At 44.0% G+C, this 230686-nt stretch carries 209 protein-coding genes, 4 tRNA genes, 8 pseudogenes and 2 riboswitches (2 of these 223 only partly in view); of the genes and pseudogenes, 72 read left to right on the top strand and 149 right to left on the bottom strand.

Annotated features, from left to right (window positions below; all coding sequences use genetic code 11):
• The 5 genes in view from argH to argC are tightly spaced (at most 24 nt apart) and all read right to left on the bottom strand, a layout consistent with a single transcriptional unit that may run on beyond the window.
• Window positions 1-697, bottom strand: the start of a protein-coding gene (argH, locus tag C2M32_RS01900) for an argininosuccinate lyase (protein WP_105166835.1). Its footprint begins 1169 nt before the window's first position; only the first 697 of its 1866 coding nucleotides appear in the window; it begins with the start codon at window positions 695-697; its stop codon lies off the left edge, out of view.
• Window positions 698-721: 24 nt separating this feature from the next.
• Window positions 722-1927, bottom strand: coding sequence for an argininosuccinate synthase (locus C2M32_RS01895; protein ID WP_105166834.1), 1206 nt, complete (start codon window positions 1925-1927; stop codon window positions 722-724).
• Window positions 1928-1940: 13 nt separating this feature from the next.
• Entirely contained in the window at window positions 1941-2861 is a 921-nt protein-coding gene (locus C2M32_RS01890; protein WP_105166833.1) for an ornithine carbamoyltransferase, read from the bottom strand.
• Window positions 2862-2870: 9 nt separating this feature from the next.
• Window positions 2871-3650 (bottom strand): acetylglutamate kinase, encoded by a 780-nt coding sequence (gene argB / locus C2M32_RS01885; RefSeq protein ID WP_105166832.1) that lies wholly within the window; start codon window positions 3648-3650, stop codon window positions 2871-2873.
• Window positions 3644-4666: an N-acetyl-gamma-glutamyl-phosphate reductase gene (gene argC / locus C2M32_RS01880; RefSeq protein ID WP_105166924.1), complete on the bottom strand. Its 1023-nt coding sequence runs from the start codon at window positions 4664-4666 to the stop codon at window positions 3644-3646. Before argC ends, argB begins: the two co-directional genes overlap by 7 nt.
• 181 nt (window positions 4667-4847) lie before the next feature.
• Here argC and argE point away from each other — a divergent pair, with 181 nt between their 5' ends.
• Window positions 4848-6002: an acetylornithine deacetylase gene (argE, locus tag C2M32_RS01875; RefSeq protein WP_105166831.1), complete on the top strand. Its 1155-nt coding sequence runs from the start codon at window positions 4848-4850 to the stop codon at window positions 6000-6002.
• Window positions 6003-6107: 105 nt separating this feature from the next.
• Here the strand turns inward: argE and C2M32_RS01870 are convergent, their stop codons facing one another.
• On the bottom strand, window positions 6108-8534 hold the full coding sequence (locus C2M32_RS01870) for a zinc-dependent metalloprotease (protein WP_105166830.1): 2427 nt from the start codon (window positions 8532-8534) through the stop codon (window positions 6108-6110).
• A gap of 158 nt (window positions 8535-8692) precedes the next feature.
• Between C2M32_RS01870 and C2M32_RS01865 the strand changes: the two genes are divergently transcribed.
• Window positions 8693-9661, top strand: coding sequence for a class 1 fructose-bisphosphatase (locus C2M32_RS01865; RefSeq protein WP_105166829.1), 969 nt, complete (start codon window positions 8693-8695; stop codon window positions 9659-9661).
• 28 nt (window positions 9662-9689) lie between these two features.
• Here the strand turns inward: C2M32_RS01865 and C2M32_RS01860 are convergent, their stop codons facing one another.
• Window positions 9690-10169 (bottom strand): GNAT family N-acetyltransferase, encoded by a 480-nt coding sequence (locus tag C2M32_RS01860; protein WP_105166828.1) that lies wholly within the window; start codon window positions 10167-10169, stop codon window positions 9690-9692.
• A gap of 16 nt (window positions 10170-10185) precedes the next feature.
• Entirely contained in the window at window positions 10186-10530 is a 345-nt protein-coding gene (locus C2M32_RS01855) for a hypothetical protein (protein WP_105166827.1), read from the bottom strand.
• Between the two features lie 13 nt (window positions 10531-10543).
• On the opposite strand from C2M32_RS01855, the gene C2M32_RS01850 reads away from it, so the two are divergent.
• Window positions 10544-10873, top strand: a complete 330-nt coding sequence (locus C2M32_RS01850) for a DUF5522 domain-containing protein (protein ID WP_105166826.1) — start codon at window positions 10544-10546, stop codon at window positions 10871-10873.
• On the opposite strand, the gene C2M32_RS01845 is transcribed toward C2M32_RS01850, so the two are convergent.
• Window positions 10870-11697, bottom strand: a complete 828-nt coding sequence (locus C2M32_RS01845) for a sulfurtransferase (RefSeq protein ID WP_105166825.1) — start codon at window positions 11695-11697, stop codon at window positions 10870-10872. The two genes, C2M32_RS01850 and C2M32_RS01845, sit on opposite strands and share 4 nt — an antisense overlap.
• 96 nt (window positions 11698-11793) lie before the next feature.
• On the opposite strand from C2M32_RS01845, the gene C2M32_RS01840 reads away from it, so the two are divergent.
• On the top strand, window positions 11794-12813 hold the full coding sequence (locus C2M32_RS01840; protein ID WP_105166824.1) for a glycosyltransferase family 9 protein: 1020 nt from the start codon (window positions 11794-11796) through the stop codon (window positions 12811-12813).
• Here C2M32_RS01840 and C2M32_RS01835 read toward each other — a convergent pair.
• The 5 genes from C2M32_RS01835 to C2M32_RS01815 form a co-directional block, all read right to left on the bottom strand.
• Window positions 12803-13237: a group I truncated hemoglobin gene (locus C2M32_RS01835; protein WP_105166823.1), complete on the bottom strand. Its 435-nt coding sequence runs from the start codon at window positions 13235-13237 to the stop codon at window positions 12803-12805. The genes C2M32_RS01840 and C2M32_RS01835 overlap by 11 nt on opposite strands.
• On the bottom strand, window positions 13238-14059 hold the full coding sequence (locus C2M32_RS01830) for a DUF3034 family protein (protein WP_105166822.1): 822 nt from the start codon (window positions 14057-14059) through the stop codon (window positions 13238-13240). It lies immediately after the preceding gene.
• The gene (locus C2M32_RS01825) at window positions 14046-16361 is read right to left on the bottom strand and encodes a bifunctional diguanylate cyclase/phosphodiesterase (protein ID WP_105166821.1); all 2316 of its coding nucleotides are present in this window, start codon (window positions 16359-16361) and stop codon (window positions 14046-14048) included. The genes C2M32_RS01830 and C2M32_RS01825 overlap by 14 nt, the downstream gene beginning before the upstream one ends.
• Window positions 16351-17004: a methylamine utilization protein gene (locus C2M32_RS01820; RefSeq protein ID WP_234401192.1), complete on the bottom strand. Its 654-nt coding sequence runs from the start codon at window positions 17002-17004 to the stop codon at window positions 16351-16353. The genes C2M32_RS01825 and C2M32_RS01820 overlap by 11 nt, the downstream gene beginning before the upstream one ends.
• Before the next feature lie 139 nt (window positions 17005-17143).
• Entirely contained in the window at window positions 17144-18250 is a 1107-nt protein-coding gene (locus C2M32_RS01815) for a phosphoribosylaminoimidazolesuccinocarboxamide synthase (protein WP_105166820.1), read from the bottom strand.
• Window positions 18251-18449: 199 nt separating this feature from the next.
• On the opposite strand from C2M32_RS01815, the gene C2M32_RS01810 reads away from it, so the two are divergent.
• The 3 genes from C2M32_RS01810 to C2M32_RS01800 are packed head-to-tail and all read left to right on the top strand — an operon-like array spanning window position 18450 to window position 20983.
• Complete coding sequence (locus C2M32_RS01810; protein WP_105166819.1) at window positions 18450-19136, top strand: ABC transporter ATP-binding protein; 687 nt, start codon at window positions 18450-18452, stop codon at window positions 19134-19136.
• Window positions 19133-20491 carry an ABC transporter permease gene (locus tag C2M32_RS01805; RefSeq protein WP_105166818.1) on the top strand — a complete coding sequence of 453 codons (1359 nt, stop codon included), beginning with the start codon at window positions 19133-19135 and terminating at the stop codon, window positions 20489-20491. The genes C2M32_RS01810 and C2M32_RS01805 overlap by 4 nt, the downstream gene beginning before the upstream one ends.
• Before the next feature lie 12 nt (window positions 20492-20503).
• On the top strand, window positions 20504-20983 hold the full coding sequence (locus tag C2M32_RS01800; protein ID WP_105166817.1) for a DUF3299 domain-containing protein: 480 nt from the start codon (window positions 20504-20506) through the stop codon (window positions 20981-20983).
• A gap of 250 nt (window positions 20984-21233) precedes the next feature.
• Here C2M32_RS01800 and C2M32_RS01795 read toward each other — a convergent pair whose 3' ends face one another.
• From C2M32_RS01795 to C2M32_RS01785, 3 genes are all read right to left on the bottom strand, one after another.
• On the bottom strand, window positions 21234-23825 hold the full coding sequence (locus tag C2M32_RS01795; RefSeq protein ID WP_105166816.1) for a M14 family zinc carboxypeptidase: 2592 nt from the start codon (window positions 23823-23825) through the stop codon (window positions 21234-21236).
• A gap of 93 nt (window positions 23826-23918) precedes the next feature.
• Window positions 23919-25298 carry an ATP-grasp domain-containing protein gene (locus C2M32_RS01790; RefSeq protein ID WP_105166815.1) on the bottom strand — a complete coding sequence of 460 codons (1380 nt, stop codon included), beginning with the start codon at window positions 25296-25298 and terminating at the stop codon, window positions 23919-23921.
• 4 nt (window positions 25299-25302) lie between these two features.
• Window positions 25303-26238, bottom strand: a complete 936-nt coding sequence (locus tag C2M32_RS01785; RefSeq protein WP_105166814.1) for an ATP-grasp domain-containing protein — start codon at window positions 26236-26238, stop codon at window positions 25303-25305.
• Window positions 26239-26414: 176 nt separating this feature from the next.
• On the opposite strand from C2M32_RS01785, the gene C2M32_RS01780 reads away from it, so the two are divergent.
• Window positions 26415-27560, top strand: coding sequence for a M20 family metallopeptidase (locus C2M32_RS01780; RefSeq protein ID WP_105166813.1), 1146 nt, complete (start codon window positions 26415-26417; stop codon window positions 27558-27560).
• Window positions 27561-27564: 4 nt separating this feature from the next.
• Here C2M32_RS01780 and mutM read toward each other — a convergent pair whose 3' ends face one another.
• From mutM to C2M32_RS01745, 7 genes and pseudogenes are all read right to left on the bottom strand, one after another.
• Entirely contained in the window at window positions 27565-28374 is an 810-nt protein-coding gene (mutM, locus tag C2M32_RS01775; protein WP_105166812.1) for a bifunctional DNA-formamidopyrimidine glycosylase/DNA-(apurinic or apyrimidinic site) lyase, read from the bottom strand.
• Window positions 28375-28393: 19 nt separating this feature from the next.
• Window positions 28394-28873, bottom strand: a complete 480-nt coding sequence (locus C2M32_RS01770) for a hypothetical protein (protein ID WP_105166811.1) — start codon at window positions 28871-28873, stop codon at window positions 28394-28396.
• 123 nt (window positions 28874-28996) lie between these two features.
• Window positions 28997-30190: pseudogene (locus C2M32_RS01765) on the bottom strand (MFS transporter); the annotation flags it as partial.
• A 53-nt stretch (window positions 30191-30243) separates the two neighbouring features.
• Window positions 30244-30954, bottom strand: a complete 711-nt coding sequence (locus C2M32_RS01760) for an alpha/beta fold hydrolase (protein WP_105166809.1) — start codon at window positions 30952-30954, stop codon at window positions 30244-30246.
• Window positions 30951-31850 carry a PhzF family phenazine biosynthesis protein gene (locus C2M32_RS01755; RefSeq protein ID WP_158678076.1) on the bottom strand — a complete coding sequence of 300 codons (900 nt, stop codon included), beginning with the start codon at window positions 31848-31850 and terminating at the stop codon, window positions 30951-30953. Before C2M32_RS01755 ends, C2M32_RS01760 begins: the two co-directional genes overlap by 4 nt.
• Window positions 31851-31870: 20 nt before the next feature.
• A complete protein-coding gene (locus tag C2M32_RS01750) occupies window positions 31871-32890 on the bottom strand; it encodes an efflux RND transporter periplasmic adaptor subunit (RefSeq protein ID WP_105166807.1) in 1020 nt (339 codons plus the stop codon).
• Window positions 32883-34520 (bottom strand): efflux RND transporter permease subunit, encoded by a 1638-nt coding sequence (locus C2M32_RS01745; RefSeq protein WP_158678075.1) that lies wholly within the window; start codon window positions 34518-34520, stop codon window positions 32883-32885. Before C2M32_RS01745 ends, C2M32_RS01750 begins: the two co-directional genes overlap by 8 nt.
• A 245-nt stretch (window positions 34521-34765) precedes the next feature.
• Here C2M32_RS01745 and C2M32_RS01740 point away from each other — a divergent pair, with 245 nt between their 5' ends.
• The 3 genes from C2M32_RS01740 to C2M32_RS01730 all read left to right on the top strand — a co-directional run bounded on the left by C2M32_RS01740 (window position 34766) and on the right by C2M32_RS01730 (window position 37237).
• Window positions 34766-35686, top strand: coding sequence for a manganese-dependent inorganic pyrophosphatase (locus tag C2M32_RS01740; protein ID WP_105166805.1), 921 nt, complete (start codon window positions 34766-34768; stop codon window positions 35684-35686).
• A gap of 66 nt (window positions 35687-35752) precedes the next feature.
• The gene (locus tag C2M32_RS01735; RefSeq protein WP_105166804.1) at window positions 35753-36472 is read left to right on the top strand and encodes a helix-turn-helix domain-containing protein; all 720 of its coding nucleotides are present in this window, start codon (window positions 35753-35755) and stop codon (window positions 36470-36472) included.
• 66 nt (window positions 36473-36538) lie between these two features.
• Window positions 36539-37237: a transglutaminase-like domain-containing protein gene (locus C2M32_RS01730; RefSeq protein WP_105166803.1), complete on the top strand. Its 699-nt coding sequence runs from the start codon at window positions 36539-36541 to the stop codon at window positions 37235-37237.
• Window positions 37238-37272: 35 nt separating this feature from the next.
• Here the strand turns inward: C2M32_RS01730 and C2M32_RS01725 are convergent, their stop codons facing one another.
• Both C2M32_RS01725 and C2M32_RS01720 read right to left on the bottom strand, forming a co-directional pair.
• The gene (locus tag C2M32_RS01725; RefSeq protein WP_105166802.1) at window positions 37273-38616 is read right to left on the bottom strand and encodes an immunoglobulin-like domain-containing protein; all 1344 of its coding nucleotides are present in this window, start codon (window positions 38614-38616) and stop codon (window positions 37273-37275) included.
• A gap of 498 nt (window positions 38617-39114) precedes the next feature.
• Entirely contained in the window at window positions 39115-40932 is a 1818-nt protein-coding gene (locus tag C2M32_RS01720) for an alpha/beta hydrolase (protein ID WP_105166801.1), read from the bottom strand.
• 125 nt (window positions 40933-41057) lie between these two features.
• Between C2M32_RS01720 and C2M32_RS01715 the strand changes: the two genes are divergently transcribed.
• Window positions 41058-43049, top strand: a complete 1992-nt coding sequence (locus C2M32_RS01715; protein WP_105166800.1) for a winged helix-turn-helix domain-containing protein — start codon at window positions 41058-41060, stop codon at window positions 43047-43049.
• A gap of 104 nt (window positions 43050-43153) precedes the next feature.
• On the opposite strand, the gene rpmG is transcribed toward C2M32_RS01715, so the two are convergent.
• The 3 genes from rpmG to radC all read right to left on the bottom strand — a co-directional run bounded on the left by rpmG (window position 43154) and on the right by radC (window position 44507).
• Complete coding sequence (gene rpmG, locus C2M32_RS01710) at window positions 43154-43309, bottom strand: 50S ribosomal protein L33 (protein WP_005493124.1); 156 nt, start codon at window positions 43307-43309, stop codon at window positions 43154-43156.
• Between the two features lie 12 nt (window positions 43310-43321).
• The gene (gene rpmB, locus C2M32_RS01705; protein WP_058028557.1) at window positions 43322-43558 is read right to left on the bottom strand and encodes a 50S ribosomal protein L28; all 237 of its coding nucleotides are present in this window, start codon (window positions 43556-43558) and stop codon (window positions 43322-43324) included.
• Between the two features lie 274 nt (window positions 43559-43832).
• A complete protein-coding gene (gene radC, locus C2M32_RS01700) occupies window positions 43833-44507 on the bottom strand; it encodes a RadC family protein (RefSeq protein ID WP_105166799.1) in 675 nt (224 codons plus the stop codon).
• 139 nt (window positions 44508-44646) lie between these two features.
• On the opposite strand from radC, the gene coaBC reads away from it, so the two are divergent.
• The 8 genes and pseudogenes from coaBC (at window position 44647) to C2M32_RS01660 (ending at window position 55040) form a co-directional block, all read left to right on the top strand.
• Window positions 44647-45852 (top strand): bifunctional phosphopantothenoylcysteine decarboxylase/phosphopantothenate--cysteine ligase CoaBC, encoded by a 1206-nt coding sequence (gene coaBC / locus C2M32_RS01695; RefSeq protein ID WP_105166798.1) that lies wholly within the window; start codon window positions 44647-44649, stop codon window positions 45850-45852.
• Between the two features lie 120 nt (window positions 45853-45972).
• Window positions 45973-46563 carry a nucleoid occlusion factor SlmA gene (gene slmA / locus C2M32_RS01690; RefSeq protein ID WP_105166797.1) on the top strand — a complete coding sequence of 197 codons (591 nt, stop codon included), beginning with the start codon at window positions 45973-45975 and terminating at the stop codon, window positions 46561-46563.
• A 148-nt stretch (window positions 46564-46711) separates the two neighbouring features.
• Window positions 46712-49486, top strand: a complete 2775-nt coding sequence (locus tag C2M32_RS01685; protein ID WP_105166796.1) for a S9 family peptidase — start codon at window positions 46712-46714, stop codon at window positions 49484-49486.
• 133 nt (window positions 49487-49619) lie between these two features.
• Window positions 49620-50243, top strand: a complete 624-nt coding sequence (gmk, locus tag C2M32_RS01680; protein ID WP_105166795.1) for a guanylate kinase — start codon at window positions 49620-49622, stop codon at window positions 50241-50243.
• Window positions 50244-50334: 91 nt separating this feature from the next.
• Complete coding sequence (rpoZ, locus tag C2M32_RS01675; RefSeq protein WP_070986281.1) at window positions 50335-50610, top strand: DNA-directed RNA polymerase subunit omega; 276 nt, start codon at window positions 50335-50337, stop codon at window positions 50608-50610.
• 155 nt (window positions 50611-50765) lie between these two features.
• Window positions 50766-52867: pseudogene (gene spoT, locus C2M32_RS01670) on the top strand (bifunctional GTP diphosphokinase/guanosine-3',5'-bis pyrophosphate 3'-pyrophosphohydrolase).
• An 8-nt stretch (window positions 52868-52875) separates the two neighbouring features.
• Entirely contained in the window at window positions 52876-53268 is a 393-nt protein-coding gene (locus C2M32_RS01665; protein WP_070991081.1) for a RidA family protein, read from the top strand.
• A gap of 158 nt (window positions 53269-53426) precedes the next feature.
• Window positions 53427-55040, top strand: a complete 1614-nt coding sequence (locus C2M32_RS01660; protein WP_105166794.1) for a DUF342 domain-containing protein — start codon at window positions 53427-53429, stop codon at window positions 55038-55040.
• A gap of 513 nt (window positions 55041-55553) precedes the next feature.
• On the opposite strand, the gene asnA is transcribed toward C2M32_RS01660, so the two are convergent.
• Window positions 55554-56552, bottom strand: a complete 999-nt coding sequence (gene asnA, locus C2M32_RS01655) for an aspartate--ammonia ligase (protein ID WP_105166793.1) — start codon at window positions 56550-56552, stop codon at window positions 55554-55556.
• A 186-nt stretch (window positions 56553-56738) separates the two neighbouring features.
• Between asnA and asnC the strand changes: the two genes are divergently transcribed.
• The 3 genes from asnC to recG are packed head-to-tail and all read left to right on the top strand — an operon-like array spanning window position 56739 to window position 60047.
• Window positions 56739-57197, top strand: a complete 459-nt coding sequence (gene asnC, locus C2M32_RS01650) for a transcriptional regulator AsnC (protein WP_070986287.1) — start codon at window positions 56739-56741, stop codon at window positions 57195-57197.
• Between the two features lie 51 nt (window positions 57198-57248).
• Complete coding sequence (trmH, locus tag C2M32_RS01645; protein ID WP_105166792.1) at window positions 57249-57947, top strand: tRNA (guanosine(18)-2'-O)-methyltransferase TrmH; 699 nt, start codon at window positions 57249-57251, stop codon at window positions 57945-57947.
• Window positions 57948-57959: 12 nt separating this feature from the next.
• Window positions 57960-60047, top strand: coding sequence for an ATP-dependent DNA helicase RecG (recG, locus tag C2M32_RS01640; RefSeq protein ID WP_105166791.1), 2088 nt, complete (start codon window positions 57960-57962; stop codon window positions 60045-60047).
• Window positions 60048-60105: 58 nt separating this feature from the next.
• Here recG and galE read toward each other — a convergent pair whose 3' ends face one another.
• On the bottom strand, window positions 60106-61122 hold the full coding sequence (gene galE / locus C2M32_RS01635; RefSeq protein WP_105166790.1) for a UDP-glucose 4-epimerase GalE: 1017 nt from the start codon (window positions 61120-61122) through the stop codon (window positions 60106-60108).
• 69 nt (window positions 61123-61191) lie between these two features.
• Window positions 61192-62055, bottom strand: a complete 864-nt coding sequence (locus C2M32_RS01630) for a hypothetical protein (protein ID WP_105166789.1) — start codon at window positions 62053-62055, stop codon at window positions 61192-61194.
• 132 nt (window positions 62056-62187) lie between these two features.
• Here C2M32_RS01630 and C2M32_RS01625 point away from each other — a divergent pair, with 132 nt between their 5' ends.
• From C2M32_RS01625 to yjjG, 3 genes are all read left to right on the top strand, one after another.
• The gene (locus tag C2M32_RS01625; protein WP_105166788.1) at window positions 62188-63087 is read left to right on the top strand and encodes a phosphoribulokinase; all 900 of its coding nucleotides are present in this window, start codon (window positions 62188-62190) and stop codon (window positions 63085-63087) included.
• Between the two features lie 66 nt (window positions 63088-63153).
• Window positions 63154-63720, top strand: coding sequence for an inosine/xanthosine triphosphatase (yjjX, locus tag C2M32_RS01620; RefSeq protein ID WP_105166787.1), 567 nt, complete (start codon window positions 63154-63156; stop codon window positions 63718-63720).
• Window positions 63710-64390: a pyrimidine 5'-nucleotidase gene (gene yjjG, locus C2M32_RS01615; RefSeq protein WP_105166786.1), complete on the top strand. Its 681-nt coding sequence runs from the start codon at window positions 63710-63712 to the stop codon at window positions 64388-64390. Before yjjX ends, yjjG begins: the two co-directional genes overlap by 11 nt.
• A gap of 83 nt (window positions 64391-64473) precedes the next feature.
• Here the strand turns inward: yjjG and rlmB are convergent, their stop codons facing one another.
• Together rlmB and rnr are read right to left on the bottom strand one after the other, a co-directional pair.
• Window positions 64474-65214, bottom strand: coding sequence for a 23S rRNA (guanosine(2251)-2'-O)-methyltransferase RlmB (gene rlmB, locus C2M32_RS01610; RefSeq protein WP_105166785.1), 741 nt, complete (start codon window positions 65212-65214; stop codon window positions 64474-64476).
• A gap of 5 nt (window positions 65215-65219) precedes the next feature.
• Entirely contained in the window at window positions 65220-67700 is a 2481-nt protein-coding gene (gene rnr / locus C2M32_RS01605; protein ID WP_105166784.1) for a ribonuclease R, read from the bottom strand.
• A 177-nt stretch (window positions 67701-67877) separates the two neighbouring features.
• Here rnr and C2M32_RS01600 point away from each other — a divergent pair, with 177 nt between their 5' ends.
• From C2M32_RS01600 to C2M32_RS01590, 3 genes are all read left to right on the top strand, one after another.
• On the top strand, window positions 67878-68774 hold the full coding sequence (locus tag C2M32_RS01600; protein WP_105166922.1) for a DMT family transporter: 897 nt from the start codon (window positions 67878-67880) through the stop codon (window positions 68772-68774).
• Window positions 68740-69435: a glycerophosphodiester phosphodiesterase gene (locus tag C2M32_RS01595; RefSeq protein ID WP_105166783.1), complete on the top strand. Its 696-nt coding sequence runs from the start codon at window positions 68740-68742 to the stop codon at window positions 69433-69435. The genes C2M32_RS01600 and C2M32_RS01595 overlap by 35 nt, the downstream gene beginning before the upstream one ends.
• A 108-nt stretch (window positions 69436-69543) precedes the next feature.
• Complete coding sequence (locus C2M32_RS01590) at window positions 69544-70752, top strand: methyl-accepting chemotaxis protein (protein ID WP_105166782.1); 1209 nt, start codon at window positions 69544-69546, stop codon at window positions 70750-70752.
• Between the two features lie 20 nt (window positions 70753-70772).
• Here C2M32_RS01590 and epmA read toward each other — a convergent pair whose 3' ends face one another.
• Window positions 70773-71747 (bottom strand): elongation factor P--(R)-beta-lysine ligase, encoded by a 975-nt coding sequence (gene epmA / locus C2M32_RS01585; RefSeq protein ID WP_105166781.1) that lies wholly within the window; start codon window positions 71745-71747, stop codon window positions 70773-70775.
• An 82-nt stretch (window positions 71748-71829) separates the two neighbouring features.
• A complete protein-coding gene (gene efp / locus C2M32_RS01580) occupies window positions 71830-72396 on the bottom strand; it encodes an elongation factor P (protein WP_070986301.1) in 567 nt (188 codons plus the stop codon).
• Between the two features lie 41 nt (window positions 72397-72437).
• On the opposite strand from efp, the gene epmB reads away from it, so the two are divergent.
• A complete protein-coding gene (gene epmB, locus C2M32_RS01575) occupies window positions 72438-73451 on the top strand; it encodes an EF-P beta-lysylation protein EpmB (RefSeq protein ID WP_105166780.1) in 1014 nt (337 codons plus the stop codon).
• 20 nt (window positions 73452-73471) lie between these two features.
• On the opposite strand, the gene C2M32_RS01570 is transcribed toward epmB, so the two are convergent.
• Entirely contained in the window at window positions 73472-73681 is a 210-nt protein-coding gene (locus C2M32_RS01570; RefSeq protein WP_070986303.1) for a hypothetical protein, read from the bottom strand.
• A gap of 71 nt (window positions 73682-73752) precedes the next feature.
• Here C2M32_RS01570 and C2M32_RS01565 point away from each other — a divergent pair, with 71 nt between their 5' ends.
• On the top strand, window positions 73753-74046 hold the full coding sequence (locus tag C2M32_RS01565) for a prephenate dehydrogenase (protein WP_105166779.1): 294 nt from the start codon (window positions 73753-73755) through the stop codon (window positions 74044-74046).
• 60 nt (window positions 74047-74106) lie between these two features.
• Here the strand turns inward: C2M32_RS01565 and C2M32_RS01560 are convergent, their stop codons facing one another.
• The 18 genes from C2M32_RS01560 to C2M32_RS01470 all read right to left on the bottom strand — a co-directional run bounded on the left by C2M32_RS01560 (window position 74107) and on the right by C2M32_RS01470 (window position 96141).
• Complete coding sequence (locus C2M32_RS01560) at window positions 74107-74595, bottom strand: DUF3016 domain-containing protein (protein WP_105166778.1); 489 nt, start codon at window positions 74593-74595, stop codon at window positions 74107-74109.
• A 188-nt stretch (window positions 74596-74783) separates the two neighbouring features.
• Complete coding sequence (locus C2M32_RS01555) at window positions 74784-77858, bottom strand: efflux RND transporter permease subunit (protein ID WP_105166777.1); 3075 nt, start codon at window positions 77856-77858, stop codon at window positions 74784-74786.
• Window positions 77855-78919, bottom strand: a complete 1065-nt coding sequence (locus C2M32_RS01550; protein WP_105166776.1) for an efflux RND transporter periplasmic adaptor subunit — start codon at window positions 78917-78919, stop codon at window positions 77855-77857. The genes C2M32_RS01555 and C2M32_RS01550 overlap by 4 nt, the downstream gene beginning before the upstream one ends.
• A gap of 185 nt (window positions 78920-79104) precedes the next feature.
• Complete coding sequence (locus C2M32_RS01545; RefSeq protein WP_105166775.1) at window positions 79105-81009, bottom strand: flavin monoamine oxidase family protein; 1905 nt, start codon at window positions 81007-81009, stop codon at window positions 79105-79107.
• 180 nt (window positions 81010-81189) lie between these two features.
• On the bottom strand, window positions 81190-82230 hold the full coding sequence (locus C2M32_RS01540; protein ID WP_199886093.1) for a S66 family peptidase: 1041 nt from the start codon (window positions 82228-82230) through the stop codon (window positions 81190-81192).
• A gap of 35 nt (window positions 82231-82265) precedes the next feature.
• Complete coding sequence (locus C2M32_RS01535; protein ID WP_105166774.1) at window positions 82266-82706, bottom strand: hypothetical protein; 441 nt, start codon at window positions 82704-82706, stop codon at window positions 82266-82268.
• 238 nt (window positions 82707-82944) lie between these two features.
• Entirely contained in the window at window positions 82945-83922 is a 978-nt protein-coding gene (locus C2M32_RS01530; protein WP_158678074.1) for a serine hydrolase domain-containing protein, read from the bottom strand.
• Between the two features lie 192 nt (window positions 83923-84114).
• Window positions 84115-85167 (bottom strand): S41 family peptidase, encoded by a 1053-nt coding sequence (locus tag C2M32_RS01525; protein WP_105166772.1) that lies wholly within the window; start codon window positions 85165-85167, stop codon window positions 84115-84117.
• A gap of 407 nt (window positions 85168-85574) precedes the next feature.
• A complete protein-coding gene (locus C2M32_RS01520; RefSeq protein WP_105166771.1) occupies window positions 85575-88139 on the bottom strand; it encodes a hypothetical protein in 2565 nt (854 codons plus the stop codon).
• Window positions 88140-88153: 14 nt separating this feature from the next.
• Window positions 88154-88657 carry a hypothetical protein gene (locus C2M32_RS01515; RefSeq protein WP_105166770.1) on the bottom strand — a complete coding sequence of 168 codons (504 nt, stop codon included), beginning with the start codon at window positions 88655-88657 and terminating at the stop codon, window positions 88154-88156.
• Between the two features lie 34 nt (window positions 88658-88691).
• On the bottom strand, window positions 88692-89189 hold the full coding sequence (locus C2M32_RS01510) for a hypothetical protein (RefSeq protein WP_158678073.1): 498 nt from the start codon (window positions 89187-89189) through the stop codon (window positions 88692-88694).
• A gap of 29 nt (window positions 89190-89218) precedes the next feature.
• Window positions 89219-89977, bottom strand: coding sequence for a hypothetical protein (locus tag C2M32_RS01505; RefSeq protein ID WP_105166768.1), 759 nt, complete (start codon window positions 89975-89977; stop codon window positions 89219-89221).
• A 95-nt stretch (window positions 89978-90072) separates the two neighbouring features.
• Entirely contained in the window at window positions 90073-90255 is a 183-nt protein-coding gene (locus tag C2M32_RS01500) for a hypothetical protein (protein WP_158678072.1), read from the bottom strand.
• A 196-nt stretch (window positions 90256-90451) separates the two neighbouring features.
• Entirely contained in the window at window positions 90452-90679 is a 228-nt protein-coding gene (locus tag C2M32_RS01495; protein ID WP_105166766.1) for a DUF2188 domain-containing protein, read from the bottom strand.
• 141 nt (window positions 90680-90820) lie between these two features.
• Entirely contained in the window at window positions 90821-92482 is a 1662-nt protein-coding gene (ltrA, locus tag C2M32_RS01490; protein WP_105166765.1) for a group II intron reverse transcriptase/maturase, read from the bottom strand.
• Between the two features lie 1057 nt (window positions 92483-93539).
• Window positions 93540-95186 (bottom strand): chaperonin GroEL, encoded by a 1647-nt coding sequence (gene groL / locus C2M32_RS01480; protein WP_105166763.1) that lies wholly within the window; start codon window positions 95184-95186, stop codon window positions 93540-93542.
• A gap of 51 nt (window positions 95187-95237) precedes the next feature.
• Entirely contained in the window at window positions 95238-95525 is a 288-nt protein-coding gene (locus tag C2M32_RS01475) for a co-chaperone GroES (protein WP_070986334.1), read from the bottom strand.
• Window positions 95526-95640: 115 nt separating this feature from the next.
• Window positions 95641-96141 (bottom strand): FxsA family protein, encoded by a 501-nt coding sequence (locus C2M32_RS01470; RefSeq protein ID WP_105166762.1) that lies wholly within the window; start codon window positions 96139-96141, stop codon window positions 95641-95643.
• Between the two features lie 172 nt (window positions 96142-96313).
• On the opposite strand from C2M32_RS01470, the gene cutA reads away from it, so the two are divergent.
• From cutA to C2M32_RS01430, 8 genes are all read left to right on the top strand, one after another.
• A complete protein-coding gene (cutA, locus tag C2M32_RS01465; RefSeq protein ID WP_105166761.1) occupies window positions 96314-96634 on the top strand; it encodes a divalent-cation tolerance protein CutA in 321 nt (106 codons plus the stop codon).
• The gene (locus tag C2M32_RS01460; protein WP_105166760.1) at window positions 96634-98427 is read left to right on the top strand and encodes a protein-disulfide reductase DsbD; all 1794 of its coding nucleotides are present in this window, start codon (window positions 96634-96636) and stop codon (window positions 98425-98427) included. Before cutA ends, C2M32_RS01460 begins: the two co-directional genes overlap by 1 nt.
• Before the next feature lie 203 nt (window positions 98428-98630).
• A complete protein-coding gene (aroQ, locus tag C2M32_RS01455; RefSeq protein ID WP_105166759.1) occupies window positions 98631-99092 on the top strand; it encodes a type II 3-dehydroquinate dehydratase in 462 nt (153 codons plus the stop codon).
• Between the two features lie 17 nt (window positions 99093-99109).
• Entirely contained in the window at window positions 99110-99568 is a 459-nt protein-coding gene (gene accB / locus C2M32_RS01450; protein WP_105166758.1) for an acetyl-CoA carboxylase biotin carboxyl carrier protein, read from the top strand.
• Window positions 99569-99592: 24 nt separating this feature from the next.
• A complete protein-coding gene (gene accC, locus C2M32_RS01445; RefSeq protein WP_105166757.1) occupies window positions 99593-100933 on the top strand; it encodes an acetyl-CoA carboxylase biotin carboxylase subunit in 1341 nt (446 codons plus the stop codon).
• 214 nt (window positions 100934-101147) lie between these two features.
• Window positions 101148-101224, top strand: a tRNA-Ile gene (locus tag C2M32_RS01440).
• 369 nt (window positions 101225-101593) lie between these two features.
• Window positions 101594-101878 carry a hypothetical protein gene (locus tag C2M32_RS01435; RefSeq protein ID WP_105166756.1) on the top strand — a complete coding sequence of 95 codons (285 nt, stop codon included), beginning with the start codon at window positions 101594-101596 and terminating at the stop codon, window positions 101876-101878.
• A gap of 18 nt (window positions 101879-101896) precedes the next feature.
• The gene (locus tag C2M32_RS01430; RefSeq protein ID WP_105166755.1) at window positions 101897-102262 is read left to right on the top strand and encodes a hypothetical protein; all 366 of its coding nucleotides are present in this window, start codon (window positions 101897-101899) and stop codon (window positions 102260-102262) included.
• A gap of 330 nt (window positions 102263-102592) precedes the next feature.
• Here the strand turns inward: C2M32_RS01430 and C2M32_RS01425 are convergent, their stop codons facing one another.
• Window positions 102593-103654, bottom strand: a complete 1062-nt coding sequence (locus tag C2M32_RS01425; RefSeq protein ID WP_105166754.1) for a DUF6765 family protein — start codon at window positions 103652-103654, stop codon at window positions 102593-102595.
• A 273-nt stretch (window positions 103655-103927) separates the two neighbouring features.
• On the opposite strand from C2M32_RS01425, the gene C2M32_RS01420 reads away from it, so the two are divergent.
• The 3 genes from C2M32_RS01420 to C2M32_RS01410 all read left to right on the top strand — a co-directional run bounded on the left by C2M32_RS01420 (window position 103928) and on the right by C2M32_RS01410 (window position 107470).
• Complete coding sequence (locus C2M32_RS01420) at window positions 103928-106387, top strand: EAL domain-containing protein (protein WP_105166753.1); 2460 nt, start codon at window positions 103928-103930, stop codon at window positions 106385-106387.
• Window positions 106388-106496: 109 nt separating this feature from the next.
• Complete coding sequence (gene zur / locus C2M32_RS01415; RefSeq protein ID WP_105166752.1) at window positions 106497-106931, top strand: zinc uptake transcriptional repressor Zur; 435 nt, start codon at window positions 106497-106499, stop codon at window positions 106929-106931.
• Between the two features lie 71 nt (window positions 106932-107002).
• Window positions 107003-107470: a chemotaxis protein CheX gene (locus C2M32_RS01410; RefSeq protein WP_105166751.1), complete on the top strand. Its 468-nt coding sequence runs from the start codon at window positions 107003-107005 to the stop codon at window positions 107468-107470.
• Between the two features lie 12 nt (window positions 107471-107482).
• On the opposite strand, the gene C2M32_RS01405 is transcribed toward C2M32_RS01410, so the two are convergent.
• The 19 genes and pseudogenes from C2M32_RS01405 to orn all read right to left on the bottom strand — a co-directional run bounded on the left by C2M32_RS01405 (window position 107483) and on the right by orn (window position 119336).
• Window positions 107483-107917, bottom strand: a complete 435-nt coding sequence (locus tag C2M32_RS01405; RefSeq protein ID WP_105166750.1) for a secondary thiamine-phosphate synthase enzyme YjbQ — start codon at window positions 107915-107917, stop codon at window positions 107483-107485.
• A gap of 52 nt (window positions 107918-107969) precedes the next feature.
• Window positions 107970-109061 carry an alanine racemase gene (alr, locus tag C2M32_RS01400; protein ID WP_105166749.1) on the bottom strand — a complete coding sequence of 364 codons (1092 nt, stop codon included), beginning with the start codon at window positions 109059-109061 and terminating at the stop codon, window positions 107970-107972.
• 11 nt (window positions 109062-109072) lie between these two features.
• On the bottom strand, window positions 109073-110452 hold the full coding sequence (gene dnaB / locus C2M32_RS01395) for a replicative DNA helicase (protein ID WP_105166748.1): 1380 nt from the start codon (window positions 110450-110452) through the stop codon (window positions 109073-109075).
• A gap of 126 nt (window positions 110453-110578) precedes the next feature.
• Window positions 110579-111520: a DUF4097 family beta strand repeat-containing protein gene (locus tag C2M32_RS01390; RefSeq protein WP_105166747.1), complete on the bottom strand. Its 942-nt coding sequence runs from the start codon at window positions 111518-111520 to the stop codon at window positions 110579-110581.
• 9 nt (window positions 111521-111529) lie between these two features.
• Window positions 111530-112003, bottom strand: a complete 474-nt coding sequence (locus tag C2M32_RS01385) for a hypothetical protein (RefSeq protein ID WP_105166746.1) — start codon at window positions 112001-112003, stop codon at window positions 111530-111532.
• Window positions 111996-112556: an RNA polymerase sigma factor gene (locus C2M32_RS01380; protein ID WP_105166745.1), complete on the bottom strand. Its 561-nt coding sequence runs from the start codon at window positions 112554-112556 to the stop codon at window positions 111996-111998. Before C2M32_RS01380 ends, C2M32_RS01385 begins: the two co-directional genes overlap by 8 nt.
• A gap of 167 nt (window positions 112557-112723) precedes the next feature.
• The gene (locus tag C2M32_RS01375; RefSeq protein ID WP_158678071.1) at window positions 112724-114454 is read right to left on the bottom strand and encodes a DUF7305 domain-containing protein; all 1731 of its coding nucleotides are present in this window, start codon (window positions 114452-114454) and stop codon (window positions 112724-112726) included.
• Window positions 114455-114508: 54 nt separating this feature from the next.
• Entirely contained in the window at window positions 114509-115045 is a 537-nt protein-coding gene (locus tag C2M32_RS01370) for a PilW family protein (protein ID WP_105166743.1), read from the bottom strand.
• Entirely contained in the window at window positions 115036-115452 is a 417-nt protein-coding gene (locus C2M32_RS01365) for a type IV pilus modification PilV family protein (protein ID WP_105166742.1), read from the bottom strand. Before C2M32_RS01365 ends, C2M32_RS01370 begins: the two co-directional genes overlap by 10 nt.
• Entirely contained in the window at window positions 115443-115904 is a 462-nt protein-coding gene (locus tag C2M32_RS01360; RefSeq protein WP_105166741.1) for a pilus assembly FimT family protein, read from the bottom strand. Before C2M32_RS01360 ends, C2M32_RS01365 begins: the two co-directional genes overlap by 10 nt.
• Complete coding sequence (locus tag C2M32_RS01355) at window positions 115891-116295, bottom strand: type IV pilin protein (RefSeq protein WP_105166740.1); 405 nt, start codon at window positions 116293-116295, stop codon at window positions 115891-115893. The genes C2M32_RS01360 and C2M32_RS01355 overlap by 14 nt, the downstream gene beginning before the upstream one ends.
• Window positions 116296-116641: 346 nt before the next feature.
• Window positions 116642-117093: pseudogene (gene rplI / locus C2M32_RS01350) on the bottom strand (50S ribosomal protein L9).
• Between the two features lie 35 nt (window positions 117094-117128).
• The gene (gene rpsR / locus C2M32_RS01345) at window positions 117129-117356 is read right to left on the bottom strand and encodes a 30S ribosomal protein S18 (protein ID WP_002962753.1); all 228 of its coding nucleotides are present in this window, start codon (window positions 117354-117356) and stop codon (window positions 117129-117131) included.
• An 11-nt stretch (window positions 117357-117367) separates the two neighbouring features.
• Window positions 117368-117694, bottom strand: a complete 327-nt coding sequence (gene priB, locus C2M32_RS01340) for a primosomal replication protein N (RefSeq protein WP_105166739.1) — start codon at window positions 117692-117694, stop codon at window positions 117368-117370.
• A 32-nt stretch (window positions 117695-117726) separates the two neighbouring features.
• Window positions 117727-118068, bottom strand: a complete 342-nt coding sequence (rpsF, locus tag C2M32_RS01335; protein ID WP_070991141.1) for a 30S ribosomal protein S6 — start codon at window positions 118066-118068, stop codon at window positions 117727-117729.
• Between the two features lie 186 nt (window positions 118069-118254).
• Window positions 118255-118330 (bottom strand) — tRNA-Gly (locus tag C2M32_RS01330).
• A 120-nt stretch (window positions 118331-118450) separates the two neighbouring features.
• Window positions 118451-118526: transfer RNA gene (locus C2M32_RS01325), tRNA-Gly, on the bottom strand.
• Window positions 118527-118613: 87 nt separating this feature from the next.
• Window positions 118614-118689, bottom strand: a tRNA-Gly gene (locus C2M32_RS01320).
• A 101-nt stretch (window positions 118690-118790) separates the two neighbouring features.
• Window positions 118791-119336, bottom strand: a complete 546-nt coding sequence (orn, locus tag C2M32_RS01315; RefSeq protein ID WP_070991142.1) for an oligoribonuclease — start codon at window positions 119334-119336, stop codon at window positions 118791-118793.
• A gap of 205 nt (window positions 119337-119541) precedes the next feature.
• Between orn and rsgA the strand changes: the two genes are divergently transcribed.
• Together rsgA and asd are read left to right on the top strand one after the other, a co-directional pair.
• Window positions 119542-120600 carry a small ribosomal subunit biogenesis GTPase RsgA gene (gene rsgA / locus C2M32_RS01310; RefSeq protein WP_105166738.1) on the top strand — a complete coding sequence of 353 codons (1059 nt, stop codon included), beginning with the start codon at window positions 119542-119544 and terminating at the stop codon, window positions 120598-120600.
• A gap of 42 nt (window positions 120601-120642) precedes the next feature.
• Complete coding sequence (asd, locus tag C2M32_RS01305) at window positions 120643-121509, top strand: archaetidylserine decarboxylase (protein WP_105166737.1); 867 nt, start codon at window positions 120643-120645, stop codon at window positions 121507-121509.
• Between the two features lie 49 nt (window positions 121510-121558).
• Here asd and C2M32_RS01300 read toward each other — a convergent pair whose 3' ends face one another.
• The 8 genes from C2M32_RS01300 to C2M32_RS01265 form a co-directional block, all read right to left on the bottom strand.
• Window positions 121559-122314: a HesA/MoeB/ThiF family protein gene (locus tag C2M32_RS01300; protein WP_105166736.1), complete on the bottom strand. Its 756-nt coding sequence runs from the start codon at window positions 122312-122314 to the stop codon at window positions 121559-121561.
• A gap of 3 nt (window positions 122315-122317) precedes the next feature.
• Entirely contained in the window at window positions 122318-123838 is a 1521-nt protein-coding gene (thiE, locus tag C2M32_RS01295) for a thiamine phosphate synthase (RefSeq protein ID WP_105166735.1), read from the bottom strand.
• 20 nt (window positions 123839-123858) lie between these two features.
• Window positions 123859-124650: a thiazole synthase gene (locus tag C2M32_RS01290; protein WP_105166920.1), complete on the bottom strand. Its 792-nt coding sequence runs from the start codon at window positions 124648-124650 to the stop codon at window positions 123859-123861.
• A gap of 3 nt (window positions 124651-124653) precedes the next feature.
• Window positions 124654-124848 (bottom strand): sulfur carrier protein ThiS, encoded by a 195-nt coding sequence (gene thiS, locus C2M32_RS01285; RefSeq protein WP_105166734.1) that lies wholly within the window; start codon window positions 124846-124848, stop codon window positions 124654-124656.
• On the bottom strand, window positions 124845-125870 hold the full coding sequence (locus tag C2M32_RS01280) for an FAD-dependent oxidoreductase (protein WP_105166733.1): 1026 nt from the start codon (window positions 125868-125870) through the stop codon (window positions 124845-124847). The genes thiS and C2M32_RS01280 overlap by 4 nt, the downstream gene beginning before the upstream one ends.
• A gap of 106 nt (window positions 125871-125976) precedes the next feature.
• Window positions 125977-127929 carry a phosphomethylpyrimidine synthase ThiC gene (gene thiC / locus C2M32_RS01275; RefSeq protein WP_105166732.1) on the bottom strand — a complete coding sequence of 651 codons (1953 nt, stop codon included), beginning with the start codon at window positions 127927-127929 and terminating at the stop codon, window positions 125977-125979.
• 124 nt (window positions 127930-128053) lie between these two features.
• Window positions 128054-128153, bottom strand: a riboswitch (TPP riboswitch).
• A 29-nt stretch (window positions 128154-128182) separates the two neighbouring features.
• Window positions 128183-128581, bottom strand: coding sequence for an META domain-containing protein (locus tag C2M32_RS01270; protein WP_105166731.1), 399 nt, complete (start codon window positions 128579-128581; stop codon window positions 128183-128185).
• A 105-nt stretch (window positions 128582-128686) separates the two neighbouring features.
• Window positions 128687-129076, bottom strand: coding sequence for an acyl-CoA thioesterase (locus C2M32_RS01265; RefSeq protein WP_105166730.1), 390 nt, complete (start codon window positions 129074-129076; stop codon window positions 128687-128689).
• Between the two features lie 130 nt (window positions 129077-129206).
• Here C2M32_RS01265 and C2M32_RS01260 point away from each other — a divergent pair, with 130 nt between their 5' ends.
• Window positions 129207-131282 carry a TonB-dependent receptor gene (locus C2M32_RS01260; RefSeq protein ID WP_105166729.1) on the top strand — a complete coding sequence of 692 codons (2076 nt, stop codon included), beginning with the start codon at window positions 129207-129209 and terminating at the stop codon, window positions 131280-131282.
• A gap of 61 nt (window positions 131283-131343) precedes the next feature.
• Here C2M32_RS01260 and speD read toward each other — a convergent pair whose 3' ends face one another.
• The 11 genes from speD to rpe all read right to left on the bottom strand — a co-directional run bounded on the left by speD (window position 131344) and on the right by rpe (window position 141577).
• Window positions 131344-132153 carry an adenosylmethionine decarboxylase gene (gene speD, locus C2M32_RS01255; RefSeq protein WP_070986382.1) on the bottom strand — a complete coding sequence of 270 codons (810 nt, stop codon included), beginning with the start codon at window positions 132151-132153 and terminating at the stop codon, window positions 131344-131346.
• Between the two features lie 85 nt (window positions 132154-132238).
• Window positions 132239-132652, bottom strand: coding sequence for an OsmC family protein (locus C2M32_RS01250; protein ID WP_070991156.1), 414 nt, complete (start codon window positions 132650-132652; stop codon window positions 132239-132241).
• A gap of 81 nt (window positions 132653-132733) precedes the next feature.
• Window positions 132734-133069, bottom strand: coding sequence for a DUF3802 family protein (locus C2M32_RS01245; RefSeq protein ID WP_105166728.1), 336 nt, complete (start codon window positions 133067-133069; stop codon window positions 132734-132736).
• A gap of 181 nt (window positions 133070-133250) precedes the next feature.
• Window positions 133251-134723, bottom strand: a complete 1473-nt coding sequence (gene astD, locus C2M32_RS01240) for a succinylglutamate-semialdehyde dehydrogenase (RefSeq protein ID WP_105166727.1) — start codon at window positions 134721-134723, stop codon at window positions 133251-133253.
• A gap of 16 nt (window positions 134724-134739) precedes the next feature.
• The gene (gene astA / locus C2M32_RS01235) at window positions 134740-135756 is read right to left on the bottom strand and encodes an arginine N-succinyltransferase (protein WP_105166726.1); all 1017 of its coding nucleotides are present in this window, start codon (window positions 135754-135756) and stop codon (window positions 134740-134742) included.
• 72 nt (window positions 135757-135828) lie between these two features.
• Window positions 135829-137040 carry an aspartate aminotransferase family protein gene (locus C2M32_RS01230; RefSeq protein ID WP_105166725.1) on the bottom strand — a complete coding sequence of 404 codons (1212 nt, stop codon included), beginning with the start codon at window positions 137038-137040 and terminating at the stop codon, window positions 135829-135831.
• 308 nt (window positions 137041-137348) lie between these two features.
• The gene (locus C2M32_RS01225) at window positions 137349-138524 is read right to left on the bottom strand and encodes an HDOD domain-containing protein (protein ID WP_105166724.1); all 1176 of its coding nucleotides are present in this window, start codon (window positions 138522-138524) and stop codon (window positions 137349-137351) included.
• A gap of 41 nt (window positions 138525-138565) precedes the next feature.
• Window positions 138566-139147 (bottom strand): anthranilate synthase component II, encoded by a 582-nt coding sequence (locus tag C2M32_RS01220; protein ID WP_105166723.1) that lies wholly within the window; start codon window positions 139145-139147, stop codon window positions 138566-138568.
• A 54-nt stretch (window positions 139148-139201) separates the two neighbouring features.
• Window positions 139202-140206, bottom strand: coding sequence for a tryptophan--tRNA ligase (trpS, locus tag C2M32_RS01215; RefSeq protein WP_105166722.1), 1005 nt, complete (start codon window positions 140204-140206; stop codon window positions 139202-139204).
• Window positions 140207-140227: 21 nt separating this feature from the next.
• On the bottom strand, window positions 140228-140893 hold the full coding sequence (locus C2M32_RS01210; RefSeq protein WP_105166721.1) for an HAD-IA family hydrolase: 666 nt from the start codon (window positions 140891-140893) through the stop codon (window positions 140228-140230).
• Between the two features lie 6 nt (window positions 140894-140899).
• Window positions 140900-141577, bottom strand: coding sequence for a ribulose-phosphate 3-epimerase (rpe, locus tag C2M32_RS01205; protein ID WP_105166720.1), 678 nt, complete (start codon window positions 141575-141577; stop codon window positions 140900-140902).
• A gap of 185 nt (window positions 141578-141762) precedes the next feature.
• Here rpe and C2M32_RS01200 point away from each other — a divergent pair, with 185 nt between their 5' ends.
• Entirely contained in the window at window positions 141763-142053 is a 291-nt protein-coding gene (locus C2M32_RS01200; protein ID WP_105166719.1) for a hypothetical protein, read from the top strand.
• Between the two features lie 5 nt (window positions 142054-142058).
• On the top strand, window positions 142059-142238 hold the full coding sequence (locus C2M32_RS01195; RefSeq protein ID WP_105166718.1) for a DUF2970 domain-containing protein: 180 nt from the start codon (window positions 142059-142061) through the stop codon (window positions 142236-142238).
• Here C2M32_RS01195 and C2M32_RS01190 read toward each other — a convergent pair.
• The 9 genes and pseudogenes from C2M32_RS01190 to C2M32_RS01150 form a co-directional block, all read right to left on the bottom strand.
• The gene (locus C2M32_RS01190; protein WP_105166717.1) at window positions 142235-143074 is read right to left on the bottom strand and encodes a Dam family site-specific DNA-(adenine-N6)-methyltransferase; all 840 of its coding nucleotides are present in this window, start codon (window positions 143072-143074) and stop codon (window positions 142235-142237) included. The two genes, C2M32_RS01195 and C2M32_RS01190, sit on opposite strands and share 4 nt — an antisense overlap.
• A gap of 52 nt (window positions 143075-143126) precedes the next feature.
• Window positions 143127-144572, bottom strand: a complete 1446-nt coding sequence (locus tag C2M32_RS01185) for an AAA family ATPase (protein WP_105166716.1) — start codon at window positions 144570-144572, stop codon at window positions 143127-143129.
• The gene (gene aroB / locus C2M32_RS01180) at window positions 144572-145642 is read right to left on the bottom strand and encodes a 3-dehydroquinate synthase (RefSeq protein WP_105166715.1); all 1071 of its coding nucleotides are present in this window, start codon (window positions 145640-145642) and stop codon (window positions 144572-144574) included. The genes C2M32_RS01185 and aroB overlap by 1 nt, the downstream gene beginning before the upstream one ends.
• Before the next feature lie 24 nt (window positions 145643-145666).
• Window positions 145667-146185, bottom strand: coding sequence for a shikimate kinase AroK (aroK, locus tag C2M32_RS01175; RefSeq protein ID WP_070986397.1), 519 nt, complete (start codon window positions 146183-146185; stop codon window positions 145667-145669).
• A 162-nt stretch (window positions 146186-146347) separates the two neighbouring features.
• The gene (gene pilQ / locus C2M32_RS01170; RefSeq protein WP_105166714.1) at window positions 146348-148381 is read right to left on the bottom strand and encodes a type IV pilus secretin PilQ; all 2034 of its coding nucleotides are present in this window, start codon (window positions 148379-148381) and stop codon (window positions 146348-146350) included.
• Window positions 148382-148400: 19 nt separating this feature from the next.
• On the bottom strand, window positions 148401-148940 hold the full coding sequence (locus C2M32_RS01165) for a pilus assembly protein PilP (RefSeq protein ID WP_105166919.1): 540 nt from the start codon (window positions 148938-148940) through the stop codon (window positions 148401-148403).
• A pseudogene (locus C2M32_RS01160) lies at window positions 148940-149544 on the bottom strand (type 4a pilus biogenesis protein PilO). The gene C2M32_RS01165 and the pseudogene C2M32_RS01160 overlap by 1 nt, the downstream one beginning before the upstream one ends.
• A 23-nt stretch (window positions 149545-149567) precedes the next feature.
• Window positions 149568-150140: a PilN domain-containing protein gene (locus tag C2M32_RS01155; RefSeq protein ID WP_105166713.1), complete on the bottom strand. Its 573-nt coding sequence runs from the start codon at window positions 150138-150140 to the stop codon at window positions 149568-149570.
• Window positions 150128-151207 (bottom strand): pilus assembly protein PilM, encoded by a 1080-nt coding sequence (locus C2M32_RS01150; RefSeq protein WP_105166712.1) that lies wholly within the window; start codon window positions 151205-151207, stop codon window positions 150128-150130. The genes C2M32_RS01155 and C2M32_RS01150 overlap by 13 nt, the downstream gene beginning before the upstream one ends.
• 133 nt (window positions 151208-151340) lie before the next feature.
• Here C2M32_RS01150 and C2M32_RS01145 point away from each other — a divergent pair, with 133 nt between their 5' ends.
• On the top strand, window positions 151341-153785 hold the full coding sequence (locus tag C2M32_RS01145) for a penicillin-binding protein 1A (protein WP_105166711.1): 2445 nt from the start codon (window positions 151341-151343) through the stop codon (window positions 153783-153785).
• Window positions 153786-153836: 51 nt separating this feature from the next.
• On the opposite strand, the gene metL is transcribed toward C2M32_RS01145, so the two are convergent.
• Both metL and metB read right to left on the bottom strand, forming a co-directional pair.
• Window positions 153837-156185, bottom strand: a complete 2349-nt coding sequence (metL, locus tag C2M32_RS01140) for a bifunctional aspartate kinase/homoserine dehydrogenase II (RefSeq protein WP_105166710.1) — start codon at window positions 156183-156185, stop codon at window positions 153837-153839.
• Between the two features lie 4 nt (window positions 156186-156189).
• Window positions 156190-157413, bottom strand: coding sequence for a cystathionine gamma-synthase (metB, locus tag C2M32_RS01135; protein ID WP_105166709.1), 1224 nt, complete (start codon window positions 157411-157413; stop codon window positions 156190-156192).
• 281 nt (window positions 157414-157694) lie between these two features.
• Here metB and metJ point away from each other — a divergent pair, with 281 nt between their 5' ends.
• On the top strand, window positions 157695-158015 hold the full coding sequence (gene metJ / locus C2M32_RS01130) for a met regulon transcriptional regulator MetJ (protein ID WP_105166708.1): 321 nt from the start codon (window positions 157695-157697) through the stop codon (window positions 158013-158015).
• 78 nt (window positions 158016-158093) lie between these two features.
• Here metJ and C2M32_RS01125 read toward each other — a convergent pair whose 3' ends face one another.
• From C2M32_RS01125 to rpsJ, 12 genes are all read right to left on the bottom strand, one after another.
• On the bottom strand, window positions 158094-159047 hold the full coding sequence (locus C2M32_RS01125) for a sulfite exporter TauE/SafE family protein (protein WP_158678070.1): 954 nt from the start codon (window positions 159045-159047) through the stop codon (window positions 158094-158096).
• A gap of 426 nt (window positions 159048-159473) precedes the next feature.
• A complete protein-coding gene (gene rpsQ / locus C2M32_RS01120; RefSeq protein ID WP_070986407.1) occupies window positions 159474-159731 on the bottom strand; it encodes a 30S ribosomal protein S17 in 258 nt (85 codons plus the stop codon).
• Complete coding sequence (gene rpmC, locus C2M32_RS01115) at window positions 159731-159922, bottom strand: 50S ribosomal protein L29 (RefSeq protein ID WP_105166706.1); 192 nt, start codon at window positions 159920-159922, stop codon at window positions 159731-159733. The genes rpsQ and rpmC overlap by 1 nt, the downstream gene beginning before the upstream one ends.
• Complete coding sequence (rplP, locus tag C2M32_RS01110; protein WP_070986409.1) at window positions 159922-160335, bottom strand: 50S ribosomal protein L16; 414 nt, start codon at window positions 160333-160335, stop codon at window positions 159922-159924. Before rplP ends, rpmC begins: the two co-directional genes overlap by 1 nt.
• Before the next feature lie 13 nt (window positions 160336-160348).
• The gene (gene rpsC, locus C2M32_RS01105; RefSeq protein ID WP_070986410.1) at window positions 160349-161050 is read right to left on the bottom strand and encodes a 30S ribosomal protein S3; all 702 of its coding nucleotides are present in this window, start codon (window positions 161048-161050) and stop codon (window positions 160349-160351) included.
• A gap of 12 nt (window positions 161051-161062) precedes the next feature.
• Window positions 161063-161395, bottom strand: a complete 333-nt coding sequence (gene rplV / locus C2M32_RS01100; protein ID WP_058031283.1) for a 50S ribosomal protein L22 — start codon at window positions 161393-161395, stop codon at window positions 161063-161065.
• A gap of 12 nt (window positions 161396-161407) precedes the next feature.
• Window positions 161408-161686 (bottom strand): 30S ribosomal protein S19, encoded by a 279-nt coding sequence (gene rpsS, locus C2M32_RS01095; protein WP_010561269.1) that lies wholly within the window; start codon window positions 161684-161686, stop codon window positions 161408-161410.
• Window positions 161687-161702: 16 nt separating this feature from the next.
• Window positions 161703-162527, bottom strand: coding sequence for a 50S ribosomal protein L2 (rplB, locus tag C2M32_RS01090; RefSeq protein WP_070986411.1), 825 nt, complete (start codon window positions 162525-162527; stop codon window positions 161703-161705).
• A 17-nt stretch (window positions 162528-162544) separates the two neighbouring features.
• Complete coding sequence (gene rplW, locus C2M32_RS01085) at window positions 162545-162847, bottom strand: 50S ribosomal protein L23 (RefSeq protein ID WP_070991183.1); 303 nt, start codon at window positions 162845-162847, stop codon at window positions 162545-162547.
• Window positions 162844-163446 (bottom strand): 50S ribosomal protein L4, encoded by a 603-nt coding sequence (rplD, locus tag C2M32_RS01080; RefSeq protein WP_070986413.1) that lies wholly within the window; start codon window positions 163444-163446, stop codon window positions 162844-162846. Before rplD ends, rplW begins: the two co-directional genes overlap by 4 nt.
• A 17-nt stretch (window positions 163447-163463) precedes the next feature.
• A complete protein-coding gene (gene rplC, locus C2M32_RS01075; protein WP_105166705.1) occupies window positions 163464-164099 on the bottom strand; it encodes a 50S ribosomal protein L3 in 636 nt (211 codons plus the stop codon).
• A gap of 27 nt (window positions 164100-164126) precedes the next feature.
• A complete protein-coding gene (gene rpsJ, locus C2M32_RS01070; RefSeq protein WP_005495349.1) occupies window positions 164127-164438 on the bottom strand; it encodes a 30S ribosomal protein S10 in 312 nt (103 codons plus the stop codon).
• 349 nt (window positions 164439-164787) lie between these two features.
• On the opposite strand from rpsJ, the gene plsB reads away from it, so the two are divergent.
• Window positions 164788-167214 carry a glycerol-3-phosphate 1-O-acyltransferase PlsB gene (gene plsB / locus C2M32_RS01065; protein ID WP_105166704.1) on the top strand — a complete coding sequence of 809 codons (2427 nt, stop codon included), beginning with the start codon at window positions 164788-164790 and terminating at the stop codon, window positions 167212-167214.
• Between the two features lie 41 nt (window positions 167215-167255).
• Here the strand turns inward: plsB and tesB are convergent, their stop codons facing one another.
• Complete coding sequence (tesB, locus tag C2M32_RS01060) at window positions 167256-168116, bottom strand: acyl-CoA thioesterase II (RefSeq protein WP_105166703.1); 861 nt, start codon at window positions 168114-168116, stop codon at window positions 167256-167258.
• Window positions 168117-168261: 145 nt separating this feature from the next.
• Here tesB and C2M32_RS01055 point away from each other — a divergent pair, with 145 nt between their 5' ends.
• Window positions 168262-168711, top strand: coding sequence for an EVE domain-containing protein (locus C2M32_RS01055; protein WP_105166702.1), 450 nt, complete (start codon window positions 168262-168264; stop codon window positions 168709-168711).
• On the opposite strand, the gene C2M32_RS01050 is transcribed toward C2M32_RS01055, so the two are convergent.
• Window positions 168708-168929: a hypothetical protein gene (locus C2M32_RS01050; protein ID WP_105166701.1), complete on the bottom strand. Its 222-nt coding sequence runs from the start codon at window positions 168927-168929 to the stop codon at window positions 168708-168710. The two genes, C2M32_RS01055 and C2M32_RS01050, sit on opposite strands and share 4 nt — an antisense overlap.
• The gene (locus tag C2M32_RS01045) at window positions 168926-169990 is read right to left on the bottom strand and encodes a potassium channel family protein (RefSeq protein ID WP_105166700.1); all 1065 of its coding nucleotides are present in this window, start codon (window positions 169988-169990) and stop codon (window positions 168926-168928) included. The genes C2M32_RS01050 and C2M32_RS01045 overlap by 4 nt, the downstream gene beginning before the upstream one ends.
• A gap of 206 nt (window positions 169991-170196) precedes the next feature.
• Between C2M32_RS01045 and C2M32_RS01040 the strand changes: the two genes are divergently transcribed.
• The 5 genes and pseudogenes from C2M32_RS01040 to C2M32_RS01020 all read left to right on the top strand — a co-directional run bounded on the left by C2M32_RS01040 (window position 170197) and on the right by C2M32_RS01020 (window position 177479).
• The gene (locus tag C2M32_RS01040) at window positions 170197-171144 is read left to right on the top strand and encodes a chemotaxis protein CheV (protein WP_105166699.1); all 948 of its coding nucleotides are present in this window, start codon (window positions 170197-170199) and stop codon (window positions 171142-171144) included.
• Window positions 171145-171293: 149 nt separating this feature from the next.
• Window positions 171294-173459, top strand: a complete 2166-nt coding sequence (gene uvrD, locus C2M32_RS01035) for a DNA helicase II (protein WP_105166698.1) — start codon at window positions 171294-171296, stop codon at window positions 173457-173459.
• Window positions 173437-175080: pseudogene (locus C2M32_RS01030) on the top strand (GNAT family N-acetyltransferase); the annotation flags it as partial. The gene uvrD and the pseudogene C2M32_RS01030, both read left to right, overlap by 23 nt.
• Window positions 175081-175549: 469 nt before the next feature.
• Window positions 175550-176587 carry an ABC transporter substrate-binding protein gene (locus tag C2M32_RS01025; protein WP_234401191.1) on the top strand — a complete coding sequence of 346 codons (1038 nt, stop codon included), beginning with the start codon at window positions 175550-175552 and terminating at the stop codon, window positions 176585-176587.
• A gap of 43 nt (window positions 176588-176630) precedes the next feature.
• A complete protein-coding gene (locus tag C2M32_RS01020; RefSeq protein ID WP_105166695.1) occupies window positions 176631-177479 on the top strand; it encodes a CZB domain-containing protein in 849 nt (282 codons plus the stop codon).
• A 59-nt stretch (window positions 177480-177538) separates the two neighbouring features.
• Here the strand turns inward: C2M32_RS01020 and typA are convergent, their stop codons facing one another.
• The gene (gene typA / locus C2M32_RS01015; protein WP_105166694.1) at window positions 177539-179362 is read right to left on the bottom strand and encodes a translational GTPase TypA; all 1824 of its coding nucleotides are present in this window, start codon (window positions 179360-179362) and stop codon (window positions 177539-177541) included.
• A 542-nt stretch (window positions 179363-179904) separates the two neighbouring features.
• Here typA and glnA point away from each other — a divergent pair.
• The 5 genes and pseudogenes from glnA (at window position 179905) to C2M32_RS00985 (ending at window position 185123) form a co-directional block, all read left to right on the top strand.
• A complete protein-coding gene (gene glnA, locus C2M32_RS01005; protein WP_105166692.1) occupies window positions 179905-181311 on the top strand; it encodes a glutamate--ammonia ligase in 1407 nt (468 codons plus the stop codon).
• A 116-nt stretch (window positions 181312-181427) separates the two neighbouring features.
• Window positions 181428-181937, top strand: a complete 510-nt coding sequence (locus tag C2M32_RS01000) for a DUF4124 domain-containing protein (protein ID WP_234401190.1) — start codon at window positions 181428-181430, stop codon at window positions 181935-181937.
• A 65-nt stretch (window positions 181938-182002) separates the two neighbouring features.
• Window positions 182003-183081 (top strand): annotated as a pseudogene (gene glnL, locus C2M32_RS00995) (nitrogen regulation protein NR(II)).
• The gene (ntrC, locus tag C2M32_RS00990) at window positions 183081-184475 is read left to right on the top strand and encodes a nitrogen regulation protein NR(I) (protein ID WP_105166690.1); all 1395 of its coding nucleotides are present in this window, start codon (window positions 183081-183083) and stop codon (window positions 184473-184475) included. The pseudogene glnL and the gene ntrC overlap by 1 nt, the downstream one beginning before the upstream one ends.
• A 189-nt stretch (window positions 184476-184664) precedes the next feature.
• A complete protein-coding gene (locus tag C2M32_RS00985; RefSeq protein WP_105166689.1) occupies window positions 184665-185123 on the top strand; it encodes a cyclic nucleotide-binding domain-containing protein in 459 nt (152 codons plus the stop codon).
• A gap of 130 nt (window positions 185124-185253) precedes the next feature.
• Here the strand turns inward: C2M32_RS00985 and C2M32_RS00980 are convergent, their stop codons facing one another.
• The 14 genes from C2M32_RS00980 to C2M32_RS00915 all read right to left on the bottom strand — a co-directional run bounded on the left by C2M32_RS00980 (window position 185254) and on the right by C2M32_RS00915 (window position 199342).
• Window positions 185254-186492: a cysteine desulfurase-like protein gene (locus C2M32_RS00980; protein WP_105166688.1), complete on the bottom strand. Its 1239-nt coding sequence runs from the start codon at window positions 186490-186492 to the stop codon at window positions 185254-185256.
• A gap of 9 nt (window positions 186493-186501) precedes the next feature.
• Window positions 186502-187134: a 2OG-Fe dioxygenase family protein gene (locus C2M32_RS00975; protein WP_105166687.1), complete on the bottom strand. Its 633-nt coding sequence runs from the start codon at window positions 187132-187134 to the stop codon at window positions 186502-186504.
• A gap of 219 nt (window positions 187135-187353) precedes the next feature.
• Entirely contained in the window at window positions 187354-189951 is a 2598-nt protein-coding gene (gene acnB / locus C2M32_RS00970) for a bifunctional aconitate hydratase 2/2-methylisocitrate dehydratase (RefSeq protein WP_105166686.1), read from the bottom strand.
• Window positions 189952-190188: 237 nt separating this feature from the next.
• Window positions 190189-190500 carry a hypothetical protein gene (locus C2M32_RS00965; RefSeq protein ID WP_105166685.1) on the bottom strand — a complete coding sequence of 104 codons (312 nt, stop codon included), beginning with the start codon at window positions 190498-190500 and terminating at the stop codon, window positions 190189-190191.
• Window positions 190501-191136, bottom strand: coding sequence for a hypothetical protein (locus C2M32_RS00960; protein ID WP_105166684.1), 636 nt, complete (start codon window positions 191134-191136; stop codon window positions 190501-190503). It abuts the gene before it with no gap.
• Between the two features lie 56 nt (window positions 191137-191192).
• Complete coding sequence (locus C2M32_RS00955; RefSeq protein ID WP_105166683.1) at window positions 191193-191885, bottom strand: PspA/IM30 family protein; 693 nt, start codon at window positions 191883-191885, stop codon at window positions 191193-191195.
• Window positions 191886-191908: 23 nt separating this feature from the next.
• Complete coding sequence (locus C2M32_RS00950) at window positions 191909-192322, bottom strand: DUF2170 family protein (protein WP_105166682.1); 414 nt, start codon at window positions 192320-192322, stop codon at window positions 191909-191911.
• A 77-nt stretch (window positions 192323-192399) separates the two neighbouring features.
• Complete coding sequence (locus C2M32_RS00945; RefSeq protein WP_267894509.1) at window positions 192400-194121, bottom strand: polyamine aminopropyltransferase; 1722 nt, start codon at window positions 194119-194121, stop codon at window positions 192400-192402.
• Window positions 194122-194123: 2 nt separating this feature from the next.
• Entirely contained in the window at window positions 194124-195023 is a 900-nt protein-coding gene (locus C2M32_RS00940) for a DUF350 domain-containing protein (RefSeq protein WP_105166680.1), read from the bottom strand.
• Window positions 195024-195059: 36 nt separating this feature from the next.
• Window positions 195060-195995 carry a hypothetical protein gene (locus C2M32_RS00935; protein WP_105166679.1) on the bottom strand — a complete coding sequence of 312 codons (936 nt, stop codon included), beginning with the start codon at window positions 195993-195995 and terminating at the stop codon, window positions 195060-195062.
• A 293-nt stretch (window positions 195996-196288) separates the two neighbouring features.
• On the bottom strand, window positions 196289-196804 hold the full coding sequence (locus tag C2M32_RS00930; RefSeq protein ID WP_105166678.1) for a DUF2489 domain-containing protein: 516 nt from the start codon (window positions 196802-196804) through the stop codon (window positions 196289-196291).
• Window positions 196804-197388, bottom strand: a complete 585-nt coding sequence (gene yihI / locus C2M32_RS00925; protein WP_105166677.1) for a Der GTPase-activating protein YihI — start codon at window positions 197386-197388, stop codon at window positions 196804-196806. Before yihI ends, C2M32_RS00930 begins: the two co-directional genes overlap by 1 nt.
• Window positions 197385-198062 carry a class I SAM-dependent methyltransferase gene (locus C2M32_RS00920; protein ID WP_105166676.1) on the bottom strand — a complete coding sequence of 226 codons (678 nt, stop codon included), beginning with the start codon at window positions 198060-198062 and terminating at the stop codon, window positions 197385-197387. Before C2M32_RS00920 ends, yihI begins: the two co-directional genes overlap by 4 nt.
• A 647-nt stretch (window positions 198063-198709) precedes the next feature.
• Window positions 198710-199342, bottom strand: coding sequence for a c-type cytochrome (locus C2M32_RS00915; RefSeq protein WP_105166675.1), 633 nt, complete (start codon window positions 199340-199342; stop codon window positions 198710-198712).
• Window positions 199343-199655: 313 nt separating this feature from the next.
• Here C2M32_RS00915 and yihA point away from each other — a divergent pair, with 313 nt between their 5' ends.
• On the top strand, window positions 199656-200309 hold the full coding sequence (gene yihA, locus C2M32_RS00910) for a ribosome biogenesis GTP-binding protein YihA/YsxC (RefSeq protein WP_105166674.1): 654 nt from the start codon (window positions 199656-199658) through the stop codon (window positions 200307-200309).
• A gap of 9 nt (window positions 200310-200318) precedes the next feature.
• On the opposite strand, the gene C2M32_RS00905 is transcribed toward yihA, so the two are convergent.
• The 3 genes from C2M32_RS00905 to polA all read right to left on the bottom strand — a co-directional run bounded on the left by C2M32_RS00905 (window position 200319) and on the right by polA (window position 204549).
• On the bottom strand, window positions 200319-200840 hold the full coding sequence (locus C2M32_RS00905) for a DUF1285 domain-containing protein (protein WP_105166673.1): 522 nt from the start codon (window positions 200838-200840) through the stop codon (window positions 200319-200321).
• On the bottom strand, window positions 200824-201396 hold the full coding sequence (locus tag C2M32_RS00900; protein ID WP_105166672.1) for a YceI family protein: 573 nt from the start codon (window positions 201394-201396) through the stop codon (window positions 200824-200826). Before C2M32_RS00900 ends, C2M32_RS00905 begins: the two co-directional genes overlap by 17 nt.
• 387 nt (window positions 201397-201783) lie before the next feature.
• Window positions 201784-204549 (bottom strand): DNA polymerase I, encoded by a 2766-nt coding sequence (gene polA / locus C2M32_RS00895; RefSeq protein WP_105166671.1) that lies wholly within the window; start codon window positions 204547-204549, stop codon window positions 201784-201786.
• A 430-nt stretch (window positions 204550-204979) separates the two neighbouring features.
• On the opposite strand from polA, the gene elbB reads away from it, so the two are divergent.
• The 3 genes from elbB (at window position 204980) to C2M32_RS00880 (ending at window position 208927) form a co-directional block, all read left to right on the top strand.
• Window positions 204980-205630: an isoprenoid biosynthesis glyoxalase ElbB gene (elbB, locus tag C2M32_RS00890; RefSeq protein ID WP_105166670.1), complete on the top strand. Its 651-nt coding sequence runs from the start codon at window positions 204980-204982 to the stop codon at window positions 205628-205630.
• Between the two features lie 163 nt (window positions 205631-205793).
• Complete coding sequence (locus tag C2M32_RS00885; RefSeq protein ID WP_105166669.1) at window positions 205794-206186, top strand: c-type cytochrome; 393 nt, start codon at window positions 205794-205796, stop codon at window positions 206184-206186.
• 161 nt (window positions 206187-206347) lie between these two features.
• Window positions 206348-208927 carry a bifunctional diguanylate cyclase/phosphodiesterase gene (locus C2M32_RS00880; RefSeq protein ID WP_105166668.1) on the top strand — a complete coding sequence of 860 codons (2580 nt, stop codon included), beginning with the start codon at window positions 206348-206350 and terminating at the stop codon, window positions 208925-208927.
• Here the strand turns inward: C2M32_RS00880 and rep are convergent.
• The gene (rep, locus tag C2M32_RS00875) at window positions 208911-210926 is read right to left on the bottom strand and encodes a DNA helicase Rep (RefSeq protein WP_105166667.1); all 2016 of its coding nucleotides are present in this window, start codon (window positions 210924-210926) and stop codon (window positions 208911-208913) included. The genes C2M32_RS00880 and rep overlap by 17 nt on opposite strands.
• A 122-nt stretch (window positions 210927-211048) precedes the next feature.
• Between rep and ubiK the strand changes: the two genes are divergently transcribed.
• Complete coding sequence (gene ubiK / locus C2M32_RS00870) at window positions 211049-211315, top strand: ubiquinone biosynthesis accessory factor UbiK (RefSeq protein WP_105166666.1); 267 nt, start codon at window positions 211049-211051, stop codon at window positions 211313-211315.
• 4 nt (window positions 211316-211319) lie between these two features.
• On the opposite strand, the gene can is transcribed toward ubiK, so the two are convergent.
• The 8 genes and pseudogenes from can to ilvG form a co-directional block, all read right to left on the bottom strand.
• Complete coding sequence (gene can / locus C2M32_RS00865; RefSeq protein ID WP_105166665.1) at window positions 211320-211973, bottom strand: carbonate dehydratase; 654 nt, start codon at window positions 211971-211973, stop codon at window positions 211320-211322.
• Window positions 211961-213163: a methyltransferase gene (locus tag C2M32_RS00860; protein WP_105166664.1), complete on the bottom strand. Its 1203-nt coding sequence runs from the start codon at window positions 213161-213163 to the stop codon at window positions 211961-211963. Before C2M32_RS00860 ends, can begins: the two co-directional genes overlap by 13 nt.
• Window positions 213164-213196: 33 nt before the next feature.
• On the bottom strand, window positions 213197-214297 hold the full coding sequence (locus tag C2M32_RS00855) for an ABC transporter substrate-binding protein (RefSeq protein ID WP_105166663.1): 1101 nt from the start codon (window positions 214295-214297) through the stop codon (window positions 213197-213199).
• A 64-nt stretch (window positions 214298-214361) separates the two neighbouring features.
• Window positions 214362-215902, bottom strand: a pseudogene (ilvA, locus tag C2M32_RS00850) (threonine ammonia-lyase, biosynthetic).
• 2 nt (window positions 215903-215904) lie between these two features.
• Window positions 215905-217760 (bottom strand): annotated as a pseudogene (gene ilvD / locus C2M32_RS00845) (dihydroxy-acid dehydratase).
• Between the two features lie 96 nt (window positions 217761-217856).
• The gene (locus C2M32_RS00840; RefSeq protein ID WP_105166662.1) at window positions 217857-218780 is read right to left on the bottom strand and encodes a branched-chain amino acid transaminase; all 924 of its coding nucleotides are present in this window, start codon (window positions 218778-218780) and stop codon (window positions 217857-217859) included.
• Window positions 218781-218823: 43 nt separating this feature from the next.
• Window positions 218824-219066, bottom strand: coding sequence for an acetolactate synthase 2 small subunit (ilvM, locus tag C2M32_RS00835; RefSeq protein ID WP_105166661.1), 243 nt, complete (start codon window positions 219064-219066; stop codon window positions 218824-218826).
• Window positions 219066-220712, bottom strand: a complete 1647-nt coding sequence (ilvG, locus tag C2M32_RS00830; protein WP_105166660.1) for an acetolactate synthase 2 catalytic subunit — start codon at window positions 220710-220712, stop codon at window positions 219066-219068. The genes ilvM and ilvG overlap by 1 nt, the downstream gene beginning before the upstream one ends.
• 513 nt (window positions 220713-221225) lie before the next feature.
• Here ilvG and C2M32_RS00825 point away from each other — a divergent pair.
• The gene (locus C2M32_RS00825; protein ID WP_105166659.1) at window positions 221226-222113 is read left to right on the top strand and encodes a TraB/GumN family protein; all 888 of its coding nucleotides are present in this window, start codon (window positions 221226-221228) and stop codon (window positions 222111-222113) included.
• A 10-nt stretch (window positions 222114-222123) separates the two neighbouring features.
• On the opposite strand, the gene C2M32_RS00820 is transcribed toward C2M32_RS00825, so the two are convergent.
• Window positions 222124-223878, bottom strand: a complete 1755-nt coding sequence (locus C2M32_RS00820; RefSeq protein ID WP_105166658.1) for a response regulator — start codon at window positions 223876-223878, stop codon at window positions 222124-222126.
• A gap of 139 nt (window positions 223879-224017) precedes the next feature.
• A riboswitch (Lysine riboswitch) is annotated at window positions 224018-224222 on the top strand.
• Window positions 224223-224334: 112 nt separating this feature from the next.
• Between C2M32_RS00820 and dapA the strand changes: the two genes are divergently transcribed.
• The 5 genes from dapA (at window position 224335) to C2M32_RS00795 (ending at window position 229878) form a co-directional block, all read left to right on the top strand.
• On the top strand, window positions 224335-225219 hold the full coding sequence (gene dapA / locus C2M32_RS00815) for a 4-hydroxy-tetrahydrodipicolinate synthase (protein WP_105166657.1): 885 nt from the start codon (window positions 224335-224337) through the stop codon (window positions 225217-225219).
• Between the two features lie 10 nt (window positions 225220-225229).
• The gene (locus C2M32_RS00810; RefSeq protein WP_105166656.1) at window positions 225230-225970 is read left to right on the top strand and encodes a 2,3,4,5-tetrahydropyridine-2,6-dicarboxylate N-succinyltransferase; all 741 of its coding nucleotides are present in this window, start codon (window positions 225230-225232) and stop codon (window positions 225968-225970) included.
• A complete protein-coding gene (locus tag C2M32_RS00805; RefSeq protein ID WP_105166655.1) occupies window positions 225970-227175 on the top strand; it encodes a PLP-dependent decarboxylase in 1206 nt (401 codons plus the stop codon). Before C2M32_RS00810 ends, C2M32_RS00805 begins: the two co-directional genes overlap by 1 nt.
• Window positions 227176-227183: 8 nt before the next feature.
• Complete coding sequence (locus C2M32_RS00800) at window positions 227184-228299, top strand: succinylglutamate desuccinylase/aspartoacylase family protein (RefSeq protein ID WP_105166654.1); 1116 nt, start codon at window positions 227184-227186, stop codon at window positions 228297-228299.
• A gap of 541 nt (window positions 228300-228840) precedes the next feature.
• Window positions 228841-229878 (top strand): phospholipase A, encoded by a 1038-nt coding sequence (locus C2M32_RS00795; RefSeq protein WP_105166653.1) that lies wholly within the window; start codon window positions 228841-228843, stop codon window positions 229876-229878.
• Between the two features lie 45 nt (window positions 229879-229923).
• Here the strand turns inward: C2M32_RS00795 and C2M32_RS00790 are convergent, their stop codons facing one another.
• A protein-coding gene (locus C2M32_RS00790; protein ID WP_105166652.1) for a malic enzyme-like NAD(P)-binding protein crosses the window boundary here: on the bottom strand, window positions 229924-230686 show its 3' portion. 494 nt of this gene lie beyond the right edge of the window; 763 of the gene's 1257 nt are visible here — the last part of the coding sequence; its start codon lies beyond the right edge, outside the window — the gene reads right to left on this strand; it ends in the stop codon at window positions 229924-229926.

The raw sequence follows: 230686 nt of genomic DNA, 5'->3' as shown, positions 1-230686 counted from the left end.
CTCTGTCCGAAACAGCATCTAAGCTATTACGACTCGCATGGCTAAATCCTAAGTTAGTCGCCAAGGTCTCTCTATCAATCGGATAAGCCGTGCCAGCAAGCGCACCGCTGCCCAAAGGGCATACATTCAATCGAATAAGCGCATCTTGCAGGCGAGATTCATCCCGCTCAAGCATTTCAACGTAAGCCATACACCAATGGCTAAAAAGCACAGGCTGTGCGCGCTGAAGATGGGTATAACCCGGCAAAATAGTGCCAAGTTCACGCTCTGCTAAATTTACAAAAGCCGACTTTAACGAGCCTAAGGCCGCCAGCAACTGCTCCGCACATTGGCGACTCCAGAGCCTAAAATCGGTGGCCACTTGGTCGTTACGACTACGCCCTGTATGGAGCTTTTTAGCTAAGTCACCCACCTGTTCAATAAGCTTTGCTTCAACATACGAATGAATATCCTCATACCCAGCGTTTGCAACGGCTGCTATATCTTGCTGTACGCTTTCTAACAAAGCATTCAACGCTGCGACCAATTCTTGATGTTCTTGCTCACTGAGCACATTCACCTGTTGCAGCGCGCCAGCCCACGCAATGGAGCCGACAATGTCCTGCTCCGCCAATTGATAATCAAAAGGCAAAGAGTCATTAAATTGTTTAAATGCCGCATCCGGACCCGATGAAAAACGCCCGCCCCATAACGCCATAATGTTTCTCCTAACGCTTTAGTATTACGACTTTTTGTTTAACGCTGCTATCCGGCTGGATAACGAGAATAAACGAATAAACCCTTCGGCATGTGATTGATCGTAAACATCATCTTCGCCAAATGTTGCAAAGTCTTCACTGTATAAACTGTTCACTGATTGCTTCTGCACAGCGCTGACCTGCCCCTTGTACAACTTCAACACAACATCTCCGGTAGCGACACCAGAGAGCGCCTCAGCACCCGCTAAAATCGAGTCTTTAAGTGGTGTAAACCAGCGACCGTCATACACTAAGTGTGCAAACTCACTGGCTAAGGTCTCTTTCCATTTACGACTGGCTTTATCTAAAACCAATTCGTCGATTGCTTGTAATGCCGCCATGATCACCGTGCCGCCTGGGGTTTCATAGCAGCCACGAGACTTCATCCCTACTAGACGGTTTTCAACGATATCAACACGACCCACACCATGAGCTGAGGCAATTTGGTTTAGTTGCACTAAACACTGGTAAGGGCTAAAACGTTCACCATTAACAGCCACCACCTGACCCTCTTCAACTCTTACCGATACAAACTCTGGTTTGTCTGGTGCTTGCTCTGGTGACACAGTCCAAGTCCACACTTGTTCACTTGGTTGGTTCCACGGGTTTTCTAGCTCGCCGCCTTCATGAGAAATATGCCATGCGTTGGCGTCACGACTATAAATTTTGGTGGCTGATGCGGAACATGGAATATTGCGCTCAGCTAAATATTCCAACAATGATTCGCGACTAGATAAGTTCCATTCACGCCATGGTGCGACGACTTTAAGGTCCGGTGCCAACGCTGCAAAGCAAGATTCAAAACGAACCTGATCGTTACCTTTGCCCGTACAACCATGAGATAATGCATCGGCACCCACTTTGCGCGCTATTTCAACTTGTGCTTTGGCAATGATAGGACGCGCCATTGATGTGCCTAGCAAGTATGTGCCTTCGTATATCGCACCCGTTTTCAACGTTGGATAAATATAATCGCTAACAAGCTGCTCTTTTAAATCCACGATGTGACATTCTGACGCACCCGAAGCGATGGCTTTCTGTTCAACACCAGCCAGCTCTTCTTCACCTTGACCAACATCGGCTACAAACGCCACCACTTCACAGCCATAGTTTTCTTTTAACCAAGGAACAATCGCCGATGTATCTAAACCACCCGAGTAGGCCAATACAACTTTTTTGATTTCGCTCATTTGCTTTACATCCTTACACGTAATTTGGATTTAATAGTGATACCAGCAAAGCATTCTGGGCATGCATGCGGTTTTGTGCTTGTTGAATTATTTTTGAATTTTCGCCGTCCATCACCTCTGAGGTGATCTCATATTCTCGGTGCGCAGGCTGACAGTGCAACACCGTGCTAGCGCCCGTTTTTTGAACGAGAGCTTGGTTGATTTGATAGGGCAAAAAGGTTTGCTTTACTTGCTCCAGTGAGGTGCTATTCCCCATTGATACCCAAGTATCTGCATACAATGCATTTGCGCCCACCGCAGCTTCAACACGGTCACTAATCAAAACAGATGCCCCATTTGCCGCGGCTATCTGCTCTGCTTGTTTAACTATCTGCGCATCTGGTGAATGTCCTTTTGGACATACCGCCACAAAATCAGTGCCTAATGTCGCCGCGAGCAACATCAAAGAGTGGGTCACATTATTCCCCTCGCCTAGGTAAGCCAGCTTTAACTGGCTCACATCGCCATGTACTTCTTGTAACGTTAAAAAATCCGCCAAAGCCTGACATGGGTGATATAAATCACACAGACTGTTTACGACAGGAATTGACGCATGTTCAGACAAAGTCGTTAAGGTGCTGTGATGGTTTACCCGAGCAACCAACGCATCGGCCCAAGTTGAGATATTCAAAGCAAAGTCTTGTACCGACTCACGACTGCCTATGGCACCATTTTGCTGATCTAAGTAGACCGCATGTCCGCCTAACTTATTGATACCAATATCAAACGACAAACGCGTCCGTAAACTTGGTTTTTCATACAAGGTTACGATTGATAGGCCTGCCAATGCATGGGCGTATTCTTTTGGCTGATTTTTAATATTCTGCGCTAACTTGAGTAGCTTCAAAACCTGTGCTTGATCAAACTCAAGCCCCGTTAAAAAATGTTGTAACATGTTTAAATCCTATGGAGTGATTTTGGTTCCAATGTGCGCACCTGCAACGAGTGCGGCCAAGTTTTCTGGCTTTTGCCAACTTGAGATATACACGCCACGTCGTAAGTGTTGGGCTGCGCGAAGGCTGGTCTTTACTTTGACCTCCATTCCGCCCACTATCACTCCTGTTTCGACTAATTCCTCGATTTGTGATTTACCTAACTGATGAAGCGGTTGCTTATTCGCATCTAACACCGCTTCTACATCCGTCATAAAGATGAGTTCTGCGTTAAGCTGACTGGCAATGGCCGCTGCGGCTTCATCGGCGTTAACATTGTATAATTGCCCATCTTCACCGAGCCCTACAGAACTCACCAACGGGATTCGACCCAACTCCAACAATGTCGCTAAAATGCCCTTGTCATGAGCAATACACTCACCGACTTGGCCCAATGCCCTAAGCTTTTGCTGTGCCATCACACCCGCTTCATATAAACAGCACCCGACCGGTGATAAATTTGCGCTGATGGCATGAGCCATCAACTGTTTATTGGCACACCCAGCAAGTGCACCAACAATGTAAGGCATTTGTTCTTTTGGGCTGATCCGCAGCCCTTGATGCTTTGCCGTTGCAAACCCCGCATCGTTTAACCAACGATCGACCAAAGCGCCGCCACCGTGAACCAGTACAAATTGCTTTGAGGTATCACTGCAGCTGATCTTCGCCAGTTCTGAAAACAATGCATGAGCCGCCCCTTCTGTATCGAGTACTGCGCCACCAATCTTGATCACCCAAGTTTGCATTACCAAGCTCCTTTCAAACCCAGTTCGCTGTTGAGCGCACAGGCTAAGTTCATACATTGCAGCGCTTGACCTGCTGCGCCTTTAAGCAAGTTATCAATCGCAACCACGACAATGAGTTGCTGACCTTGCTGTTGCCAGCCTATGTCCACAAATGGTTGCCCTGCAACGCTCTTAATTGAAGGCAATTGCGCGCCTTTAAGACGGATCAGCGGTTCATCTGCCAGCACTTGATAAGCCTCACTGACCTGTGATGGCGTTACGTCAGGTTTAAGCTCTACATAAATAGTTTCTAAAATGCCCCGAGAGAAATTACCCAAGTGAGGTGTAAACAACACATCATGTCCGAGATACTGACTGATCTCAGGTGTATGACGATGATTAAATAGCCCATAAGGCGCTAAAGACACTTCACAGAAATGTGTATTCAAACTGGCTTTTCGACCTGCGCCCGTCACCCCTGAAACGGCATTAATGATGATTTGTCTGTCTGCCAATAGATTTGCCAGCTTCAATGGCTTTAACGCATTAAGTGCCGCAGTTGGGTAGCACCCAGCAACCGCAACTAATTGTGCGTCACAGATAGCCTGTGCATTCCACTCGGCTAACCCATATTCAGCTTGCTCAAGCCAGTGCGGGTAAGGGTGGCTAAAGCCATAATATCGCTCATAATCAGCGCTACTAGCTAAACGGTAACCACCGGAAAGGTCGAATACTTTCTTGTCCATTGCTAAAAATTTAGGGGCCAGTTCGACACTCACTTGGTGATCCGTGCATAAGCAAACAAAATCCGCCTGCTCAGCGATGTCCGTAAAAGCTTGTTCGGTTAATGGCAGTAAGGGCGTGTCGAGCAAAACTCCATGCTCTGGATACAACTGGCTCAAAGACTTGTTCTTATCCAAGCTTTGCTCTGACACGTAACAACCCGACAGGGAGAAGTTGGGGTGTTTGGCTATAAGACTGGCAAGCTCTGCGCCGCTATATCCACTGGCGCCGACTATCGCTACTTTTTTGTTCACATTCATCATTTTTAATCAAGGTCTCTTATTTGTATTGCGTTTACAGGTCAAAATGAAATTAAATAGTGAATGAGTATCGTCGCATGCCAGCCTCTAAAATATTTATGCTAAAAAAGTGAATTGATATTCATACTAAACACCTTTAAATTGTTATGCAAATACTTTGAATAAATATTTTGGATTTTTTATGGCCACCCCGACTTTTTTAGCTATGTATCAGCAACTCATCGCCAATCCATCCGTCAGTGCATTGGACGAATCCCTTAATATGAGCAATCGCCCAGTGATAGAACTGCTGGCGCAGTGGTGTAAAAGCCTCGGCTTCACAGTAGAGATCACCGAACTGCACAGCGCCCCTGGTAAATTCAACTTGCTCGCCAAGCGTGGCACAGGGGAAGGAGGCCTAATGCTTGCGGGTCATACCGACACCGTGCCATTTGACGATAGCCGCTGGAACTATGACCCATTTCAGTTAAAGCAACATGACAACCGACTCTACGGTTTAGGCTCAATTGATATGAAAGGCTTTTTCGCCTTTGTATTAGATGCCATCAAAACCCTTGATGAACAAGGCGTAAAACAAACAGAACCGCTGTTAATTCTGGCAACCGCCGACGAAGAAACCACGATGGCTGGCGCACAACAAATTGCCAAACACCCTGATTTAAAACCCGCACGCTGTATCATTGGTGAACCTACAGATATGACCCCTGTGTACACGCACAAGGGGCATATGAGCAGCGCGATTCGCATTCTCGGTCGCTCAGGTCATAGCTCCGATCCTGACAGAGGTTTGAATGCAATTGAAATCATGCATATGGTGATTACAAAATTGTTGCAACTAAAAGAACAATTAAAGAATAAATATTCACTATCAGATTTTGCGATCCCTTACCCAACATTGAATCTGGGTCATATCCATGGTGGAGACAACGCCAATCGTATATGCGGCTGTTGTGAATTGCATATTGACCTACGTCCGCTACCAGGGCTGAGTATCAAGGAACTACAGATGTTGCTGCTAGATGCCGTTACGCCTATTAATGCGCAATATCCTAATAGTGTTGAAGTCATTGACCTACATGACCCAATTCCTGCATTCAGTGGTAGCACAGATAGTGCATTGGTTAAGTTGGCAGAACAAGTTGCAAACACCAAAGCTGTGGCTGTGAACTACTGTACCGAGGCGCCATTTATTCAACAACTCGGTTGTGAAACCATCGTAATGGGCCCAGGCAGCATAGAACAAGCGCACCAACCCGATGAATTTCTAGCGATGGAAAAAGTTGCACCGGCGCAACAACAGATCCGCCGTTTGATAAATGAGCTGTGCTTTAGTTAGCACTTCAAGTAAGCTCATATGCTGATGTAAACTTGTGAAAAAACCAGATAGCCCGAAGCCAATAACCAAAAAAAGCTGGCAATCTGCCAGCTTTTTTTATCAAGGTTAAATCGGTGAACCCGGAGGCATCTGCAACGCTTTAAACCCTTCTGGCCATTTGCCGCTTTCTAAAAATACATTAACCTGTCTTGCTAACTCGTGACGATAAGCGGTTTCTTCGCTAACGTTGCTAAACAGCGACTGCTGGTCAAACTGCTTTGCAACACGCATTAGCTGGAATCGCAGCTGTGCTTGTACTTCAGGCTCAACTTTATCGGAACTTGCTAGTTGTGCCATACGCGCTGCCGTCAAATACTGGACACGTTGCGCTAACTTTCGCGCCATGCCGCTGCTGGCACTTGCGTCAAATACCTTACTGTATAAAGCATTCATCACCTGCTCAACACCCAAGTGCTTAACATCCCTTGCTTTATGCTGAGCCAAACGGTTCAATCGTTCAGCGTTAAGCAGCAAGTTTAGACTGTGGTTTGCTGCAACTTCAGGTAACGCCATGGCATCAAGTGTCAGTCCTGTTCTGCCGTACACACTTTCACGCGTTTTGCTCTCGCCGTACGCTTTTGGCGGGATCAGTGCCAAAACACTTTCAGGAATGCGCAACTGCTCAGCGTCGAGGGTTTTCAAAATTGCCTGTAGCGCTTTCTTTTGAATCGCCTTGTCGACTACTTTAGCCCCTTTGACGGCATTGGCAGTGCGAACTTCATAGTCATAATCAACACCGCCAATTAGTTTAACGGCGGATTCTACTTGATAACGGTGGAATAAAAACAAAGGCACCAGTTTTTCTTCCAGTTGAGACAAGGCCACACCAGTTTTTATGTTGTTAATACCAAAGGTATTTAAGGCTTGCTGGCGAACATCTAAAACACGTAATAGTTCTGCCGCTGGATCCGCACCGTTATCCCATAAATGCGCCGTTGGGTGCGCCCCACCCTGAGCTCTTGCATCACTATCCGAAATGAACTCTAAACCCAACTCACGGTTTTGTGCCAAAATATCAGCGAGCCCTTGTGCTTCATCAGTGTTACTGAAATCACTGTAACCATACTTAACAACTTGGGTATCCCATGTGCCCATACCTTTGGCATAGCCCTGTGTAATATCCAGTTTGCCATTCGCATCGAATGACACTAACGGGTGTGGATAATCCATCACCGACGCCCTGTCTTTGATTGACGCAGAAAAGTTATGCGCAATACCTAAAGTATGACCGATTTCGTGCGCACTGAGCTGGCGGATACGATCAAGTGCCATATCATGTAAACGACTCACCACCTCATCACCCGTTACAAATGGCGCTGCCAGCGCCTCTGCGATTAAGATATCTTGACGCACACGCAAAGAGCCTAGCGTCACGTGTCCTTTGATGATCTCGCCAGTACGCGGGTCAATGACCGATGAACCATATGACCAACCGCGAGTTGCACGGTGTACCCACTGGATCACGTTATAGCGTACATCCATCGGATCGGCACTCTCTGGTAGTATTTTGATCTGAAAGGCATTTTTATAACCGGCTGCGGCAAACGCATCGTCCCACCACATGCCTCCGTCTAGCAACGCTGTTTTGACGGGTTCTGGTACGCCCGGATCGAGGTAGTAAATAATTGGTTCAACCGGCTCGCTCAACGCCGCACTGGGGTCTTTTTTAGCCAAGCGATGACGCGGAATGTAGCGCACCAACATAGACTCCCCTAATGGTGCCGAATAGTCTTTATGCTCAATGCTCCAATATCCCGATTGCGGGTGGAATTTACGAGGCTGATAGTTATCATCCGGAAGTTTAATCAACGAGTGATGCTGATGAACTGTGATCGAATATGGGTCTGCCACAGCTTGACGCACATATTCGCCCGGCTTATTACCAGTAAAGGTCAACACGGCTTCCAACTCGGTGTTATCAACAAACGCTTTGCTACGCTCCATAAACACTGCGCTGCGACTGCTATCTAGGTTAAAACTGCCTTGTTCACGCTGTGCTAGCGTGCGGCTCACCGCATGTACGTCTGACAAAAGATAAGGCGTGTAATCAATCAATACACTGTCACTATCTTCGGCAACGACTTTAAAGCCCTGTAAAATACTCGATGCAAAGGCTTCATTGACACTTTGTTGCTCAGCAGGATTTGACGAGCTAGCGCGATAATAACTATTTAGCGCACGTAACATCACTTTGTCACCAAAGCGTTCAAACTGTACCAGATAAGTACCACCAAGCTGTCCTCTATCTAACCCAATATCGTTAGAGCCAACGCCGTAAGGTAAGCTATGCTGTAGAAGAAATGGTTGCTTTAGCTTGTCGACATCCAGATAAATTTTGCCGCTGGAAGTGTCTGCATAAAAGGAATAATATCCCGGAAAACGATTTAACTTGTCAGTAAACTCGTCAATAGACTTAATTGCTGCGACAGCTTGAGTTATCATAGCGCCTAGCAAAGTACAGAATATGACGGATAGCTTGGCTATTTTTCGCATGATCTTACCTTGTTATTAGTGGTTTTAATGGCTGATTCAAACCCAGTATATAAAATTGTATACAAAGTTCAGCTATTTTAAGACGAAATTAATTGCGGCCTGAGCTCTCCTCTCACATTTTATAGACTCAAGCCACAACGTTATCAGGATCAAAAACTATGCGTAGACTCCCTCCAGTGCTTATCGAAGATGGTTGCTCAAGAGAGTTACTTTCTCTTATCCGTACAATTTTAGCGGCCTGTAAAGAGATCTCTTTCCGCGTTGGTCAAGGTGCCCTATCAGGCGTACTCGGCTCAACATTGGATGAAAATATTCAGGGTGAAACTCAGAAAAAGCTCGATGTACTATCCAACCAACTGTTAAAAGATATTCTACTTGAGTCTGGCTACGTGAAAGCCATTGCATCAGAAGAAGAAGACTACACCGTGGCAGGTAATCCAGATGCGGAGTATATCGTCGCTTTTGATCCACTAGATGGTTCATCAAACACAGATATTAACTCACTGGTCGGCACGATTTTCTCTATCATGCGTGCACCAAAAGATTCAGACCCAGCCGATGAGCGTATTTTCATGCAGCCAGGCCATCAGCAAGTAGCCGCAGGCTATGTATTGTATGGACCATGTACCACATTGGCTTTAACCATTGGTAAAGGCACGCGTATCTTCACCCTAGATAAAACCCACGGCAGTTTTATGTTGACTGAAGAATTTGCAAAAATTCCTGAAGATACCAAAGAATTTGCCATCAACGCGTCTAACCAGCGTCACTGGCAACCTGCTATGCAAAATTACGTTAACGACTTATTGGCGGGTGACACAGGCCCGCGTGGTAAAAACTTCAACATGCGCTGGATTGCAGCCATGGTCGGAGACGTGCACCGCGTACTATGCCGTGGTGGTTTATTTACTTACCCAGCTGATACCAAAGATCCAAACAAACCATTCAAGCTACGTTTATTGTACGAAGCCAACCCAATGGCCATGTTGGTAGAACAAGCAGGCGGTATTGCCCATACCGGGCAAGAGCGTATTTTAGAAATAGACCCGCAAGAGATCCACCAGCGTGTCAGCGTGATCTTAGGCTCGAAAAACGAAGTTGAGGCTTGCTTGGGGTATCATAAGTAAGGGAAACCTCAGCGAAAAAAAGCGGGCATTAGCTCGCTTTTTTCATTCTCTGCCACTGTTCAAGTGGAATTTCGCGAGCAACCAAAGCGGGGTTAGTTAAACCCCATTTCTCTTTTAGCCAAACTAGCATACTTTGTTCTAACACAGACTCTAGCTCAATCAAGCTTTCATCTAGCCAGTAGTGTAGCTCGCAGTCGTAGCCATCGACCTCACTGGCATCGATGTACACCGAACCAATACATTCTGTTTCTTCACTATCGAATACGCAAAAGCCATAGGCGATGTTTTCATTAAACTCTCGTAAATGATGTGCCATCGCAGCAATGTTATCCGCCAAAGTCATATCGGGTTTGGGCCAATCGGTTTGCCCTGCAAACAAGGCTCTAAGGCGCTGCTGGTTGCGCATTACCAAATGGTAATCTGGCTCTGAAAATTTAGGATGCATCATAGTTAATGTGAAATGCTCGTCTTGGTAGCTATGATGAATCGCTTTAGCACTCAGCGACATAGGTGTACATCCTTTTTTATTTATATAAGTTAATCAGTTGCGTCACTTTCTCGTGATTCACTGTACCCATTTGTTCGGGATTTGCCAGCGCATACAACAGCCCTTCTACCTGTGAATGATCGATATCGCCGCGCATTTCTAGCAAGTTTGCCCACATTTCCAACTCATCGATATCCACCTCGCCATTTTGCACCTGAGCCAGTGCTAAACACACATCTTCAATGGTGACGTGATACACAACCTGTTGTTGCGGGTAGTGTATCAATCGACCATATGCTTGCTGATAATCCTCAGCCAAACGTGCAATCGTCGCTAAGTCTCGATAGTGAGCTGTGTTATTATCGATGGTGTTATTGTTCATACTGGTATTACGAATGTCTTGTTCAAATTGTGGTAAAGCACTGACATGCAGTGCTGATCAAAGTTGTTGGTGTCTAGCTTTGCCCAATATTTTGCCCCTTTCACAAGCTGACGGCTGTCTTTGTAGAGCCTGCCTCATTGCAAAGCTCAAAGCACATGTCGAGGCCATCAGTACCTTGCCGATTGCTGAGCAGCTGGCCCTTGCGCAGCCATATAAGCACTCAGATGCAATCGAAGGCCTAGATTATGAAATTGAGAATGGGCTGCTGGTCATGCATCGTTGGGCACATTTAAAACGCGGTAGTTGCTGTGGTAACGGCTGTCGCCACTGCCCTTACAACTAATTACCAGTCGCAACGGGCAGCGCACTGGGCAAGCCCCACTCGCTCCATGAACCATCATACACACTCAATTTTTGATAACCACATTCATCCGCCGCCATCGCCAAAATACACGCGGTCACGCCTGAGCCACAGCTAAACTGTAGGGCTTGATTCGTCACACCACGCTCCGTAAATAAAGCTTTAAGCTGCGTGGTACTCTTTATCAGTCCTTGTTCATCCACAAGTTCACGGTAATGCAAATTCTTGCTGTTAGGAATATGACCACTGCGCATATTTTCACGCGGTTCTGGGTCTTCACCGCTAAACCGCTTGGCTCCCCTTGCATCCAGTATGCAAATGCTGTCATCGTCTATTGCTGCTAGTACCTGTTGACTATCAATAAAGTAGCCATGTTGCGGGTTAGCAACAAAATCACCCACCTGCTCGTTCAGCGCATAACTGTGGGTGGTGGGTAAACCGAGAGCTTGCCAGCGTGGTAAGCCGCCATCAAGCACAAATACTTGCTCAAAACCCATACTTTTGAACATCCACCAAGCACGAGCAGCACTAAACAGCCCCATATCATCATACACCACCACGGTGTCACTTTGATTGATACCTAGTTGACGCATATTGGCCTGAAATTGCGCGCCATCACACATGGTGTTTGGCAATTGCGCATCTGGCTTAGCAAGTGCACCACTGATGTCGAAACGCTTTGCACCTTGAATGATGGCCTGCGGTGAATAGGGCGAACGGGTGCCAGGCGTTACAATCCCTGCATCCAGCACCTGTACTTGGTCAAGATGCTTTGCAAGCCACTCACAACTTTTCAAGTTTTTCATTTTTAATCCTTTCTTGATTTATAACGGGTGAAATTAGCACCCTGCTCACGTTATACTAAGCACCTAGTAAGAGCGCAATACAGCAGCAATATTATTTTGAAACAACTACAAACAAATCAGGTCTCTGGGGCAATTCTCGTGGTATTGCCAAAATTTATCGGCGATGCAATCAATACCCTGCCTGCCGTGGCTCTGTTACGTGAATTATATCCAAACAATGATATTCATTTATTGGCCAGACCCTACATGTGTGACATTTTTGCACGCGATACACAATATCGCATTAATATCATTCGTGACACACGTTATGACAAAGAAAATAAGCAGTCTAGCTTTGCGCTTGCCAAGTCTCTTAAACAGTATAAATTTAACATGGCTGTGTTGTTAAGAGGCTCTCTAAATGAAGCTGTTCTGTGTAAACTGGCAGGGATAAAATTCGTTCTAGGCTACAAACAAAACGGCCGTGGCCCTTTGTTAAGTCACGGTTTAAAGCTCAATCAAAATCATCATTACATTCATCGCTATTGCCAGCTTATTAATGACTGTCACAACAAGCCATTCGAACGCTACAGCCTGCCTCAGTTGAGCTATGAACAAACTGACAAAATAGTTAAAGATGACAATAAAAAGTCTATAGCAGTGTATTTTGGTGGTAAAAATAAAGGCCCTCGTCACTATCCCCTAGCGCTGGCTAAACAAGCGTTGATCACTCTATCAGAGCAGGTCGATGCGCACTTTTATTTAGTGGGTGACCCATCAGAAACGACCGACAATCAGCAGCTATATACTGCGCTACAAGCCCAGCATATAGCCGTTACAGATCTGACAGGCAAAACCAGCTTAGTGGAGTTAGTTGACTGTATTGCTGCTTGTAACTTGATGATTAGTATCGACTCAGGCCCCATGCATATGGCGGCTGCGGTTAACACTCCGTGTGTGGCAGTTGTTGGCTTTGGTACATCTCCTTGGTCTGTAGTCGCACCAAAAAACCCGCAATTCTTAGCTCTGACTAGTCAAAGTTGTAGTTTGTCAGAGGAAAAGATCATTGAAGATATTCGTCCTACCGCTATCGCAGAGGCTGGCGCACAACTCCTAAGAGAATGCTCTAAATCTTGATGATCTCGGAACGCATCGGAGCCAACTTGGCAAGAATTTGATTTTGCACGGGGTGGGCAATCCCTACCTCGTCCATTGCAGCTATCAACAAGTCTACGGCATGATTAAAGTCACGCTCATTGATATGCATACCAGTATGAATTTGTACCATAGAATCGCCATCATATTGACACGGACCACCCAGCACATCACATAAATGACTGACAAACCCCGCACGAAAGTGACTCACATTCGTTTGTTTGAAATAATGAAAAATTACTTCATCCTGTCCAATTTGATTAATAAAAGCATCAACCAAACGTTCCAATCCGGCTTGTTCGCCAACCTTTTGGTAGAGCGACTGAGGAGTACTTTGACAGGCAGACAGCCCCATCATCAGCAGTAATACAACTATCAACTTTTGTGCGTACGCAAAACACTTCATTTAAAAATACCCTGTTATCGACACATACCAGCCAGTTTGTTTATCCACACCTGCAATTGAACCTAGATCTAGCCACGCGGCAGTGACACTGATTGATTTATTAGGCAACCAAGCAATAAACACGTCGCGCCAGTGACTCTCTCCCAATCCTAAGTTATTTTGCTTTTCTCTGAACTCAACACCCAATGCAAACTCTCTGGATAGAAACACCGCGCTACTGCCCTCAAGCAACCATTGTTTATCCACATTGTTACCACCAAAACCCAACAGGCCGATTTGGTTTGCCTCGCTGTATCGAGCAGTAATATTCCAAAACCAGTTATAGCCGTTCAATGCGCCCAAATGTAACTTACTCATCGCCACATAAACATCATTACCACTGGTGTGCTCAGCGCCGACCAAGGTCGCGACCGTGCCATCTTGCAAAGACTTATGCTGCACACCGACACTCAATTGTGGCCAATCACTGTAAACAATATCGCCATAAAGGCGTACTTTGATTGCGCTGATATCTTGTTCTATGTTGGTGTTGAGTGCGGGAACGTCAAAGTCTTGTTCAGCGTAGCTCAACTCGATACGATCAAATATATTGGCCTGTACACCGCATACATCCAGCCGATAATTTTTCACGTCCCCTCGGCTACAAAAACCACTCACCGCCCATTCATCTTCACTGGCGTAACCCGCTAGCTGAGCCCAAGGCACAATACCGCCTCCTGCACTCCCTTCTATCTGGGATACACCAGGCGTAGCCAACAGCTTACCATCAGCTAACGCCCCCAGAGACAAGCTCAACAATAAAAGCGCGCTAAACCACTTCATGGTAACTCCCCAACCAGTTAATGAACTCGTTCGCTGGTAACGGGCGACTTAAGTAATAGCCCTGTGCATAATCGCAGCGCATTTGTTTAAGTAACGTCAGTGACTCACGGTTCTCGACTCCTTCCGAGACAACTATAAACCCTAGTTGATGACCAAGGGATATCGTCGATTGCACAATACATTGATCTTGATGAGATTCATTGAGTTTTAAAATAAACACTTTGTCGAGTTTGAGTTCGTCAATTGGCAACATCTTCAACCGTCCCAACGATGTTTGGCCGACCCCATAGTCATCCAATGAAATCATCACGCCCAATGCTTTGAGTGCCTTTAACGCATTTATACCGCGCTCTTCATTTTCAATCATGTCACGCTCAGTCAGCTCAATGGTGATAAGCTTTGCGGGCACTCCCTGTGTTGCAAGCATGTTTTCAAGGTGAGGGAGAAAATCACTGTCAGCAATGTCCTGTGCAGAAACATTAATTGCCGCTTTCATGGTAAGCCCCTCTCGCAACCACACACCCACTTGTGTCACAACGGTGCGTACCACCCATTGCGTCAACTCGACTATCAATCCAGACTGCTCAGCTAAATCAATAAACAGCTCTGGTGAGACCCAATCTCCGTTGTTACGCTTCCAGCGGATCAGCGCCTCCACTTTATCGACTTGCCCACTGTTGATATTGAGTTTAGGTTGATAGGCCATAAATAATTGCCCATCATCTTGCTGTAAAGCGCGCTTGAGGTCATCAATGATCTCCAAACGTTCAAGGTGTGCTTCATCTTCGCCATTTTGATAAAAATACACTTCGTGGCCATCTTGTGCAGCTGTATCAACTGCGATTAGCGCTCGCCTTATCATATCCTCAGGCGTTTGTGCCTGCTCAGGATAACGCACCACCCCTATACTAAAACGCAAGCTGATCTCCAGCTTTTGAATAACATAATGCTTGTTCAATGACGACTGTAACTGTGCAATGCATTGCTCCATAGTCATATCTGGTTTTGCTGCAATGACACTGAGAAACTCATCCCCTCCCACCCGAGCATTAAATCCGTTTATCCCTTGTGTGGTTTCTTTTATGCGCTGGGCGACCGCTTGAATACAGCTGTCCCCGACTCTTGGGCCCAGTTTGTCGTTAATGTGTCTTAGTCCTTTGATATCCAAGGCAACCAAATAATACTTCTGTTCATCATTGAGTTGATGCGCCAGCAAATCCAACGCTGCGGTTCGATTATAAAACCCAGTTAAATTGTCATGCCTTGCCTGAAAGCTGATTTTCTTTTCCCGAGTCTGAATGTCTTCACCCATTTCTTGAAACGCATTCACCAGCTCACAGACTTCCTTGCTTGGACGAGACTCAGGAATACTCGCTTTATAGTTACCTTTTGCGAACTGTTTCGCCATGACGGTTAATTGCAAAATCGGCGTGGTGAGGTTATTAGCTAATATGCCACTGGTAATAAAACCAAGAATAATGGTACCAAACGATAGCGAAATAACCGTAAGTACAAGCGTATCAAACTCTTTGTAGTGCTCACTTAAATCCGCACTAAGTACCACACTGATGGGATTATTCTCTAAACCAGGTAATTGAACTTCGGTGCTCAGGTAAACGGGGTCTTCACTAAACCAACGATTAACAATCTGACTGTCTATGTATTCCAGCAAACTCAAATGTTCGGGATGATTTAAGATGGTGGTGGCCTTTAAACCTGTGTGATGAGCAATAAAACTGACCTCCATACCTGTAAGTTCCTTTAGCTCCGCGGCAACCGCAGCATCAATTACAAACCCCACCATGCTATACGCGATGGTGCGAGGGGCTTTTACTGGTAATACAATCACTTGATACAACTTATCGCCAATCACCATAAACGTAGAGCTATTACTTTGTGCGAGTATTCTTTGCATCAGCTTCGGCGTATCGGGAGATAATTGAATATCGTTTTGATTTGCCGAAATCAATTGCCCTCGCGTATCAAACAGCAACATCAAATCGGCGTCGATACGCTGGCTGTGGTTAAACAATACGCTGCTGATGGTGTCAGCATCACGTGTCGCCACGGCTTGTTTAAAACCAAAATCCGCTGTTAACACTGTCGCTGCCGTTACCAACAAACGTTCTTTTGCTTTTAGATATTGCTGGTACACGTTCTGACCGACCTCGATGTCTTGTTGCACCTGGCTTTCATTAAAGTGGCTGGTTGACCACCAAAAGCTTACTAAGCTGGTAACGGTTGTCAGCAAAACGAGTCCGACACAAAGCAAAATAATGCGATGTTTTAAACTACTGCCCATGATGTTCCTTAAACTTTTCACCAAAGGTATTTCGTGGCATTGGCGCCACTAATTCGATTGTAACCTGCATGTCAGTGTGTGCATCAGGCCAGTTCATTTTAGTGCGCTCTGAGATATTGATAGCCTGCTCTGGGTGCCAAAGTAAATATTCACTAACATGATCAGGTAAGTCTATTTTACCTTGCTCATCAGATACTAACACCGCACTTGACTGCCCGACATAAATATACCCCACCATTGAATCATGAATGTTACAGCCCAGTACAACCACACCCGCCTGACCAAACGTTATCGGGGCTTTTGGGGTGCCTGCGTAAAGTTTTAATTCAAAAGGTTTTGCCTCAGAAAATGAGTACACATGATGACGAATATCATCGCTGTTAGGAAATGACACCTGTTGGCCTTGCATCACAGTCAAAAGTTTCGGCGAAAACTGTTTATTGACCTGATCCATAATGGCGATTTGCTTTGTTGGTTGTCTATCTGTCGTTACATTGAGCAATTCCACCACCGCATTGTTCACTGGCGAGCCATGTTGATCAACCACAATGAGTGTTTTTGCCGATACAGCAATACTCGCACACCCTAATAGGGCTGTACTAAGTGTCACTATCAAGCGGTCTTTGAGCGCGAAGAATGGCATACCTTGCCTTATGTTTTTAACACACTACCCCTAAGTAAAATTGACTAGGAGTAGAATTGCAAGGCATTTGCGAAAGCATTTGTGAGATAACAGCCAATAAACGGTTCAAACACCGTTTATTGGCTAAGTCTATGGCAGACTAGTGATTTTCAATCAAGCCATATTGCGCATCTAGGACTGCAATGACCTCTGAGCGTGGGTCTGTTGGGATCACAAGGTCCTGTCCCACGATTTTGCTCGCAATACCGACATAAGTTTCCGAAACCGCCATCATGACATCTACAGGTAACTGATAGTGCTTGGCCAATTCTTCACGTTCATTCATGCGGTCTTTATTTAACAATACGTCGCTGTCCGGCACATTATTGATGAGTAACTGACGGAAACCTTCTTTTGAGTTTTCGATGATTTTACCGTCACGATATGCAGGGCCATCCCAAATACGAGATGAATCTGGCGTACCGACTTCATCAATGTAGATAAGCTTTTCCTGACCGTCGGTATCTTCAACATAGCCAAACTCAAATTTGGTATCGACAAAGATTTGATCCAGCTTAGCAAGCTCGGCACTGATCAAGGCAAAGCCTTGTGTCAATAATTGCTCGTATTTAGCCACATCATCAGCTGATTTGAAGTTAAATGCCGCTAAGTTGTCGGTGATGTTTTTACGACTGATATTAACATCATCTACCGCTGGCACGTCATCAAGACCGGTGATAATGCCTTTTGTTGACGGTGTGATCAAAAGCTCAGGTAACTTTTGATTGGCCTGTAGTCCCTCTGGCAACTCGATACCACAAAAATTGCGAATGCCTTTGGCATAGTCACGCCACATGCTACCGGTAATGTATTGACGGGCTATGGCCTCGACTCTGACGGTGCTTGCTTTGCGTACGATCCATACATAAGGATGGGGAATATCAACAATATGATTACCAGCAAGACCCGCATCATCAAATAGCTTAAACCAGTGCGCAGCAACACTGTTCAGTGCGATGCCTTTACCTGGTACACCATTGAGGCCATTTTCACCTTGCCAAATACAATCAAAAGCCGAAATTCTATCTGAAATTACCATGATCGCCAGCTCAGTACCCGCTGGTACATCGTAACCTTTTTCGGCAATTAGGCGTGCGCTATCTTCATCGGTGAGCCAGTAAACTGAACGAACTTTACCGCTGTGAACTGCACCTTTGGTGCGAATTGGTAGATCGTCATTGACGTCTAAAACTTTGTAGCTACTCATTATTACTCCAAGGGCCGGATGCACCTTGCTAAAGGGTGCAAAAAATGAGGGGGTTAGAAGGCGTTATAATAATCGTTCAGCGACAAAATCACAATCACAACGCCGTTTGCCGCAGAAAGTTTAGAATTTAACGATGCAAGGTTTTGCCTTACTTCATTCTGATATACCATCGCTAACATCATAGCGGTGAGGTTTATTGATGATTGAAATTAGCGATTTAATCTACACATGGCAAAACCATGCCCACCCCACATTGCAAATTAAGCACTTGCAAATCGATGCTGGGGAGAAATTGTTCTTACATGGTCCAAGTGGTAGTGGCAAGTCAACTTTGCTCGGTTTGCTGGCTGGTATTACACCTATACAGCAAGGTTCAGTCACCATACTGGGCCAGTCTTTGGCCAAGCTCTCTGGGGCCAAGCGAGACCGCTTTCGTGCCGACCATATAGGTACTATTTTTCAAAACTTTAATTTGCTGCCTTATTTGAGTCCTATAGAAAATGTGACATTAGGATGCGAGTTTTCCCCTAGGCGAACAAAGAAAGTCCGTGACGAACGAAGCCAAGTAGTGGCACAAGCGCACCACCTGCTAAGCGCCTTGGGACTGGATGATAGCTTATTATCACGTAGCGTATCCCAGCTCAGTATCGGTCAACAACAGCGTGTTGCTGCGGCGCGTGCTTTTATCGGCCAACCAGAGGTCATTATTGCCGATGAACCCACTTCTGCGCTTGATGCCGATACAAGGGAGGCGTTTATTACCACCTTATTTGAACAAGCAGAAAAGTATCAAGCCACCATTATTTTTGTAAGTCACGACAATAGTTTATCTCACCTTTTTGATCGCAAAATCAGCTTAGTGAGTATTAATGAGGCCGGCCTATGACCTTGCTCAAACTTGCCCTCAAGAGCTGCTTGAATCGCCGAGCCAGTATACTCTTAACATTGTTTACCATCGCAATTAGCGTGATGCTGCTGTTGAGCATTGAGCGCGTAAGAATGGATGCTAAAAACAGCTTTAGCAATACCATATCTGGCACAGATCTGATCGTGGGTGCCCGTACTGGCGACATTCAATTACTACTCTCTAGCGTATTTCGCATCGGTCATAGCAATAACGCAGTCAGTTGGCAAAGCTACCAAGATATTAAAGGACGCAAAGGCGTCGCTTGGAGTATTCCTATGAGTTTAGGAGACAGTCACAAAGGTTACGCGGTGCTGGGCACCGATAGCAGCTATTTTGAGCATTACCGCTACGCCAAAAAACAAGCTCTGCAATTTAAATCTGGACGTGCGTTTCATAATGGTAAGGAAGTGGTACTAGGCAGTCAGGTCGCTAAAAAGCTTGGCTATCAGCTGGGTGAAAATATCGTGATATCACACGGTATGGGGAACACAAGTTTTCATCATCATGATGATAATCCCATGACCATTGTGGGTATTTTAGCCCCCACTGGTACACCCGTAGATAAGACCGTACACATACCTTTGATTGCCATCGATGCTATTCATGCCAACAATAGCAAGCCTCGCGCAATTTCTCGCAACCACAGCACACAACATAAGCATGACTCACATGCAGCTCAAGATCACTCATCAATCCATCAACACGAGCACTCTCATGGCCTGCCGAATGGCTTGCCGAATGGCTCGCTTGATAGCGAACCATCGGATTTGATCGGCAGCCCCAAACAAATTACCGCCTTTTTAATGGGCTTTGATTCACCACTTTACACACTGCAAATACGTCGTAATATCAATCAATATAAAGCTGAACCCTTGCTTGCGATAATGCCCACCGTCACGCTAAAAGAGCTGTGGGACATGCTAGGTATTGTTGAGAAGATACTGTTATTGTTTTCAATGGTTGTAGTCATTATCAGTTTGCTTGGCATGTTAACAACTCTATTGGCTACGGTGAATCAAAGACGAAGAGAATTGGCTATCCTGCGCTCTGTTGGAGCCAGACCTTGGCATATTTTCAGTCTGTTAAGCTTTGAAGCCGTCATTATCACGCTGCTAGGCTGTCTATCAGGTACTTTGTTATTTTACGCTGGACTACTTACAGTAACGCCTATGCTGCAAAGTCAATTTGGGATCAGTCTAAGCATGACACCTTTGTCACCCTATGAACTCACCTTGTTAGGCGTTATCATGCTCAGTGGTACACTAATGGGCCTATTTCCTGCCGCGCGCGCCTACTATTATTCGTTGGCCGATGGTATGAGCATTAAAATTTAAGAGAGTACGTATATGCGATTTATTTCCCTGTTATTCATCAGTATGTTAAGCGTCAGCGCACATGCTAACCCTCCTAAAGAGATTTTCTGGGAAGACTTAATACCTAAAGGTCATGTGCAAGTGAATAATCAGGACGCTGCCAGTCACGATGGCAATGACCAAAACTGGGTTCAACCAAACCTAGATGCACCCGTGGTAAAAAGTTTGGATGGCCAATCCGTCAGTTTGCCTGGCTTTGTGGTACCGCTAGAAGGAGACAGTCAGATGATCAGTGAGTTTCTACTGGTTCCCTATTTTGGCGCCTGTATCCATGTTCCACCTCCACCACCAAACCAAATTGTGCATGTGAAAATAAAGGGCGGTGTGCCCATCGAAAGCTTATATGATGCTATTACGGTCACAGGAGTCATCAAAGTCGAAACATGGCAAGGTGAACTCGCACAGACAGGTTACACTATGCAGGCTGTTGGTGTTGCGCCTTTTGAACTGTGATTGTGCTTTCACTAAGATAAGAAAGTTATTTTCAATTAAGCAGTGTGCTACCACCTACAAAACAGACCAGTACTATATCGACATCTGCGGTACAAAGCGGTTATAATATGTACTAAAGCTAAGCCGTATGTGTAGAACACATACTAAACAGACCAGCAAATTTGCGTGTTGTGTACTAGTGATGCAATACTCAGAGAGTACATCCTCCATGTATCTCTAAGTAGGGCCGCAATCGCGGCCTTACTTGTATTTAACTCTCTCCCCGCCCAGGGTAATAGATCACCGCTGGCTCAGAGTAGTTCGGCACATGGTCATAACTAAAGACTGCGTAATATTTAGCAATATCAGCGTTACCAAAGTTATCCAATGTATACTGATCCTGCCCACCATAAAGTTTAACACCATCAAATGGCGAGCGCGGTGGATGAAATCGGTTACGGACCACAAAACTACCAACTAAATCTGAGCTATCTGTATTTAACCACGTTAACTTGACCACCCCATTTTCCACTTGAGTTTGCAGGTGAGTGGGCGCTGGCAGTGCCTCTATCCGACGCTCAATATATTCCACATGTAACTGCGCGGGCTGTGTATCCCGACAGTCATGCCAATTAACTAACGCATTACGTGCTTGGGATTCAGCCGTTGCACGAATAATGAAATACAGTGGCGTTTGTGCTTTATGTAAACGAGCAAGCTCTTTTAGGCTATAGCTATCAAAGATGAAATTATGAGCCGTGCGCTCTTTTAGCTGCTCATTACTCACCTCATAACCAATGTACTCAATCTTTTGTCTTTGCTTAACATGTTTAAAGTTCACATCTTTTAGCTCAACCAGCTCCACAGTAAAGCGCACATCTTTGGCCGAAGTAAGACTATTGGTGCTGTACAACGTCAAACAAGCTCCGGTAAACACGGTGCGTTGCGGATCAAAACATTCATTGAGTTCAAACGCTAATTGTCCATATACAATCTCACCATCCGCATCAAAACCTGATGAGAGTTTGTCTGCTAACACCTTGTCTTTATATATCGTATTACAGCTACTTGCATAAACCGTCGATGATAACTCAGGTAACTGATAAATAAGCTCAAGATTAGGACGATAATGTAGGCCACTACCAAATGAACCATAACCAATATCAAATTGCATCACTTGCGAATCATTCCCCAAGGGAAGAGTTTGTGGCCCTTGAATGCGCAGTAATAAGGTATGCTGACCAAGCAAAGATTCTAACAATGTGCGCTCTACCCCATTGAGCGCCCAACGCAGCCATATCCCTTGAGTCATTTTATCTGATTCTATGGTTTGCCCTAAGGTATGAAGTGGTTTGGCATCATAAATTTTCGCAAAATCATAAATATCATCAATTAAACTGGCATCCAATATTGAAATTGACCACTCTCCATATTTTTCAATTTTAGCGGCCACCCGGTTCATCGGGTACAAAAAAAACTGTGCTGTTTCAATATGTGAGCCCTCGGGAATCGTACTCAAATCAAACGCAATCACACCAATACTGATGCCTCGGCTTTTATCGACACCAATAAACATTGAGTTGTAACCGAAGTGTTCTTTGTTTTTACTCAAATAGTTTTGCGATAAATACCCTACTTGCTCTTTGGCTGGGAACAAAGTACGTCCACATTGATTGTCGGCCAAGGTGGTTTTTAAACGCAACTCAGGACTAAATGGCGATTTTATTTTAGTAACTTTATCTACCGCTCGAATGTTATAAAAATAGAAGTGACCACTTTTAAGTTGAGAATCCAAAAATGATAACGATTTGGTAATCGCAACCAAATTTTCTTCGGTACACGGGGCCTTATTGTGCTCACTGCGGTACACCTCAAAGTAGATATCGTCACGCTCCTGATATTCCCACTCCAACTCCACATTGTCATGCCCAACATGCTTAATGGTAAATTCAGCCACGCGGGCGGGCGCTAAAGGAGAGTAATTAATTGCTTCACTGAGCGCATAGGCAACAGCAGGAATATTTTCCGCCACACTCTGCGCCATATTTTTCATATAATCTGGAATGTTACGCGTACCAACTTCAACCACGGTCGCGATGATCCCTTTACGGTAGTAATATTCTCGACCACTTCCTTGGATCAGCTGAGCCGGAGGCTTCCCCCGATGGATACCGTACTGACGGCCTGTTACTTTTCTGATCTCATTGTTCATATTGGCACACAATACATTGAGATCGGTGCCCTCTATTTCTACTTCATGGTTAAATTTATGAGCAGGAAAAAACACATTACCTTGTGAGTGATAATCCAAAGCAATACGAATATTGTCATGACTTTCTACGAAGTCTCTAATGGCCGAAGTTTCTGGTTCTGAAAACGCGTGAGGTCCGCCATAAGTATTTGATTGCGTATTCTGATTGCGCATAAATTTGGCATCAAAGTTACGATTCAAATCCACACCAAAGGTGCCATCACCATTATTGCGACGGTTTTTACGCCAAAATGAAAAGTGATTGCGCGAATATTCAAACCCATCAGGGTTTAAGCACGGCACCATATACAGGGTATTGCGTGTCAAAGCTGTTTGTAATTTTGGGTTAAAACGATAGTTATCAATTACATACTGAATAAATTTAATCGCTAATTCATTGCCAATCCATTCTCTTGCATGAATGGAACCGGTGTAAAGTAAAGCGGGTTTATCATCCGCATAAGTGACATCCAGTGACACAGTCACCAACATGATAGGTCGTCCTTCCCACGTTTCACCGATACTTTGTAGACGGATCAGGTGGGGATGTTCACTCATACTTTGTTGTAAAAAATCAATGGTATCTTGATACGATGCGTACTGGATTTTCATAATATTTCCATACAACTAACGACATTTTATTGTTTCAAAATCGCCATGCCACACAGATGGCATGGCTAAGAAACAACCATACATACAGTGACTCTAGTGACACGACTTTGCGACTTGCTGCCAATGGGTCAGTATCTTTTCAAGCTTTTTATCTTTGAGATTTTTCACTGCACACAATTGCTCAGGCGCTGTGTTAAGTACCTCAACCACACCATGGGCACCAAATGTATTCATGATTTCATCAATCATCTTTTCCCCAATACCTTTCACTTGGGATAAGATTTCGCGAATTTGTGCATCATCGAACTGCATACTGGGATAACTATTGAGCTGTGTTGTTTCATCGCTGCTAGGCATACTATTTAATCCTTTTGCGCTCACAACAATACCTTGTAACTTGAAGTTGTCTTGGAAATTCCATATCTCACTAGGCCACTCTTCCTGAGCACTATATTTGGTGTCTAAAATTGGATAGTTTTCATCATCCATACGAGAAAACAGCTCGCCGCAGTCTTGGCTTGGGGTATAGCGAGAAAAACCGATATGACGCATAGTGCGTAGTAAGCGCGAGTCAATCTTTCCTAACTCCTCCCAGTTATAAAGTGGAATATTTGGCTTGATAAAACGACCATCACTGAGCAACCACATTAAATACTGACCAATCCAATCACGAATATATGGAAACGCAGCGAATGCGGTAGCACATTCTAAAATACGTAACTTACCATCCTTACCAAGCGCAATATCACATGCCCAGTATTCAGCATTAGCCGCCTTAGAAGCTCGGGTCGCCAGCTCTAACACACTTTTTGGTACATCCTGATAATCCATGCTGCCACCTTGGCTGGTATTGGTTAGCCACTCTCCTTCTGGTGGTCGACGCCAAAATGCACAGACCGGCTTATGCCCCACCAGCATCACACGTATATCGGCTTCCATTGGAATGAAATCTTGTACATACACTGGGTAATAGCGCTTTTCATTAAGTAGTGCCTGAGCTTGCTCATAGTTATCGACTTTATGTACAAAGTAACCACCATAATTTGATGGTCCATATGAGCGTTTTATAATCTTAGGGTACTGCGTACTAGCAAGATATTTCTTTGCCTTTTCAGGAATATAGAAAATCTCTGTATGGGGAGCTGGAAGATTATATTTACGGCAAAAATGCGTAACGTTTTCTTTAGACTTATTGGCGAACTGGCTATCAAGAGAGGGTAAAAATCTCACATTGGGCAATGAGCGGGCAATATCTCGAAATGTTTCATACGCTGTTGCCGGAATATTACCAATTAGCACATCTATTTTTTTTTGTTTCACTTCAGCGATAAAACGCGCTTTATCATTGCCCCAATGATAGGTCACTTGCTCGATTTTATCTGGCCAACCTTTAAAGTTAGATTTGTCGAAAAAGCGCAGCACATAATCTAAATAGAGAAGTCCTATTTTGGGTAAAGAGTTTTTAGTCGTCATCGTCTTACGCCACCTTGATTGAGTGAAGAGCGCGCTTTTGCTGAACTGTTCGTTCTATCAGTTCCACCATCGCATCAAGTTTATTCTGGTTAAAATTGATGCCTAACTGCTCTTGTTCTGGCGTCGCAAAGGCTGGAATGGTGTTCACCTCTAACACCACATATCGTTCATGTTCTCGGTCATAAATTAAGTCCACACCGGCTATTTCCAGCCCCAATGCCTGTGTCGCTTTAATCGCCAAAGCAACCACTTCATCATTTGGTTCACGAACAAATACCGAGCCACCGCTGGTAATATTAGTTTTCCAATCGTCTTTTGGTGCTTTGCGTCCGTAACAACCAACACACTTACCGTCCACAATATCAACGCGATAGTCGGTATTGTCGTAGTCAATAAAGCGCTCAACGTAGAAATAGCGCAAGTCTGTACGACTTAAAAAGGGCAACAACATATCAAGGGCATGTTCACCATCTATTTTCACGATTCCGACACCACCCCAACCATCTGTTGGCTTATAAACCAACTTGCCACCAAAATCACGGATTGCGGCTTTGAGTCCGGCAATATCATTTTTATGACATAAGCGGTAATCGGCTGTCGCAATGCCATGACCATTTAGTAAATGAGAGGTACGAAACTTATCTTCCGCTAATGCAAAGGAGGCAAAGTTGTTAAGTGTCGGAATAGACTGACTAAGCGCTTGATATAAATACAGCTGATATTGCGTTTGTTGACCCGCGTTGTAACTCAAAAACACATCTAGGTGTTCCATCACAATACCGTTACATAATATTTGTCCGCCTTGCGCACGAGCGTCTCGCAGGTTTAGCCCTGTGCTTGACTGAATGCCACGCTCAGCAAGTGCGTGAACGAGCCTTTGTTCAATGGCTTTACCGCCACCATTTTCGTACATCCAAATGCCGACATGAGGTGCTGTCACTGTGTTCTCCTTGATCCTTTGATTGGGGGGTGCAATTGCATACCCTGCTATTGTAAAAGGATCTGTGTGACACATTTTTGACCAAATCAACTGGACAAAATTTGTTCATAAAAGCTTCACCGAAATGCAACTGAGCACGGCCACGATGAGCGCCAATGCAACCAAGGAAAGCCGTGATGACAACATTAAATTTCGACGAACTAGCAAGTCTCATTACATGCAACTCACACAGCAAGAATAAAAAGGGCGTGGATCAACACGGTGAACAAATGATCGAGCTGTTAGCACCATTAGGATTTTCTCTAACACGCTATCAACGTGAAACGATAGGCGACCACTTATTGTTTCACACTCCCAAACAAGCGGGTAAAAAGGTGCTTTTACTGGGCCATTTAGATACCGTGTTCCCAGAGCACACTTTTACGGACTTCACCCAAGATGAACAATGGGTATACGGTCCTGGAGTATGTGATATGAAGGGCGGCAATTTCGTCGCATTGAACGCCTTGCGTGCGTTACGTTCGCAATTTGGGCCATTGCACAATGTCGATTTTTTGCTGGTCAGTGATGAAGAAATCGGCAGTGATGACAGCAAACATTTAACTGCTGAATTGGCCAAACACTATGATGCTTGCCTCGTTTTTGAAGCCGCAGGCGAAAACCATGAAGTGGTAACAGGTCGCAAGGGCATAGCCACATTTGAGATAGATATCACAGGTAAAGCGGCTCATGCGGGCAACCATTATAGCGATGGTGTGGACGCCAACTTTGCTTTGGCAAACATGCTGCTAGAGATGACCAGCCTAACCAACTTAAAACGAGGCAGTACCGTCAATGTGGGTAAAATCCTAGGAGGGATTGGTGCCAACACCATTTCGCCACATTCAAGCATGGTAGTTGAGGCACGCTTTTCTTCACTTGATGAGCAACAACGTTTACTAGAAGGGATCGAGAACATCTGCTTGGCTATCGAAGTAACGGGGGTAGACATCACCATCAGAGGCGGTCTGCAACGTGGCGTGATGGCACCCAGTACAGCACAAAAAGTATTGTTGGATGAAATCAATCAAATTTTAGGTACTCCCTTACTCACTGAACAGCGCGGCGGAGTATCAGACGCTAATATTGTATCCTCTGTCGGAGTCCCAACACTCGATGGCTTTGGTCCATTTGGCGATGGTGATCACACCCGTCATGAACGGGCGTTAAAATCGAGTTTCGAATTACGGATTAAGCAAGTCAGCAAAATTCTAGCCACGTGGTGCTTTAACCACAGTACGCATGCATCACAACAAATAATCGACGAAGAATTAGCGCAATAGCTAATCACTTTTGACACTGAGCGCAGTACACCGTGCTGCGCTGTCCTAAGCGAATTTCTTGCAATAAGCTTTGACACTGAACACAGGGTTTTCCTTTACGGCCATAAACCAATAGTTGCTGCGCAAAATAACCCGGCTTGCCATCACTTTGAGCGAAGTCTTTCAAGGTGGTGCCACCCTGAGTGATTGCCGCGCTCAGCGTCTGTTTGATAATGGGTGCTAAGGCCTGATAGCGCTGTAACGAAACTTTGCCCGCCGCTTTTTTAGGATGTATGCCTGCTTTAAACAAAGATTCATTGGCATAAATGTTACCCACTCCCACAACCACATGATTATCCATAATAAACTGTTTCACTGGGATTTTTTTATTTCGAGAACGTTCGAATAGCCACTGCGCATTAAACGCATCGGTTAATGGTTCGGGGCCTAGTTTTGCAAACAAGGCATGACTGTGTTGTGGCTCCTGCCATAAACATGCACCAAATCGGCGAGCATCATTGAGCCTAAGCGCTTTACCATTGCCAAAATGTATTTCTACGTGGTCATGCTTTTTTAGTGCCTCACTGTGTGGCACGATGCGCAAATGTCCAGACATGCCAAGATGCAAAATCACACTGCCCACATCGGTGTCCAATAACAGATACTTGGCTCGCCTACGTACCGCACGTATAACCTGTCCCTCAATACTACGTACTTCATCTGGCACGGGCCAACGTAGACTCGCGTTATGGATCAAAACATGCGTGACAGTTTGTTGTTCAATATGAGGTTGAATCCCTAATTTGCTGACTTCAACTTCTGGTAGTTCTGGCATGGTTTACTCTTTAAAAAAATTAATTACTACTTAAGGCGAGCGGTGCAAATAACTGGTTAGCTTGTTCAAAAGATAACTGCAACCAATGCTGCTGCTGTTTATCAAACAAGTAATATTGACCATCCGCTAGGTATAGCTGATAACTGAGTGGCAACTCCTGTGATGCGAGCCAAAATTGGGCAACACTGAGTGCTTGCTCTTGATTTAACGACACCTGCGCAACATCCAATTGCGCAGTTTGCCACAGAGCAACCAATGCCTGCAATTGTTCAGGCTGCGCCTGCCAAGGTCCATCAATACGCCAAGAAGTACCAATTCGCTCAATTTTATATCCAGGAAACGCCAATGTGAGCACAAAGCTTTGTTCTGGAAGCAATCGCTGAGGACCTTGAAGCTCTGTCTGAGGGTTCAGCTTGTGGTGCAAGCCGTTAAGAAAAAAGATCATCAACAGCATCGAAATAATCACCACATTATTCCACGCTTTAGTGCCTAACCTCATGTGTTCTCCGGATCACTACATTGTTAACCATACCTTGTGATACGGTCAGAGTATTTACAACCATCCCGAGATAATAAAGGTTATTGGCCTGTAAGGCTATGCCCCCTGACCGTGATCATTAGCTTATGGCTCTTCCTGTTGGACGATATTTATCACCGCCGCTTCAACCGGTTGCTGTTTGCTAAATTTAACAATACTGATAACTAAGCATAAGAAACTAGAGAAAATAATTCCTAGCATCACAAGCCAAGCACTTTGCACACTAAAGAAGTCAATAATAAAACCAACACCTGCCGTTGCACTGACCACCAACAATAAGCCCATCAACTCAAAGCTACCACTGACCCGCCCTATTTTATCTTTTGGCGTGTATTCCATCATAAATGCCATCCGCTCTACCCTAATCAAAGAGTGGCTAGCGGAAAACAACATCAAACTCATGTAAGTGGCCCAAATGGTGGGGATCAATACAATCGCCACATTAGCCGCCATATAAATCACAAAGCCAAAAATAATAATAAATTCTTTGCTCACCTCAGTCTTATGAAAAACAGATGAAATCGCAGGACCAAGTAACGCGCCTAACCCAAACACGGCACCAATAATCGCGTAAGTTTCCCCCCCTTCAGCCAATACTTGCTCAACATGTGCAGGGTGTAGCGCATTTTGCGCTAGGATCATCACATAAATTACGATCGAAAATATCATGAGAAAAAAGAAGTATTGATGATGCTTGAAGAACATCACACTCTCTTTAAACGCTTCGATTCTCGATTGCTTTGCAATCACGACCTTGCCGCTCTCCTCTGAATCCGACACCTTAAGTTTCAACAACAATAACAATCCCATGAGATAGGTGAACGCATCAGCAATAAGCATCACCTGCATTGACAGCTCACTGATAAACCAAGCCGTTATCCCTCCTGATACTAATGTAATGCCTTGTCGCACCACCTCCAAATGACGACTGACTTGGCGCATTTCCCCCTCAGGGGCAAGAGATTGGGCAATGGCCAAACGTGCCATCTGATCACTCATACGCACCAATACCGACATAATGGTACTGGCCATAATGACATACAGCAGTTCTGCACCAACAAACAGCAGTGCTGCTAATAACAACTGAAGAGCCGCGGCGATGACATAAATACTGCCAAGCAGGGTGCGCTTTACAAACTTATCTAGCCAAATAGAGACCTGAGGCAAAGCAATAAAACACACAAAGTATGAAGCTGCGGTTAAACCACCGATCAATGCAGAGCTACCGTAGGTTTTTAGAATGATCCAATTTACTAATACCAATAACATGCCCGACCCAAACCGCTGAAGAAGGTCGCCCCATACAGGTAAGCCAGATTCTTGTTCATTATTTACCTACCTAAACAAAATTGATTGAGTATTTGCGCCAGTACTTGCGGTTGTTCCAAAGGCACCATATGACCACAGTCTTCCAACAGCAGAAGCTCTGCGTCAGGTAATAACTTGGCCATTGCTTGTAAATCTTCGCACGCGACTTTTTGATCCTGCTGCGCGCCAATTATTAATACCTTACACTGTAATTTTGCGAGTAAACCGCTTAAATCTTGTCGTGATGAAGTTGCTTGAATTTGCTTGAGTAACGTTGCGCCGCCTAGCGTTTTATCCATATCTTTAATCACACTAAGCAACGCATTATCTTGCCATCTATGTGGGCTAATGAACTCTCTCATTCGTGCGTTCGACATGCCGTTATAAGTATGTGTTTGCAGAAAATCTTGCATACCTTTACGGGCTTGCTTCTCACCTTCACTTAAACCCAGTGCGCTGCTGGCTATCAAAACCAGAGAATGTACATTGTTGGGATGTTCAAGCGCATATTGTAAAGCCAGATAACCGCCCATAGAAAAGCCCAGCAAATGCCCACCGAAGGCAAGTGCCTGATCAATTTCTGCCAACATTTGCTTACGAGTGGTACAGCTTTCTATTGCCACATGATTGGGCTGTATCAGATCATTTAGTCTTGGTATTAAGCGCTCCCACAGGCGGTGATTACACTGCGTGCCTGGAACCATAGTTAGTTTTAAGTTGCTCGAACCGCTCATTTTACATCCATGGTAAAGTGATATAACTGAATGACCTGACCGGCCAAACGCACTGAGTTGTGTGGCGCTTCAGGCGTGCTCAGTGCAACACGCACCGTACCGTCTCGGTCAAAATTAAACCCCTGCTGCGCATGAATTTCCTCTGGCATTGATTGTCCGTGGGACTGGCATAAATGTGTTAATACACAGCTAAATGCTATCACTGAATTACCATTAACGGGGTCTTCATTGATGCCCATAAGCGGCGAGAACATGCGCCCTTTGAGATGTTGTTTGTGGTTGGGTTGCCATGAAAAAGCAAACAGTGCGGTTAGATTTTGTTGTTGTTGAACCTCATGTAGTTTCTGCCAATCTGGCGACAATTGGAGTAATTGCGCCTCATCAAGATGTAACAACAATCTTGAGGCTGCTCCTGCGAAGTGCGTTAAATACGCGCCACGAATTGCCTGCGAATTCACCCTAAGGCTATCAAGCACATCTTGAGCGCAGTCGGTTAGTACCTCACATTGCGGCTGCTGCGCAAAAAAGGCGTAGTATGGCCCCTGTTCATCCTCTTCCTGATAGCACCGGATCAAGCCATTATTCGTTGTTAATTCAACCCAAGTAGGGGTTTGATTGTAGCCGCATGTAAATGCCACCGATGCAGCCGCAAGCGTCCCGTGTGCACAACTATTGACTTCTTTTAGTGGCGTAAAATAGCGTAATGACACTTGTTCTTCTGACATCACCATAAACATGGTTTCTGGCGTATTGAACTCTCTGGCCAGCAATTGCATGGTCAACTCATGCAGTGGTTCTGGGCAACACACAACCGTAGCCTGATTACCACGATACGGTTGAGCGCAAAATACGTTACAGTGGAAAACCTGTAGCTCTGAGTGACAGCTTGAAGACACCAAATATTCCTTTTGAATGGCTAAAGTTTGATTACCGGTTTACCTATCACTACTTGCTCTGCACCACGAATAATTACTTCCCTATCAGCGTGCAGTTCACCGGTGACTAAAATGTTATCATTCCCCGTATCGCTTTGCACTTGCACGGGTACTTTCTTGGCCTGATCATGCTCATCAACTTGATAGATAAAGTATTGATTTTTATTTGATAGCAACGCGTCCTTTGGCACCTGCCACACGATATCCTCGTAGTGAGTCGTAAAAATGACATTTAAAGGCATCGCTATCGCTGGCAATGAGTGCTGTGAAGTCACCCGTACCTCTGCCAATCTAGAGTGTTCATCGCCTGCCTGCACGACCGACTTCACTTGCCCTTCAACCTGCCCCGTTTGAAGTTCAATCGTCACGGTCGTGTTACCGTTGACTAGTTCAGCAGACTTAGCCACTGGAATTTTGGCACGGACTTCTTTGTTGTAAATATCCACAAAAGTCAGCAATGCCTCGCCTGCTTCGACAAAGGCACCTTTCACTTTTTTTCGAGTCACCACCTGACCGTCAAAAGGAGCCAACACTAAACTACGTTGCACATTTAATTGATAAAGCTGCTTGTCTACTTCAGCTTTTTTCACTTGCTGGGTAAGCAGTGCAAGACGTTGTTTAACATCATCCAACTCCTGCTCGGACAGACCATTTTCTTTGTGCAAACGCGTTTTACGTTCCACTTCACGCTTGGCAAAATCACGCTGCAAAGCCAGCTCCTCTAGATATTCAACATGACTGGCATATTGCAATTCATACAGACGTCCATCAAGGCGAGCAATCGGCTGGCCCTGCTTAACCATTGCTCCAACTTGTGCCACCCACTCCAATTTCCCTTCAACTTCCATCGCAATATCAACTTCTTGCAAAGTGACAACCTCAGCAATGGAATGGAATGAACGTGCAATTTTTTGCGAAGCTATCGTACTGGTCTTGACTGGTTGCTGAGCATTGACCACGGACACACACAGCAACGTTGTGATAAATAATAACTTACGCATATTGAGCTACCTCTGCAGATGCGCTGCGTTTAGCCCCCGCATAGGGTTTAAACAACAACAATAAACATGGAATTAAAATAAATGAAAACAACAAACTAAAACTCATTCCACCAACGACGACAGCACTAAGACCGCGGTAAATTTCAGACCCAACACCAGGGTTAAGCAACAACGGTAACATGCCGAAAATACTGGTCAGTGTACTGATTAAAATAGGACGCTTTCGTTGTGCTATGGCTTGATAGACTGCGTCTTTGACTTGCATCCCCTCATCCACAACGTGATCTCGATACGCACATAACAGTAAAATGGCATTATTCACCACCAAACCGCCTAAAATAATAAAGCCAATTATGGTCAGCAGATCTAATGTTTGTTTAGTGAAGAGGTTGAGAACGTTAAGCAGCAGCACCCCGCCAATAGCGCCCAAAGGTAAAGTTAATGTCACCATCAAACTCGCCTTTATGGAGCGTAAGATCACCGCCACAATCATAAACAGCAGCACAATCGCCAGTAACATTAGCAGTAATAAATTATTCACTGATTGATGTAGCTTGTTGGCTGTTTGCCCCATCAAGATTGCACTATCAGAAGGTAATTCAGCTAACATACGCATACGTAATTGTTCGACTTGCGTCACCGCTTCACCCAAGGTCAGTTCATCGGGTGGGATCACAGTCAAAGAAACTGCGCGCCGACGGTCAACACGCTGTAATTTAAGCAACGAGCTGGATTCTTCTATCTGTGCAATATCCGAGAAGTAATGCTGTGTACCACCATAACCAAGCAACGGAGTTTGCGCCAATTTGCTAGGACTATCCGTGCCACTGGTTTTGAGGATTTTATTGATACGCGTTTGGCCGTCAAAATGCTCACCAATGTAGTAGCCATCTCCCAACATCTGTACCACGCTTTGAAATTCCGCATACTGCCAGCCTAGCTCGCTAAGCCTTTCATTATTAACCTGAATAGTTAATTCAGGCTTAAATGCACTTAGGGAAGGAGAAGTACGAATAACCGCGCCAGGCATCGCCTCTTCAAGCATAGCTTTTACTTTACTAATGCCCGCCGCAGAGTGTTCGATGTGTTCACTTTGAATATGAAACGTGAAACTTCTATTGCCACCAAACTTCCCTGTAATTGAGCCTTGTGTGGTAAACGCTTTCGTATCGGGGAAACCTTTCATTACTTCGTTGCTTATCAAAGCTTTAAGTTCATTTATTTGCGTTTGATCCTGCGCTCGCGTCCCCATTGACATAATGCCTGGGGACACGGCTATGTAATAGTTTTTAACTTTGGGCTCTGCGTTGCCACTAAGATACGGTTCGAGCCTGTTCGCCATTGGCATCACGATTTCCTGTTCAATCAAATCTAAATGCGCACTGGCAGGAAAGCGGATGAATGAATCTATAGAATCTTTTTTGAGTGGTGGTAAATAATCCAATGGCGGCAACATTGTCAATACAACAATAATCGGGCTTGCCAGTAGTATCATGATCCAACTGAGCTGTTGCTTGCGACTGTGTGTTATTTTTTTCAACCAGTGTAGCGACTGCGCTTGCTGTTGAGCATCAACCATATCCTGACTAGGTTTTGCCACGGTGCGACATAGCAAGAGTATTAATGACACAGAAATAAGTCAAAATGAGGAATTTTTATAAAAAACATCGCGGAATAATTTATTACAAACATATGACAGTGAATTAATCACCCGCAGATAATTCTAATATTCACATTAAAACAAGCGCAATTTATACATTTTTATAACATAAAACCTGTTATTTATAGCAGGCCATCAAGTATGCGACTTTTTAGCTGTTTAATTGCTCATATTCTTTGCTAAAATGACAGCCAAAATTTAAGGAGCACCGTCTAATGACAATGTACGTAGTGGGTCATAAAATCCCAGATTCAGATTCTATTTGTGGTGCAATTGCACTGGCATATTTAAAAAACAAAATTGGTGAAGCAGCTATCCCAACACGTTTGGGCGAAGTATCACCTGAAACCCAGTTTATTCTTGACCGTTTTGGGTTTGAAGCGCCTGAACTTAAAATGAGCTACGCGGGTGAAAACGTGTACATCGTTGACCACACAGAAAAAACACAAGCACCTGATGATATTGATCAGGCCACCGTTGTAGGCGTGGTTGATCACCATAAGTTAGGTGACTTAACAACCTCTACGCCACTTGAGTGTTGGATCCGCCCAGTAGGCTGTAGCAACACCATCATTAAAATGATGTATGACTTCTATGGCGTAGAAATTCCTAAAGATATTGCAGGCATCATGATGTGTGCAATCTTAAGTGATACAGTTATCTTCAAATCACCAACGTGCACCACAGCTGACATCAAGTGTGTTGAAGCGCTGGCTGAGATAGCAGGTGTTGAAGATTTCAAAGAACTGGGCATGGACATGTTCAAAGTAAAATCAGCAGTTGAAGGCACGCCAGCACGCGACCTTGTGATGCGTGATTTTAAAGATTTCAACATGAACGGTAAGCTTGTAGGTATTGGCCAGCTAGAAGTAATTGATTTATCTGTATTTGATGATATCAAAGCAGACTTAGAAGCTGATATCGCTAAGTTGAAAGAAGAAGGTGGCCGTCACTCAGTATTACTACTGCTCACTGACATTATGAAAGAAGGCTCACAAATGCTGATCGCATCAGACGACGAAGGTGTGATTGAAGCAGCCTACGGTGTGAAGCCTGAACAAAGCCGCGTTTGGCTTGACGGTGTATTGAGCCGCAAAAAACAAGTTGTACCACCACTACAAGATGCATTTGCTTAATCACTTAAGTAAGAACCCTTTAAAAAAACCGAAGCGCTTGCTTCGGTTTTTTGTTATCGTCAATCAATGAAAACATTATTTCTTGAGCCAGGGATCTTCGCTATTCGCACTCAGGTACTCGACACTGAGATGCACCATCATGCGTTAATGCAACTCACTTTGCCCGATCAACAAAGTACGTTAGTCGTTGCAAACCAACCCCCCGTAAATAACATGCTGAGTCTCCTTGAAGCGGATATTCCTCATCAGCTGACCCTACAACAAGGTTGGGTGATCCTCATTGAGCCAAGCAGCCAACTGGGATCACAGGCGAGGGAGTTACTCGCTGGTAATGACTTAATGACTTGGCCCCTTGAAGCGCACGACAATAATTCAGACAATCTCATCGACTTACTGGCACGCGTCAACCTCACTTATACGGCTAGCACAGCAACACATTTGGACCCACGCATTACCACATTGCTAAGTCGGCTCAACCTGTGCTTTAGTCAAGACTGCTTAAAACCTGAACATTGGCTTGCAAAAGATGTAGCGCAGTCACTCGCATTATCTGAGTCTCGCTTTTTGCACCTCTTTAAAGACAATATGCAACTACCATGGCGACCTTATTTACTGTGGCGACGACTCATGTGTGCAATTCAATCACTCAGTAGCGGCGACAGTGCAACGCACGCCGCTTATATTGCAGGCTTTGCCGACAGCGCCCATCTTAGTCGCACTTTTAAAAAGCAATTTGGCATCACTTTGCGACGTGCCTTGGCCTGTGTTGAAAAACCAGTTCCATAGCCAGTTTATTCAATTTTTTACCCATACAGACTGACATACTGCTCAAAAAGACCGAGGAGTATAAACATGCAAGAACTCTTAACACACACCCCTTTACTGGACTTTAATCATCCCGACATTCAAGCACTTATTGTATCTAGAGGCTGGTACTCGCTAGACAAACCCGTTGCGCTAAAGGCCATATATGATTTTGTTAAAGATGAGATACGGTTTGGCTACAGTGCTCGCGATAGTTTGTCGGCCAGTGAAGTATTACAGCAAGGTTATGGTCAATGTAATACTAAAGGCACCCTATTAATGGCGCTACTGCGTGCCGTCGGTATTCCCTGTCGCTTGCAAGGTTTTGTGATTAGCAATGACTTAAAGCAAGGCGTGATGCCCAATTGGATATTATTACTCGCCCCCAAAACCATCATTCATAGCTGGGTTGAAGTCTATATCAATGATCATTGGCTAGAACTGGAAGGATACATCATAGACAGCGCCTATTTAAAAGCTATTCAACAACGCTTTATAAATCATACGGGCCCGTTCAAAGGCTATGGTATAGCGACTCCTTGTCTACAAAAACCGGATAATGAATTTGTTGGCAACCATACTTACATCCAACGAGAGAGTATCATTAAATCTCTTGGATTATTCACAGTTCCCGACTCGTTTTATCACAGATTCAGTAACTTAACCGGCATAAAAAAATGGTTATATCAACATTGGCTGCGTCATATTATTAACCGAAGAATTAAAAAAATTAGAGCCAGCTTATGAACGAATAAAGCCGCATTAAGCGGCTTTTTATTCAACTAAGGGCAAGCCTGTCCACTGCACGTAACGCCTTTATCAAGCAGAACTTCCGTTAGTTTGTTATTCATCGTTAAATCAATTTCCAACAGCTGGTTACCTTCTAAACGTAATGTTTCCAGTACCAAGTTTTGACGTACATCTATTGCTGTTAAAGAATTTGCCGTTAAATCTAGCCACGTCAATTGCGTGTTGGAACGGGTATCCAAGTAGCTTAGATTAGCCCCAGCAATAGAAATTGACCTTAGCTGATCATTTTTACTCAAATCTACAAAAGTCAGTGGGTTATCAGACAATGCTAGCCATTCTAACAATACATTGTTCGTTAGGACGATATCTGTAAGCTTATTATCCTCTATACGTAATTGTTCCAGTTTTGAGTGTTTAGATAGGTCTATATGGGATATATTATTATCAAATGCCCACAGCGACTTGAGCTTCTCATTGTTGCTCAAATCTAACTCGGTGAGCTGATTAAGTTGAATGGATAAATCTTCCAGCACTGTATTTTGACTCAAATCCACATTTTGAAGTTGATTTAACCCTAGATGTAACTGTCTAAGGTGAAAATTATTGCTTACATCAATACTGATCAAGTTATTTGAATCAACGCTCAATGATGTAAGGCTAATATTATTGGTCACATCAATACTATCTAGCTTGTTGTGGAAGGCGTTCAATTCTACAAGACTTACATTATTACTCACATCAAGGTTAGATAGCTGGTTGATTGCAACATCCAACTGCTGAAGTTGAGTATTTTTGCTAACATCGATTTCCGTCAAAAGGTTATTAAGTAGCACAAGCTTTTTTATTGCGACTAAGTACTCTATACCCTGTACTGAAGTGATCCCTTTATTTGCACACGATAGCTCATCCACTTCAAACGCATATGTGTAGCCCGCATTCAAAGCACACTGCAAAAAAGCATCATCTGAGATAACATCTGATAGACGTTTTGCCTCTACAACCCTTACCATTCGCTGCAAGGAGGCTTGATTTCCAGATTTATCAGTGGCTGAATAAGTTACCGTGTAGTCACCTTCTTTTGTGATATCCAGATCATGAGAAATCGTTACGGGTAGCACACCATCCACACCATCGACTGCGACGGCACCGAGCTCTTGATAACCTTCTTGCATGATAACCGTTATATTCGCTTCGCCATTGAGGGTAATAACGGGTGCAATGTTATCTACCTGCTGGCTGCCACCCGTATCCGATGTCGAACCTGTGTTAGAGTTGGTCCCCGCATTAGATTGCCCTTCTGAGCTTGAACCACCGCCACATCCAGCTAATAATGCAAAGCTGAGTAGTCCTATTATTTGATATTTAACTAAATTCATTTATTTCTTTGGCCATTTATATTGGTGAGCAGAGTGATAAAACTCTGTGTTCATACTTATCAACGCACAATAATACACCAACATACCCAAAATAAATACAGGCGTTCACATAGTATGAGTCAGCCTTATTCGACATCCATGTTTGTCAGCCACCCATTTTCCGCGCTTAATAATCTAAACTACTTTTGATATAAACCAATTACGCATAGTAGACATATTGATATGGTCGGTTAATTTTTGACACCGACGATAATAAATAACTTTTAGCTTTATACACTTGGAGATAAACAAGCATTCGGCAATTGTATCAGGCAACCTGTTCGCAGCTTTATTCAGTGAGCTTTAAATAAAGCATTCCTCCAATGGACGCTGGAACGTTCTTAAAGAAGGACTTAAAAGCACGCTTCAGTCATCAATATCAAAAAAGCCGCGTTAAGCGGCTTTGGACTGGGGAACAGTCACTTGTAGGAAATACCTTAGTGAAACACCGAAATAACGCTAGTGTTGTTCAAGTACTTTGATAAGCGCTTCTATCACCGTTTCAGGATGTTCAAACAGTACTTGATGGCTGGCGTTTTCTAACGCAAAGTAATGGCCTTGGGTACGATGTGCGATGTCTTTGCTCCATTGGGTGCCTTCGTTTTGCCACTGGATCAGTCCTGCTTTTTCTGATTCCTCAGCATTGGCAATATCCAATCGTTCGAAGTCGCTATCTATAATAGTGATGGGAATATTAATGCTCTCAGCAAGGTAGCGCGCCGCTTCAAGGTCATCATGGTAGTTCATCATTTCCTTGATGCGCGTGACTTGCTTATTAATTTGGCTGCGTTGCGCCGTTACAGCGTCATAATAATCCCAGTCCATGTGCGGCATATTCTTTTGTGAAATGAGCAGCCCAATCTCTTCTCTTTCCTGTGCGACACGCGCTATAGAAGATTCAGTCCACGGACCTTCTGACACATACTCAATGTATTGCTCTTTATATTCTCTTAGAGAAGCAACGGGTCCAGATTGATATTGATTAATTGAATGTGGCAGCAAAATATCAGGGTCAACCCAGATCATGCCTTGAGTTTTTACTTTCTCACTGGGCGCATGCTGATAGATTAAAGTGGCAAGGTTGCCGTTGGCAAATGCCACGAATATTGCCGATTCAACCTTAAGTGCTTCTAGTAGCTTGGGTAAATCCGCAGCAAATAATGAAAACGAAGGCTCTTGGGTATCGCTACTCCACGCACTGCCTAGACGGTCAATGACATGGACTTTGCCATGCTCAGCCAGCATAGGATGAATAAGGGTGGTCCATGCTGAGTCGCTGTGAAAAAACTTATTGGCACCTGAGAGTAAAATAATATCACTTTTGCCGTTTGCTTCTCCCATACTTCTCACATGATAATCTCCGCTCTCGAGTCGATACAAAGCTGAATGGGTAGGTAGTTTAATATCACTGCTTTGATCGAAGAACGCCAGTATTTGTTCACTGGTATTAAAATCGTTGAAAGACCAAGTATGGTAACCACCTTTGATGGTGACCAGTTGATTCACAACCGACTGCTCATTACGATAAGTTCTAAGTAATACATTATCTGCCAACGCTTCAATGTCATAGGGAGACTCAATTTGATTTTGACGAGCAATTAACTCAATAGCGCTTGGCGCAGAAATCAAACCGAAGTTGCTGTGCTCAAGTCCACTATAGGGCAACACAGCATCTTTATCTCCTTGTACCATCATGTAATGCGTTGGTGATGAGATGGTACAAACCTGAGCCAGCTGTACTGACATTGGCGAAGCTACACTGGCAACCCCTTTGAACAGCTCACTGTGCTTGCACATCATGTTCTGACTGAAGAGCCCTCCTTGAGAAAATCCAACGGCGTAATTCTCACCTTCTAGAAGATTATACTCGGCGTGCATTTTCTGAATAATATCAACCACAAAGCCAACATCTTGGGCATTTAACCGGTGGGCAATATTACAGCCACACCCATCATCCCATTCCACTTCTTTTGACTTTGGATAAACAACCAGATAGTCATCACTAAAAGATTCTAGTTTTACCATTTCTTGCATCCCTTTGGCACTTTGCCCTGAGCCGTGAAAAGCAAGTAATAACTTGTAGGCCTTGTGTTCATCAAAGCCACTGTCAGGAAAGGCGAGTCTATACACCCTGCCGTTATGTGAAATCTCCTTAGTTGTATCGACAGTCAGAGTTGGGGTTTCTTTATCTTGATCATCTGCGCGCTGTGAGTTGTCATTGCTGCCACAGGCACTCAGTAAGGTCACACACAGCAACCAAAGTAATCGTTTAAGCATATTGTTCTCCTTATGTTTTGCCGTTACCCTAGGTTGCCTGATACATTGGTGCTTAACTAATCATCGAATTTATCATTACCTTTTCATTACCTTTAAAATAAGCATAATAATCAACAAGTTGAAAAATGAAATATCTGATTAATGGAATAATATTCGACGCTGAACAACGTACCTTAACCGACCATACCCAAGTCATTCAGTTAGAGGCCAAGTCATATGCGTTGTTAATGGTGTTTGTTACGCATCCAGAGCAGGTATTATCACGTGATCGGTTGATTGAACTTGTCTGGCATGGCAGCGTTGTTTCCGATGGCGCCGTCAATAAAGCCATTTCAAAGTTGCGTCATCACTTTGTACAGTTAAAGCCAGAGGCGGCAGATATAATCATCACCAAACCTAAGTTTGGTTATGTACTGAATTGTGCGGTACAAGTATATGAGCACAAACCCAACAGAAGGTATTTAACATCCAAAGTCTATTTAGCGGCACTACTATTGTTAACCTTGGCAGTGTTATTGTTTGTATTTCTAATGCCCCGGCCAAACACATCCGCATCGCTTGTTAATATTGAGCGTGTCACCGCACTGGATGGCATAGAAACAATGATCAGCGCGAGCCGCAGTGCAGAGCTGCTATTTTTTTCTAGCACCTCTTCCCAATCACCACCGCGGCTTATTTTAAAGTCTTTAGATGATGGGCACACTCAACCTATCTCCACGGACCCCGATTCAACTGTTTTTGCAAGCCTCAGTCCCTCGGGTGACGATATCGTTTGGATTGAGCAAGACCCACTGCGTTGCCAAATCAAACGCTACCATATTGCCACTGCAAAGCCGCACGTCATTTATGATTGCAGTGCCTTACAAAATATTAAATTAAGTTGGCAAAATGATGAGCAAGCACTATTTATCCGCGCTCGTGATAACAATGCCTCACCTTATGTGATTTACAAACTCATGATTGCAACAAGTGCAATGCAACAGCTTACCTTACCTTTGCAACATGCGCACATGAAAGGAGATTTCTTACTCGCTGCACATCCAAGTAAACCTTTGCTTGCGTTCGTACGTTATATTGAATCCAGTCTCAGTGAAATACATATTGTGGATAGCAACAGCCTCAAGACACTGGCCGTGCACACCATAGATCACACACTTAACGCAATCGCATGGAGTACAGAACAAGATACGCTGTTCATTGCAAACCATAAGGCACTCTATCGTTTGGCCGCTGACACAGGTGCCAAACAACATATCAAACAACTAAGCTACCCTATAGAATCCATTGCAGTTACAAAGCGAGAGCCTAATCAGCAAGTGGTCTTGATCAGTCAATACCATGCCAGTTCGAAAATACAGGCGTATAACCTTAAAGATTCAAACACGAAGACTCTGTTTAGTAACGCCGCCCTAAACCGGCTCCCTAGAAGTAAAAGTGAAGATGTATTTTTCATTTCAGACATGGACGACCAACATACTCTTTGGCAATACCAAAATGAACAACTATCAAAACTAGATATGCCATTTGAATTTGGCTTTACCCGTTATGATATTGCACCAACTGAAAACAAACTTATCTTTGAAAAGCTCGGTGCAGTTTACGAGTATGATATTAGCAATGCACAGTTACACACATTATTTACCACAAGTCATCAGGCCTATGCGCCTAGCTATGCACATAGTACCAATACGGTGTTGTACAGCAGTAATAAAAGCGGACAGTGGCAACTGTGGTTGTATGATAAAAAGCAGCAAACACACCGACAAGTCACCAAAAAAGGCGGCTATAGCGGTTATTTCTATGACGAAACGCTGTATTTCAGCAAACGCGATCAAGCAGGGTTATGGAAATTAGCCGCGGGTGAAGAACAGTTAGTGCTCAGTGACTTTAGCAATATCAATTGGCTCAACTGGCAAATATTAAACAAGCATGTTTATTTCTATCGTAAAGGCTCAGGTATTTGGCAATACAATCTGCACACCCAAACGCAAAAGCACATTATGACGGAGCCTGAGGGTTTTCTTCACCAATATCACGTGCAAGCTGACGAACAACAAATCATCTTCGCTCAACTACAGCCCATGCAAGGTGATATTCAGATGCTCACTTTTGAATAGGATCACTGAAAAGTGCTCCACGGCATAACGTTAATAATATCGCGGTAAATAAAAACAAAAAACCCAGCCTAAGCTGGGTTTTTAGTATTCTGTAAAAAGCAAAATTACTTGATTTTTGCTTCTTTGAAAATCACGTGCTTACGAACTTTAGGATCGTACTTTTTGATTTCCATTTTTTCAGGCATGTTACGCTTGTTCTTGTCGGTAGTGTAGAAATAACCAGTACCAGCAGTTGAAACTAAACGGATCTTATCACGCATGATTCAAGCTCCTTAAACTTTTTCGCCGCGAGCACGGATATCTACTAATACCGCGTCGATGCCTTTCTTATCGATAATACGCATACCTTTAGTAGTAGTACGTAATGTAACGAAACGTTTTTCGCTTTCAACCCAGAAACGGTGTGTTTGTAGGTTAGGTAGGAAGCGACGCTTAGTAGCGTTGCGCGCGTGTGAACGGTGGTTACCTACCACTGGGCGCTTACCTGTAACTTGACAGACTTTAGACATGTCTATGTATCTCCAATAACTTCGCTCGAGCTTAATTTTCCCTTGGACCTTAACTGCGTAGCCCCGGGGTAAATCAGAGGGCGCTCTTTATACAGCATCTACAGGCAGAGATCAAGGATCTGATCCTATCTAATCAGCTCATGTGTAAATTTGATAGCGGCCAATTATAATGATCGAATGCCCCTTAGGAAAGCAAAAACTGCATTTAAATTAAACTAATTTGTAAAAAACGCCGCAAAGTGATGTTTTTTACAACTTTGTTGCCCTCAAGACACTAGATCAAGCCCCGCTGCGCAAATGAAATACACTGATTTCCCGCCACGATAAGATGGTCGAGTACATTAATATCCACCAGCGCCAGTGCATTTTGTAGTTTTTTGGTGATTAATTTGTCTGCCTGACTTGGTTCTGCCACACCTGATGGGTGATTGTGTGCAAATATTAAAGCAGCAGCATTGTGCTTTAATGCTGCTTTCACAACTTCTCTAGGGTACACCGACGCCGCATTGATTGTACCTGTGAACAAAATTTCGTCCTTTATAAGCCGGTTTTGATTATCAACATACAAAGCCATAAAAACTTCGTGTCTTAATCCTCTTAGTTGAATTGTTAAGTAATCATTGACTGCCTGCGGCGAGTCAAAGAGTGTGTCGCGATGACAGCATTCCTTTAAATACCGTTTACTTAGCTCCAACACCGCCTGCAACTGTACATATTTGGCCGTACCAAGCCCCTTAAGGGCACTGAACTCACTCAAACTAGCATTAAACAAATTGTCTAGCGTATGATTTTGTGCCAACAGTGATTGGGCCAACTCAATGGCATTCATCCCTCGGGTTCCTGTACGCAAAAAGATGGCTAACAGCTCAGCATCGCTCAGTGCTTCGGGGCCACAATGGAGTAACTTTTCACGTGGGCGCGCGTGCGCCTCAAGGCTATTTAATTGCATCTCTTATCCTTAGAGTAATCTATCCTTCGAGCACTAAGTTTAGCGACCAAATTCGATTATTCAAAAGCATCTGTTTGCTGCCATAAAAATGCCTCTGTGTTATCTTTAACATCTACTTAATTAATTCTGGATTTTGGACATGAGCCAACAAAATAAAAATATTGTTCTAGGGATCAGTGGCGGTATTGCTGCATATAAATGTGCTGAGCTTGTCAGGCGTTTAAAAGAACAAGGCTGTGCAGTTAAAGTGGTCATGACCGAATCCGCAAAGCACTTTATTACGCCTCTGACCATGCAGGCTGTATCAGGGGAGCCCGTTTCTGATTCACTGCTTGACCCCAGTGCAGAAGCAGCAATGGGGCATATTGAGTTCGCTAAATGGGCCGATCTCATCCTCGTTGCCCCTGCCAGTTGTAATATCATCGCCAAAATGGCTCAGGGGATTGCCGATGACTTACTCACTACCTTACTACTTGCCACACCAGCAAAAGTAGCCATTGCGCCAGCGATGAATCAACAAATGTATGCGCATGCTGCAACGCAAGCAAACCTCCAAACCCTGCAATCCAGAGGGGTGGCTATTTGGGGGCCAGGTAAAGGTGAACAAGCGTGTGGGGATGTGGGGGCAGGTAGAATGTTAGAGCCACACGAGTTACTGGAGTTATGTCTTGCGCCAGAGCAAGCCACTGTACTTGCCGATGTCACGGTCACAATCACCGCTGGTCCAACACGAGAGGCATTAGACCCCGTTCGTTTCATTAGTAATCACAGCTCTGGAAAAATGGGTTATGCGTTGGCAAGTGCCGCTGTAATGCTCGGTGCGAAGGTGAATTTGATCTCTGGCCCCGTCTCTATCAAAGCTCCATCGGGCGTTAACTTAGTTAATGTTGAAAGTGCAATACAAATGCGAGATGCCGCTTTAGAGTATGCGTCCAAGTCAGATATTTTTATCGGCTGTGCTGCTGTGGCTGATTATCGAGCTGCGCAGGTAGCGGAGCAAAAAATTAAAAAACAAGGTGATGATATGCTCGTCACTATGGTTAAAAACCCAGACATTATCGCCGAAGTTGCCGCCCTGACAAAAAACCGCCCGTATACCGTAGGCTTTGCTGCTGAAACTCAAAACGTCGAACAATATGCTAAAGGCAAGTTAAAAAACAAAAACTTAGACATGATTTGTGCCAATGACGTTTCTCGCGAAGGGCTGGGATTTAATGCCGACCATAACGCCTTAACGCTATTTTGGCCAAATGACAGTGTCGAGCTGCCGGTCGCGGACAAGCAAGCACTGGCAATGTCAGTATTGCTGGAGATCACAAAACAACTAGATTGTATTGGTCGATAAATACGACCTTTTAAAGTACTGGCACCGAACTGAATAAAACATTAACATAAGTCCCCGAGCATAGGTGTGAGCTGCTTGGGGTTTACACTGACCATAATAACGATAACGAAAGGAAAGTTCATGCCAGCGACTAAACGCAGTAATCGCAAAGAGCAAATACTACAATCTCTCGCACAAATGCTTGAAACTAGCCCAGGTCAACGCATTACTACGGCTAAGCTAGCCGCAGAAGTTGGTGTATCTGAAGCCGCACTGTATCGACACTTTCCGAGCAAGGCGCGCATGTTTGAAGGCTTGATTGAGTTTATTGAAGATACTTTGCTTTCACGTATTAATCTGATCTTAGAGAATGAAAAAGAAACCCAAGGACGTATCTACAATATTCTGATGCTATTGCTCGCTTTTGCAGAGAAAAATCCAGGGATCACGCGAATTTTAACGGGCGATGCTCTGCAAGGTGAGCAAGAAAGATTAAGAGAACGTGTACAGAGCCTGTTTGAGAAACTAGAAACCCAATTCAAACAAGTGCTACGTGAAAGAAAGCTTAGAGAAGGTAAAGCCTTTGCCACTGAAGAAAGTGCACTCGCTAACCTATTTCTAGCTTATGTGGAAGGAAAAATGAACCAATTTGTACGTAGCGACTTTAAAGCCCTACCTAGTAGTCAGTTTGAGAAACAGTGGCTCGAGTTACAAAAAATCTGGCTCGCATAATAATGTGAGCCACACAGTATTATCAGTACTGAAGACGCAAAAAACGTCGTTTTTATCTCCTTCAAACTGACATTTGCCGCAAGAGGCTTTAGAGCGCCTGCTGATTCGTGTTAAAACGGGTTATTAATAATTTAACTAGTCTTAGCACATGAAACCTATCAATTCCCTACTCAGTGCGAGTATGTTACTTGCGTTCAGCACGCAAGCACTTGCCACCTTAGAGAATCAACCGCTCGAATTTAAAGATGTCTTCGATTTTCGCTATGCGCAAGACACTGTATTGTCAGAAAATGGGCAGTTTTTATCATTTTCGGCGCAACCATATCGTGGCGATAGCAATGGACATGTGTACGATTTAACAACCAATCAGCTCATTGCTCAGGTTCCTCGTGGCGTCAAACCGCAAATCAATCAATCTGCAACTTGGGTGACATTTACCCAAAAACCGTCATTACTGGCACAAGAGACCGCGAGTAAAGAAGATAAAAAGCAGCTTCCCACGCAGTTAGTACTGATAAACACACAAACGAAACAACAACAGACATTCGACAATGTCGTCGATTATCAGCTCTCTGACGATGGTACTTGGCTAGCGTATCGAGAAAAAACAGACGATAAAAGCAAACCCACTAGCAGCACTAATGACAAAGACGACAAAGTCGGGATCTCCCCAGACAAAAAAGACAAAGCGTATGAACTGGTCATCATCAACCTAAACAACAACAACCTACAACGCATAAAGCGTGTGGGTCAATATAGTCTCAGTCCAACAGGGTTAGGATTGTTATTCAACCAGTTAAGCGATGATGGTAGCAACAACCGTATTAGCTTTGTTGAACTGAGCAACTCACAACAACATATCTTGTTTGACGAACCTGGGATCACACTGAGCCAAGCTGCTTGGCACCCAGACGGACAACTTGTGGCATTTTATCAGGGGAACTACGTAAACGAGGATGCGCGTCGTCGCCACTACCAACTGACACTATGGGATGCCAAAAACAACTCTACAAAACAAATTACCAACCCAGAGCAATGGTTTAGTGCAAAAACAGCCTCTTTAAAATGGTCTGAACATGGCGAGCGTTTATATTTTGAAAACCGCCCTGTACTTGATGCTAAAGAAAAACAGCTCAAGTACAAAGACGATGCGTCACTGACAGATTTCGAGACAATCCGCGCGCAAAGAGGGCTTAAAATCTGGCACAACAATGACTCAGAAATCAAAACTCGTGAAGTTAAAAGCTGGGAAGAAACCAATAAACACCGTCATTATCAAGCCGTGTATCACCTCAACGGTGAGCGCATTGCTCAGTTGAGCGACACTCGTACTCCCAATATTGAGCTCAACACTGAAGCCGAGTTCTTACTGGTCAACAACGATCAACCTTACCTTGAACAAATCATGTATAAAGGGTTTTATCGTGACTACTATGCAGTACAAGTGAGCACAGGTGCTAAACACTTTATTATCAAAGAATCGCCATTTTCCCCTAGTCTCTCCCCCACAGGGCAACATGCGGCATTCTTTAAAAACCAACATGTGTGGCTAAAAGCGTTAGACTCACAAAAGGAAACAGTACTGACCAAGGCAATTCGTGATGCCATCTTTGCCGATGATAAGCATGACTACCCAGAACCTCAGCCGGGCTATGGCTTTGCCGGTTGGCAACTTGATGGTAGCGTTGTCTATGTTTATTCCAAATATGATATTTGGGCGTTTGATGTAAATACCCAACAAGCAACACGCTTGACGCAAGGTAGAGAAACACACACTCAGTATCGCGTTGTGCAATTAGATGATAACAAGCTCGGGTTTGCGCACAACGAGCAGTTACTGCTTGAAGCGCACAACCTGAAAAATAAGCAAACACATGTGGCTACCTTGGCATTAGACACAGGCAAACTCACCACAGTATTGCATGGTAAAGCGCGCTTTGATTTAGTTAAGAAAGCCAAACATGGCGATAAAATCATTTTTACCAAACAAAGCTATCACCAGTTCCCTGATTATTGGCAAACGGATACACAATTTAGCCAGCCCCAAAAAATCACTGACCTTAATCCTCAAATGAGCCAATTTGCATGGGGCCAAAAACCTGAGTTAGTACAATACAAAGGCTACAACGGCGAAGACTTGCAAGGTGTGTTGATCAAACCTGCCAACTATAAAGAAGGCGATAAAGTGCCTGTAGTGATCTACTTCTATCGCTACATGAGCCAGCGTATGTACGACTTTCCAAAAATGGAGCTCAACCATAGACCAAACTTCCCGATGTTTACCTCCAACGGATATGCCCTGTTTCTACCTGATATTCGCTTTGAAATTGGCTACCCTGGTCGCTCATCAACTCAAACCATGATCAATGCCGCACAAAAACTGATTGATATCGGTGTCGCCGATCCAAATAAAATTGGCTTGCAAGGCCACTCATGGGCAGGCTATCAAAGCGCTTTTATGGTGACTCAAACCGACATGTTTAAAGCGGTTGTTTCTGGCGCGCCGGTATCCAATATGACCTCAGCCTACAGTGGTATTCGTCTAAAATCGGGCCTAGCACGCCAATTTCAATATGAATCGGGGCAAAGTCGCATTGGCAAGACCTTAATTGAAGCTCCTGAGCTGTACATTGAGAACTCTCCAGTATTTTTTGCTGATAAGGTGAATACTCCTATTTTATTGATGTTTGGTGATGAAGATGGCGCGGTGCCATGGCAAGAAGGTATTCAGTACTACTTAGCGCTGCGTCGTTACAATAAGGATGCTATTTTCTTGCAATATGAAGGTGAACCTCATCATTTGAAGCAGTTTCCTAACCAGTTGGACTTTTCAATTCGCATGATGGAATACTTTGATCATCATCTCAAAGGCAAGCCTGCTGCAAACTGGATAAAACAAGGCGAGGCATATACCGCCGAGTAACCCACTAGGCCCAAGCAACCCGCTTGGGCCTTTTATTGACTAGCTTATATCAAGCGTAACGTTTAAAATATGCGTTTAGTTTAGATATTGGCTAGGGCAAAGCTTCGCCACTTCATTTTAAGAGCAACATCCTATGACAACAACAACCCGTGGTAATCTATTTATTTTGTCAGCCCCATCAGGCGCAGGAAAGTCAAGCTTAATCAAAGCTCTGCTAGAAAAGCACCAAGATGTAAAGGTGTCTGTATCTCACACTACTCGTGCGCCACGTCCGGGCGAAAATAACGCTGAACATTACCATTTTGTTTCGGTTGAACAATTCGAAGCCCTGATTGAGCAAGGCGATTTCTTCGAATGGGCTAAAGTATTTGATAATTACTATGGCACTTCTAAAGCCGCTATCGAAGAACAGCTAAATGGTGGTATTGACGTATTTTTGGACATTGATTGGCAAGGTGCTCAGCAAGTTCGTAAGTTGGTGCCTGAAGTGAAAACCATCTTTATCTTGCCACCATCACAGCAAGAGTTAGAAAACCGTCTAAATGGTCGTGGCCAAGATTCGAAAGAAGTCATTGCGTCACGCATGGCACAGGCTAAATCTGAAAGCTCTCACTTTAATGAGTTTGATTACGTGTTAATCAATGATGATTTTGACACGACCCTAGGCCAGCTTGAACATATTGTTATGGCTGCGCGCATGGAACTTAGCGCACAGCAGACGCGTCATGCGACACTAATTAGCGATCTTTTACGCTAAATTAGTGATAAATTTTAACCATCCACTTGGCGAAGCTGCTCCCTTGCAGTAAACTAGCCTTTTGGAAATGAATTAACTTTGGAGTGCTTCGATGGCTCGCGTAACTGTAGAAGATGCAGTAGATGCAATTGGTAACCGTTTTGATTTAATCTTGGTAGCAGCGCGTCGCGCTCGTCAAATCGCGGTAGGGGGTAAAGACCCTATGGTTGACGCTGAAAACGATAAGCCAACGGTTATCGCTTTACGTGAAATTGAAAAAGGTCTAGTGAACAGCTCTTCATTAGATGTAATCGACCGTGAAGAACAGCAAAACCAAGAAGCTGCTGAGCTTGCAGCTGTTGCAGCCATTGTAGGTGGCAACAACTAAACCTGTTTCGGTTTGTAAGACAATGCCAGCATTTTTGCTGGCATTGTTGTTTTACATTCTCAATAAAATAAAGTCCCGACTAGTCGTTGGTTTATCTTTCAATTCATCGTATATTCGTTACATATCGATAACTTCACTGGAACATTGGAGTGTGAATGTATCTTTTTGAAGGCCTAAAAAAGAAGATCTCTGAATATTTATCACCCGCAGACGTTGAGCTGGTACAAAAAGCTTATGTGGTGGCGCGTGAAGCCCATGAAGGGCAAACACGCTCAAGCGGAGAGCCTTATATCACCCATCCTGTGGAAGTGACACAAATTCTCGCTGGTATGCGTTTAGATCATGAAACATTGATGGCCGCATTAATGCACGATGTGATAGAAGATACCGATTTTAGCCAGCAAGACTTAGCGGAAATTTTTGGTGAAACGGTCGCAGAATTGGTTGAGGGTGTGAGTAAACTTGATAAGCTCAGCTTCAAAGACAAAAAACAGTTTCAGGCCGAAAACTACCGCAAAATGATCATGGCAATGACGCAAGATATTCGCGTTATTTTGATTAAGCTCGCCGATAGAACGCACAATATGCTACATTGGGTGCTCTTAGACCAGATAAGCGCCGTCGTATCGCCCGTGAGACGCTAGAGATTTTCGCACCAATTGCTAACCGATTGGGTATACACGATATCAAAAATGAGCTGGAAGACTTAGGATTTCAAGCGCTCTATCCTATGCGTCACCGCGCATTGCGCTCAGAAGTCGCCAAAGCACGAGGCAATCGTAAAGAAGTCATTAGCAATATCCAGACTGAAATTGAATCTCGTTTAGCAGAATCGGGTATCAAAGCATCGGTCAGTGGTCGTGAAAAGCACTTATATAGTATCTACAAAAAAATGCTCAACAAGGAATTGATGTTCAACGAAGTGATGGACATTTATGCCTTTAGGATCAACGTAGATAACTTGGATACTTGTTACCGAGTTCTGGGGGTTGCACATAACCTGTACAAACCCATAGAAACCCGTTTTAAAGATTATATTGCGGTGCCAAAAACTAACGGTTATCAGTCATTACATACTTCGTTGGTGGGTCCACATGGTATCCCCGTTGAAATTCAAATTCGCACCCATGACATGGATCACATGGCGGATAAAGGTGTAGCGGCACACTGGATGTACAAAAAGGCGGGAGACAGCGCAGGCCACACCGCGCAACAGCGTGCCCGTCAGTGGATGCAAAGTCTATTAGAGCTACAGCAAAGTGCTGGGTCTTCATTTGAGTTTGTTGAAAACGTTAAAACCGAGCTCTTCCCAGAAGAAATCTATGTATTCACACCCGATGGTCGCATCGTTGAACTTCCTATGGGGGCAACCGCCGTAGACTTTGCTTATGCGGTGCATACCGACGTGGGTAATACTTGCGTTGGCGCACGGGTGAATCGTAAACCTTATCCATTGAGCAAAGCGCTCGATACCGGCCAAACCGTAGAGGTGATCACCAGCTCAGGCGCGCATCCCAATGCCACTTGGCTGAATTTTATCGTCACCGGAAAGGCGCGTTTAGGGGTGCGTAACTACCTCAAGAGCCAACATCAAGAAGAAGCCATTCAGCTTGGCCGTCGCTTATTAGATTCAGCCCTTGGTGAGAACAAGCTTGATGATATTCCGCAAGAGAATATTGACCGTGTACTCGAAGAACACAAACTAGGTACACTACTGGAACTGCTGGTAGAAATTGGCACCGGTAATATCATGAGCGTATTGATTGCCAAACGCCTGTTACAAACCGACGATGGCATTGAAAATGTTGCCAAAAGAGCCAAAGCCGCTATTATCGGAACAGAAGGCATGCTGGTCAATTACTCGAAGTGCTGTCGTCCAGTACCGGGGGATGCCATTACAGCCTATGTGAGCCAAGGTAAAGGTCTGAATGTTCACCGCCAAGAGTGTAAGAACATTAAAGGCTGGGAAAATGAGCGCTCCAAATATTTTGTTGTAAAATGGGAAGACAACCCAGAGAAAGAATATATTGCTGCATTAAGAGTGGAAATTATCAATCACCAAGGTGCATTAGCAAAACTCACCAACGTGGTAGCAAGTACACAAGCCAATATCGTTGAAATCGCTACCGACGAAAAAGAAAGTAACTTATACGTGATAGATTTAGGCATTACCGTTAAAGACCGTATTCACGTCGCTAATATTATGCGCCGTATTCGGGTTATGCCAGATGTACAACGCGTATATCGCAAGAAATAGGATTGAAAATGAATAAAGCGATTATCTCTACCGACCAAGCTCCAGCAGCTATCGGTACTTACAATCAAGCAGTGAAGGTAGGCACGGCGGTTTACCTTTCAGGTCAAATTCCATTGGTGCCCGAAACTATGGAAATGATCTCAGAAGATTTTGCTGAGCAAGCACAACAGGTATTCAAAAACCTAACCGCTGTGTGTGAAGCAGCCGGTGGTCAGCTGCAAGATATGGTTAAGGTCAATATCTTCTTAACTGATCTAAGCAACTTTGCCACAGTGAACGAGATCATGAGTCAACACTTTAGAACACCTTACCCTGCTCGCGCAGCTATCGGGGTAAAAGAGTTACCTAAGGGGGCTCAGATTGAAATTGACGGCATTATGGAGCTTCCGTCAACAAACTAACTATTTAGTATTAAAAAGCCACCTCAGTGTGGCTTTTTTTATGTCTATTCTTTGATCTCAAGCACTTGACTCTATACTCTTTATTAAGCACTCTAAAGCTAATACTTTGGTTTTTGTTCTGGTTTCGTTATTGAGCCTCAAAGGTAAGGGTGATAAACGTGTTCAAATTGGCACACAATGGAAATGTCCTGTTAGACGTTGCTCAACTAAATCCACCAAATGCTGCTTTTGTTATAGAAGCACTCGAGCGTTCCCCTTATGCCGACTGTGAAGTCGACAGAGACTCTATTGACGCATTTTTTAAAAGTGACTTCCCCGAGAAACAGCTCGTTGTTGCCAGAAAAGTCGACGCACAACTGACCATTGAGCTCTCTGATGACAAGATGACCGCCACCGCCCACCTCGTGACAGCGAAAGGGGGGGCTATGATCAATTTAGAAAAAGCCAAGAAGGCGATTATCAACGCGGGTGTCAGCCGTGGATATAAGCAGCTCTACTTAGAAAAGATTCTACAAAAACAGTTAGAGCTGCCAGCAGGCTCAACCGCAAAGGGTGTTATTGCACAGGGTCGCCTTCCACAAGATGGCCAACCGGCTAAGCTAATAGCGCACGTTGTTACCATGAGAGAACGCTTAAAACAGCCAAAACTCAGAGAAGATGGCTCTGTCGATATGCGGGATTTTGGCAAATTGGCAAGCGTCGCGCCCGGCACTTTATTGGTTTCTAAACAGCCACCCACGCCCGGTAAAGAAGGCTTCACGGTGACAGGTGACAGTATTGAAGCCAAAGAAGGTGAAGATTTCGAACTTACCGCTGGCGAAGGCACTGAAATTTCGGCCAGTAATCCGCTTGAGCTGGTTGCCAGTATTGCAGGCTGTCCATCCGATATTCAAAATGGTATGCGCGTTGATGACGTATTTACCATTAAAGATGTAGACGTACGCAGTGGCCACGTCGATTTCAATGGCAGTGTGATAGTTACTCATACTGTTGCCCCAGGCATGAAAGTAAAAGCCAAAGGCGATATTACAGTCATGGGCTCTGTGGAATCAGGGGAGCTCATCAGCGGTGGGCACATCGATGTTAAACAGGCTGTGATTGGCCACTTAGATCATCAAAACAATGATCAAGGCTTAACCTGCCGCTTAGTCGCACAGGGCGATATTCATGTGGCACACGGCCAATATAGCTACCTTGAAGGCAACAATGTGTATATTGCGAAACAAAGTAATCACTGTACCATCAAGGCCAATCAACTGGTGCAAATTGGCGCTGATGATAACCCAAGAGGTAAACTGATTGGCGGTGAAGTATTGGATACACAAATGCTGATCGCTGGTGAAATTGGCAGTGAATCAGGTGCCAAAATGATTGTGCGCTTGGCCCGTAGCGGTGTAGAACTAACGGCTGAGACCGATGAGTGTCTCAAGGCGCTCAGTAAAACCAGCGAACAACTCAATACCCTACAACAAACCATCGAAAAAGCGGATCAACTCAAAGACCCAGAAAAAAAGAAACAACTCATGGCTAAAATTGGTGCCACACAAATGCACTATTGCCAAGAAGCTGAAGTCCTTGAAAAGAAAATGTCAGACATGGAAAACCAACTCAATGAGCTGCTTGAAAACACCAAGTTGGTTGCCAATCAAGCCCTCAATCCAGGCGTTGAGATCCATATTTTTGACCGCGTATTTAAAACCACCCGCAGCTACCCCCCCTGTACCGCAGCTCTGGTCGAAGGCAAAATAGAGATAGAGTTTAAGACCAGCTAACACTTCTTGTACTGTCGGATAGACAATGAACTATCCGACTGAATAAACACAGGTAGAAGATAAAATATATAAGAATATAAAAGCACTAACGTGTCATTGGGTGCAGCCAATAAGGACATCGACCTCATTTTTACATATATCAGCCAGAAAATTTGAAAAGTGGCTGCCGCAATCCACAACCATTCTAAGTCTTGCTCTCGCGTCACGTGTGCGGTTTCTAGCACAACAAAAACAACTAGACTTTAGTGGGTGTATAAATTATTTTTTTAAGGATACACAAAGCGTTACCAACATAAAAAAAGCGGCACCACCCGAAGGCGATACCGCTTTGCGCTACTAAACAACACTCACTTAGAGTTTGTTGCTTCCCAGGTGATGCCTACATCTAAGAGTTCACCTTACTCACTTAAAACCTATTACGTTGTCGGCTTGATAGCTGCCCACTTGAAAATATTGAAAAAAGCAACGCCACCTTACAGCGACGTCGCTTTACACTCATTTTAAATCTCACCATCAACGCAGTGCGTCACCAATCTGTGACTGTACTTCATCGCTCCACACGCCCACTTGTACTTGGGCAATGTGCTGCTTCTGTAACAGCAACATGACTAAACGAGACTGACCAATACCACCGCCAATGGTTTGTGGCATCTCGCCGCTTAAAAGCTGTTGGTGCCAATCTTGTTCCACACGGTCTTCGTCCCCAGTAACTTTGAGCTGTCTTGTTAACGCTTCTGGACAAACGCGAATTCCCATTGAAGAAATCTCGAAAGCATCTTCAAGTACTGGGTTCCAAACGAGAATATCACCGTTTAACCCCTGATATTTGTCACAGGTTGCGGTTGACCAATCGTCATAATCTGGCGCACGCACATCGTGAATTTTTCCATCCCCCAGCGCGCCACCAATGCCAATCAAAAACACTGCACCGTACTCTTGTGCAATCGCTTTCTCACGTTGTTTCGCACTGAAGTCAGGGTACATTTGACGTAATTCTTCGCTGTGTACAAAAGTGATCTGCTCAGGTAGAAATGGTGTCAGGCCAAACTCATCCGCAACGATTTGTTCAGTGGCTTTAATGCCTCGATAAAGCGTCTCAACCGTTTGCTTTAAGGTCGCCAGTGAACGCTCAGACTCAGCACAAATAACTTTTTCCCAATCCCACTGATCAACATAAACCGAATGGATAGGAGAGAGTCGCTCTTCATCTGGACGCAATGCTTTCATGTGGGTGTATAACCCCTCGCCCACTGCAAAGCCATAATCAGCCAAAGTCTTACGCTTCCATTTAGCTAAAGAGTGCACCACTTCAAACTGAGCATCAGGTAAGGTTTTCACCTTTACTGATACGGCTTTTTCTGTACCGCTTAAGTTGTCTTGAGTACCATCACCCACTTTCGCCAGAATTGGCGCTTGTACTTCAATTAACCCTAACTGACTCTCTAGCTGCTGTGAAAAAACGTGTTTAACGCGGCTGATCTGCTGCTGTGTTTGACGATATGTGCTGTTCATAATTTAGGACCTCATTCCCAGTATTCTTTATTGATTTGTTTGCCGTATTTTTATCGGCTTAAATCTATCGTCAACAAAAAACGCTATAATTACAATAACCATCAACAAAAATAGCAAAACACCCTATTTTTCATCAAAAATAAGCGCTATATTTTATTGAAACATAAATCACACAGTGAAATATCCATGGAAAATTATCAGATCGATAATCTTGATAAATCGATTTTGCACGCATTAATGGACAATGCACGTACACCTTATGCCGAATTAGCAAAAAGATTTGCCGTTAGCGCGGGCACCATTCATGTACGCGTAGAGAAAATGAAACAGGCAGGCATTATCGTCGGCACTAAAGTCACCATCAGTGCTAAAAAGCTGGGCTATGATGTGTGTTGTTTTATTGGCGTAAACCTCAAGCATGCACGTGATTACCCAAGTACCATTGCGCAACTGCAAGAATTTGAAGAGGTGGTGGAAGCCTATTATACAACGGGTAATTACAGTATTTTTATCAAAGTCATGGCCCGTACCATAGACCACTTGCAGGATGTATTAATCAATAAAATTCAAACTATTGAGGCTATTCAATCTACCGAGACACTGATCTCTTTACAAAACCCTATCGCCCGCGAGGTGATCCCCTAGCAATATACGGGTATAATCAGGCGCTATTTTGATTGTAATGAGCAGTAACTGATGAAAGAAACACGTTTTCATCGCGTAAAGCAGGTGTTAGACAGGCGTCAAACCGACCTAACCGTTTGTCTGGACGAAGTACATAAACATCATAACCTATCAGCCATTGTGCGCACCGCCGATGCTGTTGGATGCCACCATGTACATGCCGTATGGCCTCAAGAGCAGCGTCGTTTAACCAATAATACTTCTGGTGGCAGTAAGAATTGGGTTGAAACCCATATGCATGATGACATTGATACTGCCGTTGCTGCCATTCGTGAACAAAACCCAGGTATTCAATTACTGGCGACCAACTTAAGCGATGATGCGGTAGATTATCGAGCAATCGACTATACCAAACCCACCGCAATTATTGTCGGTCAAGAACGCTTAGGGATTTCAGACAAAGCCCTCGCACATGCAGATAAACACATAGTGATCCCCATGCAGGGCATGGTGCAATCATTGAATGTTTCTGTGGCAGCAGCGCTCATTTTATACGAAGCACAGCGCCAACGTGATGAGGCAGGTCTTTATGATCGCAATGATATGCTGGACGAGCACACCAAACATACTTTATTGTTTGAAGGTTGCCACCCTATTATCGCCCATCGCTGCGTAGAAAAAGGCTTACCTTATCCAGCGCTAGATGAAGAGGGCGAAATTGTGGCTGACGAAGCCTTTTGGAACGCCCTAAAATTTAAAAAAGTGACTTAAACAAGGAATAGCATGTCTTCGCCAAATTTGTCTCACTACCCCATCACCGAGCTAAAAGGCGTAGGTCCTAAGGTAGCCGAACGATTGGCAAAGCTCGGGATCTTTACCGTGCAGGACATGCTGTTTCATTTACCACTTCGCTATGAAGACCGCGCACGGACTTATGCCATCGCGGAGTTAATGCTGCACAGCCATGTGAGTATCGAAGCACAGATAGAACACAGCCAAATCACCTTTGGCAAGCGCCGTATGCTTATTTGCCACGTTAACGATGGTACAGGTCGACTCACGTTGCGGTTTTTCAATTTTAATGCGGCACAAAAAAACGCCATGGCACCGGGTAAAGTGATCCGTTGTTTCGGAGAGGTCCGCCGAGGTCAAGCGGGGCTGGAGATGGCCCACCCTGAATACAGTATTCGAGACAGCCACAGCGAGCCAAAAGATCCAAGTTTAGCAACACTTACCGCCGTTTACCCGACTACCGAAGGTTTAAAGCAACTAAGCATTCGCGCTATCGCTGACAAAGCAATTGAACTGCTGCGTAAATATCAACTTGAAGAATATTTACCAACGCAGTATCGCCCCGCTGGACTCAGTTTAAAAGAAGCGGTACTGACATTGCACAAACCACCTCAAGATACTGATTTATCAGCACTTGAACTTGGCCAACATCCCGCCCAGCAACGGCTGGCGTTTGAGGAGTTGTTGGCGCAAAACCTGAGTTTACTGCAATTGAGACATCGCGGCCAAGCAGTAAAAGCCGTACCTTTACCCCCTAATAACACGCTAGAGCCCGAGTTTTTAGCCAACTTACCGTTTGCGCCCACTAACGCACAACAACGGGTGGTTGCAGAAATCAAGCAAGATTTACAGCAGCCCTATCCGATGATGCGTCTGGTGCAAGGGGATGTGGGCTCGGGTAAAACCTTAGTGGCAGCACTGGCAGCTTTGGGGGCCATTGCCAAAGGATACCAAGTGGCGCTAATGGCACCCACGGAGATCCTGTCCGAGCAACACAGTATCAATTTTAGTAATTGGTTTTTGAATTTGGGTATTGAAGTCGCTTGGCTCGGAGGCAAAACCAAAGGCAAAGAACGTGAGCGTACCTTACAAAATATCGCCAGCGGCAAGGCACAAATGGTGGTTGGCACCCACGCGCTGTTTCAACAACAAGTAGCGTTTTTTAATCTCGCCTTGATCATCATAGATGAGCAACATCGTTTTGGTGTCCACCAGCGATTAGCACTGCGTGAAAAGGGTCAATTCAACGATTGCTACCCTCACCAACTGGTTATGACAGCCACCCCTATTCCGCGCACACTCGCGATGACGGCGTATGCTGATTTAGAAACCTCTGTGATTGATGAATTACCACCAGGTCGCACGCCTATCACCACCGTCGCCGTGCCAGATAGCCGTCGTGAGCAAGTCATAGAGCGCGTAAAAAGCGCCTGCATTGATGATAAACGCCAAGTTTATTGGGTGTGCACGCTCATTGACGAGTCCGAAGTGCTGCAATGTCAGGCCGCAGAAGATACCGCTGCACAGTTAAGCGAGCAATTGCCTCAGCTCACCATAGGTCTTGTTCACGGCAGAATGAAAGCGCAAGAAAAGCAAGATGTCATGATGGCCTTTAAACGCGGCGATATTGATGTACTGGTTGCAACAACCGTTATAGAAGTCGGTGTTGATGTGCCCAATGCCAGCCTCATCATTATAGAAAATCCAGAACGTTTAGGACTGGCGCAGCTTCATCAATTACGTGGGCGTGTAGGTCGAGGGTCCATTGCTTCTCATTGCTTACTACTTTATCACGCACCATTGTCTGTGACAGCACAAAAGCGCCTTGGGGTATTACGTGATAGCAATGATGGCTTTGTCATAGCGGAAAGAGATTTAGAAATTCGTGGGCCAGGTGAAGTGCTGGGCACCAAACAAACTGGGCTGGCCGAGTTTAAAGTAGCTGATTTAAACCGTGATAAGGCGTTGCTCGATCAAGTAAGACCAATTGCACTGCGGATAATGAAGGACCACCCTCACTGTGTCGAGCCGTTAATTACCCGTTGGTTGGGTACTAAAAGTGAGTTGGCGATGGCATAAAAGCACACTATGCAGATACCCATATTTACCATTATCTGCATAGTGACTAATGCTTAAATTAGCCTTGATAGCCGTTGGGGTTATTACTTTGCCAACGCCACGTATCTTGCATCATCGCGTCAATGTCACGCGTTGCCTGCCAGCCTAACTCCTGTTGTGCTTTTTCCGGCGCAGCATAACATGCCGCAATATCGCCATCACGGCGCGGCATCACTTTGTAAGGGACTGACTTACCCGAAGCCTTTTCAAATGCATTGACCATCTCAAATACCGAGTTACCTTTACCCGTGCCAAGATTATAAATATGTGTGCCCGCTTGAAGATCGAGTTTATCCAGCGCTTTTAAATGCCCAACCGCTAAATCTACCACGTGAATGTAGTCTCTTACCCCAGTGCCATCTACCGTGTCGTAGTCATCGCCAAACACGCCTAACTGCTCAAGCTTACCGACCGCCACTTGCGCAATATATGGTAGTAAGTTATTGGGAATGCCATTGGGGTCTTCACCAATCAAGCCAGACTCGTGAGCTCCAACAGGGTTGAAGTAGCGCAAAATCGCAAACGCCCAACGTTCATCGGATTTCGCTACATCTTGCAGTACCATTTCAACCATCAGCTTAGAAGTACCATAAGGATTAGTTGTGCCACCGACTGGGAAGTCTTCGCGGATTGGTAAACTTGTTGGGTCGCCATACACCGTTGCTGATGAACTAAATACCAGCTTAAACACGCCGGCATCTCGCATTGCATCTAGTAGCGTCAATGTACCTTGTACATTCACTTGGTAGTATTCAATGGGTTTGCGCACCGACTCGCCTACGGCTTTTAAACCAGCAAAGTGAATTACTTGGCTAATATCGTAGCGGGAAAATACCCCATCAAGAAACGCTTTATCTAAAATATCACCCTGATGAAAGCTCACCGACTTGCCAGTAAGCTTTGCAACACGCGCCAACGACTCTTGTGAGGCGTTACTTAAATTATCAATCACTACAACCTCTTCCCCACGTTGTAATAATTCAAGTACCGTATGTGAGCCGATATACCCCGCACCACCTGTTACCAATATACTCATACTACTTTCTCTCAATCCTAACAAACAGCCCGCTATTTTAGCGTAATTGCCCCAGTTTTACAGGGGTAATTATGATTTATCGCAAACAAAAGCCAACTTACCGTGCTTGTAGCTCAAGCGGGAAATGTTGGTATCACAATATGGGCTCAAATTATGCCATTGTGACACCGCTTTTGGTGCGGTGAAGTCGCGCATATAAACACGATTACCGATCGCATACGCCACATTTTTATCATCCAACCAGGTGTAGTCTTGTACCCCTTCAGGCATCACAAAGTGATCCGTTACCTGTTGTGTTTTTACCGAAAAGCTAGCAAACCATTGCTGACCATTTTTTTGGTGAGTAAACGAATATAGATTCTTTGCCTCATTGTATGCCAACGTACGGCCTATATCTTTAGCAACTTTTGTGGGCAAATGACCTGTAAGATCGGCGTACTGCAGGGTATGAGGTTCACCGAGAATAAACATAATGAGATCTTGATCTTGGCCCCAAGCATGATACCCAACAGGCTCGATATGATCGAAAATACGTTCAGGGGTTTTCTGTTCATCAAATGGATAAAACCAGAGCTTTTGTTTGCCGTCTGGCTCCACAACCACGCTCGAAAGCCCTTCTCCATGAGGATAGAGTGTCGGTGAAAACTCTGATACCGAACTGTTTGTTAAGTTACGGCTTTGTTTGCTGGCAAACTCGTAAAAAAATAAGTCCGTTTGGGCATTCTGTGTTGCTGTAACTTCCTGAGTAAAATATACCCCTTTATCGGTGACCAAAGGCTGATTGTGATAACTGTCATCTGATGTTAACGAGGTTACTTTTATTGAACCTGCCACTTCACTGGCCAACAGAATTTGGCTTTTCGGCATTGCCGCTTGTGAAGTTAGAGTGACGGTTGCCAATATGCAGCCAACAAGTGGTATAGATACTTTCATTATGGTCCTTTTTGTTTTTCTTCTATCATACTGAGTTGCACATTAAACCACAAAACTTGCTATTCGCGTCGCTTCGAGTAACAATCGAATTTAACCTTTTTGTTAATATTTTGAGAATTCAGAGGCGTCACTATGTCCCAAAAACACCCAATTATAGCTATTACTGGTAGCTCAGGGGCAGGTACCACAACGACTACCAACGCAATAAAACATATATTTCGCAGCTTAAGTGCAAACGCCGCATTTATTGAAGGAGATAGTTTTCATCGCTACACCCGCCCTGAAATGGATAAACTCAAACGCGAAGCCTTACAAGAGGGTAAACACATCAGCTACTTCGGCCAAGAAGCGAATGACTTTGCGGCACTAGAAGAGCTTTTTAGCCGTTATGCAGAACATGGCGATGGCAAAATAAGACGCTACTTGCACACCTTTGACGACGCCGTGCCTTATAATCAGTTACCTGGCACCTTTACACCCTATCAAGATTTGGAACCCAATACTGACGTACTTTTCTATGAAGGGCTACATGGCGGTGTGGTAACAGAAGACCATGATGTCGCCAAACATGTCGATTTGCTGATTGGCATGGTGCCTATCATTAACCTTGAGTGGATCCAAAAGCTTATTCGCGATACGAATGAGCGCGGTCACTCAAGAGAGGCCGTGATGACATCTATCGTGCGCAGTATGGATGATTACATTAATCATATTACTCCGCAGTTTTCACGTACCCATATTAATTTCCAACGCGTCCCCACGGTAGATACTTCCAACCCATTCAGTGCCAAAGACATTCCGTCACTGGATGAAAGCTTTGTGGTGATCCGCTTTCGTGGCATTGATGACGTAGACTTTCCTTATTACTTACAAATGATTGACGGCAGCTTTATGTCTCGCATGAACACCCTTGTCGTTCCCGGAGGGAAAATGGGTTTAGCGATGGAACTGGTGCTGACACCACTGATTAAAGACTTACTGGTGAAAAAACGTGCACTTGAGAATATGGCACCCGTAGACTTACCTATTTAACTTGCTTGCTCACCTCGTGCAACTTACACTAACTTCCCTCTTTTTTGCCGTTGTAGGGAGTAAGTGATGGCACAAAATAAGACTTTGAAAGTGCTGGTAGGGTCTAAAAACCCAGTGAAAATAAGCGCCGCAAAACACGTTATTCAGGGTTATTTCCCAGACCATCAGGTTGAATGCACAGGCTTACATGCCCCCAGTGGCGTACCTGAGCAGCCTCTTGGCGAAGACGAAACACGTCTAGGCGCACAAAACCGCGTGAGTTACTTACAGCAACACCATCAAGCCGATTTTTATTGCGCGATGGAAGGCGGGGCTCATCAATTCAGTTATGGACCAGCCACCTTCGCCTACGTGGTCATAGCCAACGCGCAATACACCAGTGTGAATCGCAGCAGTAATTTACCCCTACCTCAACCTATTTATGACGCACTTGTGGCTGGAGAAGAATTAGGCCCAGTGATGGACCGTGTGTTTAATACCACCAACATCAAACAAAAAGGGGGAGCAATTGGTTTGTTAACTAACCATGTCGCAACCCGTGAAAGTACTTATACTCAGGCTCTTACGCTGGCTATGGCGCCTTTTTTACACCCTAATTTGTACACAAAACAAGATACTTGCAATGAAGTATAGTCATATCCTATTCGACGCTGACGAGACTCTATTTAGCTTCAATGCGTTTCTCGGCTTAAAAACCCTGTTCGCACAATATGACATTGAGTTTACTGAGCAAGATCATAAAGAATATCAAGATGTTAATGCGCCACTTTGGCTTGACTATCAAGCAGGTCGCATTGATGCAAAAACCCTACAAGTCACCCGTTTTTCCAAATGGGCAGAACGCCTGAAGGTGCCGGCATGTGTTTTGAATGAAGGCTTTTTAGAATCCATGGCCAGTATTTGTGAACCTTTACCCGGTGCACGCAGCCTGTTAGCCCATCTAAAAGGCAAAGCAACGCTTGGCATTATCACCAATGGCTTCGCGGCTTTGCAAGAGAAGCGCTTGGCACATACAGGGCTCAGTGATTGCTTTGACTGTTTAGTAATATCTGAATTAGTAGGTACAGCCAAACCAGACCCTTATATTTTCGCCCACACACTGTCCTTGTTGGGCAATCCAGATAAAAACAAAGTCCTTATGGTAGGGGATACCCCCAGCAGCGATATTCTGGGGGCCAACCAGTTTGGCATTGATAGTTGTTGGTTACAGCACCCGGGAAAAACCTGCCCAGAGGGCGTAAAGCCCACATATACGGTGCAATCGCTGATGGAGTTAGAGGCTATTTTAGGAACAGACCATTAACTCCATAAAACATGAAACAAAAAAAAGCGCAGTCATCACTGCGCTTTTCTAGCTGTTTGTCGCATTTCGCCTAGGCTGTATTACTACAACGCGCTACGTTGCCTGAGCACTTCGAACAAGCAGATCCCGGTCGCGACCGACACGTTCAAACTCGACACCGTCCCAACCATTGGAATTTTCACCAAAATATCACAGTGCTCCCTCGTTAAACGGCGCATACCATCTCCTTCTGCCCCCATCACAATGGCGATAGGCCCTGTTAGGCTAGCATCAAACACACCCGTGTCTGTTTCACCTGCGGTCCCCGCCACCCATACACCAGCTTCCTTAATATCACGAAGTGTACGTGCTAGATTGGTTACTTGAATAAGAGGGACGGTTTCTGCCGCACCACAAGCTACTTTACGTGCCGTGCCATTGAGTTTGGCTGACTTGTCTTTTGGCACAATCACCGCGTGCACACCCGCCGCATCCGCACTACGCAAGCACGCGCCCAAATTGTGTGGGTCGGTAACGCCATCTAGCACTAAGAAAAAGGGTGTAGACTCTCTGGCTAAAATTTCGTCCAGATCTCGCTCGCTGTATGTGCGTGCTGCTTTTACATTGGCGATGATCCCTTGATGCTGCTCACCATTGGCTTTGTTATCCAGCGCCTTTCTTTGCATAAACTGCACTGAAATACCAAACTTTCGCGCTTCGTTGATCAATGGATTTAAGCGTTTATCTTCACGTCCTTTTAGCGCGTATATTTCTAAAAAGCGCTCGGGTTCCTTCGCTAAAATCGCTTCAATTGAATGAAACCCAAAAATTAATTCGTTACTCACCTTTGTTATGCTCCAGAGCTATTATTGCCGCGTTTTCTCGCGTTCTTACCCGGCCTTTTCGCCTTACTTTTTTTGGCTTTTGTCTTGGCTTTTCCCTTTGGCAACTCAGCCGCTGCTTTCTTAGCTTTTTTGAGTTTACCCTTTGGCGTCGTTTTTTTACCCTTTTGAGGCTTTCGCTCGCCTTTTCTATCCGTGTCGGTATCTCCCTTCGTGGGGATTTTACCCGCCTTCAACTGAGCCCTTACACTACTCAGTGCTGGTTTATCTTCTGACTTGGCAGATTTGTTGCGACGCCTTGCATAGCGATCTGGTAACTGCTCCCCAGCCATCGCTAAGTTGATACGCCGATCGTCCAAGCTCACCGACGCCACCGCCACTTTTAATTTATCGCCTAAACGATATACCTGACGGCTATGCTCTCCAACCAAACAATGCTTGGCTCCGTCAAAATGAAAATATTCTTGTCCCAAACTGGAAATATGGATCATGCCATCAATTTGCAAGTCATCGAGGCGAACAAATAAACCAAATGTTGTCACTGACGATACAACCCCAGTAAATTCATCCCCAACGTGATCTTGCATAAACTCACATTTAAGCCAGTCTGCCACCTCTCGGGTCGCGTCATCTGCTCGACGTTCTGTGGTTGAACATTGCTCACCCAGCTGGTCCACTTCATCGTTGTCATACACATAAGCACCTGAAGTGCTGTGCCCCTGTTTGTTCAAGATGCCTTTAATGGCTCTGTGAACCACTAGATCAGGATAACGACGAATTGGGGACGTAAAGTGTGCATAGGCATCCAGCGCCAGCCCGTAGTGACCAATGTTATCCGGTTGATAGACCGCCTGTTTCATTGAACGAAGCAGCATGGTTTGGATCAGCTCTTGCTCTGGTCGTTCACCTAGCTGATTCAAAGCTGCGGTCAATTCTAATGGCGACGGATCATTTGGCAGCAAGCTTTCAATGCCTAAATCATTTAAAAACTGCCTGAAATGGCTTAACTTTTCCTGATCTGGTTCGTCATGAACGCGATACAGAGCACTGGCTTCATGCTTTTCAAGTAATTTTGCCGCCGACACGTTAGCCAAGATCATACATTCTTCAATCAGCTTATGGGCATCATTACGAACCAAAGGCACGATGGACTCAATCTTACGATGCGCGTTAAATACAAACCGAGTTTCCGTGGTTTCAAATTCTATAGCACCACGGATTTGCCTTGCTGACTTAAGTGCCATATACATTTGTTGTAAATCAGTCAGGTGTGGTACTAACGAGGCATATTGCTCACGTAAGAGTTCATCCCCTTGTAAAATGGCATGCACCTTGGTGTAAGTCATTCTAGCGTGAGAATTCATGACCGCTTCAAAGAACCGATAGCCAGATAAGTGACCGTCCTGTGAGACCGTCATTTCTGCCACCATACATAAGCGGTCAACTTCAGGGTTAAGTGAACATAAACCGTTAGACAAGACCTTAGGCAACATAGGGATCACTTGTTCAGGAAAGTATACCGAGTTACCGCGCTCTATCGCTTCCCTATCAAGCGCACTTCCCTTAGGGACATAATGAGAGACATCTGCTATTGCCACCCATAAACGCCAGCCACCTGATTCTTTACGCTCACAATAGACCGCATCGTCAAAGTCACGGGCATCTTCACCATCTATAGTGATTAAGGGTAAGTCTCTTAAGTCCACTCGACCTTGTTTATCCGCCTCCGCAACTTCTTCACCATGAACAGCAACCTGAGCCAATACCGCTTCGGGCCAAATATGTGGAATATCATGGTTACGCAGCGCAACTTCAATTTCCATACCCGGGGCCATGTGTTCACCAAGTACTTCTATCACTTTACCCACCGCGTTCATTTGTCGAGTGGGGCTTTGCGTGATCTGTACTTGCACCATTTGGTTGTGTCGCGCGCCATTCTCACTACCAGGAAGAATGATAATATCCTGCGTAATGCGCGGATCTTCCGGTACCACAACCGAAGTACCATGTTCGACAAAGTAACGCCCAACAATAGGTGTCCGTTCAGCCTCAAGTACTCGAACAATACGTGCCTCAACCTTACCACCCGAACCACGGCTGGCAGCTTTTGCCAACACAATGTCACCATGTAACACAGAGTTCATCTGGTGTTTGGCGATAAACCAGTCTTTCTCTTCGCCTTCTACAGCTAAAAAGCCAAAGCCATCGCGATGGCCTATTACGCGTCCTTTCACCAACCCATCATCGGTTGGAATAACATAACGCTTGAATTTGTTGAAATGTAGCTGTCCGTCACGCTCCATAGCACGTAGACGACGCTTAAACGCGATTTGACGTTCATCATCCAACACATTGAGGCTATTACAGAGTTGACTAAAGGTGGTCGCTTTGTCGGCAGTTTTAATGTGCTCTAATATAAATTCGCGACTAGGTACTGGGTTTTCGTATTTATCTTGCTCTCGACTGAGATGAGGATCCTGTTTTGACATTCACTAACTTGTTAATTGAGTTATGTTGTTATTTTAACCCAAAACCCGCTAATGAGACAGGGACAGGGCATGAAAGTTTTATTTAACGCGTGGCGAGTCAGTTTCATTAGATTGACAAGCACTTTTTCTTGTCCACATGGTACACTGCCCACCCATTGAAACTAAACGATGTTCACCATGCGCCCAGAGCAAACTTCACTTATCTACCTTCACATCGCCGTGTTGCTGTTTGGTGGTACCGCGCTGTTTTCTAAATTAATTAACTTATCAGCGCTGGATATCACCGTGTACCGTACGGGCGTGGCTTTTGTGGTATTGGCAGCACTGCTTAAGCTCAGCGGCAAGAAACTGCGTTTGGCAAACGGCCGTGACTATCTTATTGCTGTACTGCTAGGTGTTGTGGTTGGCCTTCATTGGGTTACCTACTTCGCAGGTATGCAAATGGCGGGGATTGCCACTGGGATCATCGCGTTTTTTACCTATCCGGTGATCACGGTATTTTTGGAGCCTTTATTCACCAAACAGAGCATTAAAAGCAAAGACGTCATCAGTGCACTGATTGTATTGTTTGGTATTTATTTGCTCATTCCCGAGGCAAGCATTGGTAATCAAGTGACGCTGGGGATTATCACGGGTATCTTTTCTGGTGCTCTGTTTGCGACCCGTAACCTACTACAAAAGCGCTTTTTCGCCTCCTATAGTGGTCCGCATACGATGTTTTATCAAACACTCACAGCGTGTGTGATGTTAGCAGCGTTCGTTGAAGTTGAGCCAAGTGCGCTGCCGAGCCAAGATGTGTACTACATTTTATTAGCAGGAGCCGTATTTACAGCAATCCCGCATGCGCTGTTTGCTAGCAGCTTAAAGCATTTATCGGCCACAACCGCTGGATTAATTTCTTGTTTGCAACCCTTGTACGGGACGCTATTGGCCTTTATGCTGTTGGCAGAAAAACCAACAATAATGACCTTGTTAGGCGGGTTACTGGTGATCAGTGCAGCCTGTTTCGAGACTTGGTCTATCACAAGGAAAAAGCCACATGCTAGTATTCGCGCATCGGGGTGCCAGCGGTAATTACCCCGAAAATACGCTCAGTGCTATTCGCGCCGCTTTACAAGCCGATGTAGATGGCATTGAGCTTGATGTGCAAAGTTGCGCAGATGATTACGCTATCGTCCATGATACTTGGCTCGATAGAACCACCAATGGCACAGGCAAGGTCAACCAAACCAGCCTGCAAGACATTCAGTTATTGGATGCTGGTAACGGCGAGCATATTCCTAACTTACAGCAGGTATTTGATGAGATTGGTCAAAAAACAATGATCAACCTCGAACTGAAACATACATTTGGTTTAGACCAGTTCGTCGCCAGCATAGAGCAAAATGTTCAAAATGGCGTAATTAATAGAGATCAGCTCCTAGTCTCTTCTTTCGACCATCATCAGCTGGTGTGGCTCAAGCAAAACCTACCTTGGGTCAAAATTGGCGCGCTAACCGCTTCTATCCCTTTGCATTACGCCGAGTTCGCACAACGACTGCACGCCTACAGCATTCATATCGACAAAAACTTTATCAATCACCAATTTGTTGATGATGCGAAGCAAAGAGGGTTAAAGGTTTTTGCCTATACCGTCGATAAACAGCAAGACATTGAAGATATGCGCGCGTTTGGAGTGGATGGAATTTTTAGTAACTTTCCTTGTTACGCAAAAATGATTTTATCGCGTTCTTAGCATATATTATTGATTAAAGAAGTATTTGTGTTTTACCTACTTGTCGCTGCCAACAAGTACACTCAATAGAATAAACATGGATATGCAGAGCTAACAATGAGTTTATACATGCGCTTATATAATCAAATTGAACAGAGTTTTTTCTACACGCTGTCACGGAAGATCTTTGGCAACTTAAGTTTCGTTTTTGCTTTTCAAATTATCACATTAATATGGCTTTACAATGAGTTAGAAAGCAATAACAGTACAAGCCTAGGATTATTTTGGCTAATGGCGTTGGGCGCTGTGGGCGGATTTATATTTACGTTGTTTTATATGCGTTTTTTGATTGTTCGCCCAGTGCGAGCAATGCGAGATAGCCTACAGCAAGCCAATCGTCAGGATGGTAATCTCAACGCCACATTACCCAAATTCACATATGATGAGTTCAGAGAACTAAGCGAACAATACAATACCTTTACGCAGCATCTAAGGGAATTACTGGAAAAGACTTACGAAGGCGCACAAACTGCCGCCACCAGCAATTACCAAGTGACTCACTCTATGGGACAAACCGCAGAGTTTGGCGCACAGCAAATAAACATGAGTGATTCCATAATTGCTGCCAGTGATCAAGTAAGTCATAGCCTGCAAAGTATCGTCGCCAATACCGATCAGGTGTATCAAGCCAATACCGAAAGCTTGCACTTCGTCAGAAGTTCTTCACAAGAGCTAGCCACTTTAGTCGATGAAGTAAAACAAATCACCGAATTATTGGGTAACTTTTCGAGTACGGTGTCCGGCTTGAAAGAAAACAGCGAAAACATTCGCAGCATACTAAAAATGGTCGAAGAGTTTTCCGATCAAACCAACCTATTAGCGTTAAATGCTGCCATTGAGGCCGCTCGCGCAGGTGAAGCGGGTCGCGGTTTTGCTGTGGTGGCCGATGAAGTTCGCAGTCTCTCGGTAAAAGTCAATGACGCGACCAGACAGATAAGTGATTTTATTAACCAAATGAATAGCTTAGTAGGTGAAACCAATCGCGAGTCGGAACAGCTGATCAGCCATTCAAAATCAGCAGAGCAAGCCATTAGCAAAACCTCCAAAGGCTTCGCCGATATGAGCCATGACTTTGAACGTAATCAGGCACAGCTTGAACAAATTGCCAGCGCGGTTCACCAGCTTGAGTCAACCCAAGCTCATACCCATGAAACCGTGCAGCAAATTGTGGCGCTGGCCCAGCAAGCAAAAACACAGATTGATGCGGCACTAAGTGATTGTCAGCGAGCACAACAGCTCACTGAAACCACACAAAAAGAACTACAACGCTTTGTTTAAGCTGTTGTTGCTGTGGGCCGTTAAGCGCGCCCCACAGTAAACGAGATAACGTCATCAATTCGGCTTTTACCCAAAGCCAACATGATTAATCTATCTACGCCTAATGCGACCCCTGAACAGGGTGGTAAACCATGTTGCAGCGCCTCAATAAAATGCTGATCAATCGCAACTTGCGGTAACCCCATTTGCGCACGTAGTTGATTATCCGCCTCAAAACGTTGAGCCTGTTCGGTCGCATCCGTCAACTCATTGAAACCATTTGCCAGTTCCATGCCTTGATAATACAGTTCAAATCGCCCAGCAACACGAGCGTCTTGCTCGTTCAATTTAGCCAGCGCCGCTTGTGAGGCGGGAAAGTGATAAACAAAACACGGCGCATCAATGCCAATTTTTGGCTCAATCTGCATACAAAACAACAGCTGTAGCAAGGTATCTGGGTGTGTTTCTGTCGCTGCAATATCCTCATAACCGTGCTCGCTTGCACATTGTTTTAACTCATCCAGACTCGCACACAAAGGGTCTAATCCCAATATATCTATAAAGGCTTGCTGGTAGGTCATACGCGAACATGGCTGACAGTTTAATACCCGTTGCAACAATTGTTCTATTTCATCCATTAAAGCAAATTCATCAAAGCTCGGACGATACCATTCAAGCATGGTGAATTCTGGGTTATGGTGCCGTCCAGATTCTTCGTTGCGAAATGCTTTAGCAAGCTGATATATCGGACCGCTGCCTGCAGCGAGCAACCTTTTCATCGCAAACTCTGGGGAGGTTTGTAGATACAAATCTTGGCCTTGATGATTACCCGGTCCAACAAAGCGCGTTTTGAAGCTGACTAAATGTACATCCGTCACACTGGCACCACACATACTGGGCGTTTCTACTTCCAACACGTCACGTTCAGCAAAAAACGCTCTGATCGTCGCCAATATCTTAGCGCGTTGTTTTAAGGTTGAAATATCGGCACTGGGTGCCCAAAGTTGCTCTGACATTACACTCTCTCACTAACCAAAAATCCCAGCAATAGCTGGGATTTTTATGTCTGTCTGAAAATTCAGACACGTAATTAAAAAATTACTTCACACGGCTTACGTATTCACCGGTACGAGTATCCACACGGATAACCTCACCGATTTGTACAAACAATGGAACACGTACCACTGCGCCAGTCACTAAAGTTGCAGGTTTGCCACCCGTACCCGCCGTATCACCTTTTAGGCCAGGATCTGTTTCTGTGATCTCAAGCTCAACAAAGTTAGGAGGCGTAACTGCGATAGGGTTACCATTCCATAAAGTGATGGTACATACATCATTTTCTACAAGCCATTTTACGTTATCACCCACCGCCTTTTCATCAGCTGCGATTTGCTCAAATGTCTCATTGTTCATGAAATGCCAGAACTCACCGTCTGTGTATAGGTAAGCTAGATCCGTGTCCATTACGTCTGCGCCTTCTACCGAATCGCCAGACTTAAACGTTTTCTCTAACACTTTACCTGAGATCAACTTACGGATCTTAACGCGGTTAAATGCCTGACCTTTACCAGGTTTAACCATTTCATTTTCCAAGATGGCACAAGGTTCGCCATCTAACATAATTTTTAAGCCGCCCTTGAACTCGTTGGTGCTATAATTCGCCATCGTATCCTCTAATCATCTTTTATCGAGTAATAAACCTGCTAATGATACAAACAAATGAAGTAAATTTGCATAGTAACTGGCAAAAAGAATTGGCAAATGTAGTAACTTGCCCACAAACCTTACTCAATATGTTGGGTTTAGAGGCGTATTTTGACACAAAAGACCTCGAAGCGAGACGTTTATTTCCTGTGCGCGTGCCAAAGCCGTTCATAAAAAAAATGCGCTATGGTGATGCTAACGATCCTTTACTGTTACAAGTCTTGCCTGTTCATCAAGAATTCCTCGCCAAAGCGGGGTTTAATAAAGACCCGCTTCAAGAGCAACAAAGCGCGCAGCCCGGTGTATTACATAAATACCGCTCGCGTATCTTATTGATGTTGAAAACGGGCTGCGCTGTAAACTGCCGCTATTGTTTTCGTCGTCATTTTCCTTATCAGGAAAACCAACTGAATAAACGTTCTTTGCTTGATGTAGTGGAATATATAAAACAACATCCTCAGATCAACGAGGTCATCTTAAGTGGTGGTGATCCGTTAATGGCCAAAGATGATGCAATAGACTGGTTACTCAACCAGCTTGAGCCACTCAAACAGCTTAAGCGATTGCGTATTCACAGCCGATTACCCGTTGTATTGCCTTCACGCATTACCGAAACATTGTGTGAACGTTTAGCTGTCAGCCGACTTAAGGTTATTTTGGTGAATCATATTAATCATGCGAATGAAATTGACGAAACTTTTAGCCACGCCATGCAAATGCTAAAGCGCGCCAATGTCACTTTGCTCAACCAAGCCGTGTTGTTAAAGGGGATAAACGATACACCAGACGCACAGATTGCACTGAGTGAAGCACTATTCGAGACGGATATACTACCTTACTATTTACACTTGCTTGATAAGGTCGAAGGCGCTAGCCATTTTGAGGTGGACGAAACACAGGCCAGAAGTATTATGGCGCAGATGTTAGAAACGCTGCCTGGATTTTTGGTACCAAAGTTGGTGAGAGAAATCGGTGGCAAAACAAGTAAGACACCGATTGATTTACAGCTTGATTAACAATACGAATAACGCACGCGTTAAACATACACGTTAATATTGTTACCTAAAGTTGCTGTGGTTGATTTTGCAGGACTTTGCGCGGCTGCGCTAGACCCAGCGGCTTCAATCAAAGCAAGGGCTGCTCTCCCGTCTGCTTGCTGTTGCTTTTTGGCTAAAGAGGCACTGTATACTTCGCCACTTGAGCCTGCACCAGACATCACAGGCAGGTTATTTCCGGAAATATTCATAAGCGTTACCTGACTTTTTAGATGAATCCAAGTAGACTATCGGCCGTTTCAACAATAACTTTAGGAAAAATATGCAAACTATCATTGAAAAATTGAATGAAAACCTAAAAGTTGTTTACCGTCAATCACTTGATGCTGATAAAAAATTAGACGAATTACAGCAGCAGGGCCATGGCAAATTTAAAGCCTTATTCACCGAAGACGCGGGCTTTACCTTTGAAGCTAAACGCTTTAAACCATATGTATTAGATGTGGCGGCAGATGTTGAAGCACTGTCCAAAGCAGAGCAAATTGATGAACAAAAGCTGGCCTTTGTGGTTAAAAAACTACAACACCTGCTACAGCTACTCGCCACATTCAAATAGGTATTCCCTTACGACTGTTAAAGTAAAAAGTGCGCGCTGCCATGAGCGCGCCACTAAACTCTATTTTGATTCAACAACTGGCAGGATACTTTCTGCAAACCACTCTTTGAGCAATCGTTTTTCATAATAAAGCGTTTCCTCATGGCCAATCTTCGCTCGGTCCATAAATCCCATATCTTTAAGGTTAACATCGGATTCATTGATTAGCTGCAACCCTTTGTCATCAGTTAGGCTGTAGCTGATATCTAAACGTGGAAAATAGATGGGTTTTACCACACGTATATCATCAATGTTAAAGCGCACATCGCCTGCTAAATCAATATCATCAAAAGTAATACTTAATTTATAACCCTCTGGTAATTGCTGAGCGAGTTTCGCCATATGCTTTTCCAGTTGATGAGCCACTCTTTTGTGGTAACTCCCTCTTGCTTCATTAGACGGTCTTACATCACGGTAATCTTTAAAGTCTTTAAATGTAACTTGTGCTTCTCCAGCATGAACCACACATGCGCTGAAGATACCGACAATCATTAGTACTAACTTATTCATAGTTAAATCTCCTCATATCCACACTACCATCTTTGAGCAATTTAGCTGAATTTATGCTGACCTGTCTTTTAGGTTTACGCTCTTTTACATTAATTTGCAGTAAACATCATTGCATTTACAATCCGCTAGTTCACAGCTAGCGTCCACTTCTATTGCCAGCAAATAAGCCGCTATGTTCGTCGTAACGGCTATTGAGCTTTCACTTTTTGTTCTGGCACAGCAAACAGTAAAGCGTACAACACGGGCACAACCCCAAGCGTTAAAATGGTTGAAAACAACAAACCGCCCATAATGCTCAGTGCCATGGGCTCCCACATCTCCCCCCCTCCTAGATACAAGGGTAATAGCCCCAACACCGTCGTTGCTGTAGTTAATAAAATCGGTCTCATCCTCGCTTGTGCAGCCATAATAATAGCCACCACAGGGTCTTCGGGATTACTGTCGAGCTCAGTTTTTATTTTCTCCAGCAATACTATCGCATTGTTGATCACAATACCCGCAAGCGAGATAACGCCCAACAATGTCATAAAACCAAAAAATGACTGACCAATAAATAACCCCGCTACCACACCGATAAACCCCAGTGGGATGGTGACTAACACCAACAGCGACTTGCGGATCGAATTAAACTGCGCCACTAACAATAGGACAATGATCAGTACCGCAATCGGTAATTTCTCTGCGATAGACTGATTCGCTTTACCCGATGATTCAGCCTCACCACCCAGTTCATAGGTATAGCCAAACGGCCAATTTTTTTGCTGTTCATTTAACCAAGGCGTTAAATGTGCAAACCCTTCACTGGCTGTGATGCCATCAATTTGAGCGCCTAGTACCACAGACTTAACTCTGTCGCGACGAAAGATCTGTGCGCTCTCCCATACTACTTTAACATCCGCTACTTGTTGTAAAGGGACTGAGTTGCCAGAGGCTTGTGAATATACCGCCATCGCTTTTAGCTTGGCAATATCTTGTCTGTCAGCGGCCACAGAGCGTAGGATCACCGGGATCGTATCTTCTTTTTCTCGATACTGGGTCAGCTCTAAACCACTTAACCCCGTTTGTAACGAAGTGGCAATGTCTTCACTGGAAACCCCCGCACGACGAGCACGGGCTTGGTTTATATTGATTTCTAACTTTTTAATGGGCAGACCCCAATCATCACTCACCGACTTTAACCCTGCTGTTTGCTGCATTTTCGCTTTGACCTGCTGAGCAATTTCCATCAGTTGTGCTTTGTCTTCGCCCATAATGCGAACCTCAACTGGGTTATCAATCGCTGCGCCATTTTCTATTTTGCGCTGTTTAAGCAATAAATCTGGATGATTATCAAAAGCATAGCGTTCAATCTTGGCCATCAGTTCATCAATCAACGTATAGGAGGTCACTGACACTATCATCAGTGCGTAGTTGGCACTGTTTGGTTCCGGATTATGGCTGAGCAAAAACCTTGGCCCGCCGTTGCCTATGTAGCTCACCCACTTTGTCACACCTTCTGATTGCTGTGCGCTGACTTTGAGCTCACTTTCAAAAAACCTGTCCATGTCTTTAACTAGCGCTTCTGTGGTTTCTAAGCGTGTCCCTACGGGAAGCTCTAACTCAACTTTAAAGTAAGCTCGATCAGAGGGAGGAAAAAATAGCTTAGGAATAAACTGCAACGCCTGAATCGCGATGATCAACATCAATATGCTGGCACCCACAGTCAACCAGCGATGCTTCATTAAGCTCGTTAAAATGGCCCGATAGCTTTTATACCAACGACTATTAAATGTCTCTTGTTGCTGTGCCTTTACTTTTACAAACTTCACGCACAGCATGGGGATCATCGTCAAAGCTAATAGCCACGAACACAGTAAGGTGATCGTTACCACTTTAAACAAAGAAGCGGTGTATTCCCCCGTCGCCGACTCCGCCAGAAAAATCGGCAAAAACGCAGCGCCTGTGGTCAATGATGAAACTAGCAGTGGGATTTTGAGCTCTTGCGCAGACTCTACCGCGGCGTCCACCGCACGTCGTCCTTGTTCCATCTGCACCATAATGTTTTCTGACATAACGATGCCATTGTCTACCAACATGCCTAAGGCAATGATCAGCGCCGCCAAGGAGATCTGATCGATACTGATATCAAAAAAAGACATAACCAGTATGCCAAATACCATACTCATCGGAATCAAACTGGCCACCACAAATCCAGTGCGCAAACCTAAAGTAAATAGCATCACCACGGTGACAACCAAAATGGCCTGCACCAGATTAGAGACGAAATCATTGACTTTTTTCTCCACTTCCTGTGGTAAAAAAGACAGCAGCTTAAACTCCACTCCTATCGGATACACACTTTCCAAGCGCACAATGGCTTGCTTAACCTGCTCACCGAGCTCTAGATTGTTACCCCCTTTGCGCATCGAAATACCGATAGTGAGCCCTCGCTCGCTATCTACCCGCACCTTGGCTTGCGGTGGCTCAATGTGATCACGATAAACTTTCGCGATATCTGAAAGCAAAATAACTTGCTCACTCCCTGGAACATTAATAATGGTGTTGGCTATCTCAGATACTGACTCAAAATTACCACTGGGCTCTACCACCAGCGTTTCATCATTGACGTATAAGGTGCCGCCGGGATTGACGATGTTACGGGCTCTAAGTTGCTCTCTTAGATTAGCGGCGGATAGCTCCAGCGCTGCTAAGCGACTATTTTCAAACTCAATGAACACGCGTTGCTCTTGAGTACCATATATTTCTACCTTCGCCGCCTCAGGAAGACGTAAGAAAGTGTCTCGTACCTGCTCAGCTACATCCTGCATTTCTCGGTAACTATACCCTTCAGCGGTCAGTCCGACGACGATGCCAAATACATCACCAAACTCATCATTGACAATGGGAGCTTGAGTGCCATTGGGTAAATCACCTTCAATACTTTGTATTTTTCGTCGCAGGTTGTCCCAAATTGGCCGCATGTCTTTGTAACTCTCTTTGATATTAACACTGACGATAGACACGCCTGTTTTGGAGGTACTTTTGACAAAATCTAACTCGGGAATTTGCTGCACCACCTTTTCAATTTGATCGGTGACCAGCTCTTCGACACGCTGTGGGCTTGCACCGGGAAAATAAGTAACAACCTGAGCGGTGCGAATAATAAAACCGGGATCGTAATCTTTTGGCATCTTGTTAAATGCTAAGATGCCAAACAGCAACATGGAGGCAAAAATCACCCAAGCGGTGCGGTCATTTTCAAGCGCTAAACGAGTAATATTCACGATGCGCCTCCTTTAAATTTAACCAATTGACCATCCGTTACCTTACTCATGCCCGCCGACACCACTTGTTCACCAACAGATAAACCACTGGTAATTTGAAACCCATATTTGGTCATCTCACCCACTGTGACAGGCGTTTTGCTGATTTTACCCTTACCATTTCCCACGCTTGCAACGGTCCAAACATAGTTGCCAAGCTCATCTTTTAGCACCGTATTAATTGGTAAGTAGATAGCTTGCTGATCAGCCGATACTTCGCTGGCAAACACTCTGGCGGTCATACCCGGCAAAATGTTGTAACCTGAAGGGGGGCTCATTGCCAGCGTCACCTCGTAGGTATTGGTCACTTCATTCGCTTTGGTACTCACTTCCACAAAAGTCAGAGGGAAGCGGGCATTTTCAATCGCTGAGAATTCAGCGTAGATCTGTTTAGGCACATCTTTTGAAACCGTGATCATCATGCTTTCCGGCACATTCACTTTTATGTTAACGGTTTTTATATCCTGTAATGTCGCAATCGGCTGCTTGGCCTGAATTTCTTCGAACTGCTCTATGTGCGTGCGAGCAACCACGCCACTAAAAGAGGCGTGTAAAGTGGTATATTCCAGATTATTTTTAGCGGTCGCTAACTTATTCTTGGCGCTGGCATATTGTAGTTTTAATTGGTCGTAGTCGGCTTGAGAGATAGTGCCCGTTTTAAGTAGTTTTTCTGCACGACTGAAATCAGCACTGGCTTTGTCAAACGATGCTTGCGCTTCATCAAAGGCCAGCTTGTAGCTGGTGTCATCTAAAACCGCGATAACATCACCTTTGTTTACTTCTTGCCCTTGTTTAACCAGCAACTTGGTCACCTCCCCCGATACCTTAAATGATAACTCTGCGGTATTAGCGGCATCAACCACCCCAGGGAACTCTTGAACAGGCCCCGCATGAAACAACCCGACGGTGAGTGTTCTAACCGGTCTTAACTGAGTGTTCTGCTCATTTTCTTGTTCTTTTGGGCTGCACGCGATCAGTAAACAACACCCAAGTAACATCCAATACTTGCTAACAAGTCCCATAATAGGCTCCTACGAGATGTGGCGAGTAACGCCATTTGTTGAACTCAAAGTTAGCTTAATAATAGACTAGATAAGCCAAAGCACTTCAAACGTAGGTAATTAATTTAAGGACAGTTTATACCGTTCAAGCATGACGATAGACACCAATATTACCCGTGAGCTTCGGCTCACGGGTAATATTGTGGTTAGACACCTTCAACCATCAAGCGAGTATCTGGTAGGTAAGATAAATGTGGTATAGCCAAATCGGGACGTTCAACTCTGCTGATAGCATTGAGTGCTGCTGCTATCGCTCCTTCTTGCCAACCAGGCAGCGAAGACAGCTGATCACCTATGACGAAAAAGTTAGGAGCAGTTTGTGTATGGCCAGTATGAATACTGCTGCCTTGTGCTAAGGCATTGAAATGCGCAACCGCATTACCCGCATGTTCATCAACCGCATGCCATTGCGCCCAGCCACCTTTGATATAAGGCATATTTTGCCAAGCTATCGCCACGCCATGCTCTAGACCTTCGCCAAACGCCTTACCGAACAGCTTGGCACCAGAACGAGCTTTGTTTAAACGCTCATCGACAGGTAACTTACCCCAATCATAGGCAACCTCGGAGAAATTATATGCCCCGGTTAGCACCCCTTTTTGATCATGATAATCACATGATGGATACCAGACTTGTACTATTTCATCATCGGTCCACGAAATCCCGCCAAAAATTGGCACAACACCCACCTCTGAATCAGGTACGGTGAGTAGCTGCTCTTGGCAAGCTGCGGGAGAGCGAATATCAACCTGACTTCCTTGCCATAAATAGCGGTCTGCTTGCCAACCGACTTTAGTGGTACAGGCTAAAAACTTATCACGATGAACACCTTTATCATCAAAGAATTGAGCACTGTATACCGCGTTGAGAGCCTGTTTGAACGGCTTGTCCAGACCTCTATCTAACTGTACATCTTGAAGTGATCTATCCAGTATCTCTTTTAAAAATGGCACCGCCATGTTCACAAAACAGTAGTCGGCGTAATACACATCCAACTCAGTAGTGCCTATTTTACTGACTGATACTTTAAACTGCTCGCGGCTACTATCCCATTCAATACGTTTGACTGGGCTATTCAAATGAATAGTACCGCCTAATGCTGCCACTTGTCTGGCAAAGGCATGCTGTACTTGATCCATTCCTCCAACTGGCTGAAAAAGCGTTGCCTGCCACAAAAAGTCAGAAGGTTGATAAAAGCGGGTTTTATCCCAGAATTTTGAGTCTAACAAGCTGTTAAAGCTTAAAGGCTCAGCCGTCACACCAGCCTGTACGCCGGGCAACTCAGTGTAGCCAGCGCGCGTTTTACCGTTTTCTAAACCTGGCTGGCCTGCTGTGGTCACATATTTCCCATCCGCACTCAGTTCGCCAAAGCTTATCATTAGCTCTTTAAGTTGCTCCGCACGCGTGTTGATATCACTTGGCGCAACTTGACACTCAGTGCTACGTACTAACTGCTCCGCGTTTTCATAGACCAATTGTGCCAACCAGCCTCGCGTGTTGTGATCTAAACGGCGATACACCAAAGGCAACCCATTAAAGCTGTCTTTCATTTGTACTAAGTTCGACTCACTGTTCATCACATAGACTTCAACATCTACTCCAAATTGCTTTAAGTATGACAGTAGACGCTTATGGCTTGAGGGGATCCGCCCCGGCCCCGCATTGAGGTAAGGTTGATTATCACCCAAGGGTTGCTGAAAACGAACTACTTGGGTTTGACCTGGTTTTGAATTAAATAACTGGCTGTCTTGATCTTCGGTGAGCGTATCGCCAGTGCGAAGACTTAAACATCTTCCGCCAGTGCGATTTTGCGCTTCCAGTATGGTCACTTCCATACCCGTTTTTTGCTGCAATAATTCATATGCGGCAGTTAACCCAGACACACCTGCGCCAATAATAATAGCCTGTTTACCGGTAAACTTACCGGCAGTTAGCTTAATTGCTCCGGGGGTGACTTTAAACTGTTGATTGGTTGCGCTATCAAGGGCGGCATGTGCTTTTGCATTGGGGTGGCGACTGAGAAACTTTGCACGTGATTGATGGTTATCCATGGTTTGCTTCCTCCTAGGAAAATATGGCAGAACAGTCCGCCATATAACCGCTTGCTTTGCGGTTGCATCTAAACGTAGTCGAATCACCTGATAATGCGAATTACAAAGTGTTACACAGCTATAACGGTAGAGAGGGCATGTGAAGCGATAAACCGTGTATGTGTTTACCGCTTGATAGAATTATTTGAGCGTCTGTGTGATTTGACCACAACCATCACGAACACAAATGTGTGCGTAAGCGCCATTAAACAACGTTAAATTGGGTGATAAGTGACCTATGTCCATATCGTAAATCACTGGAATGTTTAGGTTGCCAATTACCTCATCCAAAGCCTGTTGTGACGTAATGTCTTTGCCAGCGCTGTGCGTCACAGCATTACGGCCCACTAACAGGCCGTTAATTTGTGCAAACACGCCTTTGAATTTTAAGCTTAACAATGCTCGCTTAAAGGCGGTTGGAGACAGCTCCGCATTTTCGATATATAAAATAATCCCCTCTGGCGCAAAGCTCTGTTTTACCTCAGTTAAATCAAGATAAGGTGTACCGATTAAATACTGTAAGGTATCGAAGCAACCCCCTATCAAGCGCCCTTGGATCAACTCCTGCTCCCCAGAGGGATAGGTTTGCCACGTTGTACGCTCGGTAAGCTGAAGCGTTGCATTGGGGTTGCTAGCAAATGATTCGCCAGTGAGCTGATAATACTTTGAAGCGTTTTGCACACAACTGTAACCACTTTGCGCTTGCATTAAATACGTGAGCGTTTGCGCAGTTAGTTGTTCTGTTTCATCGGGATGTAACTGCATTAAGTTGCTGCAATGGGCACTTGACCAGCCGAGTTTACTCATAAGCGCAAGCTGCACGGTACTGATGTCAGAAAAACCAAACAGCCATTTAGGCTTGGCTGTTTTCAAACGTTCAAAATCTAACAGTGGCAGAATGTCCATCGCAAATTCACCGCCCCAAGGAGGAGCAATCGCAGCAATGCTATCGTCACATAAAAAGGTCATTAGCTCTTGTGCTCTTTGCTCGGGTGAAGCGCTGACATGTTTTACATTCTCACGTAGACATTCACCTTCAATGACCTCAAACCCTCTATCCTGCAGGTGGGCCAAAACCCGCTCTAAACGCGGGTGGCATGTTTCATCAACGCCCGATGAAAATGCAGTCACTGCAATTTTACTGCCAGAGTTTAATGGCGATGGATAGATTATGTTACGCATAAAGAGTCGACATTCCGTATTATTTTGAACAGATATTACTGCCAATATTCAATGATTTTAGATATTTTACGTCCCTTAAATTCAAAGACGCTTAGGTGACTTTCAAGCTTGCCATCGAGCATTTGCTGACGCTCCACTGCAACGGCATTATGACCTGCAAGCATCGTCATAATCTTATATCGCGGTGTTGTGCGTTTATAATTTCCAGCATGGAGAAATTTAACGTAATTATCATACAAATGTTGCCTTGAATATGTACCTCCATATACTTCATGAACATATTCGAAGTCATCGGTAAAATTAGCAAATAGCGCGTCAACATCCGCCACCTTCGAGTCTTTCATTAAGATAGCGTTTTGCAGCGTATTGATCACATGTACACGCTCTTGTAGCTGCTCTTTTGCTAAGTTTTCTACTTGGCTGGCGCTTACCAGCGTCGAAAATAGCACCAATACACCCAATAATATCTGCTTCATAATGTTACTGTTCATTGTTTTTTGTATTGTTATTTTAGGAACAGTATCGAAAAGCGCCGCATACGGCAACATCGTTTTGTAAATATATGACTAAGCTTAAAGTACATGATGTAAAAGCAAAAAAACCGGCAGACGCCGGGGTTTTCGTAACTAGGTGTAGGTGGTGATGTTGACCAACGGATACTCATCCAGCGGCGAGTGATAGCTTGCAAAAATATGAAACAAATTGGACTAGCTGCTACAGAGCCGACTTTGTTGCTTTGTTATAAGCCATTAAATGGTCAATAACTTTATCTGCAATGTCTTCTAACTCTTGCTGAGTATTGCCACTTGCGACATTTGTAACCATGAAGATACCCATGTTTTTCTTCGGATAAATGGCAAGCCAACTAGAAGTCCCCATTGAGCCGCCGCTTTGGTATAACATTTGTTCATTTGAATCGTATTCATCTGTATACCAATAAAATGCTGCACCATGGCCACTCCAACTCTCATTCAGAAGTGTATGAGAAATAGCCACCTCTGGTGCTGAAGATAGCTGATATTGAATATAACGAGTGAGTGATTCAACGCTTGAGGTTAGCCCTCCATCTGCAAACCAATATGCGCTGGCCAAAGGCATTTTTTTACCCTCTCCGTCTGTTCCCTGTGTAATTTCACCTGGCTCATAGTGAGTTCCCCTAAATTTGGTAAGCTTCTCGCCAGACTTGGTTGTTATGATTTCAGATAAAAGTAAGTCAAAAGGTTTTTGGTACACAGATTCCAGAATATACGCAACTAAATTAGTGCCGGAGTTTGAATATTGATATTCCTCACCAGGTATAGCGTTAAGTGTCACTTTGCTAAGATCATCAAAGTAATTGTCTCTGGTATATTTTGATATTTTTTGCAAATAGGTGCCTTGCCTAATATCTTCGCGGTTGTACGCAAAATCTTCTGGAAGCCCACTGGTATGAGTCATAAGATGTCGTAAGGTGATATATTGATTGGACAGCTCTAAATTTTCGTATGTATTATTTTTCAGGTAATGACGGATATCTATATCAAGCTCAACTTTCCCGTCTAGAATGGCTTTAGCAACAACTAACCCAGTATAAGTTTTGGTAATAGAGCCAATTTCGTAAATTGTTTGGTTGTTCGGAATATCACCATTACTTAATTGCCCTAAATGATATTGGTAAACATTTTCTGCATCTACAATAGCGATTGAGACCACCTGACCAACATTTCCATCTATGAATTCAATAATTTAGATTTCGTATTTGCCTCAAACGTTACTGCATCATAGCTTTTACAAGAAGCCAGAACGGTCATTAATGAAGTCAAAAATAGCAATGATATGGATTGGGTTATTAATCGATTCACAAAAACTCCTAAGCTTTAAGCAAGACAGGCATTTAACGCACCACTATTTCGCACTGTTTTTTGGCGTCGCGATGAGTGGCTTGTTATGCGATAACTCCTCAAGCTGATCATTAATTTCCTTTATTTGGTATTCATCACTTGCTGACTTTTTAACTTCATCAAGTGCTATTTTATACGCCACACTGAAGGCATTATCGCGTAACGCTTCAATGTGCGGCTTAACGCCAACTGATTCCCAATTTGTTTTTGTTATCGGATTAATTGCCTTAGCGATAGGAATACCCGCTCTAAAGCCATTTCCTAACTCATAATACTGCCAAGGATTTGCTCCCCCTTTGGTTGATTCCCCCACCAAAGTGGCCCGCTCAAGGTGCTTTAAGTTATATGCAAATTCTTCTGCTGCTGAAAATGTCTCACTGCTCGTTAATAGGTATATGGGTATCGCTAAATTGATTGAACCATTAACGCTCTCCAAGGTACGAAATTCAAGGGTGGAGTCAGTCGTGCGCCAATAAATACTATTTAAATGAGTATTCGGTTTTAAAAAATAGCTACTAATAAATTGCACCATTTCAGCACTACCGCCACCGTTTTTACGGAGATCGAATATAAGGGCATCTGTATTAGAGACAAACCCCATTACACCTTCGACTACTTTTTTTGAATCCTCAGATAATGCATCAAACCCCCAAAAATCTATATAACCTATATTACCATCGAGTATTTCGACTCGATTAAAGCCTGAGTTTTTCCGACTTAATTTGCTAAACCAAGGTTCACGCGTTGTTTTATCATTTTGGTTTTCATTTGGGTTTCGCCATTGCACAGCAAAGTGCTTATCAAATTTTTGCAATTCTGTGGTCAATAAAGACGCAAGTTGTTCTTGTGACTGGCTATTAGTAAATGCAGGGCTAGTTTTAAATGTTGCAAGAGCGCTTGAGATTTCATCTATCTTTTTTACTTCAACATATTGTTGCTCAATGCTATCTGTAAGCGCATTCAATATATTAGTTCTATCAATAGAATTGATGTCAGCATGTACCAACGGGGACAAAATAACCAAGTACGCCCCTATAATACTATCCCTAATTTTCATTTTACTTCCTCTGTTTGCATGGTTACGTAACACCCCATTTTGGGGCTATTGATCGTTAGCTAAAATAACAAGCGCTGTGAGGAAAACTGGCTGTTAAGTTCCACACTACAGTGACTTATTATGTGCCCGTTACTCATTGAAACATATTTATTGTATTACTGATAGGAACTCTTTTGTAATTGGATAACCGAACCATCAAGCTCAATACTGAGTCAATGTCACAGATTGGACAAAGCGCTGTATCAGTATAATCACTTCAAATATACGGTGTTTTTATACTCTAATATATCTAGGTAACAAAACAGGTTTATTTTACGCAGGCTCTTGGTGATATATCGCTTTGTGTGAGCATCTTTCTCTGTATTTTGTCGTTGCACAGAACAGATTTGTTGGTGATTTTTAGCTGCTCACTCTTCATTATTGTTAACCTCGTGCTCTCGCAACACAATATCACTGACGTACATAATAAAGTCACCCGCGCTTTGCGTGTCAATTGATTGCTCACAGGGCGAACACGTCATGTTGCTCTCATCAAGGTATTCTTTTGAGACGCGCAATGTATAGCGTCCACGCTTGATTTTATCGACGATATAAAAGCCATCTTTCTCCGTGTAAGCCACTCTGACAGGTGCACTTTTTGAGTCGAGATCAACAAGCTCCAAAGCAACGTAGCCAGTATGACGGCTTGCTTGTCCCGTTTTATCTAGCAAAATTATTTCCCCTTCCGCTTCATAAAACAGCTGTAATGGGATAGCCACATCTACTCGGCCCCCTGGATGAGATTCGACTTGAATTGATGGATAAAGCGGAATCAAGAATGGATTATCGACTTGCTCCGAATTTACTTGAAATAAAGATGGGTCATACGCATCCACTCCAAACAAATGAGAACGCTCATCTATTTCTATATCTGCTGCAACACTTGATTGCGCTTCCAAGCGGACGCCTGGAATAGTTTGCTCATTGAGCTCTTCATCCCACTTACCATTATAATTTCCATCCAGAAATGCCCAATTTTTTATCGTTGCACCATTGCGATATGAACGACTATTGAGGGTTTCAAACGGCGCTTTGGCATTAAATGAAAAGGCGATATTCAAACCCACTATGAACTGCTGACTTTCTGATTTTGAAATTGAAAAACTACTAGAAAACTTCCCCCACGATTTAGATAAACGCATATAGGTAGCAGCTTTAGATTGCCTCGTGGAGTAAGAAGCTGACGCGGAAAAATTATAACCATTAATGAGTTTTGAATAACTCAACGATAGGTAGTCTTGATGTTGCTGTTGAAATTCTCTGCTCAGTGACAAGTTGACCGCTCCCCATGTACCGTTTGCAGATGTTACTAAAGTCACTCTATCGGCACTTTGACTGACAATTTTCTTATCCCAAGTCAGCAAAAAACTTTTATCTACATCACTCAATCCTAACTGAGACATCACTGATTTCTCAGTCACCCCCATACCTGATGAGTGAGCATAAACAGATTGAAAGCGTCGCTTATCATCAGTGAAGTAGTACCCTAACGTTTTGCTATTTTGTATATGGTCGTAAGCCTTGCTACGCGTTATTTGAAGGTCTAGTGAATGTGCCGAATTGACAACCCATCTGAGCTGGTTTTCATGCAACAACTCGTCAGCAAAGCCAATTTTACTCGATAGCTCAGAGCCATCCTGACTGATAAACTCATAGTCGACAAATGGAACATTGTAAGTACCTGAACTCGTTTCATGCCGTTCTACGCCCCCTCTAACAAGTTGTTCTTCATCAAACACATAGCTGCTGCCAATCATGGCAAAACGGTCATCGCGCTTGGAACGCGTTTTGTTTAACACGTACGCCCCTGCATCCATGTACACAAACTCAGGGGACCATTGCCCGACTTTTAAACCTTTCCAAGTCGGCTTTTTGATTTCTTGGCGCGTTGTTTTGCCATCAGGTGCGATGATTTTGATGAAATATGACGTTTCAGATCGCCTAAAATCCAGCTTGTCAAATTCGTAATAACCACTTTCATCTGCCACAGTAAAATCTACCAAATAGTCCCCTTGGATTAGTTCTATTTCACTGCCGGGTAGGGTATATCCATTCACATTATCTCTGAGTTTTTGGCTACGTCGCGCATCTTGTCCAATGTAAAAACCCAAACCAGATGACACCATTGGAATAAACGCCGACTGTGGTATTTTTATATCGCCAAACTCATAGCTCATCGGCGTTAATCCAACCTCAAATTTGCGCGCAAAGATGGCACGACCTTGTGGCTTTTGGTTGCTACTGGAACTTACTTGAATACTGGCTTGATGAAAGAGAAAGTCTCCCGTTGCTTGCGCATATATAGACTGTTCTAATTTATCTTTATTTTTCATCCCGAGGTTTATGTCCAGATTAGGCGGCGTGAAAATTTCGTATCTATCACTTTTAACTAATATTTCTTTTCGTCGCTCTTTAATTGCTTCAATTAAATTTTTGCGTTGCTCACGTATAATTTCCTGAGTCTTGGGATGTTTATCGTCGGTAAAGATGGAGAGCCATTGCTTGGCGTGATTAAATTCATATTCTACAGGAAAATGAGTCAGCACATTGATATTCAAGTACACATCGCCTTCATCCACAAGGAATGCCTGTGACTCTAATGTGAGTGAAACGGCTTGCCCCCAAAAGTCACCAGTTAACAAGCGTTCGCCGGTGTCTAAGCTAAGCGTACACGCTAAATGCTCATTAAAGCTTGTTAAGGCAAGATAAAATTCACTGTAATCGCGCGTCACTAACTCAAGCTCAGAGGATATAATGCGATTATCAATTTTGAAGTCAGCAAAAATATAATCTAGGTAATCTTCCGCTTCAACCACAAAGGTAGCGCTCAGCAACAGTGCGGCAAAACAAAGTCTGACTATTTTAAAAATCACGTTCGCGTTAGGAAAGGTTGGGAATGAGTTGATCAAAAGTGCTAGTGGAGTGTTCTCCACTAGCTATGTCTAATTTATTGATAAGCGGCAACAAAGTCGTAGGTAAACTGTTTTGCACCTTCAGCTTGTAGTGCAGCTTCTTTATCTGTTAGTCTGATTTGACCTAAGAAGTTAACAACCAATTCACCATCGCTATTTAGCTTGCCACTTTTAACCGATGAATCGTAAATAGAGAAGCTCAAACCATCAACTGTTTGCTCTGGTGCAGATGCGTGCCATGTAATATCTGCATGAGGTACACCTTCAAGCGTAAACAGTGCCGATTGGCCTTCTGTCGCTCTAAAACAAAGTGATTGTTCAGCCGATGTAATCACGTTTGGCTGTAAATAGTGCGCATTGCAATATGCACCATCATCTGTCGCACGGTTTACAGTCAGCGGTGGGAATTTTAACAGTTGAGTTTCACGATAACCCAGTGCAACTTCCTCAACCTGTAAATTGACATCAATTGTGTATTCCTGCGCACAAGCTAAACCTGACAAAGTAAGCAATGAAGCTGTCATGAGTAGTTTTTTCATTTTGATTCCTTTTTAATGTTTTGGTGTTTTGGTGTTATTGATATGCCACAGACACATCGTAGAAAAACTGGTAAGAATTCGTTTGTGTAGCACTTTTGTCAACCAAGGTAATAACGCCACCCGCAAAGAATGTCGCTTCCCCTTTCAAATCTAAAGTCAGTGGTTTGAGTACAGGTTGTGCACTCGAATTGGTTGAAAATCTTAACCCGTTAATGGTCTGATCAGCCGTATGGGTTACAGTCACTGTCCCATTTGGCGCACCAGAAATTTTGAATTCCCCCATGCGGCCAATTTGCCCAGGACAAAGAGACGTTTCATTAGTACCTGAATTAACAACACCATAGACTTCACACTTCGCGCCGTTTCTGGTTGCGTTATCAGCAACCAAATCGGGAAACTCCATCGATTTTCGCTCTGTGATTTCTAATGGGGTATTTTGCGCTTCAAAGTTAACATTGGTACCGAACTCTCTGGCGCTCACGTTCTTTGCGACCATAAAAGCTAAAAATACAAGTGGTATTATTTTTCTCATGCTGCTCACATCCATATTATCCAAGCACATTAAATATTTGATTGAAATTGAATCTCATTACCTTGTTCAAGGCTTTCAAATACAACCGATAAAGGCTGTTTTGACTCATCCGCAGAAATGGTGGTATTAAAAGTTCTTTGCTGTAACTCTGGGTAAATACTCACTTGATTAACACGATACAATTCTTTTCCGCTCATATCTTTCACAACTAAGTTGCCACTATATGAACCTAAGCCTTCACGTTTAAACGCCAGTGATAATGTATTTGTCTCTTTGTCTACAAAGTGCTTTTCTAGTACAACGTTGGCCTTTTCTTCATCGGGGTAATTGCGTACAAACACCGGGATCACATATTTGACGTTAGGCTGAATAAAAACGCCCGCCACTTGCTTCGCTACCTCTGATTTTATTGCCTCTATGAGTAGATGAGAGCGAAACTCACCACGCTCTTTAACCCCTTTTTTGATCAATTTGATACGTGCGAAGCTGTTTGGTGGAATATCCCGCACAACCCGCGGACCGACACGTAAATACTTTTTCGCAGAATAGGGATATTCCTCTACCGGTACTAGGTTACCCTCTTGATTCATTTCCATTTCAGTCAACAGGATCCTATAACTTTGTAACTTGTTAGATTCGTTATAAATCTTTAATTCCGCTCTGCGATCATCTTGCTCAAAAACAATACGCGATTTATTTAGCTTGAAGTTGTTTGCATTTGCGTTTGGAATAACCGCAAAAAAAAGAATAATGAAAGTAACAAAACAGGCATTTAAAACAAGTTTCACTCAATTAGCTCCATATAACTGTTTTTGAAAATTGGATAAATTCAGATGTACCATTTACAGAAAAGTATACCTGAAAGCGGTATGCCCAGTGTACCCTAATTGAACAAAAGTGCGAGTACTCTAAAGCGTAAAATTGCATCACCTTGCGCCAAATCATTATTTTTAATAAAAATTTCAATAAGATAATTTATTCTCATTATTGATTTTATAGAATCAATACCTTTTAACCCCCACTCTAATCCCACCCAAATAATGAAGCTTTTCCACATTTCAGGCACAAAAAAACCTAACATCAAACTGTTAGGGTTTTCCTAAAAAGCGTTTAGTGCTTAGGAGGTGATGTTTATGTCGGGTAGCAGCAGTGCATTACTGCACCGCCGCCCCCTAAGAACCGTACGAGCGAGTTTCCCCGCATACGGCTCAAGCCTTTATAAGCCAGTACCTGAGTACAGACCGGCGAACCGAAGCTGGAAATTACTTCTTGTCCCTTGGCGGACAAGGATCGTTACCGTAAGAGTCTTTATCTCTAATTTGACCATTTGGTCTATGGATAACTACTTCACTCTTTTGGTTAATAGCAATTTCTCGAGCAGCCTTTCTTGCATCTTCTTGAGTGCGATGAAGAGAAGTATCACGTGAGTTATTCTCTCCTCTCACAGCCCAACCTTCTGGACGTTTTACAACATGTTGATTTTTTCCCATAACAGGATCCTTTTAGCTTGTTAACTTTATAAATGGCAAACACCACATTAATAAGCGTAGTACAAGATTCAAAAAACTCAACATATAGACCAAAAACAACGCAAAGACACTATATATACGGTGTATATAAAAACATAGTGTTTATATATCCATGCAATGTAGTTGCCTATGACAATTAGGGTGCAACAATACTAAATTGCTCATTTCATCAGTTCCGCCTTTGACCCTTTCCACGATATGATGAATATTCCATCCCGTCTCTTTGGTAATTTTATGACGGCACATGACGCAGCATTGCTGCTGTCTGAGCCAAAGCGATAAGACTTTACGTTTGCCTTGCATTGATTCACGCCAAGCTCGCTCTAAGCGCTGCTCGAAGTATTCCTCAAATGCCAAGTCATAAGGATTAGCCTCTGCTTTTATCTTGGTATGTCGCTTTATCACCACATCGTTACATGAGAACAGGCGAAGCATTTTCGACTCCTCCCATTTACCGGAAAATACCCAGTTGCGTTTGCCCACTGTTTTAAAGTATTTAGACTTAACCCAGTGAAAGCGACGATTTTTATGCCGCCGTCGGCACCACTTCCAAAGCATTTTCCAAACCCGATAATCAACATAATTAAAGGTTTCTTTGGCAACTATATGTCTGTGATAGTTAGCCCAGCCCCGAAGTACAGGATTGAGCATGTATATCAGCAAACCAGCCGTCACCGTTTTGTTTCCGTTAATTAAGTCTCTGACTTTATGGAGGAACGTCCGCAGGTTCTTTCGGCTCGGCTTTATTAAAAGCTTGCCTTTGTACTTGCGTAAGTTCTGTCCCAAAAAGTCGAACCCTTCGTCAATATGGGTTATCACCGTTTTTTCCGGCGACAGCGTCAGCCTTCGTTCCGCCATGAAGGCTTCAACGAGAGGTTTTACTTCATCTTCCAGCAACTCTTGCGAGATACCAGTAATAATGAAGTCATCTGCATATCGCACATAGTTGACCTTGGTCTTGTAGCTGGCTTTAGTGTTTTTCTTCCCGAAATGGGATTCAAGCACCACTTCCAAACCATCAAGGGCCATATTGGCCAACACAGGAGAAATAATTCCCCCTTGCGGTGTCCCTGCTTCAGTCGGATTCAATTTACCGGATTCCATGTAACCGGCTTTCAGCCATTTTCCGAGTACTCGTTTATCCAATGGAATATTGGCGAGTAGCCAGTCATGACTGATGTTATCGAAGCACCCTTTAATATCCCCCTCTAACACCCATTTGGCAGAATGCTTGCGACTGAGATTCACAAAACATTGCTCAATCGCATCTGCCGTTGAGCGCATTGGACGAAAGCCATAGCTGTTTCTGTCTGCGGTGGTTTCCGACACTGGCTCTAGCGCCAGCAGGTATAACGCCTGCATGGCTCTGTCGAGCATAGTCGGTATCCCAAGCGGTCGACGCTTGCCGTTCGCTTTAGGAATATAAACTCGCCTCAACGGTTTGGGCTTATAGCCCTTACGCGTTAATCGAAATAGCGCCAGCCATTTACTCTCAGGTGTACTCCATAACTCCCCATCGACACCGGCAGTCCTTTTGCCTCGATTTTCAGTTACCCGTTTAACTGCCAATGCCTTGGCAGCAAACGAGCGCACCAACATGCGTTGCAGGGCTTTCACCTTGCGCCACTGTTGCTGCTTCGTCGCCTTCGCGAACCGTACTTGTAGCCCTCTCACCTTGCGCTCAACCGAATACCAATCAATGGTATGCCAGCTGTTTGCTTGGTGGGAGAACGCAGGTACATGGAACATACATTCCGTACTCATCTTGCTTTCCTCCATAACCACAAAATGGAGAAAAGCCAAGCCCTTACGGGGATAGCTAATCCCCGCTTGGGTTAATTTGTTAGATGGCTTTACACGCCTTCACACGATTAAAGACCAGTCTGAATTTGGCACTCTTTCGAGTTAGGGCAAAGTTAGAACCCCTATCCGAACCATTACAGTTCAGCCTTCGCTTGGTCAGACATCCTTTACCCGCTTATCCAACAGCGCTCCTTACGGATTGCCTGCCTGTGTTACTGTTACCAGCAATTAGGCGCATAATCGGGCTTACCGAGTTCCATTGCAGTTACACGAGCAACGTAGGTTCTGTCTATCTACCGGTGGTCATAAGACGGCGTAATCCCAGATGTAAAAGGATTAACCGACCACGTACCTTTTGGTCAGAGCGTATCAACAATATTTCGCTCTTTGCGGTTGACGGTATTTATCAACAGTTCACTTACGTTAACCATATTGCCCAGCCTAGCCCCCAGCCAGCTTATTGTTAGCCAACTATGCCCACTCTCACGAGTTAAGACACCGTTTACACAGGGGTACATTGTCAGGAAGCTTTGCACCATGGGGTTACCCTCATCGCACTATCCCTAGGCTACTGTTAGCCGTATAACAGGTCTCGCTACCGAAATGCCGAAGCAAAGCGGTGAGACAATAACTACAACAGCTTACGCCGGAGATCGCTCCAGCAGCAAAATTCCAATAAGTCGTGCCAGAAGTGGCAAGCAGACGGGAGTATCCTCGAAGGTTAAAATTGTCGGCAGGCTTACGCCGCCGTTCTTTTTCCCTTTCGCACAAAAGACTATGCTTCTAGATACCTACGTGTTGAGGGCAGCGCAGACATTAACACTTTGCGCCCATTTTCTTTATGCTGACCGACAATAACGATCAGGCGAACCTTCTCTTTCGAGAATGCCGTTGATCGGATTGTGCGATCCGACCAACGGATTTCGACTACTAATTTTTGCAGGTGGGTGAGCAAGTACATAAGTACTTGCTTACGGTGTAGCCTGCTAGGTTAGCGACCTACGCGACTCTCGTCGCACTACATCATGCCGCCCATACCACCCATTCCGCCCATGCCGCCCATATCAGGTGCACCAGCATCTTCTTTAGGTAGTTCAGCAACCATGGCTTCAGTTGTGATCATAAGACCCGCGACTGATGCTGCGTACTGTAGTGCAGAACGCGTTACTTTAGTTGGGTCAAGAATACCCATTTCAATCATGTCGTTGTACTCGCCATTTGCTGCGTTGTAACCATAGTTACCTTCGCCTGCTTTAACGTTGTTTACAACTACTGATGCTTCGTCACCAGCGTTTGATACGATTTGACGAAGTGGCGCTTCCATCGCACGAAGTGCTACTTTAATACCGTGGCTTTGATCTTCATTGTCGCCACGTAAATCAGCAAGCTTGCTCGCTACACGTACTAGCGCAACACCACCACCCGGTACAACACCTTCTTCAACCGCTGCACGAGTTGCATGTAGTGCATCTTCTACGCGGTCTTTTTTCTCTTTCATTTCAACTTCAGTTGCTGCGCCAACTTTGATTACTGCAACACCGCCAGCAAGTTTTGCCATGCGCTCTTGTAGCTTCTCTTTGTCGTAGTCTGAAGTTGCTTCTTCGATTTGAGCTTTGATTTGTGCAACACGGCCATCAATGCCTTCTTGCTCACCAGCACCATCAATGATGGTTGTGTCGTCTTTAGTAATAACAACACGCTTCGCTGTACCTAAGTCTTCCGCTGTCGCTTTTTCAAGCTCTAGGCCGATTTCTTCAGAGATAACCGTACCACCGGTTAGGATAGCGATGTCTTGTAGCATTGCTTTACGACGGTCACCAAAGCCCGGCGCTTTAACCGCTGCAACTTTCACGATGCCGCGCATGTTGTTTACAACTAATGTTGCCAACGCTTCGCCTTCAAGATCTTCAGCGATGATAAGTAGTGGCTTGCTGGTTTTAGCTACCGCTTCTAACGTAGGTAATAATTCACGAATGTTAGAGATTTTCTTATCAACTAATAGGATGTGTGGGTTATCTAATTCAACCGCACCTTTTTCAGCATTGTTGATGAAATAAGGTGATAAGTAACCACGGTCAAACTGCATACCTTCAACAACGTCTAGTTCGTTTTCTAGCGACTGACCTTCTTCAACAGTAATTACGCCAGACTCACGGCCTACTTTCTCCATTGCATTGGCAATGATGTCACCGATTTCGCTGTCTGAGTTCGCAGAAATAGTACCAACTTGAGCAATTGCTTTAGTGTCAGCACATGGTACTGATAGCGTTTTAAGTTCAGCTACTGCTGCTACTACCGCTTTGTCGATACCACGCTTAAGGTCCATTGGGTTCATGCCAGCTGCAACCGCTTTTAAACCTTCGTTTACGATAGATTGTGCTAGTACTGTCGCTGTCGTTGTACCGTCACCCGCTGCATCGTTTGCTTTTGATGCAACTTCTTTAACCATCTGTGCGCCCATGTTTTCAAACTTGTCTTCAAGCTCGATTTCTTTCGCTACAGATACACCGTCTTTGGTGATCACAGGTGCGCCAAATGACTTGTCTAAAACAACATTACGACCTTTAGGACCTAACGTTACGCGTACCGCGTTTGCTAAAATATTTACACCCGCTAGCATCTTTGTGCGAGCATCGTTTGCAAATAAAACTTCTTTTGCTGCCATGATTATCAATTCCTATTTAAATTTGGTTAATTTGAAAAGTGAAAAGTAGGATTAGCCTACAATGCCCAAAATGTTATCTTCACGCATGATCAGGTACTCTTGACCTTCGATCTTTTCAGTTTTTTCAACATAAGAGCCAAATAGCACGGTGTCGCCCGCTTTTACTTCTAGCGCTCTTACTTCACCATTGTCTAGCACGCGGCCATTACCTACAGCGATAACTTCACCACGAGTTGACTTTTCTGCGGCAGAGCCAGTTAATACAATACCGCCAGCAGATTTTGTTTCTTCTTCAAGACGCTTGATGATTACGCGATCATGTAAAGGACGAATGTTCATTTGTTATGTTCTCCTAACAGTTTCTGAACAACTACAGAAAAATTCTTTAAAACTAAGTTGCCATCATTTATGGGGATGCGGCTTATAAAACCCAAGTCAAAAAATAAAAATTTTTTTAATCTTTTCGCTCGTACTCACCTTCAATGGTGTTAGATGGGCGCTGGGTTGACTGCTTTGATTGTTGATCATGGTGTTCAAATGGCGGTGTCTGCTCATGTTCTGTGTAAGCATTTTGCGAGCGCTGCATAGTAGCGTGCATTTTTACCGTCATCTGTTTCATTAATGTTTTCGCCAGCATTGTGCGAATGGCTGGGGTTAGTAGCATAAATCCGAGGGCGTCAGTCACGATTCCCGGTGTCATCAATAATACGCCCGCGATGATCACACACAGCCCCGTAAATAATTCTCTGGCGGGCATCTGACCACGGGCCATTTGCCCCTGTACGTCGCTATACGCACTCAACCCTTGTGTTTTTACCAACTTTGCACCAAACATTGCGGTTAAGATCACCAAGGCGATGGTCGCAAACCCGCCGATAATGTCACTGACCTGAATAAGCAGCGCAATTTCAATGATCGGCACCACAACAAACAGTACAAATAAAATCCGAAACATACTTTCTCCTAATTTAATGAAACTTAAATATGGGTGACTCGGTCTCATTTCAAGCACAAACGACCCCACATTGCTAAGTTAGGTATTTTTGCTTTCATCTATAGACACTTGGGATAGATGATAGTTTGAGCTACTATGGCGAAAGTTCATATTTTTGTTAAAGGAATAGAGCATGGCTCCCCATTACAAGTTGGTTTTGACGACCTGTGAAAACCAAGATGACGCTCGCCAGCTAGCCAAACAGCTGATCACCCAGAAACTGGCTGCCTGTGTGAATATTTTGCCCGCCGTAGAATCGGTGTATATGTGGCAAAACGAGGTTGTGCAACAAACGGAAACTAAATTATTTATAAAAACCAAATCAGACAAAATAAGTAAGGTGATACAAACCATCAAAGAGTTACACAGCTATGAAGTACCTGAAATTCAGGTATTAGATGTAACCGCTGGCAACCTTGCTTACTTTCACTGGATGGACGAGGTATTGAATTAATGCGCGCGCTGTTATTTGTTTTCTCGCTTATATGGCTGTTACCAGCACAGGCCAATAATGATGTTTTGAATAGCTTACTAGCTCCACAGCAAGACACCTTCTTGCCCGTCGATAAAGCTTTTAAATTTGATTTTAACCAGCAGGGCAATATTTTATTCACTGGATGGGATATAGCACCAGGCTATTACTTATATAAAAAGAAAGTAGAGATCATCGCCAAAAACGCGGATATCAGCGTGGGCGAGTATGCCGACGGTGTCGAGATTGAAGATGAGTTTTTTGGTAGGACTCAAGTATACTTTGATTCATTTTCAGTGGTATCAAAACTCAGTAATATTGGTGATGATGCGGTGGTAAAAATCCGCTATCAAGGTTGTGCTGAGGCTGGGCTCTGTTACCCTCCTGAAGTGATCACCGTTCCCTTGTCGCCACTGGCGATAGTACAAGATAGTGGAAAACCTGCTGCTCATGCTCAAGCAACGAAAACCGATACAAATAAAGAAGCAACGTCTTCCGATGAAGACCTCTCTTTTACAGAGCGCCTCGCAAACCAAAGTTTAATGGCGAATTTAGCTATCTTCTTTATGGTAGGCGTTGGTCTAGCATTTACGCCTTGTGTCTTTCCTATGTTCCCCATTTTATCTAGCCTCATAGCAGGGCAAAAAGGGCTATCTACCAAGCGTGCGTTCTCATTGTCATTTGTTTATGTACAAGGGATGGCGGTAACCTACGCACTACTTGGACTTGTGGTAGCAGCCTTAGGTGGACAGGTACAAGGCTATATTCAGCACCCTGCTGTACTCATTAGTTTTAGTTTGTTGTTTGTATTATTGGCTATGGCGATGTTTGGCTGGTACGAAATTAAGTTACCCAGCGGCATAATGAGTCGACTTACAGCTATCAGTAATCAACAAAAAGGGGGCAATTATCTAGGCGTGTTCTCTATGGGCGTGCTTTCAGGTTTAATTGCTTCGCCATGTACCACCGCCCCACTTTCGGCTGCGCTGCTTTATGTTGCACAAAGTGGTGACTATTTTATTGGCGGTATTACGCTGTACGCTCTGAGCTTAGGAATGGGTTTACCCTTACTGCTGCTGGGCACATCCGGCGGCAAGTTATTACCAAAAGCGGGCGCGTGGATGGAACAAGTAAAAACGTTATTTGGCTTCATCATGCTGGTGGTTCCGTTGATACTGCTAGAACGTATTGTCGACTTTGATATTATCCTGTGGCTCGCCAGTGGCCTGATGCTTGCGACAGCTCTATATTTACATCATTGGCAAAGCCAACAAACTAGCGGATTGCTAAAAACCGCGCTGTGGGGTATCGCTTCACTACTATTAGTCAGTGCATTGCTGGTGAGTAAACACCTCATTTGGCCAAGCAAAACAATTAATGTGACACAAGCCACCCAAGGCGAGAAAAAGTTTCAATTAGTCGCAGATCTAGATGCCTTAAGAGAGGCCATTGATCAGGCCAACGACAATGGTCAAATCGCCATTGTCGACTTGTATGCTGACTGGTGTGTGGCTTGTAAAGAGTTTGAGAAATACACATTCTTTGAACCAGAGGTGCAACAACAATTCAAACACTTTTCATTATTGAAACTAGATTTAACGCAGAATGATGATAAAAGCGTTGAAATTATGAAAGAGTTTAACGTTTTTGGATTACCGACCATGTTGTTCTTTGACGCTCAAGGCAATGAACTACCAAACCTACGAGTAACAGGCTTTATGGGCCCTGAGCCATTTGCAAAGCACTTAGAAAAGGTGCGTGTTGCCGTACAGTAACCTTCCTATACTACTCGCTGGTCATGTTTGACCAGCGACTCCCCTTCTGATTAGACCAGTATTTTGCTGCTATTTACCGCGAAATATCTATAATACACAGCTAAAGTGAGAAAAAGTTGCTATTTTGGTCTGAACAGCTTAAGTTATTTATTAATTAATATAAAAAATCACGTTAATTTCAATTTAAGGGGTTTTCACGGATTATGACTGCAAAGTTCAAGATTTTAGTCTTAAATGGGCCAAACCTTAATATGCTTGGTCACCGTGAGCCACAGACTTATGGCACGCTCACACTTGATGAGCTAATGACCAGAGTAGATGAACACGCTCAACAACTTGGCGTAACTCTCTCTCATTTGCAAAGTAACAGTGAGGCTGAACTGATCAGCACCATACATGATGCATGGCAAAAAATTGATGCCATTATCATCAACCCCGCGGCATTTACACACACCAGTGTAGCGCTGCGAGACGCTTTATTAAGTGTCAACATACCTTTTTATGAAGTGCATATCAGCAATGTGTATGCACGTGAGCCTTTTCGCCATAAGTCGTATTTTTCCGACGTGGCGCAAGGGGTGATATGTGGATTAGGCGCAATTGGCTATGAAGCTGCTCTAACAGCAGCGGTGAGCAAATTGCACAACAGAAATAACGCAAATTAACTAACAGGCGGGTCATTATGGATATTCGCAAGATCAAGAAACTTATCGAATTAGTAGAAGAATCAGGTATTGCTGAATTAGAAATCACTGAAGGTGAAGAGTCAGTACGTATCAACCGTTACAGCAACGCACCCGTTATGGCGCAGCCACAACAGTTTGCTGCTGCACCTGCACCAGTAGCAGCGCCTGCTCCTGCTGCGGCACCGGCTGACGCAACACCAGCAGCGCCTGCTGCACCAACTGGTCATCAAGTACTATCACCAATGGTAGGTACTTTCTACGCAGCGGCTTCTCCTGAAGCACCAGCTTATGTTGAAGTAGGTTCAAATGTGAAAGAAGGCGACACGCTATGTATCGTTGAAGCCATGAAGATGATGAACCAAATTGTCGCCGACAAATCAGGTGTAGTTAAAGCGATTCTTGTTGAAAACGGTGAGCCTGTAGAGTTCGACCAGCCACTATTCATTATCGAATAATCACGCAATAAGAAGGCAAACGCTATGTTAGATAAAGTAGTCATTGCGAACCGAGGTGAAATCGCACTTCGCGTATTGCGTGCCTGCAAGGAGCTTGGGATCAAAACGGTGGCAGTACACTCAACCGCTGACCGCGATCTTAAGCACGTGCTTCTTGCGGATGAAACCATTTGTATCGGTAAACCGGCTGCATCAGAAAGCTATCTGGATATTCCTCGCATTATTGCAGCAGCAGAAGTCACTGATGCGGTAGCTATTCACCCAGGTTACGGATTCTTATCAGAAAATGCTGATTTTGCTGATCAAGTTGAGCAAAGTGGCTTTGTATTTATTGGCCCTCGCGGTGATACCATCCGTTTGATGGGTGACAAAGTATCAGCCATTGAAGCAATGCGTAAAGCAGGTGTACCTTGTGTACCAGGCTCAGACGGTCCATTGACCGACGACAAAGAACGCAATGCACAAATCGCCAAGCGCATCGGTTATCCGGTGATCATCAAGGCCGCAGGCGGCGGCGGTGGCCGTGGTATGCGCGTGGTAAGAAGCGACGCTGAGCTGCATAACTCGATCGCACTAACGCAACAAGAAGCTAAGCAGTTCTTTGGCAATGGCATGGTTTACATGGAAAAATTCCTAGAAAACCCTCGTCACATCGAAGTACAAGTACTTGCTGATGGCCAAGGTAATGCAATTCATTTAGGTGAGCGCGACTGTTCAATGCAACGCCGCCACCAGAAAGTTGTTGAAGAAGCGCCAGCACCAGGTATTACCGCAGAAATGCGTAAGTTCATTGGTGACCGCTGTACTCGCGCATGTATCGAAATCGGCTACCGTGGTGCCGGTACTTTTGAGTTCCTATATGAAAATGGTGAGTTCTACTTCATTGAAATGAACACCCGTATTCAGGTTGAACACCCAGTTACAGAAATGGTAACCGGCGTAGATTTGATCAAAGAGCAGCTTAAAATTGCCGCAGGCCAACCATTATCTATCACGCAAGATGATGTGGTGATCCGAGGTCATGCTATCGAGTGCCGTATCAATGCTGAAGACCCTGATACTTTTATTCCATCACCGGGTAAGATCACACGCTTCCACCCTGCTGGCGGTTTAGGTATTCGTTGGGACAGCCACATTTACGCTGACTACACAGTACCGCCTTACTACGACTCAATGATTGGCAAGCTGATCACCTATGGTGAAAATCGCGATGTGGCTATTGCCCGTGCGCGTAACGCTCTCAATGAGTTGGTAATTGATGGCATAAAAACCAATACACCGCTACATAAGAAAATCTTAGCGGATGAAAACTTCCAAAGTGGCGGAACAAATATCCACTACTTAGAAAAGAAACTAGGTTTATAAGCACTAATGACTTTAAAAGCCGACGCATGTCGGCTTTTTCTTTTGTATTTAAACTAGAGACAATCTAAATTGCTCTAAATTTAATCATTTGATTTGCCAATAGTTAAATTTATGGCTTTTGCTAGTGACAAGGCTTTTAAAAGTTTTTATACTGCAACCCGCTTACCAACATTGGTAAGTCTATTTACCTGCTCTCCCTAGCAGGCACAAAAATGGCCCCTTAGCTCAGTTGGTTAGAGCACACGACTCATAATCGTTAGGTCCCCAGTTCAAGTCTGGGAGGGGCCACCATTTTTACAAACTTCCCAAGTAAACACTTACATACATTACCCTGTACTATCTCTGTACTACTTTTCACTGTAAATCAATTATCAAAAATAGTCTTGCTCACTTCCCTGTTAGTGCGCCACGTCGTACGCATTTAGTGGGCAAAGAATAAGAGCTTGATTACAAGGTACGTATGCTTATTAGCTGCGAGCATGGACATGAGCGGTTTAGCATGACTGATTCATACTTATTTCAATGACACCCGAAAGCCAACTCATAAAACCACACAAAAGTATATATAGATACTGTTTTAAGTGTTTTATTGACAAAGATGAGCTCGCTTAATAACATAAAACACATAGAACTTATTTATGTATATGTTATAGGTGTTTTATGACTCCATTTGAAGCAGCACGATTAATACCTCAGTTAATTACAAAACGTGAAGATGATGAAAATAAGCAGATCACGCGATTTCAGCTTTCCAACAAAAGTTTGTCCGCTTTATGCGAAAGAAAAGTTATTACAAGCACCTATATGGAGTCTCTTGCTTCCGAAATTTTGGAACAAGGCTGGTGTTGTTTTCAGGTTACAAGCTCTAGCTATGGATTTCTAAAGTTGACCACGGCACAAAATTTCAGAAGGTTCAACAGTGACAAGTTACGCGATTATATTTGAGACATAGGAGGGGTTCATATGATTAAAAAAAAATCTAAGGCTAGAGGTGTTAAAATTATCATTGAAAATCCTGAAATTCAGCCTCGAATTGCGATTAATACTTTTCGATATAGTATTCAAGAGACTGTTATTAGGAATGGAGATTCAAGTTGTAAACCATTTAAGCGTCATAAGGGAATTACCAGTGGTGCAATAATGAACAAGTTTGGCTTTACCTATTACTTTGATGATAGAAAACGAAGAGATACAGCCGTCCTTGAGCTTTTGGATTGCATTCCTCGTAGCCTGATAAACAAAGTTAAGGTATTTAAGACTTACCGTAGAGTTTCAAAATCTCAGCTTAGAAAGTTAACAAATACAGTTCGGCTTCATTGGGCCGCATAATTTGATAATAAAGGCCGCAGCTTGCTTTTTCATTCAAAGCTAAAACTACTTTTGTCGATTCTCTAGATTTTTTATAAAAATAAATCTAGAAGTGGAAGCATATGAGCATAGAAGGTTTTCTCGGGATATTAGTGGGGTTGTATTTTTTGTTGTGGGTGGGTGCATGTATGTCGCGTGAAGAAGCTGAGGATGCATAATCACGCGGCGAACTTTAAGACACCTATTGTTAAGCAAAATTAGGCATGCCTAATTTTTAAGGAGTAAGGTCATGGTACTTCTAGATCTATATAAAAAGGTCGAACCAACCTTTAGTAAGCCTTACAACACGCACTAAGCCACGCAAATTCCATATCTGGGCAGAATAATATCCACTACATTCAGGCGGTGTTGTTTTGCAGCGTCGTGGAACAGTTTCCAATTGGATGTTAAAAATGCCTGAGTAAAGGTATATTCATCTTCATCTTGGTCATCCAAAACGGTGCCTAGTGCCTCATGCTTCCATGAACCTTCCCCCTTGGCGATGTAAGAAAGCTGATAGGCTCCTAGAGAAAATCTATCGCTGGCAATTGCTTCCAACCACAAGGCAAGCCGGTGCTGACCATCATCCATGTTAAATTCAGCAAAACACTGAGCTATCTGCGCTTTAAGCGCGGCATTTAAGCCTGTTGGCTGTTGTTGCAGATAAACCTGATAGACTTTGCATAACTCATCTGCGGCTTCCAAAAAATCGATGGGGTTATTACGCTCTATAACCTCCCCTAACCCATTGGTGTAGCTCCAATGTTGATGTGGCAAGTCTGGGTTTGATAGCGCCTGACCATGCCCTAAACTAGGAATGTCATCTTGGATCATCCCCATAAAATAATCAGCAACTCTTTGCGTCCAATGTTTATCTAATTGGCCATTGTGATCCTTAATGCCCTCCACCTTATTAACCCGGTGTTGGATACCCGCAAACCCTTTGTGCCCCCATGTATCGATGAATACATGTGACGTGATCCCCAATAGATGTAATGCATAAGGCTTGTGCTGATGGGCTATACATTCATTTACCATGTCACGAGCAACATAAGAATTAGGTTTACATACTAACTTGTGAATAAAGCTACCGGATGGATTACTCCCCGCGGGTAGTCCATTGTTGCCGGGTAAAAAGTGAAATGGGATCCACACTTGTTGATTCTTTAGGCTTTGAATATTGCGATAGTCCAGCATTTTATGGGCAGTGGAAATACGTTGATAAGCTGCGCCATTGCTAAACTTGATATGCCCTTCATTGGTTGCGTCATCAACGTATTGTGACGCTTGGGCAATGATCTGTGCCTGTTCATTACTAAAACCCGCGGCACGGGCGACCACCCAAGTCATGCCAAGGTGAAGATCTATCTGCATAATGATCCTTTTAAATACACTCGATTACAAATACAAGATTATATCAATTTATGCAGCAATTCCTGCATCTAACTACCAGTATTATCCATTAAGTGTAACGAGTCTAACAGGTCACTTTTTGTAGGAGCTCAATATCTTTAGCCTTCAAACAGCTACATTTTTATATTTTGAACTAGACTTAATCCATTACTGTGCTCAACTTAATCAATCTCATGCATCTCTATACAGCAGTCAGTGTTACGCGCTCAGATCAGTGCCTATGAGTAAAGAACTATGAAAGCGTTATACTCTATCAACATTAAGCTATGGCTGAGTATTTTAGCTGCGCTTGCTTTTTTGGTGTTTTCCATCGTTGTTACCTTTCATACCTATTACACACAATTAGACACTCTGATTAGCAGTAGCCGTGCCTCATTGGCTCAGGAACTACCAATATTCACCCATAAGCTTGAACAGGCGCTGTCCGCCAATGACGCTGAGAGTGTTTCGTTTGCACTCAATGCTAAAAAGAGCAGGATCAATTACCAGCAAATGCTAATACTTGAACCCAAAGGCCACATAATCGCAGCACCTGAGCGACATCAAGAGACGCAGCATTTCAGCAAGTTTAATCTACCAATCGACGCGCGACTATTGCTAAAAGTATATGATCAGAACAGCGGGATTATTGAATTTAATGAGTCAACACTGATTTTTTCGACGTATTTCCCTTTGCACTTCCAACACCAGCATGACACCCAACCAGCTATCCTATATGCGACATATCACATTGCTCATGAAGTGCAGAGTGTTCTAGAAATTGGTCTGAATAAGAGCCTTATCATTGCCTTGCTGCTACTGAGCTTGCTCTGCTTTACAGCCCTATTCGTATACTTTTTTATCACCAAGCCCATCAATGAACTTATCTATGTTGGAGAAAAACTACGCGCACTCGATTTTAGTCACAGAGCGAAGATTAAAGGCAATGGGGAGCTGAAGTTACTGGCAGATAATTTCAATGATATGGCTAACAGTTTGCAGGAAAAAATCGCGGCACAAAAAGCCGCCGAACAATACGCTTTATCAAAGCATAACCTGCTTGAAAGTATTTTTTCGGCTCTGCCAGATTTGTTTATCGTTATTGACTCGCAGGGGAGAGTCATTGAATTCAATAACGCACATCACACGGATGTATTTATTGGGCAGCCTCCAATGATAGGCAGTAATGTCACAGATTTATTACCCATTACCATGAGCAAACGTTTTAAAAGTGCCATCAAAGAAGCCAAAAAATACAAAAAGCTCACTTGTATCGAATATCCTTTTACCCAAAGGGATCAAGCAAAATTTATGGAAGCACGCATTTCAGTTATGCCTCTGAGTGAGAATATTGTCATTGTACTTCGGGACATAACCCAACGAAAGCGTCAAGAAGAACTAATTTTTCACCACGCATTTTACGATACCCTTACTAACTTACCCAATCGCTTTTTAGTAATGGAACGATTGACTCAGCAGATAAAAACAGCCACTAGGAATAAAACCATCATTGCGGTGATTTTTATTGATTTGGATGATTTTAAAAAAGTAAACGACTCCTTAGGGCATGAGGTGGGTGACAAACTTCTTATCGCCTCAGCACAACGGTTACAAGAAACCCTGCGCGATGAAGATACCGTCGCCCGTCTCGGTGGCGATGAGTTCGTTATTTTAATCAGTAACTTGAATAGCAGCGAAGATGTTATTCCAATTGCTGCGAACTTGGTAAGACGGTTTCGAATTCCTTTAAACATCGACAAGAGAGAATTCAGTATCTCACTGAGCTTGGGCGTTTCGGTTTATCCACAAGATGGTTGTACGCCCAGTGCACTGCTACGCAAGGCCGACTCCGCGATGTACCACTCAAAACAACAAGGTAGAAACACTTACTCGTTCTTTACGGAGAAAATGAGTCAGGATTTATCAAGACGCTTGCTGTTAGAAGAGCATATGCGCCATGCTCTTGAGCAAGGTGAATTTGAAGTGTATTACCAGCCACAATTTACGATTGATAGTAATGAGCTAATTGGCGCAGAGGCTTTACTTAGGTGGCATAACAAAACACTTGGCACCGTTTCGCCAAGTGAGTTCATTCCTTTAGCCGAAGGTAACGGCGAAATAGTCGCCATCGGAAAATTCGTACTCCAATCAGCCATAGAACAAATTAAAAAATGGCAGTCAGTACTTGATCGTCCACTAAAAATAGCGGTTAACTTATCGCCACGACAATTTAAAGATCGCACCTTAATTGATGACATTCATAAATTTATTCAACAGTCGCAGATCCCCACGTCTTTGCTGGAACTTGAAATTACCGAAGGAGTGCTCCTATCGGGTGATGATGCACTCAAGGATTCTCTGAATAACCTGCACCAGCTAGGGCTGGTTATTTCAATGGATGACTTTGGGACTGGGTATTCCTCCCTCAATTACCTACGCCAATATCCTTTTGACATATTAAAAATCGATCAGAGCTTTATCGCGGACCTATCCACCAGCCCAGCAGCAGACGAATTAGTAAACTCTATTATTACGATGTCTCACAGCCTCGGTATAAGAGTCGTTGCTGAAGGGATAGAAACACTCTCGCAACTAAAGATTTTACAGAACTATCAATGTGATATTGGCCAAGGTTTTTTACTCGGAGAACCAATGACAAGTGAAGATTTTGAACATTCAATTGGTATCACTGATGTAAGATATACCCAAAGCTAGGACCATTTTTTCAACACCAGACCGCACTTTTTCATGATAACTTACTCTGTATATAAGACTATTAAAAAGAATATGTTAGTATTGCAGTGCAAGGGTAAGGATTAAGATGATGAATGTAGAGTTACTGATCAGCAAAGCAAAGCAAGTGTGTGATAATCGCGGGGCTCGATTTACCCCTATCCGTGAAAAAGTATTTCGTCTACTCGCGAGTAAGCAAGGCGGGGTTGGTGCCTATGATTTGCTGGAAGAGCTCAAAGTAACAGAAGCCGCAGCGAAACCTGCAACGATTTATCGCGCTTTGGACTTTCTTGCAGAATTAGGGTTCATCCACAAGATTGAAAGCACAAACTCATTTATGCTTTGCCATCATTTTGACCATATTCACCCTGTACAACTACTGATCTGTGACCAATGCGGCAATGTTGAAGAATTACACTCCAGTGCCATTTCTCATGAGCTAAATAATCTCGCTGCAGAGAAAGGCTTTGTAGTAAGTGCGCAAACAATTGAAGCACACGGCAAATGTGAAAAGTGTAAAGAGTAAGTGCATCTGCTCCAAAACCACACTACACTCAAATACTATCTCTAAAACAATATGTAATTAAAGGAAGTCATATGAAGGTAGAGTTTATAAACCCTTTTTTATCGTCTTTAATCAATGTATTGGCAACTATGGCGCAAACGGAGCTAACGCCTGGAAAGCCAAAGATCAAAAAAGATGAAATTGCTCAGGGTGATATATCTGGACTCATCGGCATGGTTGGGCCACAAACTAAAGGTTCTTTTTCTATCACGTTTGACGAGAGCCTCGCATTAACCATTATGGAACGAATGCTAGGCGAGCGACCAGACACCATAAATGAAGAAGTCACCGATATGGTCGGCGAAATTACCAATATGGTAACTGGCGGTGCAAAAAACCTATTAGGTGAAAAGGGCTACGAATTTGAAATGGCCACACCGATTGTTGTGTCAGGTAAAAACCACACCATTACACATAAGTGTGATGGCGCGAAGATCATTATGCCTTTCACGTCACCCGATGGTGATGCAAATATAGAAGTCAGCTTCGACACTTTATAGCACATAAAGACATCAAAGTGATTCGTATGACTCTCCTTGCAAGGTAACCACGAGGGTTCTGCTTGATGCGTGATCCCGATGCTCACACAAATAAAGTCCCTGCCATATACCCAATGCCAATTGCCCTTCACTGACAGGCACACTTTGGCTACAGCCTATTAAAGTGGATTTGATATGCGCAGGCATATCATCCGGTCCTTCATAAGTATGTACATAATAGGGAGCGTTCTCAGGTGCTAGTACGTTAAAGTGACTTTCTAAGTCCTGCCTGACTGATGGATCCGCATTCTCGTTGATCGCCAGTGACGCCGATGTATGTTGAATAAATACATGTAGCAAACCAACGCGCACTTGCTTTAATTCAGGAAGCTGCTGTGTTATTTCATCGCTAATCAGATGAAAACCTCTTTTTCTCGCGTTGAGTACTATCTTTTTCTGTAACCACATAGAACCATTCCAACATTGTAGTTATTTGCTGTGTCGAAGATACAAGCGCACGTCACGACGGGTTTTTATTAACGTATTCATAGCTCACGCGCGGGGTCACATTACACAGTAACTCATAAGGTATGGTATCTGCATATGCGGCCACTTCTTCTACAGGCAAATTGGGACCCCACATTTCGACTTCATCTCCAACCATAATACCAGCCTGATTGTCACCTATATCTACCGTTATCATATCCATAGATACACTGCCCACAATACCAAAGCGCTGATTGCGGATCATCACTGGCGTACCATTTTTCGCGTGACGTGGATAACCATCACCATACCCCATCGCAACAATAGCAAGTTGTGTCGGGCGTTTGCTTTGCCAACGTCCGCCATAGCCCACAGGCTCATTAGCGGGTAGGCTGCGAATGGCGATTACTCGAGTCGTCAAGCGCATGACGGCTTGTAAACCATGATTTGCGCCGACCTGATCTTGCATTGGTGAAACACCATAGAGCATAAGTCCTGGACGCACCCAGTCCTGATGGCTTTGCGGCCAACCTATAATACCGGCTGAGTTTGCCAAGCACAGAGACTCTTTCTTTCCCCCCACCAACTGTGCAAAATTATTAAGCTGCACCTTGGTTTTACTATTTTCGAGATCATCTGCGCACGAAAAATGGGTCATCAAATTGACCTGCGGTTTCACATTATCAGAGCGTTTCAAACGACTGTAAAACATATCCAATTGTTCAGGTTCAATTCCCAACCGATGCATTCCAGTATCTACTTTTAGCCATGTTGCAATTGGCGCATCTAACTTTGCGCTCTCTAATGCATTGAGTTGATACTCGTTGTGAATGACCGTTTGAAAGTTATTCGCCAACAGGATTGGTATATCATTGGCATTAAAGAACCCTTCTAGTAACACTATCGGCTTCGTTAAGCCTCCAGCCCTGAGCGCCAGAGCCTCATCAATTCGAGCGACTGCGAACGCATCTGCATCTTGTAAGTGCTGAGCAATGGTTACTAAACCGTGGCCATATGCATTGGCTTTTAGCACAGCCATAATTTTAGCACTTGGTGCTAACGATTTAATACGCAGTAAATTATGCGTCAATGCAGATAGGTTTATCTCCGCCGCCGCTAACTTCATGTGCGACTCTCCTAGTATTCGTCGTCAACCGCAGGACCTGCGTAATTATCAAAACGAGAGTATTGCCCTTGGAAAGTTAACCTAACCTTACCAATTGGACCATTACGCTGTTTACCTATAATGATCTCTGCAACGCCTTTATCAGGGCTATCTTCGTTATACACTTCATCGCGATAGATGAACATGATTAAGTCGGCATCCTGCTCAATAGAGCCTGACTCACGTAAGTCTGAGTTTACTGGGCGCTTATCCGCACGCTGCTCTAGCGTCCGGTTCAGCTGAGAAAGTGCAATAACTGGACATTGCAATTCTTTTGCTAGCGCTTTCAAAGACCTCGAAATTTCGGCAATTTCAAGGGTACGGTTGTCCGACAAACTTGGCACGCGCATAAGCTGCAAATAATCCACCATGATCATACTGATCCCACCATGATCACGCGCAATACGCCTTGCTCTAGAGCGAACATCCGTTGGCGTCAAACCTGATGCATCATCGATATACATCTTGCCCTTTTCCATCAACAATCCCATGGTTGACGAAAGTCTAGCCCAATCATCGTCGTCTAACTGACCTGTACGTACCTTAGTTTGGTTAATACGACCTAAAGACGCAAGCATCCTCATCATAATCTGCTCTGAGGGCATCTCTAACGAGTAAATTAACACGGGCTTGTCTTGAGTCATGGCAGCATGTTCTGCAAGGTTCATTGCAAATGTGGTCTTACCCATTGAAGGACGTGCCGCAACAATGATCAGATCCGATGGCTGTAAGCCTGCGGTCATTTTATCTAAGTCTGCGTAACCTGAACTGACTCCTGTCACACCATCTTGAGGTGACTGGTATAGTTCTTCAATTTTATCTACTGTTCTTTCCAATATACTGTGTAGATTCTGTGGCCCTTCTGTACTTTTTGTACGTTGTTCGGCAATTTTAAATACTTTACTCTCGGCCAAATCAAGTAAATCATGGCTATCTCTGCCTTCAGGATTAAATCCGGCTTCCGCTATTTCATTCGCTACCGATATCATTTCACGGACAACAGCACGCTCACGTACGATATTTGCATAGGCATCGATATTGGCGGCACTGGGCGTGTTTTTAGCTATTTCAGCAAGGTACGCAAAGCCACCGACATTTGCTAACTGATTATTTTTCTCCAAATTCTCGGAGATGGTGATCAAATCAATGGGGTTGCCTGATTCGACCAACTTTTCCATTGCTTCAAAAATCAGCCGATGTGTACGTGTATAAAAATCCTGCGCAACAACAAGTTCTGCAACTCTGTCAAACGCTTGATTATCTAACATTAGGCCACCGAGAACGGACTGCTCGGCTTCAATTGAATGAGGTGGAACTTTTAGCGTATCAACTTGAAGATCTGGTTTTGCCATAGCACTGCACAATTTGGAATTTAGAGGACTATTTTATCCGCTCATGAGATAAGTGCAATGTTATATCCAAAACCATGAGTAATTAAAAGGTGCACCACCAACAGGCTGTTGGCGGTGCCAGGGAGATTAGTTTTTTTTCAGCTCGATGTGTCCACTTACCGTATCGATTTCCACATCAGCATTACCACCATTAAGCACGAACTCTAACTCTCGTGATGGACCATATTTCGCCTTTTTCATTTCATGGTCACTCAACTCGTTGATAACTTTGCCACCTGCGTGCATATCAATATCAAACCGTGCTGATACATTCGCAGGAAAGTAAAACCGCACATCACCGCTAACCGAATCCATATTAATATTCGCGTTATCTTTCAACTTATTGATACGCACATTGATTTCTCCATTGACGGTGTTGACGCGTAAATCGGCCAGCTCATCTATACGTAAATCGACTTCGCCATTAACGTTTTCTAAGCGCACATCTTGAGCCTTTGTATCACTCTCAATATCACCATTTACAGCATCAAACTTTAGCTTACCATCCGAACCTCTATCATTGATGTTGCCGTTAACCGTTTCATAGTGGATATGGCCGTTCAGTTGTGACGCATCAATGTTGCCATTTATAGTCTGCAACGAGATTTTACCTTTCAAGTCAGAAACCTGAATATCGCCTTTAACCGTTTTAATACTCGTCCCCGCATATAACTGGCTAGCATTGACATCAACACTGACGCCCTCAAGGTTTAACTCACTATTTTTGGGCATATGAATCGTCAGCTTTGAGCCATCGTGACTGTTCTTCCAACCTCGGTATTGATTCGGCATCTGGACGATGAACTCGGTGACTGAACCTTTCGTTTCTAACTTGTAACCTTTTGCTTTTTCATCCAAGGTCCCAGTGACCTTAAAGCTATCTTCATCCCACGTTTTTATGATGATGTTGCCACGTTGATTCTCAATAAATACCTTACCTTTGCTGGGTAATGATATCTGTTCGTCAATACTTTGCCCTGCAAAGACCGCAAGTGGCAGTAGCGCTAATCCAGCTAATAATGCTCTCATACTCTTCTCCTAAATTTGTTGCCAACGAGGTTCATGTACCTTGTTTATTAAATCCAATTGCTGCTGATAGACTTGTGCCAGCATTTGTAACAGCGCCGCGTTCTCAGGGTCATTCTGTAACGCAGCCTTAATAGCTTGCTCAGCACTTTCAAGTTCAGTCAGTTGAGCCTGCCAATCAGAAGTCAACGCAGGCTGAGCTTCATACTGCACCAGCAAACTCTGTTTTTGCTGCTCAAAGAACGCGCTCATATTAGCCATGGTATTTTGCTGTGGTTGATGCAACACCACTTGCCAAGCCATCAAGCCAGCCAAAAAACAAGCAGCGACTCCGGTGAGCTTTGGCCAATAGCTGCGTTGCTTGTCCTCCTGTGGGGCTGAAGCAATCGCGTTTTCAATTCCTTTCCAAAGATCTCGTTTTGGTGCGATGCCTTTTGTTTGTTCGAGCGACTCTTTTAAAAATTGCTCAAAGTCTGGTTTATTCATTGTCGTACCACTCCTGCAATAACTGACGAGCACGATGATATTGCGATTTACTTGATCCCACTGCCATGCCTAGCATGTTGCCAATTTCCTCATGACGATACCCTTCGACCGCGTGTAACACAAATACTAAGCGAGCTCGCTCAGGTAGCCGCACAATCAGTTTATCTAGACCATTGAGTCCATGACACATATTGACTGATTGTTCATTCATACCGCTGCCTTCGATACTTACAACCTTTTGCAACCAATTTTTGTGCTTTCGTAGATAACTTATTGCAATGTTACTGGTCACGCTGTGAAGCCAAGTTGAAAACTGAGACTGCCCCTGAAACTGAGCAATTTTATGCCACAGCTGTACAAACACTTCCTGAGTCACATCCTCTGCATACTCTGGTGAGGCAAGTAATCGTAGACACAGCCCATATACTCGCTTCTCATGCTTTCTATACAATTGCTCAAACGCCCGTTGATCACCCTGTTGTACTTTACGCACCAACTCGTCGATAGGCTTTTGCTCTGTGTTCGACAATGCCTGGTTGGCATCTATTAACATTTTTACTTTCCCTTTTTCTTGGTCGAGCTAGCTTGATATAAATAGTGCTTGCTTTCAAGTTGCTAAGTAAGACGTTTTAAAAACAAAAAAAGGTTTAAATTGGTCGGTCATTTTTTTGAAAAAAATAAAAAACCCGCTATAAGGCGGGCTTTTTATCATGTCTCAAGTTACTCAGTGCTAGTTGGAAGCCTGTAATACCAGCGCTCAAACGTGAGTGTTGGCTTAGTTTGTGTACTTCCACCACCGTTACCCACACCTAAATCTATCGCCTTTAACGCTTCATCAAAATGATAATCACCGCTACCCGAACCATAGATGAAAGCACCTATAATACTCCCATAAAGAGACCCACTGCCGGTAACAGATACTGTCGACAAAGGTGCATAAACCTTTGCATACATGTCACTATTGCCACCCAGTGAAACACCGTCGCCTGATTTAGACGAGTAAATATTGAATGCAGCATGGCCACTCGTTGTTAATCCATGCTGCTCAACATATACATTACCACTGCCGCCCAAGTCTATAGTCCCTGTAACAAAAAGGCTTAAGCTACTACCCGCTTTGATGGTCATTCCCGATCCCCCTTTAATAGAGAAATCGCCATCAACAAGGAATATAACGTCACCACCTTGAATCGTAACAGAACCATTGCTGGAGAGCGTAAAGCCTTTCATGCCATACACATATTCAAGATCACTGTCACTTTGAGCAACATCTTCATACTGTTGTTTCAAGGCATCAAATATATAAATATCTTTTTGCAAAGCTGATATTGCATTCAGTTCACCTGAGCCACTATTACTGTTGCCGTTGCCATTTCCGTTGCCGTTGTTATTACTGTTACCATGAATAGTCTCGTAATAAGCCCATGTTGGCGCAAAGGTATAATGCTGATTAGCTCCCACTTGATAATAGGGATAACTATCACTGTCGCCAATTACCTCATCCATATTCTCTGCTAGCGCTAACGGATCGCATTGTGATGAATCTGGCGCATGGATCTCTATGGGCGTCAATTGAGGGTTAACGTTAAAACGACTGTTCGAGTAATGGATCCCATTTTGACTGAATCCACTTTCATTGTTAGGAAAAGTGCCTGTGCCACCATATTGAATGTCGAAGTCATCATTACCAAGATTAGCAATTGAGGCACCCGATTTCATGGTGGCATTACCATTGGCACGCACGTACCCCGTAATTTCTCCACCTTGATGTAAAATATCGCCAAGTGTTTGCGCGTTGCCGTCAACACGCACACCACCGCCTGATGAGATAGTGATCCCTGTGTTAGATTTAATGTTGCCATAAACGGGCGATGAGCCTAATAAATGTATAGCACCAGCCGCATTGACATCACCTTTAATGATTGAGTGTCCGCTCAATGAAACATCAGCATTGCTACTTGATGTATTGATCACTGCATTACTACTTTTGGTTTGCTCATAGCTACCAACGGACGAGTCATAACTATCGATTAACGAACTACCTTTTAAACTAACCCCAGTACAACCAGCCATAAAACTGTCATTAACAGACACAGAGTTACCTGGCGTAAACCTGTAATGGGCCACTATTTTGTCATTTGAATCTCCACTATAACGCTCACCCGAACTTGTGATCACAACGATATCTGGTTCATCTCCTGCGGATGCTGAAGCGTCAAACTTAAGATCATCACCCGCACTACCACCACCTGTGTATGAACATTGTGACATCACTAACTGGTCTCGTGTTAATGACGGATCCTCAATAAGTTTGTCTTTTAGACACTTTGCAACAATATAAATACCTTTTTCAGATAAGAATCTGGCATTCATACTTTTTTGAAAGTTGCCTGATAAGCGTTCCTGAACGAGCGTTTCTCGCATTGCACCAAACACAACAACTGCAGCCATTGTGCTCAATAGCAAAACCTTTATCAGTGTAAAGCCATTTTGCCTTTTCATCATTTACCTCATAATTACCCTGGTAGTAGCTAGGCTAATCACGATGCCTGTAGCAAATTGCGCTGGTACATCTTGTGGCGTAACGTTAATATTGATTAAACGTCCGCTTTGACTACTACTAAATCCAAGCGCCTGTACACCTTTTAAAAGGTTTAAGACCCCAATACTATTTCCACCATCTTCCAGATTTAATATCTCACAGGTTAAATACCCATCACTTAAAGTATAGACCTCTTGGTAATTAAATGTAGGAACAGAGCCTTGACAAGAAGGACTGTACGAGTCTTGAGCAATCGTAATTATCGTGCCATTTCCTGTAATGGTTGGAATAACCGATGTTTGCTTTACACTTCGAGACATAATGTGATTTGTATAACGCACAACTTCTTGTGCATGAGACAATTGCTGTGTCGTAATCACAGTGCTCTTTATTGCGGTGTATGACATCCCGATCCCCGCTAATAAAAAGCTCCCGATGGCCAAAGCAACCATCAACTCAACTAATGAATAACCATTATTTGCGTGTCTGATTATTCGCATGTTTCATCCAAGCTCATAAATGTAGCGTTCAGTACAACTTGATTTTCACCATCTATGGCTGCATTCATGCGTTCATCCACCCAATTCACCTGAATATTCATTTCATTTGCATACGTGTCAGGCACAGTGACTTCGAATGTTGCACGTATACTTGACGGCGCTAACAACCACTCTCTGAAGGTATCATCTTGGAACAAAGAAGGATCCTTATGCTGAATGTCACACAACCTAGACCAAATTCTTTCCATCGCGTTTTGACCCAATATCAACCCAACCGTATAGTCAAAGCTATTGGTGGCATATTGCAAGGTTCTGAGCTGCGTAGCAGCTAACCCTAACAGCGCGATACTGGCTATCAACATAGATACCATCACTTCAATTAATGAAAAACCTTTCGTTAAGCGCAATTTTTATCTGCCTCGCCAATCCAACTTTGCCCACTTTGCAGTACACATAAGCGGTAATCTGTCGTACTGACATCATTGTCCGTAATCAACAAGTTTAACGCCTGATCTATTTCTCCTGTTGAAGTGATAGTTCTATCAGCGTATTCAACTTCTATAGAATCATCCCCAACCGAAAACTCATGTACGGTTACCCATTGACCTTCCTGCTGTGACTTTAATAACCATTTGGAGGAGTCCGCGACTAACTGTAATGTTTTGGATTGTTTGACAGCCTCACTACGTGAATACTTGTAAAAGGCACTCAAATAATTGGCATTATTAACAATTCTGTCCTGTTTGATTTGCTTCACAAAGGAGGGCATTGCAAGCGAAGCCAGTATACCCATAATCAGAAGCGCTATGATCAGTTCTGTCAAAGAAAAGCCTCGAGCGTATTTACTACCAACAGTCATCAATTTGCGCCCCTTGCGTACCAATGTGATTCAGAGTCAGTGCGCCACAGGGATCAGATTCTTGTGCCGTGTCCTTTTTAGGTGTTGCTGTTAGTAAATATGAACGACTGGTATAGTTTTCACCATCAACCGGCTTGTTGAGGTGTTCATATTTAAAGGTATACATATCTAAAGTCGGTAACGCCTCAAATTTATCACTGTCTGGGTAGCCACCATTACGTGAATATGCACGCTCCAATATGATGGCCACTTGCAACATCTCTTGTTGCGCTTGAGAACGGCGTCCCTCTTGTAAAGACTCCAAGTATGAGGGATAAGCCACAACACCCAGTATTGCAACGATTGCAGCGGCGATTAACAGTTCTGTTAATGAAAACCCTTTACTAATCATATATACCTCAGAAAAGCCTTAAAATTACCCAATAAAAGGACAGCGCTGTCAATTTACTCAATCAAATTATAGCAACTATTGTTGCAGTACTTAATTATTATGTTTTGTTGCTATAAGTTAACATTGCATGATGCGAGTTGGAAGTTTCATGCACAATATTTGTATAAAAACCATGCTAATTATTTAGCCTAAAGCAATTTCATAATGAGCAATAACAGTAAGTTATGCAGCAATGTAACCGCTGTTTTTGGTTTTTATCTGAAAATTAGAATTGTTGTTATAGATTTCAAGCGTGATAAATAAAAAACCGTGCACAGGCGTGCACGGTTTTGCTTAATTCTAAAAATTAAGCTTCAGCAATAACGATTACTTTGATAGTAGCAGTTACGTCTGAGTGTACTGCGATTGCTACGTCAAATTCCCAGTCTCACGGATAGTACCTAGAGGTAGACGAACTTCTGATTTAGCAACTTCAACACCAACAGCTGAAATAGCTTCAGCGATGTCGCGAGTACCGATAGAACCGAATAGCTTACCTTCGTCACCAGCTTTAGATACTAAAGTAACTTCAGCTAATGCTTCAAGCTTCTCAGCGCGTGCTTGTGCAGCAACTAGCTCTTCAGCGATTTTCGCTTCTAAATCAGCACGACGTGCTTCGAAAGTTTCAATGTTTGCTTTTGTCGCAGGAACTGCTTTACCTTTAGGGAATAAGAAGTTACGTGCGAAGCCAGATTTAACTACAACCTGGTCACCTAGGCCGCCTAGGTTAGCGATCTTGTCTAGTAGAATAACTTGCATGTCTCTACACCTTTTAAAAACTGTTAATCCGCTGCTTACTTGTGTAAGTCAGTGTATGGAAGAAGGGCTAAGTAGCGAGCACGCTTGATAGCAGTTGCTAGCTGGCGCTGGTATTTAGCGCTAGTACCTGTGATACGGCTAGGTACGATTTTGCCACTTTCTGTTACATAGTTTCTAAGAGTAGCTAGATCTTTGTAATCGATTTGTTGTACGCCTTCCGCTTTAAAACGGCAGAACTTACGACGTCTGAAATAACGTGCCATGAGTAATTTCCTCAATTAATTCTTTCAATATGTTGTGCATGTAATACCAGTTGACTCAAACCGTTACGGTTCTCGTGTCGGTTTAAAAAACCGCTGACTTGTATTGCCTGCCCAACGTATAAATGCTGAGTTTGAGACTGGAACTTATGCCCACTGGCAACCACTTGAATGCGAACATAACTATTACGGTTTAGGTCAGCTTCAATTTGCGTAGATTTGTGCTCAAGCACAAAAATACAATGTGGAATGCCGGCTGGGCTTTGATTAAATTTGGGTGTTTTACAAATCACGCCCGAAAGCACATATTGATTTGTATACAGGTCAACCTGTTCTTGCACCGCAAACCCTCAATGTCCAGAGTCAATAACGATTAAGCAGTAGCTGCTTCTCTTTTCTCTTCTCTTACAAGAGGAGATGCTTCAGTTACAGCAGTTTTAGTACGCATAACTAAGTTACGTAGTACTGCATCGTTGTAGCGGAAAGAAGTCTCAAGCTCGTTGATTACTTCAGTTGGTGCTTCAACGTTCATAAGAACATAGTGTGCTTTATGAAGCTTTTCGATTGGGTATGCCAATTGACGACGACCCCAGTCTTCTAAACGGTGAATAGTACCGCCAGCTTCAGTGATAGAACCAGTATAACGCTCGATCATACCAGGTACTTGCTCACTTTGATCTGGGTGAACCATGAATACGATTTCGTAATGACGCATGGATATTCCTTACGGTTAATATAGCCTTTTCCCGTTTCGGCCAGTCGGGTGAAGGCAAGGAACTAAATGTGATAGCCGAAAGAGCGCGTATTTTACGTAGAGTTGGATTATTAAGCAATTAAAATTTTCAGAGTAAAGAAGAAATTTAATAAGGAATTGATGAGATAGAGGTTTTTAAAGGGAGGTTGGAGCGGCACACGAGGTTCGAACTCGTGACCTCGACCTTGGCAAGGTCGCGCTCTACCAGCTGAGCTAGTGCCGCATTCCAGATTAGCTTCATTTTTTCACCGCTACACAACTTAAGGTCGCGATTAACGTTTCAACGGCTGAGCTAGTACCGCTTCATAGGTGCTCTGTTAACAGTTGAGCTTACTGAGAAAGTTGGAGCGGCACACGAGGTTCGAACTCGTGACCTCGACCTTGGCAAGGTCGCGCTCTACCAGCTGAGCTAGTGCCGCATTCCAGATTTGCTTAAGCTTCATTGTCAGGCGTTCGTCTAACATTTTAACAGCTGAGCTAAGCATTACTTGGTCATACTGAAAGATTGGAGCGGCACACGAGGTTCGAACTCGTGACCTCAACCTTGGCAAGGTTGCGCTCTACCAGCTGAGCTAGTGCCGCGCTCTCTTCTTTCATTGCTTTTAAACTAAAAACCCCGCTAGGCTTCTCGTCTTAAGCGGGGCAGGATTCTACAACATAAAAAATGCTTTGCAAGCATTTTTTTAAATATTGAAGAACTTTTCTTGGTATATTTTCAATTCCATAATCGAGTCTTTGATATCGTCCAAAGCCAAGTGTGAACTTTTCTTTTTGACTTCGTCCAATAGCTCAGGTTTCCAGCGACGGGCAAGTTCTTTTACAGTACTGACGTCCAAGTTACGATAGTGGAAATACGCTTCAAGTTCAGGCATATACTTATTTAAAAATCGACGGTCTTGACCAATTGAGTTCCCACACATAGGTGACTTTGCAGGGGGGACCCAGCCTTTTAGAAAGTCTAAAGTTTGTTTAATTGCATCAGCTTCTGTGAACTTACTTGCTTTGCAACGTGCTGTCAGACCTGAACGGCCGTGTTGGTTTGTACACCATTCATCCATACCATCAAGTAACTCATCACTTTGGTGGATAGCGATCACAGGGCCTTCAGCCAATATATTCAAATCACAGTCTGTAATCACTGTGGCAATTTCGAGGATTTTATCTGTCTTGGGTTCAAGCCCCGTCATTTCGAGGTCAAGCCAGATCAAATTAGATTCATTAAACGACATAGACTACCTTAGCGGTACTTTCCTTTAGATCCAATGCAATTAGATATATCATATTAGCTTCACCAGCTGACCAAAAGCTTTTTTTTAAAAAGCGGGGCATTTAATTGAGTTATAGACCAATTACATGCAGCTCACAAAACAAACAGTACAGGAATAGGTGAATTTAGACAAATTAACTTATTTTTGAGCGGCAGATCAAAGTAACATGGCAAAACATAAAAAACTTAGTAAAGGCCAATCCAGACGGATTAGTGCCAATCACCAAAAGCGTTTGCATAAAGCAAAACAGCAAAAAGCAGACAGCACGGATATAACTTGGCAGTCAGATAATCTAGGGCCTAGTGAACATGCAGTTGTGATCAGTCGCTTTGGTCAACATGCCGATATTGAGACATCTCACGGTGAAATACTGCGATGCAATATTAGACGGACGGTAACCAGCTTAGTATGTGGTGATGAAGTATTTTTCCGTCGCGCCAAAGTGAGCGAAGGTGACTTAGCAGGGGTGATTGAAACAACAGAAGAAAGACGCTCACAACTTACCCGTCCAGACTTTTATGATGGTGTAAAAGTGGTTGCGGCTAATATTGACCAAATTTTAATGGTCTCTGCCGTCCTTCCTGAATTTACGCCCCATATTATCGATCGCTATTTAGTAGCATGTGAAGACATGGGCATTGAACCCATTTTGCTGCTTAATAAAGTCGATTTACTGGATGCTGAAAGCCGCCAGTTTATCGAAGAAATCTTAGACATATATCGAGACCTTGGTTATCAGGTATTATTGGTCAGTAATAAAACCGGTGAAGGTATTGAAGAACTGAAACAAAAATTGGTCGGCAAGAACAATATTTTTGTTGGCCAATCTGGTGTAGGTAAATCAACCTTAGTCAACACCGTATTACCTAATGCCGACATTCTTACCAAAGAGGTCTCTGAAAACAGTGGCTTAGGGCAGCATACAACGACCGTTTCTCGTCTACACCACTTACCTAGCGGCGGAAATCTAATCGATTCTCCTGGAATTCGTGAGTTTGGCCTGTGGCACTTAGAGGTTGAACGCGTAACATGGTGTTTTAAGGAGTTCAGAGAGTTCATAGGTGGATGCCGTTTTCGAGACTGTAAGCATTTAAACGATCCTGGTTGTTTATTAGTTGAAGCAGTAAATGACGGCAAAATCAGTGAATTACGCTTTGAAAGCTATCACCGTATTTTAGAATCAATGGCCGATGGACGAGCTGGTGCCCGTGCCCCACGAGTTTAAATCTGTGCTACTATCAGCAAAATTTTTGTAGGAAATAACAACGTGAACTTGGATAAATTGAAAATTGCTTTGCAGTACGCGCTACCTAAGCATGCGCTATCTCGCCTTGTTGGGAAACTCGCCGCCGCGGAGGCCGGGGCGCTCACTACGCAATTAATTAAGTTATTTATCAAGCAATACAAAATTGATATGAGTGAGGCGCTTCATGAAGACCCTGCTCATTATAAAACCTTCAATGAGTTTTTTACTCGACCTCTAAAGCCTGGTATCCGTCCACTCGCAACAGATCCAAGCATTATCGCTCACCCTGTAGACGGAGCAATCAGTCAACTTGGCGATGTGGTAGATGGACAAATCATTCAGGCCAAGGGTCACGATTATAGTCTACAGGCGTTGTTAGGTGGTAAAGAGGAAGACTTTTTACCATTCAGTGGCGGTAAATTCGCAACAATCTATTTGGCTCCAAAAGACTACCACCGCATACATATGCCCATTGATGGTACCTTAAAACGTATGATTTACGTACCTGGCGACCTATTTTCTGTTAATCCTCTTACCGCACAAAACGTACCAAACTTATTTGCTCGTAATGAGCGTGTGGTCGCCATCTTCGACACCGAGATTGGCCCACTTGCTATGGTTTTGGTTGGGGCAACGATTGTAGCAAGTATCGAAACTATCTGGGCAGGCACGGTAACCCCTCCTGCTGGAAAAGATGTATTCAGTTGGGATTACCCTACATCAGGAAGTAACGCTGTTACTTTGCAAAAAGGTGATGAAATGGGCCGCTTTAAGCTTGGCTCAACGGTGATCTTGGCATGGGGTGCAAATCAAGCTGAATTCCTAGCCAGCGAATTACCAGAAACGATGACTCGCATGGGAACTCCATTTGCCAACATAGTCAAATAGTTACACTTATCTTGCAAGGCCAATGCACGCGTTGGCCTTGATATTTTCCTCATTGTTTTTCTTCGTGCGCACACACCTTACACTCAGGGTTTTTACTAACTTTCCAAACACTTTGTTTCAGCGTCAGCCCCTCGGTACTTGCGAAATAACTCCCACTGTGATGGCCTAACACAGTGTTAGTTGCCAGTAATGCTTGTTGAGCACCTATCACCCCTAACAATGGACTTAACACCCCGAAATTATCACAGTTGTTATTTTCTTCCTTCTGAACCTTTGGAAAGATACAGGCATAACAAGGTGAATCAGAGCGAAAGTCAAAGCACATTACTTGACCCGAGGTGGCTATAGCAGCACCGGAGATCAACACTTTTTGTTGGACAAAACAGTAATGGTTCAGCAAGTAACGTGTTTTGAAGTTATCACTACAATCTAGCACGATATCTGCGTTTGCTAGCAATGTATCTATGTTGTCAGCCGTTAGTTTAGTGCAGATTGGATTGAGCGAAATACTGTTATTTAGGCTTGCTAGGATTTTACTCGCCGCTTTGCTTTTGGCTTGTCCTATATGGCTGACTTTATATAAAATCTGCCTTTGTAAGTTGGACAGCTCCACTTGGTCATCATCGACAAAAGTGAGGCTCCCAATGCCACTTGCAGCCAAATAAAAAAGAGCAGGACACCCCAATCCACCACAGCCTATTACCGCAACATGGGCATTTTTGAGTTTCAATTGCCCTTGCTCACCCACTTCTTTTAGTAACAAGTGGCGGCTATACCTCAGCCGCTCTTTATCATCTAACATCATTGCTTAACGAGTCTCCAAACAGCTTCGAAGCTGCGCTATGGCGTTAATATGATCTTCTGACTCTGTGATAGCGCGCACCACGGCAAGGCTCCCTACACCTGTTTTAGCAACCTCAGGAGCAACGGATAAATCAATACCACCTATCGCCACGGTTGGATAATGGTCCGCCATCAATGGTACAAAGTGCGATAGCTTTTCTAACCCTTGTATTTGTCCCGTCATATCTTTGGTTGTGGTTGGATAAATCGCACCAAATGCTAGATAGCTAGGTCGATAATTATGTGCTCTGAGCATTTCGTAAAAGCCATGGGTAGACACACCGAGCCTCAGCCCAGCTTCTTGAATGGCTTTTAAATTGGCTTCACTGAGGTCTTCTTGCCCCAAATGAATACCATAAGCGCCATGTTTTATCGCCAACTGCCAGTAATCGTTAATGAACACTCTCGCCTGATATTTCTTACCAAGTGTAATGGCGGTTTGAATATCCGCTTCAAGCACCTCAGGATCCGCACTTTTTACGCGTAGTTGCACGGTCGGCACACCCGCGGATAAACACTTTTCAACCCAATCGACACTATCAACAACGGCATATAAGCCTAGCTCGCCCTCTGTATCAGCAAAACCTGCTGCAAAATTGAACGGCGTTGGTTGTGCAAAATCGAGTTCATCAGCCAGCCAACTACCCGCTTCGATCACTTGAGGGTAATAATCTAGCTGTTCAGGGAACCCTGTATGAGCAACGGGGCCAATTCCCTCACCATAACGCTGTGCATCGGCTAAACCTTGGTTGATATATGCTTTACCAAGAATAAACGCATCTTTTATTGGGTAACCTTTAGCCAAACAGGCTGCAATGGCCGAAGACATGCTACACCCCGTACCATGGGTATGAGGTGTATTAATTGCTTCGTTACCGAGCCAATATTCTTGTCCTTGTGAGACGCAATAATCCACACAGTAACCTTTTGGATAATCCCAATGCCCGCCTTTGATCACGACTGATGGCACACCAAGTTGTTGCAATCTTTGTGCGGCTTCTCGCACAGCATCAGGGCCGATTAAATAAATACCAGTTAGCAATTGCGTTTCATGTGTATTGGGAGTGATCACATCCACCAAAGGTAATAAATGGGTTTTTAGTGCATCGATGGTGTCTTCTTCTGTTAATCGATCACCACTGCTGGCAATCGCAACAGGGTCATAGACCACCAGCGGTGGCTCAGCCCACTTTGTTTTGTAATGACTTAAGTGTTCTGCCACCAACTGAATTTGCTGTACATTGGCGAGCATACCTATTTTTATCACGCGAGCAGGCATATCAGTTGCTAGTGCTTGTAGTTGAGACTCGATAACGTCAACGGACGTTGAATTAATGGCCTCAACTCCCATGCTATTTTGTGCAGTAAGTGCAGTAATAACGGTACAGCCATGCACACCAAAGCTGTGCATCGCCTTAATATCGGCTTGAATACCAGCCCCACCACCTGAGTCTGATCCTGCAATACTCCAAACTACTTGTGCCATTTCAGACTCCTATTTAAAGATTAATTTTGATGCCAAAACGGCATGCCCATGGTTGGTGTTGACGGTGCCGCCACATCTTTTTCAGGCATTGCTTGGGCGATATATGCAGCACGCCCGGCCTGCACCGCATGATTGAAAGCTCTAGCCATTTTAACAGGGCAACCAGCACCAGCAATGGCCGAATTGAGTAATACCGCATCATATCCCATCTCTAGTGCTTGGCAGGCATGCGACGGTACACCCAACCCTGCATCAACAATCAATGTCATATCTGGCAACCGCTGACGAATCATGGCCAAGTTATAAGGGTTTAACAATCCTTTGCCTGTGCCAATTGGTGCCCCCCATGGCATTAATACTTCACAACCAAGCGCCGCTAAACGCTGACATAAAACTAAATCATCAGTACAGTAAGGCAGTACCTTAAAACCATCTTGCAGCAGTATTTCGGTGGCATCTAGCAACGCAATTGGGTCTGGCTGCAAATTGTATTCGTCACCAATCAACTCCAACTTTATCCAATCCGTGGCAAACACTTCTCGGCACATATTCGCCAGTGTCACAGCTTCTTTCACGCTATGGCAACCCGCCGTATTAGGTAGCACAGTCAATCCTGTATCTTTGATCAACTGCCAAAAGTCTTGTCCTGCCGACACGGAGTTTTGGCGACGCAGTGATACCGTGACAATTTGCGACTGCGATGCATGAATCGCATCCGTCATTACCTGCGGTGAAGGATAGAGCGCAGATCCTATCAGCAAACGACTTTCAAACGTTTGCCCATAAATTGTGAATGGTTTATCTTCTCTCATCACTTACCCCCCCTGAATGGGTGATAACAACTCAATGCTGTCACCCTCAGCCAACGGTGTTGATGAACACTGAACTCGCGGTACAAATTGGCCATTCAACGCCACCGCATAAGGCTCTTTGGCATCCGTGGTACTAATAAATGCTTGCAAGCTTTGTTCGCTTGACTCCATCACCTGACCATTAAATGTTATTTTCACAATAACTCCTTACTCAACGCTTGCTGGACAACGGCTGGTGCAAGCAAATAACCGTGACGATATAACCCATTGATGCTAATTACATTGCCGTCAGTCTCAATGTGTGGGCGATTATCACTAAAAGCAGGCCTGAGCCCGGCACTTATCGCCATAACACGCGCCTCAGCAAAACCACTATGAACCGTGTAAGCCGCACTGAGTAGCTCAAGCGTTGAACGCACAGTAATTGGGCCATCATCTTGTGACTCAATCTCCGTTGCACCGATGACAAACTCGTTGTTAGGCTTAGGAGCAATGTAGATTGGGTAACGAGGATGCATCAACCGAACAGGTCTATTGAGCGTAACTTCCGGCGCGTAGATACGGGCAACTTCACCTCGTACACCACGCAACCCATCAAGCTGGTGTTTCGCGCCAATGCCGCGACAATCAATAACCCAATCAAACGCCTCACCATTTACCTGTGCAACGCCTTGTAGATTGCGCTCTAGCATCACCGACTTACCAAAATAAAACTGACATTCAGTATTTTTAAGTTGCTCAAAGCTTGCTTTATAAAACGCTAAATTGTCTAGCTGCCCTTCGCTTGGCAAGTAAATACCTTGGTGAAAACGCCCTGCCAGTTCGGGTTCTAATTTTGCGATATCATGGCTCGAAACATGTTGAGCTTGATGCCCCGCTAATGGCTTTAAACGCTGCTCAAAACTGCGTAAATCACCCATGTCTTGCTGATGGGCGACAATGAGCGTACCAACCTGTTGGTACATAACAGGCATCGACAAGGTTGCCAGTAATTTTGGCCACAATGTCATAGCTTCAACGCCCATTTGCGCCAGATCAGCCTCACATATCACCGATTCAGCCATAGGTGCCAGCATTGCCGCAGCGAGTGCACCTGCCCCATTGTTATTGGGTGTTTGCGCCGCTTCAAATATGCTTAGCTGATACTGGTCTTGCAGCATTAATGCAGCAACCCTGCCAACCAAGCCAAACCCTAAGATTGCTACCTTTGGTTTTCTCATGCTTCACATCTGCCATATGCAATTTTATTTCTTCAATGGTGATGCAGTCGACAGACTACACCACCCAATTCAGATGTTGTGCGCAAAGCGCCAAACATAGCTAACGTTAAATGGCTTTGTGATACAGCTCAGAACCGGTTTTTTTGAACTCTTCTGATTTTGCTTGCATTTCTGCTTCAATATCCACCATTTTGATCTCAATCGCATCACCAACATTATTCGGATCGATACCTCTTGACTCCAGATCTTTGGCATAATCACGCACTTCTTGGGTAATTTTCATTGAGCAGAACTTAGGTCCACACATTGAGCAAAAATGGGCGACCTTTCCAGATTCTTGTGGCAAGGTTTCATCGTGATATTCGCGCGCTCGGTCTGGGTCCAAACCAAGATTAAACTGATCGTGCCAACGGAATTCAAAACGCGCTTTGGACAACGCATTGTCACGAATTTGCGCGCCTGGGTGGCCCTTTGCTAAATCCGCCGCATGTGCTGCAATTTTATAGGTGATCAACCCTTCTTTTACGTCTTCTTTGTTTGGTAAGCCTAAATGCTCTTTTGGTGTGACATAACACAACATCGCACAGCCATACCAAGCGATTTGTGCCGCACCAATACCAGAAGTAAAGTGATCGTAACCGGGGGCAATGTCTGTTGTAAGTGGCCCTAGCGTGTAAAACGGTGCTTCATGACAGTGCTCTAATTGCTCTTTCATGTTTTGCTCAATCATGTGCATTGGCACATGCCCCGGCCCTTCAATAAATACTTGCACATCATGCTTCCAAGCAAGCTTGGTCAACTCTCCTAACGTGCGTAACTCTGAGAATTGTGCTTCGTCATTGGCATCTGCAATCGATCCTGGGCGCAAACCATCCCCCAAAGAGAAGCATACGTCGTATTGCTTCATGATCTCGCAAATATCTTCAAAATGTGTGTATAGAAAGTTTTCTTTATGGTGCGCTAAACACCATTTGGCCATGATAGACCCGCCACGAGAAACGATACCCGTAACACGCTTGGCAGTCATGGGAACATAGCGCAGCAATACTCCAGCATGAATCGTAAAATAATCAACCCCCTGCTCCGCTTGCTCTATCAATGTATCGCGGAATATCTCCCAAGTTAGGTCTTCAGCTACACCATTTACTTTCTCAAGCGCCTGATAAATTGGTACGGTGCCAATAGGAACCGGCGAGTTGCGTACCACCCACTCACGAGTTTCATGAATGTAACGACCAGTAGAAAGATCCATGACCGTATCAGCCCCCCAACGGGTCGACCAAACCAATTTTTCTACTTCCTCTTCGATGGATGAAGTGACAGAAGAGTTACCGATATTCGCATTGACCTTCACCAAAAAGTTTCGCCCTACGATCATGGGTTCAGATTCTGGGTGATTGATATTGTTAGGTAAAATAGCGCGGCCTCGGGCTATTTCATCTCGCACAAATTCAGGGGTAATGAATTCAGGAATTGACGCACCAAATGACTGGCCTTTATGCTGTTGTGCGAGCAATTCTTCTCTGATTTTTGCACGACCCATATTCTCACGAATAGCCACATACTCCATCTCCGGAGTCACAATTCCCTGACGGGCATAATGCATCTGGGTAACATTCTTACCTGCCTTGGCACGGCGGATCTTTGGCAAATGCTCGAAACGGATATGATCTAACCCCTCATCCGCCATACGCTGCTGAGAAAACTTGGAGGTAACAGAGTCCAACCACTCTGTATCATCGCGCGCATCAATCCATTGTTTACGAAACTTAGGTAATCCCTGACGTACGTCTATTTTAAAGTCCGGGTCCGTGTAAGGCCCTGAAGTGTCATAGACTCTGATGGGTTCATTTTTTTCATAGATAGGATTATCCTCAGTACCGCCGACAAAGCTATCTGATAATGTAATTTCGCGCATACCAACACGCACGCCCGATTGTTCACCTTCAACATACACTTTATGTGAGCTTGGAAAAGGCTGACCCGTAAGGTTGTATATAAATTCTGATGCCGCTGCACGTGTTTCGCGACGAGATGGTTTGCTACTATTGTTTGACATGACTTGCCTCATTGTTATTTAAGGTGTCTTGTCAGATCTCCTGAATAAGGAGCGAGATGAGGTTGCCCTCAGATGATCAAAATCTCCAACTTTTGAGATTTTGGCGGCCTACAACAGCAAGTTGTAATACTGGCAGCTTGTTCCCTACGCAGGTTTTAACCTGATCAGGTTCACGGATCCCGCAAAATGCGATCTCAGCCCAAAGGGCACTCCGACAAGTAACGAATTGACAATGAGTGTACTTAAGAAGTGGCTAGCCTGCAACTTGAAAACGAAGTTCCGGCTGACCTTTAAAAATAAGCGTGTCATTAAGCAATAAAACTGGTACGCCTTTTTCCAACATTTTCAGGAAAGTACGCTCCATTTTATTGGTCTGTTCATCACATAGCTTGCGTGTCATGCCGATATGATTCACCTTTAATGTGCTGTCGGTGAGTTGACCTTCGCCAAAAAAGCGATTACAACCACCATTACCATTCACTTGCATAGCTTCGATAAACTCAATAGATATCTGGCTGGATTTTAAGGCTTTACCTGCAACATGACTCAGTTGCCAGTGGGTATGTTTAAGCTGCGTATTGTTCACTTTCCCAGTTGATGTGCAGCCAAATAAAAACGCGCTAGTTGCGAATAAAAGTGTAAGGGTTTTCATGTTAAACCATTAAAAAATGAACTAACGCAATTATACACTTGTAAACGCAATTAGCGGCAAAAAATGGCTAAATTACGCTAAAAAATGCTGTTATGACGCAAAAAGTTAAGAAAACAGCCTCTCAATTTCCTCAGACAGGAACGGGCGACCTCGCTCATTAACCGAGGTTCCTGTCACCACCGCATCCAGCATCAACTTATCATCCGATTTTCGGATGACTTTTTGTACAAACGCGAATTTCAACTTACTTTCTCTTTCCACGCTTACTTGTACATAAAACTCATCTGAAGGCTTTAGTGAATCTTTAAAATTCATTTCACAGCGGATCACGACGAGGTTAATTTTTTGCTCCGCTAAGCGTGCAAAATCAACATCTTTAGAGAGTAAAAACTCATGTCTAGCATGTTCTAAATAATTAAAATATACCCCGTTGTTTACTATCCCCTGCAAGTCACATTCGTAATCTCGCACTTTAAAATCTACGCTAAATGTCACATTCGCTCCTTAGAAAGATAAGTACCATAATCATAAGTGCAATCGTTATAACACATTTAAACGCTATTTATGTTTTAACCTCGCTGTCATTTGTTAAAATATGCGCAACTCAAATGACTAACTAAAGATTATGATGTCAAAATACTCTCTGTTGAGCGCCAGTATTATTTCCTTACTAGCACCCGTTGCTGTGGCTAATGATAGCCCTATAGAAACCATTGAAGTCACTGGAGACTTTAAACGAGAAAGTTTGCAAACCCTCAGTGCCAGTGCCAACGTGCTAAGTGCAGATACAATCACAAATCGCGGTGCGAACTATTTGGATCAACTACTCAATAGTACCGCTAACATCAACTTTACCGCCGGTGCGTCTCGCGGTCGCTTTGTGCAGATCAGAGGTGTGGGCTTGCGTTCACAGTTCGTAGACCCCATTCACCCAAGCGTTGGAATGCTGATTGATAACATTGATTATTCAGGTCTAGGGGGCAGCGCGTTATTATTTGATGTTGAAAAAATTGCGGTTTACCGTGGACCTCAGGGGACGCGCTTCGGTGCAGATGCCATGGCTGGTATGATTGATGTACAGACTCATTCCGTCAGCAACGAGCCCTCTCTAAATGTGCAACTCGGAGCTGGCAACTACAGTAGTTACGAAGCAGGTATTGCTGCTGGCACGTCACTCAGCGATAGCACCGCTATGCGAGCTAGCTATTATCAGCACCAATCTGACGGTTATACCGACAATGTTTATTTGAACGATGCAACACAAACTCAGGATGAACAGGTCGCACGCATCAAACTGCGTACTCAATGGACGAGCGAACTAAGCACTGAGTTAGTCGCACATCATATCAATATCGACAATGGCTATGACGCGTTCACTCTTAATAATGATCGCCAAAGTAGTGCTGATCAGCCAGGGGAAGACAATCAGCAAAGCGATGCTTTTGCCCTTACCACGCTGTACACAGGCTCAGATCTTTTCGATATGACCATTCTAGTCAGCCGCCTCCAAGGTGACACGCTATATAGCTATGATGAGGACTGGACTTGCAACGACAGCAGCAAACCGAGTATTTGTGCAGCAGGGCTCCATCCATATGGTTACAGCTCAACGGATAGCTATTTGCGTGATCATGATAGAGGTACTTTTGAACTCACTTTCTCTGATAAAGCTCAAAATTGGGTAGGTGGGTTGTCAGCCAAACGTAAGCAAGTTGCTCTGACACGTGCTTATACCTGGCAAGAGCAAGACTTTAATTCTCACTATGACGTAAGCCACATGGCTTTATTTGGTCAAAAAGTAACGCCACTATCAGACAAAACTGAACTAATCACAGGGTTACGTGCCGAGTACTACAACACCGACTACTTCGATAGCAACAGCATTGTAAGCAATAGCGATGATTGGATGTGGGGGACTAAGATTGCCCTTGAGCACTTTGTGGTGCCACGTACCATGATCTATACCAGTCTATCGCGAGGCTATAAAATTGGTGGGGTCAATGGTCAAGCTCTGGCACAAGCTAAAGATGAAGGGCTCAACATTACCAGTGACAGTTATAACTTTGCCCCTGAATATTTGTGGAACCTAGAGTTTGGCGTAAAGGGCAGTTCACAAGACAACCGTCATACCGTGCGCGTAAGCGCGTTTTACATGCACCGAGATGATATGCAGGTAAAACGCTCTATTGAAGTAGAGCGTAAGTTTCTGGAGTTTATTGACAATGCAACACAGGGACGTAACTATGGTTTAGAGGTTGAAGGCAGCTTGCAATACACCGATCGACTCATGCTAACATACAGTGCAGGCTATTTAGATACCAAAGTGGAGGGTGAGTTCGCTCAACTTGCACTTGATGGTAGAGAGCAGGCTCAAGCACCAAGGTACCAGTACTCATTTGCGGTAAACTATCAAGTCACAGAACAACTCTTTGCTGAGGTATCCGTTGAAGGCAAAGACGACTATTTCCACTCCATTAGTCACGATGCCAAAGCAGATAACAGCAACTTACTCAATGCCAGTGTCAGCTACTACGCCAACAACTGGTCTTTGACCGCATGGGGTAGAAACCTAACAAACCAAGATGTGGCTGTGCGTGGTTTTAGGTTTCCAAACAACCCACTTAAAGACTATGTTGAAGAAACGTATGTGCAATATGGTGAACCACGTTTGCTTGGCTTAACTTTTAAGTATGAGCTGTAAAGTCACTTCACTAGACAATAAAAAAGCGCTCATTGAGCGCTTTTTTATTGTGCAGAAGTTATCAGTCAACTTCTGGCAGATTACGTCCGTAAAATACCTCTTGGATTTCACGATCTAGACGCGCTCTGATCTCAGCTTCTTCTTCTTCACTCAGATCATCCGTCGTGATACCGAAAAGATACGTATTCAGATCCGTCTCTTTTAACATCATCTTCGTGTGGAACAAGTTTTCTTGATATACGTTCACATCTAACATCTGATACGCTTCTTTCGTATCTTCAGTCATATAGTTCTGAATTGAGTGAATTGCATGATCAATGTAATGTTTCACACCTGTCACGTCGCGCGTAAAACCACGTACACGATAGTCGATTGTGACGACATCCGACTCTAACGAGTGAATTAAGAAGTTCAACGCCTTTAATGGTGAGATCACCCCACACGTTGATACTTCAATATCAGCACGGAATGTACAAATACCATCATTCGGGTGTGCTTCAGGATAAGTGTGCACACAAATGTGGCTCTTATCTAGGTGCGCAACAACAGACTCAGGCAAAGGCCCTGGCGTTTCATTGCTATCAAAAGTCTGTTGTTCAACAGGTTCTTCCGACACCAAAATAGTAACACTTGCCCCTTGCGGCTCGTAATCTTGACGCGCAATATTCAGTACATTTGCGCCAATAATATCAACTACGTCTCTTAAAATATCAGTTAAACGATCCGCACTATACTGCTCATCAATATATTCTAAATATTCTTTACGTTGTTGCTCTGTCTTGGCGTAACAAATGTCGTATATGCTAAAGCTTAAACTCTTAGTTAAGTTGTTAAAGCCATGGAGTTTAATTTTATCAAAGGGCTTGTTCACGATAGACCAACCTTCAAACTGTAAATCTGCTTTGCAGAACCAAAAGTTCGCGGATTTTATACGAAAATCGCGCTATGAAAAAGCGTTATTTTGCTTCGCTTTCAACAACCTCGTGGCTGTGCGTAATTTCTACTGCTTTATCAAGCATTAACGCCACAGAACAATATTTTTCAGCAGACAATTGTACTGCTCTGGCTAGGTGCTTTTCCGATACACCGCGGCCAGTAACCACAAAGTGTAGGTTTATTTTGGTAAATACTCTAGGTGCAGTTTCTGCACGCTCACCACTTAGCTTTACCTCTACATTATCAAAATCCTGCTTGGCCTTTTTTAAAATGCTCACAACGTCCACAGATGAACAACATCCAGCCGACATCAGTACCATTTCCATCGGACTTGGGGCCGCACTGTCTGAGCCTGCGTCAAAAACGACATTATGTCCTGAGTCAGAACGACCAATGAAAGTATCTCCATCTACCCACTTTACACTTGCTTGCATAAATACCTCAAAATAAAAGCAATAACACCGCCGTATGGCGGTGTTATAAACCTCGTTGCTATTAATTAGCAGTTGTTATTGTTAAACGGCCGAGTCAAACATGTTTTTAACTAGGCCGGCAAATTCCTCGATAAACTCTCGCTGTTCAACAGTGACCCGTTGCTCTGTAACGCTAGACAGCACTTCTTGCAGGTCATACACAATACCGTCCACTTCTCGTACGATAAGGCTGCGTTGCTCTGTTGTGAGTTCACTGTGTTGCTCACAAATACGTATCACGTTTTCAGCAATAACATCTTCTATGAGCTCCATAACTTTAGGCGCACCAGGCTTGATTTCACCAGGTTTCTCAAACAAGGCTAAATTTTGTGTCAGATACATGACTAATTCGTCATAACCTTGTTTATCTAAAACCATCTTTATTCCACCTAAGATTTTTTAACACTTCTGCTATAGATTTAAGCAGAAACTCACTCCTAATGCTACTTTTGTCGTTTAGTTGAACACAAAAAAAGCAGCGTTAGCTGCTCTTTTTAGGAACAAAGTATTAGTCTGTATTTTATCCCAAAATACCGACTAACCCTTTGTAAAATATCTATTAGTCGATGTTCAAGCCTGGGCTCAGAGTACCTGGAAGAGTGACTTTCTCAAGCTCTACAGAGGCTACTGGGTAAGCACAGTAATCTGCAGCATAGTAAGCGCTGGCCCTGTGGTTACCTGAGGCACCGATGCCACCGAATGGCGCTGCACTTGATGCGCCCGTGATTGGACGGTTCCAGTTTACTATACCCGCACGAATACGACGTAGGAAGTGCTCATAGTCAGCTTCGTTGTCGCCCAATAGGCCTGCTGATAAACCAAAGCTGGTATCGTTAGCTTTTTCAATCGCTGCATCAAAATCGCTGTAACGGAACACTTTTAATAATGGGCCGAAATGCTCTTCATCTGGGAAATCAGTTACGTTAGTACACTCGATAATACCCGGTGTAACAAAGCCAGTGTTAGGTGTATGAGTTAGCTCAAGTAGAGACTCTGCGCCCAACGCTTGTAACTGCTGCTGTGCGGCAACCATGCCCGCTGCGGCACGCTCAGAAATCATTGACCCCATAAACGGCTGCTCAGCATCATCAAAGTTACCCACTTTAATCGCTTTGGTTGCACGGATCAGGTGTTCTAAAATCGCATCACCTTGTGCACCGACTGGCAAAAATAGCTTACGTGCGCAAGTACAGCGCTGACCGCTTGAGATAAACGCTGACTGGATGATGTCATGTACAACCGCTTTGGTGTCCGATGCGTCTTTAACGATGAGCGGGTTATTACCACCCATTTCTAATGCTAAAATTTTGCCCGGTTGCCCTGCATATTGTTCATGTAGTAAATGACCAGTACGTGAAGACCCAGTAAAGAATAAACCATCAATACCTTTGTGAGAGGCAAGTGCTTTACCTGTTTCAACTTCACCTTGTACTAGGTTGATAACACCCGCAGGTAAACCCGCTTTTTGCCATAGTTTTAGCGTCAGCTCAGCAACATATGGCGTTAATTCAGAAGGTTTGAAAATCACCGTATTACCAGCTAACAGAGCAGGTACAATGTGACCGTTTGGCAAGTGACCTGGGAAGTTATATGGTCCAAACACTGCAACTACACCATGCGCTTTGTGACGAATAACCGCACGCCCCACAGGCATCGGATTTTCGACCGTCCCAGTTCTTTCTTGATAGGCTTTTTCAGAAATTGCAATTTTACCGACCATAGCACCCACTTCTGTGCGTGTTTCCCATAGTGGCTTACCGGTTTCTTTAGCGATTGCAATTGCCAACTCTTCACTGTTTTCTTTCAGCGCTTCTGCAAAACGTTGTACGATTGTCAAACGCTCAGCGAAGTCTAAATCGCCCCACGTATAAAAAGCTTGTCTTGCTGCTTTGACTGCCGCATCTACTTGCTCAGCGGTTGCTGAGTTAGCTGACCAGATCACTTCGTTGTTTGCTGGGTTAACCGATTTAAATTCGCTGCCTAGGCCTGCAGCCCATTCACCATTAATCAGTTGAGCAGGATGTGTTGTCATAATTAATACCTACAAATTAGAGTGTTGCGATGCTGAGCGAGTCACCATCAACAATGTTCAATGCGTTTGCTACTTCGGCGCTAATAACGACTTCTGCGTTTGTCGCATCAACTTGAAGTTCAGCAACCGTAGCCCGATATCCAGCTAGTTTATCATTTGCAACCATCACAGGGGAACCGCCCTGTACGTTACCAATGCGTGCTATCTTATTTTGTACCGAACGAACCGTGCGAATATTGTCAACTTTGGCTTCTACAGTTGGGCCCGCATCAAAAATATCCACATAACCATTGAAAGTGAAACCTTCACTCTTTAATAACTCAATAGCTGGCTTAGTGTTGGTATGCACTTGACCGATTACCGCCTGCGCTTCTTTACTCAGTAAGTTTACATAGATAGGATACTTAGGCATTAATTCAGCGATAAATACCTTCTGACCAATACCCGTTAAGTAATCAGCAGTCGGGAAATCCATTGAGAAGAAATGCTCTTCTAGCCATTGCCAAAATGGGCTTTGTCCATTTTCGTCAGATACACCACGCATCTCAGCAATAACGGTATCGGCAAAACGGTACTGATGCTGCTTGATGAATAAGAAGCGAGATTTAGACAGCAACTTTCCGTTCAAGCCCTTACGATATCCGTCTTTCAGGAACAATGTGCATAGCTCCGTTGCCCCGGTATAATCGTTACAAAGCGTTAGAATATCGACTGCTTTATATACATCTAAAGTGCGAGAAGAATGAATAACTTTACTGAGGTGGTAATGATAAAATGCATCATCTAAACCCACAGCTGCTTCAATAGCACTTGTCCCGACGACTTCACCTGTTTCGGTATCTTCAAGCACAAATAGATACCCTTCATCAAAAGGAATGTCTGTCTGCTTTTTAAAAGAGGCTTCTGAGCGTGCAATTTTATTTTGCAACAGCTCTTCATTAACAGGTAATGAAGTAAAACCATGGCCCGACTCGTGGGCAATGTTTAAAAGCGCTGGGTAATCGCTTTTTTGGATTGGGCGAAGGATCATCATGAGCCCGCTTACTCCTCAAGTTATAACACTAGATGGTAAATCAGGACCAAGTATTACTTGGTCCCACCAAGATTAGGCGTTATTGGCTACAACACTGGCAACCGCTTTTTCAAAACGTGCCATGCCTTCGCGAATATCCGCTTCAGGGATAACCAAAGACGGAGTGAAACGCACAACATCTGCGCCAGCAACCAACGACATAACGCCTTCTTTGATACCCGCGACTAAGAAGTCCTTAGCACGACCTTTGTACTGCGGCGCAACCACACCACCTAATAGTAGGCCTTTACCACGAATTTCACTAAATACCTTGTATTTGTCATTGATAGCAGTAAGTAATTCACGGAATAATGCTTCTTTTGCTTTCACTCCAGCTAAAACTTCTGGTGTATTTACCGTATCGAAAGCAGCTTCTGCAACTGCACACGCCAGTGGATTACCACCGTAGGTAGAGCCATGCGTACCAACCTTTAAGTGCTGTGCAATTTCATTGGTCGTGATCATTGCACCAATTGGGAAACCACCACCAAGCGCTTTCGCGGTAGTTAGAATATCAGGCGTTACTCCTAAACCTTGATATGCGTATAACTCACCAGTACGTCCAACGCCAGTTTGCACTTCGTCAAAGATTAATAGAGCATTGTGCTTAGTACATAAGTCACGCACACCTTTCACGAAATCGGCATCAGGAGAAACAATACCACCTTCACCTTGTAGTGGCTCCATCATAACGGCACAGGTTTTATCAGAAATAAGCGCTTCAAACGCAGCAAGATCATTGTAATCGCTGTGTACAATATCACCGGGCTTAGGACCAAAACCATCTGAGTAAGCAGCTTGGCCACCAACTGTAACAGTGAAGAAAGTACGACCGTGGAACCCTTTATTGAAAGAGATGATCTGTGATTTTTGCTCGCCGTAATTATCAAGCGCAAAACGTCGGGCTAACTTAAGCGCAGCTTCGTTTGCTTCTGCACCTGAGTTGGCAAAGTACACTTTGTCAGCAAATGTTGCATCGACTAACTTTTTTGCTAAACGCAGCGCCGGCTCGTTCGTCATAACATTTGATAAGTGCCAAAGCTTTTCACCTTGTTCTTTTAAGGCTGAGACTAAAGCAGGATGGCAATGACCTAAACAGTTAACTGCGATACCGCCGGCAAAGTCTACGTACTCTCGTCCCTCTTGGTCCCATACGCGCGACCCCTCGCCTTTTACCGGAATCACAGCTGAAGGTGCATAGTTAGGCACCATTACTTGATCAAATAATTCACGATTTATAGTCATTTTAACTCCTCACTTTGTTGAGTACGGCACCGCAAACGGCTGAATTTCAGCGTTCAACTTGTATATTTTAGCCAACACATTTGTTGGTTTGGTGCAAAATTCATTCACTTATTATTTCAGAAAAAAATATGAAAGTCTCATAGAAAACTTTCATTGAGGCCTTTATATTCAAGGGATTGAGATAATATTTCAGTCGCAGTGAATAACTATTTGGAGGAAAATAGACAACATAGCAAGCACGCAAGCATCTTAGCCTCATCCTAAGAATTTAGTGCTGAATGAATAGTCGTAAAAAAAATGTCTAAATATTATGAAATTGTTAGCTGTAAACCATGGAATGAGCAAGTTGAGAGTACTTTTTGCTCTGCTTTGGTTAATTCAAGATACGAAAACCACAACTTAGTTTCATCTGGCTCAATAAAATGTTTGTCTGCAAGCAACAGATACAGCGCATAGCCATGAGCTTTCTTCAATACCTTAGTCAATGGCAGTGGATCAGTTAGTTTTTTATTCGAATTTGGTAAATAACTAACCGCAAACTCTTCCATCGCCGCTGCAAATGGCAAATATCTGAAGTCCATCTTTTCGATGAGTTGCTGAGTAACTTTGGCAGAATTTTCTAACAGTAAGTTTCTCAGAAATAATGGATCTGGACCCAATTCAAGTAACGCGGTGTGTAAATCCTTATGCCCTTTGTCTCGAGCCTTACGCACCCTGTCTTGCCACACCTGTTCATGTGTTCTCAAATATAAACGGGTGAGTGCAGCCTTACCAATATCCAACATCATCCCTAACGTGTAAGCATGCTGCTCTTTTACACCGTTACTCTGTGCTAACGCTTTAGCTGCAATTGCGGTCGACATGCTTAGCTCTCGCAACTTGCGCTTCATCAGAGAAAACGGCTCGGTTGAATAAGGTAACCAATGTTTCATCGCATAGGTGGGTAGTACCCACTGTAGGTTTTCCAATCCTAAATAACGTATCGCCAATGCTGGGGTATCCACCTTAACGGCCATGCCTGTTGAACTTTTTTTACGATATTGGGGTAAATTTACCAATGAAACTAGCTCTCGCCCAAGCCAAGTCAAATCGTTAACCAATGGCTCTAATCTTCCAACTGAGGCTGACTTAACCGCCAACAGGTCAAACACCGCTGGTACTCCATCCTGAATACCCATCACCTCGTAGTACAAGCTGTCTGTATCGTTGAGTTGTTTGGTAATTGACTCCTCAATCGCATGATGGATATGGGCACTGGCTTTAGCAATGTATTTATGATGGCTTGTGCTACTTTCCTTACGCTTTGCAGAAGCAGCTATTTCCACTTCCAACATGGTACGCTGCGGGATTTTTTCACCTAAGTTCATTTCCAAGGTGTGGATAAAACCTATTTGCTCTTGAGCAAAACTGTGACTGATGAGTAAGTCATGCGCTCGTTCTGTTAGCGCTTGTGCCATCCTTACGTGCTTGTTGTCTTCTGTCATAGACTCTCTACCAGCTCACAGTTAGTTATATAAGTAAAAGATTAGAAGTGACGTATAAAGTTATCAAGTAAGCTTAGACCATGTTCTGTCAAAATTGCTTCTGGATGAAACTGCACCCCTTCAAGCGCCATCTCTGTGTGGCGCATTCCCATGATCTCATCCACCTTGTCGGTGTCTGTTGGCGTCCACGCGGTGATCTCAAAGGACTCAGGCAATGAATGTTTATCAACGATCAACGAGTGATAACGGCATACATTCAAAGGGTTAGGTAGCCCAGTAAATACACCTTTACCAGTGTGCTCAATAGCAGAAGTCTTACCATGCATAACACCATGGGCCCTAATAACGCTAGCACCCAGTGCTTGAGCAATAGCTTGATGACCCAAGCATATACCCAAAATAGGTATATCACCTTTAAATTGTTCAATCACCGACAACGAGATACCAGCCTCATTAGGAGTACAAGGTCCAGGAGAAATCACAATATGATCTGGCTTTAATGCCTTAATGTCAGCAAGGCTGATAGCATCATTACGCTGAACAAGTACCTCTTGGTCCAAACGCTGGAAATACTGCACTAAGTTATAGGTAAATGAATCATAGTTATCAATCATTAATAACATAGAAATTTCCATAAAAAAGCCAGGCACGAGCCTGGCCTACTGCAATACAAAAACTTATGGACGAGGAATAAAGCCAACTGCATCATAGACCTTTTTTAGAGTCTGCTGTGCACGCACGCTCGCCTTTTCAGCACCTTGTCGCATAATATTATTTAATAGTGTTTGGTCTTCTCGAATCGCTCTAAAGCGCTCTTGAATTGGCTCAATCATCGCAACCACCGCATCAGCGGTGTCTTTTTTCAAGTGACCATACATTTTATCTTCGTACTCAGGTACTAACTCTTCAACAGTCCGTTTTGTCGCCACAGACAATAGAGTCAACAAGTTTGAAACGCCCGGCTTTTCATCTCTATCAAAATAGATACGTGCCTGTTCATCCGAATCAGTGACCGCTTTTTTTAACTTTTTCTCTATTTTCTTTGGCTCATCCAACAGCATAATAAACGCATTTGGGTTGTCGTCCGACTTTGACATTTTCTTTAATGGGTCTTGCAGGCTCATCACGCGAGCGCCAAGCTCAGGGATGTAAGGTTCGGGTATCGTAAACACTTCACCGTATAAATTGTTAAAACGTGTCGCGATGTCTCTGGTGAGCTCTAGATGCTGCTTTTGATCTTCACCGACAGGAACCTGATCTGCTTGATATAACAAAATATCAGCAGCTTGCAATACGGGATAAGAAAACAATCCAACGTTGACATTATTCGCATGTTTAGACGATTTATCTTTAAATTGCGTCATGCGATTTAGCTCGCCCATTTGCGCATAGCAATTAAGCACCCATGCTAGTTGCGCATGCTCTGGCACTTGTGATTGTACAAACAGCGCAGCCTTTTCTGGGTCGATACCACACGCCGTATACAATGCAATACCATCCAATACTCGCTCTCTGAGTAAGTGAGGTTCTTGGCGAACAGTGATTGCATGCAAGTCAACTAACATAAAGAAACTTTCATGATCTTGTTGTAAGTTAAGCCACTGGTTAATGGCACCCACATAATTGCCTATCGTCATACCACCGGTTGGCTGAATGCCACTTAACACTACTGGTTTAGTCATGATGTTCCTTTATTTAATATATTATCGCTGAGTTAAAATGGGGATTATATCTAAGAAATCACCACAGAGGTACTGCGGATTAAGATCTTGTAAATTGATCCCTTGGTGATAACCATAGGTTAAGGCTATCGCATCAATGTTGGCGTTTTGGGCGGCCACAATATCACTTTTTGAGTCTCCAACCATCACCACATCTTTGGGCTGCAACCCCAAAGCAGTACAGGCATTTAACAGCGGTTCAGCCGCTGGCTTTTTGCAGCCATCATCACCACAAATCAATACCTTAAAGTGTGAGGTTAACTTGAGCGTATCTAGTAAAGATTCTGTAAAAGACCGATCTTTATTCGTAATCAATGCCTTAGGAAATCCCGCTAGCGCGGCTAACCCAGTTTCAACATGAGGATATAAAGTAGCGTATTGCCCTGCCAGTTGCCCATAATGACTTCTGAAAGTCTGTATGGCAAGGTCAATTAAAGCCGCTGGCAGCTCCGGGTTAACCTCAACGCTACCACTGAGCCCTCTTTTTACGAGTGTATCAATTCCGTTCCCAACCCAACTACACACTTGAGCATAACTAACAACTGGAAAAGCAACCTCGGTCAATGTAAGGTTCAATGCAATGTACATATCTTGAGCACTATTTACTAACGTGCCATCTAAATCAAACAAAACACCTTGATAACGCATTACTTGCTATACCTTTGCCAACTCTTCGCGCATTTGTGTGATCACCGCTGCATAATCCGGTTGATTGAAAATCGCCGATCCTGCTACAAACATGTCAGCGCCTGCTTTTGCAACCTCTGCAATGTTTTGTGCTTTGATGCCACCGTCAACCTCTAAACGAATATCTTTGCCGCTGGCATCAATCAATGCTCGAACTTGACGAAGTTTATCTAAAGTTTGAGGTATGAAACTCTGACCACCAAACCCTGGGTTAACCGACATCAATAAAATGACATCCAACTTATCCATAACATAATCTAAATAATGCAATGGAGTTGCGGGGTTAAACACTAGTCCAGCTTGACAACCATGCTCTTTGATTAAGCCAATAGTCCGATCGATATGTTCGCTAGCTTCTGGGTGAAAAGTAATGATACTTGCCCCTGCTTTGGCAAATTCAGGAATGAGGGAGTCCACTGGTTTTACCATCAAATGCACGTCAATTGGTGCTGTGATACCGTACTCTCTCAACGCCTTACATACCATAGGACCAAACGTTAAATTAGGTACATAATGGTTGTCCATTACGTCAAAGTGAACGACATCCGCGCCCGCCTGCAATACCCTCTCTACGTCTTCTCCTAAACGTGCCAAATCAGCTGATAAAATAGATGGTGCGATTAAATAGTTAGATTTTTGCTGCACAATAAAGCCCTTGTTCCTCGGTGTTATCAAGCCTACTTTACCTTATTTTGCAAGTTCGACACAGCATTAAAGTCTACGTAATGAACGGTTGTTCCGCCCAAAGTCCCAAGTCTGGCCACTTTTCGTTTGTTTAGTGAACAATTATTGTGTACTATCTAATGATAACCGTTAGGTGGAGTAATATTATGTTGGGTCAGCTTAAAACACGGATGCTTGTGCTTGGTGCAATTGTGGTTATGTCTGTGGGTGTATTATCCCAAGACGAAGACACGACTGCATTAACCAAATATGATAATTGCACATGTGAAACCTCACAAAACAGTGATTCTAGATACTGCAGACAGGAGTCTGAGGTAAACTGGTATTCTTGGTTTAGAGGCGAAAGCGGTAGCGCACAGTTTCATTATTTAGATTTACTCGAACTGCTACTTGGCTCAGATCGAAAGAGTGATGGCCGTTTAGCGCCTAATCTATAACCTAGATGAATTTTCTTAGAGTGGTACAAAGTGTGCTCGCGGCGTTATTTGGCGTGCAAAGCGACAAAAAGTATCATGAAGATTTTGAAAAACCTAAAGCCCTACCTTACCTCATCGTTGGGATTATCTTAGTCACGACGTTTGTTATTGTACTAAGCGTTATGGTTAACTATATCGCTTCTTAACGTTTAGACGTATTGTACATCGCCATTAACTCATTCACTTTGTTTCTGCCTGCACCTTTTGGGCTGATAGTCCGTTTCACCTGAATAACATCTAACTGAGCTTGACTGTATATTTTTCTCGTCCAAACGGTGTCATGATTTGATATCAACACTGGCGTTTTATGTGAAAAGGCCGTTTGCTCAGCAAGGTTCGCTAAGTTAGCTTGATCATCTAAATCAAACCCACCTTTTGCGTACGAGGTAAACGAAGCAGTCTTACTTAGAGGCACATACGGTGGATCACAGTATACCACTGCATTGCTTGGCAGTTTCCTGAAAACATCTGCATAACTTTGGCAAGTGAAGGTCGCTCGCTGTGCTTTGTTAGCAAATGCATATAGCTCTTTTTCTGGAAAATAAGGACGTTTATATTTACCAAAGGGTACGTTAAAAATACCTTTTAAATTATAACGACAAAGACCATTGTAGCCGTGACGATTCATGTATAAAAATAGTACCGCTCGCTCGTAAATATCAATACTTTCGTTAAACTGCAAGCGATACGCATAGTATGCGTCAGGGTGATTATTGAGCTCAACAAACAGCTTTTTAGCATCACTAACAAACTCTTCCGGCTGACGCTTAAGCTCGTTGTATAAGTTAATTAGGTCAGCATTAATGTCATTTAAATAATAATGCTTAAAATCTGTGTTTAGAAATACCGATCCAGCTCCAACAAACGGCTCGACTAACGTATCGGCATCTTGACTTGCGACTTTCAATCGTCGAGCAATATCTTCAACCAAACTGTATTTACCACCTGCCCATTTAAGGAAGGCCCGAGTCTTTTGCTGCATGCTGATTCTATTTATAAAAATTGTGGGGCGATCTTACACTAAAAGTCGATAATTACCGAGTGGACTGGTTAATTTCCTGTTTTATTTTATCCACTTTTTTGAAAAATGGCTGACCGCTCAAGACTTCCTCAGGAAGAGCCGATTTAATCACCTTAGCCTCTTCCAACGACGCATACGGACCCAATACAGCTACCCACCAGGGACTGTTGGCTCGCATCATTTGATAGACCTTCACATCGGTTAGCTTGTGTAAGGCGATAAACTCGATGGCCACCTGCGCATCTTTTACAGCCAAAAGCTGAACAACCCATTCATTATCATTTCTCGTCAAAAACCACTCACTGTCGTCTCGTAGCTGCACAGCCTTAGGTTGCACACTCACTTTAGGAGCTTCTTCATCTGCTGCGATGTCGACTTTTGTGTCAGCTTTTATTGAATGTTCCTCAGGTTGTGGCGATGTTACCAGTTCATTTAGCCTAGCACTGTCGTCCACTTTTAAAGAGTCGGTTGCAACTTGTGGTAATTCAACATCGAGCGCTGACACTATCGCCTGAATGTCCTGCTGACTTTGCATCTTCTCTTTAAGAGCTGTATTAGGTTGCTCTGTCATCGGCTCAGGGGCGATGTGAGCACTTGTGTGTTCCTTGTTCTGAGTTTGAAGGGCCGATGATATCTCTGCGCCGACACTGCTCTTTTGCTGCGCTTCTGTTGATATTGCTGCCGCCGTTGGCAGCACCGTGTCAACGTCATTGTTTTGCTGCGTTTCGGGAAGGAGTGCCACTAACTCTTTTTGATATATAAACGCGACCATTAATAAAGCTAATAGCACGCTAAACAATGCAAGATGCCAAGAGGTTTTTATTGATTTGTTCTTTTGAGGTCTTAACTCCACTTGCTGTTCATTTTTCCATTGTAGCAACAGCGCGGGATTACCTTGACATGCTTTCAAAAACGTTTGAAATATTGGATCTTCTCGCATAGGTAGCTGCTTGAAAAACATGCTCATCAGCTTGACCGATTCCATCGAAGATAATGGTTCTAGATGAATATCCAGTGCGTTAGGCAGCATGTTTGGCGCTTGTGCGGTGACTAAAATATACAGGGTTGTTGGCGACTTTTTCGCGAGCAAAGCAAGTTCCGCTGCCATTTCTTCTGACAAATGCCTTGCCCCATCAAGTACCCATAGACAGGGACCACAAGGGTTTTGCCGATATAAATTAAAAAAGTTCTGACTTAAAGTTAGGTTGTGATCAACCAAAGGCCCACGAAAGCTATGTTGTAGTAGCTCAGTCATCAAGTCCACATCTTTGGTTGAGGCTGATAGCTGAATAAAAGCTTTATTAAATTCGGGGTATTTATCGGTAATAAAAGACTCTGCAATATAACTTTTGCCTAAGCCAGAAGGCCCGACCAAGCAGATAAGGTTCTGCCCATATTCAAACTGCAAAGCAATACGATCCACTAAAGCAGATCGACTAGGTAAAATTTGCGACTGCATCAGCGGCCTATTAGCAAACTCACCGTGTCATCAGACACATCATCCACTAAGGCACATGTACCCAAAGCCGTTGGTACGATAAAACGAATCCGCCCTTGCTTATTCTTTTTATCTTTACGCATGTGCGCTAGAAACTGTTGAGCTGTCATATCCGTGGGCACCTCTGTAGGTAACTGATAACTGGCTATCAATGCTTCAATCCTAGCAACTTCCGCGCCAGTTAAAGCTTCTCGTAACGCAGCCAGTTTAACCGCAAGCATCATACCTGCAGCGACGGCTTCTCCATGCAACCAATTGCCATACCCCATTTGCGCCTCGATGGCATGACCAAATGTATGGCCCAGATTTAACAACGCTCGCTGTCCTGCTTCCGTTTCATCCTGTGCCACAATCAGCGCCTTTATTTGGCAACAACGATATATCACTTGCATCAATACATCTTGCTGCAAGCTCGATAATTCGTCGTGTTTCTCTTCCAACAAGGTTAAGAACTGAGCATCATAAATAAGGCCATACTTGATAACCTCAGCCATTCCTGCTGCAAACTCTCTAGCTGGAAGGGTCGCCAAACTATCAGTATCAATGAATACCGCTTTTGGTTGATAAAAAGCCCCTATCATATTCTTGCCCAGAGGATGATTGACAGCGGTTTTTCCACCCACCGAAGAATCCACTTGGGACAATAGGGTTGTCGGTATCTGAATAAACGGCACACCACGTTGATAACAAGCGGCAACGAAGCCCGTTAAATCACCAATAACACCACCACCAAGCGCAATTAAACAGGTATCACGACCACAGTTATTCTGCAATAAGAAGGCATTGACTTGCTCAAACGAACTTAGCGTTTTGTATTGCTCACCGTCAGGTAAAATGAAATGTAATGGTTCGTAACCATCAAGCGCACTTAAAAGACCATCTAGATATAATGGTGCTACGGTGTGGTTGGTGATGATGACAGGACGGCATTGGCCAATATATTTGGTCAGCCGCCCAGCATCAGCTAGTAAATTTTGGCCTATGTAGATAGGATAGCTTCGCTCGTTTAAATCAACCTTCAACTCAAGCATCTATCCCTCCTAGGCTATCAAAAATTAAAAATCTAGCTTTTCTATGATTTGATTAGCAACAACCTTTGCACTTTGCTCATCGGTGCGTACTACAAAGTCTGCTACTTCTTTGTACAGAGGTTCACGCTCCTCTGCTAAACGCTCTAGTACATCGCGCGGCGCCTCTTCTGTTTGCAGCAGAGGACGACGTTTGTCACGTTGTGTACGAGCAACCTGCTTTTCAATCGGTGTTTCTAAGTAAACAACAATGCCGCGTGCCGATAACTTGTTACGCACCTCTTTGCTTACCACAGATCCGCCACCGGTAGCTAAAACTATACCTTGCATTTCTGTCAGATCTGAAATTACGCTTTCTTCACGTACTCGGAAACCTTCTTCGCCTTCAAGATCGAACACCCAGGCAATATCTGCCCCAGTACGGCGTTCAATTTCTTGATCCGAGTCGAAAAATTCAAGGTGTAATTGATCAGCAAGGTGACGACCAATTGTGCTCTTACCAGCCCCCATCGGGCCTACTAGAAATATATTACGTTTCTCAGCCATATCTTTTTAGTACTAACGAACTCTAAAATTTGAAATAAAACCCCGCCTAACGACCTGGCCCCAAAATTAAGGAGGGGATTATCTCAGTAATCCACGAACGATTTCAAGTCAAATAGTATAAAAAGCAACTACAGTACGTAAATTCGTTCAACTATGTAGCAATTACTGATTGTCCAGCATTATTTTTGGGGTCACAAAAATCAGTAATTCTTTTTTCTCGTTTATTTCACGTGTATTTCTAAACATTGCACCCAAGTAAGGAATATCACCCAATAATGGGATTTTGCTTACCGCACTGGTAATTTCTTGTTGATAAATTCCACCTAGCACCACCGTTTGGCCATTATCGACCAGCACCTGTGTTTGAATTTGCTGGGTGTTGATGGCAACAGCTGGACCATTTGGTGTCTGTACATTATCACCCCGAGTGTCTTGAGTGATCACTAAGTCTAGAATAATTTTATTATCTGGTGTTATTTGTGGGGTCACTTCCAAACTCAACACAGCTTTTTTAAAGCTTACTGAAGTTGCTCCGCTGGATGCCGCCTCCACATAGGGGATCTCTGTACCTTGTTCAATACGTGCTTTTTTCTGGTTCGCCGTAGTAATACTTGGCGTGGCAATGATTTCCCCTTTATTTTCTTGCTCTAAAGCTGACAGCTCGAGATCAATCAAGGTGCCATCTGCAAGTTTAGCAATATGCATTCCGATGGTGCCCGCGGACGTACCCGCTACAGGTAGGTTTACGTTTAGACGATTTGCCAAGTCTGGGATCTGACCATTTGAAAGTTGCTCAGCACCGGTCAAATTACCAGAAATGGCATCGGTGTCCTGCTGATCGCTAAATCCCCAGCGTACGCCTAAGTCTTCCTGTACGTTGTCTTTGACAGTAACCATGCGAGATTCTATTCGTACCTGCTTCACTGGCACATCCAGTGTTTCAACCATGCGACGAATACTTTCTATACTGCGTGCGCTGTCTTTAATCAACAAAGTATTGGTGCGCTTATCTACAGATACGCTGCCTCGTTCGCTCACAATACTATTGATGTCAGTCTTCAATAAATCTGCAAATTCTTCAGCTTTAGCATAGTTTAGTTGAATATATTCACTATATAGAGGCTCTAAATCTTCGACTTGCTTACGCGCTTGTAACTCTTTCGCTTCGCGAGCTGCCAACTCCTCTGATGGCGCAACCATAAGAATAGAGCCATCCATTCGCTTATCCAAGCCTTTGATTCTTAATACCACGTCCAGAGCCTGATCCCAAGGAACACCATCCAAGCGCAAGGTGATATTGCCGGCCACAGAGTCACTGGTCACTAGGTTAAAATTATTTGTATCAGCAATAATCTGTAACACTGAGCGCACAGGTATATCTTGAAAGTTCAGCGTGATAGGTTGGCCTTGATAGTTTTTACTTAAGCCGAAACTACGCTCTTCCGTATCTTTTTCCACGGTTAGAGTAAAAATATTGCCTAACTGCTGATAGGTGTACTTAAAAGCACCATTTGGTTCAACAACCAAACGGCTTTTGTTGCTTTCTCTGAAGGTTTCAACTCGACTGACAACCGTACCAAAATCCAATACATCCAGTTCGTAAAGGAGATCATCAGGAATCTCGATATGATGGAAGTCAGCATAAATTTTACCCCCGCGTTCTTGCACATCAATGGCTGCCTGCGGGTTGTCTAAAAATGCCAATACTTTAGCTTCCCCCTTCTCACCACGTCTAAAGTCTATAGATTGGATCTGATTTTTGTTTGCATTGGCTACCATGTCATCTTCAGACGCAATCGGGTTGTCTGATACCAGTAGGTAAGTGATATTATTCTTAACGGACGTTTTATAAAGCTTCAATCGCTCCATATTCACGGTCACCGTGAGCCCCTCATCGTTTAAGGCACTCTCGATAACGGTAATACCCGCTTTGTTGACTTCCAGTGACTTGAGGCTTTCTTCAAACTCAACACCGGGGAAGAATAGCTCTAGTCGCGCAGGTTCTGTTAAAGCCTGAACTTGAGGTTCTATTGCCAGCTGCTCATCAAACACCAGCTCTAGTTGTGTTTCGCCATCTGGTATTGGGTTATAGCGAACATCGTAGAGCATAGGAAGTGCATAGCTCCAGCCTGTCATCATAAGTAAAAAGCTTAAAAAGACGCCTTTAATGCTCAATTTATTCCCTTGAAGGGTCATATTCACACTACCTTTGTTGTTATTCACTCGCGTCGCTCTCTTGTACTTCACGGATTTCTACCCGCGACAAACGTTCTTTCCAGCAACCGCTACCATCGGGGATAAGTTCTAACAACTCTATAAATCCCGGCTGCACATTTATCACCTCTCCGTGGTACAGCCCCATGTACTGACCACGTTTAACTTTATATAACCCTTGATCTGAAGCCTTGATCAACGCCCATGTGACATTCTTAGTTGCTATTGTACCTTTCATTGACAAAGTGTCTATGGGGTACTTTTCTAACGGATCCCTTGCTCTGTCAGGGTCCGGATGTAAACAGTTTTGAACTTGAATCATTTTGCTTTCAATTACTTCAGGTTCCGGTGCCACAAATGGGCTTCGCAAATTGTGTGCAGTATACGCAAAGTGAGTAAAATCCCGCATATGCGGTACAGGCTCAACTTGTGGCGTTGCACTCGCCTGAATCTGGTCGATAAACTCTTTTTGCTCGGCCGTATCATCATTACAGCCTGCCAACAGTAATAATATGACAACTGGCCAAATACCGTCCTTCATCATGGCTGGTCACCCTGCCCATAACGATAAGTCTTAGCAACAACACTAAATATCAAATTATTGTTGCCCGCATTTTCGATTCTAAAGTCATGTAAACTAACAATACGTGGCAGCTGTGCCACCTTACTCACAAATTCACCAAACTCATGGTAAGTACCTATTACTTCGAGTTTTATTGGCAACTCTGTGTAAAACTCTTTTTTGTTTTCCGACAACCAGCCAATCTTTAAGAATGTTAATCCACTAGATGTGCCAACATAGGTTAAATCATCTAACAACCCCGGCGTTTCATTTGACGAAGGTAACTGACGCAATAGCTGTGCAAACTGCGCTTCCATGTCTTTCATCTGTTGGCGATATAAATCAAGGTTGTTGGCACGAGCATATTTAATTCTATAGCTGTTGCGCAACTGAGCTTCTTGTTTTACCGCGTGTTCATAGCGATTAATTGATGTTGAGACTAATAGGCTATAACCCACTGCAAAGGTGATCACGACCACCAGCACACAACACATCAACTTAACAACAAACGGCCCTCACCAATGTTATCAAGTTCGATCTCATTCCAGTCTATGTTTTGTAATGATTTTAAATCAAAGTTCACTATATAGTCTCACTGGTAACGAATTACTGGACACGTGCGTTGGTGTCTATCTCACGAAACGGCTTTACGTAAAAATGCATAGTAAAGTCGCTCAATAAGCGAGAGTTTTGTTCACCAGTGACAATGCCCTGAATGGTTGGTCGCTCAAGTAAATAGGAGCTTTCAACGCCACGTAACATTTGTGACAGGCGATTATTTGATTCACTTCGCCCAACCACTTTAATCAAGTTTTCTTTGCGCTCTAAGCTTGTTAAGTAAACCCCTGCAGGAACAACACGCACTACTTCGTCAATAATCTGCGTCCCCAAATTACGATTACTTTGTAGCTCTTCAATCAGGTTTATTCGCCGTTGCAAGTTTTCCTTTTGTTGGCTCAAGTCGTTGATCTCTACAATGCGGCTATCCAATTTGGCCACTTCTGCACTCAAGTAATTATTTTTCACTTGCTGCCCCGCAGTTAGGCTGTCGTAAAATGAACCGATCAAGTACAAAATAAACATCACCACAACAATATTAACCGCAATGATGGTTAGAAACCTTTTCTGAGATGCTTGTCTGCGTTGCTCACGCCAAGGTAATAAATTTATATGTGGCATGAAGAAAAACTCCTCAATGCGAGCCCAGTGGCAACCGCAAACTGTGGTTTATGTCGCTCCAGCACATTACGGTCTACCTTTGGCGCTATCTCCATATCGGCAAATGGGTCTGCAACAATAGTATGAATGCCTAATTCTTCAATTAACAATCTATCGAGACCTTCCACTAATGCCGTGCCACCCGTTAGTACGATATAATCCACCTGATCTTTACCACTGCTGGTCATAAACATCTGTACCGCTCTTCTGACTTGCTGCAACAAAGCGGTTTGAAACGGAGCTAGCACTTCAAAAATATAATTAGGAGGCAGGTCGCCCGTTGTTTTAGCAATCTCAGCTTCATCAAATGATTTGTTGTAATAAGCAACGATACTATTTGTGTACTGCTCTCCACCAAACACTTGGTCACGGGTGTAAATTGTTTTACCTGACAGTACCACACTCACCAAACTGATCACCGAACCAATGTCAAAGATGGCGACGGTTTTATCAAAAGCATCAGCTGGCAGCTGCCCGTATAAGACACTTAATGAACGACTCAAAGCATAGTTTTCAACATCCACCACTTTTGCTCGCAACCCGCCTTCTTCTAGCGCCCCTACACGCGCTTCAACGCTTTCGGTACGTGCGGCTGAGAGTAATACATTCATCTTGGAAGGATCGGCTTCATTCACAGAAATTTTTTCAAAATCAATACTCACTTCGTCTAGTGAGTACGGAATCAAGCTGTCAGCTTCAATCGCTATTTGCGACTCTAATTCAGCATCGGTTAATGCCACATCCATAAAGATCACTTTCGTGATTACGGTTTGGCCAGACACAGCCACTGCCGCAAACTGAGTCAACCTTGGGATACGCTTTTTAATTTTGCCTATCACTCGACCTATCGCTTCAATATCTTGAATCGCACGCTCAGAGATCGCTCCTTTTGGAACTGGCTCAATAGCTGCCGCTTCGACTCGGTAGCCAGCCTCTGATTTTGATAGCAGCACAGCCTTGACACAGTGAGAGCCGATATCAATACCAATCATCATTGGAGCTTGCTTCTGGAATAAATTACTGAGCATGCGTGTGGTCTTTACCCTTTGTTTTAACTTTGAACAAGTTATAATTATAACGACAAAAAATATTAATCGTTTTTTATTCAAGATATACTAGCAGTGTCTACCTATAATTGGGAGTCTAACTAGGGAACAATCCGTGACTTTATTGAGAAGAGCAATACAATTTTTTATCGTTATGAGCATTTTGGCTCTGCTAACGTTAATCAGTCTTTATTACTATGTCAAATCAGATATACCAAGCGTAGAAGTGCTACGTGACGTACAGCTGCAAACCCCTATGCAAGTCTTTACTCAAGATGGAAAACTGATCAATCAATTTGGTGAAAAGCGTCGTATTCCAGTCAAAATCAAAGACATTCCAACTCCCATGCTGCAAGCCTTTTTAGCAACCGAAGATAACCGTTTTTATGAACACTTTGGTGTTGACCCAATCGGGATTATCCGCTCTGCATTAGTCCTGATCAGCACCGGACAAAAGAAGCAAGGTGCCAGTACTATCACCATGCAATTAGCACGAAACTTCTTTTTAACCCGTGAAAAAGCCTACATCCGCAAGGTCAAAGAGATTTTTATTGCGCTTCATATTGAACAATTATTGAGTAAAGACGAAATTCTTGAACTGTATTTAAACAAAATCGAACTCGGCAATCGAGCTTTTGGGATCGGTGCAGCAGCACAGGTCTATTATGGCAAGCAATTGCACGAGCTCTCCTTAGCCCAAATGGCAATGATAGCAGGCTTACCCAAAGCTCCGTCGGCACTGAACCCAATCCGTAATCCCACACGTGCCAAATTGCGCCGTAACGTAGTTTTAGGTCGTATGCTCAATGAAAAGTATATTACCAAAGCACAATATGATGAAGCCCGAAGAGCACCGATCAGCGCGCGCTTTCACGGTGCCGAAATTGAGCTATATGCGCCCTATATCGCGGAAATGGTGCGTAGTTACATGGTCGATACCTATGGCGAAGATAAAGCGTACAACAGCGGCTTTAAAGTGTTTACGACCGTAGAGTCATCGATACAAAAAGCGGCACAACAGGCATTGATTAACAATCTGCACAACTATGATATGCGTCATGGCTTCCGTGGCCCAGAGCGTATCCTATGGAGCCCAGAACAGCCCTCGTTGAGCACAAACGAAATTTTAGATGCATTAAGTGCCGTTAAAGAAATTGACCCTCTTAAAGCGGCTGTAGTGGTGGACGTCACTGAGCAAAGTGCTACTGCACTATTAAAATCTGGCGATTACATAACTCTGCCATGGTCGGGTTTAAAGTGGGCGAGAGCCTACATTTCAGATACTCGTCAGGCTTTACCACCAAAAACAGCAACAGAGATCCTCACGCCGGGAATGCAAATCTGGGTACGTCAACATGAGCAGCAATGGCAACTCAGTCAGTATCCCAGACCAACCAGTGCTTTGGTATCAATGGACCCTCAAAATGGCCGAATAAAAGCTCTTGTTGGCGGATATAGCTTTGCACAAAGCCAATATAATCGCGCCACTCAAGCGAAGAGACAAGTCGGCTCGAATATTAAACCTTTTATTTACTCCGCTGCATTTGAAAACGGCTACACCTTGGCAACTATCATCAATGATGCCCCCATCAATCAGTGGGATAAAAGTGTGGGCGTAGCATGGCGTCCGAAAAATAGTCCTGAAGTGTATAACGGACCTATTCGTATTCGCAGAGCATTAGCACAGTCTAAAAACGTGGTTTCAGTACGGCTACTCAAAGGAGTCGGACTTGAACGCACCGCCGATCACCTACTGAAGTTTGGTTTTCAGGATCAAGATATTAACCGCAGTGAATCATTAGCGCTAGGTAGTGCTGCCATTACTCCTTTAGAAATGGCACGAGGAATGAGCACCTTCGCTAACGGTGGGCACCTGATAGAACCGTATTTTATCCAGGAGCTGCAAGATGCGTTTGGTAATACGTTAGGCAAAGCAGAGCCTCTGCTCGCCTGTGATGAACAGCAATTAGAAACTGGGCCACAGCGCTGTGCACCAAGGGTGATCTCCGAGCAGAATGCCTTTTTAGTCGCCAGTGCCATGCACAGCGCCATTTGGGGCGGTGGTAGTTGGCGTCATAAAACAGGCTGGACAGGCACAGGTTGGCGCGCACAATCATTAAAACGACGTGATTTGGTGGGTAAGACCGGCACCACTAACGATTCGGTTGATACATGGTTTAGTGGTTTCAATCGTAATGTGCTGACCACGGTCTGGGTGGGTTTCGATGATGCCGGCAAACCGCTCGGTCGTGCAGCATATAACGCCAATCTCGGTAGTAATCAGATTGTAGGGGCTGAGTCAGGCGCAACGACGGCACAACCCGCATGGGTTGAGTTTATGCAAGTCGCATTAGCCGACCAACCTTTGGCACCCATTGAGCCGCCGCCAGGTTTGATCTCTACGCGTATTGACTTAAAAACAGGGCTTTTAAGCAATAAAAATGACCATACTAGTCGCTTTGAATACTTTGAATCGGGCACTGCCCCTACAAAATACGCGTTAGATGAGGATAACAGCACACCGTTTGACGACGAATCGATACGCGAAGAGCTATTTTAACTATCAAAAAAAGGCGATAGAGATATCGCCTTTTTTGTATGCTCATATTATTCACTTAAGCCTTTGTGTCAGCCAATATAAATCAGAGTGGATCCCCGCTGCAGTAACCTCTTTACCTGCACCTGGACCTTGTAGAACCAGCGGATTACGCTCATACCATACACTCTTGATGACAAAAATATTGTCGCCTGGCGTCAGGTGTGCGATGGCTGAGTGTGTTTCTACAAAGGCAATGCCCACTTTAGCGTGAACGTTTCCTTGCTCATCCAACCGCAATGAGCCTGTGTAACGTAGTACTTTATTTTGCGCCTTCGCCTGCTGATATTGATCAGCATAGAAAATATCTAGCTGTTCTCGACGTGCTAAAAACTCTTCCCAGCTGCCATCTGCCATATCTGTAGGCATTAATGGCTCTAAGGCGATATCTTCTAGGTCTAATGTTAAGCCGATGTCACGCGCCAGAATAAGGAGCTTACGCTGCATATCTCGACCAGATAAATCTTCACGAGGGTCAGGCTCGGTATACCCCATAGCCTGGGCTTGTAAGACCAATTCAGAGAACGCTGTGGAGCCATCAAAGCTACTACACAACCATGATAATGTCCCAGAAAACACACCTTCAATCTGCGTTATCTTGTCGCCACTATGCTGTAGATCCGCTAAAGCAAAATTAATCGGTAATCCCGCCCCCACACTGGTGTTATAACGCCAATGCAGGTTGCGTTCGCTCAGCTGCTCGCGTAGCTGCTGGTACCAAGCATTATCAGCTGTACCAGCGTACTTATTAGCACTAATCAAATGACAATCTTGTTTGATAAACTGAGGGTAAAGTTGGCTAAATGCTTCACTGGCGGTGATATCAATCACCACCTTGTGTTCGTAGTCTAATTCACCGATACGCTCAACTAACTCGGCATTACTATACGCAATGGCTTCATTTTGCCATTGTTGCTGCCAAGTATTGATTGCAATTCCACTGGCGGAAAATAACATGCGCTTAGAGCGAACCAAAGCGACCACTTTAACATCGAACTGCTGTTGTAGATGCGCAACCTGATGCTGGCATTGCTCTACAAATACTTCACCCACATTGCCTAAACCGGCAATGATCACAGCAAGCTCGCGGTCTTTATTCACTAATTTATCATGCAATACCGCCAACACATCGCTATCAATCGCCTGATCAGTAAGAAATAACACATACTCATCATCACAATGCGAAAATCTCACTACCACATTTTGTTCATTCAATAGCAGTGTAGCCTGTGACTGTAGCTGAGCAATATCACTTGGTGCAGCGACCACAGCAAAACCTTGCAGAGCGCTTTCCACAATATTCGCTCGCCCTGACAGTGCTTGAAGTACCGCGTGTGTATGGGCAGCAGGTACCAAGATGAAGCACTCTCCTTGGGCATTAAAGTGATGAATGCTGTGCTGTATCAGCTGACTCAGTTCGCCTACTTCACCTTGTTGCAGAGCATCCACTCGAATTAAATCTAAATCTTCAAAAGTCGTGATAAAACGCTTTGCTTTACTATAACCTTCTTTGACAATTTCTGTTGGCGCAGCCTCCACGTCAAAGCTGCTGCGTACTCGTAATTTAATCTTGGTATTTTTCAACGGTGATAGAGTTTTCGCATGTAGCACAGGATTGCCCAAACGAGCCAACAAGTTAGCCTGAGACCTACATACCTTTGGATATTTAATGGCACTGGCTACTTTGCGTGGGTCGGTACTAAACACCCCTTGTGTATCGGTCCAGATTGATACCGCGTCAGCATCAAGATAACTGGCAAGCAAAGTTGCGCTATAGTCGCTACCATTGCGACCCAGTGTCACAGTGTTATGCTCAACATCACTGGCGATAAAACCTGTGACCACGTACAACACATTCCCTTGTAACTGCTCTTTGCACGCCTGCTTATTTTGTTGATGTAACAGCTGACCATTATGCAAAGTAAACAACCCTCTTGCATCAATATGTATAGCTGCAAACCCTAGCTGTGTTAAAAGGTGTGCCAAGATTCTCGCTGACCACAATTCTCCATGTGCAAGCAAGGTGGCTTCATGTAGCACACCTTGTTTAGCCTGATCTGTGATAGTTTTTAGCTCACCGTCTAACTGCGCAAGTAAATCCCTGCGCGTGTGACCCACAAATAAGGCTTCAATTAATTCACTCTGGTGGTTTTCCACCTGTAATAAAATATCACTGAATCCCTGATTGTCGTCTTGCTTATAGCTTTGCCACAGCTTTACTAAGGTATTAGTGGTTTTGCCCGCGGCAGACACCACAACACAATCACCAGCTAAACACTGGCCCAACACTATTTGCGCAACGGCTTGATAACGCGCGGCAGAACTTAAGCTTGAACCACCAAATTTATGTACTACTTTTGTCATCGTCTTACCACAATGCCGTATGAGCCGGCGTTAACTTAAATGCTTTGCCTTCATCTGATGCGTGCGCAGAACCAGGCTGTACTTTTGCAAAAGCTTGTTCAAGATCGTTAACTAGATCTTGTACATCCTCAATACCAACAGAAATACGGATCAAGGTATCCCCTACACCAGCCTCCAAACGGGCTTGCGGTTCCATTCCAGCATGAGTCATGGTTGCAGGATGACATATCAAGCTTTCAACCCCACCCAAAGACTCTGCCAATGAAAATTGTTTTAGGCTGGTTAAGAATGCTGCAGAGTCTTTAAGGCCCCCTTTGATATCAAAGCTCACCATTCCGCCAAATCCTGATTGCTGTTGCTTTGCGAGCTCATGCTGAGGGTGAGATTCTAAGCCTGGATAATAAACTTGGCTCACATAGGGTGACTGTTCAAGATATTTGGCAATAACCAGTGCATTTTCTTGATGCTGCTTTAAACGAACGTTTAGCGTGCGCAATCCTCTCAAGGTTAAGTAGCTGTCAAAAGGCGCCCCCGTAATGCCGATATTGTTCGCCCACCAAGCAAGCTCTTCTCCTAATTCAGCGGTTTTGGCAACCACCGCCCCACCAACAACGTCTGAGTGTCCATTGATATATTTGGTTGTAGAATGCACCACAATATCCGCACCAAGTTTGATTGGATTTTGCAATACAGGAGACAAAAACGTATTGTCGGCTGCAACCAGCGCCCCAGCTTGCTTGGCGACTTTTGCCACTGCGGCAATGTCCGTTAATCGTAAAATAGGGTTGCTTGGCGTTTCTATCCAAACTAACTTAGGCTTTATCGCAAGTATCTGTTCATAACTTTGTGCTTGAGTGAGATCTAAAACAGCCAATTTCAGTAAACCACGCTTTTGTAACGAGGTGAACAAACGGTAGCTGCCACCATAACAGTCGTGGGGGATCACCAAGGTATCATCATGATTGAGCAACTGAGTCACCAAGTGTACGGCTGCCATACCTGTTGCAGTAATAATGCCTCGCTCTGCGCCTTCTAACTGCGCCAATGTTTGCGCCAAAATGTCTCGGTTTGGGTTACCACTACGACCATAGTCATAATCACGTTTGGTATCAAAATCAGCAAACGAGTAGGTCGTAGACAAATATAGCGGTGGCACAACGGCACCATGATGTTTATCAGCATCAATGCCATAACGTACTGCGATGGTAGACTTTTCACTCTCACTCATATCATCACCTAGATAGTTGGATGTTTAGACGTCTAAAAGGTTAGATGATCAAAAGGTAGAAGTCAAAACATTTATACTGCTACATGGCTATTTAACTAGTATTTGACTATCTTTTTTAAACCGATAAAATTTCGCCACTTAACAAATTAGTATTGCTAATAAGACTGCGTTTTTGAATAAACTATCATAGGTACTCTTGGTAGTTTGTGCCACATAGTTAGTAAACGCGTTGACGAACCCAGTCTTATTAGCATTCCCAACACTGAGGCAATAACAACACTATGGCTAAATGGAATGGTGAGTATATTCACCCTTATGCAGAGCACGGTAAAAAATCTGAACAAGTAAAAAAAATTACCGTCTCTATCCCGCTAAATGTATTAAAAGTATTAACTGATGAGCGCACTCGCCGTCAGGTAAATAACCTGCGCCATGCCACAAATAGTGAGCTATTGTGTGAAGCTTTTTTACATGCTTTTACTGGCCAGCCGTTACCCAGCGATGAAGACTTGCGTAAAGACAACCCAGAAAAGGTGCCTGAAGAAGTACGTAAGATTATGGAAGATATGGGCCTTGAAGTGCCTGTTATCAACGAAGAGTAATAGCAATAACTCAGCCCTGGTGATTCCATCAGGGCTCATTTATACACCCAACATCGTGCTTTGCTAGCTGATACCACCTTAACTTTGGTCACTTATGGCCCTCGCTTTAGCTTTCACTAATAGCAATAAAAAAACACTCAATTGCAAACAACACAGTACCGCCACCTCCACTGGCTTCAGGGGTAACAAAAACAGGGAGCTACACGATTCGAGCAGAATAACCAGAACAATAAAACGCACTATCAGTGATGCATTGAGCTTGGTAAGTATGTATCCACCTAAAGGCGCTCCTATGGCAACAATTGGTGCTGCAAAAAACCAACTTTGTAGTACAAATTCAGAAGGTTGATTGCCAAGCATAAAGAACATCAATGACCCCAATAGTGCATTAAGTGCCATAAAAGTGACTGTGGTAGGGATCATATGCTTAGCTTGACTCCCAAGTAACAGCACGTAATAAAAGAACAACAAGGTGTCCGCTCCACAGCCCAGATAGCCCGTTATCAGTCCCCCAAAAAATGTGATTAACGCAAAGGCCCCTAGCCGTTTCAGCGTGACAGGAGATAACACAATAGATTGCTTATCGTATACGAGCAAGAGTGCGACCAGCACCAAAAAGCAACTAAAAATATACTTTAACAACAGCCCATCTGTTAGTACCAAGGTCACCGCACACAGTTGCCCTAAAGTAGCATAAACTAAGCCTCTCGCAATTGTTGTCCAATCAATGAAAATGCGTCTGCTGATGAAATACAGTGTCGCAAAAGACATACCTATTGATTGAATAAATAAAGAAAAAGTACGCGCATCATAGGGACTAACTTGTAATACTTTCGTAAAGACTGGAAATGCAACGGCCCCTCCACCTAACGGCGTTGAGCCTGCAACAAAAGATCCAAATAACATCGTAAGACTGGTTTTCCAACTAGACAACAATGCTGTCATGTCCCACCATAGCAGAAATGAGATAAGCCAGATGCCAGCGGTCAAAACTAGAGCAAGCCAAAAAGTATGATGACGATGATACTGCATGTTAAGAAAAGTTCCCAAGCACTGACGCATAACGACTCGCGTTTTCACTTACTTTTACGGAGCCAATAAATATAAACCCGCGGCATAGGGCCGACGCCACAGTATCATATTTACACACAACTAAAAATAATCCCGTTCCTAGCAATATTCTAAATCGGCAAAGTGATCATCAAGGTTCTGCTGCAACTCGCATCAGCGCCAACAGTATTCATACCCGACCTATCAAATTTTATTGGCCAAGTGGCCGTTAGAAGTCTTATCAGGTTGATGTTAACACTTATCTCTCATCAAATACGCATTAGAAATAGGCTGGTTAATAGGCTCTTACGGCAGAGCTCTTTTACTTTGGAGTGTCAGAAAATGCAAAAAGCCCCGACCAAGGCCGGGGCTTTTGAAAACAAAGTTTAACTTAGTATAAAACTAAAATTAAGCTTGCTTAGGACGTGAAACTACTTCAACTAAAGTCCATGATTTCTTTTTAGAAATCGGCGCACATTCACGGATAGTAACTGTATCGCCTGCTTTAGCAGTGTTGCTTTCGTCGTGTGCGTGCAACTTAGTTGTACGCTTGATGAATTTACCATAGATAGGGTGCTTCACCTGACGCTCGATAGCAACAACGATAGATTTGTCCATCTTGTCGCTTAGTACACGACCTTGAAGAGTACGGATCTTATCGCTCATTATGCACCTGCCTTCTGGTTGATAACCGTTTTAACACGCGCTATTGCGACGTACTCTTTTTTCAGCTCGTGAGTTTGAGCTAGCTGACCAGTGCTTACTTGCATGCGCAGGTTGAACTGCTCACGTAGTAGCTCTAGAAGTTCAGCATTTAGCTCTTCTACGCTTTTGTCTTTAAGTTCGCTAGCTTTCATCACATTACCGTCCGAGTTACAAATGTTGTTTTGAAAGGTAATTTACGAGCAGCTAGGTTGAATGCTTCACGAGCAAGCTCTTCAGAAACACCTTCCATCTCGTAAAGTACTTTGCCTGGCTGGATTTCAGCAACCCAGTACTCAACAGAGCCTTTACCTTTACCCATACGAACTTCAAGCGGCTTTTCAGTGATTGGCTTATCTGGGAATACACGGATCCAGATTTTACCTTGACGCTTGATGTGACGTGTCATAGCACGACGAGCTGCTTCGATTTGACGAGCAGTCATACGACCACGACCTGTTGCTTTCAAGCCGAAAGAACCGAAGCTTACTTTGTTACCGCTGTTTGCAAGACCACGGTTGCGGCCTTTATGCACTTTACGGAATTTTGTACGTTTTGGCTGTAACATTAATCGCTACCTCTTACTTAGCACTTTTTTTGGCTTTCTTCGGCGCACGTTTAGCTGGCTTCTCTTGCTCTTGAACTAGTGGTAAACCACCAATTACTTCGCCTTTGAAGATCCAAACTTTAACACCGATGATACCGTAAGTGGTTAACGCTTCAGAAGTTGCATAATCGATATCAGCACGTAGAGTATGTAGAGGTACACGACCTTCACGATACCACTCAGAACGTGCGATTTCTGCGCCGCCTAGACGACCGCTTACTTCAACTTTGATACCTTTAGCACCAATGCGCATTGCATTTTGTACCGAACGCTTCATAGCGCGACGGAACATAACACGACGCTCAAGCTGAGATGCGATGCCATCTGCAACTAATTGTGCATCTAGCTCTGGTTTACGTACTTCAGAAATGTTGATCTGAGCAGGTACACCCGCAATCTTTGTTACAGCTTGACGAAGCTTTTCAACGTCTTCGCCTTTTTTACCGATAACAACACCAGGACGAGCTGTGTGAATTGTTACACGGATTGATTTAGCTGGACGCTCGATAACGATTTTAGACACAGAAGCTGCTTTCAATTCCTTAGTAAGGTATTGACGCACTTTGTGATCGCCAAAAAGCTGTGCAGAGAAATCTTTTGTATTCGCGTACCAGGTAGAAACCCAAGGTTTAGAGATACCTAGGCGAATACCAGTAGGATGAACTTTTTGTCCCATTACTTATATCTCCTAGCTATCCGAAACCACAACAGTGATGTGGCTTGTACGCTTAAGGATGCGGTCAGCGCGTCCTTTAGCACGTGGCATGATACGTTTCATTGTAGGACCATCGTCCACAAAGATCGTAGCTACACGTAGCTCATCAATGTCAGCACCTTCGTTGTGCTCTGCGTTCGCAATAGCAGACTCAAGTACTTTTTTAACTAATACAGCCGCTTTCTTTGGGCTGTACGCCAGGATTTCTAGAGCGCGATCTACCGGTAGTCCGCGGATCTGATCAGCTACTAGACGTGCTTTTTGCGCCGAACCAGAGGCGAATTTGTGTTTAGCTAATGCTTCCATCATACCCTCCGATTAACGTTTCTTAGCTTTCTTATCCGCAGCGTGACCGCGGTAAGTACGTGTAGGTGCAAATTCACCTAGTTTGTGACCGATCATTTCGTCCGAAACAAATACAGGGACGTGCTGACGACCATTATGGACTGCGATGGTCAATCCGATCATATTAGGGATGATCATTGAACGACGGCTCCAAGTCTTGATAGGCTTCTTGTCACCGCTTTCCAACGCCTTCTCTACCTTCTTCAGCAAGTGTAGGTCAATGAATGGACCCTTCTTGAGAGAACGTGGCATGGCAATTCCTCAACTATTACTTAGTACGACGACGTACGATTAATTTATCAGTACGCTTGTTCTTACGTGTTTTAGCACCTTTGGTAGGCTTGCCCCATGGAGACACAGGGTGACGACCACCAGAAGTACGACCTTCACCACCACCGTGTGGGTGATCAACCGGGTTCATGGCAACACCACGAACTGTCGGACGAATACCACGCCAGCGGTTAGCACCTGCTTTACCTAGTGAACGAAGCATATGCTCAGCATTGCCTACTTCACCTAAGGTAGCGCGACAGTCAGATTCAACCTTACGAACTTCGCCTGAACGAAGACGTAGAGTCACATATTGACCTTCACGTGCTAGGATTTGAACGTATGCACCAGCAGAACGTGCGATTTGAGCACCTTTACCTGGCTTTAATTCTACGTTGTGTACAGTCGAACCTACAGGCATATTACGCATTGGCAATGTGTTACCAGCTTTGATTGGTGCATCAACACCAGACTGGATTTGATCGCCAGCTTTTAAGCCTTTAGGTGCAATAATGTAACGACGCTCACCGTCTGCATATAATACAAGAGCGATGTTTGCGCTACGGTTTGGATCGTACTCTAAACGCTCAACAGTAGCAGGAATGCCATCTTTAGTACGTTTAAAGTCAATTACACGGTAGTGTTGCTTGTGACCACCACCGATATGACGAACCGTGATACGACCGTTGTTGTTACGACCACCTGATTTAGAGTTTTTCTCTAAAAGCGGAGCGTATGGCTTACCCTTGTGTAGATCAGGGTTAACCACTTTAACGACGTGACGACGACCCGCAGAAGTTGGTTTACACTTTTGAAGTGCCATAATTCTAACTCCCCTTATTACTCGGCGCCGCCGACAAAGTCTAGCTCGCTACCTTCTTTAAGAGTAACGTAGGCTTTCTTCCAGTCTGAACGACGACCGAAACGCATACCAGTACGCTTTGTTTTACCCTTAACATTCAAAGTACGAACACCAGTTACTTCTACTTCAAAAAGCTTCTCAACTGCAGCTTTAACTTCAGCTTTAGTTGCATTTTTAGCTACTTTGAAAACAATCGTGTTGTTCTCTTCAGCAGCAATTGTGCTTTTCTCAGAGATGTGTGGAGCAAGAATTACTTTTAAAAGACGTTCTTCACGGATCATGCTAGCGCCTCCTCAAGTTGCTTAACAGCACCTGCAGTAATAAGTACCTTATCGAAAGCGATTAGGCTTACTGGGTCGATACCAGCTACATCACGTGTGTCAACCTTATAAAGGTTACGTGCAGAAAGGAATAGATTCTCATCTACTTCTTCAGTCACGATAAGCACGTCTTTAAGCTCAAGCTCTTTAAGCTTAGCTACTAGCTCTTTAGTTTTAGGTGCTTCTAAACCGAAGTTTTCAACAACTACTAAACGCTCTTGACGAACAAGCTCAGACAAGATGCTCTTAATCGCACCGCGATACATCTTACGGTTAACTTTTTGGCTGTGATCTTGCGGCTTAGCTGCAAAGCTCACACCACCGCTGCGCCAGATTGGGCTGCGGATTGTACCAGCACGAGCACGGCCAGTACCTTTTTGGCTGAATGGTTTCTTACCACCGCCTCTTACTTCAGAACGTGTCTTCTGAGCACGAGTACCTTGACGAGCACCTGCTGCATAAGCAACAACTACCTGATGTACTAATGCTTCGTTAAACTCACGTCCAAAAGTAGCTTCGGAAACTTCAAGCGCACCAGCGCCTTTAATTGCTAATTCCATCACTAAATCTCCAGGACTTATGCTTTAACAGCTGGTTTAACGATAACGTTACCGCCGATAGCGCCAGGTACTGCACCTTTAACTAAAAGCAGGTTACGCTCAGCGTCAACACGTACTAGTTCAAGGTTCTGAGTAGTTGTTTGCACATTACCCATTTGACCAGCCATTTTCTTACCTTTAAACACCTTACCAGGTGATTGGTTTTGACCGATTGAACCAGGAGCACGGTGAGACAAAGAGTTACCGTGTGTAGCGTCTTGCATGCTGAAGTTCCAGCGCTTAACACCACCTTGGAAACCTTTACCTTTTGAAGTACCAGTTACGTCTACTTTGCTTACGTCGTTGAATAGTTCAACAGTAAGTTCAGCACCTACTTCAAAATCGCCTTCACCACCATTTAGGCGGAATTCCCACAGGCCACGACCCGCTTCAACACCAGCTTTAGCGAAGTGACCCGCTGCTGCTTTGTTTACACGGCTTGCTTTTTTCTCGCCTGCAGTAACTTGAAGCGCTTCATAACCGTCTGTTGCGTCAGATTTGATCTGAGTAACACGGTTAGGCGTCGCTTCGATAACTGTCACAGGGATAGATACACCATCTTCAGTGAAGATACGTGTCATACCCACTTTACGACCGACTAGACCTAATGCCATTTTCCTAAAACCTCTCTAATCTTCCGATTAACCCAGGCTGATTTGAACATCAACACCAGCAGCAAGGTCTAGGCGCATTAGAGCGTCTACAGTCTTATCTGTTGGTTCTACGATGTCGATCAGACGTTTGTGGGTGCGGATTTCATACTGATCACGCGCATCTTTGTTTACGTGCGGAGAGATCAATACAGTAAAACGTTCAAAGCGCGTTGGTAGTGGGATTGGACCACGTACTTGAGCACCAGTGCGTTTCGCAGTTTCCACGATTTCCGCCGTTGATTGGTCAATCAAACGGTGGTCAAAAGCTTTTAGGCGAATACGAATGCGTTGATTTGACATTCTTAAACCTCAATTAAAAGAGCATTTAAAAAGAGCATAAAAAAACCACCAGAACGAAATAAATACTAATTCGCCGGTTGTCTTCTTATTTCTACCATTGAATTCCAAATCGGAATTCCTGTTTAATTGGCTTGAAATCCAAGCCCTATGTTTGCTTTCAAGCTACTTAGTAGCAAGAAAGTCCGCACATTATAATGATATTGGTGATAAATGCAACAACTAATGCTAAGTTATTTTAAGTACTGACGTAGATTACTAAATAAACCGCACAAGCAAGTGAATCCACTAGAAATGGTCAGTCCAGTTAAAGCTTGCTATGCTATCGCAAATTTTTTGATGTGGTGTTGCCATGGGAATTGTTTCTCGAACCTTAAACCTGTTCGCTCATTGGGCTAATTTATTATTTGTAAAAACAAAATTATTACCAGACAACCCAATAGCCCAATTTGATCTTAACCCAAATTTGCCAACTTTTTATGTGGCCAGACTCAACTCCCGTGCAGATTTGGCCGCATTAGACGCAGTTTGTAAAAAACTGGGGCTACCTAGACCCACTCAACCACAAAGGCTGGGTGATGCCGAAATTGACCGATTTCTAGGGCTGCAAAACCCAACACCACTGTTTGCCAAAGTCGCAGCCCCCAGCAATGTTTTGAATACAGGAAAAGCTATTTTTACTGCACTAGACGGTGACCCGCAGATACAAGCGCAAATTATCCCTGTCACGATTTTGTGGGGCCGTAATCCAGGTAAAGAAAAGGCTGGTATTGGTACATTATTTTCTCATTCTCTAACACCAAGCTGGTTACGCAAATTTTTTGTGCTGATCTTTTCAGGACGTGACAACTTAGTGAGATTCAGTCAGCCGATTGACCTAAAGCAATTAATAAATGATAAGTCCGATGTTGATGAGCTACCGCAAAAGCTCGTCCGTGTGGCACGCGTACACTTTCATCGTCAGAAACTGGCCGCCACCGGTCCCAAACTTCCTTCTCGTGATAAGTTGTTCAGTTCATTGTTAGCTGCACCTGCGATTAAAAAGGCGATTGCCGATGAAGCGAAAAGTAAAGGCCTTAGTTATGAAGAAGCACGTCTGAATGCACAAGAGCTGCTCGATGAGATAGCAGCAAATTATTCTGATGCCATGGTACGTGTTGGTGACCGTATTCTCACTTGGCTGTGGACCAAACTCTACAATGGTATTGAAGTAAAGTATGCCGACCGAGTGCATCAACTTGCCGACAAAGGACATGAAATTATCTATGTGCCTTGTCATCGCAGTCACATGGACTATCTATTGTTGACTTATGTAATTTATCACCAAGGTCTAGTACCGCCACACATTGCCGCTGGGGTGAATCTTAACTTTTTCCCTGCTGGAGGTATCTTCCGACGCTCAGGTGCATTCTTTATTCGCCGCTCATTTGCAGGTAACAAGCTCTACTCTGCGGTGTTTAAAGAATATTTAAGTCAGCTTTTCATTAAAGGTTACTCAGTTAAGTTTTATACCGAAGGCGGGCGCAGCCGCACAGGACGTTTATTGCCACCAAAAACCGGCATGCTCGCCATGACACTACAATCAATGCTCAGGGGTATAGACCGCCCCATTTCTATCGTACCGGTTTATATTGGCTACGAACATGTTATGGAGATCAACACTTATCTAAAAGAATTGGCAGGTAACCATAAAAAAAATGAATCCGTTTTTGCTGTGTTCAAAGCCATCAAGAATCTCAAAAACTATGGTCGTGGCTATCTGAACTTTGGCGAGCCTATTAACGTCAATCAGTATCTAACTGAACACCAGAGTAACTGGCGTGATGCCATTCACCCAACCGATGTACAAAAACCACAATGGTTAAACACTCAGGTTGCTGAACTGGCCGATAATATCATGACCAATATTAATAGTGCCGCAGCACTCAATGCCATCAATCTATTGGCCACCATACTGCTAAGCAATAGTCAGTTTGCGTTGAGTAAGCGTAAGTTGCTCACACAATTGTCGCTTTACCTGACACTACAACGTAGTGCCAAATACAACGCGCAGGTCACCGTGCCAGAAGACAGCGCTGAGCAATTACTCGCCCATGCGTTACAGCTCAATAAATTGGATGTTATTGCGGATGAACTGGGTGAGATCATTGCTATCAAAGAAAAAGAACGGACGCTTTTTAACTATTATCGTAACAATATCTTACACCTGTTCGCTGTGCCTAGCGTGATTGCTCAACTGCTGTTTAACCGCTTTAACGTCAACATCAGCGAGTTCAAAGAGCTATTTGCCACTCTCTATCCCTTATTTGCCAAAGAGTGGTTTCTGACGCCTTTACGAGAAGATTATATTGAACAAGTGCTAATGTGCTTTGCAGAACAAGGACTGATAGAGTTTGACGGGCAAACCGCGCACGTAAACAAAGAAAGTAGTGCTGTAGCCCAACTTGAAATGCTGGGTAAAGTCTGCCACTTAACATTAGAGCGTTACGCTATCACCGTAAGCCTGATTCAAAATAATCAAGGTATTACCCGTAAAAACCTTGAGATAGAAAGCGATGTAATAGCCAACCGATTAGGCACATTGCACGGTATCAAGAGTCCAGAGTTTTTTGACAAAAAAGTCTTAGTCGCCTTTATCGGTAGTTTGAAAGAGAACGGCTTTATCAAAATGTCCGATGAACAATGTATACGAGCAGAGGATAAATTGCAGCTCTTACAACGTCATTTGGATGAGTTGTTACCCGCCAGCATTTCACACTCCATTCAAGACACACTATAAACAAAACATGTTGGCCGCTCTTCACTGAACGGCCAACACAATTAACTGCGTTGACGCATCACACCCTCTTGGATAGTCGAAGCGACTAACTCCCCCTGACGGTTGAAAAACTGGCCTCGTACTAGACCTCTACCATTTGATGCACTGGGACTATCAACACTATACAAAATCCAATCATCCATTCTAAAAGGACGATGGAACCACATTGCATGGTCTATTGTCGCAACCTGCATATTGGGCTGCATAAATGATAAACCATGGGGCTGCAAAGCCGTTGGTAGAAACTCAAAATCAGAGGCATACGCAAGCAGGTAGTTATGAATGCGTCTATCATCCGGAAGCGGCCCATTGGCCTTAAACCACACATGACGCTGTGGTTCTGTTACCTCTGGCTGAAACGGGTTTTGAAACTCCACAGGTCTAGTTTCAAGTGGCATGTCACAGGTGAATTTATGGCGGAGCTGCTCTGGGATCAGCGCTTTGTTTTCACGATAAAAATCCAGTGAGGATTTTAGCTCTTCTGGGCCAGGTACATTCGGCATGGTACTTTGGTGAGACAAGCCTGGCTCATCCCCCTGAAAAGACGCTGTCATATAAAAGATAGGCTTCCCATATTGAATCGCGCGCACCCGTCGGGTACTAAAGCTGCGTCCATCTCTAATCACTTCAACATCATAGACTATCGGCTTTTTGGCGTCCCCTGGACGCAGAAAGTATGAATGTAACGAGTTAACATACCGCCCTTCTGGCAAGGTATATTTTGCGGCAGATAACGCCTGCCCCATTACCTGACCACCGAACACCTGCGGGAATCCTAAATCCTGACTTTGTCCTCGATAAATACCTTGCTCTATCTCCTCAAGCTTTAATAAAGACAATAAATCGGTAAGAACTTGACTCATCGAGACCTCTTATTTCATCAGTTTAATTAAATAATCATAGTATAATAGTAACCTAAGTGAGTCACTCAAACCCAAGCTATTACAGAAAATAGTTGGTGTTCGACCACATAGTTATTTTTATTTTCGCAACATGATTAGGTAGAGCATGGCATATTGGTTATTTAAAACAGAACCAGATACATTTTCAATTGATGATTTAAAGTCGGCGGGCGAACAAGGCAGTTTTTGGGATGGAGTAAGAAATTATCAGGCACGAAACTTTTTGCGCGATCAAGTGCAGCTTGATGACAGAGTGTTTATTTACCACTCAAGCTGCAAAGTACCCGCTATTGTTGGGATTGCTAAAGTGATCACCGCAGCTCAGCCAGACCCTTATCAATTTGACCCAAAAAGCGCTTATTTTGATGCCAAATCAAAACCAGAAGACCCTCGTTGGTTTGGTGTGACATTACAATACGTGCAACACCTTAGGCCTATTAGTCTTGCATCGATTAAAGCCAACCCAGACATCAAAGATCTAGCGCTAAAAAAGGCCAGTCGCCTGTCAATCATGCCTGTGAGCGAGCAAGAATGGGGTTTACTAACACAAAATTAATGTCGATGCCTTGAACGCGGTTTCTTCTCTTTTTCTTGCTGTACGCCGCCTTTGGGTACGATAGAAAAATATAGCAACAACGTAAGCCATGAAAAAAGCAACGTGCCGATTAACCAGCCGTTTTTTTCATGGCCCTTGGTGCGTTTACTACCAGAGATAATAGCAAGCGGTATCAAATATCCGCATACAGCAATAAATAATAGTATTAGCTCATTCATGACAACCTTTGCCAAGCCACTTCATCAGGTAACACCCGCTCAGCAGCTATATAATGTAAAATATCCCCAGCATTAACTGGGTAGTCTAAGGGCGGATTCAAGTCCATATTTTGCGCACTTAAATCATGGGCTACACCCAGCAAAATTGCATCATGCTTTTCTTTAAAATAATGAAATAAAGCGCCAAACTGACAGGTTTTCACCCCTACAGGCAACTTGAGGCTAAATTGCGTATCACCATGTAACGTCGACAACAGTTCTTCTTGCACCCGACTAGAACCTGGATCCTGCATGGCTCTGACTAAGATTTCCGCTGATTTACTCGAAGAACATTCTACATTTTGGCAATGGGCTCGTAGCAACGCTACTTTGCTCTCATCGACAAAGTGCGCACTAATATGAGCCCCTTTTTGCACCATAGGGCTTAGCTTTAAAGCTGTGGTAAAGGTTTGATCATCATCCTGACCATCTATGATTATTTTATCGGCAGCACTGGTTGCAATACGCGCCAATTCATCATCATCAGTAAAACTTGATAATCGTGCAAAATCTACCTCAGAATAGCTCAATAAAGGATGTTCAATTTCATCGACAACCGCCAAAACTATTCGCCTATCCTGCCTTTTAGTGTCGGCTAAAATATAGTCGATCATTTTTTTTGTGCGTATTGAGTGCCAGCCAAAAATAATGATGTGATTACGTAAATGATTAAAGTTCTTATCGCCTGTCATTGCTCTTCTAATCCAAAATGTCATGAACTGACCTGCTTTACCCAGTAAGATACCGAATAAAGCTAGACCGAACGGAATTTGCACCAATGCCACAATCCAACGTCCCAAATTCGTTGTTGCGCTGAAGTCTCCGTAGCCAACGGTAGATGTGGTCACTATGTAGTAATAAATAAAAGTGTCAGGCGCAATCAGTGCCTGCTCACCTGCGTAGTACAGTAGTCCCCATACCAATAACAAATGGCAAGTGGTGACTGTAACTAACAGTTGCCAGCTCGCTTTATCAACGTGCGCTCGTAGCAACACCATAAAACGTTTAAAAATTATAGGCATAATCTAATGCTATCTATTGTTCCATGATGTCACCTTACTCTATCTCTACAGGCTTGAAAACCTTAAAAAATACGCATTTACGAGTCACAGCACGAAGAGTAAAACTTTTAATACAAAAGTAACGACCATGCCATGTAATGCAAAGCTCGTATTTTGTCCCAACTTCAGTATACTGAGGTGACGCAATTGGGAGAAAAAGGTGAAGTATGGCTGGCGTATTAGCTTCTGTTGATCAAAGAACACAGTTGGTGGGTGAAAACCGCTTGGAACTTCTGTTGTTTCATCTTCATAGTCGCCACTTCTTCGCCCTAAATGTATTCAAAGTTAAAGAGGTGGTTAAACTGCCCCATTTGAATATCATGCCCAATGCCCACCCAAAAGTCTGCGGTGTTACAACCATTCGCGGCGAGTCTATTCCCGTGATCGATTTACGTCGCGCTATCTGTATGCCCGAATGCGAAAAAGACTCCGACAGTAACCTTGTGATCACAGAATACAACCGTTCTGTGCAGGCTTTTCTAGTCGGTAAGGTCGATCAAATCGTCAACACCACTTGGCAAGATATCATGCCAACGCCAAGTTCGGTGGGTAAAAATCACTACCTCACAGCACTGACGAAAATACAACGTGACGGTGTTGAACACATCGTTGAAATTATTGATGTCGAGAAAGTGCTAGCCGAAATTGTTGCCTATGATGTCGTGATTTCGGATGACATTTTGGATAAGAGTATCATCGACGAATTCCAAGGCCGCAAAATTCTTCATGCTGATGATTCACCCACCGCGCGCCGACAAGTATCTGATACGCTGGCACAGTTAGGCATAGAAATAATTCCCGCAACTGATGGTCAGGAAGCTCTGAATTTATTGAAACACTGGGCTGATGAAGGAATTGACGTCAACAAAGAACTCTTAGCCGTGATCACCGACGCCGAAATGCCAGCGATGGACGGCTACAGACTGACTTACGAAATTCGTAACGACTCGCGCTTGAAGGATCTATATGTCATTTTAAATACATCACTGAGTGGCAGCTTTAATCAGGCAATGGTTGAAAAAGTCGGCTGTAATGCGTTCTTATCTAAATTCCAGCCAGATTTACTGGTAGAAGAAGTCCAAAATAGATTGAAGGCAGTGTTAGATCACGAATAACTGTTTATTTATACAGTTTTCTTTTTTGTATTTATCTAATAAATTCAAGCTGATAGATTTAACTAACGCAGTTTTTAACACGTGTAACTGGGCAACGCCCCCCTAACACGGGTATACTTTGCGCTCATTTTACTGAAATAGGCGCGAGAATGGACGTTTCTGAATTAATCGATGGCTTAAACGATAAACAACGTGAAGCAGTTGCTGCCCCTCTAAGCAATATGCTAGTTCTGGCGGGTGCAGGCTCAGGGAAAACCCGAGTACTTGTGCATCGCATAGCCTGGTTAATGCAAGTCGAACATGCCTCGCCCTATAGTATTTTTGCCGTTACGTTTACCAATAAAGCAGCTAAAGAAATGCGCACCCGTGTTGAAGAAACACTACGCATGCCAGTCGGTGGCATGTGGATTGGTACCTTCCACGGATTGTCTCATCGTATTTTGCGAGCTCATCACCGCGAAGCCAACTTACCTGAAGCATTTCAGATCCTAGATACTGATGACCAGATCCGTATGATACGCCGCCTACTCAAGGCAATGAATATTGATGAGAAAAAATGGCCACCTAAACAAATTGCCTGGTATATCAGCGCGCGTAAAGATGAAGGACAAAGGCCAAAAGATATTCAAGCCTATGATGTGAATGAGCAACTTCTGTTGCGTGTTTACACCGCCTATCAAGATGCCTGTGACAGAGCTGGCTTAGTCGATTTTGCTGAGATACTGTTACGCTGCTATGAATTACTACAACGACAACCAACGTTATTAAGGCACTACCAGCAACGCTTTAGACATATGCTTGTGGACGAGTTTCAAGATACCAACAGTATTCAATATCAATGGTTAAAACTGCTTGCTGGACAAGAAAACAACATGATGATTGTTGGCGATGACGACCAGAGCATCTATGGCTGGCGCGGCGCAAAAGTAGAAAATATCAAACGCTTTTTAGAAGACTTCTCGGCTGAAACTATCCGCCTTGAACAAAACTATCGTTCTACAGCGAATATCCTCAATGCTTCCAACGCGTTGATCCAGAATAACTCTGAACGCATGGGTAAAAGCCTATGGACCGATGGTAATCAAGGCGAACCCATTTCAATTTATGCCGCATTTAATGAACTGGATGAATCTCGTTTTGTAGTCAGTAAAATTCGCTCTTGGCTCAACGCAGGCAATGCCTTACAAGATTGTGCGATTCTGTACCGAAATAACGCTCAGTCACGAGTATTAGAAGAAGCCTTACTGCAAGAAGGTCTAAAATACCGTATTTACGGCGGGATGCGCTTCTTCGAACGTCAAGAGATCAAAGACGCATTGGCGTATCTAAGGCTACTGAGTAACCGTCAGGATGATGCGGCTTTTGAACGAGTGATCAATACACCAGCACGTGGGATTGGCGATAAAACCCTCAGCCATATTCGCGACTGTGCACGCAATGAGTCGATGCCACTTTGGTATGCGGCCAAAGCTGTACTTGAGCAAAAGCACTTAGCTGGTAGAGCTGCCACCGCGGTGGCTCGTTTTATTGAACTTGTCGAACAGTTGGATGACAAGATCACCGAGTTAGAACTTTCTGAGCAGGCTAAAACAACCATTGAATACTCGGGCTTGATGGCAATGTATCAGGCTGAAAAAGGTGAAAAAGGTCGCGCTCGGGTAGAAAACCTTGAAGAATTGATCAGTGCTTGTGGCCAGTATGAGCCGCCCATAGACGAAGATTTTAGCTCACCTCTGCAAGGCTTCTTAGCCTATACCTCTTTAGAGTCGGGAGAAGGTCAGGCTGATGAACATGAAGATGCAGTGCAAATGATGACCTTACACTCTGCAAAAGGGCTCGAATTTCCGCTGGTATTCATGGTGGGTGTTGAAGAAGGGATGTTCCCATCACAACAAAGCCATGAAGAGTCTGGACGCTTGGAAGAAGAAAGGCGCTTATGTTACGTCGGAATGACCCGAGCCATGGATAAACTCTACATCAGTCATGCCGAGAGTCGTCGTTTATATGGTCAGGAAAAGCATCACAGCCCTTCGCGCTTCTTACGAGAGCTCCCCGAAGAATGTATCGAAGAGATCCGTATCAAAACGCAAGTATCTCGACCGGTGAATAGTGGCCGCTTTAGTGCCTCCGTTACCCATGCGGCCTTTGAAGACAGTGGCTATAATCTAGGTCAGCGCGTATTACATGCAAAGTTTGGCGCAGGAACTGTGCTTAATTATGAGGGCAGCGGCGCGCAGTCTCGTATTCAAGTAAACTTTGATGATGTAGGAACCAAATGGTTGGTCACGGCCTATGCCCGTTTACAAAGTCTCTGAACTAAAGCCGTTATTTTCCGAGTTAGAAAATAACCAGCACCGCCAGCTGTTTTTAATATGTGGCGCCCATGAATGGGCTATCGAACAGCTTGGTAGGTTATTTCAGTTATCGGATGATAGCTTGGTGTTATCGAAGCACGAGGCATTAGACAATGCCTGTTGGCCTGAGCATCTTCATCAGATCTTAGGACAAGAATTTAAGTTAGCCGTCTATGACGGCTATGCTGGTATCGTCCCCAACAGGTTAGCGGCGCTGAGTGGTACAGTTAAAGCTGGCGGGCTATTAATATTACTTTTACCCGAGTTGGACGAACTAACCGAGTGGTTAGACCCTAGCGTCGCCAGTTGGTGTTCTTTTGGCTATACCGTCACCGACAGCCCCTTTTTAAAACGTTGGCAGTCAATCTTAAATAACTCTGGCATATCCTGCTGGTCACAAAGCAAAGGGTTGACACTGGCATCAAACGGCCTAAGTCATCGGTTAACTGCAACTTATTATGAGCAACAACAAGTAATCTCGACTATCCAACACAACCTAGACAAACAAACGCACATACCCATATTACTTAGCGCCGATCGAGGTCGAGGCAAGTCAGCAGCGTTGGGACTCCTTGCCGCCAGAATGGCCCATAAACAATTTATTATCTGCGCATTGCAATATAGCGCCGTGAAAAATAGCTTTAAACATGTTGCACAGACGCTAGGTCTAAATTACCAAGGTCATGAAAAACAACTCGCAAATCTCAAGTTTGTACCGCCAGATCAACTACTGTCGCAAACTTTAGATGAGCAAGTGTTGTTGATTGATGAAGCAGCATCAATCCCCGTGCCTATCTTGATCGCACTTTCTCGCAAAACCAAGCAATGCGTGTTTTCGAGCACCATCATTGGCTATGAGGGCAATGGTCGTGGTTACACGTTGCGGTTTCAAAGTCATCTGAAGCAACACTTCCCAAATCACGTATCACTGAACTTACACCAACCCATTCGCTATCAAGCGCATGATCCATTGGAGAAAGTGATCAATCAGCTATTCGCTTTAGATTGCCAATACCCTGTGGTTGAGCACCTTGACCAACCCGAGTTTTGTCAACTCGATAGAAAGTCGCTCGCCAATGATGAGCCTTTGCTACAACAAGCCTTCGCATTATTGGTGTTGGCACACTACCAAACAACGGTTAATGATTTACGTCAGCTTCTGGATAGTCCATCCAACGTCATTTTTGCCATCCGCAATAAACAGCAATTAATCGGCTTGTGTCTCGTCAATCTAGAAGGACAAATTCCAGATGAATTGCACAGTGACATAGCTGTTGGCATACGCCGTCCCCAAGGACACCTGTTAGTGCAGCAACTCTTTGCCACGCAAGGAAATAGTCACTTTCTCAACGCAAAGATTGCGCGTATTGTTCGAATTGTCATCACTCCGCAGTTTCATACCAAAGGCCTTGGGAGTGAACTTCTAAGCTACGTTGAACAACAACTAGGCAAACAGGTTGATTATTTTGGCAGCAGCTTCGGTGCGACCTCACGATTATTAAACTTTTGGCAGCAAAACAGCTATGAGTTGGTCAAGTTAGGTTTCAAACAGGATAAAGCAAGTGGTGAATACGCTGCTATGGTTTTGAAAAGTAACCATAACAATTCCCATATTGATGCTCTGCGAGCTTATTTTAGAACAAATTTTAGCTACCAATTACTCAATCATTATCAGCACTTACCATGGCAACTGGTAATGCAAATTATCACTGCAATGCCCAGCCAACCAATTGCACGTCCTTTATTAGCCCAACTCAAGCTTTTAGCAAATAGAGGCTCCTTGCTTGAGCAAGATAGCGCGACGATATGGCAAATACTCCTTCTATCTCCCAAATTATTAGTAAATATATCAGATGTTTCACAACAATTAGGTATTAGACTATTATTACAAAACAATACTAAAGCGTGGCTTGAAAACGATTTAGATTTAACCTCGAGAAAGCAGTTTTCTCAAGCTCTCAACACCTTGGTGCATGAACTATATGGACAGCTCAAAACGCTACATTAAGATTTTTTTTGCCCTGCTACTATTGTGTGTTAGCGGGGCTAGCGTGTCTGAACAAAGTACCATAAAGTTAGGAATGTCTATTGCGCTAACGGGTCCTGCTCAAGGTATTGGCAAACAGCTACACGATGGCGCTTTACTACATTTCGACGCCATTAACAGCAAAGGGGGTATCGCAGGAAAAAACATCGAACTCATCGTGATGGATGATGGATACGAGCCGAAGAGAACCGTGCACAACACACGGCAGTTTATCTATACACATAACGTTGATGTGTTGTTTGGTTTTATGGGAACTCCGACTACCGCCGCGATTCGCCCCATTTTAGAACACAGTAAAACCCCTTTGCTTATGCCATTTACAGGTGCGGACTTTTTACACCAAGTATCTAATTACCATGTTTTTAATTTGCGAGCCAGCTACCGCGATGAGGCAAACGAACACATCAAGTTTCTGACCTCTGAAAAAGACCATCAATATATAGCATTGCTCATCCAAGCCGATGAATTTGGTATCACGGTTGAAAAAAGTCTCACACAAGCACTCGCTAAACAAGGTCTTAAGCCTACCATTATCTCCCGCTTCAAGCGTAACAGCACGGATGTGGAAAGAGCCCATGAGCAAATCAAAGAAACAAACGCCACCGCGGTTATTATGATTGGCACATATGAACCTCTTGCCACCTTCATTAAGCTGGCAAATGACGCCAAACTTAAGCTTGAGTTTACAAGTGTCTCATTTGTCTCCAGTAAGGAGCTATTTGCAAGGGTAGAGCCTGGTCAAGCCATTATGGTCACCGAAGTGGTACCGGATCCAAATACTTGCCAAGCCAAATTATGTGAACAGTTTCGCCAAAGTGTGAAACGGCATCCTGAGCTTACAATCGATCATATTTTGTTTGAAGGCTACCTCAACGCCGTAGTTTTTAGTCGCGCAGTAAGGCAGTGCCAAGCAAGTTATTCTCAACAATGTTTACTCAATAATCTGTCCTATGTGTTGGAACATGATAGTGATTTGAAAGCGCTTTTTGGGTTAACACAGCAGCAAAAGAAATTACCTGTGTATCGCTCATATTCACCATAATGTTCTATCCTTAAACAAAACCAATGCGCAAGTTGAGGAAAATATGGATTTAATCAATTTCCGAGTCGGACAAAAAACAATTTCACTGAAGATTCTGGATATTCTACTGACGGAACGCTATGAAGGAGATTTAACCTCTCTTCCCAATGAAAATCCGAGTTTTTTGGGTGTTAAAGACTATATGGGCACACCAACTCCTATTTTTGATCTGGGTATTATCCTCAATAAAAAATCTTCATACGATATTAATAACGCGCTGGTTGAACTACTGAAAAACAAAGAAGAAGAGCACAGACAGTGGTTACAAGCACTTGAGCGCAGCGTTATTAAAGGACAAGACTTTGATAAAGCAAGAGATCCAAAACAATGTTCCTTTGGACAATGGTTGGCTAATTTCAAAACGGAAAATGAAGACTTAAAGGCCATATTAAGTCGATTTGAAGAGCCCCATAACCGGCTACATGCTCTAGCCGACAAACTGTTGACCTTATGTGAGCAAGATAAAAAGCAACAAGCCATCACCATGCTGGAGAAAGAACGCGCAACCACGTACATCAAGCTAATGCGTTTGTTTGAATCTGCACGAGAGCAAATAAGCTTGGATCATAAACCCATCATTGTATTCACCACACAGGATGGCCACAAACCACACATCGGGTTGTTGGTTGATCAAGTAGAGGACAACATTCACTGCGAAGAGGACGAAATAAAGTCATTGAGTGAAATTACCAACATAGGCTTTGAAATCGATCCGCAAACCAAGAAGATGATGCAAGGGCTCATTAAGCGTGGCAACACCCACAGTGTACTCATTGACCCCAGTTCAATTTTTCGCCCGGAACACCTACAGGGATATGAACCAGAAGAAACTGAAAGCTACGGGTTATTTTAGTGGATCTACACATAAAAAAACGCCGCTATTTAGCGGCGTTTTTTTATTCACAATAGCAATTAATCTTTTGCTTGACGGCTAGCGCGTTTACGCTCACTTTCAGTGAGTAACTTCTTACGAATACGAATATTCTCAGGTGTTACTTCTACTAGCTCATCATCATCAATGAACTCAAGCGCTTGCTCAAGTGACATTCTGATAGGTGGTACAAGCGTCTGTGCTTCATCAGTACCTGATGCACGTACGTTAGTTAACTGCTTGCCTTTCAATGCGTTAACAGTTAGATCGTTATCACGGCTATGAATACCGATGATCATACCTTCGTACACTTCAACACCGTGACCGATGAATAACTTACCACGCTCTTGTAAGTTAAATAGTGCGTTAGTTAACGCCTTACCAGTGGCATTGGCAATCAATACACCGTTCTTACGCTTACCTATTGTACCGCCTTTGTGTGGGCCGTAATGATCAAACGTGTGGTACATTAGGCCTGAACCTGAAGTCAATGTCATGAAGTCAGTTTGGAAACCGATTAAACCACGGCTCGGCATCATGAAGTCTAAACGTACACGACCTTTACCATCTGGTGCCATGTCTGTCATTTCAGCTTTACGTAAACCAAGTTGCTCCATGATAGAACCTTGGTGCTCTTCTTGTACGTCAACCGTTACGGTCTCAAATGGTTCTTCTAACTGACCATCTACTTCACGTAGAATTACTTCTGGACGTGATACAGCTAGCTCGTAGCCTTCACGACGCATGTTTTCAATCAAAATACCTAAGTGTAATTCACCACGACCAGACACACGGAAGCTATCTGGGTTGTCTGTCTCTTCAACGCGTAATGCCACGTTGTGTACTAGCTCATTTTGTAGACGCTCTAGAATGTTACGAGAAGTAACGAACTTACCTTCTTGACCCGCAAACGGCGAAGTATTCACTGAGAAAGTCATGGTTACTGTTGGCTCATCAACAGAAAGCGGTGGTAACGCTTCAACAGCGTTCACATCACACACCGTATCAGAAATCTTCAACTCACCTAAACCAGTGATAGCAATGATGTCACCCGCTTGTGCTTGTTGTGCTTCATGACGGTCTAGACCTAAATAAGTCAGTACTTGACCTACTTTACCATTACGCTTGCTGCCATCAGCACCAACCACAGTTACTTGCTGATTCACTCTAACAGTACCACGCTTGATACGACCCACACCGATCACACCAATGTATGAGTTGTAGTCTAGCTGTGAAATCTGCATCTGGAAGCCGCCATCTGGATCCGCATCTGGAGCAGCAACCTGCTCTACGATAGCTTCAAACATTGGCTGCATGTTGTCAGACGGTGTGTCTAAATCTAGTGTTGCCCAGCCATTGATTGCTGATGCATAAATAACTTGGAAATCTAACTGGTCATCAGTTGCACCTAGGTTATCGAACAGGTCAAAAACCTGATCCATTACCCAATCAGGACGTGCGCCTGGTTTGTCGATTTTGTTAATAACAACGATAGGCTTCAGTCCCAACGCGAACGCTTTTTGCGTCACGAAGCGCGTTTGCGGCATTGGACCTTCTTGTGCATCAACCAGTAGTAATACTGAGTCAACCATTGACAGAACACGTTCTACTTCACCACCGAAGTCGGCGTGTCCCGGAGTGTCTACGATATTAATGTGGTAGTCATTCCACTCAATCGCCGTGTTTTTTGCTAGGATAGTGATACCGCGCTCTTTCTCGATATCGTTTGAATCCATTACACGTTCTTCGTTACCGCCGCGTGTTGCTAGTGTACCAGATTGCTCTAGCAGCTTATCAACTAGGGTGGTTTTACCGTGGTCTACGTGGGCGATAATCGCGATATTACGTAATTTTTCAATACTCATGTCTATAACTCAGATAATTACTCGAAAGAGTGGGTTAATCCTGTGCACCAAATTGCACAAAACAGTCCATAAAAGTAGACCGCCAGGATTTAAAGTGGCGTATTATCCCCTAATAACGCGGTAGATGAAAGTTTATGCAGCATTATTTTTTAATGACTGAACATAAATTGCGTACTTTATGGTCGATATTCAGTTTAGCACAGACTGAATTTACCGTAGTTGAAGCGTCTTTAGGAGGCGTTTAACGTACGACCAAATAGCAACCATAAAGCATAAAAATGTACAATAGATGACAACACTCACGCCTCAGCAAATGGACGCATGTGAACTGGGAATATACGCTAGTTGCACTATACTAACATCGCACCAAGGCTGTGCATTTGTGGATCATTTTGGTGCACAGTTAAGGTGCATCGCGTTACACCAAAAAACAAAACCACCAAATATCAACAGCTTGAAAATATGGCACAGATTAAGCTTACAAAAAGCGCAATCGCATTAGAATGCAGCAAGCTTAAAAAACCCAACGAGTCGGAGGACACATGTCACAATCGGTTTTAGATTTTATCAAAGAAAATGACGTTAAATTCGTAGATTTACGCTTTACTGATACAAAAGGTAAAGAGCAGCACGTTTCTATCCCACATCACCAAGCCGATGAAGACTTCTTCGAAGATGGTAAAATGTTTGATGGTTCTTCAATTGCAGGTTGGAAGGGCATCAACGAATCTGACATGGTACTAATGCCTGATCCAGCATCAGCAAAGCTAGACCCATTCGCAGAAGAAACGACACTAATCGTTCGCTGTGACGTGGTAGAGCCAAACACACACCAAGGCTATGAGCGTGACCCACGTTCTGTTGCTAAACGTGCAGAAGAGTACATGCGTTCAACGGGTATCGCTGATACCGTATTGTTCGGCCCAGAGCCAGAATTTTTCTTATTTGACGATGTTAAATACAAAACAGATATGTCAGGTTCAATGTACAAAATTGATGCACAAGAAGCATCTTGGAACTCTGATAAAGATTACGAAGGCGGTAACACTGGTCACCGTCCAGGCGTAAAAGGTGGTTATTTCCCTGTTGCCCCTGTTGATTCATCACAAGATTGGCGCTCAGCAACATGTCTAGTACTTGAAGAACTAGGTCACGTTGTAGAAGCTCACCACCATGAAGTAGCGACAGCGGGTCAAAATGAGATCGCAACACGCTTCAACACCATGGTAATCAAAGCTGACGAAATTCAGGAAATGAAGTACGTTATCCACAACATGGCACACTTATACGGCAAAACAGCGACTTTCATGCCTAAGCCAATCGTGGGTGATAACGGTTCTGGTATGCACTGTCACCAGTCTCTTGCTAAAGATGGCAAAAACATCTTCGCAGGCGACAAGTACGGCGGCCTTTCTGAAGAAGCACTTTACTACATCGGTGGTATTATCAAGCACGCTAAAGCAATTAACGCATTTGCTAACGCGTCTACCAACTCTTACAAGCGTTTAGTACCTGGCTTCGAAGCACCGGTAATGCTTGCTTACTCAGCTCGTAACCGTTCTGCTTCAATCCGTATCCCAGTTGTACCGTCAGAAAAAGCTCGCCGTATCGAAGTACGCTTCCCTGACCCAACAGCTAACCCGTACCTTGCATTCTCAGCAATGCTTATGGCTGGTCTTGACGGAATTAAGAACAAGATCCACCCTGGCGATGCAATGGACAAAGACTTATATGATCTTCCAGCTGAAGAAGCTGCTGAGATCCCAACTGTTGCGGCTTCACTAGACGAAGCATTGGCATGCCTTGACGCTGACCGTGAGTTCTTAACTCAAGGTGGCGTGTTCACTGACGACTTAATTGATGCTTACATTGCACTTAAGTCTAAAGAAGTGGAAAAACTGAACATGACAACTCACCCTGTTGAGTTTGAAATGTACTACAGCGTTTAATCGCGCAATTAAATCATATGTGTTCTCAAGCCCGCTTTAGCGGGCTTTTTTATGGTAAATCTTTATGTTTCATACTAGAGTATTACCAAGCGAGTCGAGAGTGTGAGGCCTGATTAATGATACGAATTTTGTTGGTATTCAGTATGATACTGACGTTCTGCGCAACAGCCTCACAACCGCAAGTTTACCGCTGGAAAGACGAAAACGGTAATTGGGTGTTTTCTGACGTACCACGTGCTGGTTCAGAAAAGGTAAGTTTAAATAAGCCCTTGAATATGCCCGTTACCGATACCTCAATCCTGGAGCCTAAGAAAGCGAAAAAGGCGGTGCAGTACCAGTTACGAATTTCGTCTCCTGGACATCAGCAAACCATCAGAGAAAACACCGGCACAGTGTATGTAAGCGGGCAAGTAAAGCCCGTATTTAGCAAAGGCTTAACGGTTCAACTATCACTCAACGGTCAATTGGTGAGTGACAAGCAAACCAACACAACCTTTGCATTAAGAAATTTAGACCGTGGAGAGCACCAACTAATTATGTACTTGTTCGACGAGCACGGTACGAGAATTGCTACCAGTCCACAGAGTACATTTTATTTGCACAGAACCAGCCGTATCAACCCATAGCCCAATTAGTCAGTGCATGTTATAGTGCACCAAATTGGTGCAAAAGACTCTACAGGTGACCCAACATGGTACAAAGTACCCACCCTATGCTGAGTGCCCTATGGCATAATCTATCCACATGTGTGTTAGTGTTAGATAAAGAGTTTGTGATCCATTATGCCAATAACAGCAGCAGTGAGTTATTCGGATTGGGTCTTAAACGGTTAATAGGCCAACCTATTAACGACATCTTTAGCCACCATCATATTGACTTTGAACGTCTCTCTCAATACGCACTCAACGATGGGGTTGATTGCCGCAACACAGGGTAGACGTGGTGTTCGTGGATAACCGCGCTGCCACATTAAACCTGCACGCCAGACGCATCAACCACCAGCAGCAAACTTTTATTCTACTGGAATGTCGTCGTATCGATGATGAAGTACGCTTTGATCAAGCCTCCAATCAAATGCATCAATATCAGGCTGCACGAACACTGATACGCGGATTGGCGCATGAAATAAAAAATCCTTTAGGTGGGATAAGAGGAGCGGCGCAATTATTGCAGTACGAGACCTGTCAGCAAGAACGCGATCAATGTGCACAGTTGATCATAGAGCAAGCGGACCGATTAACCGAGTTGGTGGATAGGCTGCTTGGGCCCAATCAGTTGCCCAAAAAAGCGCCGTGCAATATCCACCAAACACTCGAGTCCGTTATTAAGTTGAGTATGTTGGACAACGCCAGTCAAATAACATTATTAAAAGACTATGATCCAAGCATACCTGATATCGTGATCGACCAAGCGAAAATACAACAAGTTGTGCTCAACATCGTGAGAAACGCTCAACAGGCGCTAGAAAGTTCAGGCACCATCACCTTGACTACGCGGATCAAACACCGCATGAGGCGGGGTGAACGCTTGATGAAAAAGGCTTTGTTGGTAAAAATTACGGATGATGGACCGGGTATCGCCGAAGAGCTAAAAGATACCTTATTCTATCCCATGATCACCAACAAGGAAGGTGGCTCTGGACTGGGGTTATCCATTGCACAAACAATTGTCGAGCAACATGGTGGCATGATCGACTGTGACAGCTGGCCCGGACACACAGAATTTAATATTTACTTGCCGTTTGACGACGACGGCACGGGGAGCAAGTAATGAAAACAGTTTGGCTAGTTGATGATGATGCTTCAATACGCTTTGTCTTAGACAAGGCATTATCACGAGCAGGATTTAACACCGAAAGTTTCGCCAACGGTCAAGATGTGTTAACAGCCTTGCAGTACAGCCAACCCGCTGTACTAATTTCTGATGTAAGAATGCCGGGGTTGGATGGCATGGCTTTGCTCGAGGAAATAGTCACACAATATCCCAATCTGCCTGTAATAATCATGACGGCGCATTCGGATTTAGACTCCGCGGTCAATGCGTTTCAAAAGGGAGCATTCGAATACTTAGCGAAGCCGTTTGATTTAAATGAAGCCACTTCCTTGGTTGAAAGAGCCTATCAGGCCAGCCAACAAGCTCGTAAAACCAAACGCCAAACCCAAGAACAAAAACATCCCGATATCATTGGTGAAGCGCCTGCCATGCAGGAAGTTTTTAGAGCCATAGGGAAGCTTTCAGCCTCTAGCATGAGTGTGCTCATTAATGGCGAGTCCGGTACTGGTAAAGAGCTCGTTGCCGGCGCACTGCATAACCATAGCCCGCGTAAAGAGAATGCATTTATCGCCCTTAACATGGCTGCTATTCCCAAAGACCTAGTTGAGTCAGAACTTTTTGGTCATGAAAAAGGGGCATTTACTGGCGCTGACAGTATGCGTCGAGGCCGCTTTGAGCAAGCCGATGGCGGCACACTATTTTTGGATGAGATTGGTGATATGCCATTGGATGTACAAACGCGGCTACTTAGGGTCTTGGCTGACGGAGAGTTTTACCGTGTAGGCGGACATCAAAGTGTAAAAGTCGATGTGCGCATCATCGCCGCGACTCACCAAGACTTAGAGCAACTGGTTAAAAAAGGTCAATTTCGAGAAGACTTATTTCATCGTCTCAATGTAGTGCGATTAAAGTTACCAGCATTGAGAGAGCGTCCTGAGGACATTGCAAAGCTCGCTCAGCACTTTTTAGGCCGCAGTGCCAAAGAACTACAAGTGGAATGTAAGGTTCTCAATGAAGACGCGATTGATGTCATGAGGCTGTATCATTGGCCCGGAAACGTGCGCCAACTCGAAAACACTTGCCGCTGGCTCACCGTAATGGCACCTGGCGACCTGATTGGAGCACATGACTTGCCCGATGAGCTCAATCATAAGGCTATCACAGATGAAGCAACGGGTGATTGGTTAGATGCCTTTCAACTTTGGTTAAATCAAGAACTCAAACAGGGTAAGGAAAACATCTGGCCTGCGGTACAAGCGCAGCTAGAAGTACGCTTGATAAAGACTGCACTCAGTGCGTGTCATGGACACAAGCAAGACGCCGCGTTAAAAATTGGTTGGGGTCGCAATACCCTGACAAGAAAGCTCAAAGAAAGAAATATTCAAGAGTAACTCACCACAGACTGGCGCTTGGTGCCAGTCTCACCTGCACTTTTGCGTAACGCACGTAAACTCACACCTTAGGCCAAAGGTGTCGTATATCATTGGTCACTCACAGTCTCTGCGAGTCCACAAAATATCATTGACCCTGCCAACAAAAGCCGCCACTATTTAATAACAAACCATAGACGACCGAAACCAATGAAATTACTTGAAAATGTGCCTCTTATAAAACAGTTGGAGATCATAAATCGGCTCAATTTTTTCAAAGACTTTAGCATTGCCGAACGACAAATATTACTGGAGTCTTTTGGTCGGCTATATTTGGTGAATGCCAATCGTCACGCGTTCAAGCGCTTTGAACTAGATAACCGCCTATTCATTGTACTCAGTGGAGAGCTGGTGATTTTCAAAAGTAGTCAGCTTCATGAGCTAGGCCGGATCAGGCCCGGTGAGTTTATCGGTGAAGGCGCTTTTATTTGTCATCGTGAGCATTCCACCAGTGCCAAAGCCGTTAAAGACAGTATTTTACTCGCCATCACACCCGATGCCATGACTCGCCTACCCTCGGTGATAAGAGAAAAAGTCAAAGACCAAATTATTGAAGGAATGAGTGTTAGAATTAACAGTCTCAGCAGCTTTATTGAAGATAATATGTAGTTATTGAAGTTGCACAGCAAAGCGCAGTAACAATATAAATTGTCTACTAAGCAATACTTTTGCTACGCAGTAGAATAAATGCAAAGACCGAATTCACTTCGACCTTTGCTTGATATGAAAGGTATATAAATTAAGCAGTTAATAGCAGCTCAAAGGCATTAAATAAACGATTTAGCTCATCAATGGTATTGTAATGCATACAACCAATGCGTACCACGCCGCCTTTATCCATCACACCGAGTTGTTCACACAAGCCCTGAGCATAGAAATTACCATCCCAGACACACATGTGTTGCTTAGCCAAAAACTCAGACACCGCACGCGGTTCAATGTCTTTAAACGTCAGGGCAAAGGTCGGTGTACGTTCTGCCAAACGTGCTTTATCGGCGATACCAAATAACGAAATCTGTGGGAGCTGGGCCAATCGCGTTAAAAAGTAATCACTGAGCGCCATTTCATGCTGTTTGGTTTTAGCAAACGCCTCAGCCAAACGTTCACGACGTGGAGTATCCTCTGTCATCCCACTGAGTGAAGCAATATAGTCAATGGCTGCAACCACCCCAGCGAGGCCTTCAAAGCTTTGGGTACCTGTTTCCCAACGACCAGGGATCACATCCTTAGCAGGCTCCACTTTGTAAGGTGTGAACCCTTCTAAATGTTCGCGCTTACCATAGACAATACCTACATGTGGGCCAAAGAATTTGTAAGCAGAGCAGGCAAGAAAGTCACAACCTAATGCCTGTACATCCACTAACTCATGAGGAGCATAATGTACCGCGTCAACATAGACCAATGCACCAACTTGGTGCGCCAGTTCAACTATCTGCTTAATGTCGTTTATTGAACCCGTAGTGTTAGAGGCATACGTTACAGCAACGAGCTTGGTATTTTCGTTGAGTAGACTTTTGTAGTGGTCAAGATCGAGCGTGCAGTCGTCTTCATTGATGCGTACGGCATTCACTGTCGCACCTTTATCTTCGGCCGCTAAGCGCCAAGAAGACACGTTAGAGTAGTGATCAGCGTTAGTCACTATCACTTCATCACCGGCCTGCCATTGACGAGAAATAGCACGACTAAAACTAAAAGTCAGGCTGGTCATGTTGGCGCCAAATACGATTTGTTCTTTGCTGGGTGCATTGAGTAAGTCAGCAACCGCTTGACGAGCATTGTCCATCAAAGAAACGGTTTTCTCACTTGAGAAAAATGCGCCGCCCAAATTGGAATTAAAATAACCTAAGTATGCAGACATTGCGCTGAGCACTGATTGAGGCACTTGTGAGCCACCAGGACCATCTAAGAAAATGGGCGATTGGCCATTAACCTGTTGCATGAGTGCCGGAAACTGGCGTCTTAATTGTGTAAGTTCCATAGGTCGCTCTTAAGCTGTAAATACAAAACAATCTAGATAACCTACTTTATCGGCATCCAACTTGTTCATTGGCGTGGCGTTATGCCAAACCTGACGGTCATTGATCAAAGCGAATAAGCCGTCTTTGATCTCCATTTTAAAGCATGGCTCTGACTCTTTATTTTCATAAACCAGTAGCTCACCACCGGCAATATTTTCATGAGAAACGCCGCATACGCACACGTGGTCAAAACCATCTTGGTGAATGCCTTCAGGTGCCGGTGGCGTATCTGACTCGATGGCCAGCATGCGAAATTGATGAACTTCAATATTGCGCTCATCATCAATTCCTGTCATCTGTTTGAACTCACTCAGCAGATGCTTGAAGCCATCACTGTTGATTAAATCCGCTGCTAAATTTTCATAGACTCGCTCAACATTGCCTTGGAAGGTATTTATTGAATCATCCTGAACAAAAGCCTTCGTTGCTTGCAAGCTCACTACGCCATTTGCAAATTTAAGCACCGAATAACGACGCTTACGAAATGCACCGTCTGCATAGGGATTGTCTGGAAGTTGATTAAATGAGGGCTTAACTGCTTCGATATGCGCCTGTTGGATAAAACGCAGTTGAAGCAGATTCTGGTTGTTTACTGCTGTCATTTCGCTGTAGCCTATTAGTGTAAAATTAGCGACAATTCTAATCGAAAATAAAATAAATTCTGTTTAATTTACCTATCATTTGCTGAATTTATTAAATTACCAAACCTAAATAAGATAAAATAAAGGTTATTTAATCCAAAATAAACAGTGCAAAATTTAACCTCACTTCAGACACAAAAAAGCCGGTGACAACACCGGCTTTTTTAGCAATGGCTGTAATTAAACAGCTTGCTGAATAATTACACCATCAGCCTTTTTAGTGTACTGAGGCATTTTATGGAAGTTCAAGTAACGGTATGTGTCAGCTGCCGTTGCATTGATCTTCGCCGCATATTCTTGGTACTCAGCTGGCGTAGGTAACTTACCTAAGATAGCAGCTACTGCTGCAAGCTCAGCAGAGGCTAAGAATACATTAGCACCCGTACCTAAACGGTTCGGGAAGTTACGTGTAGAGGTAGACACAACCGTTGCTTTGTCAGCAACACGTGCTTGGTTACCCATACACAATGAACATCCTGGAGTTTCAATACGTGCACCAACACGACCGAAGATGCCGTAGTATCCTTCGTCTGTAAGTTGGTCTTTATCCATCTTAGTTGGCGGAGCTACCCAAAGTTGAGTTGGGATACGACCTGTGAAGCCATCTAATAGTTTACCCGCTGCACGGAAGTGACCAATGTTTGTCATACAAGAGCCGATGAATACTTCATCGATCTTCTCGCCAGTCACGTCAGAAAGTAGACGAGCATCATCTGGGTCATTTGGCGCACAAAGAATCGGCTCTTTGATGTCAGCAAGGTCAATTTCTAGAACATGCTTGTATTCTGCATCAGCGTCAGCTTCCATCAATTCAGGGTTTGCTAACCACTCTTGCATCGCTGTGATACGACGCTCGATGGTACGTACATCGCCGTAACCTTCTGAGATCATCCACTTAAGCATTACAATGTTTGACTCAAGATATTCTGCGATAGACTCTTTAGAAAGCTTCACTGTACAGCCTGCAGCTGAACGCTCAGCAGAAGCATCAGAAAGTTCAAATGCCTGCTCAACCGTTAGATGCTCAACACCTTCGATTTCAAGTACACGACCAGAGAACTCGTTGATCTTACCTTTCTTCTCAACAGTCAATAGACCTTCTTTGATGCCGTAGTAAGGAATAGCGTGTACTAGGTCACGTAACGTGATACCCGGTTGCATTTCACCTTTAAAACGAACCAAGATTGATTCTGGCATATCCAGTGGCATAACACCTGTTGCCGCTGCGAATGCAACTGCACCAGAACCCGCAGGGAATGAAATACCTAGAGGGAAACGAGTATGCGAGTCACCACCAGTACCAACCGTATCTGGCAATAACATACGGTTTAACCAAGAGTGGATTACACCGTCACCTGGACGAAGTGATACACCACCACGGTTCATGATGAAATCAGGAAGTGTATGGTGTGTATTTACATCAATTGGCTTAGGGTAAGCTGATGTGTGACAGAATGATTGCATGGTTAGATCCGCAGAGAAACCAAGACATGCTAAGTCTTTTAGCTCATCACGCGTCATTGGGCCTGTGGTATCCTGAGAACCTACCGTTGTCATCTTCGGCTCACAGTATTGACCTGGACGAACACCAGGCATGTTACATGCTTTACCAACCATCTTCTGAGCAAGCGTGAAACCTTTTCCTGAGTCAGTCACAAGCGCAGGCTTACGGAAAATGTCTTCGGCACCTAAGCCTAGAGATTTACGTGCTTTATCAGTCAAACCACGACCGATGATCAATGGAATACGACCACCAGCGCGTACTTCATCAAGAATTACGTCTGACTTAAGCGCGAAAGTAGAGATCACTTCATCAGTACCGTGACGCTTAACCACACCTTCATATGGGTAAATGTCAATTTGGTCACCCATGTTGAACTCATCAACATTTAACTCAATTGGTAACGCGCCAGAGTCTTCCATTGTGTTAAAGAAGATAGGGGCGATTTTACCGCCTAAGCAAACACCACCAACACGTTTATTTGGTACGAATGGAATGTCATCACCCATGAACCAAAGTACTGAGTTAGTTGCTGATTTACGTGAAGAACCAGTACCAACAACATCACCAACGTATGCCAGTGGTAAGCCTTTCGTTTTTAATTCTTCAAGTTGTGAAATTGGACCGATTTCGCCGTCTTTCTCAGGGTTGATACCATCACGCGCGTTTTTCAGCATTGCTAATGCGTGCAGTGGAATATCAGGACGTGACCATGCATCTGGTGCAGGTGACAAGTCGTCAGTATTGGTTTCACCCGTTACTTTAAATACGGTAACAGAGATTTTCTCTGCAACCGCAGGCTTGTTCAGGAACCACTCTGCTTTCGCCCATGATTCAATAACTTGCTTAGCAAATTCGTTACCTGCTTTCGCTTTTTCTTCTACGTCGTAAAACGCATCAAACATTAATAATGTGTTTGAAAGACCCTTAACAACGATAGGCGCAAGCGCTGCGTCATCAAGTAAATCAATCATAGGAGCGATGTTGTAACCACCTAGCATAGTACCTAGCAATTCTGCTGCGTACTCTTTGCTCACTAGTGGTGATGTCGCTTCGCCCTTAGCAACCGCCGCTAAAAATCCAGCTTTAATGTAAGCTGCGTCATCCACACCTGGTGGTACACGGTTAACTAAAAGGTCTAAGATAAACTCTTCTTCACCTGCTACTGGTGACTTTACTAATTCGATAAGATCTGCAGTTTGTTGTGCGTCTAACGGCTTAGGTACGATCCCTTGCTCTGCGCGCTCTTCTACATGTTTACGATATTCTTGAAGCACAATTTTGCCCTCTTGGTGACGTGAATCGTCTGGTCTATGTGATTGTTCATACAGACAAGACCGATAAATTCCGGTGGTTAATTATAAGGCCTTTGAGTATAGATGAAAATCTTGCAACTGAAACTGGCGCTTAATAGTGACTATAAATACTATGAATGACCCTATTGAAACAAGTATATCTTCATGAATGTTTAGTAAGTAGGAATCATTTGCAATTGCAAGCTGTCAAATACTGACTCAGTGTGTGTGGGCGATTAGTAGTTCTGCCACGCGCTGTTTAACCGCGCGCTTATCATCTGCGTCCACACCAAAACGCTCAGCGAGCAGCGTGATCTCTTCATTACTGAGGTTAAAAGACAGACGTTGCCTAGTCTTTTTAGATTTGACTTCCAAATTGAGTATTTTACGGATCATGTCAGATGGGGTCAGTTCCTGATCTATCGCTTGCTTTTTGATAGATTTTTGCACTTCACTACTGAGATCGAACGCCATTTGCGTTGCTCTGACAGCTTGCTCTTGGCGTTGCCACTTCGCTTTTGCATCACTCACTTAGTCACTCCCTGGGAACAGTTCCACAATATCTGAGATAGGTCGGCTAAGCGTTAAAGAAACATCCGTTTCACCACCATCCCAAATTTCTATGTTCAGGCTATGCTTGTCATCATCTGACGCCAAACAAATCATTTCACAAGGTTCACCACCTTCTTGCTCGAACTGAGGTAACGTCTGCTGACGAAAGTCTCGCTGATGAAAATAACACACAAACGGCGCTTGCGTTTGCTGATAGCGCTGACCCAAAAACTGGCTAAATCGCTCCGGCGTGTTAACAACACTAATTTGCGTCAGTGAATCCTCATCAAATATCCTCGCAAATTCATCCAGTGTGAAAATGTCGTCCACATCTTCTCGCTGAATTTTTATGGAAAAGTTAGCCCATTGCTCACCATCTTCTTGCTCAATTTGTAAAAATACCACTTGACCTGATTGATTCTCCAACACCATTTCATATTCAGCACCATATTGATATTGGTAAGTATTCACGGCTACTACCCGCAGACTTTGCCCCTTCAACCATTTTGGATAAGCAAACGAGTCAATGAGCGTCAACATATCACCCACTTTTAACTGCGACGGTTCAGTTAATTGGCGTGTCGGCGCTGTTTTTTTCTTAAAAAAATTAAACATATCTCACCTAAAAAATGGCAGGGGCTAACACAACAAACAGGTCGCCCCTGACTGAGCTAGTTACCTTGTTTCGCTTTAATGCGCGCCAAAATATCTTCACTTTTTGGGTTACTTCCACCGATCCCCGCTTGAGCTAGTTTTGCTTTCAGATCCTCACCATTGGTCTCTGCTTCAAGAGCTTTTGCTGCACCAAGTTGATCTTGACGGTCTTGCTGGCGCTGTCTAATTCGCTCCAATGACGCTTTCGCTGACGTCATCGATGAACTGTTGGTGTTTAATGTACTGTTCACCGCCATGGTCGCTTGCTGAACACTTTCAGTGGTTTTAACCATGCTGAGTTGACGCTGGTTTTCTTTGATCGACTTTTCCGCCTCTTTCACTTGCTGCTTTAAAGTCACGATATGCTGGCTAAAGCCATTAAGCACTTCTTCATGCTCAGCTTTTTCCGTTTCGAAATCACCTATTTTCTCTGCAATTTCAAGTGCCAGCGCTTCATTTCCTTGCTCTAGAGCTTGCCCAGCATAGCCTTCATGCTCTGCAATAGAATCTTCTAACGCTTTGATCTTTCTTGATGTTTGCATTTCTTTTGCCATCACTTCTGTCAAGCTACGCTTCGCTTTTTGCAGCGCATTTTTGGCGTCGGCAATTTCCTGTTCAAAAATACGAATACCATTGGCATCAACGATAGCCTCGCCTGCTTCGCGCGCGCCACCACGAACAGCTGTGAATAATTTTTTTAAAATACTCATAATCTTAACTCCTAAATACTTATTTAATCGTTTAAATAAGGGGTAACGGCGTCTAGCGCTTCTATCGCATTGTCAGCAAGTGTCACTAACTCGTGAGTAATATCATCAAATGAAGAGTTAACCGACAAAGCACCAAAAATTGCATAACGGTTATCAACCTTGGCAAACGCACTAAGCGGAATAGGCACGTTCAAACGTAGTAAGGTTTCATTAAGCTCATCTTTTAGCTCAGCTTTAACTTCTTCATCAGCAAACAAATAACTAATACACAGCAACTGCTCTTGCGTTTGTGTCACAAAAATAGGCAGTTCATCGTTGCCATCTACAATCACTTGCAAAACATCTTGTTGCTCGGGGTTCGCTATCATAAATGATTCAAAGCCTACCCCTTCTGTTTCGAAAGAAGCCAGTTTGATTGAAAGTTCATTTAATTCCATTTTATCGCCTTATTAATTTGACATATTATGTCTTAGTTAAGAGTTGCATGGCTGACATATTATGTCAACCTTTAAAACTAATTTTTATACAGCTCATTTTCTACCTGCCAGGCCTGACGATAGTAATCATATAAAATACCTGATCCTAGCTGGTTAACATCAATCTGATTTTCGTATGAAAAGAATTGGCTAGGAAATACAAACGCAGCCAATAAATACTCCTTACTTGCCCAGCGGGACGCTACGGGAAGGTGCTCAGCTCTGCTGATCCTAGCACTCGCAGAACTGCCAGCTTTAGTTGCTATCGTCCAACCCCATTGACCAAATGACGGTACATTTTGCTGATACTGCTCAACATAACTAAACCCTGCTGACTTTACGGTTTTTGCGATACTGATAAATGCTTTTTTGGCGTGGTAGGGCGAAGTTGACTGCACCACCATGGCACCATCAGCGGCCAGCAACTGTCTTAAATGATTATAAAAATAATCGCTATACAGCTTGTTCAAATCAGGGTGATTGGGGTCTGGTAAATCGACAATTATGGTGTCAAAAAGCGCCCCCTGAGCCAATAAGCTTTCAACCTCTAGAAACGCATCCGCCACAGTAATGTTAGCTCTTGGATCTGACATCGCTTGATGATTCAACTGAGCGAGTCGTTGCTTAATATCTTCGGGCGCATTGTATTGCTCACCCGAATAACCAAATAAATTGAGCAACTGCCCATCTAAGTCAACTAAGGTTACATGCTGAACAGGCCATTTAAGAACATCTCGTAGTGCCAGCCCATCCCCTCCACCAATGATCAGCACATTATCGTGGCGGTTAGACGCTAACATGGCTGGATACACTAACATGGTGTGATAAATTTGCTCATCAACACTGGAAAACTGTAATCGGCCGTTCAGGTAAAGATCCGTAATTGGCTCACTTTGATTACGACTTAAACGCTCCGTCAAGACCACATGCTGATACTTGGTCGCCTCGGAATAAATCACTTTGTCTTTGTACAGTACATTGCTTAGCTCTTTCATCCAGCTACTGCCAAAGAGCAGCACAAAGCCAAAAAGCACTAACAATAAGGCATGGCAAACAATCAACACCGTGACAAAACGTACATGCTGATGGTAGCGCCACAAGAACGCCAGACCCGCAACTATGTTGAACAACGCAGTCCAAGCCGCAGCCTGCATAATGGGCATAGCGAGCATAATACTGACCCAAATGGCTGCGCCAATTCCCGCTCCGATATAATCGGCACCGTAGATGGTTCCGGCGTTATTTTCTAAAAAACGCCCATATACCTGCTGACGAATACGTGCAATCAGCGGTATTTCCATACCGATAAGCATCCCCAATAGTAAACCAAAAACATAGGGCAAAAACCTTGCTACTTGTTGGAGTTTTTCGAATACATAACCATTAAGCACAACATCTGCGGGTAAATTAAAAATCGAAGAGAGTAAGTGAGGCAAGGAATAACTGACTGCTATTACACTGGCAATCGCCAAAATACAGCCCATACCGACAAGGGCTATGATGCTTTCTAGCCAAGCAAAGGCAGTAAATGCATCTTTAAACCACCTAGCCAAAAACGCGCCAATGCCCATTGCAACGATCATCGTGCCTATCATGGCATAAATGGCGCTTTCAACAGAGCCCAGTACACGCCCAGCATAATGAGATAGTAAATATTCATAGATAAGGCCGCACCCAGCAAGCACAGCCATCACGGAGATCAGTAAAAAGTCATGCCCAAGCAGCGCTCTGCGGCTTGGGCCGGTTGCGGATTCAGCCAAAATTATGCACCAAGTAACGTCGCCATACTGATACCAATGGCAAAAGAAATGGCGGCAGAGATTGTCGCAACCCCTACATTTTTCTGACGATTGACTTCATCGGAGATGTCACAGCCTGCCAAAATGATTTTAATGGTCAGTAAGTGCAGTAAAATAAACGCTATTACACTGACAACAGCACACAGCGCCCAGCATGCTAAACTCAGCATCAGATTCTCAGGGGCATATGGCGCGACGCCTGAGGCTGCTGTGATGGCCAACGCACTCCCAATTAAAAAGCCAGCATAACGTACCCCGACCGCCAAATTGCCATCAACAATCGCTTGTTGCAGACAATCGCCACTGCGGTTTGTGCGTTTGAATAACTGCACACGATATTGGCTGATCAGCAATAACACAATGTTTGCAATAATGAACGCGGCAATCACGATTGGTAAACCATGCCAACCTTCCGTTGCGACCCACAATAACGCAGAGCGAATCACCACCGCAACACTCACCACGTGACCAAAGTCGATTAACGACGCCGTCGTGTTACCTTTGACTATTTCACTATGCAAACTCACCTTAGATAGCGCAACTTTATCTTGAAAAAAGTGACCCAATTTAATTAGTAGTATGGCTAATAATCCATACCCCCCCATCTGCAATGCTTCTTGCGCTAAAGATGGCGCGAAGGCGCCACTACTCACCCCGGTCAACACAATTGCGAGCGCAGCTAATCCACCGGCAAAACTGATACCGAAAGCAAAATTATCTCGCTCTGTTATCTCATCGTTTGCATGTAAGTTTGATACCCAACCCTTAATAAATTTTAAACTCACAAACAGTGCGATAATAATAGCAAAATCAATGGCCAAGGCTTGTAAAGACCACATCGCTATTCCATTAAATTCGTACATTTCTATAACTCCAACAATTGTTCTTTACACTTGGCATTACTTGCCACGACTTACACCACGAGAGGTTCGGCTACTACTGTTTCGTACCGTCCCCGAACCACTTTTGCTATAACTACTGGAGGTAGCATAACTACTGCGCGAGCTCACTGGTGTGTAGCTACTGCGACTCAAACCAGACGCACCACTGCGTTTTTTAGCGTAAGGGCTAGTAAATTGTTTGCCTTGGCGTTGATAAGACTGACGCGTGCGAGTTTCCAAAGCGGTTTGTGCTTTGATCTGTTTAGGGCTTGAATAGCGATAACGACCATAATCATTGTAATAGCTGTATTTACGACGCTTGCTCCAACTACCGTACTCTACAGCATCAAAGACATCATCTAACAGGCGATACATGCCATACCATTGCCAAAATGACATGCCATCATTGTTTGTCTGCCACTGACCATAGTTAGGATTACCAACCAGTTGGTTCCCTTCACCTGCCCCCTCTGCACTTTGACTAATTGCGCCGACTCTCGCCAGCTTGCCATTTGACATGTCGGCCAACATATTTATCGGATCGGTTAAAGCGTCTCCAAACAAACTGGGCTTCATGGCCTCGCGTAGTACATCTAAGCGTGCCAAGGTTGCTTCGTCTGGAGGCGTTTTGGGTAGATTTTTTATCTCAGTGAGACGGTTGGCCAGACCGCTATAAAGTGGTCCCTGTGCGGTCGCATCTTGTGCAATTAGCGAACTTATTTGCGATAGTTCGGGACGCTGCTGCTGAAGTACTTTCTGGTACTCTTTGAGCAAGGTGGCATTACGAATTTGCCCTTGTTCCAGCGCCATTTTTAAATCAATGAGCTCTTTATCTGCCTGTTGAATTGATTGCGTGATCGACTGCTGCAATTGTTCTTCTTTAGAAGAACACGCTCCCAGCAAACACACCACCAAAAACAAGCTGATAAGCTCCCATGCTTTTATTTTCGACATTCATGTCACCGTTTGATCAATGCAAGCCTGTTTTGATTTAACGCCTAAAGCGCCAAACCCCCAGAACTAAATCATATTGTTTGAATTCCCTGTATTAGTGTCACATAGCTTTTGTGAGATGCCAAGCTGCAAATTGCAACAAAATAACGCCAACAAATCACCTTGTTCAAAACAAATTCATCGCCTTGAATGTATTTGATTTTATTTACATTCAAGCACCAATCCAAAGTACATGGCCACTAAAAAATAAAGCGACCATTTGATCGCTTTACCCGTGTCATATATCAATGCCGTTACTGAAATACTACTTTATCACTGCCGGGCAGAGCCTGAAATTGTGCAACCAATTTCTCGCAATCGTCTAATATTGCCTGCTCTAACTGTTCTTCAGCACGCCAGCGCGTTGTATCCATTTTAAACACTTCTTTCTTTGAATACTTTTTTCTCGCATCATGGGTGGGCATATCTTTAACCACTTCATACATTTGATGCACACCAGGGTAGACTTCTGATAGCTCAACTTCATCGGCGAAACTGTATTGAGAGATCAGTACCCAAACACGTAAACACCCTTCAGAGTATTCACACTGTTTCTCTTTCATGGCTCTTGCTAGTAGATTGATACTGTCGGCAAGTTTGGCATTACGCTGTTGGCGAGCTTGCATGAGCTTTTCAGTGTGCGCAGCTTGATGTTTGGCTATCTGAGCTTTCTGCTCTTTTAATTGCCACAGCAATTTGCCCGCATAAAATGATAGCCCCGCAATGATAGCAGCGCCACAGACTACAGCAATCACCAGCCCAATAGCCATTATCTTTCCTCGTTTTCGTCTTCGTCAGTTAACCATTCATTAGCCAAGTCATTACTCATAAATGACGCCAACGGATCATCGTCAATCATATCTTGTTCTTCAAACTCATCATCCAAACCCAGTAACTCACAAAGTTCCTGATGGCGTGCCACTGAGCGATTGAAGTACTTCGCATCTTTGCCAGTTAACAACTCACCACGTTCGTGACGTTCTAATAAAGACATTAACCTTTCGTCATTTTCAAGCTGCTCAAGCTCTTGTTCAGGCGACAATTGTGGTTTGACTTTCTTCAACTCAACTTGAGGCAGCAAATGACGCTTCATCACAGGCTCTTGCGTTTGCTCTGTCGTTTGAGCAACCAATGGCACTGGTTTTTTACTGCCTACGCGTTGATCTTTCGCGCTCTTGCCAGCTGTTTGCTCTTTGTTCACTTTAGCTTCTTGTGCATTACGCGAACCAGGTTTAGCGCCTTTGGTCTTCTTTACGCGTTGCTCTTTGATTGCCCTAAGCTCTTTGAGCTTGTCTTTACTCAGTCTAGGAGTACCATTACTGGCAACCTTACGGGTTTTCTTCTTTCTGGTCATAATATTTCTTCACTCGGTGCATAAGGCACCTCTGGTTTTGTTAAGATAATGACATCGTTACCAATAAATTCGATATCGCTGCCATAAATTTGTGCCACATATGCAAACGTTTTACGGCTAAAAAACGAAATATGGGTTAGATCATTTTTATAGTGCCATGTTGCAAAGCGTGTCTTGTCCATTACCAATTTAGTCATTAACACCAGAGGTGCTCCGGGTTTTAATAATGAAAACAACTGGTTCAAGATTCTTTTAGGTTGTGCAATATGCTCTATTACCTCGGTACAGGTAATAAAATCATATTGCCCCGTTAATACCGCAGGATCATTTGCATAGTATAGGTCATAAACTGACATCTTATGTCCGGCTTCTGTCAGCATATGCGCCAGTAAAGGCCCCGGCCCACAACCAAAATCTAATCCTGTAGCAGGCTCTGTAATACGAGCAAGTAAGGGGTCCGCCACCCGTGATAAAAAGCGCCGATAACCCTCGTCATCTAATTCATTTTGATGGCTGTCGTAAATCGCTTTCTCTTGCTGTGGTGACACACGTTCACTCTCGCCCACAAAGACCAGTTGGCAGCATTCACATTGCCAATAATGACGACGTTTATCCTGATGGTAATGTGTGATTTCCACATTGCCACACAGACCACATGATGAGTTTAATTGCACGACTGACTTACAGAATATTAATTAAGAGGCGTATTGTAGCAGGTCTATTTGTAGGCATAAATAAAAAGACGGTAGAGATTGCTCCCTACCGCCTACTAATCTGAGCGTCACAAAACTGGACACTTCTCCCTTCGACTTTTAAGTCTTTATTATTTTTATTATGCTGTCTTCCATTTTGTTTTTATTGTTACTTCCCTGAGCCTTTCCATATTGTTTTTATTATTAAACTTCCATGGGGCTTTTATTCTTATCGGTCAATCCTGACACTTTATTGTTATTTCCATAATTATGAGTACCAATCTTAGTACTAAACCTGTCACCTACGCTTCCATCGCGTTTAATCCATATTGTTTTATTGCCTTGGCGACATCAGATAATCTACGCCTTAATGAAATAGTTACAACTGGTTAATAGTAAATTTCCGATATTGCCTTTAATTGAAAAAGTGTAAACCTTAAAATTACAATTACTTACAACTTAAATAAAAAACAAAATAAGAAATATCTCACAAACCAGAATGGCAAATGTCTCACAAGATTTTTGGGGGATATCGTAATCGTTAACAGGGATCAAAAAAGGCAGCGAGCGCTGCCTTTTTACACGATTTGCTTAGTTTATACGCGAAAGTACAAACTGCCTATCAGACTTTAGTGTAAGCCACCCAAGTACTTTGATAGAATTTCGATGTCTTTGTCTGTCAGCTTTTTCGCAATATCCTGCATCATGCCATTAAGGTCATTTGCACGCGTGCCATCACGGAATTTAACTAACTGAGATTTGATATACTCTGGATGTTGGAAAGAGATTTTAGGGAATTTAGCTAACGATGTGCCGTTACCACGAGGTCCGTGACACGCTGCACATGACGGAATACCGCGCTCAGCATCACCTGCTTTATAAAGCTTTTGACCCGCTTCAACAACATCTTCAGGAGTGGTACCAGCACTCATGTTTAAAGAGGCAAAATAGGCTGCTAAATCTTTCATATCTTGATCAGAAAGAGGCATCGCCATGCCACTCATGACTGGGTCCATACGGCCTTCACTGCCGCCAGATGTCATGCCAAGCTTAAATTCTTGTAGTTGCTTATAAATGTAGTCCGCATGCTGACCAGCAATCTTCGGATACATAGTTACAGGTGCATTGCCATCTGGGCCGTGACATGCTGCACAAGTTGCAGACTTTGCTTTACCCGCTTCTGCGTCGCCATCAAATGCTGTTGCGTTGCTTGCTGACAACGTACCAAGCAACATTGTTAAAGTTAATGCTATTTTTTTCATGGTAAATTCTCTGTTTCGACCCTGTAATATTTAGTCCCAAGACACGATGACATGCTTTTCAGCGTAACTTGAGTAGACAATCTTTATCTTTACGTTGCAATTTTTACATTCTACACGATATAAATTTTTCTGGCACGTTTTCTGCCCACATTAAGCTTATAAATTATGGGGTTTTGACCTAGATTAAGTTCTAATCCTACTGAAAAGCGGTTTTAAAAGCACCCTGAGCCAACAATGCCTGCTTTTGCAACGACGCTAAGTGTTATAAACTACGTTTGTTTTAGCCATTTTGTTTTTATTGTTAGGAGAGCCAGTGCTCAAATCTCGGATCAAATACCATACCGCTAGTTTTATAACCAGTGCGCCAGATATTTCTAAGCTGCCAGCAGATGAAGGCATAGAGGTCGCATTCGCGGGTCGCTCCAACGCAGGTAAATCAAGCGCTCTAAACGCCCTAACAGACCAAAAACTGGCGCGCACCAGTAAAACACCAGGCCGTACACAGTTAATTAATACCTTTGAATTGGACGCGGAAAGACGCCTGATTGACCTTCCTGGTTATGGCTTTGCTAAAGTACCAATCGAAATGAAAAAGAAATGGCAGCGTTCATTGGGAGAGTATCTGCAAAAGCGTAAAAGCTTGAAAGGACTCGTAGTCCTAATGGATATTCGTCACCCTCTCAAAGACTTGGATATGGACTTGATTAACTGGGCGGTTGATAGCGAAATACCTATTTTGGCGCTACTGACCAAGGCTGATAAACTCAAACAAGGCAAACGTAAAGCTGAAGTCCTACAAGTGCGTAAAGCATTAGCCGAGTTAGACGCCGATATTACCGTCCATGCGTTTTCATCTTTGAAAGGTATTGGCTTAAATGAGCTTGCATGGAAACTCGATGATTGGTATTTAGGGCCATTTGTCAAACCCGATGCGCAGGACGATGAACACACAGAAAATAATGAATAGTCTCAAGTGCTATTCATTTAAGTAATAATGTATACCTGCTGAGCGTAGATAAACCCCGTGTTTGTCCTGCTCAGCAATTTGCGCCCACTGATAGTAAACATTTCTTGCAACTCTTGCCTGTAAGCCATTGCTTAAACATAGATAAGGAAGTTGCTGTTGTTCAAAACAACGCAGAACCAGAGGGTAATGCTGGCAAATTGGCCACTTTCTTCCCAAATTATCAACCGCAATTAACACATCCATATCATCTAACTGATGGCTATACCAGCTGGTTACTAAAAAAGCGACATCTTCGACCTCTACTTCACAGCGCTCTACAGGTGTGGTTAACCAATGTGTATTTTGCTCACAACTGAGCACACTGGCAAACAGTTGTAGCAACCCTAACCGCTTGATTTCACCGCCTTGATGAAACCATCGTCCTTGTTTATCGATACGCATATCTATCATGCCACAAGTTTGCCCCGTCCATTTTTCTGTCGGGGCATGTGGCGTGACAAGTTCAGTCATTAAATCAGTGAGCTTGCTCATTGAACACCAAACTAAAGGTTACCGGTACTGCCGTTGCGATAGTGTCTAAGCCCGCTATTTTTCTCAGCGCCTCAACACCGGCCACCATATTAAAATCGCTCGCATTAATCAGTACGTTACGAAGCGGTGTCACGTGTAATTGCTGATTATTCTTATTCACTACCAAATCCAGCGCTAATGTCTGTTGTTGGCCATGTAATGACAGCTCAACAGGTACTGACTTAAAGACTTGAACACCATTTTTCAGCGATTTAAGGTAACTGTTCAGATCAGCGGTGATATTCGCTTTTGGGAAATTGCTGATATCAAACAGCATCTCTTGCATACGCTGATTGCGAATAGGGATCATGGTTTCAATTGTTTTGAGATCGATTGAAAATACTAACTTGCCATCATCTGAAAGTGTGCCTTCCAATTTCTTGAAATGGTGATTTTCAGCAATGGTGTTCTTTTTGATAGAAGTGATACTTAAATCACTTTGCGTAGCATCTAACTGCCAAGCAGCAAAAACTTGGGTTGAAAGCAAACTAGCACAGAGTAATACCGACTTAAGCATGACGAGATCCTTTTTATGTAATGAAGAATCCTAATACTAACACGCAATACTCAATGATACATGAATGAAAAGAAAAACACGGCTCACCAAATTTAGTGAGCCGTTATAGCAATCTGGGGAGAAGCTATCAATACGTTGTATCCTCTTGCGAGAGATACATCATCAACAGGATGTCCTACAGGATGAGGACGCGCGCACTGTAACAAAACCTCTGACAGAAATAAACGCCCAGACGCAAAAACTGGGCCAATTTGATATTTTATAAACATCTCGTTGTCCCCATTTACGCTTTCTTTACTAATATTGCCAATAAAAAAGGGCGCTACACGCCCTTTAATGAATATATTAATTTTTCTTATCTGAGTAAAAACGCCTTAAATTCTCTTATTAATGCGCTTGCTCCCAGTTTTCACCATGATCGGCTTCAACCAACAAAGGCACATCCAATGTCGCCGCTTCACTCATCAGCTCACAGATTTTGTCACTAAATTGCGTCACTTTATCTTCAGCTACTTCAAATACAAGTTCATCGTGTACTTGCATGAGTAGTTTTATATCATCACGAGATTGAGTATGTAACCAGTCACTCACTTTCAGCATCGCTTTTTTGATTATATCTGCCGCAGTGCCTTGCATCGGAGCGTTAATCGCAGCGCGTTCCGCCGCTTTTCGACGTGCGCCGTTGCGTGCTTTTATATCAGGTAAATGTAGGCGACGGCCAAACAATGTCTCTACGTAACCTCTTTCAGCAGCTTCTTCACGCGTGCGCTCCATGTATTCCAACACCCCAGGGAAACGCTCAAAGTATTTATCCATGTAGTGCTGTGCTTCATGGCGTGGAATATCTAACTGGCGAGATAAACCAAATGCACTCATGCCATATATCAACCCAAAGTTCACTGCTTTGGCTTTACGACGCATATCGGAAGTCACGTCCTCCAATGGCACCGAGAAAACCTCCGAAGCTGTTGCACTGTGTACATCTTTACCTTGTGCGAACGCACTAAGAAGCCCTTTATCTTGAGATAAGTGCGCCATGATCCGCAGTTCAATTTGGCTATAATCCGCCGCTAAGATCTGCTTGCCCTCATCAGCAATAAATGCTTGGCGAATACGACGCCCAGCTTCGTTACGGATAGGAATGTTTTGCAAGTTAGGATCACTAGAGCTCAAACGACCTGTCGCGGTTACCGCTTGATGATATGAGGTATGAACCCTGCCCGTATCTGGGTTAACAAGTTTTGGTAGCTTATCTGTGTACGTTGATTTGAGCTTAGCTAATCCTCTGTGTTCGATGATTAGTTTAGGCAATGGATAATCATGCGCTAGCTCTTGCAGTACTTCTTCGGCAGTGGAAGGTGCGCCTTTTGGAGTTTTCTTAACAACTGGCAAACCCTGTTTTTCAAACAAAATAGCCTGAAGTTGTTTCGGCGAACTGAGATTAAACTCTTCGCCAGCCAATTCAAACGCTTCCTTCTCGATTTCAGCTAAACGCTCACTCAGTTGCACACTTTGCTGTGCCAACATTGATGAATCGATTTTCACGCCTGTGCGTTCAATCTCAGACAACACAGATAACAGCGGTAACTCGATATCAAGAAACACTTCTTGCAGTTTTTCATGTTGCTTTAATAAAGGCCACAGGTGTTCATGTAAGCGTAAGGTAATATCTGCATCTTCTGCTGCATAGGGTGCCGCTTTTTCCAGTTCAACTTGGTTGAACGTCAATTGAGATTTCCCTTTGCCGGCGACATCTTCAAAACTGATATTTTTGTGGCCTAAGTATTTAAGCGCCAAAGAGTCCATATCATGGCGTGTTGCCACACTATTGAAAACATAAGATTCCAGCATAGTATCAAAAGCGATGCCGTTGAGCTCCAATCCAGCTCTGGCTAAAACACTCTTGTCATACTTGAGGTTCTGACCAACTTTTTTGATTTTATCGTCTGCTAAAATAGCAGACAATTTTTCAAACACTAGCGCCTTTGGAAGTTGCTCAGGTGCACCTACATAATCATGTGCAATGGGTAAGTAAGCAGCTTCTCCTGGTGCGACCGCAAAACTCATCCCAACCAGATCCGCCTGCATATAATCAACACTTGTTGTTTCAGTATCAAAGGCAATCAAGGGTGCAGATTGCAATTTATCCAGCCAACGTTCCAACTGCTGCTCAGTCAAGATGGTCTCGTAGTTAGCCTCTGGCTGTTGAGCCATCGGTGCGCTACCCGTCGCTTCAATATCGGCAATATCTGACTTACTAGTGGCACTTGCATCATCTAACAGCTCACTTAGCCAACGCTTGAATTCACACTCAGCATATAGCTCGATCAACTTATCTTTATTCACTGGTGCAATCGCAAACTGTTCCAGATCCTGTTCAACTTCTACATCAAGTTTGATGGTCGCCAGCTCATAAGATAGTTCTAACTGTTCTTTATGCTCTTCAAGCTTTTTAGCCATGGTTTTAGAACCACGAAAGCCTAGTCCAGCAATTTCATCAAGACGCTGATACAGAGACTCTATTGAGCCAAGTCCTTGTAACATGGCCAATGCAGTTTTTTCGCCAACGCCAGGCACACCTGGGATATTGTCAACTTTGTCACCCATCAACGCTAAGTAATCAATAATCAGCTCGGGACCAATGCCAAATTTGTCTACCACACCCTGCGGGTCTAAGACTGTGTTGGTCATGGTATTGATTAATGTGACGTGTTCATTCACCAGTTGCGCCATATCTTTATCGCCCGTGCTTATTAACACATGACGTTGTTGTTCTGCAGCTATACGAGCAAATGTACCAATGACATCATCCGCTTCTACGCCTGTAATGCTAACAAGTGGTAACCCCATCGCTTCGATAATATCGTGGATCGGTTTGATCTGAGACCTCAGATCATCGGGCATAGGAGGACGATGGGCTTTATACTCACTGTACATTTCATTTCTAAACGTTGGCCCTTTGGCATCGAACACTACCACCATGTGACTTGGCTGGTATTGCTTTAACAAGCTCTTGAGCATGTTGATCACGCCATAAATAGCACCTGTTGCTTCTCCTTTTGAGTTAGTAAGATGCGGTGGCGCATGATACGCCCTAAAAAGATACGAAGAACCATCAACCAAGATCAAAGGATTTTCAGGGATCAGAGACATAATAAAGGGGATCCTAAATGAGCTTTTAAATAACAGCATAAGGATGCCATAAGGACACAGATAAAACGAGGGATAAAAGTGAAGAAGATAATCAGTTGGAACACTAACAAGCTGTGGATAACTTTGTAGATAACCACAATCAATCGCGGCAAGGATGTTCTAAAACATTTACCGTCTGATATAAACCATTGATATTAAAAAGAAAAGCAAACTCTTTTTTTATTATTATATAAGCCTAAAATGTGGAAAAACATTTTGGTGCTCACAAAGATTAGAACAAGCTGTACAAAAATCAAGCTCTATTTTGTGAGCGGACGGGTATACTAACACAATTGATCAAAGATCAAATAAGATCCTTTATAATATTTTTCTTTGCTACTAATTACAATTAAGCATAAGCCTGTAAGATCTTACATTTGAGGGAGTACATATGAAAAAAATCGCAATTATTTTGAGTGGCTGTGGTGTCTATGATGGGGCAGAAATACATGAGTCTGTGTTAACAATGTTGCATATTGAACAATTAGGAGCCAGCTATGAATGCTTTGCACCCAATGTTCAACAACATCATGTTATCAATCACTTGACCGGTGAAGAGCAAGCCCAGCAACGCAACGTATTAGAAGAAGCCGCTCGTATAGCAAGAGGCAACATTAAAGATTTGTCAGCGTTAAACGCCAATGAATTTGATGCCTTGGTGATACCTGGAGGTTTTGGTGTAGCCAAAAACCTGAGTAGTTTTGCTTTTGACGGTGCTCAAGCAACGATTCTCGAGTCACTCAAGCATTGTTGTCAGTCGTTTACGCAGCAACACAAACCGATTGCGTATTTGTGTATTGCCCCAACGCTTATCGGCCACATTCACCCTAAAGGCACACTCGCAACAATAGGCAATGATGAACAAACAGCTGCCGCCACAGAGCAATTGGGTGCCAAGCATGTTAGTTGTGATGTGGATGATATTGTTGTCGACGAACAACACAAAGTTATCAGTACCCCCGCCTACATGCTAGCGAACTCAATTACGCAGGCATCAAGCGGGATCCAAAAAGCGCTCCAGGCACTTTTAGATATGAGCTAAATGATAAAGCACTTGCCAATATTTGCGCTAAAGCAATAAATTGGGCATTTTTCTTCTAATATACACAAGTTTAGTTTTATAAATTAGTTGGTGGCGTTATAATCGCTAGAAATTCCGTCATCTTATCGTGATTGATCACGTCCAAATGAAGTGAGCAAGACAAATGAAAAAACTTTCTGCAGCATTATTATTGCTATCAACGGCCGCAATAGCGCAGCCTTATGACAATGCTTTAACTGAAGAAGCAATTCAGAAACGTATCGCACCTGTTGGCAGCGTATATTTGGCTGGTGCAGAGAGCGCAGCTGAAGCGGCACCAAGTGGGCCTCGTTCAGGCGAGCAAGTTTATCAAGCGGCCTGTTTTGCCTGTCATGGTACTGGCGCATTGGGTGCACCAAAAACGGCTGATGATTGGGCACCTCGCCTAGCAAAAGGCACTGACGTACTTCTTGATCATGCAATCAACGGCTTCAACGCAATGCCACCTCGCGGCACGTGTATGGATTGTTCGGATGATGAGATTGCTGCAGCAATTGAATTTATGACAGCTAAATAATGTCAATAAAAAGAAGGGGATCGCACGATCTCCTTCGATATTGCTTCGTAAGTTCAAAAAACCTCAATCAAAGTCACCCATATTGAACTTGACCCTTGCCGATAAAAGTGAAAATATACGGATAATAATTGAACACATAATAATAACTATGGGTTAAATCATTGGAAGATCCCTCACCTGTACTTCGCAAACTTGAGCGCAACAATAAGCGCTTACGGTTTTTGCTAAAAAAGTACAAACAGAACAACCACTTACAGCACGCTCTGATTTTACTTTCAGAACGGGCGAGTACGGTTGCGGAACTAACTCTGCTTTATCCTGCGATACATGACATTTTAGTCAAGTACCTTCCTAGTCGTAGTTTCTATGTAGTGCTTCAAAATCAATACACTCAAACACTTGAACTGTCTTATTTCGTCGATGAAAAAGATGGCATTGCTGTGCCACTGCATGAGGATAGCCATTTTTCAGAAGGTGTCACTGGATACGTTTTTCGCACTGGCGAAACCGTTTATCTGACCAAAGAGCGCATGCTTGAACAAACCGAAAAAGGGGTGTTTAAAGCGCTTGGTAGTCAAGCCGAACATTGGGTTGGCGTGCCAATATATCGCGATAGCAGTATTATCGGTGTTATGGTGTCACAAAGCTATCAGACCCAGCAAAGCTACAGCGAGCAACAAATTGAGCTGTTAGAGGTTATGTCTTTATATTTGGCAACCGCTATTGAGCGTGTAAAAAAACGCGAGTTGCTAGAGTCTGAAGTTAAAATACGCACCAGAGCGTTGATGCAAAGCAACGAAGCCCTCAACAAAGAAATTGAGCATCGCAAGCGTGCGCTAGATCGCCAACAAATACTTTTCAAAATATCTGAACTGGCGACCCAGTTTAGTGACATAGATGATGTCTATAAACAAGTACATGACATCATACGCTCGATCACTTTCGCCGATAACTTGTATATCGCTCTCTATGACAAACATGCAGGTTGGCTCAGCTTTCCGTATAGCGTAGATGAAGTTACACAGTACAAACCTCGGCCTTTTGCTAAGGGTTATAGTGAGTTAGTGATCCGAACTGAGCAGAGCCAGCTCATTGATACGGTTCGCGCAAAAGCGCTGATCGCCGAAGGCACAGTACAACGCTCAAAAGAGTACAACAAAATCCAACTAGCAACCAGCTGGATGGGAGCGCCGTTAAAAACCGCTAACGGTGTTATAGGGCTGATCGCGTGTCAGGCGTATGATCACAAGTATGAGTTTGATTACGATGATGTTGAGTTGATCTCATTCGTATCCAACCAAATAGCGTCGGTATTACAAACCCATTTGGCAAATCAGGCACTAAAAAGTAGTCACCAGGAGCTTGAGCATCGGGTCGCAGAGAAAACCAAAGCGTTACAACAAACCAATTTACATCTGCAAATGCAAATTGAAGAACGTAAAAAAATTGAACAGCAGTTATACCATGATGCACACCATGATCCATTGACGAGTTTACCCAATCGCAGCCTATTTCTAACGCAGTTAGAAAAGACACTACACAAATTCCAGCGTCACCCCGATCATCACTTTGCAGTGCTCTTTATTGATCTAGACAAATTTAAGTCCATTAATGATGAACTTGGCCATCAGGCCGGTGATCAATTTTTGATTTGGGTAAGTAAGGCATTTGCCGACTGTATTAGAGATCATGATTTGCTCGCTCGGTTGGCAGGCGATGAATTTGTCATACTATTGGATCATCTGAGTGACAAACAACAGGCCGAAGATGTCGCTAAGCGTATTATCAGAGTAATGCAACAGCCATTTTGTATGAAAGGAATTTGCGTGCAAAGTGGTGCAAGCATAGGTATCACCTACAGCAATAAACGCTACAACAATATTGATGAAATTATCCGTGATGCGGATGCTGCGATGTATTATGCAAAAAATGCAGGCCGTGGCCGATATGAATTTTATCACCCATTACTGACCGCCAGTTCAGCAACGAATAAGCACATTGAGCATCACCACTTAAGTGCATTGCCGACTCACTTTAGACGCACTGAAGTGATCTCAATGGCTGAGGAAATAAATTCCATTAGTTTGCTAGATGCGTTTGGCGAACACCCCGTATTGGGGAGCACTAGTTTCGATATATTGAAAAAGTTTGCAGCAGAAAAAGCCGAGCAATTAGAGATAGAACTACAACTGCTCAAACAAGTGATCCATATCGGCAATACACAGTCACAGGATCTATTGTTTGCTTGTTCTATCGCGGTTCTTGATAATCAGGCTTTTAATCCACTGTGCCAATTGTTGAAAAGCGCCAAACATCAAATGTGCTTGCTCTTTGATGAAACCTCTTTGCGACACGCATCTAGCCAACAATTAGAGAACCTAAAAACCCTCAGCGATATGGGGGAACACATTGGCCTAAACGATTTTGCAAAAGACCGCTGTGATCTAGCCATGCTGACTCAACATGATTTTAAATATCTATTATTGAGTTCAACGTTTAGTAAGCGCGTATTGCAACAACGCTGTTATGACCTGCAATTACAAGGCATATTGGCGGTAACCAAGCTAAAACAAACGCAAGTTATCGCCAAAGGCCCAGCTATTCTAAACTTCCGAGGTCTATTAGAAAGCCACGGTATTGAGTTGTTTTTTGGTAAACAACATAGCGTTAACTTGCTTGAGAAACCCTCAACCAGTAAGACTATCCCGCACACTTCGAGCAGTCCTATCGTTTTAACATAGCTCTGAGGTTAGCGACTCTCGCCTGTCCTTTTTCCATGCGTTCAGCTTGTGATGCCACCGTTTTCTTTTGGCCTTCGTAGCTTAAGTCATCCTGCGGCAATTCTTGTACAAAGCGACTGATCTCCGGCGTAGCGACCTCTCCGAACTGACGACGGTTTTTTGCATGTGTCAACGTTAACGTTTGCTGAGCCCTGGTAATACCCACATAAGCTAGACGACGTTCTTCCTCTACATTGTCCTCATCAATACTCGTTTGATGTGGCAAAAACCCTTCTTCCATACCCACCATAAACACATGAGGATATTCTAATCCCTTGGATGCGTGTAATGTTAGCAATTGAACCGCATCAGAATCATCTTCTTCTTCATTACGCTCCAGCATGTCTCTGAGCGTAAGCTTACTAACCACTTCAGCGAGTGTCATCGCAGGGTTATCATTATCTCCCGTCAGCATATCAGTGATCCAACGGTATAATTCGGAGACATTTTTCATACGCATTTCTGCGGCTTTTGCACTAGGAGAAGATTCATAAAGATATGCTTCATAATTGGTTTCACGTACCATATCTTTCACCGCCTCCAGTGTATCTCCACGCACAGCCCTATCAGACAACTCAACAACCCAACGTGCAAACCCCATCAGCGCATTAAACCCTCGACCAGCCAAACGTTCTGCCAATTGTGGGTCAAAACAGGCCTCAAACAAGCTGATATGTTTTTCATTTGCCAGACTCCCTAATTTTTCAAGAGTCACGGGGCCAATTTCACGACGCGGCGTGTTTACAATGCGTAAGAAGGCATTATCGTCATCTTGATTCACCAACAGGCGTAAATAAGCCATAATATCTTTGATCTCGCTACGTGAGAAAAATGACATACCACCGCTTATTTTGTATGGAATACGGTTACTCATAAGCGACTTTTCAAACACTCTGGCCTGATGGTTGCCACGATACAAAATGGCATAATCTCGGTAGCTGGTGCGCTTCATAAACTTATGGGAAATGATTTCCGCCACGACGCGTTCAGCTTCGTGTTCTTCATCACGCGTTGCAATGACTCTGATAGGATCACCATTTTCCAATTCACTAAACAGTTGTTTATCAAACTCATGTGGATTGTTGGCAATCAGAATGTTGGCGGCTTTTAAGATCCGCTTACAACTACGATAATTTTGCTCAAGTTTGATCAACTTCAAGCCCGGAAAATCTTTGGAGAGTAGTACCAAGTTCTGTGGTTTCGCACCGCGCCATGAATAAATTGATTGGTCGTCATCGCCCACCACAGTAAATCTGGCTCGCTCACCAACTAATAGTTTGACCAGCTGATACTGACTGGTATTGGTATCTTGATACTCGTCCACCAATAAATAACGAAAGCGTGCTTGCCAGCGTTCACGAACCTCCACTGACTGTGACAACAATAATGTTGGCACCATGATCAAATCATCAAAATCAAACGCGTTATAAGCACGTAATTGGGTTTGATAGCGAGCATAGAGCTGAGCGAATAAAGCTTTCTGAGGTTCTCTTGCCTCGGCAATCGCTCGCTGTGGCAAGATCAGTTCATTCTTCCAATTACCAATTTGCATTTTTAGCAAATTCAGTAAATCTTTGTCTTTTTCCAATTCTTTTTCAGTAAGTTCACTGAGCAACTGGTTGGTATCCTGATCATCCAGCAAAGAGAAATTTGCTTTATAGCCAAGTGTTTTCAGCTCTTTTTTAATGATTTCAAGACCCAGAGTATGGAATGTCGATACCCACAAGCCCTTTGATTCTTGTTTGCCCAAGGTTTGCGAAACTCGCTCTCGCATTTCTTTGGCGGCTTTGTTGGTAAATGTCACAGCCGCAATATTTTTCGCCTGATACTCACATTTCTGTACTAAGTAAGCAATTTTATTAGTAATAACACGTGTCTTACCAGAACCAGCCCCCGCCAGTACTAAGCAAGGACCACTGATGTATTTTACCGCTTCGTCTTGTTTTGGATTGAGTTTCATTACCAGACTATGAGTTGTGCTACCGAAGCGGATATTTTACCGTAAAGCGCTCGGTGCGCCTAGGCGCTTGGCAAAGCATTTGCTAAGATGAGCACTCGCATATTTTGAGGAAGAGATCTGAAATGATTAACCCAGCAAAAATAGAAGAAATCGCTAAGCAAATTTCAAGCAACATGCCACAGGGTGTGAAAAACTTAGCCGACACTTTTGAAGCCAAAACCAAACAGGTTATTCAAAATAAGTTAGCCGAAATGGACTTTGTTAGCCGTGAAGAGTTTGATATTCAAAGCAAGGTGCTGATCCGCACCCGCGAAAAGCTAGCCGAATTAGAGGCCAAAGTAGCACAGCTAGAAGCTAAAATATCCAACGCAGACAGCGCCGATGAATAAGCACTTATAAATAACGCTTTGCCACCTGCTCTACCGCCTGAGTATATCCGGCATTAATATGCTCAGGTTGTGATGCCTGCTCTTGAACTTCATGCAATAGACCATCTGCTAATCCGTACACCCAACCATGTATGGTCAATTGCTGTCCTCGTGTCCAAGCATCCTGTACCACGTTGGTTAAACACACATTGCGTACCTGATCGATCACATTCAGCTCACACAATGCTGCGCATCGTCGTGAGGGCTCTACTGTTGATAAAAGCGCTTGGTGCTTTTCTTTTACATCCGCGACATGACGCAACCAATTGTCAATTAAGCCAAAACGCGCTTCATCCAGCACTGCCTGCACGCCACCACAGCCATAATGGCCCACGACCATAATGTGTTCAACCTTAAGTACCTCAACCGCATATTGCATCACAGACAAACAGTTATGATCCGTATGTACGACAACATTAGCTACATTGCGGTGTACAAACAGTTCACCCGGCATCAAATCAACGATTTCGTTGGCTGGTACCCGAGAGTCCGAACACCCTATCCACAGATAATCTGGGTTTTGTTGCCCTGATAGTTTCTTGAAAAAATCTGGGTCGCGCTGTTGGGTGCGCTTCGCCCAATGTTGATTATTCTCTAATAAGTGATCTAGCGAGCACATGTCCTTTCCTCTATTTGGGCCGTCGCTTGGATCAAAATATTCCGAGGCGTTAGCTGTTTGTCACAAAATTCGTAAAGACTGACATCATACCCAGATGCGTGTAAATATAAAGCCCTATCGAGGACCAACCAGATCTCGATAGCGCGCCTAAATGCGTGGCGCACGAGCTCTATGCGGTCTGTCACCTTCTTACGTTGTTGCCCTTGGATAAGATACGCTGCATAGTCACATTGCTGCGGCAATGTGATTCCTTTTTGCTGTGCTGCCCACTCGCAAAATTCAGAGAACTCCCCTGAAAATATCGCTTTGTTTACCGAAGGTACGCTAACATAGTGGCTAACTCCTGTGATATCACAACGCAGTGCATCGAAGCCTAAACGCCAAGTCACCTCTTTTTTACGAACCTTAGCGATACGCTCTGGAGCGGTAACGGTTTCTTGCAAAGCTAACTTCATATCACTATGGGTTAATCTTAAATCGCTTTGCTGCCCAGCATCACTCATTGCTTGATACACATTTTCTGTAAACAAATGATAGCAACACGGCGACAAGCTGATTTTTTCGCATCTAGCTTTAACCGCTTGGTCCATAAATACTTGATGAAGTCGCCCACAGGCATGAAGCGCAACAGCATGTTGTTGCTGCTTAAAATAACCAAAGGTATCGTCATGCAACACATCTGCACAGCTAAATGTCATGGGCAAATTTTGTTGCTGAGCGCTGCGTTGACCCTGCTCACACAAAGACGCTTGTAGTTCAATGCTGTGTACGTGAGGCGCGCCATCGTATGCTAGCATACGGCCCAAATGCCCTTTCCCAGCACACCACTCCAATACCGGATACTGTCGCTCATCAATATGACTGACAAAATCTTGTAGCTGGAGCAGCTTACGTCCCTTAATACCGTTACTGAGCCAAAACGGCAAAGGGTGTCGTTCTCGTTGTTCATGCACCAATTGTAATAAAGGCTCAAGTTCGGTCAATTGAGGAATAAAAGGTAGCAACGCTTGATGTAATTGCTGCGGGTGGTTATCTAAGTACGTGACTTGTTCGTCGCTGAGCGCCATTAGCCATTCATTGAGAGCACCATCCCACGGTAACGCATGCGCTTCAAACGCCACCAACTGCCAATAACGACTGGTTTGGTTTAACAAAGTATCTAAGTGATTAAATCGGTGTAATAACGACATGATTGGCTAAGCACAACACACAAACTAAAAACGCTATTCTACCTCTTTTTTCCTCTCTTGTGTGGCCTGTAAAATACGGTACTGTTGTTGCTTTGAGAAAATGAGGTGCAAATAGAGCGGAATACATAGCACTGTCAGAAGGGAGGCTGCAACTAACATCCAAGACCAAGGGTAAGGTTCCTCATTCGTTTTCGGGTGATAAACAAACTTGTCTAACTCATGTTGATATTTGTGTGGCTCATAATTGTAGAGCTGCGCTATCCACTGCCAGCGGATCTCTGACATACTGCCTATGGGGATCCCAGCCTGAGTGATGAAGGGCCGCATTGCATCGGCCTCATATGCTAATTGCACCTTACTCTTGTCTGGATTGTACTGACTGCGGATCACATCAATGCTTTCATTCATGTTGAGCATCGCATAACGCCAACCTTTTAGACTCGCCTGACGAAACTTTTCGACCATTTCCGGTTTTTGCTCGATAACGTTTTCACTGGTAAACAAAATGTCACCGTATACGTTGATACCGTACTGTTTTGGGCAAATCTGTCTGGTAGCGACGCCGGCTTGGCGCATTTGAAAGGGCTCATTGGTAATGTATACCTGTAACGCATCAAACAGACCATTTTGAAAATCACGCAGTGGATACAGTCCAGAATACAAGGGCAGCTGAGCAACATTCACCCCAGCCTGTTGCAGCATAACCACTAATTCGGCATTTTCAGCCTTGCCCAAATAGCTGACTCGTTTATTGATAAAGTCCGCAGGTGTATAAATATTGGAGCTTTCTTTTACCATCCAGCAATATGGAGAAGATTGCAGTACCGCCGCTAATGCCACCAGCGGCTTACCTTGCATTCGCGCCTGTAAAATACCAGAGTGGGTAATACCAAAATGAGCTTGACCTGCAAGCACTTTGAATTGCGTATCGGGATTATTGGGATCGGCGGGTACAATGGTTACATCTAAGCCCGCCTGTTCATAAAATCCCTTTTCCTTGGCCATATAATAGCCTGCAAACTGAAATTGGTGTTCCCACTTGAGTTGTAACACAACGTGTTCTTGCGCATGGCTAATACTGCCGACTAAGAGGCTAATTAGCCATAGTACACTGCTAATAACACGCCTTGTCATCCCTGCATCTCTTTTTATGATTAAAAACTAATCATAACTATAGAAAAACAAGGCGTAAATGCAACTAACTCGCTTGGCGTCGAGACTCGTCAGGTAGCTGTAAATATTGCGCAAAACACGGGTTATTGGTCTCTTCTGTGAAGTGATAGCCCAACTGAGCTAGGTGGCTATCAAACTTCATATAATCACTTGCTGGAATATCAAAAGCGGCCAACACATTGCCTTCTGCTGCACCATGGTTGCGATAATGAAATAACGTAATATTCCAATCACTCCCTAAAGTGTCTAAAAATCGTGCCAATGCTCCTGGGTACTCTGGAAATTCGAAACGCAATAACCGTTCTTGAATCGCCACGGGCGGTTTGCCACCAACCATATAACGTAAATGCAACTTTGCCAGTTCATTATCCGAGAAGTCTTCAAAAGTGTAGCCATTTTTATAAAGCTGCGTTTTGACTTCATCCAGCTCAATCTGACCCCCACGTAACCCAACTCCCACAAATATTTGCGCCTCAGTTTCTCCTGCATAGCGGTAATTAAACTCGGTGATAGCACGGCCACCCAGAGACTGACAGAAGCGTTTGAAGCTGCCTTTTTCCTCGGGAATGGTAACGCCAAATAAGGCTTCGTTTTTTGCACCTAACGCAGTACGCTCTGCGATATAACGCAATCTATCAAAGTTTAAATTTGCCCCCGTAAAACCGCAGCTAAATTAAGACCTGCTCGTTTACCTTGCTGGCTCCATTTCTTTAATCCCGCCAGCGATAGTGCGCCCGAAGGCTCGGCAATAGCGCGTGTTTCCACAAATATATCCTGAACTGCGGCACAAATTTCATCGGCGCTGACGGTGACGACTTGATCACAAAACTTTTGCGCGAGTCGAAACGTCTCCGAGCCGATGATTTTTACCGCGACACCATCAGCGAAACCACCGACCTGAGCGAGCTCCACAGGCTCCCCCGCTTCTAAAGCGGCTTGTAAACAAGCACTTTCTTGTGCTTCAACACCAATTATTTGAATATCTGGACGTAATGACTTGATGTACACCGCCATGCCAGCCAATAGTCCACCACCGCCAACAGGAATAAATACCGCATCCAGTTCATTGAGCTGTTGCATCAACTCCCGCGCCACAGTGCCTTGTCCAATAATGACATCTTTATCGTCAAACGGAGGCACAAACACCGCGTTCATTTGTTCTGTAAGCTCAAAAGCATGGGCTTTAGCGGCATCGAAATTATGCCCATGTAGTACCACTTCACCACCAAAATTGCGTACCGAATTAACTTTGATCTCTGGCGTGGTCACTGGCATCACAATAATCGCACGGTGCCCAAGGTGAGCGGCGCTTAACGCCACCCCTTGAGCATGATTACCTGCTGATGCGGTGATAACCAAACTGCCTTTCGGTAGCTGACGCAGTTTATTGTAGGCACCCCGTAGCTTAAAGGAATACACTGGCTGTTGGTCTTCCCGTTTAAGCCAAACTCTTTGTCCTAAACGCTCCGACAAGGTATGCATCTCGCTGACATCGGTGACTTTTGCCAACGGAGCCATATCTGCTTGAATGATGGCTCGAAAGTAGTCAAGTTCTTGAGATACCATAGCTAACTTAACTCCTCTAGCTTGGCAAGATCACGCACGGCTCCTTTGTCTGCACTCGTGGCAAGCAGTGCATACGCTTTCAAAGCTGGTGTCACAACACGTTGTCTATCCAGCGGTTTGTATGCATCTTTCCCGCGCGCTTCTTGCTTTGCTCGGCGCTGCGCCATTTGCTCATCATCAAGCAACAAATGAATGCCTCGATTCGGAATATCTATTTGAATTAAATCACCATTTTCAACCAGCGCTAAAGCACCACCGCTTGCAGCTTCTGGTGATGCGTGACCAATTGATAAACCTGAGGTTCCACCGGAAAAACGACCATCCGTTAGTAGGGCACAATCTTTATCTAATCCCATAGACTTCAAATAGCTAGTGGGATAAAGCATTTCCTGCATGCCAGGGCCCCCTTTTGGTCCTTCATAACGGATCACAACCACATCGCCCTTTTTCACCAAACCATTAAGAATGCCATCAACCGCGTCATCCTGAGACTCAAACACCACCGCAGGACCTGTAAAATTGAGCATCTTATCAACGACCCCAGCGCTTTTAACGATACAGCCATCAGGCGTTAAATTTCCTGACAGCACGGCAAGGCCACCATCTTGACGAAATGCATGTTCAATACTGCGAATACAGCCATTCTCACGGTCAAGATCAAGCTCATCCCAGCGACAATCTTGACTCATAGCCTTAGTTGTACGAATTCCTGCTGGGCCTGCACGGAAGAAGGTCTGCGCCTTGTGGTTATTCGGGTCAGCTGCGTCCCAGCGTTTCAGTACCTCCGCCAATGTGCCACCAGCCACATGACCAACACTGAGATCTAACCTGTCCCCTTTAGCAAGTTCATTGAGCAGCGCCATAATACCTCCAGCACGGTGCACATCTTCAATATGGACTGCTGCGTAGCTGGCGCAACCTTACACAAGAATGGGGTATGACGAGATAAACGGTCAATGTCATCCATATCAAAATCAACCCCCCCCTCTTGCGCAGCAGCGAGTAAATGTAAGACCGTGTTGGATGAGCCACCCATTGCAATATCGAGCGTCATCGCGTTGATAAATGCGGCCTGATTTGCAATGTTGCGTGGCAATACAGCTTCGTTGTCTTTGCGATAATATTCATCACACAACGCTAAAATACGCTTACCTGCGGCTTCGTAAAGTTGTTGTCTATCTTTATGAGTCGCCAAGGTTGTACCATTGCCCGGCAACGCTAGACCCAAAGCTTCTAGCAGACAGTTCATGGAGTTAGCGGTAAACATACCCGAACAAGAACCACAGGTAGGACACGCAGAACGTTCTACTTGCTCAGAGTCTTCATCACTGACATTTGGATCGGCCCCCTTAACCATCGCATCCACCAAGTCTAGTTTGATATCGATGTCTGCTAAACGCGTTTTGCCCGCTTCCATTGGTCCACCAGAAACAAAAACCACAGGAATATTCAAACGCAATGCAGCGAGTAACATCCCTGGCGTTATTTTGTCGCAATTAGAAATACAGACCATGGCATCAGCACAGTGAGCGTTCACCATATACTCAACCGAGTCAGCGATTAAATCTCTAGATGGTAATGAATACAGCATGCCACCGTGGCCCATCGCGATACCATCATCAATAGCTATGGTATTGAACTCTCTGGGTACGCCACCGGCCTCACGAATGGTTTCGGCCATTAATTCACTAAGCTGATTAAGGTGCACATGTCCTGGCACAAACTGAGTGTAAGAGTTCACAACCGCGATGATTGGCTTTTCAAAGTCGCTATCCGTCATACCCGTTGCGCGCCAAAGAGCCCTTGCTCCTGCACGTTGTCTGCCTTCTGTGGTCGTCTTACTTCTTAATTTTGCCATGATATTTGCCCTTAATCTTTGCGATGTAACCTCATCATTACATCGACTTGTCCTCATTCCCAAAATAAGGCCACCTCTGGTGGCCATGATAGTGCTTTACTTATTGATATAGTCCAACCAGCCAAAGCTGTCTTCACTTTGACCTTTGACTAAATCAAAATACGCTTGCTGTAGCTCTTTGGTGATTGGGCCACGTTTACCATCCCCTATTTGGATTTGATCAACACTGCGGACCGGTGTTACTTCGGCTGCGGTTCCTGTCATAAAGAATTCATCAGCCAAATACAGTGCCTCTCTGGCAATCGCTTCTTCACGTACTTCATAACCACGCGACTGAGCAAGTTTAATAATCGTGTCGCGAGTTAAGCCTGGTAAAATACATGCGGTCGTCGGTGGTGTGAAAAGTACGCCATTCTTTATAACGAATAAGTTTTCACCAGCACCTTCGCTGAGGTAACCATTCACATCAAGAGCAATACCTTCAACATAACCATGACGCTTGGCTTCTGCCGTGATCAATTGAGAAGATAGATAATTACCACCCGCTTTTGCACCTGTAGGCATGGTGTTAGGCGCTAAACGCGTCCAAGATGAAATACATGCATCTACACCCTGCTCTAAACTACCATCACCAAGGTATGTGCCCCATTCCATAGCAGCAACGCTCACATCTGCTTTATGAGATTTAGGATGAACACCTAAACCAACATTTCCTAAAAATGCAAAGGGTCTAAGATAAGCATTGGTAAAGCCATTTGCTTTTACCGCATCTCGACACGCTTGCATTAATTCTTCTTCACTAAATGGGATCTCAAAACGGTAAATTTTTGCTGAGTCATAAAGACGCTTGATATGATCTTTCAAACGGAAGATGGCTGGGCCTTTTGGCGTATCATAGGCACGGATCCCCTCAAACACTGAGCTACCATAGTGCAAAGCATGGCTTAATATGTGTGTGGTCGCTTGCTCATACGGGATCATTTCACCGTTGTGCCAAATCAATTCCGATGTTTTTGTCATTTGTAATACCTTGTACTTATTCTTTATAAAATTAGTTAATTGTTTAAATTGCCTGTTGCTGTAGTGTGTGCAAATCGACTTGCTGCACTTCCACAAGCTTACTCAGTTGTGAAGTTAATAGATAGATGGGTTTGTCACTGTCTACCGTCATTTTTACATGAAACAACTCGTCTTTGCCCTCAAGTTCTAATTTGGTAAGGCGAAAACCACGGTGACGCGCTACGCGCAAAAAGCGCTCTACAGCGATGGCATGGTTCTTTACTGCAACAGTTAACTGGTGTTTCATTACGCTTTCTCCGTCATCATTTCATCATTTGCAGCACCTGGTGGAACCAGAGGCCATACGTTTTCTTTATCATCTATACAGGCATGTAATATATATGGACCCTGCGAAGTGATTAACGCATCAATCGCATCATCTACCTCATTCGCATGGGTAATAGTTTGTCCCGGTATGCCAAATACGGCTGCCAAGGCGACAAAGTCGGGATTATCGGATAAATCTGTTTCGCTGTAGCGACCATCAAAAAATAGCTGTTGCCATTGGCGTACCATGCCCAAACGCTGGTTATCCAAAATAACTATTTTTACTGGCAGATTATTACGACGTATGGTCGCCAATTCCTGAATGTTCATCATGATTGAACCATCTCCTGATACAGTGATCACCATATCATCTGGACGGGCAATTTGTGCACCAATTGCAGCGGGTAAACCAAACCCCATTGTGCCTGCCCCTCCACTACTTAGGTGGTTGCTTGGATGGGTAAACTTCATATGCTGAGCCACCCACATTTGATGCTGTCCTACGTCACAACAAACCACGCCTGAATCGGGCATTTTCTGGCTGAGTTGATGCAATAAATATGGTGCAAATACACGCTCACCAGGGTAGTCATAGCGCCACGCATGAACCTGTTTCAGTTCTTTGATTGTTGCTAACCATTCACTGTCTGTTACAAAGCAACTTAGCTGTGGGATTGACTGTTTCAAGTCGGCTATGAGTGAAGCTTGCACGGGTTTTCGCTTACCCACCTCAGCTGGGTCGATATCTAAGTGAATAACATCTGCTTTAGCCGCAAACTTAGCCAAATTACCCGTCACTCGGTCATCAAAGCGGGCTCCTATACATACCAATAGATCGCATTCTTGTACGGCAATGTTGGCTGCCTGACCGCCATGCATACCTAACATGCCTAAATCGTACTCATAATCCGGTAACACGCTTCCCAAAGCTTTTAATGTGGATACTGCGGGCATTTGCGTTTTGTTTAAAAACTGCATCAATTCAGCTTGAGCATCAGCACTTTGTACCCCACCGCCTACGTATGCTACAGGGCGCTTAGCTTGTGCCAGTAGAGTTTGGGCTTTTTGAACTTGAGTGGGTGACACTTTAGGTTGCGCCTCATCTAGCGCAAGCCAAGGGTGGAATGGCACCTGAGCAAGTTGAATATCTTTAGGGATATCAACTAAAACAGGACCAGGACGACCAGATTGTGCCAAATGCATTGCTTCTTGCAGTACCTCTGCTAAATCTTCCGCACGCTCTACCATGTAGCTGTGTTTAGTACACGACAATGACATACCTAGGACGTCCACTTCTTGAAACGCATCAGATCCGATGGCGGCCGTTGGCACTTGCCCTGTTATTGCAAGAACTGGCACCGAATCCATCATTGCATCAGCCAAGGCGGTGATAAGATTGGTTGCTCCGGGTCCTGATGTAGCAAAGCACACTCCCAACTTTCCGGTACTGCGCGCATATCCCACCGCGGCAAAGCCCGCACCTTGTTCATGACGGGTCAAATAATGTTTTACAGGCGCGCCGTACAAAGCGTCATAAATAGGCATGATCGCGCCACCTGGATAGCCGAATACCTCTTTTACGCCTTGTTTGGCTAATAAATCTATGAGTAGTTGTGCGCCTGTCATTGTTTTCCCCATTCCCATTACTTGCGTTCGTTAACTAAATTTTTACCCTAAAAACAAAAAACCCCCCGAACTTTTCAGTGCGGGGGGTTCTTACTAATACTTTTCTTACAGCACTAGCTCGCCCCCGCGGTAATAATAATCACCACGTTGATAATCACGACTAGAGTAAGTGCTGTCTTTAGCATTGTTTGTATCACCAAATAAAATTTTTATCGTCAGGCATCGCAACTTTGCGCCTGCCCTGTTCCTTTTTCTATTAGTAACCCGCAAGGGCCATGAAGTCAACCATAAATATTATGCCAAATACCATGTAAAATATGATGAAATGGAAAAATAAATCCCACAAAAAGCAAAGTGAAGGATAAACTATTCACCCCTGTAATCAATTATTCATATGTTAATTGTTAATGCGACTTTTACAACAGAGCTAATTTCATAAAAAGTCACATGAATTTTTTATGAGTTGGCATTTATGTGCTTAAAATAGCAAAACTCAAAAATTTAAGGACTGCTATGCGTTTTTTATTGTTTCGAGCCAGTATCGGTGTATTACTTTTTACCGCACTACTGTTCAGCCCATTTGGCCATGTTGCCCCAGCCCTGTTCAAAGTCGAAAAAAATGGTATTAACTCATACTTGCTAGGTACTGTGCATGTGGGTACGCCAAAAATGGCTGGTTTGCCACAATGTATTACTCAAGCTATCGACAACAGCAAGCAAGTGGTTGTCGAAGTGGACTTCAGCAAGCTTTCAGCTGCGCAGATCCAAATGCGCTCTGCGCCATTCATGCAATTACCTGCGGATAAAACGCTCGCATCTGTAATCAGTAAAAAGACCTATCAGTCCCTTAAAAACTATTTCGCAAACTCAGGTATCGATATCGCCCTATTTAACCAACATCGCCCTTGGGCAGTCATGGTGTCAATGTTGCAACTTGAATATCAGAAGCTCGGATTTAGTGAACAATACGGTATAGATAAGCAAGTACTTGCTCACTCAAAAGAGATTGGCAAGAAAGTAATTAGTCTAGAAACATTAGAGCAACAACTGACTATGCTGAGTTCGCTAGAGCAGTTAGGTGATGAGATGTTTTCAGAGACTTTCGAGCACCTCAATGATGTGGAATTTTACTTTTTGGATTTGGTGAAAGCTTGGACAACAGGAGATATGGATAAACTTGCAAAATATTATCGCCTTAGCTTCGATGATTCAGAGTACGGCCAATACTCTGAACGGGTTATGCTCATAGACCGCAATAACCAATGGGTAAAAACACTCACCCCTTTGCTTGCAGAGCAAGCCACTTTTATCGCCGTTGGCGCACTGCATCTGCCAGAGCAATATGGATTAATCAAACAACTCGAGAAGCAAGGTTTTACTATCACACGTATCTGTGAGTAAAACGATGTCGTTACTTTGCACGCCCATTGCGCAAAGTAACGACTCCCAATTCATCAAGCACTTTGACCAATTCAGCTTGTTGTAGAGGTTTGATCACATAAGCATCTCCGCCAACGGTAATGGCTCTTGCTAAGTCCTGTTGCTCATCATTGGCGGTTACCACAATAACCGTGGTGTTTAGGTTGAGCTTATTCCTTATTTTCTCTATTGCTTCATAGCCATCCATATGAGGCATATTTAAGTCCATAAAAATAACATCAAATTCCTGTGCTTCAAGTACTTGCAAAGCAGCCTTGCCATGCTCCACATGCGCAACGTCAAAACCTAGCGTGCGAAGTTGCTTGGTGATCACCACCGCATTAATTGCATTATCCTCAACGAGTAACGCTTTTTTGCCTGACGCATCCACTGTTTGCAGTGCTTCTTTGTCGTCCAATACGGTAACCGGAATGGTGAAGCTTACACAGGCTCCCCCCTGTGGTGAATTGGCAAAATTCAGTTCTCCTGACATCGCATTGACCAACCACTGACAACGTACCAAACCGAGCTGCATTCCCTGAAAATGATTATTCTTGTCATTATGTACCGTCATCGAGTCTATGAACTCTTGAGCCAAGCCACAGCCTTGATCGCTCACCTGTACTGTTAGGTCGCTCTGAGACCCTCTCTCTTGCAACTCTACCGCAAGCAATATGCTTCCAGAGTCACTGAATTTAATTGAGTTATCAATAAGCTGAGAACAAATCCAAGCCAGATGCTGATGATCACACAACAGGCGCTTATGTTCATTATCTGTCATTTGCACCTGTAACATTAATCCCTTTTTCTGCGCAGCTAAACGATAAGGCGCGACTACCGTTTCAATCATCGTTGGCAGATCAGCACGACTATTTTGAATTTTGACTTTTTCATTAGACCAACGACTGAAGTCATGCATTTCATTGATGAGTATATTTAACTGATTAGCAGAGGTAATTGCTTGCTCAAGATATAAAGGTTGACGCTCTTTTTGAAATAATTCCATGTATCCTAAAACTGACTGCAAGGGCGTTCGTAATTCATGACTGGCTCGCGCCAAAAACCGCGACTTCATGCTCAGCGCCTGTTGTGTCTGCTGTTTTTGGCTTTCCAATTCACGTATCCCCGCCAGTACTTGCATTTCCATGGGACGAAAGATGAACTTTACTTCCAGTACCAACAACACCATAGCAAGTAGCCATATTAGCATTTCAACATAACGCAGTATTGTGACACCGAGATTTGCCTGTTCTTCAAACAGCTGAACGGCACCGTCGAGGTCAATTAAAAGGCTTTGAGATATGCGATAAAGTTCATCCAATTCAACCGGATCAGTCAACTGTAAATTGCGCCCTCGGGTAATGAAATCCTGACTTCGTTGATCCAAACTAATCGGTTGCGAGAAATACCATGCGTTGAGCTCGGGTGAAAAAAAGCCACTGCCTTGCCCACTTTTTGACATCAAGAATTCATGATTAATCGCAAATCTATCAACGCTGCTTTGTAACTGACTGTAAACGTCTTGAAACGCCTGCGGTTCATTATTCAAACTTGCTAATCGTTGTGCGTGAAGCAGCACTTTTTGCGACAACATACGCTGCATACCAGCAATGTTCACTACGGTCGCATCTTGTTGTTTATCATAAAGTAAAAACTGCATAAAGCCAGTTGCCATGGACACCAGTAAGGCCATGGCCAACACAGCCAAAATATAGCGGGCGCGAATCGCTTTTATTAATTTCAACATAGGTTCACTTCATCATCCTTTTCTTTGACAGTGTAGTTCAAATTGATCTGATTGGCCTTTAGCCACTTGACACCTAGATGGCTAAAATGTTTCAATGCGCGCTCACCCTATTTTGTGGTCAAGGCCAGTGCCTTGACTGAGGGCTGGAAGAGGTGCGTTATTCAGGTAACTGTGTCGAGGAGAGCAAACTCCAATGACCCACAGTGAGGGGAATTAACGCCGAGAAGTTAATCATTTTGCTAACGGTTAACTTCGGGCGTCTGGGCTGAATCCCAGCGACTGTCACCAATTGTTTTCGTGTCATACACAAAAGCAAATAAGTTTGGTGGAGAGCTTCTGGTCTTAGAATAATAAGGCCATTTGCCTTGTCATTTTTAAGTCCATTGCTCTTCGAATTTTAACTGTTCGAAGTTTGGACTCTTGCCCAACTCCGAACACGATATAAGTTCGGTAGAGATGAAATCACAATTCGATTTATCCAATTATCCGTTGTGGACCGCATTAGTTACGCCCTTTGATGCGAATCACAGGGTCGACTACGACACACTTGCACAGCTCGTCAATGAGCAACAACAGGCCAATAATGGCATTTTGATTCTCGGTAGCACTGGAGAAGGGCTAGCGCTGGATAAAGATGAGCAACGTGCCATTGTTGAGTATGTGAGCGCACTTGCACCGACCGTACCATTAATGGTTGCCGTTGGCGGGTTTAATTTAACCGAGCAATTAGCTTGGATAGAATTTTGCAACTCCTTGGCAATTGATGCTTACTTGCTAGGTTCGCCCGTATACGCTAAACCAGGTGATGTCGGCCAGACACAATGGTTTGACGCTTTGCTCAGCAAAGCCCAAAAGCCATGTATGCTTTATAATGTGCCGGGTCGTAGTGCAGTTTCAATTACCCCTCAGGTATTAAAAAACCTGCAACATCATGACAATTTCTGGGCTATCAAAGAAGCCAGTGGCGACATTACCACCTTCGAAGCCTTTCGCAACGCCGCACCACACATCGCTATCTACAGTGGTGATGATGGGCTGATGCCCTACTTTGCACAAGCAGGTGCCGCGGGGCTAGTCTCAGTTGCCGCCAATGCGTGGCCCGAACAAACCGCGGAGTTTGTTCGTCGTTCTCTGGCGGGGACTTTTCCTAACTTGTTTACCACTTGGACAAGCGCTGTCAACAGTCTGTTTAGTGTCGCCAATCCAATCCCTGTGAAAGTGTTAATGCACGCTCAAGGCAAACTGGCCACACCGCATCTTCGTCCACCACTAACGCACCTTGAGCTGCCTTGTAAACAGGCACTTCACTACGCAAACAACTCAATTTTATCTTGGAATTAAGGCAATTATTATGAGCTGGTTAGAGCTATTAAATAACTTAGAAAACGGCACTGTGCGTGCAGCAACACAAGACGAACAAGGGCAATGGCATGCCAATGTTGAAGTGAAACAAGGCATTTTAGAAGCGTTCAAAAATGGCACCAACACCGAGTTTCCTGGTGGTTTTGTCGACAAGCATAACTTAGCACCTCAAGGCTTTGCCGCCGATGCTGGCGTACGTATGGTACCGGGCGGTTCAAGTGTTCGCCGTGGCGCGCATGTTGCCTCTGGCACCATCATCATGCCACCTGCTTACGTTAACATTGGTGCGTTTATTGATGAAGGCACTATGGTGGATAGCCACGCGTTAGTAGGCTCATGTGCGCAAGTAGGAAAAAACGTGCATTTAAGCGCAGCAGTTCAACTAGGTGGCGTATTAGAGCCAATTGGTGCAAGCCCTGTGGTCATTGAAGACGACGCATTTATCGGTGCGGGTTGTGTGATTGTTGAAGGCGTAGTCGTTAAAAAAGGCGCGGTATTAGCACCAGGCGTGCGCTTATCAGCCACGATCCCTGTGTATGACTGCGTGAACGAGCGTGTATTGGCCAAAGGCGAGCCAATCCCAGAAAACGCCATTGTGATCCCAGGCTCTCGTCCGTCATCCAGTGCATGGGGTCGTGAACAAGGCTTGAGCATGTCATGTGCGCTTATCGTTAAATACCGCGATGAAAAAAGTGATGCGTCACTAGAGCTGGAAGAGGTCTTACGCTGATGTCCTTTTTGAGCACCGCACATCGTCAGGTGATTGAAACCATCACCCAAACCGAACACACACCGTTTTTTGTGTACGACTTAGATGGATTGTTAGCTCACCTGAAGCCACTGACAGAGCAGTCAGTGGTCAAGCTATGGTATGCCGTCAAAGCCAACCCGCTGTCTAAAGTGATCCAAACATTAGACAAAGCTGGCTTTGACTTTGACGTTGCCAGCAGTGGTGAGCTCAATCAAGTACTCAAACAAGGTGTTTGTCCGTCGCGTGTGCTCAATACTGGACCTGCTAAGTCTAAACGCCAGATCCAACACTTTCTTTCACAAGGGGTCCGTACATTTGTCGCCGAAAGTCACAATCAAGTTCATTGGCTTAACCAAGTGGCTTGCGAGCATAACGTGCAATTACGTGTCCTGTTGCGAGTACAGTTGCGCTGGCCGGATGGCGAGAAAAACCCGCTCGGGGGAGATAGCCTCACACCTTTTGGTTTAGGCACACAACAATGGCAATCTCTTGATATAAATGACTTTGAAGCGCTCAACTTCGTCGGTCTACATATTTTTCAATGGGGCAATATGCTCAGTACGGAGAAATTGACCGAATTGTGGTCACAAATGGTCCCACCATTGCTAGCGCTCGCTGACGATTTAGGTTTTGCGCTCCAAGTACTAGATTTAGGTGGCGGCCTAGGTATTCCCTACCATGAGCGAGATTCAAAACTAGCTTGGCCGCAATTACTTGATGCGCTAGCGAACATCAAAGCCGCTTCGGGTGTTGAAGAACTGTGGATGGAGCTGGGCCGTTTTGCGGTGGGTGAATATGGTCATTACGCCAACCCTGTGGTGGAACAAAAACAAAACTACGGTGAACATCAGCTCATCGTTGCCGGTGGAGTCAATCATATTTTGCGCCCAGCGGTCACGAATCAAGCCTTTCCGTGTGAACTGCTTAGAACAACCACAGCACCTGAGCAAAGTTACCTCATTCATGGTCCACTTTGTACTGCGCTGGATCATTTGGGGCGACATGAATTGCCACAAGACATTAATGACCAAGATTGGCTGATATTCAGTCAATGTGGTGCTTACGGCTTTACTGAAAGTATGCCCTACTTTCTGTGCCATGAGTTACCCGCAGAATATGTCATTGAACACGGCGAAATTCAGTGTATTCGCCCCGCTGTAGATGCCAGTGAGTATCTAAGGTAGACATCAATATGAATCAGATAAGCCAAGAAAACATTCGAGTGGGCGAAATTGCCAACGGTCTGCCGTTGACCATTCCTGTTTATAGAATGACGGGAAATGGCAGCGGACCCAAAGTGTATATTCAAGCCAATATGCATGGTGCTGAAGTACAGGGTAATGCCGTTATTTACCAATTGTTAGAACAGCTTAAACAACAAACACTGGCCAGTGACATCACGTTAGTGCCTTATGCAAACCCCATTGGCTGTAATCAAAAGTCAGGGGAATTCACCCTTGGACGTTTCGATCCAATCACGGGCACTAACTGGAACCGTATGTACCACGACCACTCGGCGCTGGTAAACGAATTTGTTGATACACATATACATGACTCTTTGGATGAGATTAAACAGCAATTTCGCGCACTACTCGTTCATCAAACACAAGCTTTGTTAGATGCCCCCGCGCACAGCATTAATACAGGTCAACGGATCGCGCTGAACCTACAGCGACTTGCCCATGAGGCAGATATTGTATTGGACCTACATACCGGCCCCATTTCAGCCAAACATTTGTATTGTCCAGAGTATGCAAAAGCCAGTGCCAGTTATTTTGATATTGAACATGTTTTGTTGATCCCAGATGAATTTGGCGGTGCGCTGGATGAAGCCAGTTTTTGCCCTTGGTGGTCATTACAGCAAGCCTTTGCGCTGCGCGGTCGAGATATCTCCGTCATGGTTGAGGCATTTACTGTTGAACTTGGCTCTCAAGAGAAAATCGACTTAACAGAAGCCAAGTTAGATGCTCAGAGTATTTTAAGCTACCTCACTCATAAAGAGGTATTGCTCAACTCGCCTTATCGGCCAATGGATATCATCCGTTACGGCTGTATGCTCAAAGACTATGTGGCTTATTATGCGCCAATGGGCGGGATGGTGGAATACACTGCACAGTTGGGCGAACATCTCAAAGCAGGCGATACCATTGCTCGTATTCTTAGAATGGAGCGTTATTTATCTGAGCAGCCGCTACAAAATGTCACCATTGCGCAAGATGCCATTGCCATACTACATTTTGCCTCAGCATCTGTGAATCAAGGTACTGAGCTGTATAAGTTTTTCACTAACTATTTTGAATTAAATTAAACGTTAAAATTGCGTGAGAGTAAGCGGGCTTTGGCAAGCTTACTAAGGTGTGGCGGCATTCGCCGCCAGCCTTTTTTACGCCTAGGGTGTTTTTTGCGGCTTTTTATAAAAAATCGCCATCAAAATATAACCCAATATAGTGAGTTGGTTCAGGAGCCGGATACAACCACTGAGATCTCACCCTCACGTGCCATTTGAAATATATTTATATCCATTACATTACTTTCATCCATCAAAAATTATCTTGTCACTAACCTAAGCATCTTCTAGGTATCAACATGCGTATTCAAGCGCGAGTGTGAACAACCACAACCAGCCAAGCAACAAAATTGACCGAATTGATAAAGGCCTGTCAAAGCCAATGTCAGGCGTAATATTACAGGCCTAAAAAGCTAGATGTTATATCCTAACTGTTTATATTCTGATTGGTCTTTTATGTGATGTACTCACGACTCTTTGTGAGCAAGCCCAACTCGATTCATCGCAACTTCACTGTAAAAGTGTATACTTAATGGCTTAACTCAATAAGAAACAATACATTATGAAACTTCGCTCATTTATTTTCTGTTTACTCTTTGGCGGGCTGAGTGCTTCAACTTTTGCAGCGCCAGCCAGTGAGAATGGTTCGGAGCAAGACGAAATCAACCTCGTAAAACAGTGTATTCTCAATGAGGTGATCTCCGGTGATAAAACACGTACCGTAGAACAACTACGTCAATATTGCGCACAGCTTGATGCCGACAAGCAACTGAGCGCGCTAGACAAACGCATGGCCCGTGAACGCGTAAGCCAAACCAACCGTAATGTGATCACCCCGCATCATCGTAACTATATTTTGCCGGTATCCTATATCACCGATCCAAATAGCCGACCTTTTAGTGGCTTGCGTGCCATTGATGAGGAACAAGGTGAACCGCTCGATAACTTTGAAGTGAAGTATCAACTTTCACTCAAAGTGCCCATTTATTCTGGATTTTCAGATAAGGATCAAGCCATCTACATGGGCTTTACGCTTAAATCTTTTTGGCAGTTCTATAACAAAGATATCTCTTCACCGTTTCGTGAAACCAATTACGAACCAGAACTGTTTTGGGTCAACTTTTTGGATGATGACAATGTTTTGTGGGGTGATGAAATGGCCTTTGTGCTGGGGATCTCTCACCAATCCAATGGCCGGAGTCAGCCAAACTCACGCTCTTGGAATCGCATTTATGCCAACTTTATCTGGGAAAACCGAGGTTTCGTATTTAGCTTTAAACCTTGGTATCGCTTACCTGAAGAGCGCAAAGAAGACATACTGACAGCCAAAGGCGATGACAACCCCGACATCTATAAATATATGGGTTATTTCGAGTTTAGTGGTGTTTACCGATATGAAGAGCATGAGTTTGGATTCATGACCCGCAATAACCTCAATAGCGATAATAAAGGCGCCATACAACTGGACTGGTCGTTTCCTATCTGGGGGAGATTACGTGGCTATGCGCAATACTTTAACGGTTATGGCGAAAGCATGATTGATTACGATGCACATATTCAACGCTTTGGCGTAGGCATCTTGCTCACCGACATTCTCTAATAGATAAAAAAGGCCAGCAGTTGCTGGCCTTTTTTATCATATATCTTACTGCGCTTTATGGTGTGCCATATAGTTTGCTGGCAATTCAACCTGCGCAACACCCGACTCAATGGCTGCATGTGCCACAGCTTTGGCGATGCGTGGTAATAAACGCGGATCCATTGGTTTTGGGATAATGTACTGTGGACCAAACTCAAGGCTTTGTACATCTGCCGCTCTAAGCACTTCTTCCGGGACAGGCTCTTTCGCAATACTACGAATGGCTTCCACAGCTGCAATTTTCATTTCATCGTTGATAGCCGTTGCTCTAACGTCCAACGCACCACGGAAGATAAACGGGAAGCACAAGACGTTATTTACCTGATTAGGGTAGTCAGAACGGCCGGTCGCCATAATCAAATCCTTGCGAACACTGTGAGCGACTTCCGGATTAATTTCAGGATCAGGGTTTGAACAAGCAAATACCACTGGTTTGTCTGCCATTAATTTCAGTTCTTCTGGCTTTAACAAGTCAGGGCCAGATACGCCAACGAATACATCCGCCTCAGCGATAACATCCTGCAAAGTGCGTTTATCTGTGTTGTTGGCAAACAGCTTTTTATACTCATTTAAGTCATCACGACGCGTATGGATCACCCCTTTACGGTCAAGCATATAAATATGTTCACGCTGCGCGCCGCACTTGATCAATAGCTCCATACAGGCAATGGCGGCAGCACCTGCACCTAAACAAACGATGATAGCGTCATGAATGTCTTTGCCTTGGATCTCAAGCGCATTCAGCATACCCGCCGCCGTTACAATCGCG

It is taken from the genome of Pseudoalteromonas sp. T1lg23B, assembly GCF_002964665.1.
Lineage (GTDB): Bacteria > Pseudomonadota > Gammaproteobacteria > Enterobacterales > Alteromonadaceae > Pseudoalteromonas.
This window is presented reverse-complemented; position numbering and strand designations above follow the sequence as displayed.

Excerpts from the sequence above, each read along its gene's own strand:
- C2M32_RS01895 (WP_105166834.1), bottom strand. The coding sequence starts at position 1,927 with ATGAGCGAAATCAAAAAAGTTGTATTGGCCTACTCGGGTGGTTTAGAT.
- C2M32_RS01890 (WP_105166833.1), bottom strand. The coding sequence starts at position 2,861 with ATGTTACAACATTTTTTAACGGGGCTTGAGTTTGATCAAGCACAGGTT.
- argC (WP_105166924.1), bottom strand. The coding sequence starts at position 4,666 with ATGAATGTGAACAAAAAAGTAGCGATAGTCGGCGCCAGTGGATATAGC.
- argE (WP_105166831.1), top strand. The coding sequence starts at position 4,848 with ATGGCCACCCCGACTTTTTTAGCTATGTATCAGCAACTCATCGCCAAT.
- C2M32_RS01870 (WP_105166830.1), bottom strand. The coding sequence starts at position 8,534 with ATGCGAAAAATAGCCAAGCTATCCGTCATATTCTGTACTTTGCTAGGC.
- C2M32_RS01865 (WP_105166829.1), top strand. The coding sequence starts at position 8,693 with ATGCGTAGACTCCCTCCAGTGCTTATCGAAGATGGTTGCTCAAGAGAG.
- C2M32_RS01860 (WP_105166828.1), bottom strand. The coding sequence starts at position 10,169 with ATGTCGCTGAGTGCTAAAGCGATTCATCATAGCTACCAAGACGAGCAT.
- C2M32_RS01855 (WP_105166827.1), bottom strand. The coding sequence starts at position 10,530 with ATGAACAATAACACCATCGATAATAACACAGCTCACTATCGAGACTTA.
- C2M32_RS01850 (WP_105166826.1), top strand. The coding sequence starts at position 10,544 with ATGTCTTGTTCAAATTGTGGTAAAGCACTGACATGCAGTGCTGATCAA.
- C2M32_RS01845 (WP_105166825.1), bottom strand. The coding sequence starts at position 11,697 with ATGAAAAACTTGAAAAGTTGTGAGTGGCTTGCAAAGCATCTTGACCAA.
- C2M32_RS01835 (WP_105166823.1), bottom strand. The coding sequence starts at position 13,237 with ATGAAGTGTTTTGCGTACGCACAAAAGTTGATAGTTGTATTACTGCTG.
- C2M32_RS01830 (WP_105166822.1), bottom strand. The coding sequence starts at position 14,059 with ATGAAGTGGTTTAGCGCGCTTTTATTGTTGAGCTTGTCTCTGGGGGCG.
- C2M32_RS01825 (WP_105166821.1), bottom strand. The coding sequence starts at position 16,361 with ATGGGCAGTAGTTTAAAACATCGCATTATTTTGCTTTGTGTCGGACTC.
- C2M32_RS01820 (WP_234401192.1), bottom strand. The coding sequence starts at position 17,004 with ATGCCATTCTTCGCGCTCAAAGACCGCTTGATAGTGACACTTAGTACA.
- C2M32_RS01815 (WP_105166820.1), bottom strand. The coding sequence starts at position 18,250 with ATGAGTAGCTACAAAGTTTTAGACGTCAATGACGATCTACCAATTCGC.
- C2M32_RS01810 (WP_105166819.1), top strand. The coding sequence starts at position 18,450 with ATGATTGAAATTAGCGATTTAATCTACACATGGCAAAACCATGCCCAC.
- C2M32_RS01805 (WP_105166818.1), top strand. The coding sequence starts at position 19,133 with ATGACCTTGCTCAAACTTGCCCTCAAGAGCTGCTTGAATCGCCGAGCC.
- C2M32_RS01800 (WP_105166817.1), top strand. The coding sequence starts at position 20,504 with ATGCGATTTATTTCCCTGTTATTCATCAGTATGTTAAGCGTCAGCGCA.
- C2M32_RS01795 (WP_105166816.1), bottom strand. The coding sequence starts at position 23,825 with ATGAAAATCCAGTACGCATCGTATCAAGATACCATTGATTTTTTACAA.
- C2M32_RS01790 (WP_105166815.1), bottom strand. The coding sequence starts at position 25,298 with ATGACGACTAAAAACTCTTTACCCAAAATAGGACTTCTCTATTTAGAT.
- C2M32_RS01780 (WP_105166813.1), top strand. The coding sequence starts at position 26,415 with ATGACAACATTAAATTTCGACGAACTAGCAAGTCTCATTACATGCAAC.
- mutM (WP_105166812.1), bottom strand. The coding sequence starts at position 28,374 with ATGCCAGAACTACCAGAAGTTGAAGTCAGCAAATTAGGGATTCAACCT.
- C2M32_RS01770 (WP_105166811.1), bottom strand. The coding sequence starts at position 28,873 with ATGAGGTTAGGCACTAAAGCGTGGAATAATGTGGTGATTATTTCGATG.
- C2M32_RS01760 (WP_105166809.1), bottom strand. The coding sequence starts at position 30,954 with ATGAGCGGTTCGAGCAACTTAAAACTAACTATGGTTCCAGGCACGCAG.
- C2M32_RS01750 (WP_105166807.1), bottom strand. The coding sequence starts at position 32,890 with ATGCGTAAGTTATTATTTATCACAACGTTGCTGTGTGTGTCCGTGGTC.
- C2M32_RS01740 (WP_105166805.1), top strand. The coding sequence starts at position 34,766 with ATGACAATGTACGTAGTGGGTCATAAAATCCCAGATTCAGATTCTATT.
- C2M32_RS01735 (WP_105166804.1), top strand. The coding sequence starts at position 35,753 with ATGAAAACATTATTTCTTGAGCCAGGGATCTTCGCTATTCGCACTCAG.
- C2M32_RS01730 (WP_105166803.1), top strand. The coding sequence starts at position 36,539 with ATGCAAGAACTCTTAACACACACCCCTTTACTGGACTTTAATCATCCC.
- C2M32_RS01725 (WP_105166802.1), bottom strand. The coding sequence starts at position 38,616 with ATGAATTTAGTTAAATATCAAATAATAGGACTACTCAGCTTTGCATTA.
- C2M32_RS01720 (WP_105166801.1), bottom strand. The coding sequence starts at position 40,932 with ATGCTTAAACGATTACTTTGGTTGCTGTGTGTGACCTTACTGAGTGCC.
- C2M32_RS01715 (WP_105166800.1), top strand. The coding sequence starts at position 41,058 with ATGAAATATCTGATTAATGGAATAATATTCGACGCTGAACAACGTACC.
- rpmG (WP_005493124.1), bottom strand. The coding sequence starts at position 43,309 with ATGCGTGATAAGATCCGTTTAGTTTCAACTGCTGGTACTGGTTATTTC.
- rpmB (WP_058028557.1), bottom strand. The coding sequence starts at position 43,558 with ATGTCTAAAGTCTGTCAAGTTACAGGTAAGCGCCCAGTGGTAGGTAAC.
- radC (WP_105166799.1), bottom strand. The coding sequence starts at position 44,507 with ATGCAATTAAATAGCCTTGAGGCGCACGCGCGCCCACGTGAAAAGTTA.
- coaBC (WP_105166798.1), top strand. The coding sequence starts at position 44,647 with ATGAGCCAACAAAATAAAAATATTGTTCTAGGGATCAGTGGCGGTATT.
- slmA (WP_105166797.1), top strand. The coding sequence starts at position 45,973 with ATGCCAGCGACTAAACGCAGTAATCGCAAAGAGCAAATACTACAATCT.
- C2M32_RS01685 (WP_105166796.1), top strand. The coding sequence starts at position 46,712 with ATGAAACCTATCAATTCCCTACTCAGTGCGAGTATGTTACTTGCGTTC.
- gmk (WP_105166795.1), top strand. The coding sequence starts at position 49,620 with ATGACAACAACAACCCGTGGTAATCTATTTATTTTGTCAGCCCCATCA.
- rpoZ (WP_070986281.1), top strand. The coding sequence starts at position 50,335 with ATGGCTCGCGTAACTGTAGAAGATGCAGTAGATGCAATTGGTAACCGT.
- C2M32_RS01665 (WP_070991081.1), top strand. The coding sequence starts at position 52,876 with ATGAATAAAGCGATTATCTCTACCGACCAAGCTCCAGCAGCTATCGGT.
- asnA (WP_105166793.1), bottom strand. The coding sequence starts at position 56,552 with ATGAACAGCACATATCGTCAAACACAGCAGCAGATCAGCCGCGTTAAA.
- asnC (WP_070986287.1), top strand. The coding sequence starts at position 56,739 with ATGGAAAATTATCAGATCGATAATCTTGATAAATCGATTTTGCACGCA.
- trmH (WP_105166792.1), top strand. The coding sequence starts at position 57,249 with ATGAAAGAAACACGTTTTCATCGCGTAAAGCAGGTGTTAGACAGGCGT.
- recG (WP_105166791.1), top strand. The coding sequence starts at position 57,960 with ATGTCTTCGCCAAATTTGTCTCACTACCCCATCACCGAGCTAAAAGGC.
- galE (WP_105166790.1), bottom strand. The coding sequence starts at position 61,122 with ATGAGTATATTGGTAACAGGTGGTGCGGGGTATATCGGCTCACATACG.
- C2M32_RS01630 (WP_105166789.1), bottom strand. The coding sequence starts at position 62,055 with ATGAAAGTATCTATACCACTTGTTGGCTGCATATTGGCAACCGTCACT.
- C2M32_RS01625 (WP_105166788.1), top strand. The coding sequence starts at position 62,188 with ATGTCCCAAAAACACCCAATTATAGCTATTACTGGTAGCTCAGGGGCA.
- yjjX (WP_105166787.1), top strand. The coding sequence starts at position 63,154 with ATGGCACAAAATAAGACTTTGAAAGTGCTGGTAGGGTCTAAAAACCCA.
- yjjG (WP_105166786.1), top strand. The coding sequence starts at position 63,710 with ATGAAGTATAGTCATATCCTATTCGACGCTGACGAGACTCTATTTAGC.
- rnr (WP_105166784.1), bottom strand. The coding sequence starts at position 67,700 with ATGTCAAAACAGGATCCTCATCTCAGTCGAGAGCAAGATAAATACGAA.
- C2M32_RS01600 (WP_105166922.1), top strand. The coding sequence starts at position 67,878 with ATGCGCCCAGAGCAAACTTCACTTATCTACCTTCACATCGCCGTGTTG.
- C2M32_RS01595 (WP_105166783.1), top strand. The coding sequence starts at position 68,740 with ATGCTAGTATTCGCGCATCGGGGTGCCAGCGGTAATTACCCCGAAAAT.
- C2M32_RS01590 (WP_105166782.1), top strand. The coding sequence starts at position 69,544 with ATGCGCTTATATAATCAAATTGAACAGAGTTTTTTCTACACGCTGTCA.
- epmA (WP_105166781.1), bottom strand. The coding sequence starts at position 71,747 with ATGTCAGAGCAACTTTGGGCACCCAGTGCCGATATTTCAACCTTAAAA.
- efp (WP_070986301.1), bottom strand. The coding sequence starts at position 72,396 with ATGGCGAATTATAGCACCAACGAGTTCAAGGGCGGCTTAAAAATTATG.
- epmB (WP_105166780.1), top strand. The coding sequence starts at position 72,438 with ATGATACAAACAAATGAAGTAAATTTGCATAGTAACTGGCAAAAAGAA.
- C2M32_RS01570 (WP_070986303.1), bottom strand. The coding sequence starts at position 73,681 with ATGAATATTTCCGGAAATAACCTGCCTGTGATGTCTGGTGCAGGCTCA.
- C2M32_RS01565 (WP_105166779.1), top strand. The coding sequence starts at position 73,753 with ATGCAAACTATCATTGAAAAATTGAATGAAAACCTAAAAGTTGTTTAC.
- C2M32_RS01560 (WP_105166778.1), bottom strand. The coding sequence starts at position 74,595 with ATGAATAAGTTAGTACTAATGATTGTCGGTATCTTCAGCGCATGTGTG.
- C2M32_RS01550 (WP_105166776.1), bottom strand. The coding sequence starts at position 78,919 with ATGGGACTTGTTAGCAAGTATTGGATGTTACTTGGGTGTTGTTTACTG.
- C2M32_RS01545 (WP_105166775.1), bottom strand. The coding sequence starts at position 81,009 with ATGGATAACCATCAATCACGTGCAAAGTTTCTCAGTCGCCACCCCAAT.
- C2M32_RS01540 (WP_199886093.1), bottom strand. The coding sequence starts at position 82,230 with ATGCGTAACATAATCTATCCATCGCCATTAAACTCTGGCAGTAAAATT.
- C2M32_RS01535 (WP_105166774.1), bottom strand. The coding sequence starts at position 82,706 with ATGAAGCAGATATTATTGGGTGTATTGGTGCTATTTTCGACGCTGGTA.
- C2M32_RS01525 (WP_105166772.1), bottom strand. The coding sequence starts at position 85,167 with ATGAAAATTAGGGATAGTATTATAGGGGCGTACTTGGTTATTTTGTCC.
- C2M32_RS01515 (WP_105166770.1), bottom strand. The coding sequence starts at position 88,657 with ATGAAAAAACTACTCATGACAGCTTCATTGCTTACTTTGTCAGGTTTA.
- C2M32_RS01510 (WP_158678073.1), bottom strand. The coding sequence starts at position 89,189 with ATGAGAAAAATAATACCACTTGTATTTTTAGCTTTTATGGTCGCAAAG.
- C2M32_RS01495 (WP_105166766.1), bottom strand. The coding sequence starts at position 90,679 with ATGGGAAAAAATCAACATGTTGTAAAACGTCCAGAAGGTTGGGCTGTG.
- ltrA (WP_105166765.1), bottom strand. The coding sequence starts at position 92,482 with ATGAGTACGGAATGTATGTTCCATGTACCTGCGTTCTCCCACCAAGCA.
- groL (WP_105166763.1), bottom strand. The coding sequence starts at position 95,186 with ATGGCAGCAAAAGAAGTTTTATTTGCAAACGATGCTCGCACAAAGATG.
- C2M32_RS01475 (WP_070986334.1), bottom strand. The coding sequence starts at position 95,525 with ATGAACATTCGTCCTTTACATGATCGCGTAATCATCAAGCGTCTTGAA.
- C2M32_RS01470 (WP_105166762.1), bottom strand. The coding sequence starts at position 96,141 with ATGTTTCGGATTTTATTTGTACTGTTTGTTGTGGTGCCGATCATTGAA.
- cutA (WP_105166761.1), top strand. The coding sequence starts at position 96,314 with ATGGCTCCCCATTACAAGTTGGTTTTGACGACCTGTGAAAACCAAGAT.
- C2M32_RS01460 (WP_105166760.1), top strand. The coding sequence starts at position 96,634 with ATGCGCGCGCTGTTATTTGTTTTCTCGCTTATATGGCTGTTACCAGCA.
- aroQ (WP_105166759.1), top strand. The coding sequence starts at position 98,631 with ATGACTGCAAAGTTCAAGATTTTAGTCTTAAATGGGCCAAACCTTAAT.
- accB (WP_105166758.1), top strand. The coding sequence starts at position 99,110 with ATGGATATTCGCAAGATCAAGAAACTTATCGAATTAGTAGAAGAATCA.
- accC (WP_105166757.1), top strand. The coding sequence starts at position 99,593 with ATGTTAGATAAAGTAGTCATTGCGAACCGAGGTGAAATCGCACTTCGC.
- C2M32_RS01435 (WP_105166756.1), top strand. The coding sequence starts at position 101,594 with ATGACTCCATTTGAAGCAGCACGATTAATACCTCAGTTAATTACAAAA.
- C2M32_RS01430 (WP_105166755.1), top strand. The coding sequence starts at position 101,897 with ATGATTAAAAAAAAATCTAAGGCTAGAGGTGTTAAAATTATCATTGAA.
- C2M32_RS01425 (WP_105166754.1), bottom strand. The coding sequence starts at position 103,654 with ATGCAGATAGATCTTCACCTTGGCATGACTTGGGTGGTCGCCCGTGCC.
- C2M32_RS01420 (WP_105166753.1), top strand. The coding sequence starts at position 103,928 with ATGAAAGCGTTATACTCTATCAACATTAAGCTATGGCTGAGTATTTTA.
- zur (WP_105166752.1), top strand. The coding sequence starts at position 106,497 with ATGAATGTAGAGTTACTGATCAGCAAAGCAAAGCAAGTGTGTGATAAT.
- C2M32_RS01410 (WP_105166751.1), top strand. The coding sequence starts at position 107,003 with ATGAAGGTAGAGTTTATAAACCCTTTTTTATCGTCTTTAATCAATGTA.
- C2M32_RS01405 (WP_105166750.1), bottom strand. The coding sequence starts at position 107,917 with ATGTGGTTACAGAAAAAGATAGTACTCAACGCGAGAAAAAGAGGTTTT.
- alr (WP_105166749.1), bottom strand. The coding sequence starts at position 109,061 with ATGAAGTTAGCGGCGGCGGAGATAAACCTATCTGCATTGACGCATAAT.
- dnaB (WP_105166748.1), bottom strand. The coding sequence starts at position 110,452 with ATGGCAAAACCAGATCTTCAAGTTGATACGCTAAAAGTTCCACCTCAT.
- C2M32_RS01390 (WP_105166747.1), bottom strand. The coding sequence starts at position 111,520 with ATGAGAGCATTATTAGCTGGATTAGCGCTACTGCCACTTGCGGTCTTT.
- C2M32_RS01385 (WP_105166746.1), bottom strand. The coding sequence starts at position 112,003 with ATGAATAAACCAGACTTTGAGCAATTTTTAAAAGAGTCGCTCGAACAA.
- C2M32_RS01380 (WP_105166745.1), bottom strand. The coding sequence starts at position 112,556 with ATGTTAATAGATGCCAACCAGGCATTGTCGAACACAGAGCAAAAGCCT.
- C2M32_RS01375 (WP_158678071.1), bottom strand. The coding sequence starts at position 114,454 with ATGGCTGCAGTTGTTGTGTTTGGTGCAATGCGAGAAACGCTCGTTCAG.
- C2M32_RS01370 (WP_105166743.1), bottom strand. The coding sequence starts at position 115,045 with ATGCGAATAATCAGACACGCAAATAATGGTTATTCATTAGTTGAGTTG.
- C2M32_RS01360 (WP_105166741.1), bottom strand. The coding sequence starts at position 115,904 with ATGACTGTTGGTAGTAAATACGCTCGAGGCTTTTCTTTGACAGAACTG.
- C2M32_RS01355 (WP_105166740.1), bottom strand. The coding sequence starts at position 116,295 with ATGATTAGTAAAGGGTTTTCATTAACAGAACTGTTAATCGCCGCTGCA.
- rpsR (WP_002962753.1), bottom strand. The coding sequence starts at position 117,356 with ATGGCACGTTATTTCAGACGTCGTAAGTTCTGCCGTTTTAAAGCGGAA.
- rpsF (WP_070991141.1), bottom strand. The coding sequence starts at position 118,068 with ATGCGTCATTACGAAATCGTATTCATGGTTCACCCAGATCAAAGTGAG.
- orn (WP_070991142.1), bottom strand. The coding sequence starts at position 119,336 with ATGTCGTTTAATGAATCTAATTTGATCTGGCTTGACCTCGAAATGACG.
- rsgA (WP_105166738.1), top strand. The coding sequence starts at position 119,542 with ATGGCAAAACATAAAAAACTTAGTAAAGGCCAATCCAGACGGATTAGT.
- C2M32_RS01300 (WP_105166736.1), bottom strand. The coding sequence starts at position 122,314 with ATGATGTTAGATGATAAAGAGCGGCTGAGGTATAGCCGCCACTTGTTA.
- thiE (WP_105166735.1), bottom strand. The coding sequence starts at position 123,838 with ATGGCACAAGTAGTTTGGAGTATTGCAGGATCAGACTCAGGTGGTGGG.
- C2M32_RS01290 (WP_105166920.1), bottom strand. The coding sequence starts at position 124,650 with ATGAGAGAAGATAAACCATTCACAATTTATGGGCAAACGTTTGAAAGT.
- C2M32_RS01280 (WP_105166733.1), bottom strand. The coding sequence starts at position 125,870 with ATGAGAAAACCAAAGGTAGCAATCTTAGGGTTTGGCTTGGTTGGCAGG.
- thiC (WP_105166732.1), bottom strand. The coding sequence starts at position 127,929 with ATGTCAAACAATAGTAGCAAACCATCTCGTCGCGAAACACGTGCAGCG.
- C2M32_RS01270 (WP_105166731.1), bottom strand. The coding sequence starts at position 128,581 with ATGAAAACCCTTACACTTTTATTCGCAACTAGCGCGTTTTTATTTGGC.
- C2M32_RS01260 (WP_105166729.1), top strand. The coding sequence starts at position 129,207 with ATGATGTCAAAATACTCTCTGTTGAGCGCCAGTATTATTTCCTTACTA.
- C2M32_RS01250 (WP_070991156.1), bottom strand. The coding sequence starts at position 132,652 with ATGCAAGCAAGTGTAAAGTGGGTAGATGGAGATACTTTCATTGGTCGT.
- C2M32_RS01245 (WP_105166728.1), bottom strand. The coding sequence starts at position 133,069 with ATGGTTTTAGATAAACAAGGTTATGACGAATTAGTCATGTATCTGACA.
- astD (WP_105166727.1), bottom strand. The coding sequence starts at position 134,723 with ATGACAACACATCCTGCTCAACTGATTAATGGTGAATGGGCTGCAGGC.
- astA (WP_105166726.1), bottom strand. The coding sequence starts at position 135,756 with ATGATGATCCTTCGCCCAATCCAAAAAAGCGATTACCCAGCGCTTTTA.
- C2M32_RS01230 (WP_105166725.1), bottom strand. The coding sequence starts at position 137,040 with ATGACTATAAATCGTGAATTATTTGATCAAGTAATGGTGCCTAACTAT.
- C2M32_RS01225 (WP_105166724.1), bottom strand. The coding sequence starts at position 138,524 with ATGACAGAAGACAACAAGCACGTAAGGATGGCACAAGCGCTAACAGAA.
- C2M32_RS01220 (WP_105166723.1), bottom strand. The coding sequence starts at position 139,147 with ATGTTATTAATGATTGATAACTATGATTCATTTACCTATAACTTAGTG.
- trpS (WP_105166722.1), bottom strand. The coding sequence starts at position 140,206 with ATGACTAAACCAGTAGTGTTAAGTGGCATTCAGCCAACCGGTGGTATG.
- C2M32_RS01210 (WP_105166721.1), bottom strand. The coding sequence starts at position 140,893 with ATGCGTTATCAAGGTGTTTTGTTTGATTTAGATGGCACGTTAGTAAAT.
- C2M32_RS01200 (WP_105166719.1), top strand. The coding sequence starts at position 141,763 with ATGTTGGGTCAGCTTAAAACACGGATGCTTGTGCTTGGTGCAATTGTG.
- C2M32_RS01195 (WP_105166718.1), top strand. The coding sequence starts at position 142,059 with ATGAATTTTCTTAGAGTGGTACAAAGTGTGCTCGCGGCGTTATTTGGC.
- C2M32_RS01190 (WP_105166717.1), bottom strand. The coding sequence starts at position 143,074 with ATGCAGCAAAAGACTCGGGCCTTCCTTAAATGGGCAGGTGGTAAATAC.
- C2M32_RS01185 (WP_105166716.1), bottom strand. The coding sequence starts at position 144,572 with ATGCAGTCGCAAATTTTACCTAGTCGATCTGCTTTAGTGGATCGTATT.
- aroB (WP_105166715.1), bottom strand. The coding sequence starts at position 145,642 with ATGCTTGAGTTGAAGGTTGATTTAAACGAGCGAAGCTATCCTATCTAC.
- aroK (WP_070986397.1), bottom strand. The coding sequence starts at position 146,185 with ATGGCTGAGAAACGTAATATATTTCTAGTAGGCCCGATGGGGGCTGGT.
- pilQ (WP_105166714.1), bottom strand. The coding sequence starts at position 148,381 with ATGACCCTTCAAGGGAATAAATTGAGCATTAAAGGCGTCTTTTTAAGC.
- C2M32_RS01165 (WP_105166919.1), bottom strand. The coding sequence starts at position 148,940 with ATGAAGGACGGTATTTGGCCAGTTGTCATATTATTACTGTTGGCAGGC.
- C2M32_RS01155 (WP_105166713.1), bottom strand. The coding sequence starts at position 150,140 with ATGCCACATATAAATTTATTACCTTGGCGTGAGCAACGCAGACAAGCA.
- C2M32_RS01150 (WP_105166712.1), bottom strand. The coding sequence starts at position 151,207 with ATGCTCAGTAATTTATTCCAGAAGCAAGCTCCAATGATGATTGGTATT.
- metL (WP_105166710.1), bottom strand. The coding sequence starts at position 156,185 with ATGACAAAAGTAGTACATAAATTTGGTGGTTCAAGCTTAAGTTCTGCC.
- metB (WP_105166709.1), bottom strand. The coding sequence starts at position 157,413 with ATGAGTGAGAGTGAAAAGTCTACCATCGCAGTACGTTATGGCATTGAT.
- metJ (WP_105166708.1), top strand. The coding sequence starts at position 157,695 with ATGGCTAAATGGAATGGTGAGTATATTCACCCTTATGCAGAGCACGGT.
- C2M32_RS01125 (WP_158678070.1), bottom strand. The coding sequence starts at position 159,047 with ATGCAGTATCATCGTCATCATACTTTTTGGCTTGCTCTAGTTTTGACC.
- rpsQ (WP_070986407.1), bottom strand. The coding sequence starts at position 159,731 with ATGAGCGATAAGATCCGTACTCTTCAAGGTCGTGTACTAAGCGACAAG.
- rpmC (WP_105166706.1), bottom strand. The coding sequence starts at position 159,922 with ATGAAAGCTAGCGAACTTAAAGACAAAAGCGTAGAAGAGCTAAATGCT.
- rplP (WP_070986409.1), bottom strand. The coding sequence starts at position 160,335 with ATGTTACAGCCAAAACGTACAAAATTCCGTAAAGTGCATAAAGGCCGC.
- rpsC (WP_070986410.1), bottom strand. The coding sequence starts at position 161,050 with ATGGGACAAAAAGTTCATCCTACTGGTATTCGCCTAGGTATCTCTAAA.
- rplV (WP_058031283.1), bottom strand. The coding sequence starts at position 161,395 with ATGGAAGCATTAGCTAAACACAAATTCGCCTCTGGTTCGGCGCAAAAA.
- rpsS (WP_010561269.1), bottom strand. The coding sequence starts at position 161,686 with ATGCCACGTTCTCTCAAGAAGGGTCCATTCATTGACCTACACTTGCTG.
- rplB (WP_070986411.1), bottom strand. The coding sequence starts at position 162,527 with ATGGCACTTCAAAAGTGTAAACCAACTTCTGCGGGTCGTCGTCACGTC.
- rplW (WP_070991183.1), bottom strand. The coding sequence starts at position 162,847 with ATGATCCGTGAAGAACGTCTTTTAAAAGTAATTCTTGCTCCACACATC.
- rplD (WP_070986413.1), bottom strand. The coding sequence starts at position 163,446 with ATGGAATTAGCAATTAAAGGCGCTGGTGCGCTTGAAGTTTCCGAAGCT.
- rplC (WP_105166705.1), bottom strand. The coding sequence starts at position 164,099 with ATGGCATTAGGTCTAGTCGGTCGTAAAGTGGGTATGACACGTATCTTC.
- rpsJ (WP_005495349.1), bottom strand. The coding sequence starts at position 164,438 with ATGTCAAATCAACGCATTCGTATTCGCCTAAAAGCTTTTGACCACCGT.
- plsB (WP_105166704.1), top strand. The coding sequence starts at position 164,788 with ATGGGAATTGTTTCTCGAACCTTAAACCTGTTCGCTCATTGGGCTAAT.
- tesB (WP_105166703.1), bottom strand. The coding sequence starts at position 168,116 with ATGAGTCAAGTTCTTACCGATTTATTGTCTTTATTAAAGCTTGAGGAG.
- C2M32_RS01055 (WP_105166702.1), top strand. The coding sequence starts at position 168,262 with ATGGCATATTGGTTATTTAAAACAGAACCAGATACATTTTCAATTGAT.
- C2M32_RS01050 (WP_105166701.1), bottom strand. The coding sequence starts at position 168,929 with ATGAATGAGCTAATACTATTATTTATTGCTGTATGCGGATATTTGATA.
- C2M32_RS01045 (WP_105166700.1), bottom strand. The coding sequence starts at position 169,990 with ATGCCTATAATTTTTAAACGTTTTATGGTGTTGCTACGAGCGCACGTT.
- C2M32_RS01040 (WP_105166699.1), top strand. The coding sequence starts at position 170,197 with ATGGCTGGCGTATTAGCTTCTGTTGATCAAAGAACACAGTTGGTGGGT.
- uvrD (WP_105166698.1), top strand. The coding sequence starts at position 171,294 with ATGGACGTTTCTGAATTAATCGATGGCTTAAACGATAAACAACGTGAA.
- C2M32_RS01020 (WP_105166695.1), top strand. The coding sequence starts at position 176,631 with ATGGATTTAATCAATTTCCGAGTCGGACAAAAAACAATTTCACTGAAG.
- typA (WP_105166694.1), bottom strand. The coding sequence starts at position 179,362 with ATGAGTATTGAAAAATTACGTAATATCGCGATTATCGCCCACGTAGAC.
- glnA (WP_105166692.1), top strand. The coding sequence starts at position 179,905 with ATGTCACAATCGGTTTTAGATTTTATCAAAGAAAATGACGTTAAATTC.
- C2M32_RS01000 (WP_234401190.1), top strand. The coding sequence starts at position 181,428 with ATGATACGAATTTTGTTGGTATTCAGTATGATACTGACGTTCTGCGCA.
- ntrC (WP_105166690.1), top strand. The coding sequence starts at position 183,081 with ATGAAAACAGTTTGGCTAGTTGATGATGATGCTTCAATACGCTTTGTC.
- C2M32_RS00985 (WP_105166689.1), top strand. The coding sequence starts at position 184,665 with ATGAAATTACTTGAAAATGTGCCTCTTATAAAACAGTTGGAGATCATA.
- C2M32_RS00980 (WP_105166688.1), bottom strand. The coding sequence starts at position 186,492 with ATGGAACTTACACAATTAAGACGCCAGTTTCCGGCACTCATGCAACAG.
- C2M32_RS00975 (WP_105166687.1), bottom strand. The coding sequence starts at position 187,134 with ATGACAGCAGTAAACAACCAGAATCTGCTTCAACTGCGTTTTATCCAA.
- C2M32_RS00960 (WP_105166684.1), bottom strand. The coding sequence starts at position 191,136 with ATGTTTAATTTTTTTAAGAAAAAAACAGCGCCGACACGCCAATTAACT.
- C2M32_RS00955 (WP_105166683.1), bottom strand. The coding sequence starts at position 191,885 with ATGAGTATTTTAAAAAAATTATTCACAGCTGTTCGTGGTGGCGCGCGC.
- C2M32_RS00950 (WP_105166682.1), bottom strand. The coding sequence starts at position 192,322 with ATGGAATTAAATGAACTTTCAATCAAACTGGCTTCTTTCGAAACAGAA.
- C2M32_RS00940 (WP_105166680.1), bottom strand. The coding sequence starts at position 195,023 with ATGTACGAATTTAATGGAATAGCGATGTGGTCTTTACAAGCCTTGGCC.
- C2M32_RS00935 (WP_105166679.1), bottom strand. The coding sequence starts at position 195,995 with ATGTCGAAAATAAAAGCATGGGAGCTTATCAGCTTGTTTTTGGTGGTG.
- C2M32_RS00930 (WP_105166678.1), bottom strand. The coding sequence starts at position 196,804 with ATGGCTATTGGGCTGGTGATTGCTGTAGTCTGTGGCGCTGCTATCATT.
- yihI (WP_105166677.1), bottom strand. The coding sequence starts at position 197,388 with ATGACCAGAAAGAAGAAAACCCGTAAGGTTGCCAGTAATGGTACTCCT.
- C2M32_RS00915 (WP_105166675.1), bottom strand. The coding sequence starts at position 199,342 with ATGAAAAAAATAGCATTAACTTTAACAATGTTGCTTGGTACGTTGTCA.
- C2M32_RS00905 (WP_105166673.1), bottom strand. The coding sequence starts at position 200,840 with ATGAGCAAGCTCACTGATTTAATGACTGAACTTGTCACGCCACATGCC.
- C2M32_RS00900 (WP_105166672.1), bottom strand. The coding sequence starts at position 201,396 with ATGCTTAAGTCGGTATTACTCTGTGCTAGTTTGCTTTCAACCCAAGTT.
- polA (WP_105166671.1), bottom strand. The coding sequence starts at position 204,549 with ATGTCTCTGATCCCTGAAAATCCTTTGATCTTGGTTGATGGTTCTTCG.
- elbB (WP_105166670.1), top strand. The coding sequence starts at position 204,980 with ATGAAAAAAATCGCAATTATTTTGAGTGGCTGTGGTGTCTATGATGGG.
- C2M32_RS00885 (WP_105166669.1), top strand. The coding sequence starts at position 205,794 with ATGAAAAAACTTTCTGCAGCATTATTATTGCTATCAACGGCCGCAATA.
- rep (WP_105166667.1), bottom strand. The coding sequence starts at position 210,926 with ATGAAACTCAATCCAAAACAAGACGAAGCGGTAAAATACATCAGTGGT.
- ubiK (WP_105166666.1), top strand. The coding sequence starts at position 211,049 with ATGATTAACCCAGCAAAAATAGAAGAAATCGCTAAGCAAATTTCAAGC.
- can (WP_105166665.1), bottom strand. The coding sequence starts at position 211,973 with ATGTGCTCGCTAGATCACTTATTAGAGAATAATCAACATTGGGCGAAG.
- C2M32_RS00860 (WP_105166664.1), bottom strand. The coding sequence starts at position 213,163 with ATGTCGTTATTACACCGATTTAATCACTTAGATACTTTGTTAAACCAA.
- C2M32_RS00855 (WP_105166663.1), bottom strand. The coding sequence starts at position 214,297 with ATGACAAGGCGTGTTATTAGCAGTGTACTATGGCTAATTAGCCTCTTA.
- C2M32_RS00840 (WP_105166662.1), bottom strand. The coding sequence starts at position 218,780 with ATGACAAAAACATCGGAATTGATTTGGCACAACGGTGAAATGATCCCG.
- ilvM (WP_105166661.1), bottom strand. The coding sequence starts at position 219,066 with ATGAAACACCAGTTAACTGTTGCAGTAAAGAACCATGCCATCGCTGTA.
- ilvG (WP_105166660.1), bottom strand. The coding sequence starts at position 220,712 with ATGACAGGCGCACAACTACTCATAGATTTATTAGCCAAACAAGGCGTA.
- C2M32_RS00825 (WP_105166659.1), top strand. The coding sequence starts at position 221,226 with ATGCGTTTTTTATTGTTTCGAGCCAGTATCGGTGTATTACTTTTTACC.
- C2M32_RS00820 (WP_105166658.1), bottom strand. The coding sequence starts at position 223,878 with ATGTTGAAATTAATAAAAGCGATTCGCGCCCGCTATATTTTGGCTGTG.
- dapA (WP_105166657.1), top strand. The coding sequence starts at position 224,335 with ATGAAATCACAATTCGATTTATCCAATTATCCGTTGTGGACCGCATTA.
- C2M32_RS00810 (WP_105166656.1), top strand. The coding sequence starts at position 225,230 with ATGAGCTGGTTAGAGCTATTAAATAACTTAGAAAACGGCACTGTGCGT.
- C2M32_RS00805 (WP_105166655.1), top strand. The coding sequence starts at position 225,970 with ATGTCCTTTTTGAGCACCGCACATCGTCAGGTGATTGAAACCATCACC.
- C2M32_RS00800 (WP_105166654.1), top strand. The coding sequence starts at position 227,184 with ATGAATCAGATAAGCCAAGAAAACATTCGAGTGGGCGAAATTGCCAAC.
- C2M32_RS00795 (WP_105166653.1), top strand. The coding sequence starts at position 228,841 with ATGAAACTTCGCTCATTTATTTTCTGTTTACTCTTTGGCGGGCTGAGT.